The 230,686-nt window shown below is 43.2% G+C and carries 224 protein-coding genes, 1 tRNA gene, 1 other RNA gene and 1 pseudogene (1 of these 227 cut by a window edge); 108 read left to right on the top strand and 119 right to left on the bottom strand.

Going from position 1 to position 230,686, the window contains the following annotated elements; translation table 11 throughout:
* Positions 1-2,679, top strand: the 3' portion of a protein-coding gene (locus SD449_RS14455) for a methylmalonyl-CoA mutase family protein (RefSeq protein WP_318311551.1). It extends 780 nt beyond the left edge of the window; 2,679 of the gene's 3,459 nt are visible here — the last part of the coding sequence; its start codon lies beyond the left edge, outside the window; it ends in the stop codon at positions 2,677-2,679.
* A 3-nt stretch (positions 2,680-2,682) separates the two neighbouring features.
* Here the strand turns inward: SD449_RS14455 and SD449_RS14450 are convergent, their stop codons facing one another.
* Positions 2,683-3,084 (bottom strand): hypothetical protein, encoded by a 402-nt coding sequence (locus SD449_RS14450; protein ID WP_318311549.1) that lies wholly within the window; start codon positions 3,082-3,084, stop codon positions 2,683-2,685.
* Positions 3,085-3,206: 122 nt separating this feature from the next.
* On the opposite strand from SD449_RS14450, the gene SD449_RS14445 reads away from it, so the two are divergent.
* From SD449_RS14445 to SD449_RS14435, 3 genes are all read left to right on the top strand, one after another.
* Positions 3,207-3,659 (top strand): Lrp/AsnC family transcriptional regulator, encoded by a 453-nt coding sequence (locus tag SD449_RS14445; protein WP_318311547.1) that lies wholly within the window; start codon positions 3,207-3,209, stop codon positions 3,657-3,659.
* A gap of 62 nt (positions 3,660-3,721) precedes the next feature.
* Positions 3,722-5,149, top strand: a complete 1,428-nt coding sequence (locus SD449_RS14440; RefSeq protein WP_318311546.1) for an alpha/beta hydrolase — start codon at positions 3,722-3,724, stop codon at positions 5,147-5,149.
* Positions 5,150-5,203: 54 nt separating this feature from the next.
* Positions 5,204-5,842 (top strand): DUF1684 domain-containing protein, encoded by a 639-nt coding sequence (locus tag SD449_RS14435; RefSeq protein WP_318311545.1) that lies wholly within the window; start codon positions 5,204-5,206, stop codon positions 5,840-5,842.
* A gap of 56 nt (positions 5,843-5,898) precedes the next feature.
* Here the strand turns inward: SD449_RS14435 and SD449_RS14430 are convergent, their stop codons facing one another.
* The 6 genes from SD449_RS14430 to SD449_RS14405 all read right to left on the bottom strand — a co-directional run bounded on the left by SD449_RS14430 (position 5,899) and on the right by SD449_RS14405 (position 9,896).
* The gene (locus tag SD449_RS14430) at positions 5,899-6,957 is read right to left on the bottom strand and encodes a porin (protein ID WP_318311544.1); all 1,059 of its coding nucleotides are present in this window, start codon (positions 6,955-6,957) and stop codon (positions 5,899-5,901) included.
* 139 nt (positions 6,958-7,096) lie between these two features.
* A complete protein-coding gene (locus tag SD449_RS14425) occupies positions 7,097-8,377 on the bottom strand; it encodes an ammonium transporter (RefSeq protein ID WP_318311543.1) in 1,281 nt (426 codons plus the stop codon).
* A 33-nt stretch (positions 8,378-8,410) separates the two neighbouring features.
* Positions 8,411-8,749 carry a P-II family nitrogen regulator gene (locus tag SD449_RS14420; protein ID WP_108246498.1) on the bottom strand — a complete coding sequence of 113 codons (339 nt, stop codon included), beginning with the start codon at positions 8,747-8,749 and terminating at the stop codon, positions 8,411-8,413.
* Positions 8,750-9,018: 269 nt separating this feature from the next.
* On the bottom strand, positions 9,019-9,393 hold the full coding sequence (gene crcB / locus SD449_RS14415) for a fluoride efflux transporter CrcB (RefSeq protein WP_318311541.1): 375 nt from the start codon (positions 9,391-9,393) through the stop codon (positions 9,019-9,021).
* Positions 9,394-9,409: 16 nt separating this feature from the next.
* The gene (locus tag SD449_RS14410) at positions 9,410-9,589 is read right to left on the bottom strand and encodes a hypothetical protein (RefSeq protein ID WP_318311540.1); all 180 of its coding nucleotides are present in this window, start codon (positions 9,587-9,589) and stop codon (positions 9,410-9,412) included.
* Positions 9,590-9,707: 118 nt separating this feature from the next.
* A complete protein-coding gene (locus tag SD449_RS14405) occupies positions 9,708-9,896 on the bottom strand; it encodes a hypothetical protein (RefSeq protein WP_318311538.1) in 189 nt (62 codons plus the stop codon).
* 39 nt (positions 9,897-9,935) lie between these two features.
* On the opposite strand from SD449_RS14405, the gene SD449_RS14400 reads away from it, so the two are divergent.
* Positions 9,936-10,322, top strand: a complete 387-nt coding sequence (locus SD449_RS14400) for a nucleoside triphosphate pyrophosphohydrolase family protein (protein ID WP_318311536.1) — start codon at positions 9,936-9,938, stop codon at positions 10,320-10,322.
* Between the two features lie 33 nt (positions 10,323-10,355).
* On the opposite strand, the gene SD449_RS14395 is transcribed toward SD449_RS14400, so the two are convergent.
* Positions 10,356-11,423 carry a branched-chain amino acid aminotransferase gene (locus SD449_RS14395; protein ID WP_318311535.1) on the bottom strand — a complete coding sequence of 356 codons (1,068 nt, stop codon included), beginning with the start codon at positions 11,421-11,423 and terminating at the stop codon, positions 10,356-10,358.
* Positions 11,424-11,529: 106 nt separating this feature from the next.
* On the opposite strand from SD449_RS14395, the gene SD449_RS14390 reads away from it, so the two are divergent.
* The 10 genes from SD449_RS14390 to SD449_RS14345 all read left to right on the top strand — a co-directional run bounded on the left by SD449_RS14390 (position 11,530) and on the right by SD449_RS14345 (position 21,002).
* On the top strand, positions 11,530-12,006 hold the full coding sequence (locus tag SD449_RS14390) for a DUF4920 domain-containing protein (RefSeq protein ID WP_318311534.1): 477 nt from the start codon (positions 11,530-11,532) through the stop codon (positions 12,004-12,006).
* The gene (gene mnmD / locus SD449_RS14385) at positions 12,003-12,677 is read left to right on the top strand and encodes a tRNA (5-methylaminomethyl-2-thiouridine)(34)-methyltransferase MnmD (protein WP_318311532.1); all 675 of its coding nucleotides are present in this window, start codon (positions 12,003-12,005) and stop codon (positions 12,675-12,677) included. Before SD449_RS14390 ends, mnmD begins: the two co-directional genes overlap by 4 nt.
* A 126-nt stretch (positions 12,678-12,803) precedes the next feature.
* Positions 12,804-13,748, top strand: a complete 945-nt coding sequence (locus SD449_RS14380; RefSeq protein WP_404828069.1) for a TIGR01777 family oxidoreductase — start codon at positions 12,804-12,806, stop codon at positions 13,746-13,748.
* 132 nt (positions 13,749-13,880) lie between these two features.
* Entirely contained in the window at positions 13,881-14,456 is a 576-nt protein-coding gene (locus tag SD449_RS14375) for a nucleotide exchange factor GrpE (RefSeq protein WP_318311528.1), read from the top strand.
* Positions 14,457-14,462: 6 nt separating this feature from the next.
* Positions 14,463-15,578 (top strand): molecular chaperone DnaJ, encoded by a 1,116-nt coding sequence (dnaJ, locus tag SD449_RS14370; RefSeq protein ID WP_318311526.1) that lies wholly within the window; start codon positions 14,463-14,465, stop codon positions 15,576-15,578.
* Positions 15,579-15,762: 184 nt separating this feature from the next.
* Positions 15,763-16,701 (top strand): ABC transporter ATP-binding protein, encoded by a 939-nt coding sequence (locus SD449_RS14365; protein WP_318311525.1) that lies wholly within the window; start codon positions 15,763-15,765, stop codon positions 16,699-16,701.
* Positions 16,691-18,031: an ABC transporter permease gene (locus tag SD449_RS14360; protein WP_318311524.1), complete on the top strand. Its 1,341-nt coding sequence runs from the start codon at positions 16,691-16,693 to the stop codon at positions 18,029-18,031. Before SD449_RS14365 ends, SD449_RS14360 begins: the two co-directional genes overlap by 11 nt.
* 6 nt (positions 18,032-18,037) lie before the next feature.
* Positions 18,038-18,925, top strand: coding sequence for a mechanosensitive ion channel family protein (locus SD449_RS14355; RefSeq protein WP_318311523.1), 888 nt, complete (start codon positions 18,038-18,040; stop codon positions 18,923-18,925).
* A 108-nt stretch (positions 18,926-19,033) separates the two neighbouring features.
* The gene (locus tag SD449_RS14350) at positions 19,034-19,828 is read left to right on the top strand and encodes a DUF6268 family outer membrane beta-barrel protein (protein ID WP_318311521.1); all 795 of its coding nucleotides are present in this window, start codon (positions 19,034-19,036) and stop codon (positions 19,826-19,828) included.
* 10 nt (positions 19,829-19,838) lie between these two features.
* A complete protein-coding gene (locus SD449_RS14345; protein WP_318311519.1) occupies positions 19,839-21,002 on the top strand; it encodes a sigma-54-dependent transcriptional regulator in 1,164 nt (387 codons plus the stop codon).
* Positions 21,003-21,004: 2 nt separating this feature from the next.
* On the opposite strand, the gene SD449_RS14340 is transcribed toward SD449_RS14345, so the two are convergent.
* The gene (locus SD449_RS14340) at positions 21,005-21,715 is read right to left on the bottom strand and encodes a hypothetical protein (RefSeq protein ID WP_318311518.1); all 711 of its coding nucleotides are present in this window, start codon (positions 21,713-21,715) and stop codon (positions 21,005-21,007) included.
* Between the two features lie 179 nt (positions 21,716-21,894).
* On the opposite strand from SD449_RS14340, the gene SD449_RS14335 reads away from it, so the two are divergent.
* Together SD449_RS14335 and SD449_RS14330 are read left to right on the top strand one after the other, a co-directional pair.
* Positions 21,895-22,779 carry a PPK2 family polyphosphate kinase gene (locus SD449_RS14335; protein WP_318311516.1) on the top strand — a complete coding sequence of 295 codons (885 nt, stop codon included), beginning with the start codon at positions 21,895-21,897 and terminating at the stop codon, positions 22,777-22,779.
* Complete coding sequence (locus SD449_RS14330; RefSeq protein WP_318311515.1) at positions 22,776-24,173, top strand: M20/M25/M40 family metallo-hydrolase; 1,398 nt, start codon at positions 22,776-22,778, stop codon at positions 24,171-24,173. The genes SD449_RS14335 and SD449_RS14330 overlap by 4 nt, the downstream gene beginning before the upstream one ends.
* Before the next feature lie 66 nt (positions 24,174-24,239).
* Here the strand turns inward: SD449_RS14330 and SD449_RS14325 are convergent, their stop codons facing one another.
* The 8 genes from SD449_RS14325 to SD449_RS14290 form a co-directional block, all read right to left on the bottom strand.
* The gene (locus SD449_RS14325; RefSeq protein ID WP_318311514.1) at positions 24,240-24,803 is read right to left on the bottom strand and encodes a PepSY domain-containing protein; all 564 of its coding nucleotides are present in this window, start codon (positions 24,801-24,803) and stop codon (positions 24,240-24,242) included.
* Between the two features lie 295 nt (positions 24,804-25,098).
* Positions 25,099-25,431 (bottom strand): DUF3291 domain-containing protein, encoded by a 333-nt coding sequence (locus tag SD449_RS14320; RefSeq protein ID WP_318311512.1) that lies wholly within the window; start codon positions 25,429-25,431, stop codon positions 25,099-25,101.
* 107 nt (positions 25,432-25,538) lie between these two features.
* Positions 25,539-26,456 carry a TraB/GumN family protein gene (locus SD449_RS14315; protein WP_318311511.1) on the bottom strand — a complete coding sequence of 306 codons (918 nt, stop codon included), beginning with the start codon at positions 26,454-26,456 and terminating at the stop codon, positions 25,539-25,541.
* A gap of 6 nt (positions 26,457-26,462) precedes the next feature.
* Complete coding sequence (locus SD449_RS14310; RefSeq protein WP_318311510.1) at positions 26,463-26,885, bottom strand: DUF3052 domain-containing protein; 423 nt, start codon at positions 26,883-26,885, stop codon at positions 26,463-26,465.
* Positions 26,886-26,935: 50 nt separating this feature from the next.
* Positions 26,936-27,778, bottom strand: coding sequence for a metallophosphoesterase (locus SD449_RS14305; RefSeq protein WP_318311508.1), 843 nt, complete (start codon positions 27,776-27,778; stop codon positions 26,936-26,938).
* Positions 27,779-27,836: 58 nt separating this feature from the next.
* Positions 27,837-29,363, bottom strand: a complete 1,527-nt coding sequence (locus SD449_RS14300; RefSeq protein ID WP_318311507.1) for a carbon-nitrogen hydrolase family protein — start codon at positions 29,361-29,363, stop codon at positions 27,837-27,839.
* Between the two features lie 175 nt (positions 29,364-29,538).
* Positions 29,539-30,033, bottom strand: a complete 495-nt coding sequence (locus tag SD449_RS14295; RefSeq protein WP_318311506.1) for an SRPBCC family protein — start codon at positions 30,031-30,033, stop codon at positions 29,539-29,541.
* Positions 30,023-30,349 carry a metalloregulator ArsR/SmtB family transcription factor gene (locus tag SD449_RS14290; RefSeq protein ID WP_318312107.1) on the bottom strand — a complete coding sequence of 109 codons (327 nt, stop codon included), beginning with the start codon at positions 30,347-30,349 and terminating at the stop codon, positions 30,023-30,025. The genes SD449_RS14295 and SD449_RS14290 overlap by 11 nt, the downstream gene beginning before the upstream one ends.
* A 358-nt stretch (positions 30,350-30,707) precedes the next feature.
* On the opposite strand from SD449_RS14290, the gene SD449_RS14285 reads away from it, so the two are divergent.
* On the top strand, positions 30,708-31,640 hold the full coding sequence (locus SD449_RS14285) for a peptidylprolyl isomerase (protein WP_318311505.1): 933 nt from the start codon (positions 30,708-30,710) through the stop codon (positions 31,638-31,640).
* Positions 31,641-32,064: 424 nt separating this feature from the next.
* Here the strand turns inward: SD449_RS14285 and SD449_RS14280 are convergent, their stop codons facing one another.
* The gene (locus SD449_RS14280; RefSeq protein ID WP_014034358.1) at positions 32,065-32,259 is read right to left on the bottom strand and encodes a cold-shock protein; all 195 of its coding nucleotides are present in this window, start codon (positions 32,257-32,259) and stop codon (positions 32,065-32,067) included.
* 83 nt (positions 32,260-32,342) lie between these two features.
* The gene (locus tag SD449_RS14275; protein ID WP_318311501.1) at positions 32,343-32,981 is read right to left on the bottom strand and encodes a peroxiredoxin; all 639 of its coding nucleotides are present in this window, start codon (positions 32,979-32,981) and stop codon (positions 32,343-32,345) included.
* Positions 32,982-33,137: 156 nt separating this feature from the next.
* On the opposite strand from SD449_RS14275, the gene SD449_RS14270 reads away from it, so the two are divergent.
* On the top strand, positions 33,138-33,680 hold the full coding sequence (locus tag SD449_RS14270) for a YfiT family bacillithiol transferase (protein ID WP_318311499.1): 543 nt from the start codon (positions 33,138-33,140) through the stop codon (positions 33,678-33,680).
* 1 nt (position 33,681) lies between these two features.
* Here the strand turns inward: SD449_RS14270 and SD449_RS14265 are convergent, their stop codons facing one another.
* The 4 genes from SD449_RS14265 to SD449_RS14250 all read right to left on the bottom strand — a co-directional run bounded on the left by SD449_RS14265 (position 33,682) and on the right by SD449_RS14250 (position 37,096).
* Positions 33,682-34,230 (bottom strand): GNAT family N-acetyltransferase, encoded by a 549-nt coding sequence (locus tag SD449_RS14265; protein ID WP_318311497.1) that lies wholly within the window; start codon positions 34,228-34,230, stop codon positions 33,682-33,684.
* A gap of 4 nt (positions 34,231-34,234) precedes the next feature.
* Entirely contained in the window at positions 34,235-34,795 is a 561-nt protein-coding gene (locus SD449_RS14260) for a thioredoxin family protein (RefSeq protein ID WP_318311495.1), read from the bottom strand.
* Between the two features lie 96 nt (positions 34,796-34,891).
* Positions 34,892-35,266, bottom strand: coding sequence for a PUR family DNA/RNA-binding protein (locus SD449_RS14255; protein ID WP_318311493.1), 375 nt, complete (start codon positions 35,264-35,266; stop codon positions 34,892-34,894).
* 75 nt (positions 35,267-35,341) lie between these two features.
* Positions 35,342-37,096, bottom strand: a complete 1,755-nt coding sequence (locus SD449_RS14250) for an ABC transporter ATP-binding protein (protein WP_318311491.1) — start codon at positions 37,094-37,096, stop codon at positions 35,342-35,344.
* Between the two features lie 180 nt (positions 37,097-37,276).
* Here SD449_RS14250 and nusB point away from each other — a divergent pair, with 180 nt between their 5' ends.
* The 4 genes from nusB (at position 37,277) to SD449_RS14230 (ending at position 40,487) form a co-directional block, all read left to right on the top strand.
* Positions 37,277-38,224 carry a transcription antitermination factor NusB gene (gene nusB, locus SD449_RS14245; RefSeq protein ID WP_318311490.1) on the top strand — a complete coding sequence of 316 codons (948 nt, stop codon included), beginning with the start codon at positions 37,277-37,279 and terminating at the stop codon, positions 38,222-38,224.
* Positions 38,225-38,262: 38 nt separating this feature from the next.
* Positions 38,263-38,739: a DUF1573 domain-containing protein gene (locus SD449_RS14240; RefSeq protein ID WP_318311489.1), complete on the top strand. Its 477-nt coding sequence runs from the start codon at positions 38,263-38,265 to the stop codon at positions 38,737-38,739.
* Positions 38,740-38,752: 13 nt separating this feature from the next.
* Complete coding sequence (gene yajC, locus SD449_RS14235; protein ID WP_318311488.1) at positions 38,753-39,046, top strand: preprotein translocase subunit YajC; 294 nt, start codon at positions 38,753-38,755, stop codon at positions 39,044-39,046.
* A gap of 91 nt (positions 39,047-39,137) precedes the next feature.
* Complete coding sequence (locus tag SD449_RS14230; RefSeq protein WP_318311486.1) at positions 39,138-40,487, top strand: Gfo/Idh/MocA family protein; 1,350 nt, start codon at positions 39,138-39,140, stop codon at positions 40,485-40,487.
* 43 nt (positions 40,488-40,530) lie between these two features.
* Here the strand turns inward: SD449_RS14230 and SD449_RS14225 are convergent, their stop codons facing one another.
* From SD449_RS14225 to pepT, 4 genes are all read right to left on the bottom strand, one after another.
* A complete protein-coding gene (locus SD449_RS14225; protein ID WP_207032459.1) occupies positions 40,531-41,619 on the bottom strand; it encodes a hypothetical protein in 1,089 nt (362 codons plus the stop codon).
* A gap of 10 nt (positions 41,620-41,629) precedes the next feature.
* The gene (locus SD449_RS14220; RefSeq protein WP_318311484.1) at positions 41,630-43,153 is read right to left on the bottom strand and encodes a glycosyltransferase family 39 protein; all 1,524 of its coding nucleotides are present in this window, start codon (positions 43,151-43,153) and stop codon (positions 41,630-41,632) included.
* Positions 43,154-43,325: 172 nt separating this feature from the next.
* A complete protein-coding gene (locus SD449_RS14215; protein WP_318311483.1) occupies positions 43,326-43,916 on the bottom strand; it encodes a YdeI/OmpD-associated family protein in 591 nt (196 codons plus the stop codon).
* Positions 43,917-43,918: 2 nt separating this feature from the next.
* Positions 43,919-45,148, bottom strand: a complete 1,230-nt coding sequence (pepT, locus tag SD449_RS14210) for a peptidase T (protein ID WP_318311481.1) — start codon at positions 45,146-45,148, stop codon at positions 43,919-43,921.
* 104 nt (positions 45,149-45,252) lie between these two features.
* On the opposite strand from pepT, the gene SD449_RS14205 reads away from it, so the two are divergent.
* From SD449_RS14205 to SD449_RS14190, 4 genes are read left to right on the top strand one after another with little or no spacing between them, the layout of a single operon-like run.
* Positions 45,253-45,672: a hypothetical protein gene (locus SD449_RS14205; RefSeq protein ID WP_318311480.1), complete on the top strand. Its 420-nt coding sequence runs from the start codon at positions 45,253-45,255 to the stop codon at positions 45,670-45,672.
* A gap of 57 nt (positions 45,673-45,729) precedes the next feature.
* Complete coding sequence (locus tag SD449_RS14200; protein ID WP_318311479.1) at positions 45,730-46,770, top strand: quinone-dependent dihydroorotate dehydrogenase; 1,041 nt, start codon at positions 45,730-45,732, stop codon at positions 46,768-46,770.
* A 6-nt stretch (positions 46,771-46,776) separates the two neighbouring features.
* Positions 46,777-47,433: a LysE family translocator gene (locus tag SD449_RS14195; RefSeq protein WP_318311478.1), complete on the top strand. Its 657-nt coding sequence runs from the start codon at positions 46,777-46,779 to the stop codon at positions 47,431-47,433.
* Positions 47,434-47,454: 21 nt separating this feature from the next.
* Complete coding sequence (locus tag SD449_RS14190; RefSeq protein WP_318311477.1) at positions 47,455-48,318, top strand: hydroxymethylglutaryl-CoA lyase; 864 nt, start codon at positions 47,455-47,457, stop codon at positions 48,316-48,318.
* A 49-nt stretch (positions 48,319-48,367) separates the two neighbouring features.
* Here the strand turns inward: SD449_RS14190 and SD449_RS14185 are convergent, their stop codons facing one another.
* Positions 48,368-50,590 (bottom strand): TonB-dependent receptor family protein, encoded by a 2,223-nt coding sequence (locus SD449_RS14185; protein WP_318311475.1) that lies wholly within the window; start codon positions 50,588-50,590, stop codon positions 48,368-48,370.
* Positions 50,591-50,835: 245 nt separating this feature from the next.
* On the opposite strand from SD449_RS14185, the gene SD449_RS14180 reads away from it, so the two are divergent.
* Positions 50,836-51,336 carry a hypothetical protein gene (locus SD449_RS14180; RefSeq protein ID WP_318311473.1) on the top strand — a complete coding sequence of 167 codons (501 nt, stop codon included), beginning with the start codon at positions 50,836-50,838 and terminating at the stop codon, positions 51,334-51,336.
* Positions 51,337-51,343: 7 nt separating this feature from the next.
* Here the strand turns inward: SD449_RS14180 and SD449_RS14175 are convergent, their stop codons facing one another.
* Complete coding sequence (locus SD449_RS14175) at positions 51,344-51,694, bottom strand: DUF6686 family protein (protein WP_318311472.1); 351 nt, start codon at positions 51,692-51,694, stop codon at positions 51,344-51,346.
* A 150-nt stretch (positions 51,695-51,844) separates the two neighbouring features.
* Here SD449_RS14175 and guaB point away from each other — a divergent pair, with 150 nt between their 5' ends.
* A complete protein-coding gene (guaB, locus tag SD449_RS14170; protein ID WP_318311470.1) occupies positions 51,845-53,317 on the top strand; it encodes an IMP dehydrogenase in 1,473 nt (490 codons plus the stop codon).
* Positions 53,318-53,345: 28 nt separating this feature from the next.
* Here the strand turns inward: guaB and SD449_RS14165 are convergent, their stop codons facing one another.
* Together SD449_RS14165 and lysA are read right to left on the bottom strand one after the other, a co-directional pair.
* Positions 53,346-53,861 (bottom strand): thioredoxin family protein, encoded by a 516-nt coding sequence (locus SD449_RS14165; protein WP_318311468.1) that lies wholly within the window; start codon positions 53,859-53,861, stop codon positions 53,346-53,348.
* A gap of 99 nt (positions 53,862-53,960) precedes the next feature.
* The gene (gene lysA / locus SD449_RS14160) at positions 53,961-55,199 is read right to left on the bottom strand and encodes a diaminopimelate decarboxylase (protein WP_318311467.1); all 1,239 of its coding nucleotides are present in this window, start codon (positions 55,197-55,199) and stop codon (positions 53,961-53,963) included.
* Between the two features lie 161 nt (positions 55,200-55,360).
* Between lysA and SD449_RS14155 the strand changes: the two genes are divergently transcribed.
* The 5 genes from SD449_RS14155 to SD449_RS14135 all read left to right on the top strand — a co-directional run bounded on the left by SD449_RS14155 (position 55,361) and on the right by SD449_RS14135 (position 59,050).
* The gene (locus SD449_RS14155; protein ID WP_318311466.1) at positions 55,361-55,999 is read left to right on the top strand and encodes an LON peptidase substrate-binding domain-containing protein; all 639 of its coding nucleotides are present in this window, start codon (positions 55,361-55,363) and stop codon (positions 55,997-55,999) included.
* Between the two features lie 117 nt (positions 56,000-56,116).
* Positions 56,117-57,310, top strand: a complete 1,194-nt coding sequence (gene sucC / locus SD449_RS14150) for an ADP-forming succinate--CoA ligase subunit beta (protein ID WP_318311464.1) — start codon at positions 56,117-56,119, stop codon at positions 57,308-57,310.
* Between the two features lie 343 nt (positions 57,311-57,653).
* A complete protein-coding gene (locus tag SD449_RS14145; RefSeq protein ID WP_318311463.1) occupies positions 57,654-57,989 on the top strand; it encodes a hypothetical protein in 336 nt (111 codons plus the stop codon).
* Between the two features lie 117 nt (positions 57,990-58,106).
* On the top strand, positions 58,107-58,508 hold the full coding sequence (locus SD449_RS14140) for a TerB family tellurite resistance protein (protein ID WP_318311461.1): 402 nt from the start codon (positions 58,107-58,109) through the stop codon (positions 58,506-58,508).
* 116 nt (positions 58,509-58,624) lie between these two features.
* Positions 58,625-59,050: an Hsp20/alpha crystallin family protein gene (locus tag SD449_RS14135; protein ID WP_318311459.1), complete on the top strand. Its 426-nt coding sequence runs from the start codon at positions 58,625-58,627 to the stop codon at positions 59,048-59,050.
* Positions 59,051-59,138: 88 nt separating this feature from the next.
* Here SD449_RS14135 and uvrB read toward each other — a convergent pair whose 3' ends face one another.
* The 4 genes from uvrB to SD449_RS14115 are packed head-to-tail and all read right to left on the bottom strand — an operon-like array spanning position 59,139 to position 64,679.
* Positions 59,139-61,127 carry an excinuclease ABC subunit UvrB gene (gene uvrB, locus SD449_RS14130; protein WP_318311457.1) on the bottom strand — a complete coding sequence of 663 codons (1,989 nt, stop codon included), beginning with the start codon at positions 61,125-61,127 and terminating at the stop codon, positions 59,139-59,141.
* A 49-nt stretch (positions 61,128-61,176) separates the two neighbouring features.
* A complete protein-coding gene (locus SD449_RS14125) occupies positions 61,177-62,907 on the bottom strand; it encodes a T9SS type B sorting domain-containing protein (RefSeq protein ID WP_318311455.1) in 1,731 nt (576 codons plus the stop codon).
* A gap of 29 nt (positions 62,908-62,936) precedes the next feature.
* The gene (locus SD449_RS14120) at positions 62,937-63,770 is read right to left on the bottom strand and encodes an ABC transporter permease (protein ID WP_318311454.1); all 834 of its coding nucleotides are present in this window, start codon (positions 63,768-63,770) and stop codon (positions 62,937-62,939) included.
* Positions 63,771-63,782: 12 nt separating this feature from the next.
* A complete protein-coding gene (locus SD449_RS14115) occupies positions 63,783-64,679 on the bottom strand; it encodes an ABC transporter ATP-binding protein (RefSeq protein WP_318311453.1) in 897 nt (298 codons plus the stop codon).
* Positions 64,680-64,757: 78 nt separating this feature from the next.
* Between SD449_RS14115 and SD449_RS14110 the strand changes: the two genes are divergently transcribed.
* A complete protein-coding gene (locus SD449_RS14110; RefSeq protein WP_318311451.1) occupies positions 64,758-65,834 on the top strand; it encodes a hypothetical protein in 1,077 nt (358 codons plus the stop codon).
* Here the strand turns inward: SD449_RS14110 and SD449_RS14105 are convergent.
* Genes SD449_RS14105 through SD449_RS14080 form a run of 6 tightly spaced genes read right to left on the bottom strand, consistent with a single transcriptional unit; the run spans position 65,831 to position 71,579 of the window.
* Positions 65,831-66,889, bottom strand: a complete 1,059-nt coding sequence (locus SD449_RS14105) for a nucleoid-associated protein (RefSeq protein WP_318311450.1) — start codon at positions 66,887-66,889, stop codon at positions 65,831-65,833. The genes SD449_RS14110 and SD449_RS14105 overlap by 4 nt on opposite strands.
* A gap of 52 nt (positions 66,890-66,941) precedes the next feature.
* Entirely contained in the window at positions 66,942-67,445 is a 504-nt protein-coding gene (locus SD449_RS14100; protein WP_318311449.1) for an IS1096 element passenger TnpR family protein, read from the bottom strand.
* Between the two features lie 43 nt (positions 67,446-67,488).
* The gene (locus SD449_RS14095) at positions 67,489-68,502 is read right to left on the bottom strand and encodes a COX15/CtaA family protein (RefSeq protein ID WP_318311447.1); all 1,014 of its coding nucleotides are present in this window, start codon (positions 68,500-68,502) and stop codon (positions 67,489-67,491) included.
* Entirely contained in the window at positions 68,499-69,929 is a 1,431-nt protein-coding gene (locus SD449_RS14090) for a CCA tRNA nucleotidyltransferase (RefSeq protein ID WP_318311445.1), read from the bottom strand. The genes SD449_RS14095 and SD449_RS14090 overlap by 4 nt, the downstream gene beginning before the upstream one ends.
* A 2-nt stretch (positions 69,930-69,931) precedes the next feature.
* Positions 69,932-70,492 (bottom strand): L-threonylcarbamoyladenylate synthase, encoded by a 561-nt coding sequence (locus tag SD449_RS14085; protein WP_318311443.1) that lies wholly within the window; start codon positions 70,490-70,492, stop codon positions 69,932-69,934.
* Between the two features lies 1 nt (position 70,493).
* A complete protein-coding gene (locus SD449_RS14080; protein WP_318311441.1) occupies positions 70,494-71,579 on the bottom strand; it encodes a hypothetical protein in 1,086 nt (361 codons plus the stop codon).
* 48 nt (positions 71,580-71,627) lie between these two features.
* Here SD449_RS14080 and SD449_RS14075 point away from each other — a divergent pair, with 48 nt between their 5' ends.
* Positions 71,628-72,488 (top strand): glycosyltransferase family 2 protein, encoded by an 861-nt coding sequence (locus tag SD449_RS14075; RefSeq protein ID WP_318311440.1) that lies wholly within the window; start codon positions 71,628-71,630, stop codon positions 72,486-72,488.
* Here SD449_RS14075 and SD449_RS14070 read toward each other — a convergent pair.
* Together SD449_RS14070 and glf are read right to left on the bottom strand one after the other, a co-directional pair.
* Positions 72,470-73,273: a glycosyltransferase family 2 protein gene (locus SD449_RS14070; protein WP_318311439.1), complete on the bottom strand. Its 804-nt coding sequence runs from the start codon at positions 73,271-73,273 to the stop codon at positions 72,470-72,472. The two genes, SD449_RS14075 and SD449_RS14070, sit on opposite strands and share 19 nt — an antisense overlap.
* A gap of 223 nt (positions 73,274-73,496) precedes the next feature.
* Positions 73,497-74,606: a UDP-galactopyranose mutase gene (gene glf / locus SD449_RS14065; protein ID WP_318311438.1), complete on the bottom strand. Its 1,110-nt coding sequence runs from the start codon at positions 74,604-74,606 to the stop codon at positions 73,497-73,499.
* 92 nt (positions 74,607-74,698) lie between these two features.
* Between glf and SD449_RS14060 the strand changes: the two genes are divergently transcribed.
* On the top strand, positions 74,699-75,745 hold the full coding sequence (locus SD449_RS14060) for a beta-1,6-galactofuranosyltransferase (protein WP_318311437.1): 1,047 nt from the start codon (positions 74,699-74,701) through the stop codon (positions 75,743-75,745).
* Here SD449_RS14060 and SD449_RS14055 read toward each other — a convergent pair whose 3' ends face one another.
* Positions 75,746-76,561 carry a 2,3,4,5-tetrahydropyridine-2,6-dicarboxylate N-succinyltransferase gene (locus SD449_RS14055; protein WP_318311436.1) on the bottom strand — a complete coding sequence of 272 codons (816 nt, stop codon included), beginning with the start codon at positions 76,559-76,561 and terminating at the stop codon, positions 75,746-75,748.
* 100 nt (positions 76,562-76,661) lie between these two features.
* Between SD449_RS14055 and ruvX the strand changes: the two genes are divergently transcribed.
* The 3 genes from ruvX to SD449_RS14040 are packed head-to-tail and all read left to right on the top strand — an operon-like array spanning position 76,662 to position 78,170.
* A complete protein-coding gene (gene ruvX, locus SD449_RS14050; RefSeq protein WP_318311435.1) occupies positions 76,662-77,072 on the top strand; it encodes a Holliday junction resolvase RuvX in 411 nt (136 codons plus the stop codon).
* A 4-nt stretch (positions 77,073-77,076) separates the two neighbouring features.
* The gene (gene def / locus SD449_RS14045; RefSeq protein WP_318311433.1) at positions 77,077-77,667 is read left to right on the top strand and encodes a peptide deformylase; all 591 of its coding nucleotides are present in this window, start codon (positions 77,077-77,079) and stop codon (positions 77,665-77,667) included.
* 56 nt (positions 77,668-77,723) lie between these two features.
* A complete protein-coding gene (locus SD449_RS14040) occupies positions 77,724-78,170 on the top strand; it encodes a DUF5606 family protein (RefSeq protein WP_220113855.1) in 447 nt (148 codons plus the stop codon).
* A 3-nt stretch (positions 78,171-78,173) separates the two neighbouring features.
* Here SD449_RS14040 and SD449_RS14035 read toward each other — a convergent pair whose 3' ends face one another.
* The gene (locus SD449_RS14035) at positions 78,174-79,709 is read right to left on the bottom strand and encodes a family 20 glycosylhydrolase (RefSeq protein WP_318312106.1); all 1,536 of its coding nucleotides are present in this window, start codon (positions 79,707-79,709) and stop codon (positions 78,174-78,176) included.
* A gap of 54 nt (positions 79,710-79,763) precedes the next feature.
* The gene (locus SD449_RS14030) at positions 79,764-80,408 is read right to left on the bottom strand and encodes a GDSL-type esterase/lipase family protein (protein ID WP_318311431.1); all 645 of its coding nucleotides are present in this window, start codon (positions 80,406-80,408) and stop codon (positions 79,764-79,766) included.
* 152 nt (positions 80,409-80,560) lie between these two features.
* On the opposite strand from SD449_RS14030, the gene mazG reads away from it, so the two are divergent.
* The 5 genes from mazG to SD449_RS14005 all read left to right on the top strand — a co-directional run bounded on the left by mazG (position 80,561) and on the right by SD449_RS14005 (position 85,368).
* On the top strand, positions 80,561-81,334 hold the full coding sequence (gene mazG, locus SD449_RS14025) for a nucleoside triphosphate pyrophosphohydrolase (protein ID WP_318311429.1): 774 nt from the start codon (positions 80,561-80,563) through the stop codon (positions 81,332-81,334).
* Positions 81,335-81,415: 81 nt separating this feature from the next.
* The gene (locus tag SD449_RS14020; RefSeq protein ID WP_318311428.1) at positions 81,416-82,783 is read left to right on the top strand and encodes an MATE family efflux transporter; all 1,368 of its coding nucleotides are present in this window, start codon (positions 81,416-81,418) and stop codon (positions 82,781-82,783) included.
* 133 nt (positions 82,784-82,916) lie between these two features.
* The gene (locus SD449_RS14015; RefSeq protein ID WP_207032424.1) at positions 82,917-83,144 is read left to right on the top strand and encodes a hypothetical protein; all 228 of its coding nucleotides are present in this window, start codon (positions 82,917-82,919) and stop codon (positions 83,142-83,144) included.
* Complete coding sequence (locus SD449_RS14010; RefSeq protein WP_318311427.1) at positions 83,144-83,713, top strand: phosphatase PAP2 family protein; 570 nt, start codon at positions 83,144-83,146, stop codon at positions 83,711-83,713. The genes SD449_RS14015 and SD449_RS14010 overlap by 1 nt, the downstream gene beginning before the upstream one ends.
* Positions 83,710-85,368: an ArnT family glycosyltransferase gene (locus SD449_RS14005; RefSeq protein WP_318311426.1), complete on the top strand. Its 1,659-nt coding sequence runs from the start codon at positions 83,710-83,712 to the stop codon at positions 85,366-85,368. The genes SD449_RS14010 and SD449_RS14005 overlap by 4 nt, the downstream gene beginning before the upstream one ends.
* Here SD449_RS14005 and SD449_RS14000 read toward each other — a convergent pair.
* The 3 genes from SD449_RS14000 to meaB are packed head-to-tail and all read right to left on the bottom strand — an operon-like array spanning position 85,365 to position 88,259.
* Positions 85,365-86,237: a lysylphosphatidylglycerol synthase transmembrane domain-containing protein gene (locus tag SD449_RS14000; RefSeq protein ID WP_318311424.1), complete on the bottom strand. Its 873-nt coding sequence runs from the start codon at positions 86,235-86,237 to the stop codon at positions 85,365-85,367. The genes SD449_RS14005 and SD449_RS14000 overlap by 4 nt on opposite strands.
* The gene (locus SD449_RS13995) at positions 86,218-87,180 is read right to left on the bottom strand and encodes a glycosyltransferase family 2 protein (protein WP_207032420.1); all 963 of its coding nucleotides are present in this window, start codon (positions 87,178-87,180) and stop codon (positions 86,218-86,220) included. Before SD449_RS13995 ends, SD449_RS14000 begins: the two co-directional genes overlap by 20 nt.
* A 35-nt stretch (positions 87,181-87,215) precedes the next feature.
* On the bottom strand, positions 87,216-88,259 hold the full coding sequence (gene meaB / locus SD449_RS13990) for a methylmalonyl Co-A mutase-associated GTPase MeaB (protein ID WP_318311422.1): 1,044 nt from the start codon (positions 88,257-88,259) through the stop codon (positions 87,216-87,218).
* A 211-nt stretch (positions 88,260-88,470) separates the two neighbouring features.
* Between meaB and SD449_RS13985 the strand changes: the two genes are divergently transcribed.
* From SD449_RS13985 to SD449_RS13970, 4 genes are all read left to right on the top strand, one after another.
* Positions 88,471-88,896 (top strand): Ohr family peroxiredoxin, encoded by a 426-nt coding sequence (locus SD449_RS13985; protein ID WP_207032417.1) that lies wholly within the window; start codon positions 88,471-88,473, stop codon positions 88,894-88,896.
* Between the two features lie 150 nt (positions 88,897-89,046).
* A complete protein-coding gene (locus tag SD449_RS13980; protein ID WP_225605016.1) occupies positions 89,047-89,583 on the top strand; it encodes an RNA polymerase sigma factor in 537 nt (178 codons plus the stop codon).
* Complete coding sequence (locus SD449_RS13975) at positions 89,573-90,175, top strand: hypothetical protein (protein WP_318311420.1); 603 nt, start codon at positions 89,573-89,575, stop codon at positions 90,173-90,175. The genes SD449_RS13980 and SD449_RS13975 overlap by 11 nt, the downstream gene beginning before the upstream one ends.
* The gene (locus tag SD449_RS13970; protein ID WP_318311418.1) at positions 90,147-91,604 is read left to right on the top strand and encodes a hypothetical protein; all 1,458 of its coding nucleotides are present in this window, start codon (positions 90,147-90,149) and stop codon (positions 91,602-91,604) included. The genes SD449_RS13975 and SD449_RS13970 overlap by 29 nt, the downstream gene beginning before the upstream one ends.
* Positions 91,605-91,684: 80 nt before the next feature.
* On the opposite strand, the gene msrA is transcribed toward SD449_RS13970, so the two are convergent.
* A complete protein-coding gene (gene msrA, locus SD449_RS13965) occupies positions 91,685-92,380 on the bottom strand; it encodes a peptide-methionine (S)-S-oxide reductase MsrA (RefSeq protein WP_318311417.1) in 696 nt (231 codons plus the stop codon).
* Between the two features lie 414 nt (positions 92,381-92,794).
* Between msrA and SD449_RS13960 the strand changes: the two genes are divergently transcribed.
* Positions 92,795-93,031 carry a hypothetical protein gene (locus SD449_RS13960; RefSeq protein ID WP_318311416.1) on the top strand — a complete coding sequence of 79 codons (237 nt, stop codon included), beginning with the start codon at positions 92,795-92,797 and terminating at the stop codon, positions 93,029-93,031.
* Positions 93,032-93,199: 168 nt separating this feature from the next.
* On the opposite strand, the gene SD449_RS13955 is transcribed toward SD449_RS13960, so the two are convergent.
* The 8 genes from SD449_RS13955 to SD449_RS13920 all read right to left on the bottom strand — a co-directional run bounded on the left by SD449_RS13955 (position 93,200) and on the right by SD449_RS13920 (position 102,780).
* Positions 93,200-94,420 (bottom strand): sensor histidine kinase, encoded by a 1,221-nt coding sequence (locus tag SD449_RS13955; RefSeq protein WP_318311414.1) that lies wholly within the window; start codon positions 94,418-94,420, stop codon positions 93,200-93,202.
* A 157-nt stretch (positions 94,421-94,577) separates the two neighbouring features.
* A complete protein-coding gene (gene secA / locus SD449_RS13950) occupies positions 94,578-97,940 on the bottom strand; it encodes a preprotein translocase subunit SecA (protein WP_318311412.1) in 3,363 nt (1,120 codons plus the stop codon).
* 134 nt (positions 97,941-98,074) lie between these two features.
* The gene (locus SD449_RS13945; protein ID WP_013551418.1) at positions 98,075-98,299 is read right to left on the bottom strand and encodes a DUF2795 domain-containing protein; all 225 of its coding nucleotides are present in this window, start codon (positions 98,297-98,299) and stop codon (positions 98,075-98,077) included.
* A 125-nt stretch (positions 98,300-98,424) separates the two neighbouring features.
* Positions 98,425-98,982, bottom strand: coding sequence for a cob(I)yrinic acid a,c-diamide adenosyltransferase (locus SD449_RS13940; protein ID WP_318311396.1), 558 nt, complete (start codon positions 98,980-98,982; stop codon positions 98,425-98,427).
* Between the two features lie 50 nt (positions 98,983-99,032).
* The gene (locus tag SD449_RS13935) at positions 99,033-99,194 is read right to left on the bottom strand and encodes a hypothetical protein (protein WP_318311395.1); all 162 of its coding nucleotides are present in this window, start codon (positions 99,192-99,194) and stop codon (positions 99,033-99,035) included.
* Positions 99,195-99,211: 17 nt separating this feature from the next.
* Positions 99,212-99,637 (bottom strand): hypothetical protein, encoded by a 426-nt coding sequence (locus tag SD449_RS13930; protein ID WP_318311394.1) that lies wholly within the window; start codon positions 99,635-99,637, stop codon positions 99,212-99,214.
* A gap of 78 nt (positions 99,638-99,715) precedes the next feature.
* Positions 99,716-101,590, bottom strand: coding sequence for an ABC-F family ATP-binding cassette domain-containing protein (locus SD449_RS13925; RefSeq protein ID WP_318311393.1), 1,875 nt, complete (start codon positions 101,588-101,590; stop codon positions 99,716-99,718).
* A gap of 20 nt (positions 101,591-101,610) precedes the next feature.
* Complete coding sequence (locus tag SD449_RS13920) at positions 101,611-102,780, bottom strand: lipoprotein N-acyltransferase Lnb domain-containing protein (protein WP_318311392.1); 1,170 nt, start codon at positions 102,778-102,780, stop codon at positions 101,611-101,613.
* 101 nt (positions 102,781-102,881) lie between these two features.
* Between SD449_RS13920 and SD449_RS13915 the strand changes: the two genes are divergently transcribed.
* Positions 102,882-103,607 carry a CDP-alcohol phosphatidyltransferase family protein gene (locus tag SD449_RS13915; protein ID WP_318311390.1) on the top strand — a complete coding sequence of 242 codons (726 nt, stop codon included), beginning with the start codon at positions 102,882-102,884 and terminating at the stop codon, positions 103,605-103,607.
* A 2-nt stretch (positions 103,608-103,609) separates the two neighbouring features.
* Here the strand turns inward: SD449_RS13915 and SD449_RS13910 are convergent.
* A pseudogene (locus SD449_RS13910) lies at positions 103,610-103,696 on the bottom strand (LPS export ABC transporter ATP-binding protein); the annotation flags it as partial.
* A 170-nt stretch (positions 103,697-103,866) separates the two neighbouring features.
* Between SD449_RS13910 and SD449_RS13905 the strand changes: the two are divergent.
* The gene (locus tag SD449_RS13905; RefSeq protein WP_318311389.1) at positions 103,867-106,314 is read left to right on the top strand and encodes a hypothetical protein; all 2,448 of its coding nucleotides are present in this window, start codon (positions 103,867-103,869) and stop codon (positions 106,312-106,314) included.
* Here SD449_RS13905 and lptB read toward each other — a convergent pair.
* The 4 genes from lptB to SD449_RS13885 are packed head-to-tail and all read right to left on the bottom strand — an operon-like array spanning position 106,311 to position 109,268.
* Entirely contained in the window at positions 106,311-107,051 is a 741-nt protein-coding gene (lptB, locus tag SD449_RS13900) for an LPS export ABC transporter ATP-binding protein (protein WP_318311388.1), read from the bottom strand. The genes SD449_RS13905 and lptB overlap by 4 nt on opposite strands.
* A 57-nt stretch (positions 107,052-107,108) precedes the next feature.
* Positions 107,109-107,459 carry a carboxymuconolactone decarboxylase family protein gene (locus tag SD449_RS13895; RefSeq protein ID WP_318311387.1) on the bottom strand — a complete coding sequence of 117 codons (351 nt, stop codon included), beginning with the start codon at positions 107,457-107,459 and terminating at the stop codon, positions 107,109-107,111.
* Positions 107,449-108,303 carry a twin-arginine translocase subunit TatC gene (gene tatC / locus SD449_RS13890; RefSeq protein ID WP_318311385.1) on the bottom strand — a complete coding sequence of 285 codons (855 nt, stop codon included), beginning with the start codon at positions 108,301-108,303 and terminating at the stop codon, positions 107,449-107,451. Before tatC ends, SD449_RS13895 begins: the two co-directional genes overlap by 11 nt.
* Positions 108,303-109,268, bottom strand: a complete 966-nt coding sequence (locus SD449_RS13885) for a KpsF/GutQ family sugar-phosphate isomerase (protein ID WP_318311383.1) — start codon at positions 109,266-109,268, stop codon at positions 108,303-108,305. The genes tatC and SD449_RS13885 overlap by 1 nt, the downstream gene beginning before the upstream one ends.
* A gap of 185 nt (positions 109,269-109,453) precedes the next feature.
* Here SD449_RS13885 and recQ point away from each other — a divergent pair, with 185 nt between their 5' ends.
* Positions 109,454-111,655: a DNA helicase RecQ gene (recQ, locus tag SD449_RS13880; protein WP_318311381.1), complete on the top strand. Its 2,202-nt coding sequence runs from the start codon at positions 109,454-109,456 to the stop codon at positions 111,653-111,655.
* On the opposite strand, the gene SD449_RS13875 is transcribed toward recQ, so the two are convergent.
* From SD449_RS13875 to SD449_RS13865, 3 genes are read right to left on the bottom strand one after another with little or no spacing between them, the layout of a single operon-like run.
* The gene (locus SD449_RS13875) at positions 111,652-111,963 is read right to left on the bottom strand and encodes a CCC motif membrane protein (protein WP_318311379.1); all 312 of its coding nucleotides are present in this window, start codon (positions 111,961-111,963) and stop codon (positions 111,652-111,654) included. The two genes, recQ and SD449_RS13875, sit on opposite strands and share 4 nt — an antisense overlap.
* 9 nt (positions 111,964-111,972) lie before the next feature.
* The gene (locus SD449_RS13870; RefSeq protein ID WP_318311377.1) at positions 111,973-112,299 is read right to left on the bottom strand and encodes a CCC motif membrane protein; all 327 of its coding nucleotides are present in this window, start codon (positions 112,297-112,299) and stop codon (positions 111,973-111,975) included.
* 12 nt (positions 112,300-112,311) lie between these two features.
* Positions 112,312-112,632, bottom strand: coding sequence for a DUF2752 domain-containing protein (locus SD449_RS13865; RefSeq protein ID WP_318311375.1), 321 nt, complete (start codon positions 112,630-112,632; stop codon positions 112,312-112,314).
* An 80-nt stretch (positions 112,633-112,712) separates the two neighbouring features.
* Here SD449_RS13865 and SD449_RS13860 point away from each other — a divergent pair, with 80 nt between their 5' ends.
* Complete coding sequence (locus SD449_RS13860; protein ID WP_318311374.1) at positions 112,713-113,255, top strand: Smr/MutS family protein; 543 nt, start codon at positions 112,713-112,715, stop codon at positions 113,253-113,255.
* On the opposite strand, the gene SD449_RS13855 is transcribed toward SD449_RS13860, so the two are convergent.
* Complete coding sequence (locus tag SD449_RS13855; RefSeq protein ID WP_318311372.1) at positions 113,252-113,773, bottom strand: hypothetical protein; 522 nt, start codon at positions 113,771-113,773, stop codon at positions 113,252-113,254. The genes SD449_RS13860 and SD449_RS13855 overlap by 4 nt on opposite strands.
* A 109-nt stretch (positions 113,774-113,882) precedes the next feature.
* Between SD449_RS13855 and SD449_RS13850 the strand changes: the two genes are divergently transcribed.
* The gene (locus tag SD449_RS13850; protein ID WP_318311371.1) at positions 113,883-115,031 is read left to right on the top strand and encodes a cysteine desulfurase family protein; all 1,149 of its coding nucleotides are present in this window, start codon (positions 113,883-113,885) and stop codon (positions 115,029-115,031) included.
* On the opposite strand, the gene SD449_RS13845 is transcribed toward SD449_RS13850, so the two are convergent.
* Positions 115,032-115,679, bottom strand: coding sequence for a hypothetical protein (locus SD449_RS13845; RefSeq protein WP_318311370.1), 648 nt, complete (start codon positions 115,677-115,679; stop codon positions 115,032-115,034).
* A 125-nt stretch (positions 115,680-115,804) separates the two neighbouring features.
* Positions 115,805-117,496, bottom strand: a complete 1,692-nt coding sequence (locus SD449_RS13840) for a M23 family metallopeptidase (protein ID WP_318311369.1) — start codon at positions 117,494-117,496, stop codon at positions 115,805-115,807.
* A 166-nt stretch (positions 117,497-117,662) separates the two neighbouring features.
* Between SD449_RS13840 and SD449_RS13835 the strand changes: the two genes are divergently transcribed.
* The 4 genes from SD449_RS13835 (at position 117,663) to rny (ending at position 120,048) form a co-directional block, all read left to right on the top strand.
* A complete protein-coding gene (locus SD449_RS13835) occupies positions 117,663-117,953 on the top strand; it encodes a hypothetical protein (protein ID WP_318311368.1) in 291 nt (96 codons plus the stop codon).
* Positions 117,954-117,967: 14 nt separating this feature from the next.
* A complete protein-coding gene (locus SD449_RS13830) occupies positions 117,968-118,261 on the top strand; it encodes a cell division protein ZapA (protein ID WP_108246612.1) in 294 nt (97 codons plus the stop codon).
* A 54-nt stretch (positions 118,262-118,315) separates the two neighbouring features.
* Positions 118,316-118,425, top strand: a non-coding RNA gene (gene ssrS, locus SD449_RS13825) — 6S RNA.
* 51 nt (positions 118,426-118,476) lie between these two features.
* Positions 118,477-120,048, top strand: a complete 1,572-nt coding sequence (gene rny / locus SD449_RS13820) for a ribonuclease Y (protein WP_318311367.1) — start codon at positions 118,477-118,479, stop codon at positions 120,046-120,048.
* Positions 120,049-120,059: 11 nt separating this feature from the next.
* On the opposite strand, the gene SD449_RS13815 is transcribed toward rny, so the two are convergent.
* Complete coding sequence (locus SD449_RS13815; RefSeq protein ID WP_318311365.1) at positions 120,060-121,304, bottom strand: DUF7477 domain-containing protein; 1,245 nt, start codon at positions 121,302-121,304, stop codon at positions 120,060-120,062.
* Between the two features lie 228 nt (positions 121,305-121,532).
* Between SD449_RS13815 and SD449_RS13810 the strand changes: the two genes are divergently transcribed.
* Entirely contained in the window at positions 121,533-121,958 is a 426-nt protein-coding gene (locus SD449_RS13810; protein WP_318311364.1) for a CBS domain-containing protein, read from the top strand.
* A gap of 55 nt (positions 121,959-122,013) precedes the next feature.
* Here the strand turns inward: SD449_RS13810 and SD449_RS13805 are convergent, their stop codons facing one another.
* The 13 genes from SD449_RS13805 to SD449_RS13745 all read right to left on the bottom strand — a co-directional run bounded on the left by SD449_RS13805 (position 122,014) and on the right by SD449_RS13745 (position 137,970).
* The gene (locus SD449_RS13805) at positions 122,014-124,071 is read right to left on the bottom strand and encodes a DUF349 domain-containing protein (protein ID WP_318311363.1); all 2,058 of its coding nucleotides are present in this window, start codon (positions 124,069-124,071) and stop codon (positions 122,014-122,016) included.
* A gap of 142 nt (positions 124,072-124,213) precedes the next feature.
* The gene (locus SD449_RS13800; RefSeq protein ID WP_318311362.1) at positions 124,214-124,966 is read right to left on the bottom strand and encodes a shikimate dehydrogenase family protein; all 753 of its coding nucleotides are present in this window, start codon (positions 124,964-124,966) and stop codon (positions 124,214-124,216) included.
* Entirely contained in the window at positions 124,920-125,957 is a 1,038-nt protein-coding gene (locus SD449_RS13795; RefSeq protein ID WP_318311361.1) for a DUF368 domain-containing protein, read from the bottom strand. The genes SD449_RS13800 and SD449_RS13795 overlap by 47 nt, the downstream gene beginning before the upstream one ends.
* A gap of 19 nt (positions 125,958-125,976) precedes the next feature.
* A complete protein-coding gene (locus SD449_RS13790; protein ID WP_318311360.1) occupies positions 125,977-126,894 on the bottom strand; it encodes a DUF368 domain-containing protein in 918 nt (305 codons plus the stop codon).
* A 21-nt stretch (positions 126,895-126,915) separates the two neighbouring features.
* The gene (locus tag SD449_RS13785; RefSeq protein WP_318311359.1) at positions 126,916-128,316 is read right to left on the bottom strand and encodes a tetratricopeptide repeat protein; all 1,401 of its coding nucleotides are present in this window, start codon (positions 128,314-128,316) and stop codon (positions 126,916-126,918) included.
* An 86-nt stretch (positions 128,317-128,402) separates the two neighbouring features.
* On the bottom strand, positions 128,403-129,599 hold the full coding sequence (locus tag SD449_RS13780; RefSeq protein ID WP_318311358.1) for an aspartate aminotransferase family protein: 1,197 nt from the start codon (positions 129,597-129,599) through the stop codon (positions 128,403-128,405).
* The gene (locus SD449_RS13775) at positions 129,599-131,302 is read right to left on the bottom strand and encodes an OstA-like protein (protein ID WP_318311357.1); all 1,704 of its coding nucleotides are present in this window, start codon (positions 131,300-131,302) and stop codon (positions 129,599-129,601) included. Before SD449_RS13775 ends, SD449_RS13780 begins: the two co-directional genes overlap by 1 nt.
* Before the next feature lie 95 nt (positions 131,303-131,397).
* Positions 131,398-131,838 carry a DinB family protein gene (locus tag SD449_RS13770; protein ID WP_318311355.1) on the bottom strand — a complete coding sequence of 147 codons (441 nt, stop codon included), beginning with the start codon at positions 131,836-131,838 and terminating at the stop codon, positions 131,398-131,400.
* Positions 131,839-131,906: 68 nt separating this feature from the next.
* Positions 131,907-133,175 carry an adenylosuccinate synthase gene (locus SD449_RS13765; RefSeq protein WP_318311353.1) on the bottom strand — a complete coding sequence of 423 codons (1,269 nt, stop codon included), beginning with the start codon at positions 133,173-133,175 and terminating at the stop codon, positions 131,907-131,909.
* Positions 133,176-133,187: 12 nt separating this feature from the next.
* Positions 133,188-133,643, bottom strand: coding sequence for a Fur family transcriptional regulator (locus SD449_RS13760; RefSeq protein WP_318311352.1), 456 nt, complete (start codon positions 133,641-133,643; stop codon positions 133,188-133,190).
* A gap of 41 nt (positions 133,644-133,684) precedes the next feature.
* Positions 133,685-135,889, bottom strand: a complete 2,205-nt coding sequence (locus SD449_RS13755) for a RelA/SpoT family protein (protein WP_318311351.1) — start codon at positions 135,887-135,889, stop codon at positions 133,685-133,687.
* Positions 135,890-135,933: 44 nt separating this feature from the next.
* Positions 135,934-137,166 carry a M48 family metallopeptidase gene (locus tag SD449_RS13750; protein WP_318311350.1) on the bottom strand — a complete coding sequence of 411 codons (1,233 nt, stop codon included), beginning with the start codon at positions 137,164-137,166 and terminating at the stop codon, positions 135,934-135,936.
* A 3-nt stretch (positions 137,167-137,169) separates the two neighbouring features.
* The gene (locus SD449_RS13745) at positions 137,170-137,970 is read right to left on the bottom strand and encodes a TrmH family RNA methyltransferase (protein ID WP_318311349.1); all 801 of its coding nucleotides are present in this window, start codon (positions 137,968-137,970) and stop codon (positions 137,170-137,172) included.
* A 68-nt stretch (positions 137,971-138,038) separates the two neighbouring features.
* Between SD449_RS13745 and SD449_RS13740 the strand changes: the two genes are divergently transcribed.
* A complete protein-coding gene (locus SD449_RS13740) occupies positions 138,039-138,842 on the top strand; it encodes a DUF6503 family protein (RefSeq protein ID WP_318311348.1) in 804 nt (267 codons plus the stop codon).
* A gap of 57 nt (positions 138,843-138,899) precedes the next feature.
* Here the strand turns inward: SD449_RS13740 and SD449_RS13735 are convergent, their stop codons facing one another.
* The 6 genes from SD449_RS13735 to SD449_RS13710 form a co-directional block, all read right to left on the bottom strand.
* Complete coding sequence (locus tag SD449_RS13735; protein ID WP_318311347.1) at positions 138,900-140,198, bottom strand: amidohydrolase family protein; 1,299 nt, start codon at positions 140,196-140,198, stop codon at positions 138,900-138,902.
* Between the two features lie 10 nt (positions 140,199-140,208).
* A complete protein-coding gene (locus tag SD449_RS13730) occupies positions 140,209-143,154 on the bottom strand; it encodes an amidohydrolase family protein (protein WP_318311345.1) in 2,946 nt (981 codons plus the stop codon).
* A 59-nt stretch (positions 143,155-143,213) separates the two neighbouring features.
* Positions 143,214-144,287, bottom strand: coding sequence for a DUF3810 domain-containing protein (locus SD449_RS13725; protein ID WP_318311344.1), 1,074 nt, complete (start codon positions 144,285-144,287; stop codon positions 143,214-143,216).
* 83 nt (positions 144,288-144,370) lie between these two features.
* The gene (locus tag SD449_RS13720) at positions 144,371-145,477 is read right to left on the bottom strand and encodes a peptidylprolyl isomerase (protein WP_318311343.1); all 1,107 of its coding nucleotides are present in this window, start codon (positions 145,475-145,477) and stop codon (positions 144,371-144,373) included.
* An 11-nt stretch (positions 145,478-145,488) separates the two neighbouring features.
* Positions 145,489-146,037, bottom strand: coding sequence for a gliding motility-associated peptidyl-prolyl isomerase GldI (gene gldI / locus SD449_RS13715; RefSeq protein WP_318311342.1), 549 nt, complete (start codon positions 146,035-146,037; stop codon positions 145,489-145,491).
* Positions 146,034-147,050, bottom strand: coding sequence for a DHH family phosphoesterase (locus tag SD449_RS13710; RefSeq protein WP_318311341.1), 1,017 nt, complete (start codon positions 147,048-147,050; stop codon positions 146,034-146,036). The genes gldI and SD449_RS13710 overlap by 4 nt, the downstream gene beginning before the upstream one ends.
* Before the next feature lie 74 nt (positions 147,051-147,124).
* Here SD449_RS13710 and SD449_RS13705 point away from each other — a divergent pair, with 74 nt between their 5' ends.
* Both SD449_RS13705 and SD449_RS13700 read left to right on the top strand, forming a co-directional pair.
* Positions 147,125-148,159: an alkaline phosphatase D family protein gene (locus SD449_RS13705; protein WP_318311340.1), complete on the top strand. Its 1,035-nt coding sequence runs from the start codon at positions 147,125-147,127 to the stop codon at positions 148,157-148,159.
* Positions 148,160-148,207: 48 nt separating this feature from the next.
* A complete protein-coding gene (locus SD449_RS13700; RefSeq protein ID WP_318311338.1) occupies positions 148,208-148,627 on the top strand; it encodes a nucleoside-diphosphate kinase in 420 nt (139 codons plus the stop codon).
* Between the two features lie 406 nt (positions 148,628-149,033).
* On the opposite strand, the gene SD449_RS13695 is transcribed toward SD449_RS13700, so the two are convergent.
* Genes SD449_RS13695 through recF form a run of 3 tightly spaced genes read right to left on the bottom strand, consistent with a single transcriptional unit; the run spans position 149,034 to position 150,839 of the window.
* Positions 149,034-149,330: a DUF721 domain-containing protein gene (locus tag SD449_RS13695; RefSeq protein WP_318311336.1), complete on the bottom strand. Its 297-nt coding sequence runs from the start codon at positions 149,328-149,330 to the stop codon at positions 149,034-149,036.
* Positions 149,330-149,755 (bottom strand): hypothetical protein, encoded by a 426-nt coding sequence (locus SD449_RS13690; protein WP_318311334.1) that lies wholly within the window; start codon positions 149,753-149,755, stop codon positions 149,330-149,332. Before SD449_RS13690 ends, SD449_RS13695 begins: the two co-directional genes overlap by 1 nt.
* A 4-nt stretch (positions 149,756-149,759) precedes the next feature.
* On the bottom strand, positions 149,760-150,839 hold the full coding sequence (gene recF, locus SD449_RS13685) for a DNA replication/repair protein RecF (protein ID WP_318311333.1): 1,080 nt from the start codon (positions 150,837-150,839) through the stop codon (positions 149,760-149,762).
* 126 nt (positions 150,840-150,965) lie between these two features.
* On the opposite strand from recF, the gene SD449_RS13680 reads away from it, so the two are divergent.
* The 7 genes from SD449_RS13680 (at position 150,966) to SD449_RS13650 (ending at position 157,154) form a co-directional block, all read left to right on the top strand.
* Entirely contained in the window at positions 150,966-151,727 is a 762-nt protein-coding gene (locus tag SD449_RS13680) for a tetratricopeptide repeat protein (RefSeq protein WP_318311331.1), read from the top strand.
* A gap of 3 nt (positions 151,728-151,730) precedes the next feature.
* Entirely contained in the window at positions 151,731-152,213 is a 483-nt protein-coding gene (gene ribH / locus SD449_RS13675) for a 6,7-dimethyl-8-ribityllumazine synthase (RefSeq protein WP_318311329.1), read from the top strand.
* Positions 152,214-152,363: 150 nt separating this feature from the next.
* A complete protein-coding gene (locus SD449_RS13670; protein ID WP_318311328.1) occupies positions 152,364-152,648 on the top strand; it encodes a riboflavin synthase subunit beta in 285 nt (94 codons plus the stop codon).
* Positions 152,648-154,498, top strand: a complete 1,851-nt coding sequence (gene mutL, locus SD449_RS13665; protein ID WP_318311327.1) for a DNA mismatch repair endonuclease MutL — start codon at positions 152,648-152,650, stop codon at positions 154,496-154,498. Before SD449_RS13670 ends, mutL begins: the two co-directional genes overlap by 1 nt.
* On the top strand, positions 154,499-155,233 hold the full coding sequence (locus SD449_RS13660; protein WP_318311326.1) for a rhomboid family intramembrane serine protease: 735 nt from the start codon (positions 154,499-154,501) through the stop codon (positions 155,231-155,233).
* Positions 155,234-155,237: 4 nt separating this feature from the next.
* Positions 155,238-156,101, top strand: coding sequence for a rhomboid family intramembrane serine protease (locus SD449_RS13655; protein ID WP_318311324.1), 864 nt, complete (start codon positions 155,238-155,240; stop codon positions 156,099-156,101).
* 3 nt (positions 156,102-156,104) lie between these two features.
* Entirely contained in the window at positions 156,105-157,154 is a 1,050-nt protein-coding gene (locus tag SD449_RS13650; RefSeq protein ID WP_318311323.1) for an endonuclease/exonuclease/phosphatase family protein, read from the top strand.
* Here SD449_RS13650 and SD449_RS13645 read toward each other — a convergent pair.
* From SD449_RS13645 to udk, 11 genes are all read right to left on the bottom strand, one after another.
* Positions 157,146-157,454, bottom strand: a complete 309-nt coding sequence (locus tag SD449_RS13645) for a DUF6122 family protein (protein ID WP_318311321.1) — start codon at positions 157,452-157,454, stop codon at positions 157,146-157,148. The genes SD449_RS13650 and SD449_RS13645 overlap by 9 nt on opposite strands.
* On the bottom strand, positions 157,447-158,079 hold the full coding sequence (locus SD449_RS13640; protein WP_318311320.1) for a WbqC family protein: 633 nt from the start codon (positions 158,077-158,079) through the stop codon (positions 157,447-157,449). Before SD449_RS13640 ends, SD449_RS13645 begins: the two co-directional genes overlap by 8 nt.
* An 18-nt stretch (positions 158,080-158,097) precedes the next feature.
* A complete protein-coding gene (gene lepB, locus SD449_RS13635) occupies positions 158,098-159,840 on the bottom strand; it encodes a signal peptidase I (RefSeq protein ID WP_318311318.1) in 1,743 nt (580 codons plus the stop codon).
* A gap of 48 nt (positions 159,841-159,888) precedes the next feature.
* The gene (gene dapB / locus SD449_RS13630) at positions 159,889-160,590 is read right to left on the bottom strand and encodes a 4-hydroxy-tetrahydrodipicolinate reductase (RefSeq protein WP_318311317.1); all 702 of its coding nucleotides are present in this window, start codon (positions 160,588-160,590) and stop codon (positions 159,889-159,891) included.
* Positions 160,591-160,593: 3 nt separating this feature from the next.
* Positions 160,594-161,247 (bottom strand): DUF5683 domain-containing protein, encoded by a 654-nt coding sequence (locus tag SD449_RS13625; RefSeq protein WP_318311316.1) that lies wholly within the window; start codon positions 161,245-161,247, stop codon positions 160,594-160,596.
* Entirely contained in the window at positions 161,240-162,145 is a 906-nt protein-coding gene (locus tag SD449_RS13620) for a ParB/RepB/Spo0J family partition protein (protein ID WP_318311315.1), read from the bottom strand. The genes SD449_RS13625 and SD449_RS13620 overlap by 8 nt, the downstream gene beginning before the upstream one ends.
* Entirely contained in the window at positions 162,146-162,919 is a 774-nt protein-coding gene (locus SD449_RS13615; RefSeq protein ID WP_318311313.1) for a ParA family protein, read from the bottom strand.
* Positions 162,920-163,053: 134 nt separating this feature from the next.
* The gene (gene scpA, locus SD449_RS13610; protein ID WP_318311312.1) at positions 163,054-165,141 is read right to left on the bottom strand and encodes a methylmalonyl-CoA mutase; all 2,088 of its coding nucleotides are present in this window, start codon (positions 165,139-165,141) and stop codon (positions 163,054-163,056) included.
* Entirely contained in the window at positions 165,134-166,519 is a 1,386-nt protein-coding gene (locus SD449_RS13605) for a methylmalonyl-CoA mutase subunit beta (protein ID WP_318311310.1), read from the bottom strand. The genes scpA and SD449_RS13605 overlap by 8 nt, the downstream gene beginning before the upstream one ends.
* The gene (locus SD449_RS13600) at positions 166,512-166,844 is read right to left on the bottom strand and encodes an FtsB family cell division protein (protein WP_318311309.1); all 333 of its coding nucleotides are present in this window, start codon (positions 166,842-166,844) and stop codon (positions 166,512-166,514) included. Before SD449_RS13600 ends, SD449_RS13605 begins: the two co-directional genes overlap by 8 nt.
* A 1-nt stretch (position 166,845) precedes the next feature.
* Complete coding sequence (gene udk, locus SD449_RS13595; RefSeq protein WP_318311308.1) at positions 166,846-167,454, bottom strand: uridine kinase; 609 nt, start codon at positions 167,452-167,454, stop codon at positions 166,846-166,848.
* Positions 167,455-167,648: 194 nt separating this feature from the next.
* Here udk and SD449_RS13590 point away from each other — a divergent pair, with 194 nt between their 5' ends.
* The 3 genes from SD449_RS13590 to SD449_RS13580 are packed head-to-tail and all read left to right on the top strand — an operon-like array spanning position 167,649 to position 171,130.
* A complete protein-coding gene (locus SD449_RS13590) occupies positions 167,649-168,134 on the top strand; it encodes an acetyl-CoA carboxylase biotin carboxyl carrier protein subunit (protein ID WP_318311307.1) in 486 nt (161 codons plus the stop codon).
* A 6-nt stretch (positions 168,135-168,140) separates the two neighbouring features.
* Entirely contained in the window at positions 168,141-169,583 is a 1,443-nt protein-coding gene (accC, locus tag SD449_RS13585) for an acetyl-CoA carboxylase biotin carboxylase subunit (protein WP_318311306.1), read from the top strand.
* A 5-nt stretch (positions 169,584-169,588) separates the two neighbouring features.
* Entirely contained in the window at positions 169,589-171,130 is a 1,542-nt protein-coding gene (locus tag SD449_RS13580) for an acyl-CoA carboxylase subunit beta (RefSeq protein WP_318311304.1), read from the top strand.
* Between the two features lie 94 nt (positions 171,131-171,224).
* Here the strand turns inward: SD449_RS13580 and SD449_RS13575 are convergent, their stop codons facing one another.
* A complete protein-coding gene (locus tag SD449_RS13575) occupies positions 171,225-171,545 on the bottom strand; it encodes a GIY-YIG nuclease family protein (RefSeq protein ID WP_318311302.1) in 321 nt (106 codons plus the stop codon).
* A 174-nt stretch (positions 171,546-171,719) separates the two neighbouring features.
* Here SD449_RS13575 and SD449_RS13570 point away from each other — a divergent pair, with 174 nt between their 5' ends.
* Positions 171,720-172,934, top strand: a complete 1,215-nt coding sequence (locus tag SD449_RS13570; protein ID WP_318311300.1) for a multidrug effflux MFS transporter — start codon at positions 171,720-171,722, stop codon at positions 172,932-172,934.
* Here the strand turns inward: SD449_RS13570 and SD449_RS13565 are convergent, their stop codons facing one another.
* The 6 genes from SD449_RS13565 to nagB form a co-directional block, all read right to left on the bottom strand.
* A complete protein-coding gene (locus tag SD449_RS13565) occupies positions 172,935-174,014 on the bottom strand; it encodes an anhydro-N-acetylmuramic acid kinase (protein WP_318311298.1) in 1,080 nt (359 codons plus the stop codon). It abuts the gene before it with no gap.
* A gap of 13 nt (positions 174,015-174,027) precedes the next feature.
* Positions 174,028-175,635 (bottom strand): glycoside hydrolase family 3 protein, encoded by a 1,608-nt coding sequence (locus SD449_RS13560; RefSeq protein ID WP_318311297.1) that lies wholly within the window; start codon positions 175,633-175,635, stop codon positions 174,028-174,030.
* Positions 175,628-176,908 carry an MFS transporter gene (locus tag SD449_RS13555; RefSeq protein WP_318311295.1) on the bottom strand — a complete coding sequence of 427 codons (1,281 nt, stop codon included), beginning with the start codon at positions 176,906-176,908 and terminating at the stop codon, positions 175,628-175,630. The genes SD449_RS13560 and SD449_RS13555 overlap by 8 nt, the downstream gene beginning before the upstream one ends.
* Entirely contained in the window at positions 176,905-177,387 is a 483-nt protein-coding gene (locus SD449_RS13550) for a GNAT family N-acetyltransferase (RefSeq protein ID WP_318311293.1), read from the bottom strand. Before SD449_RS13550 ends, SD449_RS13555 begins: the two co-directional genes overlap by 4 nt.
* 6 nt (positions 177,388-177,393) lie before the next feature.
* Positions 177,394-178,878, bottom strand: a complete 1,485-nt coding sequence (locus SD449_RS13545) for a glycoside hydrolase family 10 protein (RefSeq protein WP_318311291.1) — start codon at positions 178,876-178,878, stop codon at positions 177,394-177,396.
* Positions 178,879-178,970: 92 nt separating this feature from the next.
* Positions 178,971-180,908 (bottom strand): glucosamine-6-phosphate deaminase, encoded by a 1,938-nt coding sequence (gene nagB, locus SD449_RS13540; RefSeq protein ID WP_318311289.1) that lies wholly within the window; start codon positions 180,906-180,908, stop codon positions 178,971-178,973.
* 185 nt (positions 180,909-181,093) lie between these two features.
* Between nagB and SD449_RS13535 the strand changes: the two genes are divergently transcribed.
* Both SD449_RS13535 and murQ read left to right on the top strand, forming a co-directional pair.
* A complete protein-coding gene (locus SD449_RS13535; RefSeq protein WP_318311287.1) occupies positions 181,094-181,843 on the top strand; it encodes a DeoR/GlpR family DNA-binding transcription regulator in 750 nt (249 codons plus the stop codon).
* Positions 181,844-181,847: 4 nt separating this feature from the next.
* Positions 181,848-182,666 (top strand): N-acetylmuramic acid 6-phosphate etherase, encoded by an 819-nt coding sequence (gene murQ, locus SD449_RS13530; RefSeq protein WP_318311286.1) that lies wholly within the window; start codon positions 181,848-181,850, stop codon positions 182,664-182,666.
* Between the two features lie 6 nt (positions 182,667-182,672).
* Here the strand turns inward: murQ and SD449_RS13525 are convergent, their stop codons facing one another.
* Positions 182,673-183,791 (bottom strand): PQQ-dependent sugar dehydrogenase, encoded by a 1,119-nt coding sequence (locus tag SD449_RS13525; protein ID WP_318311284.1) that lies wholly within the window; start codon positions 183,789-183,791, stop codon positions 182,673-182,675.
* A 155-nt stretch (positions 183,792-183,946) separates the two neighbouring features.
* Between SD449_RS13525 and SD449_RS13520 the strand changes: the two genes are divergently transcribed.
* The 18 genes from SD449_RS13520 (at position 183,947) to SD449_RS13435 (ending at position 205,113) form a co-directional block, all read left to right on the top strand.
* Positions 183,947-192,262 (top strand): T9SS type B sorting domain-containing protein, encoded by an 8,316-nt coding sequence (locus tag SD449_RS13520; protein ID WP_318311283.1) that lies wholly within the window; start codon positions 183,947-183,949, stop codon positions 192,260-192,262.
* A 234-nt stretch (positions 192,263-192,496) separates the two neighbouring features.
* Positions 192,497-192,570, top strand: a tRNA-Pro gene (locus tag SD449_RS13515).
* Between the two features lie 222 nt (positions 192,571-192,792).
* Positions 192,793-194,067 carry a site-specific integrase gene (locus SD449_RS13510; RefSeq protein WP_036385944.1) on the top strand — a complete coding sequence of 425 codons (1,275 nt, stop codon included), beginning with the start codon at positions 192,793-192,795 and terminating at the stop codon, positions 194,065-194,067.
* Between the two features lie 84 nt (positions 194,068-194,151).
* A complete protein-coding gene (locus tag SD449_RS13505; RefSeq protein ID WP_036379075.1) occupies positions 194,152-194,535 on the top strand; it encodes an ArsR/SmtB family transcription factor in 384 nt (127 codons plus the stop codon).
* A complete protein-coding gene (gene merTP, locus SD449_RS13500) occupies positions 194,528-195,130 on the top strand; it encodes a mercuric transport protein MerTP (RefSeq protein ID WP_036379073.1) in 603 nt (200 codons plus the stop codon). The genes SD449_RS13505 and merTP overlap by 8 nt, the downstream gene beginning before the upstream one ends.
* A 2-nt stretch (positions 195,131-195,132) precedes the next feature.
* Positions 195,133-195,345: a GDCCVxC domain-containing (seleno)protein gene (locus tag SD449_RS13495; RefSeq protein WP_081894160.1), complete on the top strand. Its 213-nt coding sequence runs from the start codon at positions 195,133-195,135 to the stop codon at positions 195,343-195,345.
* A 108-nt stretch (positions 195,346-195,453) separates the two neighbouring features.
* A complete protein-coding gene (locus SD449_RS13490) occupies positions 195,454-195,786 on the top strand; it encodes an ArsR/SmtB family transcription factor (RefSeq protein ID WP_036379071.1) in 333 nt (110 codons plus the stop codon).
* Between the two features lie 68 nt (positions 195,787-195,854).
* Entirely contained in the window at positions 195,855-196,487 is a 633-nt protein-coding gene (locus SD449_RS13485; RefSeq protein WP_318311280.1) for a hypothetical protein, read from the top strand.
* Entirely contained in the window at positions 196,484-196,954 is a 471-nt protein-coding gene (locus tag SD449_RS13480; protein WP_275649694.1) for a DUF6428 family protein, read from the top strand. The genes SD449_RS13485 and SD449_RS13480 overlap by 4 nt, the downstream gene beginning before the upstream one ends.
* 16 nt (positions 196,955-196,970) lie before the next feature.
* Positions 196,971-197,603, top strand: coding sequence for a low molecular weight phosphatase family protein (locus SD449_RS13475; RefSeq protein WP_318311279.1), 633 nt, complete (start codon positions 196,971-196,973; stop codon positions 197,601-197,603).
* 3 nt (positions 197,604-197,606) lie between these two features.
* Entirely contained in the window at positions 197,607-198,653 is a 1,047-nt protein-coding gene (gene arsB / locus SD449_RS13470; RefSeq protein WP_318311278.1) for an ACR3 family arsenite efflux transporter, read from the top strand.
* A 2-nt stretch (positions 198,654-198,655) separates the two neighbouring features.
* The gene (locus tag SD449_RS13465; protein ID WP_318311277.1) at positions 198,656-199,426 is read left to right on the top strand and encodes a metallophosphoesterase family protein; all 771 of its coding nucleotides are present in this window, start codon (positions 198,656-198,658) and stop codon (positions 199,424-199,426) included.
* Positions 199,427-199,748: 322 nt separating this feature from the next.
* A complete protein-coding gene (locus SD449_RS13460) occupies positions 199,749-200,345 on the top strand; it encodes a sigma-70 family RNA polymerase sigma factor (protein WP_051947131.1) in 597 nt (198 codons plus the stop codon).
* An 85-nt stretch (positions 200,346-200,430) separates the two neighbouring features.
* Positions 200,431-200,667, top strand: coding sequence for a thioredoxin family protein (locus SD449_RS13455; protein WP_051947130.1), 237 nt, complete (start codon positions 200,431-200,433; stop codon positions 200,665-200,667).
* A 12-nt stretch (positions 200,668-200,679) separates the two neighbouring features.
* Positions 200,680-201,654 (top strand): permease, encoded by a 975-nt coding sequence (locus SD449_RS13450; protein WP_051947129.1) that lies wholly within the window; start codon positions 200,680-200,682, stop codon positions 201,652-201,654.
* Positions 201,655-201,666: 12 nt separating this feature from the next.
* On the top strand, positions 201,667-202,206 hold the full coding sequence (locus SD449_RS13445) for a sigma-70 family RNA polymerase sigma factor (RefSeq protein WP_318311274.1): 540 nt from the start codon (positions 201,667-201,669) through the stop codon (positions 202,204-202,206).
* A 74-nt stretch (positions 202,207-202,280) separates the two neighbouring features.
* Positions 202,281-202,748 carry a DUF2703 domain-containing protein gene (locus SD449_RS13440; protein WP_161594391.1) on the top strand — a complete coding sequence of 156 codons (468 nt, stop codon included), beginning with the start codon at positions 202,281-202,283 and terminating at the stop codon, positions 202,746-202,748.
* 568 nt (positions 202,749-203,316) lie between these two features.
* Positions 203,317-205,113 (top strand): ParB/RepB/Spo0J family partition protein, encoded by a 1,797-nt coding sequence (locus SD449_RS13435; protein WP_036385939.1) that lies wholly within the window; start codon positions 203,317-203,319, stop codon positions 205,111-205,113.
* A 129-nt stretch (positions 205,114-205,242) separates the two neighbouring features.
* Here the strand turns inward: SD449_RS13435 and SD449_RS13430 are convergent, their stop codons facing one another.
* A complete protein-coding gene (locus SD449_RS13430) occupies positions 205,243-206,790 on the bottom strand; it encodes a Fic family protein (RefSeq protein ID WP_036379063.1) in 1,548 nt (515 codons plus the stop codon).
* A 201-nt stretch (positions 206,791-206,991) separates the two neighbouring features.
* Positions 206,992-207,747 (bottom strand): SOS response-associated peptidase, encoded by a 756-nt coding sequence (locus SD449_RS13425; protein ID WP_036379062.1) that lies wholly within the window; start codon positions 207,745-207,747, stop codon positions 206,992-206,994.
* A gap of 116 nt (positions 207,748-207,863) precedes the next feature.
* Between SD449_RS13425 and dinB the strand changes: the two genes are divergently transcribed.
* The 7 genes from dinB to SD449_RS13390 all read left to right on the top strand — a co-directional run bounded on the left by dinB (position 207,864) and on the right by SD449_RS13390 (position 220,760).
* Positions 207,864-209,078: a DNA polymerase IV gene (dinB, locus tag SD449_RS13420; RefSeq protein ID WP_036379060.1), complete on the top strand. Its 1,215-nt coding sequence runs from the start codon at positions 207,864-207,866 to the stop codon at positions 209,076-209,078.
* Between the two features lies 1 nt (position 209,079).
* Positions 209,080-212,061, top strand: coding sequence for a DNA polymerase III subunit alpha (locus SD449_RS13415; protein ID WP_318311268.1), 2,982 nt, complete (start codon positions 209,080-209,082; stop codon positions 212,059-212,061).
* 246 nt (positions 212,062-212,307) lie between these two features.
* Positions 212,308-212,616, top strand: coding sequence for a DUF6660 family protein (locus SD449_RS13410; protein ID WP_081894468.1), 309 nt, complete (start codon positions 212,308-212,310; stop codon positions 212,614-212,616).
* Positions 212,617-212,740: 124 nt separating this feature from the next.
* Entirely contained in the window at positions 212,741-217,114 is a 4,374-nt protein-coding gene (locus SD449_RS13405; RefSeq protein ID WP_318311267.1) for a CusA/CzcA family heavy metal efflux RND transporter, read from the top strand.
* A gap of 4 nt (positions 217,115-217,118) precedes the next feature.
* Positions 217,119-218,318, top strand: a complete 1,200-nt coding sequence (locus SD449_RS13400) for an efflux RND transporter periplasmic adaptor subunit (protein ID WP_318311265.1) — start codon at positions 217,119-217,121, stop codon at positions 218,316-218,318.
* 15 nt (positions 218,319-218,333) lie between these two features.
* Positions 218,334-218,750, top strand: coding sequence for a Fur family transcriptional regulator (locus SD449_RS13395; protein WP_067036187.1), 417 nt, complete (start codon positions 218,334-218,336; stop codon positions 218,748-218,750).
* Positions 218,751-218,792: 42 nt separating this feature from the next.
* Positions 218,793-220,760: a heavy metal translocating P-type ATPase gene (locus SD449_RS13390; protein ID WP_119646828.1), complete on the top strand. Its 1,968-nt coding sequence runs from the start codon at positions 218,793-218,795 to the stop codon at positions 220,758-220,760.
* 311 nt (positions 220,761-221,071) lie between these two features.
* Here SD449_RS13390 and SD449_RS13385 read toward each other — a convergent pair whose 3' ends face one another.
* Positions 221,072-221,407 (bottom strand): hypothetical protein, encoded by a 336-nt coding sequence (locus tag SD449_RS13385; RefSeq protein ID WP_036379050.1) that lies wholly within the window; start codon positions 221,405-221,407, stop codon positions 221,072-221,074.
* 237 nt (positions 221,408-221,644) lie between these two features.
* Between SD449_RS13385 and SD449_RS13380 the strand changes: the two genes are divergently transcribed.
* The 7 genes from SD449_RS13380 (at position 221,645) to SD449_RS13350 (ending at position 227,023) form a co-directional block, all read left to right on the top strand.
* Positions 221,645-221,998 carry a single-stranded DNA-binding protein gene (locus SD449_RS13380; protein ID WP_036385938.1) on the top strand — a complete coding sequence of 118 codons (354 nt, stop codon included), beginning with the start codon at positions 221,645-221,647 and terminating at the stop codon, positions 221,996-221,998.
* A gap of 62 nt (positions 221,999-222,060) precedes the next feature.
* On the top strand, positions 222,061-222,510 hold the full coding sequence (locus tag SD449_RS13375; protein ID WP_119618872.1) for a JAB domain-containing protein: 450 nt from the start codon (positions 222,061-222,063) through the stop codon (positions 222,508-222,510).
* 150 nt (positions 222,511-222,660) lie between these two features.
* Entirely contained in the window at positions 222,661-222,858 is a 198-nt protein-coding gene (locus SD449_RS13370) for a hypothetical protein (RefSeq protein WP_090294768.1), read from the top strand.
* 306 nt (positions 222,859-223,164) lie between these two features.
* A complete protein-coding gene (locus SD449_RS13365; RefSeq protein WP_067036202.1) occupies positions 223,165-223,344 on the top strand; it encodes a hypothetical protein in 180 nt (59 codons plus the stop codon).
* A gap of 471 nt (positions 223,345-223,815) precedes the next feature.
* Positions 223,816-224,403 (top strand): BfmA/BtgA family mobilization protein, encoded by a 588-nt coding sequence (locus tag SD449_RS13360; protein WP_318311260.1) that lies wholly within the window; start codon positions 223,816-223,818, stop codon positions 224,401-224,403.
* 2 nt (positions 224,404-224,405) lie between these two features.
* Entirely contained in the window at positions 224,406-225,425 is a 1,020-nt protein-coding gene (mobB, locus tag SD449_RS13355) for a MobB family relaxase (protein ID WP_318311258.1), read from the top strand.
* Between the two features lie 11 nt (positions 225,426-225,436).
* Complete coding sequence (locus SD449_RS13350; RefSeq protein ID WP_318311256.1) at positions 225,437-227,023, top strand: type IV secretory system conjugative DNA transfer family protein; 1,587 nt, start codon at positions 225,437-225,439, stop codon at positions 227,021-227,023.
* Between the two features lie 159 nt (positions 227,024-227,182).
* On the opposite strand, the gene SD449_RS13345 is transcribed toward SD449_RS13350, so the two are convergent.
* From SD449_RS13345 to SD449_RS13325, 5 genes are all read right to left on the bottom strand, one after another.
* Positions 227,183-228,031: a restriction endonuclease gene (locus SD449_RS13345; RefSeq protein ID WP_318311255.1), complete on the bottom strand. Its 849-nt coding sequence runs from the start codon at positions 228,029-228,031 to the stop codon at positions 227,183-227,185.
* Positions 228,032-228,278: 247 nt separating this feature from the next.
* A complete protein-coding gene (locus SD449_RS13340; RefSeq protein WP_318311254.1) occupies positions 228,279-228,779 on the bottom strand; it encodes a hypothetical protein in 501 nt (166 codons plus the stop codon).
* A complete protein-coding gene (locus tag SD449_RS13335; RefSeq protein WP_318311252.1) occupies positions 228,779-229,024 on the bottom strand; it encodes a hypothetical protein in 246 nt (81 codons plus the stop codon). Before SD449_RS13335 ends, SD449_RS13340 begins: the two co-directional genes overlap by 1 nt.
* 170 nt (positions 229,025-229,194) lie before the next feature.
* On the bottom strand, positions 229,195-229,968 hold the full coding sequence (locus SD449_RS13330) for a hypothetical protein (RefSeq protein WP_318311250.1): 774 nt from the start codon (positions 229,966-229,968) through the stop codon (positions 229,195-229,197).
* A 97-nt stretch (positions 229,969-230,065) separates the two neighbouring features.
* Positions 230,066-230,623 carry a hypothetical protein gene (locus tag SD449_RS13325; protein ID WP_318311248.1) on the bottom strand — a complete coding sequence of 186 codons (558 nt, stop codon included), beginning with the start codon at positions 230,621-230,623 and terminating at the stop codon, positions 230,066-230,068.
* Positions 230,624-230,686 lie beyond the last annotated feature (63 nt).

Genomic DNA, 230,686 nt, shown 5'->3' with positions numbered 1-230,686 from the left:
AGGGTGTATATGCGCTCCTTGGCTACGCGACAGTCCAATTTGGCACTGTCCAAGCATGTTTCGGAAGCCGTTCAAGTGCTGAAAGCGGCCAATTACGACCTGATTGTTCTGGAAACCTCTGGAATCGGACAATCCGATACCGAAATTTTGGAGCACAGCGATGTATCGCTTTACGTAATGACGCCCGAATTTGGTGCGGCTACGCAGTTGGAAAAAATCGATATGTTAGATTTTGCGGATATCGTAGCCATCAATAAGTTTGATAAGCGAGGCGCTTTAGACGCCCTTCGCGATGTAAAGAAACAATATGCCCGTAACCACGGATTATGGCATACCAAAGAAGACGAGCTTCCCATTTTCGGTACCATTGCTTCGCAGTTCAATGACCCTGGGATGAACAGTCTCTATAAAAAGGTGATGGATACCTTGATGGAGAAAGCAGGTTCCACTCTGAATTCCACTATTGAGATTACCCAGGAAATGGCGGAGAAAATTTATGTGATTCCGCCAGCAAGAACCCGATATCTTTCGGAAATAGCCGAAAACAATAGGAGTTATGATGCCAAGGCGAAGGAAGAATCCAAAGTGGCCCAAAAGCTGTACGGTATCTTTTTGACTTTAGCATCGACCTTGGAAATAGAGCAAGAACAGGCCGAGGAATTGTTTTTGGGTAAATCGGGCTTGGACGAGGAGGAAATCGGGAAGCATATCAAAAATGAAGAATCGAGAGCATTGTCGCAACTGCTCATCAAGGAATTTGATCGGGTCAAAATGCATTTGAATCCCCTCAACTGGGAGGCTATTTTAAAATGGAACGAAAAAGTTGCCCGTTACAAATCGGAAATCTATTCCTTTAAAGTAAGGGACAAGGAAGTCAATATAAAAACACATACCGAGTCCTTGTCGCACAGTCAGATTCCAAAAGTGTCCTTGCCCAAATACAAGGCATGGGGCGATATTTTGCAATGGATCTTGCAAGAGAACATACCTGGGGAATTTCCCTATACCGCAGGACTTTACCCTTTTAAAAGGGAAGGGGAGGACCCCACGCGAATGTTCGCGGGCGAGGGTGGCCCTGAGCGTACCAACCGCCGATTTCATTATGTGAGCATGGATATGCCCGCCAAGCGATTGTCCACTGCTTTTGATTCGGTCACCTTGTACGGGAACAATCCCGACCACCGACCAGATATCTATGGAAAAATCGGAAATGCAGGGGTGTCCATCTGCTGTTTGGACGATGCTAAAAAATTGTATTCTGGTTTTGACCTGAGCAGCCCAATGACTTCGGTAAGTATGACCATTAATGGTCCAGCACCAATGCTCTTGGCCTTTTTTATGAACGCAGCAATTGACCAAAATTGTGAGAAATACATCAAAGAGCATGGCCTGGAGAAAGAGGTCAAAGACAAAATCGAAAGCATTTTTAAAAGGAAAGGAATAGCGCAACCCACCTATTACGGCGAACTTCCCGAAGGGAACAATGGCCTCGGTTTAATGCTCTTGGGCGTAACTGGGGACCAAGTACTTCCCGAAAATATATACCAAGAAATAAAGGCTAAGACCTTGAACCAGGTTCGCGGTACGGTACAGGCTGATATTTTAAAAGAGGACCAAGCGCAGAATACCTGTATTTTCTCCACCGAGTTTGCATTACGATTGATGGGCGATGTACAGGAATATTTTATTGAGCAACAAGTACGTAATTTTTACTCGGTTTCCATATCGGGCTACCACATTGCAGAGGCGGGAGCAAATCCCATCACGCAGTTGGCCTTTACACTTTCCAATGGTTTTACCTACGTGGAATATTACTTGAGCCGAGGAATGGACATCAATAAGTTCGGCCCTAACCTATCGTTCTTCTTTTCCAATGGAGTCGACCCAGAATATGCGGTCATTGGTCGCGTAGCAAGGCGCATTTGGTCCAAGGCGCTTAAGGAAAAGTATGGCGCCAATCCAAGGGCACAAATGCTCAAATATCATATTCAAACCTCGGGAAGAAGTTTGCACGCGCAGGAAATTGATTTTAATGATATCCGCACCACGCTTCAGGCCTTGTATGCAATTTATGATAACTGTAATTCGCTGCATACCAATGCGTATGATGAAGCAATTACTACCCCAACCGAAGAATCCGTCCGTAGGGCCATGGCCATACAATTGATCATCAACAAAGAATTGGGCTTGGCCAAAAATGAAAATCCGATACAAGGGTCGTTCATTATTGAAGAGTTAACGGATTTGGTAGAGGAGGCTGTGTTAATGGAATTTGACAGAATTACGGAACGGGGTGGCGTGCTGGGAGCTATGGAAACCATGTACCAACGTTCCAAAATCCAAGAGGAAAGCCTCCATTATGAAACTTTGAAGCACTCTGGCGAATATCCGATCATTGGGGTGAATACATTTTTGAGCTCCAAAGGTTCACCGACCATTCTCCCTGCTGAGGTCATCCGCGCTACGGAAAAGGAAAAGGAAAATCAGATAAATACCTTGCAAAACCTTCACAAAAGGGAAGAGGACGAAGCTACCAAACAGTTAAATGAATTGCAGGAAGTGGCCATCAACAATGAAAACATTTTTGAAAAATTGATGGAAGCCGCCAAATATTGTTCATTGGGGCAGATTACCGAAGCGTTGTTCCAAGTAGGGGGGCAGTACCGAAGAAATATGTAGGAATCAGTCGTTCTTGTTGATTAAGGACTTTCTCCACTTTTTAAAGGAAATACGGAATATGCGAATCTCTTTTCTAAGAAGGTTCAAGTATTCCTTTTCTTTGACTCCGTCACGTTCCAGACCATTGCAATATGCAAGAATATTGCGTGTCATAATATTTACGTAAGAAAGGCTTCTCATGCGCACGGATGGACAATTGCTCAGTGCGGCTTGTTCCAATTCCTTGGTAATCAGGTCGGCATCTACCAAAAGCGATTTAGAAATATCGTCTCGAAAAGAATCGATTTTGCGAAGTGACAAAATCTCCCTGTTTTGGGTAAAATAAGCAGCTACCGCCTCGCTCATGTCGCGAAGGGCCAAAGATCTACGGTATACACCAAGGGAGTTAAGAGAATGTCTCTCCATGTTTTTCTAGCAATTTTGTAGTATAAAATTAAGCACGATTCAAATTTTATTACTTTTGTTATTAAAGTAATTATCCGATTTTACTTTCGAAAGCAAAATAATAGTATTGAATTTCTTTAGATATGAAGATAGATGACTTGAATTGGCAAATTTTGAATCATTTACAGCAGAATGCAAGGGAATCGTTTGCCAACATTGGAAGAAAAATCGGGTTGACACCACCTGCTGTGGCGGAGCGAGTCAAAAAGATGGAGGATCTTGGAATAATTGAGCGGTATGGCGCCAATATTTCCTACGTTGAAGCAGGTTATCAATTAAAGGCCATAATAATGTTGCGTGCCTTTATGGGTAAGTTAAAACCCTTTTTGGATAAGGTAAAGACCTTTCAAGAGGTGGTAAACTGTTACAGGATAACGGGGAACGAGAACATTATTATGGAAGTAGTGCTTCGAGATCAATCCCATTTGGAAAAATTTATTGATGAGCTGATTGTTTATGGAGAATGTAGGACCCACATTGTATTGTCCAATGTTGTTGCCAATTCCCCGATTAAAAAAAGTAAGCCAAGTAAATAATTTTCTTGTTAAATTGATGATTTGGAAACAAACTTTGGCCAGATTTTTGTGAAATTAGAATTATGAAAAAATTATACTCACTAACCCTTCTGATATTTTTTTGTGCATTCTCCGTATTCTCGCAGCAAATGGTATTGAAAAAAGGGGAAATCATTGAAAATCTTCCCATTAACGATTCCACATCAACCACCTATTCCTTGTATATACCCAAAATGTTTTCCATGGAAAAGCAGTGGCCCTTGCTTGTGGTTTTTGATGTAAAGGGGAATGAGGCCAGTGCACTTTCCATGTATGTAATGGCTGCTGAAAAGGAAGGCTATGTATTGGCCGCGCCCAAATTGTTGGATTCCGTTTCATTGTCCAAAAATATGCTTGCAACCAGTAAAACGATTCAAAAGGTAACTGGTCTGTTGCCCGTGCGGCCCAATCGTATCTATGCTTCGGGTGGGGGAGCCGGCGGACAATTTGCGAGCTTGGTTCCCATTTTGATCAAAAATGTTTCCGGGGTCATGTCCATTGGTGCTTCGTTGGCAAATAGGGAGCTCATTAATGTAAAGGAGCCGTTTCATTTTGTAGGTATCGTAAATAAAGAAAACTTCACGTATCCATTCATGTTGACGGATACCAAATTATTTGACAGGTATAAATTTCCCAATCAGGTATTACTTTACGATGGCAATGGCGAGTGGCCCGGTGTTCCTTATATTGAAAAAGGAATGCAGTTGTTTACATTGGATGCCATGGGCCGTAAATGGATGCCTACGGATTCCACATATGTGGAAAATGCCTATCAGGAAGATTTGGAGAAGCTGAACCAATTGCAGCGTATCGGGGATTTGCTTTGGGCGGAGCAGTACATGACTGAAATGATGTCGATGTATGGAGTGTTCAAGAATATGGATTCTTTGAGGACGGTACAACGGGATTTACGTCGGAACCCCGATTTTAAGGCAATGAAGAGGGCCGAGAACGCTGCATTTTTAAAGGAATCCATGCTCAAGGAGGATTATCAATATTATATGGAGGAGGATATCTACACCCACAACTTCAATAATCTGGGCTGGTGGAACCATCAAATGGGCGAGATAGATAAATTTATTTCGGGCGCAAAGCCTTATGAAAGACAGATGGGCCATCGGTTACAAGGATTTGTGAATGCCTTGGCAGAGGACAATATCAATCTTATGCTATCGGAAGAAGTGCTGGATGAGGACGCTTTGGCATTTTTGTATATGCTCAAGACCATTCTGGAGCCTGATAACTACGAGTATTACCTAAAAACCATTTCGCTCAGTGCTAAAAACGATGATTTTGGAACTTCTTTGTTCTATTTGGAGGAACTTTTGAAAAAAGGTTTCAAGGACAGGGAAAAACTGTACAGTCTCGATAACACGGCGCTGTTCCGAATTACACCGGAGTTCAATGAGTTGGTCTCAAAATATTTGGATGATGCCCGTTACGATATCAAAGTGAATGAAAATAGGCCGTAGACCTAGTTTTCATTCTTATGGGTTATGCCGTATTTTTGCACAAATATCTTCCGAATGAAATATGCAATCTTACTTTTCGCGGTTTTTTTGATGGCCTGTGGACAAGGTAAAAAATACCATGATGAGGACAAGGTGGAAACGGCGAGTTCCGAATTGATGGCAGATATATTGGAATTTCAAAGGGAGTTGAACGAAAGTTTCAAGGATCCTGATGAATCTCCTTTACCGGATAAATATCGTATGGATTTTGAAGGACTCGACTTTTATGAACCTGACACCAACTACATTGTAAAAGCACGTTTTGAACGTACTCCGGATGCGGAACCCTTTTTTATGCCAACCACTACCGATAGGCGGACCCAAGAGGTTGTTTACGGAATCGCCCATTTTACCTTAAATGGGGCCGAACACCAATTGGAGGTATACCAAAGTTTGGACCTGTTGGATGATGAAGATTATGAGGATTATCTGTTCTTGCCTTTTTTGGACAATACCAATGGAGAGGAAACCTATGGTGGCGGAAGGTATATTGATTTGACCATTCCCGAAGGGGATACGTTGGTAATCGACTTTAATAAAGCCTATAATCCCTATTGTGTGTATAACAAAAAGTACTCCTGCCCTCTAGTGCCAAGGCAAAATTATTTGAGAACTAAAGTGAGAGCAGGAGTGAAAAATTTTAACAAGGACTAAAAAAAGCCTTAATCCTATTGGAATAAGGCTTTTTTCGTGTCATATCAATTATATTGTTAGAAGGAGTAAATCGCAGCGAACAATACAGAAGCTAAGCTTCCTGTTGGTGCCAAATCGTTGTCGATAAAAGTATCTTCTGAAGAACTATCCAAACGAATCTCTGGTTTTAGAATAAGATTGCCGATGGTTGCACTACCTGTCAAGGTAACTGCGAAAACACTTCCATCTCCCTCTGCATCAGCTCCAACTCCTGTTATTTCTTCACCAAAGAAATCCCCTGCCATAAAATATTCGCCACGTAGTCCAAGGCTGAAGGTTTCCGAAACTGCATACTGAGGGTAAAGTGCGGCACCGGTAAAGGAACCACCATTATCCTCGGCACTGTAATGAGCAGCGTTGATTCCCAAGAAGAATTCCTCGGAAAGGTCAAAACCACCAGTATAATCAATCTCAAAACCACCTTGGCTGTACAAGAAATTCAAGAACTGGCCAGAGTATCCCAATTGAGCACCTACGGCATAATCACCTGTTGGATTAAATTCGGTCAAATCAGTAGGGTTCATTACAGCTACCATGGCAGACCATTCATTGCCCAAATCAAAATCAGCCTTTAAACCTGTATGGCTAAACGGACCGTAGGAGAATAAGTAAGATGTACTATAGTTAAAGTTAGCTACTGGCGAAATTACTTCATAACCTAAAAAGGTGTTGAAATTACCAAAGGTAAGAGTCACGGCATCACTTACATTCCAATAAACATATAACTGGTTAATAATGTCGCCTGTCGCAGAGTACATTGGAGATTCAAAAATAGCATCTGTACCCCGTGGACCAAAAACCAAATCGGCAACAAATCCTACTTTTTCACCTTCGTAAGCGGCAATAAGGTTGGCCATCCCCAAAGAGAATCCCGGAAGCTGAGCAAAAGAAGACCCAGGAGCAATTGCTTCCTCATCATTTGGAGCGGTGATGTTTGCCCTATAATAAGCATCCACAGAACCACTAAAACTAAACTTTGGAGTTTCCTCCTCCTGTGCTGAGGCTGAAAATGTTACCATTGAAATAATGGCGATAGCCAAAATTTTTCCGAAATTTGTATTTATAATCGTTTTCATATCATAATCATTTTAATTGTCCTTTTAACCAAGGACTGTTAGTTGTTTAATTGTGAGTTTGATTGAAAAGGTTATTCAACGGAGCGTTTGGCAGAACGCTCCGTTTCCTTTTATGTCAATCTTTTGTGAGTTTGATTTATTATTTATCCTGAGAAATATGTTCCGGGTAAGCTTCTACGCCATGTTCATGTAGATCCAAACCTTCGACTTCCTCTTTCTCGGAAACTCGTAGCCCTATGGTTTTCTTCAAAATGAACAACACTACGAAAGATGCCAAGGCTGCCCAAAGAATGTAGGACAACGATCCGTAGGTCTGTACCCAAAGTAGTTTGGCTCCACCACCGTACAACAATCCACCATCCAGTGCGAATAGGCCGATAAGTACAGTTCCGATGAATCCACATACCCCGTGTACGGAAATGGCACCTACTGGGTCATCTATCTTAAGTTTTTTGTCGATAAACTCGATGGAAACCACTACGATGATACCGCATACCAGTCCAATGGCAAGCGCTCCCCAGGCATTTACAGCACCGCAACCGGCAGTAATACCCACCAATCCGGCCAAAGCACCGTTAAGGGTCATGGAAATGTCCGCTTTGCCGTATCTTGCCCAAGTAAAGAACAATGCTCCAATGGCTCCAATAGCGGCAGCGAGGTTTGTGTTAATGATCACACTGGTGGCAGCAATGGTGTCATCGCCTCCCCAGGCTAATTGGGAACCACCGTTGAATCCGAACCATCCCAACCAAAGGATAAATACCCCAAGGGCTCCAAAGGCCATGTTGTGACCGGGTATCGCCTGTGCTTTACCATCAACATATTTGCCAATTCTTGGACCTACCAATATCGCGGCGACCAAAGCGGCAGCACCACCAACGGCGTGTACCACGGAGGAACCGGCAAAATCTATAAACCCAGCAGTGTTCAACCAGGCATCATCATCAAATGGCCAGTACCAGCTACCAGAAATTGGGTATATCAAAGTTGTAAGTACAGCAGAGAAAATCAAATACGTTGAGAATTTGGTTCTTCCGGCTATGGCACCTGATACAATGGTGGCCGCTGTGGCACAGAATACTGTTTGGAAAAACAGGTTGTACCAATCATCGGCGCTAAAGAATAAGTATCCTTGCTCGGCTGGACTAGATCTAAAAAAACCTCCGGCCACTAGATCGCTACCATACATGATGGCGTAACCCACGGCCCAGAACATTACCGAACCAACGGCCAAGTCCATTACGTTTTTCATTATTATGTTACCGGTGTTCTTGCTACGGGTAAAACCTACTTCCAATAAGGTGAAACCTGCTTGCATAAAAAACACCAATATAGCCGCAAGGGTGATCCAAAGGGCCCCCATATCGCCAGTAATGGCTTCAACGGCTTTGTCTATCGCTTCTTGTTCTTGTACAATCATAATCTAAATTTTTAAGTTTTTTGGCTATTAATGTTAGTTGATTCCTGCGCTTCCGCTTTCCTTGGTTCTAATTCTGTAAGCCTCGATCACATCGGAGACGAAGATCTTTCCGTCACCAACGTTGCCTGTGCTTGCAGTGTCCAATAAAACATTCACGGTTTTCTCCAGAAAGTCATCGCTAACCACGATAACCAAATACCTTCGTTGGATATCGCTGGTACTGTACGATATGCCACGATAGACATGTCCTTGTTTTTCGTTCCCAACTCCCGTTACATCCCAGTAACTAAAGAAGTTGACCTCAATTTGATGGAGGGCTTTTTTCACCTCATCAAATTTGGATTTTCTAATAATTGCCTCGACTTTTTTCATAATTAAGTAGTTAATTGATCACTCAAATATATATGATAAAAAGCGAGACCATGAAAAATGTAAGGGTGTGATGGGTATTTTTATGGGTATTAGAAAAATACCCCCAAAATTTTAGGGGTCTTTAATTTTATGTTAACTTTTGTTAGTTATTTGTTGATTTTATCTTAACGTAAGGGAGTTTCAGGTCATTTTTTCGCAAGATTAGTCAGTCTAAACATGAAAAATGTTTAGTTTTTAACAAATTTTAACTATAAAAATGCAATATGTAACTAATAAATGTGTTTGGCGAGCCATAAACCCAGAACAACGGCCAAAACTCCGATCACGATGCTGGAAATCATGTAAATGGCAAAGTTGAGAAGGTCGCCGTTTTTTAGAAAAGTGTGCTTCTCAAATGCAAAAGCCGAAAATGTAGTGAACCCGCCACAGAATCCCGTAGCTAGAAAAAGAGTGTTGTTCTGGGATAATAGATTGCCTTTCGTGGAAAGCCCTAAAAAAAGGCCAATAAGCAGACAGCCGATAATGTTGACCAAAAAAGTGCCCAGATAAAAATTGTGGAAAAGGGGGTTCAGAGGTTTGGAAATAAGATAGCGCAAAACGCTACCGAATCCCCCGCCCAAAAAAACAAGTAAGGCCTGTTTCATGCCCTAAAGATACAAACTAAACTGCTTCCTTATATTCGGTTTCAACAGCCTCTCGGGGGAAAAGTTTGGTGGTTGAGGTTTCGGAAATCCGTTGGATAGGTTTAATAAATCTTTCTTTCGCTCCATTGACGCTAAAAATCAACAGAATGGCATTAACAGCAAGCAAGCTAAAAAGAATACTTAAGAATACAATCATCTTAGGGTTATGCTAAATTAATGTTAAAACAAAAGTACGGCTTTTCCTATAAGAACGAAACTTGGCGCCATCTATTGTTGCGTAAACCTTGATTTTTGTGGTAAAGGCAATTTAACCGTTAATTTTTCAGTAAAAATTTAATTATGAACAGGATTATTATAAAGGATATGAATGCAAGAAGAATCCAAATGACACCCTTATAATTTTTTTTGTGTAGTTTCTTATCTTTTCGGTATGAAAAATAGATGATCAGCACAAAAGCAAGAAAGAATAGAGCTGCAAAAATCATCTGTCCGGTACTGAACATATTTTATATTTTTATGCAAAGCTAAATCAAAATAAAGGAATGGAAAGTAAAATTAAAGCAGTGGAACTCTTCCACAATTCTTTTGGACTTGGGGTTTCACAAAATCCCAAAGCGGACCTGGGCCTGGAAAAGAACAAACTTAGGTTCAACTTAATGGACGAGGAAAACCGGGAATACTTGGAGGCCGCCAACAATAACGACCTGGTGGAGGTGGCCGACGCTCTGGGCGATATGCTTTACATACTTTGCGGAACCATTCTGGAGCACGGGATGCAATATAAAATTGAAGAAGTTTTTGAAGAGATCCAGAAAAGTAACATGAGCAAGTTAGGAGAGGATGGTAAACCCATTTACCGTGAAGATGGAAAAGTTTTGAAGGGCCCAAACTATTTTAAGCCGGATATCCAATCCATAATCGATAAATAAAAAGAGGCGCCGATCGGCGCCTCTTTTTATTTATTAGATGACCTCGTGTCGCCATCCAAATTTATCTTCGGCACGGTTGTACTGAATGTCCGTGATTCTTTTCTTTAAAAAAGAGGCATAGCTTTCCTCTACTTCTGGTAGCTCATAATCTTTACCATGGTATCCAAAGCCTGAAATCGGTGAGATTACCGCAGCTGTTCCTGCACCGAACATCTCTTTAAGCGACCCATCTTCCGCAGCTTTCACAAGTTCGTGCACAGAAATTTTACGCACCTCGGTTTTGATACCTTCGTCCTCGGCAATGTCCAAAATACTTTTTCGGGTAATGCCATCAAGGATTCGGTCGCTCGTCGGAGCGGTCATCAAGGTATCGTTAATCCGCACAAAAACGTTCATGGCACCAGCTTCCTCAATGAACTCATGGGTGTTATCGTCCGTCCAGATCACTTGTTGGTAGCCTTTATCGGCGGCCAATTTTGTAGGGTAGAACTGACCGGCGTAGTTTCCGCCCGCCTTGGCATAACCAACCCCTCCATTGGCTGCACGCGAATAGGTCTCTTCGATCAATACCTTCACCTTTCCTGAAAAATACGAACCGGACGGGGCGCAGGCAATGATAAATTTATATTCATCCGCTGGAGATGCATGGAAACCGTTTCCAGAAGCAAAAACAAAAGGACGGATGTATAGGGAACTTCCCGGATTTTGTGGAATCCAATCGCTTTCCAATTGAATGAGCGCATTCAGTCCTTCCATAAAATAGGCTTCGGGTATTTCTGGGATGGCCAATCTTTGGGCCGATTTGTTCAAGCGTTTCCAGTTTTCTTCCGGTCTAAAAAGCCAAGCTTTTCCGTTTTCGTCCTTGTAGGCTTTCATACCTTCAAAAATGGATTGACCATAATGGAAAATCTTTGCGGAAGGATCCAAGGTAATGGGCTGGTAAGGCACTATTTTTGGTGCCGACCACTCCCCGTTTTTATAATTACAGACCAACATATGGTCAGAATAGACGCTTCCAAAGGAAAGATTGTCAAAATCCACGTCTTGGATCTTGGACGATTTTGTTTTCTCTATAGCAATTTTGTTAGCCATTGTTTCCATATCACTTACATTTACCGCGTTAAAATTAGCTATTTATTGTTAGTTTTGGACAATTCGCAAATCTAAATATTATACTTGACCCACAATTATTTAAATGTTATCAAAAATGAGGATTTTTAACACTTTTGCTACTGTATTTTTACTTGGTATTCTGATGGTTTCCTGTAAACAAGAAACTGTTGAGGGAGATTATTTTGGACAGGAGTTTGAAGTTTCTGGAAAAGCTTCCAAGACTTCGGCCCCTTTTGATGAAATTTCGGGAAAAGATTCCCTGCAGACCCAAATTGTTGGCGAGATTAAAGAGGTGTGTCAGGCGAAGGGATGCTGGATGAAGGTGCAGCTCGAATCCGACGACGAAGTTTTTGTCCGTTTTAAGGATTACGGCTTTTTTGTTCCCAAAGATGCAGCAGGTAAAAAAGTGGTGATGAACGGAGCTGCCTTTTTTGAGGAAATGTCCGTTGAGGACCAAAAACACTACGCCGAAGATGAAGGTGCTTCCGAGGACGAACTGGCCCTGATCACTGCTCCCAAGAAAACGCTCAGGTTTGAAGCGGACGGCGTGTTGATCGCGACCGAGCCTTGAAACGAAAAATAATTACTACCGGAGACGGTTCCAAGACCATTCAAATAGAGGATTGGGACGAACAGTACCACTCCAAACACGGAGCGGTACAAGAAGCCTACCATGTTTTTATTGAACATGGCCTGCGGTGCTTCCACAATGAAAAGATCAGCTTGCTTGAAATAGGTTTTGGAACGGGCCTGAACGCCCTGATCACATTGGAAGAAGCTCCCAAGCTTCAATTGGCTGTCGATTATGTGGGAGTAGAGGCATTTCCCGTTGCCATGGAAGAAGTACGGGAATTGGACTACTGTAATCAACTGGGGTTTGATGCCCATGAAGAGGCCTTCCAAAAAATGCACAGCTCCCCGTGGGAGGAAACCATCGCCATTACCCCGGATTTCTCTCTTCTAAAACAAAAAAAGGATTTTAAGGACATCGAAAAGCAAAATATGTTCAACCTTATTTATTTTGATGCTTTTGGTGCCAGGGTACAGCCCGAACTATGGACCGAGGACATTTTTTTGCAAATGTACCAAGCATTGAAAACAAACGGAGTTTTGGTCACATATGCTGCTAAAGGCAGTGTGAGAAGGGCCATGCAAACGGTGGGATTTACCGTGGAGCGTTTGCCCGGTCCGCCCGGAAAAAGAGAAATGCTAAGAGCCGTAAAACAAGGTGATTCCCAATAATCTGTTAAGGTTTGATTGCCTTGAGGCCATAAATTGGTCTAAAGTTTAAACAAATATGTTAAACCTAAATTAAGGTCTAATATACAGTCGATTAAACTTCTAACTTTGTACAAAAGGAGAGATAGTATGAAGGTGTTGATAACAGGAGCTACTGGATTGGTAGGGCAGGCGATAGTCGAGGTCTTGCATCAAAAAGGTATACCCGTTAATTATTTGACCACAAGCAAGGATAAAATTTCTTCCTCGGAAGATTTTCAGGGTTTTTACTGGAACCCGGCTAGAGGGGAAATAGATTTGAACTGTTTTAAGGATGTTCAGGCCATCATCAATTTGGCCGGAACCACTATTGCCAAGCGTTGGACCTTGAGCCATAGAAGAAAAGTGCTTTCCAGCAGAATCGATAGTTTATTGACATTGAGAAAAGGTTTGGAGGCGTCCTCCAACAAGGAGGTCGAGTGCCTTGTTTCTGCTTCTGCCATTGGAATCTATCCGGATTCAACTTCCAATTATTACGACGAGACCAGTCCCAAGGTCGATGATGGATTTTTGGGCGAAGTCGTTACGAAGTGGGAAGCTGAAGCCGACACCTTCAAGAAGCTCGGTCTGGATGTGGCAAAAATCAGGATAGGTCTGGTTCTTTCAGAAAATGGCGGTGCACTGCCAAAAATGGCATTGCCCATTAAAAATTTTGTAGGTGCCCCCATAGGAAGCGGTGAACAATGGCAATCTTGGATACACATAGAGGATTTGGCCCAAATGTTCGCCTTTGTTGTGGAAAATAACCTCAGTGGAGTTTATAATGGTGTAGCCCCGAACCCCGTTACCAATGCCAAAATGACCAAGGAACTGGCCAAAGTTTTGGACAGACCATTGTGGTTGCCCAACGTTCCGGCCGCTTTTCTAAAATTGGTCTTGGGGAAAATGGCAACCCTTTTATTGGGCAGTCAGCGGGTGAGCAGTAAAAAAATAGAGGAAGAGGGATTCTCCTTTCAATATGGCAATATTTGCCAGGCATTGAAAAGCATTTATTCACAGCAGGAGGAAAACATTCCTGCATCCATCGAAGCATAATAAGTTTTCATGACTTTTTGATAATCAAAAGACCGCTTAGGCGGCTTTTTTTATGTTTTGCGGTGACATTTTGACATTTTTCCACAATTGGCAGTACTTTTGCCGTTTCAAACCGGAATAAAACAATATAACATGAGCAATAAAAGTAAGGTTGAGGAAATGGAAGATGAGCCTAAAAAAGGGCAAACCGAAGAGAGTACTGAGCTGAACGATGAGCATATAGAGGACAATACCGCGGAAGAAAACGAGGAGGAGCTTTCCGAAGAAGAAAAATTGCGCGAAGATTTGGCCAAGGAGAAGGAAAAGTTCCTCAGACTTTTTGCAGAGTTTGAAAACTACAAAAGAAGGACTTCAAAGGAACGCATGGATCTGTTTAAAACAGCAGGACAGGAAGTCATTGTGGCAATGTTGCCCATCATGGATGATTTTGACCGGGCCTTGAAGGAACTTTCAAAATCCGACGACAAGGAAATGTTCAAAGGGGTGGAGCTTATCAGCAATAAGTTCAAGGAAACCCTTAAGAACAAGGGCTTGGAACAGGTGGAGGCCAATCCTGGCGATGTGTTCGATGCCGAAGTGCATGAGGCCATCACCCAAATTCCCGCACCTGACAAGAAAATGAAAGGGAAAATCATAGACGTGATAGAAAAAGGGTTTAAGTTAGGAGACCGAATAATAAGACATCCAAAAGTTGTTGTTGGAAACTAAAGTTGTATGAAGGAGGATTATTACGAAATACTGGGAGTCTCCAAAGGAGCTTCCGCCGCAGAGATAAAAAAAGCCTACAGGAAAAAGGCCATCGAATACCACCCGGATAAAAATCCGGGAGATGCCAAAGCGGAAGAAATGTTCAAGAAATCTGCCGAGGCCTACGAAGTATTGGGCAATCCTGACAAAAGGGCGAAATATGACCAATTTGGCCATGCCGCTTTCGATGGTAGCGGAGGATTTGGCGGCGGAGGTATGAACATGGACGATATCTTCAGTCAGTTCGGGGATATTTTTGGTGGAGCCTTCGGTGGCGGATTCAGTGGATTCAGTGGATTTGGCGGCGGACAGCGCAGGGTCAAAGGGAGCAATCTTAGGATTCGTGTAAAATTGACGCTGGAAGAAGTGGCCAATGGCGTTGAGAAAAAAGTCAAGGTAAGGCGCAAGCTACAGGCGGACGGTGTTACCTACAAAACATGCCCTACTTGTAACGGTACGGGCCAAATCACCAAAATCACCAATACCATTCTCGGGAGAATGCAAACGGCAACAACCTGCACTACCTGTGGAGGTGCCGGACAGGCAATCGATAAGAAACCATCGAATGCAGATGCCCAGGGACTCGTGGTAGAGGAAGAAACGGTTTCCATAAAAATTCCACCGGGCGTGGAAGACGGGATGCAGTTAAAAGTTGCCGGTAAAGGAAACGAAGCTCCGGGAAATGGAGTTCCAGGGGACTTGTTGGTCGCCATTGAGACCATTGAGCACGATACCTTAAAAAGAGAGGGAGATAACCTTCATTACGATCTTTACATCAGTATGCCGGAAGCAGTTCTGGGAAGTTCCAAGGAAATTGATGCCATTGGCGGAAAAGTCCGTATAAAATTGGAACCGGGATTGCAATCCGGAAAAATTTTGAGACTACGGGGCAAGGGAATAAACAGCCTGAACGGATACGGTAGCGGGGACTTGCTCGTACACGTAAATGTATGGACCCCAAAGAATATAAACAAAGAACAGAGGGAATTTTTTGAGCGTATGCAGGACGATGATAATTTTGTGCCGAGGCCAGAAAAATCGGACAAATCCTTTTTTGAAAAGGTAAAAGATATGTTCTCTTAAGAATTAAAAGCTTCTGTTTAAATAAAAAACGTATATTTGGAACTGATGTTGGGTGACCGATATCTAATTTTCTTTTTCATAGCAATTTTTTTCCCATCCTTGATTCTTTTGAGGGTGGGTTTTTGTTTTTATAGGAAATCAGGTATCTATCCAGCAATTACATATCTTTGAAAAAATTGTTTACATGGATCATATCCTTGTTGCCAAAAATGTGACCAAAACTTATGGTGGCCATACTGCACTGAGCAACATATCACTTCAAATCCCGAAAAATTCCATTTATGGACTTTTGGGTCCCAATGGGGCAGGAAAGACCTCATTTATTAGAATTATCAACCAAATAACCCATCAGGACTCTGGGGAAATTTTGCTCAATGGCGAACCTTTGGCGCCAAAACATATCGCGTCCATAGGATATTTGCCCGAAGAAAGGGGATTGTACAAAAGCATGAAGGTCGGCGAGCAGGCGCTCTATTTGGCACAGTTAAAAGGGTTGTCAAAAAATGAGGCCAAAACGAGGCTTAAATATTGGTTCGACCGTTTGGACATTGGTGATTGGTGGGACAAGAAAATACAGGAGCTTTCCAAAGGAATGGCGCAAAAAATCCAGTTCATTGTTACCGTGCTCCACGAACCAAAATTGTTGATCTTTGATGAACCCTTCAGCGGTTTTGACCCTATCAACGCCAATATCATAAAAGATGAGATACTAAAGTTGAAGGAAAATGGGACCTCTATTATCTTTTCAACGCACCGAATGGAATCCGTGGAAGAACTTTGCGAGTATATCGCCCTTATCCATAAATCCGAAAAGATTTTGGACGGAAAACTCTCTGAAATCAAAAATGCGTACAAGAACAACATATTCAACGTAGGGCTGGAGGTGGAAAAGGATGCCGATGCATTGATGAAGGCCTTGGAGGAAAAGTTCAATATTCTTTCCATAAAAAATGACCCAAGGGAGCACCAATTGAATTTTAAGGTGCAATTGCCGAGCTCCCAGACAGGAAATATATTGATGGAGCTTTCCAAAATGGCGAACATCAATCATTTTGAAGAAACCATACCTTCGGCAAACGATATTTTTATTCAAACCATAAACAACAAGGACAATGGCAAGTAAACTTGGACTGATCATAAAAAGAGAATATCTGGCCAAGGTGCGCAATCGTTCTTTTATTGTAATGACGATTCTGAGCCCATTGTTGATGGTCGGCATGATCGTATTGATCGCTTATCTGGCCAAAGTGAACGACAATGAGACCAGGGTAATCACTGTTTTGAACGATAGTATTTTTTTTCAAACTGATTTTAATCCATCAAAGAATATATCCTACGTGCAGTTGGACGGTCTTACCTTGGAGCAGGCGAAGGATTCCACCACCGCGCTGGAATATTACGGGTTGTTGTACATTCCAAACGAACCTACGGTGGAGCAGGTTGCCAAGGACGCTTATCTGTACACCAAAGATAACCCGAATACAGCGGTGACACAGGAACTGGAGGGTATTTTCCAGAAAAACTTGAGACAGGACCGTCTTCAGAAACTGGGGGTAACATCGGAACAGTTCTCCAATGTGGAAAAGCCTTTCGAGATCAATCTTTCCACTTTTGATGGGGAACGGAGCATGAGGGGCGTTAACGAGATCAAAGCCATTATAGGTGGCGGGTTTGGATATGCCATCATGATGTTCATTATTATATATGGTGGATTTGTAATGCGTAGTGTCATCGAAGAAAAGACCAGTAGGATCATCGAAGTGATCATATCCTCGGTAAAGCCATTTCAATTGATGTTGGGCAAGATCATTGGTAACTCCTTGGCGGGAATCACCCAGTTTTCCATCTGGATAGTTTCGGCATCCGTCCTATTGTTCGCAGTTGTATTGATTTTTGGAATCGATTTTTCTGCGCTCTCGGCCAATGGTGAAATTCAGGCCGGACCCATGGCAACAGCTTCTCAATTGGGAGCCCTGGATGGTGAAATGATGATGTATGCCAAAGAAATTTATAACATCCCATGGGCTTTGCTCATAGGTTCCTTCTTTATTTATTTCGTGTTGGGCTACCTTATTTACAGTTCCATTTATGCAGCGATCGGTGCTGCGGTGGATAATGAGACAGATACCCAACAATTTATTTTCCCTATTATATTACCTTTAATGTTGGCGATCTATGTAGGGTTCTTTTCGGTTTTCAGTAATCCACACGGCCCTATCGCCGTTGGGTTTTCGTTGTTTCCGTTAACGTCGCCCATTGTAATGCTGATGCGACTGCCCGGCGGAATAGGGGAGGGAGGAGTACCTTTATGGCAATTTTTATTGTCCGTGTTCCTTTTGATCATTACCTTTTTGGGCATTGTTTCCTTAGCGGCGAAGATTTATAGAACAGGTATATTGATGTATGGTAAAAAACCTACCTATAAGGAATTGATAAAGTGGTTGAGATATTAAAATAGAATGCAAGAAGGCACAGAAGACATCAAAGAGATCATCAAAGAAGATATTTGGGGATCCATTAAGCATTTTTTGGATCTTGGAATCCATGTAGGGGAAGGCGATAAAGCGATTGACCTTACCATTGGGCTATTGCTACTTTTAACTTTGGCGATAGTGGTAACAAGGTTTTTGTTGAAATGGATGCGAAACCTTTTTACCCGAAAAATGGAACAAGAGGACAAGCAGAAGTTCTCCAGCATTTTTAAGTTCATTAACTATGTCGTTTACATAATTGCCGTTCTGGTAACCTTAAGTGCAGCAGGGGTCGATATTACATTGGTAATCACGGCATCCGCCGCTCTTTTTGTTGGATTGGGACTTGCGTTGCAGGAACTGTTCAAAGATATTTTAGGAGGAATTTTTATCATTGTTGATAAATCTCTTCAAGTGGGGGATGTAGTGGAGGTCGATGGTAAAGTGGGGAAAGTCTTTGAGATTAAACTACGGACCACTAGGGCCATAACCAGGGACGATAAGGTTTTGATACTGCCCAACCATAAATTTATAAGCGACATCGTTTATAACTATACCCAAAACCATAGGACCACCCGAGAAAAAGTAAGCGTTGGGGTTGCCTACGGTAGCGATGTTGATCTGGTAACTAAGATTTTGGAGGAGGTGGCCTCAGGTCAAAAGCAAGTGCTCAAAAACCCCAAGCCATTTGTGTTATTTGAGGATTTTGGAGATTCGGCACTTATTTTCTCCATTTATTTTTTTACAAACGATACTTTTAGAGATCCTAGGATCAAAAGCGAAATGCGGTATAAAATCAATGCCAAGTTCAAAGAGAACAATGTAAGTATTCCGTTCCCGCAGCGCGATATTCATATTATTCAGCCAAAACAATAGAAAGCTATAAAAAACTCATATTCCCATATTGCAACATGGAAGCTAGTAGCTTTCATTGTAATACTCTGTAGCCATAACCTATATGCCCAGAGCACAGATATTTTTAGGTTGGAATACCTTAACATACCCGAAAATGACACAGGTATTAAAACGCAGCGCTACAAAACCTTGATAAATTTGCCCATAAAGCTAAATGAGAAGGCCGATTATCTGATTACAGGAATGGAGTACAACCGTTTTGATATGGGGTATTCACAAAACCTACCTTTTGACAAGCGTGAGCTGATTCGTTTTCACATTATAGATTTGAATGTGGGCCTGATTACCAAATGGAACGAAAACTGGAACTTGGTAACGATTCTTACACCTAGAATGGCGTCCAATTTTGTTACGGGTACCGTTACAGGTGATTTTTTTATGAATGCGACCGCAACCTTATGGAAGGAGCGTGCAAACGCCGATAAACCATACCGTATAGTGCTCGGTCTTACCTATAACAGTACTACAGGTTTACCCGTTCCATTGCCATTGATCAACTATTCCCGTAGGTTTCACCCAGATTGGTCCTTTACCCTTGGAATACCCAAATCAGGGTTGACTTACTATATATCGGATAAACACTCTTTTGAAATGGCATTGTTATTGGATGGGTACTACATAAATCTGCAAAACAACATTCCTTTGGAAAACGGTCAAGTAGCTTCAAAGATCTCTTTGACCTCATTGTTGGGAACATTCATATACGAGTACCGTATCACCAAAAGAATGTCCCTTTTTGCAATGGCGGGCAGAACTGTTGTCCAAGAAGGAATTTTGAGGAACGACGACGAAGGCAAGGTTTTTTTATTGAATGACGAGTCAAATTTTTATATTAGAACAGGCTTGAAAATTGGAATTTTTTAAATAGCAGGATATGTCAAAAATTTTGGTAATAGAGGACGAATCGGCAATTAGGAGGGTATTGGTAAAAATACTGGCCGAAGAGAATGACAGCTATAATGTAGCCGAGGCAGAAGATGGTCTGGCTGGTATGGAAATCATCAAAAAAGAAGATTTTGACCTAGTGCTCTGTGATATAAAAATGCCCAAAATGGATGGGGTGGAGGTATTGGAAGCTACCAAGAAGATAAAACCCGAAATCCCTTTCATCATGATATCCGGTCATGGGGATCTGGACACCGCGGTAAACACCATGAGGCTTGGGGCGTATGACTACATCTCCAAACCGCCAGACCTCAACCGTTTGCTCACCACGGTAAGAAACGCCTTGGACCGAAAGGAACTGGCAGTGGAGAACAAGGTGCTCAAGAAAAAGATTTCCAAGAACTACGAAATGATCGGGGAAAGCAAGGAAATTGGGGCCATAAAGGAAATGATCGAAAAAGTGGCGCCGACCGATGCCCGGGTACTGATCACCGGCTCCAACGGGACCGGGAAAGAACTGGTGGCACATTGGGTGCATCAAAAAAGTCCTCGTTCCTCGGCACCCTTTGTTGAGGTAAACTGTGCTGCAATACCATCGGAATTGATAGAAAGTGAATTGTTCGGGCACGTAAAGGGCGCCTTTACCTCGGCCGTAAAGGATAGGGCGGGCAAGTTCGAGGCCGCCAACAAGGGAACCATTTTTTTGGATGAAATTGGGGACATGAGCCTTTCCGCACAGGCCAAAGTTTTGCGTGCACTGCAAGAGAACAAGATAAGCCGCGTTGGCTCCGACAAGGACATAAAAGTAGATGTTAGGGTACTTGCGGCAACCAACAAAGACCTAAAAAAGGAAATCGAGGAGGGCAAGTTCAGGGAAGATCTCTATCACCGTTTGGCCGTAATCTTGATCAAAGTTCCCGCACTGAACGAAAGACGGGACGATATTCCATTGCTGATTGAACATTTCTCCAAAAAAATAGCATCCGAACAGGGAACCGGGCAAAAGAGTTTTTCAAAAAAGGCCATCGATCTGCTTAAAGGGTACGATTGGACCGGAAATGTACGCGAATTGAGGAACGTTGTCGAGCGGCTCATCATATTGGGCGGCAAGGAAGTGTCCGAAGACGATGTGAAACTCTTTGCAAGCAAATAACGCTAGTTACAACTCCCCAGTTTTTCAAGAGCTTCCTCGGCCAAGGTTTTAACCCGTTGGTGATATTCCTTTTTATGTTGGGAAAGTTTGGTGTTCAAAAGGGTCAAACGGGATTCTTCATATATATTGGTGATAAATCGTTGGGCGTCCATGCAATCCACATCGGAAACTACTTTCTCCAAAGAAGATTCAAACCCCAATAGGCATTTGTGTACTTGTTTCTTTACAGCGGAACCCTGTGTCAGCAACGTCCCATCCTGAAAATCCAGGACATCTTTGGTATTCATCACCAAAACATTGCTGCCATAATCACTGAAAGTCTGCTTGTCGAACTCTTCAAGTACATTGATTCCTATTATTGCACTCTCCATTGCCTTGTGCAAGGAAATCTTTGATTTTTGCAAATTCACGGATTTAGTTGCAGACTTTAAATGGGAGAGCGCATTTTCCAAACTTTCAATCGCCCCTTCGCAACCACAATCCAGAAAGTTGTTCCGGGTCTTTTCAATGCCGTTCAGGGCTTTGTAGGCATGGTATTTTGCCATGTTCAGGTCTTCGGACAAAACAGCGTCTTGAATTTTACTTTTGATGTATTCCAGATTGGAGCTTGCATACTGACAAGCGTTCAAAGGATTTGAAAATGAAGCCGTTAACCATAGGCCAAATGAGCCTATAACCACGACCATAGGTAGGATGATCTTTCTATTGTTCATAACGCTTTAAGATTTGGGAGGTTGCGCCATTGATTTCCTTAAAATTACATTTTCAACGTTTTGAGGTATAAATAATTCGATTAACTAACCATCTTACGCTATGAGCGGTCAAAGTATCGATGAACAACACTTTGAAAAACAGGTTGAAGGAGTTATCAAAAAGAAGTATATTCAATCCTATGAAAGAAATCAAAAAAGAAGATTATCAGGTCTTGGACCACATACAATTATCGGAACATTCCACTAACGAAGATTTGGGCGAGTCCAAAAAAAAGCTCAAAAAGGAACTAAAGCAGATACGCAAAGCGTTGGGCGAATTCCAGGACACATTGTATGCCCACGGCAAGTACGGTGTTCTGGTATGTTTGCAGGGTATGGACACCGCGGGCAAGGATAGCCTTATCAGAGAAGTTTTCAAGGATTTTAATGTAAGGGGAGTGGTAGTGCACAGTTTTAAGGTGCCTTCCACTTTGGAAAAAAAACACGATTACCTTTGGAGGCATTACATTGCGCTGCCCGAAAGGGGAAAATTTTCAGTGTTCAATAGGACCCATTACGAGAATGTCTTGGTCACAAAGGTCCATCCCGAGTACATTATGGCCGAGAATATCCCAAAAGTGGATTCGGTGGAGGATATCGATGAAGGTTTCTGGGAAAAAAGATATCAGCAGATCAATGATTTTGAAAAGCATATAGCCGATAACGGAACGATAATATTTAAATTTTTCCTTCACCTTTCCAAAGAAGAACAACGTCAACGATTGTTGCGGAGAATTCGATTGAAGCAAAAAAACTGGAAGTTTTCCCCTGGAGATCTGGAAGAACGCAAACTATGGGACAAGTATGAAGCCTGTTATGAGGAAGCCCTGAACAAAACTTCCAAAGAACATGCTCCGTGGTTTGTAATACCTGCGGACAACAAAAAAGCGGCAAGGGTAATCGTGGCATCCATCATGATGGAAGCGTTAAAAAAGTACAAAGATATAGAGGAACCTGAGTTAGACGATGAAATAAAGGCTAATTTAGAAACCTTTAAACAAGAACTGGAAAAAGAAACCACATGAAAACAGTCCTACTTTCGGCCTTTTTGCTGGTCAGTACCCCATTTTTTTCTCAGACCGAGGACGAAAAACAAATTAAAGCGATTTACGATGAAGCCCTTACCAATGGCAAGGCATACGATTGGCTGAATTATCTGTCCAATCAGATCGGAGGACGCCTTTCCGGTTCCGTGCAGGCGCAAGAAGCAGTAGAATATACCAAGGCGCAATTGGATTCCATTGGATTGGACAAAGTTTGGCTACAGCCCGTAATGGTGCCCAAATGGGTCAGGGGAGTGCCCGAATTTGCTTATTTTGAGACAAAGCCGGGATTGACCACCAACGTGCCCATTTGTGCGCTGGGAGGTTCCGTGTCCACTCCTGTTGGCGGATTAAAGGCCAATGTGGTAGAAGTAAAAGGAATTGAGGACCTTGAAAAGCTGGGCAGGGATAAGATAGAGGGCAAGATAGTTTTCTACAACCGCCCCATGGAGCCCACATTGATCAATACCTTTTCTGCCTACTCCGGCTGTGTGGACCAGCGATATTCGGGAGCTGCCGAGGCATCAAAATATGGAGCTTTGGGAGTGGTAGTGCGTTCCATGAACCTTCGTTTGGACGATTACCCGCATACCGGTTCCATGGGATACGGGGATATCCCGGTAAATCAACGGATACCCGCAGCGGCCATAAGCACCAATGGTGCCGAATTGTTGAGCGCCACCCTTAAATTAAATCCCGATGCCAAGTTTTATTTCAAACAGAACTGTAAGCAGTTGGACGATGTGGAGTCCTATAATGTAATTGGGGAAATAACCGGAAGCACGTACCCCAATGAAATCATGGTCGTTGGGGGGCACTTGGATTCTTGGGATCTGGGTGATGGTTCCCATGATGATGGTGCAGGGTGCGTTCAGAGCATGGATGTATTGCGTCTTTTAAAGGAAACTGGTTACAGGCCCAAACGAACGTTGCGCGTAGTACTGTTTATGAACGAGGAAAACGGGTTGCGCGGTGGCAACAAATATGCGGAAGTGGCCAAGAGCAAAAACGAGCAACATGTATTCGCCTTGGAGAGTGATTCCGGCGGATTTACGCCAAGAGGTTTTTCCATTGATGCTTCTGATGAAAATATAAAACAAATCCAGGGCTGGAGCGATTTATTTGAACCCTATCTGATACATCTTTTCCACGAGGGTGGCAGTGGAGCCGATATAGATCCCTTAAAGGAGGAAGGAATGGTCTTAGCGGGATTAAGGCCCGATTCGCAACGCTATTTTGATCATCACCATGCCGAAAACGATACGTTTGAGCATGTGAACAAGCGAGAACTTGAACTGGGTGCCGCTACCATGGCCAGTTTGGTCTATTTAATAGATAAGTACGGCACTATTCCCACGAAAAAAATAAAGGGATGATCTAATAAAAATACTATGAAACCGTCCATGCCCAACAGGGTTTGGGCGGTTTTTTTTGGACAAACCTTAGACTTTGTTCGCTTTTCTCATGCGTTTGGGACCATACCACAACCAAAAACCTGTAATGGTAAAAATGAGGAGCGAAATACCCATCACGGAAGTATAAAACAGTTTTACGTAGCCATCGGTACCTAAATAATCATCTATTATGGAACCATCGTGCACGTTTTCCAAAAAGTCCGATCTTCGTTTACCAATGGAAAGTACTTTCCCTGTGGCCCCATCCAATTGTATTTCATAAAAGGAATCTACGAACACAAACTTAACGGACCCTTTTTCCTTTCTCATATCGATCCGGTCTATTTCCAAGGAAAGATTGGGGGATACTTCGCTGTGCAAGGTGGTGCATGCAATGGTATGTAGACTATCCACGGGCAGCCATTGTTTTAGGTCTGCAGTGGTCCCTTTTTGTGTTTTTGGGATGATGTATCCGTTGGAGTTCTTTTTCCAGCCCAAAAGCAGGCCTGAAATAGATATGAAAAAGAAGAATATAAACAATAGTGCTCCGGTAGTTCGGTGTACTTTTCTAAATATGCGTAAAACTTTGGCCTGCTGCTTTCTTTTGCCCATTCATGAGAGTTAAAAACGCTAAATATCAGCAAATTTTATGGAAAGCAAATAGGGGTAAACTCCCAATTTTTATGGGCAATACGCTATTTAACATAAAATTTAGAATGTTGTGCGGGGAAGCCTATCAACTTACATGAATTATCTAGCTGCCTGACATGCCTTGCATTTATTTTGATCGATGGTTTGAAGGAATGCTGGCTTAAAACCTTAGGATAACAAAAGCCGATCTAATCATACCTAGGTGCATTGAAAAGGTATCATAGCATCGGTGCAAGCGGAATAAAATTTATGGACATCAAAACCTGATTACAGAAGCGCTTTCCAAGAGTTTTTTTGCCTCTTCCCAGTTGGGGAGCGCGGTGGCATCTATTGTTATGGTACGGATTTCCTTGGCGATTTTTCCGCTATTTCTCATGGCCTCCAAATGTGCCCCGGTTTTGGCAAATTCTTTGAGTTCTTCCTCGGAGTTCCACAGCGTCATGGTGTAATGTTTGGTCCAGACGCCTTTCTTTTTAAATTCTTTGCAATTGGTGGTCCTTAATTGCTTTAAAATTTTTAGGGCTTGTGCAGAAAGTGCAAAAAATTTGAACGGCCCTCTCAGTTCAATGTAAGTAATGGTAGCTTTCATCCGTGATGTATTGTTGTATTAAAAAAAAGGGGCCTGCACAACAGGGATAAATATACGTCAAGCTTGTGGTTAAGCCTATGTTTTAAGACCAAAAAAATAACAACTTGTTAGTTGTCCAGATGATGGGAGAGGTCTATGGGCTCAACGACCAAACCGTTTGCCCTGAGGCGTTCGATTAAGCCACATTGATACATCAGGTGACGATACCCGACTGCGATAAAGCAATCCTTCTCCTTCACCAGATCAGGTATTGTTTTTAGCCATTCTTTATTTCTTTCCTTGATCAATATGTCATTGGGGCAATCTTCGTCCAATTGATAGTCAAGGTCAAATCTTCGATATTTCTCGGCAAGTTCGCAATCACCTTCCTCTATGGATTCTGTGATCAGCTTGTCGATCCATAACCGTATCGTCTTCCGTTCTTTTTTCCAGGTTGGGGAATCAAACTCTTTTTCGATAAAATCCAATTGAAGACTATCGCTTTCCAGCCCCATCAATGCTATATTGTTCTCTTTGGCAAGATGAACCAGATAATTGTCTAGATGGTCCCACGTATCCGTTGGTTGTACGGTACTACAAACAATTTCCTGAAATACCTGTTGTAGTTTCCACCTCAGTTCTATAGGTTTCAGTCGATACAGGTCAACTTTCCAATCGGCGCTGATTCGCTTTAATTTTTTAAGATCACGTTTCCTCAATGCTTTTTCAATTTCCAGGGAGCGTTCTCTTTTGGCAATGATCTTTCTGGTGTGGTCGGCATCTTCAATGGATTCAAAAATGGCGAGTTCTGACTGGACCAAGGCGTTCTTTATTTCCGGGATGGAATCCACAAAAGAGTTTCCAAATTGATGGAATGTGCCAAGTAGAATGGATTCTTTATGGTTTATGGTATCCGTAACGCTCCATAGAATCGTTTTTTGACCAACCCCCGACCACGTGGCAGTTAAAAAAAAGAGGAGGTTCAGCGTCAAGGTGGTCCCGAGCTTTGGAATTTTGATAGAGTATGTGTTCTTTGGTCTGTTCAATGGTCTTTATTTTCTGTCTTTGACAGGAATTACGAATTTAAGTCCTGACCATGTTTCGTCCACGGCACAAACTTTAATGTCCACAAGGCCGTTTTTCAAACCCGTTTCACGAACAATGTTTCCATTGAGGTCCGTTTCTACCTTGGCCGTTTTCTTGGGCCACGAAACCCAAATTGTTCCATTTTGCTCCATTTCTTGTTTTAAAAGAGGGATGTCACTGTTCAGTTCGGAAGTACTTTTGGTGAAATAATGGATGAAATCTTTTTTGGACGTACTAATGGATAGATGGATAAGGTCATCCGGAAAATCTGAAAACAAGGTATAATACCCTTTGGGTTCATTAATGATTTTCACTTTGAACCCGCTTTTTATACCAAGTTTTTTGGCCAAAGGGGTCCCGGAATATCCAGAAGTTTTGGGCTCGCTCATGGGAATTTTTTTTAGTTGTTTTGAGATTGCTGGTTTCTTTCCGATTGTTTCTAAGCTCTTTCAAGTTGAAAGACCGTAATTTCTGGTCTTACATTGAACCTTACCTGCCACAAATGTCCCACAGCTCTATTGATGTACAAGGTCCTTCCGTCCTTCAAGTCTATTTCTCCTTGCGCGTATCTCTTGTTTTTAACGGGTAGCATAGGTGCTTTCAGGAAAGGTGGTTTGCATTGTCCACCATGGGTATGGCCCGATAATATCCAACCGGTATATCCATTCCAGACATTTAGGTCGCAAACATCAGGGTTGTGGCAAAGAATTAAGTTGGCCTTGTTTCTATCATACGCCTGCATTACTTTTTCGGGGGCAAAGTTCAGAGCCCAGTAATCGTCCAGCCCAATAATGTTTAGCCCGTCGATTTCGGTTTGGGCGTTGTTCAGCACTTGTACCCCGGCATTTGTCAACTGGTCAGAAATCCTATCGGCTACCTCTTGTTCCGCCCAATCTTCTCCGTAGTCGTGGTTTCCAAGTATTCCTACGGTTCCAATTTTGCCCCTTACTATGTGTTTTAGTACTTCTTCCAATTGGTCAAACTGCTTTTCATTTTCATAGCTCACATAATCACCGGTATAGACCACGTAGTCGGGGTCAAATTTTTGGGCTTTTTTAAATGAATCTATGATGTAACTGTAATCAAATCGATTTCCAACATGGATGTCACTAATTTGCATCAATGTTTTGCCCACAAGCTTATCCGGTAAATTGGCGATCGGCATTTTCTTTTTTACAAACTCCAACCAAAAGGGTTCAATTTGCCAAGTGTACAAACCGGTCAAAAATCCAATTCCGACCGTTGCCAAGGATGCTCTTTTTATAAATTTCCTTCTTTTCATGGTAATTGGCAAAAAGCTTTGTTGCGGGAGGATACTTACCTGTCCTGAATAGGAGTGGCTACCTTTTTTTTAGTTCAAACAAGTCTTTTCTCCTATCCTTAAGGTTTCTGACACTACCAAACTGATGTAGCTCCCTTAGTAAATCGATGTCCAGGTCGGCAATCAATATCATCTCTGCATTTGGGGTGGCCTCTGCCTTTATCCCATTGGTAGGGAAGGCAAAATCGCAAGGCGTAAAAACCATGGATTGCGCATACTGTATGTCCATGTTGTGCACATTGGGCAAATTTCCCACACTACCGGCAATGGCAACATAGCATTCGTTTTCTATGGCCCGGGCCTGGGCGCAATTTCTCACCCTTGAATATCCATTCTGAGTATCGGTCAAAAACGGGACAAAAAGGATGTCCATTCCCTGATCGGCCAGTAACCTGCTCAATTCGGGAAATTCTGAATCGTAACAAATCAATATTCCTATTTTACCGCAGTCGGTATCGAATACTTTGAGTTGATTTCCGCCTTGTAGCCCCCATACTTTTGCTTCGTCGGGGGTTACGTGCAATTTTTCGTACCGCTCTATGGTCCCATCACGTTTACAGAGATAGCCTACGTTGTAGAGTTTTCCATCTATGACTTCCGGCATACTTCCTGCCACAATATTGATGTTGTACGAAATAGAGAAATTGGAAAATTTCTGGACCAGTTCCTCGGTATGTTTCGCTAGTTCCCTTATGGCATCGGCCTCGCCCAAATGGTTGTTCTTGGCCATTAGGGGCGCATTAAAGAATTCGGGGAAAAGTGCAAAATCGGAACGATATCCGGAAACGGCATCGATAAAGTATTCGGCCTGTTGTAACAAAGAATGGATGTCCTCGTAGGGTCTCATTTGCCATTGTATCAGGCCCAGCCTTACCACTTTCTTTTTGGTGGCCGCTTTTTTCACGGGTTTTTCGTAATAAATATTGTCCCATTCCAAGAGCACGGCAAACTCTTCCGAAAATTTATCGCCTTCCAAATAGCCTTTGAGGATACGGGTCGGGTGAAAATCGTTGGACATTTGAAAGTTAAGTACGGGGTCATTGATTTCTTTGTGCCTTACTTTTTCGATGTATTCCTTTGGGCTGAGCTTATCGGAATACTTATGGTAATTGGGAATCCGTCCTCCAAAAACAATGCTTCTTAGATTCATTTTTTCGCAAAGTTCTTTCCTGTAGTCGTAAAGCCGCCTACCAAGCCTTAGCCCCCGGAACTCCGGTTTTATGAATACATCTATCCCATACAGAACGTCACCGTGCTCATGGTGTGACTCGAAGGTGTAATCGGCCGTAATTTCCCGGTAGGTATGGTTATCATCAAAAGTGTCGAAGTCAACTATTATGGACAGTGCGCAACCAGCTATCTGGTCGTTTACTTTTATAACCACCTGACCCTCTGGGAATTTGTTCAATAGCGTTTTGATGTGACTTTCTTTCCAATAGGCTTCGGGCATTGAGGCATAGGCCGATTGCATCACATCCTTGATCTCTAAATAGTCCTCTATCTGAAGGTACAGCAGTTCAACTTTATCTATCTCGCTTATTTTCATTTTATATTTTTGATTGTAGGCAATGGATTTATATAAGAGTGGCGGCGAATTTGAAGCCGTGGCTCTTACGCATACAAGATAGCATAATTCAATGTAAAATGGGCCCGGTCGCGATCAAACTGCCGTTGCCCATTTAATTTTTTTGGATATTATTTACGGTTAAGGACTTCTTTTTTTATGACTCCAATAATTCTGATAAATAGTTCAATGTCATCGTAAATCCTTCTTTGAATCCCATTTGAATCTGCATTTCAAGGTCTTCAAGTTTTTCGTGCTTTATGGAGATTTTGACGGTCGTTACCCCATCGGTTTCCACAAAATCCAAATTCCATTTGGCAGATGGCATTTGCTCGTTAAGGTTTCCTTCCTCGTCGGTAAAGCCGCCCGTAAACTTAAAATTATCCTTCGGCGAGATCGAGGTGAAATTCTGTATGCCCCAGTGCTCTTCTCCTTCGGGACTTACCATAGCGTACAAGCGTCTGCCTCCTTCTTCAAAATTCATTTGCTTTGTTCTTGATTTCCATGGTTTTGGAGCCCACCATTGGTCCAGGATATCCTCTTTTGTAAAGGCATCCCAGACCAAGGTTTGGGGTGCATTGAATTCGCGTGTTATGTTAACGGTACACGTTTCTTTGTTCACACTAAAGTTGAACAGTGGATTACTTTTCATTTTTTGTGTTTTTAAGTGTTGATAATAGATTGTCCAATTGGTCAAAACGGTCTTCCCATAGCTTTCTGAACTGCTCTAACCATACATCGACCTCTTTCATTTTTTCAATCTTCAGCTCGTAGTAGATTTCCCTGCCTTGTTGATTGGCGCGGACGAGGTCGCACTCGTTCAGAATCTGGATATGTTTTGAAATCGTGGGTCTGGCCGCATCAAAGTTTTCGGCAATTGCGCCGGCCGTCATGGCTTGCGAAGTGAGCATCACCAATATGGCCCGCCTCGTGGGGTCGGATATGGCCTGAAATATGTCTCTTCTCAATTTCATTATGAAGCTATTTGACTACAAATATAAATGAAGTTATTTAACTACCTATTTTTTTTTCTTTTTTTTCAAAATTGGGAATCAAATGTAGATTCCCAGTCCATCTAAATCAATTTGTCCAAATATTCAATATTGTTGGAGCCGGTATCAGTTCCAAATGGATTAAGGCAATCCTTCAATTGATTGAACTGTCAACGATAAAGTGGCACCACACCGCTTTGTGCCAAATTTTAAATCAGGGCCACCTTTTCCATAGCCGTTATGGTTTCCTCTTTTACGCTTAGCCATAAACCCATATCTTTGCAGCCTCGAAAAAGCAGAGAAAGCAGTTACTAACAATCTATTATAAAATACAATGCAAGAAGGAATCTACGCAAAGTTCAATACTTCCAAGGGAGAAATATTGGTGAAACTTACCCACGACAAAACACCGGGAACGGTCGGCAACTTTGTTGCATTGGCCGAAGGTAATATGGAAAATAGTGTAAAGCCCCAAGGAAAGCCATACTATGATGGCTTGAAGTTCCATAGGGTGATTGCCGATTTTATGATCCAGGGAGGATGCCCCACCGGAACCGGAACAGGGGACCCGGGCTATAAGTTCGATGACGAGTTTCACCCCGACCTAGTGCACGATGGCCCTGGTGTACTTTCCATGGCAAATGCCGGACCTGGTACCAACGGAAGCCAGTTCTTTATTACGCATGTGGCCACACCTTGGTTGGACAATAAACATACCGTATTCGGCAAGGTAGCGGAAGGACAGGATGTAGTAGATGCCATTGCACAAGGGGACACCATAGAAACCTTGGAAATCGTAAGGGTAGGTGAAGAGGCCAAAAAATGGAACGCGATAGAAGCTTTTAGGATGTTCGAAGGAGAACGTGAAAAAAGAATCGCCCAAGAAAAGGCCAGGGCAGAAGAGGAAATGGAAAAATTGGCAGCCGGTTTTGAGAAAACGGATAGTGGACTGCGCTATAAGATTATCCAAAAAGGAAATGGGACCAAGGCCGAAAAAGGCAAAACAGTCTCCGTTCACTATGAAGGGGCACTGGCCAACGGACAGGTCTTTGATTCTTCTTATAAAAGAAACCAGCCCATTGATTTTGCGCTGGGCATCGGACAAGTGATTCCTGGTTGGGACGAAGGTATAGCCCTCTTACAGGTAGGGGACAAGGCACGTTTTGTGATTCCTTCCCACTTGGCATACGGAAGCACGGGAGCGGGAGGAGTGATTCCACCCAACGCTACGCTGATCTTTGATGTAGAATTGATGAAGGTAAAATAACAAGAAGCATTATCAATAAAAAAGCTCCCGACACGGGAGCTTTTTTATTTTGCCCTATTTACGCTCAGCAAAAGCAAGCAAACGTTTAAGGCCAATAAGGTAATCATTACACTAAAAAAAGTAGTCATGGCTTATCGTGTTTATTAGGTAACAACCCAACGGTGAAAAACCCTACCTATTGCCCAAAAACCTTTTTTAAATTTATTTATTGGAACCATTTACGCTCCAAACCAATAACAAGGCATTAACGATCAACAGAAAGGACAGTACTCCAAAAAAGGTGTTCATTTATAAGGTTTTAATGGTTATGGGGAAACTGTGTTCTATGTGTTAGATAAGAAAAATCCGAAAGGGTTGCGTACAGGGAGCAAAAAAAAAGCCCGGGCTTTTGCCCGGGCCTTACTATAAAAAAGTATGTTATAACTTAATCCGCAACTTGTACATTGACGGCGTTTAATCCTTTTTTACCTTGTTGTAGTTCGAATTCTACAACGTCACCTTCCCTAATTTCATCGATTAAACCAGAAATGTGTACGAAGTGATCTGTGTTTGAACCATCTTCAGTGATAAATCCATAACCTTTAGAATCATTGAAGAATTTTACTGTTCCTTTACTCATAATATAAATTGAAAATAATTAATTGAGCAACAAAGGTACATTTAATTTATTGATAATCAGTTTTTTTATTCAAATAAAAAAAATTATGCCGTAGGGTCGGGGGTCAAGCGCAGGTATGGTTTGATTTCCTCCACGCCCTTGGTAAAAATTCCTTTGGCTTCTTCCGTAGGTATAGCAGGGCTTACCACCACTTTTTCTCCATTTTTCCAGTTGGCCGGTGTTGCCACTTTGTGGTTCGCCGTCAATTGCAAAGAGTCCACCACACGCAATAATTCATAAAAATTACGACCGGTAGAGGCAGGATATGTCAAAGTAAGCTTGATTTTTTTGTCCGGATCGATAATAAATACGGAACGCACGGTCAAAGTACTGTCCGCATTGGGGTGGATCATATCGTAAAGATCAGATACCTTTCTTTCCACATCTGCCACTATCGGAAAATTGACTTTTGTGTTCTGCGTTTCGTTGATGTCCTTGATCCATTCCATGTGAGAAGCTGCCCCATCCACGCTCAAGGCCATCATTTTCACATTTCTCTTGTCAAACTCGTCCTTGAACTTGGCCGCAGTGCCCAATTCGGTGGTGCATACCGGGGTAAAGTCCGCAGGGTGAGAGAATAGGATGCCCCAGCTATCGCCAAGGTATTCATAAAAATTAAGGGTTCCTTCCGAAGTTACCGCGGTAAAATCCGGTGCGGTGTCTCCCAATCTTAGAGTTGCCATATGTTATGTTTTTAGGTTTAAAAAATCAGTACCCTACAAAATTACTAGATTATTTCGGTACACCGTTTAAAATCAGTTAAAAGTGTATTAAAATATTGTAGTTTTCACCAGCGGTCTTTCTTGCCTAAATTCCTATAAAGTTGCTACATTTATGACATGGAAAAAAAGGATTTGGAACAACTGCGCTATCCCATCGGACATTTTGAAGCGCCAAATACCATTGCACCGGAAGATCTGCGACAATGGATCGAGGTTTTGGAACATTTGCCCCAACGTTTAACAGACTTGGTATCCCCACTTTCTGAAAAACAGTTGGAGACACCTTACAGGCCTGGGGGATGGACCGTGCGCCAATTGGTGCACCATATCGCCGATAGCCATCATAACAGTTATATCCGGTTCAAGTGGTCCCTAACGGAGCAGAACCCTGTTATAAAGGCATACGATGAAAAGGCCTGGGCTGAACTCTTTGATACCCGTACGGCCCCAATCCAAATGTCACTGGACCATTTAAAGGCGGTACATGCCAAATTGGTTTATTTGCTCAAAGGTCTGTCCTCCGAAGATTTAAATCGGGTATTTGTGCACCCCGAGGGAAACCAAGAAACCACCTTAAAAGAAAATGTGGCCCGCTACGCATGGCACAGCAACCATCATTTTGCCCACATCAAAAATCTGGTGAAACGAGAGGGATGGTGACCTAAAGCTTTTTGGTCAGTATCCACATAGCCTTTTCCGAGGGTTTCACTTTGGGGAGGGTAACTTCACTTGCCCTTTTGATGCGGTAGCCGTTTTTTTGGTAAAAATGGATTGGATTTCCTTTCTGCATGGCGTCGAGCCAAACCACCTTTTTGTTCACGTTCCTTGCCGTATCTTCAATGAATTTAAGCAACTGCTTTCCAATGCCCTTTCCAGAGTGTGCTTTGAGCAGATATATTTTCTCCGCTTTGAGTGCATCCGCATCCGGAATTTCATCAATGCCGCAATTCTTCACCAATTTTAGAACTCCAACAGTTTCTCCTTCCCATTGCACCAAATAGTTGAGCGCATTGGGGTCCAGTAATTCTCGTTCCACGACTTTACGGGTGAGCCCATGCGAAATGTAAGGAGTTGGGTCCTCGTTTTCCCAAAGGTGCAGGTAGTGCTCGCAATAGGATTTTATCCCGACTTCCAAGTAGGTGTCAATATTGGCAGAGGATAGCGGCTGCAAGGCAAGTTGTGTAGGTGAAGGGAAGGTTTTGGTTTCCATGCGGTCAGCTGTTTTTCCATTTAATATTGCAACCAAGACTTGGTTTTTGGTTTTCGCTCACCTTTTCATTTTTCAGGACGGACTCAATGGCTCTTTCAAGGTCTTGTCCCGTTAGCGGAACCCCATTTCCCGGACGGGAATCGTCAAGCTGACCTCGATATACCAAGGCCATATCTGCATCAAAAAGGTAGAAATCCGGTGTGCATGCCGCATCGTATGCTTTGGCCACTTCTTGGGTCTCGTCGTACAAATAGGGGAAAGTATAACCTTCTTCCTTGGCTTTTTCGGTCATCACGTGAGGCGCATCCTGCGGATAATTTTCCACATCGTTACTGGAAATGGCCACAAAGGCAATTCCCTTTTTCTGATATTCCTTGGCCAATTTTACAATCATTGGGTTTACGTGGATCACAAAGGGACAATGGTTACAAATAAACATGATCACGGTACCTTTTTCCCCTTTCAACCCATCCAAGGAAAGGGTATTGTGCGAAACGGTGTCCAAAAGGTTAAAATCTGGGGCCTTGGTGCCCAAGGGGAGCATATTGCTTGGTGTCCTTGCCATGGTTTATCTAATTTTTAGCGTTCTAAGACTATGGTAAAAATAAAAAACGACCCGCAGAAATACGGGCCGTTACATTTTTTTTAAGGGAATCGACTTTTAAATGTCATCGAAGCTCACATCGGTAAAGTTGCCCGTTGCGGTCCCGTTTTCACTAAAGCTATCTTCTTCCTCCTTTTTAAAATCTTTTTGATGGCGTTCAGAGATGACCTCACTCCCTTTTTCATCGATGATGTAGTCCATCATTTCTTCCATGATTTCACGGAAGGCACTGAAATCTTCTTTATAAAGATAGATTTTGTGTTTTTTGTAATGGAAAGAACCATCGTCGTGGGTGAATTTTTTGCTCTCTGTAATGGTAAGGTAGTAATCCCCGGCCTTTGTGCTTCTTACGTCAAAAAAGTAGGTTCTTCTTCCTGCTCTTAGGACTTTCGAATAAATCTCTTCCTGATCCATTGTATCTTTCTGGCCCATATGGTTTAGTGTATTTGGTGCTTTGTTGAATTATGTCACCAAAAATGTAAAAAAAAAGCTAATTCAGCAACTTTTTTATGATTCTTTGCCAGAGAGCTGATTGATGTAGAGTTCTTTATAATACCCATCCGTGTTGTTCAATTCGTCGTGGGTGCCCTCCTGAATGATCTCGCCGTTGTCCAGTACAATGATTTTGTCCGCATTTTTTGCCGATGAAACCCTGTGGCTCACAATGAGTGTGGTCTTGCTTTCCGAGACTTTTTTCAAATTATTGAGGATTTCCTCCTCGGTTTCGGTATCCACCGCGGATAGACAGTCATCAAAAAGATAGATTTTTGGGTCCTTTAAAAGGGCACGGGCAATGGAAACCCGCTGCTTTTGTCCACCGCTCAAAGTAATACCGCGTTCTCCTAAAATGGTATTGTATTTTTTGGCAAAACCTTCAATATTTTTATGCACCACTGCCTTTTTTGCCACTTTAACGATATCCTCGTGCGTAGCATTTTCGTTGCCAAAACGAATATTGTTCTCAATGGTGTCCGAAAAAAGGAACGCGTCCTGTGGCACGGCCCCGATGGAACTTCTTAAACTATCCAGATTGAGTTTTTGCACGGGTACGCCATCCAACAGCACTTCCCCGGAAGTCGTGTCGTACAAACGAGCCACAAGGTCCAATATGGTCGATTTGCCTGCACCGGTCTTTCCCAAAATGGCAACCGTCTGCCCGGCATCTACCTTGAACGATATATTCTTTAATGCCGTAATATCGGTATCTTCATAAGTGAAGGTCACATTTTTGAACTCAATATCGCCCTTTATCGGGGTAGGTTCCTTGACCAAATTTTGAATAGAGGGCTCTTCTTTCAGAAACTCGTTGATACGTTTCTGTGAAGCCTCCGCCCGCTGTACGATGGATGTCAACCAACCCACAATGGCAACTGGCCAAGTGAGCATGTTCACGTAGAGTATGAACTCGGCAATGATCCCGATGGTTTCAATTTTCCCGCTGATGTATTGGCGTCCGCCAATGTAAATGACAAAAATATTACTGATGCCGATCAACAATATCATCAATGGAAAAAACCAGGCATTTACCTTTGCTAGGGCCATGCTGGTATCTTTCCCTTCCTTCGCAAGGTCCTTCAGTTCCGCATTTATACGTGGTTCAATACTATATGCCTTGATCACTGAAATCCCCGAAAAGGATTCTTGGGTAAAGGTGGAGAGGGTGGATAAAAATTCTTGGACCTTGGTACTTCTGTTATGGATGATTTTACTGATCTGATAGATCAAAACCGATAAGATTGGTAGGGGCAGTAACGTATAGGCGGCCAAAGTAGGCGCTTTAATGAACATGAGTGGAATCAAACAAGCAAAAAGAGTCAGCGTTTGTATGCCGTACATAATGGCCGGTCCACCATAAAGCCGAACTTGGTTGATGTCCTCACTGATTCGGTTCATCAAATCCCCGATCCTGTTCTTTTTATAAAAATTAAGACTGAGGAGCTGGTAATGGTCAAATACTTCATTTTTAAGGTCGTATTCAATATAACGGGACACGTTGATAATGGTCTGGCGCATCAAAAAAGTAAAAAGTCCAGAAAGAAGGGCGGCCCCGATAATAATCAAAATGTATTGGAGCAAAAGTCCCTTGGCATCCGAAAGAGAAATCACATCAGAAGAGAAATCCTCCACGGCCTGTATAGATTTGTTCACATACGAGGGCATGATGAGGGAAAAAATACGTGCAATAATGGTGATCAAAACCCCAAGAAACAGTTTGAGCCAGTATTTTTTAAAATATTTGTTGAGGTGCTTGAGTTCCTTCATACAAGGGGAGTAGCAGTTTTTAAAAGTCGGTTATCGCGGATAATCCCGCAAATATATACCATACAGCACAAAGTAAATGTTATAAAACTGATAAGAAAGCAAGTTTGGTAGGTAAGATTCAAATATAAGATTACTTTTGCGGTGTGAAAGCCAAACAATGACTTTAAAAAGTTCTTAAACATGCTTACCCGAAGGCACATTAGAGTAAAAGTAATGCAATGCATTTATGCATTGGTGCAATCCAAGGACGATTCCTTGCAAAAACAGGAAAAGTTCCTGCGAGTGAGTATAGAAAACATGTACGTTCTATACCTGTTGATTTTGAGCCTATTGGCCGAGCTGCACCGTTTGGCGGAAAAGCATGTGAGCCACGCTTCCAAAAAGTATGTGGCCACCGAAGAGGATAAGTACCCAAATCCCGAAAAATTCATCAAAAACCGATTGCTCTCGCAATTGGTGAACAACGAGGTACTGAAGAACGAACTTTCCAAACGTAAATTGAACAATTGGTATTTGAACGACGAATACGTAAAGATCATTTACCGAGAAATCGCAACGAGCGATATTTATAAGGAATACATGTCCAATGGCGAGGACAGCTATGAGGACGATCGAAAGGTGATCATCCAATTGTTCAAGGAGATCATTGCGCCCAATGAAAAAATCTACGATTATTTTGAAGACGATAAGTTGACCTGGGTGGATGATTTTCCCATTGTGAATACCTATCTCGTAAAACGGTTGAAAAAGGCCAAGCCCGATTCCGGAGACCGATACTTTTTACCTGCTCTGCTAAAAGACCAAGAAGATATGGATTTCGCCAATGATCTATTGACAAAGACCTTGCTGAACGATGCAAAGTGGGAAAAGGAAATTGAAGGGAAGACACCCAACTGGGACAATGATCGGATTGCGGAAATCGACTCCATCATTTTAAAAATGGCCATTTGTGAACTGCTCAATTTCCCGTCCATTCCAGAAAAAGTAACATTGAACGAGTATTTGGAAGTGGCAAAAGAGTACTCCACACCCAAGAGCAGCATCTTTATAAATGGGGTACTGGACAAGTTGGCCAAAGAGTATAAATCAAACGGTAAGCTCCAAAAAATAGGTAGGGGCCTACAATAAACAATAATTGTTTAATTTTGGGAAAACAAATTTTAATCATGAAAAGAATAACGACAATTTTTAGTTTGATCATGGTGGTTGCCCTAACCAGCGTATCATGTAAAGACAAGGCTTCTGAAAAAATAGTTGCCGACAATGTGGAAAGTGCCGTAAGCCGCGATGAAGCGGACAAAATGGTTCCCGTAATGACCTTTGATAAAATGGAGCACGATTTTGGTACCATTCAAAGAGGTACCCCACAGGAATTTGCTTTTAGTTTTACCAACACGGGAAATGCCCCATTGATCATCACAGATGCAAAGAGTAGCTGTGGCTGTACCGTTCCAAATCCACCAAAAGAGCCCATTGCACCAGGTGAAACTGGAGAATTGGTAGTAAGGTTTAACGGTTCTGGTCAAAATCAGGTAACCAAAACAATCACTGTAAACGCCAATACCGCCAAAGGTTCCGAAATTTTAAGGATCAAGGCATTTGTGCAAGCACCGGGAGCTACACCAGCAGGACCCGTAAAATAACTAAAACACCTCAATGGAAAACCTAGGACAGTTTTTACCTCTGATATTGATTTTTGTGGTGGCCTATTTTTTTATGATACGCCCACAGATCAAACGTCAGAAGGATGAGAAAAAATTCGCTTCAGAACTTAAAAAAGGAGATAAGATCATCACCAAGAGTGGACTGCACGGCAAAATAGTGGAATTGAACGACAAGGATTTTTCTTGTATTATCGAAACCATGGCCGGTCGTTTAAAGTTTGATCGCTCAGCCATCTCCATGGAAATGAGCAAAAAATTGAACACTCCTCCTGCGGAAAAGAAGTAAGCGAAAATCATATAGTATTAAAAAATTGGCGTCCCTTGAAGTTCAACTTTGAGGGACGTTTTTTTGTATCTTATACCAAATTTTGAAACCTATGGGAACAAGAAGACAATTTGTAAAACGAGGAGGGCTATACGCAGCTGGATTCGGTGCATCATTAATGTTACCAATGGACTTATTGGCATCCGTTAGGCGCAATATCAGCCCTAACGATAAAATCCAGGTGGGTCTTATCGGCTGCAAGGGCATGGGTTTTTCCGATTTGAGCTCCATGTTACAGAACAGCGAAGTGGATGTGGTCGCCCTTTGTGATGTCGATGAGAACGTGTTGAGGGAACGGACCGCCGACTTGGAAAAAGCGGGCATTAAAAAACCAAAATGGTACTCGGATTACAGAAAGTTGTTGGAAGATAAAGATATTGATGTCGTAATAATAGGAACACCGGACCATTGGCACTGTCTGCAACTTACCGATGCCATTGATGCTGGAAAGGATATATACTGTGAAAAACCTATCGCCAACTCCGTGGCCGAGAGCCAAGCTATGCTTGCCAAGGTGAACGGAAGTGATAGAATGGTCCAAATAGGGCAATGGCAGCGCAGTGAGCCCCATTTTGTGGATGCCATAAGCTATGTGCATTCCGGCAAGTTGGGACAGATACGTTTGGTAAAGGCATGGGCCTACCAAGGATGGATGCAATCGGTGCCCGTGGTTCCGAACAGCCCGGTTCCTGCTGGTGTGGATTACGGTATGTGGTTGGGGCCGGCAGAGACCCGACCGTTCAATGAAAACAGGTTCCACTTTAATTTCAGATGGTTTTGGGACTATGCCGGAGGTTTAATGACGGATTGGGGCGTACATTTGATCGATTATGCCCTTTTTGGCATGAAGGCGTCTACGCCCAAATCTGTGATGGCCATGGGCGGTAAGTTTGCCTACCCCAACGATGCGGCCGAAACTCCTGATACGTTGCAGACTGTTTACGATTTTGGAGACTTTTCCCTTCTTTGGGAACATGCCACTGGAATTGACGGCGGCAATTACGGACGAAACCACGGGGTTGCCTTTATTGGCAATAATGGGACTTTGGTTCTCGATCGTGGTGGTTGGGAGGTAATCCCGGAACACGATCGGCCACATTGGAGTCAAGATTTAGGACCTAAAATTGAAGCGGTTCCTCTGCAAAAAGGCGTTGGACAAGGCTTGGGATTGCATACACAAAACTTTATAGAGGCGATAAAAACGCGAGATAAGACCATTTTGAAGGCACCTATTAAAATCGGTTATGATGCCGCGGTGGTGAGCCATATGGGGAATATTGCCTACAAAACGGGCGAACGTCTGTTCTGGGATGCGGAAAACCATAAGTTTAACCATTCGGAAGCTGATGCTCTAATATCCAAGCAATACCATAATGGATGGAAGTTCCCGAAGATGGGATAGGTAGGTTTTTGGTGAAAATTAAAAGTGACTGACGGAGCTCGACTTACCGTTCAGCGTCTGTGGCAACTGTTATTTTTCCATGCTGCCACCCTTTGGGTAGGTGTAGGTTCATTCCAGTTTTATTTTCAACATCGATTAAATCATTCCTAAGGGAAATACTCCGTAATCCGATAACATTTCTATTGTTATTTGTTGTTTCCAAAGCTGCATCATTCGGAATGACTCCAAGAAATCCATAGGATGTTGATTCATGATTATTTAAAGCTGCAGTTCGCCAATCTTCTATTTGGGCTAATTCATACGGTGATATTTCACCCTGTTTCAGTGCATTTAATAATTTTGGCCTTAAATAAGCGTAGATGGTGTCTTTCGAATTGTAATTTACGGATATTGAATTATGATGACTTAAAATCACGGAGCCCCATAAATTATTCCCTATAAGTCGTTCACCTGGATAACCATAATTTTTTAAAATTTGCTCCAGTTGTTCTAACTGCTGCTCGCTATGAGGGGCAAATTTTTTTTCAGAATATCTCCGTTTGGCTTTTTGTCCAATTCTGAACAATGCCCCAAGTGCTTTTTTCTGGTCCTTTTTGAACATTTCATGAACTTGTTCCTTTAGTGGCAAGTTTAGCCCTGTTATATAGGTTTTATGGAGTGAATCATATTCGGATAAAAGCTTTGACCATTCCGAAGATTCTTTTAATGACTGTAAATTGTCATTTTTTTTGATGCTCTTCAGTGTCCAACCAGCTTTGATTCCCAGTCTCGTGAACTGTAATCCTGATTGATGATCATTTTGATATGCACTGAGTTCAGTTGCAACTTTGATGTCTCTAAGAAACGAGAAATCAAACTGTTTAAATAGAGAATCAAATGTATCAATTGCAGAAGTGTATTTTCCTTCAGCAATTAGCTGTTCACATTCAAGTACTTTGGAATGGTAGTTCAGGTAGTTTTCTTGGGCTTTACTTTTGACAGAAAACAAAAGACAGCCAATAAAAATAAGGGTCAGTGAAAATTTAGTCATAAAACAAAAGAATGCATTTTGACTGTAAATAGCTGTGAATGAATAGTTAAATATCGTTTCACGAATGTTTTGGATTACAATAGGGAGGTCAGGGGTTGCCAATCAATGGACTTTATTTAAAATCATACAAAACAGCAAAAGTATCCTCTGTCAAGGCAATTCGCTTTACTTCTTCAGCCTGTTGGTCAAATACCTCCATAAAAGATTCCACGGTGAGTTTGGAAGGGTATTCCAAAATGTTGGTGACCACAAACCACGCTTCATCAAGATTCATGTTGTCCAGCTTGGCAGTCAATTCTTCCGGGGTGGTTTCTGAGTGCATAATGTAGTAATCATCAAAACCATTTTTCGGAGCATAATAGTCCATTTGTAGATAAGCCCTTGGATGCACTAAAATTTGTTGTTCCGGTTGAAGTTCCTTTTTAATTTCTACCAAAAGCTTTTCGGTAGGGTCAAAATCGTTAGGAAGGCCGAGCAGACCCAACGTTGCCATCAAAAAACTTGGCAAAGCCAGAATAATGGCAATACTGTAGACCAGCCATTTTTTTATAAAAGGGACTTTTTCCCTTAGAAAGGCCAGTCCGTACATGGCGAAAATAATAAACACCCAGAAGGTGGCTGGTCCGTACCTAGAGGTCAACGGAAGAATGTAAAATAGTGCCAACGAAAAATTCATGGCAATAAAAAGTGCTAACAAAACGCCCCGTTTTAAGTCTTTTTTTAGCAAGGCATAAATTCCCAATAGACCCAATATCAAAAGCAAGGTCGAAATAATGTTGATAAACGGTATGGGAAAGGTGATTGCCAAAAAGTAGAACATAACTTCATAAAAGCTGCTCCAAACCCACAATGGGAACTCGGCAATACTGCTTGGAGGAAAACCATAGGCATGAGTGTCTCCCATAGCATCCTTTACAGTGGGGTCCAGCGCCATTAAGGTGTAGAGAACGGTGAGCACACCTCCCAAAATCCAAAGGCCGCTTGTTAAAACTAGGTTGAGCTTTTTGTTTTCCTTGGATGCGGTCCAAAACAGATAGGGTACGGCCCCCGCCAAGAATGCGGTGCAGATTAGGGAAGAAAATGTTCCAAATCCACCGATTAAACCTATCAACAAATATTGCCACTTTTTTAAAGGGCCTTCCTGTATCCTAAGCAATGAAAGCGTTATAAAGACAATATACATTAGTTCTACAGCATAGGGCTTTGCCGAGGTGCCGTAAAACCAAGAGCCCAGAGCGGTACAAATTAGGGTCATTGTTATTACCAAGTATAAGCCTTTAAGGTATCGGGCGGTTATTTTGTAAAGCAGGAACAGTGCAATGATGGAGCATATTACCGGATACAAACGCAATAACAGCTCGCTGGACTGGCCCACGAGCAGTAATAATCCCTTTTGCACTAGATAATAACCCGGTGCCACTACTTGATTGTACTCGGGCTGTGTTGTTAAGAGTTCGCTCATCGACATGTTTTCCAGATTGACAACATTGAACAATTCGTCCATCCAATACGATATACCTCCCAAGTACTGCACAACTCGAATCAATATGCCAATAATAAATACAACAATCAGTGAGATTCTGGTCCATTTTCCTAGAGCGGAAAAAGAGACATGCTCTGGTTTTAGAGTTTCCATAAATTGAGGTTAGTGTGTAACTGACTAAAAATCAGAATAAAAAATGAAAAAAGCAATAGATGTCCAGAAATTTGGAGAAGGAACTGCTCGGGTTTCAATCTTTTGTGTGCCGGGTAATTGAAGATTTTAATGAAAAGAAAAACCTGTTTCTGTAATGAAGAAATGTTTGCTCTTAACGATACCCATCATTCAGCCCCAAACCATCTTGAATCATGGGAAGTATTTTTTCCAGCCTACGCAATTTGGTTTTCTCTTGTTTGGCCTCGGCAATGTACTCGCAGAACTCTTTTTGTTTGTAGGGCGTAAATTTTTCAAAGGAGGATTTTAAAACGGAATCACTGTCAAGTTTGGATTGGAGCAATTCAGGAACCTCTACCTCTTTGGTTTTCTCGGCTTTTATTTCCAATCCTTTTTTCTGGTTGTCCAGTGCCTCCTTCATATAGCCAAGTACTATTTTCTCGTCCACTTCATCCAAGCTCTGGAACTTCCAATGTCGCATCCCCTTGGTCTTGCCATCCTGTGCATTCTCCAAAACCTTTTTTGGATCCTTTAAAAATACACCGTTAAAGAACCAGACCCCAAAGTGGTTTTTGAACTTGCAAATACCAAAGACATTCTTGTTGTTCAGCGTGTATACCGGAATACTCCATTTAAAATGCTCTTCGGCCTCGGTTTTCAGGGCAATTTCCCTCAAAAAGTTAATCCCTTCCCTAAACGGATGTTCCTTTTGATAATACGTTTCCAGTTTAGCTGATTTTTCCATAGTTATCTGATTTGACTTGCAGTAAGTTCGCAAATCTTTACGATAACCATCACTGCTTTTTGCATGCTTTCCAAAGGGACGTACTCGTATTTTCCATGAAAATTGTGCCCACCAGCAAAAATATTGGGGCAGGGTAGTCCCATAAAACTGAGCTGTGAACCATCTGTTCCACCTCTAATGGGTTTTATAATGGGTTCAATTTGGAGGGATTTCATCGCTTCCTCCGCTATTTCTACAATATGAAAGACCGGTTCCACCTTCTCTCTCATATTCTTATACTGGTCCTCAATGGTCAGGCTGATGAACTCACCATATTTTTTGTTGAGCTTTTCCTTGATGTCGTTTAAAAGGTCTTTTCTTGCCTGAAAATGCACTGCATCGTGATCACGGATGATTAGTTCTATTTCTGCCTTTTCAATTTCCCCCTTGATTTTGTGTACATGGAAGAAGCCTTCCCGACCCGTGGTGTGTTCGGGTACTTCGCTCGGGGGCAAATGGGTTAAATAGTCGTTGGCAATCCCAATGGCGTTTACCATTTTATTCTTTGCATATCCGGGATGCACACTTTTTCCGGTAACGGTAATCTTGGCCTTTGCAGCATTGAAGTTTTCATATTCCAGTTCGCCCACCTGGCTGCCATCCATGGTGTAGGCCCATTCGGCACCGAATTTTTCCACATCGAATTTGTGTGCACCGCGTCCAATTTCTTCATCGGGAGTAAAGGCAATCCTAATTTTTCCGTGTTTGATCTCAGGGTGTTGAATCAAGTATTCCATAGCTGTGATAATTTCGGCAATACCTGCTTTATCATCAGCGCCCAAGAGGGTCGTACCATCGGTGGTGATCAAGGTTTGTCCCTCGTAGGCCTTTAAATCTTCAAAATAATCGGGAGATAGGACAATGTTGTTCAACTTGTTCAGTACAATATCCTTCCCATCATAATTTTCAATGATCTGAGGCTTTACATTTCTGCCCGAGAAATCCGGGGAGGTATCAAAATGTGAGACAAAACCAATAGTCGGCACCCTTTTTTCAATATTGCTGGGCAAGGTCGCCATAATGTACGCATTCGCGTCAATGGATACCTCCTGCATTCCAATTTGATGCAGTTCCATCACCAACTTTTTGGCGAGGTCCCATTGCTTTTCCGTACTGGGGGTGGTTTTGGAATAGGGGTCACTTTGGGTGTCCGTGGTCACATAATCCAAAAATCGGGGCAGTAATTTTTCCATGTTGGTCTTTTCATCAAAAATAATGCTTATTCAAACGTAATTTTATAAATCAAAAGCATTAATAAGTATCTTTCGGTATCCGTTAACCACAATATTAAATTCAATTGAAATCAGCAATAGTTTTTCTTTTTTTGGTATCCGGGTTTTTTGGATTTGGCCAAATGGACTGTATTTTGGGTGTTGGGGGCAGGGACAACGAAACCATTACCAAGGTTTTTGAACTCACGGAGGAACAACGTGAAAGTCTAAAGAACTGGAGCGCAGAACTTAAAATCAGAAACGATATTTTAAAGGATAGGGCCAAATTTTTGATGAAAAAGAACGAAGAAAGTTCCCCGGAGGTTCTGGTGGCCGTGTCCAAGGAATACAGCTCCATTATGGACAGCATGAAACAAAATGTTCTTATGATGGACACCAGGCTGTTGCAAAGCTTTGACCAGACCCAATATGACCGTTATGTGAAACTGTGCAATCAACTGACCTTGCGTCCTATCCACATTAGTAAGTCTGTTGACGAAAATTGAACAATTTGTAAAGAACTGTATCAAGAGTTTTTATTTTTGTCCAAAATTCATTTTTGAATGTATAAAATCCTCGTTCGCCCAGTACTTTTTTTGTTCGATCCTGAAGCTGTGCACCACTTTTCTTTTTGGGCCATAAGATTTTTATCAAGGCTTGGTTTTGGCCGTATTTTCAGGAAAATCTTTATTTTGGAGGATGCCAGATTGGAGCGAGAGGTTTTTGGGATAAAATTCAAGAATCCCGTTGGGTTGGCCGCTGGTTTTGACAAGGATGCCAAGCTTTACAACGAGTTCTCCAACTTTGGTTTTGGTTTTGTGGAAATTGGTACAGTTACGCCAAAGCCGCAGCCCGGAAACCCCAAAAAGCGCTTGTTTCGGTTGAAACGGGACAAGGCTATCATCAACAGAATGGGGTTCAATAACAAGGGTGTTTTTGAAGCCGTGGAACAATTGAAGAAAAAACACAGGGTAATCATTGGGGGGAATATCGGAAAGAACAAGGTAACCCCGAACGAGGCTGCCATTAAGGATTATATGATATGTTTTGAGGCCCTTTTTGACCACGTGGACTATTTTGTGGTCAACGTAAGTTCACCGAATACGCCAGGACTTCGTGAGCTTCAGGATAAAGGTCCATTGACAAAACTCTTGAAAAAATTAAAAAGCCAAAATGCCAAACTGGCAAAAGTCCCAAAGAAGAAAGAAAAGCCCATATTGCTCAAAATAGCTCCCGACCTGACCGATGATCAACTATTGGACATTATCGAAATTGTAAAAGATACCCAAATTGACGGGGTAATTGCGACGAATACCACAATTGAACGAAAAGGACTCGAATCGGACCTGTTCCTGTCAGAAGAAAAGGGAGGCCTTAGTGGAAAACCTTTGACAGAAAGAAGCACTGAGGTAATCCGGTTTTTATCCGAAAAAAGTAACAGGGCGTTTCCGATTATTGGAGTAGGAGGCATCCATTCTGCGGAGGATGCTTTGGATAAATTTAAAGCCGGAGCGGATTTGGTGCAGCTTTACACCGGATTTATTTATGAAGGGCCCGGGCTCATCAAAAAAATCAATAAGGCCATTTTAGAAAAAGTGGACTAGGACCATATGTACAGCTTATTCTTTTTAATGGAGACCATCAATTACCCCATATTGATTGGTTTTTTGGTGTCTTCACTGGCCTTGGCCGTTTCCCCCGGTCCAGACAACATTTTTGTGTTGACCCAAAGCATTAGCAACGGTACCAAATCTGGTATGGCGACAGTATTCGGCTTGGTCTCTGGATGTTTGGTGCACACGACTTTATTGGCTTTTGGGGTTTCGGAAATCATCAAGCGCAGTGACACGCTTTTTTTTGCTATCAAACTTTTTGGCGCTCTCTACTTGTTGTATTTGGCGTACAGGGTTTACCAAAGTGACCCTGCAATCAATCTAAGCGGCGCGGACAAAGCTCCAAAATCAACAAAAAAGTTGTTTTGGACAGGTTTCACTATGAATGTTCTTAATCCGAAGGTCACTATTTTCTTTCTAGCCTTTTTTCCGGGATTTTTGTTCAGCGAAGAACTCAATTCCGTGATTCAGTTCTATATTTTGGGACTGCTTTTTATGTTATCCGCCCTCATCGTTTTTGGGGCAATTGCGGTCTTGGCAGGAAGAATCTCTACATACCTGACAAGGCATGAAAATGCAGGTGTTTATTTAAAATGGGTGCAGATTGTTGTTTTTCTGGGCATTGCCGTTTATCTGTTTCTATCGGATAAATAAGTGCTATTTTTACAGAAGCCTATGCCAAAAGTAAAACTCATAGAATGTCCACGGGACGCCATGCAGGGAATCAAAACCTTTATCCCAACAGATGAGAAGGTGAAGTATATCCAGTCTTTGTTGGGCTGTGGTTTTGACACCATCGACTTTGGAAGTTTTGTATCCCCCAAGGCCATACCGCAGATGCAGGACACCGCAGAAGTGCTTGCAAGATTGGATTTGTCCAGGACCAAAAGCAAGCTTTTGGCCATTGTGGCCAATGTTCGTGGGGCGCAGGATGCATGCGAACATAAAGCAATCGATTATCTAGGTTTTCCATTCTCCATTTCCGAAAACTTTCAGATGCGGAATACCCACAAGACCATCGATCAATCGGTGGAAACGTTAAAGGGAATCTTGGAACTGGCAGATGCAAACAATAAAGAGGTGGTCACCTATATTTCCATGGGGTTTGGGAATCCCTACGGAGATCCTTGGAACGTGGAGATTGTAGGGGAGTGGACCGAAAAACTGGCCGAAATGGGAACCAGAATACTATCGTTGTCGGATACCATTGGCAGTTCTACACCCGAGGTCATAGATTATTTGTTTTCCAACTTGATTCCCAAATATCCCGAGATTGAATTTGGGGCCCATTTGCACACAACGCCCACAAAATGGCACGAAAAGGTGGATGCGGCCTACAAAGCTGGTTGTCGGCGTTTTGATGGAGCTGTGCAAGGTTTTGGTGGTTGCCCAATGGCCAAGGATGAATTGACGGGTAATATGCCCACGGAAAAAATGCTCTCCTACTTTACAACGGAAAAAGCCGATTCGGGTGTCAATTGGATGGTTTTTGAAGCTGCCTACAATAAGGCAACGGAATTGTTCTCCGTGTATCATTAAAAAAGCACTCCGAAGAGTGCTTTTTTCAAATTCATTTCGTCGTTTTATCCTAATAGCGAAGTTCTACCCCGGCATAAATACCAAAAGGGTGCCCTGGACGTAATCCAGCAGGAACTCTGGCTACGGCATATTTCTCGTCCAATAGGTTGATCATATTGGCAGTTAACGCAAAATGTTCATTAAAGCTGTATCTGCCACCAAAGTCAAGGATAAAATTGGAGCCTACTTTTTCGTTGGAGGCGATTGGTCCGCTACCAGCTTTGGTCCTGAATGCACCATTGTATCTGCCGCTAAGGTTTATTTCAAAGTTTTGATGTTCTAGGGAAAGCGCAGCGTTGAATTGGTGTTTTGAGATATAGGGCATCTCATCACCAGAGGCAACCTCTCCCCATATATCATTGCTACTGCCAAAACTGTTCAGAAATTCTGTGTCGGTCAGGGTATAGCCAAAAGTAAAAGGAAGTTGAAGATTATCATTCTTTTCCAAGAAATTATAGTTCAGCAACAATTCGATTCCCTGTACATGTACTTCACCTGCATTGAACTGATCCAATGAGCCAGTTCCTCCTGTGGCGGCCAAATCACTTCCCAAAAGGTTGCTGTAATCGTTGAAAAAGCCAACAACTTCGCCCGAAATACCAGCGAAGGAAAAACGACTACCCAGTTCATAATTCACACTTTCTTCAGGGTTTTCTCCAGGTTGGTTGCTAGGCGGTGAGAATCCTTTGTGAACACCTCCAAAAATAGAAAGGTTGTTGAAATTGTAGTTGAATCCAATGCCAGGGATAAACACGTCAACTTTGTTTTGTCTTTCGGAAATGTCAGTGCCGATACGTTCTATATCATCGGTTCCGTAGTTCAATCTTTCCAAGGTAATGTTTTCATAGCGTAGCCCTGGAGTTAAGGTCAAATCGTTGATTTTAAGTTTGTACATGGCGTAAGATGCAAAGGCCTTTGCGCTACTTACACGGTTGGCATTGGTTCCAGGGATGCCTTCGTTGATCAATTGCATGTTTCCGTTCACCATGGCGTAATCGTCTATCCATTGAAAGCGGTCTTCCTCATCATAATGATAGCGCAGTCCTATTTCTAGGTCATGGTACGTGTTTTCCCCGCTCCAATGGTAATCCAATTTTGTTTGGACCCCTGTGGACAAATAGTCCCTATTGTTGTTTCTGGCATTAAGGGAGTCGTCCGCCCCACTATTGGCTGTTCCCTTTACCAAATCGAGGTAGGCATCATAAGTAGTGGGGTCACCGAATATGCTTCCAATACCCTCGCGTTCTCCATTAACGGTAACATAATCCACCTTGTACCAATTTCTGCTAAAATCATTGTAATACCCAGTAGTGGTGATTCTGAACTGATTATTGAATTTTAGGGCATGTGTACCCATTAATTGAAGGTGTTCTGCGTTCATTTGGTCCTTTTGTGATCCAGCGTAGCGAAGGAACGGGTCGGCATCGAAATCCTCCTGGGTCAGACCGAGATAGGTTTCATTGGATGTTTCGTCCGAATACTGAAATTTCAATTCAAACTCTTGTCCCAACCTTGCTTCTGGATTGGTATTGACCTTGAACTTTGCGACCAGATCATTTTTGTCGAAACCTGTATTATCCCCATTTTCCAGATTTTTAAACCCGTTGGAGTTGTAATTGAGGTATTCCACCGAGTAACCAAAGTTTTTTCGGCTGTCCCCAAGTTGGGCGTGCATACGGCCACTTTGAAAACTTCCATAACTGCTATTTAAAAAGATACCGAAGTTGTCGGGAACTTCTGTTGAAACCATATTAATGGCGCCACCAGTTGTATATGGCCCAAATTGTACTTGACTGCTTCCCTTTAATATTTCTACGGCCTGCATACGCGCAATGGTGGGAAAGTAATAAGCTGATGGTGCACTGTATGGTGCAGGGGCAATAAGCACACCGTCTTCCATTAAAGTGATCTTTGAACTCCTTTCAGGGGATGTTCCCCTTAAACTGATGTTGGGCCTAAGACCAAATCCATCCTCTTCATAAACGTTGACCCCAGGAACGGACCTTAAGGTACGGTTGACATCGGTATAGTTGAATTTTTTGATTTCCTCGGGTGAGATATAGTAGGAGGAACCTGTTCTGTTCTTGGCGACAAATTTACTTCCAAAAATTACCTTGGCCGATAGAACAACCTCACTCAATGCAATGGTGGAGGAATCTGTAGGGGTTTGACTTTGTTGTCCTGCAACAATCAGGGAGCTGAAAAGAGCGATAGTTAAAAATATTCTGTACATGACGTTAATTAAGACTCACTTTAAATAAGGTGCTATTTTTGGCTTGCAAAACTATATGCTTCTTAGGAGAAAAAAAATTTATTTAGAATAAATAAATATAAATTGAACCTTACGGTAATTTCTAACAAAAATATGGTTAAGAGCCAATGTTTTTTGATGGTACAGTGGTTTTACTTAAGGATTTTAGGATTATTATTTAGATTGGGTCTAAATTGATATATTTGAGGATTCAACAATTTTCCACTATGAAGTACGATGGTCTATTGCCAACATTACCCAAAGAACTACGAGTTTTTATTTCCGTTTTTGTGACGGTTCTTTCCATTGGATATTTCACTGGATTGCTTTTTATCCAAGAAACCGAGTCGACAACCCCAGTTGGGATTGAAGAGAATTACTTGGGCAATGAAGAGGATGAAGATGCCGAGGTGATGAAATTTAAAAAAGGGGAGCGTGAAATGTTGACGATCATTCACACACATGTGCTTTCCATGTCTTTTATTTTCTTTCTGTTGGGAGCATTGGTCTGGATCAGCAAGGCACCCAAAAAACTGAAGTTGTTTTTGATCATTGAACCATTTTGCTCCATAGTTCTCACCTTTGGCGGAATTTATTTGATGTGGGCCGGAATAGGTTGGTTTCGTTACGTAGTCGTGTTTTCTGGAATTTTGATGACCATGTGTTATACCGGCTCTGCCTGTCTGGTCTTTTGGCAATGTATATTTCCAAAAGGCATTAAAGTATAAAAGTGCCCTAGTTCTCTATGAATTGATAATCGATATCATCACGGGAAAGGAGTTTTACCCGTTGCTTTTCAAATTTTAGCAGGCTCAATATTTCGCTCACTTCCTCTTTATTCACCAAAATAATGAAATGCTTTTTTCCTACGAATATAGGGATTTTGCGTTGTTGGCTCCAGTTCTTCAATTGGTTTTCCCAATAGGGTATGTCTAGGTTTTCGATATAATCCTTCAATGCTTCCAACTCCCATTCATAAAGTTCAAAACAGAGGTTGTTATAGATCAATTGAAACAATTTGGTGCGATTACAAAAAGTCAGCACTCCATTTTTTGATCGGCTCATCACATTCAAAAATCTACACATAAAAAAGGAATTGAGGCCTAAAGATAATAATTATATAGAATCATTCTAAATAAACGAATCAATTTCTGCGGACAAAAAATGTAATGGTATCACAACAAGGTAATCAAATAAATTAGTGGTATATTTGCACGCAATTAATCCGTAATTGCAATGGAAGCTCACCAGAACAAAATTGTTGGAGAAGGTCTTACATACGACGACGTTCTTCTAGTGCCCGCATACTCCGAAGTACTTCCCCGAGAAGTAAATATCCAGTCAAAATTTACAAAGAACATCACCATAAATGTGCCCATTGTTTCCGCAGCGATGGATACAGTGACCGAATCCCGTATGGCCATAGCCATGGCAAGGGAGGGCGGTATTGGTGTGCTTCATAAAAATATGACCATTGAGCAACAAGCACTTAAGGTCAGAAAAGTAAAGCGGGCAGAGAGTGGAATGATTATGGATCCTGTTACTCTACCATTGGAATCCGTGGTGCGCGATGCCAAAGCAAGCATGAGAGAGCATAGTATCGGGGGAATTCCAATTGTGGACAGCAACAAAAAGCTGATCGGTATTGTGACCAATCGTGATCTTCGTTTTGAGAAAAATGACGATAGGCCCATTGCGGATGTAATGACGTCCGAAAATTTGGTGACTGTCGCTGAGGGTACTTCACTTCAACAGGCAGAAGTAATCCTGCAAGAGAACAAAATTGAAAAGCTTCCTGTAATAAACGACAATGACGAGCTTATAGGCCTCATTACCTTTAGGGATATTACGAAACTTACCCAAAAACCCATAGCCAATAAGGACCAGTACGGACGATTGCGCGTAGCTGCGGCAATTGGCGTCACAGGAGATGCGGTAGATCGTGCAGCAGCCTTGGTAAAGGCTGGCGTAGACGCCGTAATCATAGATACGGCTCACGGGCACACCAAAGGTGTGGTCAGTATTTTAAAGGCAGTAAAGAAATCCTTCCCGGAACTGGAAGTGGTCGTCGGAAACATAGCGACTGCTGAAGCCGCAAAATACTTGGTGGAGGCCGGTGCCGATGCCGTTAAGGTTGGAATCGGGCCAGGTTCCATATGCACCACGCGTGTTGTGGCGGGGGTTGGATTTCCCCAGTTTTCTGCTGTTTTGGAAGTTGCCGCCGCATTAAAGGGGACTGGTGTTCCTGTTATCGCGGATGGAGGAATCCGATATACCGGTGATATCCCAAAAGCATTGGCGGCTGGGGCGGACACCGTAATGTTGGGGTCCTTGCTTGCGGGCACCAAAGAATCTCCGGGAGAAACCATAATCTACGAAGGAAGAAAGTTTAAATCTTACCGCGGAATGGGCTCTGTAGAAGCCATGAAGCAAGGTAGTAAGGACAGATACTTTCAGGACGTTGAGGACGATATCAAAAAATTGGTTCCCGAAGGAATTGTGGGCCGTGTGCCTTACAAAGGGGAATTAATGGAAAGCATGCACCAGTTTATCGGTGGGCTGCGGGCAGGTATGGGCTATTGCGGTGCCAAGGATATCGAAACCCTTAAAAATAGTGCCCGCTTCGTAAAGATTACATCAAGCGGAATTCACGAGAGTCACCCGCACAACGTGACCATTACCAAAGAAAGTCCAAATTATAGTAGGTAATCAAATAATGGAGAGTTACGCGAAGGGTTTATTTTCCAGCGTAGCTCTGCCAATCCTTGTCCTTATAGATATTGTCGCCAAAATACTTGGCAATCTGCATGAACGGCTCTACTTTTTGATAGCCTGGTACAGGGGACAGCATATTGATTTCCTCATCCAGAAAAACTACGGTAGGGTAGCTCATTTTTCCCTGCAATAATGCAGCGGCAAGTTCGTGGTAGCCACGTCTTCCGGATGGGACGAATTTGAAGGTTTTACCTTGGTATTCAATTGGTTCCTTGCCCTCGGCATCCATTTTTACCATGTAAAAATTGTCCTGCATATATTTGGAAACTTCAGGATGTTGAAAAGTATCCTTATCCATTTTTTTGCACCATCCGCACCAATCCGTGTAAACATCAACAAAAAACTTTTTGGGTTGAGCATCCGTTTTGGATAATTGGACGGCTTCCTCCCAAGAAATCCATTTGATGTCCTGGGCTTGGGCATTAAAGCCTAGCAATAGGATAAAAAGCAAGCTGATTTGGGTAAAAATTGAGCGCATAGTCTTGGTTTTTGACATAATCGTCGTTCTATCAATACAAAACTAACGAAAATTGTGCCAAAAAAGTATGTGCTTTAACAGTCTGATAAGGCTGATAGGCTACTTTACGGTTTCTTTTTTTGGAGTTTCAAAAATGGACTTTACATCAACTTGGTTATGCAGGATGTCATCAAATGTCTCTCTTTTTCTGATCAGGTGTGCCTTGCCCTTGTACCATAATACTTCGGCTGGCCTATATCGGGAATTGTAATTGCTGGCCATGGTAAAACAATAGGCTCCCGCATTCTTGAAGCAGAGCACATCGCCTTCCGATATCTCGTTGATTCTGCGATTGCTGCCAAAAGTATCTGTTTCGCAGATATAACCTACTACCGAGTAATAACGTTCTCTTCCTTTTGGATTGGAAATATTGATGATTTGATGGGTAGACCCATACAGCATGGGCCTGATCAAGTGATTAAAGCCTGAATCCACACTTGCGAATACGGTAGAAGTTGTCTGTTTTACCACATTTACCTTGGCCAAGAAGTGACCGGCTTCGCTTACCAAAAATTTGCCGGGCTCAAAAGCGAGGGTAAGTTCCCTGCCATATTCCTTGCAAAACTCGTTAAATCTTTTGGTGAGTTTTTTCCCTAGTTCTTCCACGTTGGTCTGGATGTCACCTTCTTTATAGGGTACTTTAAACCCACTGCCAAAATCGATAAACTCTAGATCCTTAAAATTGCTTGCCGTTTCAAACAGGATTTCAGACGCGTACAGGAATACATCGATATCCAAAATATCACTTCCCGTGTGCATGTGAATACCGTTGATGTTCATGTTGGTCAACTCCACAATTCTCAATAAATGGGGAATTTGATGTATGCTGATTCCAAATTTAGAATCGATATGTCCTACAGAAATCTTGGAATTTCCTCCAGCCATCACGTGCGGATTGATACGAATACATACCGGTATATCCGGATGCTTGCTACCAAACTGCTCTAAAATGGAAAGGTTGTCAATATTTACCTGTACGCCAAGCGCAGCAGCTTCCTCAATTTCTTCCAAAGAAACTCCGTTTGGGGTAAATATGATGGACTCCGGCTTAAAACCCGCCAAAAGTCCCAATCTTACTTCTTGAATGGAAACCGTATCCAATCCGCTCCCTAAACTGTTCATCAATCTTAGGATGCTTATATTGGATAGTGCTTTGGCAGCGTAATTGAGCTTAAGACTTGATACACCCTTAAAAGCATTGGTGAGCTTATTGTACTGGGATGTTATCTTATCGGCATCATAAACATAGAGCGGTGCGCCAAATTGCTCGGTAAGCTGAAGTAAGTCCTTAGAGTTCATGTAATAGTATTTTGGGCAAAACTAGTTTTTGTAGGTCGTTCAACCAAGAAATAAATGCATAAATATATAAATATAACAAATTGTTTTATTTGCAACCAATAGTATTCCAAAAGGTTGTGACTTTTGGATTTGATACGTATTTTTAGAGACAAACTTAGAAAATGAAGCTTCCCTTATTTCCTTTAAAATCTGTTTTTTATCCCGGTGAAACCGTGCCGCTCCATATTTTTGAGGAGCGCTATAAGCAATTGATCAATGATTGCAGAAGGGAAGCCATGACTTTTGGGATTCCCGTTTATATCAATAACACCATTTCGCATGGTACCGAGGTGCAACTGGTGGAAGTGGTCAACTCCTACGATTCCGGTGAAATGGACGTAGTATGTGTGGCGCGCCAAATTTTCAAGATATTGAGTTTTGAACAGCAGATGGAGGGTAAATTATATGCCGGAGGTGATGTTGAGTTTTTGGAAACCGAGAACAATGCCGATGAAACTCTAAGGGAAGAGGTGCTTCGAAAGGTAGAGGCGCTTTACGATATTATGGACGTTCCTTTTACCAAAACATCGCCAAAACAGTTCAACAGCTATTCGCTTGCCCATAAAATGGGACTTTCCTTTGAGCAGGAATATGAATTGTTGCTCATGCCCAAGGAAACGGATCGCCTACATTATATAAAGAAACATTTAGAGACCACCACCACTATTTTGAGCGAGGTAAACCGTACCAAGGACATCATTGAGATGAACGGTCATTTCAAAAATTTCGACCCCTTGGACTTTCAGGATTTCCAGTTGTAGCCATTTCCGGTGCAAATCGACCTTTTATTCCCTTCGGGAGCGTAATTATTCTTTTAACATCTTCAATTTGTCAACCGTGTTTTCTATTTTTGTCATCAAACAAAAGTAAATTCACAGATGAATCTTCACGAATATCAAGGAAAAGAGATTTTAGCCAGTTTTGGAGTTAGGATCCAGCGCGGAATTGTGGCCCGCAATGCAAAAGAAGCAGTCGATGCCGCAAAACAACTTACACAGGAAACAGGAACCGGATGGCACGTAATCAAAGCACAAGTGCATGCTGGTGGTCGTGGTAAGGGCGGTGGAGTAAAGCTGGCCAAAAATTTGAAGGAGGTTGAAGAGTTGGCGGGGAGCATCATAGGAATGAACTTGGTCACTCCGCAAACATCTGCGGAAGGAAAAAAGGTGCACCAAGTTTTGGTCGCCGAGGATGTTTACTACCCAGGGGACAGTGAAACCAGCGAGTTTTATATGTCCGTTCTTTTGAACCGGGGAAGTGGTAGGAACATGATCATGTATTCTACCGAAGGAGGTATGGATATTGAGGAAGTGGCCGAAAAAACACCACATTTGATCTTTACCGAAGAGATTGACCCAGGAATGGGACTTTTGCCTTTCCAAGCGAGAAGAATTGCCTTTAACCTAGGTTTATCGGGAACAGCTTTCAAGGAAATGGTGAAGTTTGTGGCCGCTTTGTACAAGGCTTATGAAGAGAGCGATGCCAGTCTTTTTGAAATCAACCCAGTTTTGAAGACATCGGATGATAAAATAATGGCCGTCGATGCCAAAGTGACCATAGATGATAATGCCCTGTATAGGAGAAAATCCTACGCAGAGATGCGCGACCTTCGTGAAGAGAACCCGATTGAAGTGGAAGCCCGCGAAGTGGGACTTAACTATGTGGATTTGGATGGAAACGTAGGGTGTATGGTTAACGGCGCCGGATTGGCGATGGCCACTATGGACTTGATAAAAATGGCCGGTGGTGAACCTGCCAACTTCTTGGACGTAGGAGGTACTGCTGATGCCAAAAGGGTAGAGGAGGCTTTCCGTATTATTCTAAAAGACCCCAATGTAAAGGCGATTCTGATCAATATTTTTGGAGGTATCGTGCGTTGCGACCGTGTGGCGCAAGGTGTTGTTGATGCATACAAGAACATGGGAGATGCCATCCAAGTACCGATAATCGTAAGGTTACAGGGTACCAACGCGGAATTGGCGAAAGAAATCATTGACAATTCTGGATTGGCCGTTCATTCAGCGGTGCAGTTCAAAGAAGCCGCGGATAAAGTAGAAGAAGTTTTGAGCTAGACTCATAATACCAATAAATTAAAAAGGGCGACACCAAAAGTGTCGCCCTTTTTAATTTTAAAACTCCATGGAGTATATTTTCTTTCGTTTCCACGCTAAGAATCACAATCTATTTCATTTACAGAAACTTGGTGGACAGTATCAGGTTATAGGGTGTTTAAATCTGTCCGCACGGAAACATTAGCCCAAGGTTAAGGACATTAAACATTTGTTAAATTACCCAGAAGTGTAACATTTTTATTTTTTAATCGTCTTATTTTTGAGGTGTCATTAAAAAAGGGCCATAATCAAGCTCTAAAATTGACATATTAGTAAACATCAATATAAATCAAAAAACAAAATCATGAGAAAATTCAAAACTGTTTCAGTTGCATTGGCACTATTCGCTTCAATGAGTGTATTCGCAACCAAAGGAAAAAAAGCAACCACAGAAAACAATCTTTCGGGACAGATTTATGAATTGTTGAAAGACAATCAATTTAATGTGGAATCCAACGAGCTTACTGCTGAGGTTCGTTTTATCGTAACCGAAAAAGGCGAATTGGTAGTACTGTCCGTAGAGACCAAAGATGAAATTTTGGAAGGCTTCGTAAAGAGCCGTTTGAACTACAAAAAGGTGCAATTGAACAACGTTGCTCCTGGTAGGGTTTACGAAGTTCCAGTTCGAATTACCGCCTAATAAACGGGAATTGTTTGAGTTAGTTAGAAAAAGCCCTGAATTTTCGGGGCTTTTTTGTGTACTAAACGGAGTGTTTTGGAGTTATCTAGTTAGGATTGCTAATCAAAACCAAATGTTATGGGTACATACGAGGAAAAATTGAGCATTCTTTCTGAGATGATTTCTTTTGCTAGGGTGGACCATTCTCTAAAGCAATCCGAGTATGATTTTCTTTTGAAGGTAGCCAGTAGTCTGGGGGTGGAAAAAGAAGTTTTTGATGGCCTACTTAAGGAAAAATCCCCTAAGGTGAGGTTAAAGACCCAAGCAGAGCGAATTGTTCAGTTCCACAGGCTTACCCTCCTCATGAACGTTGACCGTGAGCAGCACAAAAAAGAAATTGATACCCTTTACAATATTGGACTAAAAATGGGACTGCCGCCTACGGCCATCAGTCAGGTACTGGAAGTGATGCACCGGTACCCGAACAAGATAGTCCCCCCAGATGTGCTTATCGATATCTTTAAAGCGCACTACAATTAATGTCAAAATGACACCTATTTTAAATCAAAACATGTCATAAAGACATGATTGTTCTGTTGGTATAGGTTTTGTCTTTTATCTGGTGATTTTAATGTTTAACTAAAAATTGAATCGCCATGAGTATAGTAAAGAGAAACAACCTGTTTTTTCCATCCTTGATGAACGATTTTATGAATCCTGATTGGTTCGGTGGAACAGAAAAGTGGAATGCTTCTGTGCCCGCTGTGAACATAAAGGACAATACAGATGGATTTGAATTGGAACTAGCCGTTCCCGGAATGAAAAAAGACGACTTCACCGTTGAAATTGATAACGATGTACTGACCATTTCTAGTGAAGTAAAAACTGAAAACGAGGAAAACAAGGACAACTACACCAGAAAAGAGTTTTCCTATACCTCTTTCAAAAGGGCTTTTACCCTTCCCGAAACCGTTGATGGGTCTAAAATTGATGCCAAGTACGAAGATGGAATATTAAAATTGGTATTGCCTAAAAAACAAGAGGCATTGCCAAAGCCAAAACGATTGATTGAAATCGCATAAGACATTCGAACACCAACTATAGGTGTTTCATGATGGTTGGATTAGTTGGTTAGTTGAAGTGCGCCCCTGCTTTGCGGGGGCGTATTTTTTATTCCTTTTCCTGAAGCATTTTAATCTCGTCCCTTAGTTTGGCAGCTTCCATAAAATTAAGCTCTTTTGCAGCTTTTTCCATGGCCTTTCTTTTGTCGCGGATCAATTTTTCTTTTTGGTCCTGCGTCAGGTACTCCAGATCCGGTTCGGCCGCACGGAGTTCTTCTTTCTGAAAATGATAGGTGGACACTGAATTCTTTGCCAGGGCACTGTCCAAACTTTTATTGAGGGCGGTCGGTGTTATGTTGTTTTCCTTGTTGTAGGACATTTGCTTTTCCCTACGATAATTGGTCTCATCAATGGTCTTCTGCATACTCTCCGTTATTTTGTCCGCATACATAATGGCCCTTCCGTTCAGGTTTCTGGCCGCTCTCCCTACCGTTTGCGTCAATGAACGGTTACTTCGCAAGAAACCTTCCTTATCGGCATCAAGAATTGCAACAAGGGAAACCTCTGGCAAATCTAGTCCCTCGCGTAAAAGGTTGACGCCTATGAGAACATCAAAAAGTCCCTTTCGCAAATCCTGCATGATCTCAACACGTTCCAAGGTATCCACATCACTGTGGATGTAACGGCAACGAATATCGATACGGGAAAGGTATTTGGTAAGCTCTTCCGCCATACGTTTGGTAAGGGTCGTCACCAGGGTTCTCTCGTCCAGTTCCACCCTTTTCTGAATCTCTTCCACCAAATCATCGATTTGGTTTTCGCTGGGCCTTACCTCAATTTCCGGATCTAATAATCCCGTAGGTCTAATGATCTGTTCCACATAGATTCCCTCGCTCAGCTCCAGTTCGTAATCGGCCGGAGTGGCACTTACATACAAAACCTGATTCTGAAGCGCTTCAAATTCTTCAAATTTCAAGGGACGGTTGTCCATGGCTGCCGGTAAACGGAACCCATATTCCACCAAATTTTCTTTTCTGGAACGGTCGCCTCCGTACATGGCATGCACCTGCGGAATGGTAACGTGGCTTTCATCGATTACCATCAGATAATCATCCGGGAAGTAGTCCAACAAGCAGAAAGGCCTGGTTCCGGGCTTTCTTCCATCCAGATACCTGGAGTAGTTCTCAATACCGGAACAATACCCCAACTCACGGATCATTTCCAAATCAAAATTGGTCCGCTCCTCAAGTCGTTTGGCTTCCAATGGACGTCCTATTTCCTTAAAATAATCTACCTGTTTTACCAAATCATCCTGTATTTCCCGAATGGCATTTTGAAGCACATCGGGGGAGGTAACGAACATATTGGCAGGATAGATGTTCAAGGTCTCATAAACTTCGATGACCTTATTGTTATATGGGTCCAAAGCTTCTATCTCCTCAATTTCATCCCCAAAAAAATGAATACGGAATGCATGGTCGGCATATCCAGGGAAGACATCCACCACATCGCCCTTTACCCTAAAATTTCCATTTCTAAAATCTGCGGTGGTTCGGGCATAAAGGCTCTGTACCAGTTGTTTTAAAAATTTGGTTCTTGAGATTACCTGATCCCGGTGGATGGTGATCACGTTCTTTTGGAACTCTATCGGGTTACCTATACCGTAAAGGCAGGAAACGGAGGCCACCACAAGCACGTCCCGCCTCCCGGAAAGTAGGGAAGAGGTAGTGCTCAACCGTAATTTTTCAATATCCTCGTTGATGGACAGATCTTTTTCAATGTAAAGACCGCTGGTGGGAATATAGGCTTCAGGCTGATAGTAATCGTAGTAGGATACAAAGTATTCCACGGCATTGTTCGGGAAAAACTGTTTGAATTCAGAGTATAATTGCGCCGCCAATGTTTTATTGTGGGCTAGGACCAATGTGGGTTTTTGAACCGATTCCACCACATTGGCAACGGTAAATGTTTTCCCGGAGCCGGTAACTCCCAGCAAGGTCTGGTGTTGGGTTTTTGTTTCAATTCCCTCTACGAGCTGTTTTATGGCCTGAGGTTGGTCACCGGTGGGCTTGAAGCCTGAAACTACCTGAAATTTCATTTGGTAAAAATAGTAAAGGTTGCTTCCAAAAGGAAGTAAATGGAGGAGATTATCTTTTTAAGGTAAAGTGCCCTTTTATTTGTTGACCGGAATCATCAACTGCCACAAACCAATAGGTGCTGGAGGGAAGGGCCGTGCCTCTTATAGTACCGTCCCAACCTTGGGAGTTTTGCGAAATCTGTTTTAAAAAATTACCGTATCGATCAAAGATCCGTATACTCACAAGAATCACTTCCTCCGCTTGTTCGGGCTGAATGAATTGCCAATAATCATTTACCGTATCCCCATTTGGAGTGAAGAATTTGGGAAAACCTTCCACGGTCAGGTCTTGGTTGAATTTTTCTTGGGCGATTCCGCAGCCATTTTTATCTCGGACATATAAAATATGGTCTCCAGGTTCCACGTTGTTAAAAACATTACTGCTTGAATAGGGGCCATCCATGTTATCTATGGCAAATTCATAATCGCCATTGCCCGTAGCGATCACGGTCAAAGACAGGTTACCATTGAAATTTCCCGCTTTGATTTCCTGAATTACCGGGCTTTCTGAAGAAACTACCTCGAACTGCTTTGTGGTCGGACATTCCAAGGATGTGCCGTCATTATTCTCGATAATATTGTAAGCCTCATAAAGGTACGTCCCATTCTCCTCAATATTGACTTCGCTCTCTTCTGAGATAAGGGTAGTGTTATCAAATTCATCGACTCTATACCAGCGATATCCATCTGCCTCATCCGTTGAATAAACCAGCAGAGGGGCTTCGTTTTCACAAAAGGATAGGGTGTCTGGAAATTCAATTTGTGGATTTAAGGTAACAAAATCCGCTATTTCGATGTCCCAGTAGGGGCCGCATCCAAACGAGGTTGTGAAACTCTCTTTGGAACAACCCAGTGCGCTACCGGATTCGTTCGTTGGGGTAATCGTAATAAAATAAGTCTTGTTCGGCTCTAAATTTACAATGGGTGTAGTATTGGTATAGAATGTAGAATTGTCCACAATATCATTGTTGTTCGGGGTTGTTCCTATGCTTACTTGGTATTCCGTTGCTCCCGGCACCGCTTGCCATTGTAGCTCTGTGGTCAAGGGTACATTTGTTTCACCATTTTGAGGATAGGTCATTTGGGTGCACTCTGGAATATTTGACTGCGTTCCCGTGGTAAATTGTTGGGATGAGCACCCGATAGCTTCTCCGATCAGGTTATAGGGGACAATGGTTACAAAGACTTCTGTTTCTTCAGGCAAATCAATATTCGGGTTGATGGACAATCTGTTTTCAACATCATCTTCCCATATATCGTTGTCCCCTGCAGTGGTTCCGATTTTAACGATATATCCAATGGCGCCGTAGGCATAATCCCATGAGATGTAGGTGTTGGGGTTTACATTGTTGGAAAAATTGGATGGATATGTCATTTGTGAACATTCTGGTGGCTCGGTCAAGGTTTCCGTGGTGAAACTACCGCCCGGACAGACTATATCGGGCCCATCAAAATAAAAAAGCGAAATGGTGACATATACCAAGGTATTCTCCGGTAAACCCATGGGTGGGGTAAACGAGGTACCGTTTACAAACTGGGGAGCCAATATATCAGTACCTCCTTGGGTAGTCCCCAAAGAAATAATATATGCATTGGGTCCCTCCACGGAATTCCATGAAATCGTAGCGTTCAAGGGGACATTTGTGGAGTTGTCCAAAGGCGCTATCAAAGTGGGGCATTCGTTGGAATACACTACGAATCCCACAAAAAAGACCCATAATATGAGCAGTTTGTTCAACATTTACGTGATAATGTGCATCTCACAAGATACTACAAATCACGTTTTTTCAATAATGCGTAGGATAAATAGATGAAAATGGCCGTCCAAAAGGTTACGATCAGAAACTCGTACCAATACACGTGGTAATCAAATTTCATGTTCTCACCGATTTGCTGTCCTATGTTTTGAACTGCCGAAAGTCGGGTAACTGGTTCTTTGATCATGTTGGCCATGGACTCCAAGGGAAAAAAGCGCTTTACGGTCTTGGCCGCTTCCCAACTCATGACTTTCCAGCCCAATAGGCCAAAAACCACTTGTTCAAATATGGTCCATAAAATAAGGAAACCAAGGGCAAAAGCGGAACGTTTGACCAAAATCCCCAAGAAAAGACAGAAGGAGAAAAAACCGACCAACTTAAAAAAGAAGGCAGGAAGGAACTCCAAGTCCGAGAATATGATGGACATTTCATTATAGTCCGAGTAGACAAGCCCAAGAATCATGGAGACCACAAACACAAAAACTGTGGAAATCAATGCAAAGGAAATGACCGTCAGCACCTTGGATAGGATAAATTCTTTTTTGGACAATCCATCTATCAGGTTTTGTTTGATGGTCTTGTTACTGTACTCATTGGACATCATGGAGACAATGACAATGGCAAGGAACAATTTGAACAATGCCGTAACATAGGTGTTGAAATGCCAGATATATGGGAAATTAAAAATCCCTTGGTCGGCCAAGTGGAACTGTACGGGCCCAATATCAAATTTGATGGCCGCAATGAGGGCTATGGAGGTAAGGAGCACAAAATAGGAGATGATCAATGCCTTGCTGGCTCTATTGTTCCAAAGCTTTATGAATTCTATTTGTAGGAGACGTAACATTCGTTTTTTTGATTATTGGTTCTTGGTCAAGGTTAAAAACTGTTCTTCTAGGCTTTCTTTTCGCTTCACAAGATGGGATAGCACGATTCCTTTGTCAAACAGCATTTTGTTCAAGCTTTCGGCATCCATTTCTTCTTTTAGATAAGCGGTAAGCGTGCCATTGAAGTTTTCGATTTTTCCGAAACTGGCGCTCTTTTCCAACAATTGCTGTAGTTGGTCCAGATTGGTCGACCTCAATTCAAAAAATCCGTGACTTGCCAACATACTGTCCACAGGGCCCGAATATAGGTTTTCCCCTTTGCGGAGTATGATGACGTGCGAGCAGACCTTTTCCACCTCGTCCAATAAATGGGAAGCCAATAAAATGGTAGTGCCCTGGCTTGCAATCTGTTTGATGATTTCCCGTATTTGATGGATACCTTGGGGGTCCAAGCCATTGGTGGGCTCGTCCAAGATCAATATTTCCGGGTCGTTTAATAGGGCAGATGCTATGGCCATACGCTGTTTCATCCCTAACGAATAGGTCTTGAACTTGCTGTTGCGACGGTCCCATAACCCCACCAGTTCCAATTTTTCCTGGATCTTGGTTTCAGGAACGTCCTTGATCTTGCAGACCAACCGTAAATTTTGGATGGCGTTCATATAGGGATAAAAGTTGGGGCGTTCTATAATGGCCCCCACTTTTTTAAGGGCGTCGTGGGTAGAAGTAGTGCCATCGAACCAGCTAAAATCACCAGAAGTGCGGTTCACTACATTGAGAATAATGCCCAAGGTGGTGGATTTGCCACTTCCGTTAGGTCCCAAAATGCCATAAACATTTCCTTTTTCAATGGTGAAGGAAAGGTCTTTTACAGCAGTGAGGTAACCAAATTTTTTAGTCAGATGGTTTACGGTCAGTATTGTTTCCAAAAGATGCTATCGTTTTTTGAATGGTTTATACTAACTTGACGATGTTTATCGCAAATTGTTACAAAATAATCGAATACAATGTCGGAAGAAAAGTTGATGTCGAAAAAGAAACCTGCCTATCCCATAAGCAAGGAACTGGATGAATATTTGAAATATTACAATAGAAAAATCGAAATTCCCATCCATTATGATGACCTCCTTCGGTTCTCTGGGAGCGTCTCCGTATATGATGCCAATGATGAGGACACCCTTTGGGTAAGAGTATTTTACCCAGAGTTTGACAGGGATGAAATCGATTTGGCCCTAAAACGCGTCTACTCCAGTTTTGTATCCGATGGTAGCGATTCCATTTTTCAGTATTTGAACGTGGATTATGTGGACTATTGCACCTTTGGAAACTCCAAGCCTTTCAGGATCAAGGTGCGGAACATTCTGAACGATAATTATACGCTTTTCTATGTAAAGAAGACGGATGCTTCGCGTGTCTATGGACTGGAACTGGAGCATATGCTCTCCCCTTACAACCTCAATTTTGTGATCTATGAGAATACCTTGATCGAGGAGCACATTGTAGGTATCCCCGGAGATCTTTTTATCAAAAAAAATCTTCCGGAGTGCACGGAGTTTGATAAGGCGCAAATTGCCAAAGAGTTCGTAAAGTTCAATGAGCGGTGTATGATCCGCCTTTTGGGAGATATGCGTTCCTATAACTATGTTATAGTTCCTACCCACGATTTTGATAGCGTGGTCTATAAGATCAGGGCGATAGATTTTGATCAACAATGCTACGAGGGCAAGATAAAGGTATACCGCCCCCAGTTTTTCAAAGAGAACAAGGTTATGGTCGATTTGGTACAGAACAAACTCACATTGGATTCCGTTAACCAATATATTGTGGAGGAACGTTCCATTATTGCCAAAAGAATTTTGAGTTGGGGCCGAAGGTTAAAACGATTGTTGGATGTATGCAAGGAAGATACCATTGCACCGCCCGAAAATATGGAAATGCTAAAAAACCAGCTACTGGATTTAACGGGCGATATTAATTTTAGGGATAGCAAAACCATGGGCGAGGTATTGACCCATGCCCTGGACTTTGTAAAGCGAAACTACGAGGATGTAAGTATGCGTCAGATTATCGAGAAGAAATTCTAACTTTTCTGTTCCTTGTTGAAGTACACTAAATAGTAGTACATCTGTCTTTCCTCGTCCCATCCTTTTTCCACAAATTTTTCCGCGGATTCCGGATTGATGAAGTCCAACTTGATCTGGATGTTGGTATCCAGATTGATGACATTCTTTATTTTCTTTCGGGCATCGCTCACCGCCTTGTTGGCAATATCAAAGTTGGAAACGTCCTCAATGCTGTATTTGGGGCCTTTCTCTACTTTGTAGTGCTTAAATTCCGGTATCAGTTCCGGGTTCTCCATAACCTCGTTCAAGAATGAGGTTTCCTCAAAATTGTCATTCTTCGCAAAATGGTTTACTGCCCGGTTCATGAACAAAACCTCTTGCTGCTTGTCCTCTGCGGGTAACACTACGTCTTTGGCAAAGTTCTGGCAGAATTTGAGGTAGTTTTTGGTATAGAAGTTCTCATCCGTCAATGGAGCAACTCCCAAAAAGTTCTCTAACCAATATTTGGCGTCGTACCGGTTGCTGTCCACAGATAGTACTTTGTACCCTTCTTCTTTGTTCGTGTTGAAAACAATACAGCCCTTGTCGAGCTTATTGATGTTGATTCCTTGTCGGATCAAAATCTCCAAATTGTGTTCCTTTTCCTCAAATTGAAGGAAATCATGCTTCAACTCACTTTTGAAAATGCCCACGGCATCGGTTTTCTGGTTGTCGATGACCATATCCGAAAAGTGGACCACATAAACCTCCCCACTTTTAATGTGCGGGTGATTGGACTGTTCGTAGAGGTGTGTGGTTATTTTTTTGGACAATTTATGGTTGTCGGCAGGATTGTCGAATATCCCGGAAACGGCTGCATGCACTTCGTTGAACTCCAAATCCACCTCGTGGCCGAACTTATAGTAGTTCTCCTCTTTCTCCCTGAAAGGTTTAAAGAAATATTCCTTTAAGATCCCGGACATTTCATCGTTGAGCGAAAAAGGTTCCTCGGATAAAAAGGCAGATTCGTTTTTACTTTTATTGCCGACCCGGTGAAGGGAAAGGCTCTCGATTTGGGCAGTATATAAGTTTAGCATTTTTGGGCAAAGTGTTTAACGGTGAAAAATAAAAGCTTAAGAGGGGTAGAGGTCAGTTCCAATTTTCGTCAAAGTCCATGTCGTCATAACTGTCCAAAAGGTCATCATAATCACCTTCTTCATCATTGGGCTCTGCTTCAAATTTTTTTTCTGGTGGAGCATCGGGCAGTTCACCAAAGGTAAACAGTACGTTAGGGTATATCCTGCCATCTTCTTTTTCAACAATATCGGCCAGTTCCACAAAAAAGGTCCACATACTGAAAAAATCGTACACGTAGATCAATTTTGGGTTGTCCTCTGTCATAACCTCGCCAAGGAACGTTTCGTTCATCAAGCGTACATCGGAACCGCTCTCGCTCATATCAAAAAGGGCAATTTCCTCGTCTTGGTTCCATTCCTCGTCGCAAGTGTAAAAAGAGGCCATTTCACTTCCCTCAAAACCAAAAGCTTGGGTAATGGCATTGTGGAAATCCTCCAAACTACTTTGGTCCTCAACTTCGATATCACGAAAGATATCCTCCTCAGCATCAAGTATTATCCTGATTTTATAAATCATCCATCAAATTTTAGAGTGGGCACAAAGGTACAATAAATAGCCCTTATTTGGAGAACCTGTGCAGGGTAAAAGTCATGGCCGCCAAAAGGAAAAAAGCACCGATCTGGTGTGCAACTCCCAGCCATAGGGGAACAGCATAAACCAAGGTGAGCACACCCAATACAAATTGTATAAAAACCAAGGCGAGCAAGCTTTGCAATCCCTTTTCCTGTAGGGTCGTTCTCTGTATTTTTCGAGTTCTTAACCAAATAAGGCCAATTAGGCCAACCACAATGTAAGCCAAGTAGCGATGCACAAATTGAACCCCGCTTTTTCCTTCAAAAAAGTTCTTGATAACAGGTTGCTGTTCAATGTACACGGTTTCATGAATCAGTTTCCCATCGCTCATCAAAGGCCAATGGTTGTGTATAAAACCAGCATCTAACCCCGCAACAAACGCACCCCAAATAATTTGGAGCAGCAAAACCACAAGGCCTGCGCGAACCAAGTTCCTGATTTTTCTATTGATTTCTTTTTTCTCCGGATAGATAAGGTCCAAGGCTACCCATAAACTATAGGCAAAGGTGAGGAATGCCGTGGTCAGGTGGGCCGCCAATCTAAAATGGGATACATCTGGGCGGTCCACAAGGCCACTTTTTACCATGTACCAGCCCAGAAATCCTTGGAATCCCCCCATAAAGAGCAAAATCACACATTTTTTTATGGTGGGTCTGTCCAATTTTTTGGTGATCAAAAAGTAGAGGAAGGGCAAAATAAAGACCACACCGATAAATCTTCCGATGACCCTGTGCAACCATTCCCAGAAATAAATATCCTTGAATTCCTCTATTCCAAAATGATAGTTGAGTTTTTTGTATTCCGGATATTGCTTGTAAAGTTCAAAGGCTTCTTGCCATTCCTGTTCGTTCATCGGGGGAATGGTTCCCTGTATCAATTTATAGTCGGAAATGGAAAGTCCGGAGTGGGTGAGGCGCGTGATGCCCCCGACCAAGACCATTACAAAAATGAGAAAACACCCGGTTAACAACCAATACACTACATATTTGTTCTTTTTCATTCGGAGTGGACTTTTAGGTTCATTTTTTTGCCTTTTTCCAACATAAATTGGTAGGCGGCCTCATATTCGTTGGGGATTTCCCCTTCCAGAATCGCTTCTTTTATGGCGTCTTTGATGATGCCTATTTCCTTGGACGGCTTTAGATTGAAGGTCTCCATGATCTCTTCACCTGAAACGGGGGGCTGAAAGTTTCGGATATGGTCCCGTTCTTCGACCTCGACTATTTTTTGACGAACTATTTTAAAGTTGTTCTTGTACTTTTTCTGCTTTCGCGGATTCTTTGTTGTGATGTCGGCCTCGCACAAGGTCATAAGGTCCTCCACAAAATCACCGGCGTCAAATACCAATCGTCGCACTGCAGAATCGGTTACATGGTCTTCGGATAGGATAATGGGCCTGGAACTCATCAACACCATTTTTTGGACGAATTTCATCTTCTCGTTCAGTGGCATACGCAACCTTTTGAAGAGTTTGTACACCATTTTGGCCCCTACAAATTCGTGGGCGTGGAAGGTCCAACCAATTTTTTTATGAAATTTCTTGGTGGGTGCCTTTCCAATATCGTGCAACAATGCGGCCCACCGCAACCAAAGGTTGTCTGTGGTCTCCGCGATATTGTCCACCACTTCCAAGGTGTGCCAAAAGTTGTCCTTGTGGCGTTGGCCCTCTATTTCCTCAATACCTTGGAGTGCTGTCAATTCAGGTAGGATAAGGTGCAGCAATCCGGTTTGGTGCATCAATTTGAAACCGAGGGATGGTTTGGAACTCATCAATATTTTGTTTAGTTCGTCCACGATACGTTCCTTGGAAACAATTTTGATGCGATTCTTATTCTCGGTTATGGCCTGAAGTGATTGCAGCTCAATTGTAAAATGCAATTGTGCGGCAAATCGAATGGCCCGCATCATCCGTAGCGGATCGTCGGAATACGTGATGCCCGGTTCCAATGGGGTACGAATGATTTGTTTGTCCAGATCGGTCAAACCATCAAACGGGTCCAAAAGCTCTCCAAAATTGGAATGGTTCAGTGCCAAGGCCATGGCATTTATGGTAAAATCACGACGGTTTTGGTCGTCTTCCAAAGTACCATCCTCCACAATGGGCTTTCGACTGTCCCGATTATAGCTTTCTTTTCGGGCACCCACAAATTCAAGCTCGAAATTCTTGTGCTTGATCATGGCCGTTCCAAAGTTTTTGAAAATGGAAATTTCTGGTTTGCCTTTTAGTTTGGAGGCCACTTTTTTAGCGAGTTCTATTCCACTTCCTATGGCAACGATATCAATATCCTTTGGGGTGTTTCTATTTAAAAAATAATCCCTCACAAAACCACCGATAACGTAGGCATCCACGCCCAATTCATCCGAAGCTTCGCCAATAAGTTTAAAAATAGGATGTTGTATTGCCTCTGTATGGAATTCCTTCGTCATTCTTATTCCCGTATCACCTTCACCTGTCCGTCATTGCTCAATTTAATGATGGAGGAGGGGGAAGGGTTTTTATTTTCATCAGGCAAATTTACCACATAGTCCACTCCTTTTAAAATTTCTTCATCAATATCCTTGAACTGTTTTGGTGTTGGGTTCCCAGAAATATTGGCGGAAGTTGACACTATCGGTTTTCTGAATTTGTTGATGAGGTATTGGCAAAATTTATCTGATGCCACTCGTATGGCCAGAGTATTGTCCTCGGCCACCAGATTGCTTGCAATTCCAATGGGTTCGTCAAATACAATGGTGGTGGGTTTGGTGGCAAGGTCCATAATGTCGTAGGCCACTTCGGGCACTTCTTTTACATGGCGTTCCAGCATGGCCTGGTTGGCGACCAAACAGATGAGTGCCTTGGTGTCTTCCCGTCTTTTAAGGGCGTACACTTTTTTCACTGCTTCGGGGTTGGTGGCGTCGCAGCCAATGCCCCAGACGGTATCGGTAGGGTAGAGAATGAGCCCACCTTCTTGCAATACTTTGATGCAGTTGTTGATTTCCTCTGTCATTTCAATTCTTTTTGATGTTTTCTAGAAATCCTATATATCTATTTTTTTGTGATTCGAAGCTCCATTTGTCCTCGTTATATGGTTTGCTTTTATTTTGGATGGAGCCATTGCTCAATTCCTCAAATACCTTGGATAAGCCTTCGGCGCCATCATAAAAAATGGAATGGGCCATGATATCGGGAATATGCTTTAATCCTACGGGTGAAATCAGGTTTATCCCGTATCCGAATGCCTGATTGTAACAGCCCATTATCTTATATTTTGAATAATTGGTTCCTACAGTGTTCAAGGGAATCAGGATATAATCTGAGTCTTTAATGTATTGATGGAATGTGCCGTGGTCCAAAAAAGAATGGAACATCATGAAGTTGTTATGAAGGCCATGATTTTGTAAGGAATCGATGAATTCTTTGTTCGTTGGATTTTCCGCATCGGCATTTCCCAAAATCAGAATTTTCAAATTGCTTTTTGATTGTAACTTCCGAAGCGCTTCGGCAATCAAAATATAGTCCCTTCTTCCAAAATCAAGTTTGCCGGGTATGCTGATCCAAATCTCTCCTTTAGGCTTTTCAGGAATTTTTGCTTCATATTTCGGAAAAAAAATAGGGTAAAAACTCTGTAATTGCAGTGATTTGTCTTCTAACTCTGCCGAGTCCTTCAGAAAATCATTGAGCACAAAATATTTTTTTATGGATTTATTGATGAGTTTTTGGGAAAAGCTGTGGTTTACTTTTTTCAGATTGTGCAGTATGCCAAATAAGGCTATTTTATTTTTTAATAGAAAGCTCAGCAAAATAACTTCCATTCTTGAACTGGCCGTGTTGAATACTACCGTGTGAATCCCTTGCTTTTGCAAACGTTTTTTTAGTTGGTACACAAAGCGAACCCGGGTTAAAAAATTTTGCAGGGAAGCAGGCTTTATGATAATGCATTCTTTGGCAAGATGTTGGTATTCGTTGGTTCGGGCATCAAGCTTATGGTTGATGACCAAGGTTACGGTATGGCCTGCTTCGGTAAGAAACTTTAGTTGTGAGTAAAGGCATTCATCATGATAGGAGTTAAACTCAATAAGTGCTACATTCCCCATTGCAGGTTTTTTGAAAGTACAGTTCTTTTCTGCAAAGTTATCTTATAAATGGCAGACTTTACTATTTTTGCCCAGATGAACCCAAAGGAAAAAGACTTGCCCAAAATATCCGTGATTGTAAGCACTTACAATGCCGAGGAGTGGCTGAAAAAAGTGTTGTGGGGTTTCAATTGCCAAATTTACAAGGATTTTGAGGTGGTCGTGGCCGATGATGGTTCTGGACCCAAGACCAAGGAATTGTTGGAAGAGATGTCCAAACAGGTCTTTTATGATATTGTACACATTTGGCAGGAGGACGATGGCTTTCAAAAATCACGGATACTCAACAAAGCGGTAGCGGCCTGCAAGGCGGACTACATTATTATGACGGATGGCGACTGCATTCCGAGGGAAGATTTTGTTGAGGTGCACTACATTAACAAGGAAACAGGGTATTTTATTTCGGGAGGTTATTACATGCTCCCGATGAATATTTCCAAAATGATAACCTTGGAAGATATAGAGAGGCAGCGTTGTTTCAATATCAATTGGTTAAAAGAGAAAGGGATTCCCAAGACTTTTAAGAACAACAAGCTTACCGCCAATGGGGTGGTCTCTAAGTTGCTGAATACTTTTACCCCCACCAATGCCAGTTGGAACGGACATAACTCCTCTGGTTGGAAAAAGGATATTTTGAACGTGAACGGTTTTGATGAGCGGATGCAATATGGAGGACAGGATCGTGAACTTGGGGAGCGCTTGTTCAATTTTGGAATAAAATCCAAACAGTTGCGCTACAGTGCCGTTTGTGTTCACTTAGACCATAAGAGAGGGTATAAAACACCTGAGTCTATTGCGAAGAACCAATCGATACGAAAAGAGACCAGGTCGAGCAAAGCGGTATGGACGCACTACGGCATTACCAAATAGTAGGCAAGCTCGTTCTTTTTTTCCAGTCTTTTTAGTTCTCGGAACCTTTCCAATACTCCTAGTGCATTCAAATAACAAATGGTCCATCCTTTTTTGCCGTCCAAAATCCCCAAACGGAGAATGTAGTGGTTGAAGAATTTCCATATGGGTTTTACTGTCATTAAAAGATAGTTGAAATGCCTTTCCTTATAGAAATCCTCTTTGGCCTTTAGTTTACCGTATTTAAGCATTTTACCTTTGTAATCCTCATAGTTTTTATAACAGTAGTGAACCAATTTCTCTTTGAGAATTCCTGATTTTCCATCTACTTCCAAGGTTTCATGGACAATTTTTCGGTCGGTAAAGTGTGCCTTACTTTTTCTAAAGAGTCTGTGGTTCTTATCGGTTTGCCACCCACTGAAATTAAGAGGCTCATTTTGGAACATGAATTTTCTATAAAACCAGTAGGCCTCATGGGCGTTGGGGTCGTTTATAGTTTCGAGGATTTCCTTTCGAAGGCTTTCCGTGACAACTTCGTCGGCGTCCAAGAACAAAACCCAATCATTGGCGGCTTGCTTTAGCGTGAACGATTTTTGCGCGGTGAAATTTTCAAAGGGATTTTGAATCACCTTTACTTTTGGATGGTCCAAAAGATACTCGTAGGTACCGTCGTTACTATAAGAATCGACGACCAATATTTCATCAGCAAACGAAACGGAATCAATACATTTTTCAATGTAACCCATCTCGTTGTAGGTTATGATAAGCGCTGATATTTTTTGCTTTGGGGTGCTCAATCCAGCCATAATTTATTGGTGTAGTGTTTAGGTATTCACAAATCTATAACAAAAAAATAGGGTTAAAATTGTTTGGATGTTACTTTTTCTTAAAACAATCAAGGATGCATTTTCCCTACCCTTTTTTTGTTAATCTTTAAAAAAACGATTTGGTCGTTTGTATGTAGACGGCTACAAAAGCAAAGAGTTGCGTAGGTAATAAGACTTTTCTTGAAAATTTTAATTTCGAAAGTCAGGTAAAGAGTTTCTTTGTTTTGGCCAATGCGGCGCCTATTACTTGGTGCATGTCGTAGTATTTGTATTCCGCCAGTCTGCCACCAAATATGGTGGTCTCCTCTTTTGCCATGTCTTCATAAACCTTCAAGAGCGCGGTGTTTTTTGCATCGTTTATCGGATAGTACGGTTCTTTTTCAGATGAGGCTTCCTGGGGATACTCTCTCGTAATCACCGTGGCAGGCTGTTTTCCGAACTCAAAATGCTTGTGTTCTATAATTCGTGTAAACGGAATTTTGGATTCCGTGTAGTTTATCACGGCATTTCCTTGATAATTGGGTATGTCCAATACTTCATGTTTAAAATCTAGGCTTCGGTACTCCAGTTTTCCATGGGAATAATCAAAATATTCATCTATTTTTCCTGTAAACACTACTTGTTTGGCAAGACCTGTCAAGGTGTTTTTTTCTTTGAAAAAGTCAACGTTTGTTCTACACTCTACATTTTTTAACAATCCCTCGGTAAGTTTGTTGTAGCCTCCAATGGGTATGCCTTGGTAAGCATCGTTAAAGTAGTTGTTGTCAAAGGTGAACCTGAGCGGCAATCTTTTTATAATGAAGGCCGGAAGTTCATTGGCTTTTCGTCCCCATTGTTTCTCTGTATATCCCTTGATCAATTTATGGTAGATATCGTCTCCAACGAGTTTTAATGCCTGTTCTTCAAGGTTTTTGGGATTGATTTTCTGGTATTTGCCCGTTTGCTGGTCAAGAACTGCTTTTGCCTCTTCAGGTGTTTTTGTTCCCCAGAGCTGGTAAAATGTATTCATGTTGAAAGGCAGGTTGTACAGGGTGCCTTCAAAATTTGCCAAGGGCGAATTGGTGTATCTATTGAATGGAACAAAGCTGTTCACATAGTCCCAGATGGTTTTATCGTTCGTGTGAAAAATATGGGCACCGTATTTATGCACATTGATGCCGTTGATTTCCTCACAATAGGTATTTCCCCCAAGATGCTCCCGTTTGTCGATTACCAAACATTTTTTTTGGTGCTTGGTTGCTTCGTGGGCGAAAACCGCTCCGTATAGGCCTGCACCCACAATCAGGTAATCATATTTGGGGCTGTTTTTCATTAGGTCAGTGTTTATGATTTTTTAAATGGTGTTGTGCAATTTATGGATTAGCTGCCAAAAAAGGATATTTTTGATAATCAAACACATGAATAATGCAAGACACTAACCTGTTCTATATCTCCAGAAACTATAAATTTTCCAAAAATGCCGCTTCCAAACCAAAAATGGACTGTGAAAGCATATTATCCAAAATAGGATTTAAAAATTTGGGGTTTGCACAGAGCAACCACCCGAGTTCTGCCCTTGGTGCCATCATTAGTTTTTTTGGGATAACCAAAGGTTTGATTTTGTTGCCCTTTTCGTCCATCCTTTGCATGCAATATCCGCTCAGCAAGTTTTTCGGTTATAAGATAGGAGTGGCCAAACTCAAAGGGTGCAAAGTTGTTCTTATTGTACATGATGTTAAAACACTTATGGGTAAAAACAAGAATGTGAAAAAGGAGATGAAGCGCTTCAATAAGGCCGACGTTTTGGTGTTGCACAACGAAGTGATGATGCAGTGGTTCTTGGAAAACGGATTCAAGGGTAAAATGGTTCCGTTATATTTGTTTGACTACCTATTGGGTTCTGACCAGAATTTGCCCAAAGCACCACAAGATGCCGGAAAAGATGTTGTTTTTGCTGGAGGTTTGGGTATGGAAAAAAGTGCGTTTTTATATAAAGTGGATGAATTGAAGCACAAAGATTTCAGCTTAAAACTTTATGGAAACGGTTATCAAAAGGAAAAAGTAAATGGTAATACAGTGCTGGATTATCAAGGGGTCTTTGCCCCGGATGAGGTGTTGGATAAAATGAAGGGCAATTTTGGACTGGTATGGAACGGTAACGCAATCAAGGAATGCGATGGGGACTTTGGCAAATACATTCAATACAACAATCCACATAAAACCTCATTGTATTTGTTGGCAGGACTGCCTGTAATTGTTTGGGACAAGGCAGCGGTTGCCAAACTGATTGAAGAAAAGAAATTAGGTTTTTCAATTGCGTCACTGGAAGAACTGTCTGAAAAATTAAATGAAATTGATGAGAACGCCTATCTAGAAATGGTCTCAAACGTAAAAACGATACGGGATAAAATCACGAACGGCCACTTTTTACAAGCGGCCGTCGATAATGCTCTACATCAATTAAAACAGTAACTATACGGCAACATTGTGCTCGCGAAGCGCATTGTTCAGCGATGTTTTCTTGTCCGTACTTTCCTTTCTTTTGCCAATGATCAAGGCACAAGGTACCTGATAATCACCAGCAGGGAATTTTTTGGTGTAGCTTCCAGGAATTACTACGGATCTAGCAGGTACTCGACCTTTTAATTCCACAGGTTCATCTCCGGTAACATCAATTATTTTGGTTGAGGCGGTCAAAACCACATTAGCACCCAAAACGGCTTCTTTTTCCACCCGAACACCTTCTACAACAATACATCTGGAACCGATAAAGGCATTGTCCTCAATAATTACGGGAGCAGCTTGTAGTGGCTCCAACACACCGCCGATACCAACGCCGCCACTTAAATGGACGTTTTTACCGATTTGTGCACAACTTCCCACAGTGGCCCACGTATCTACCATGGTTCCTTCATCTACATAGGCGCCGATGTTGACGTAGCTGGGCATCAAAATGGTGCCTTTTGAAATATAGGCTCCGTGTCTGGCCACCGCATGGGGAACCACGCGTACACCTTTTTCTTTATAGCCTTTCTTCAATGGAATTTTATCGTGATATTCAAAAATGCCAGCTTCCAGCACTTCCATTTTTTGGATGGGGAAGTAAAGCACGACCCCTTTCTTTACCCATTCGTTTATCTGCCAGCCGTCGGCTGTGGGTTCAGCACACCGCAGCTCTCCTGAATCAATAAGCTTTATCACTTCGCGTATGGCGTCTTGAGTCTTTTCTTCCTCCAGCAACTCCCTGTTGTCCCACGCTTTTTCAATGAGCGTTCTTAATTCTGTCATTTTTCTTAAAGTTTTGACAAAGATAAGCCCCATAGTAGAATTATGGTTGCCATTTTTAAGCGCATAACATTTTTAAGGTTATTTTTGCCAAAAAATTATTTTGGCTAGAATTTTGGCTTTGGATTTTGGAAAGGTGCGGACTGGAATAGCAGTAACTGATGAACTCCAGTTGATTGCTTCTGGATTGACCACCGTAGAGACCAAAGACTTGTTGTCCTTTTTAAAGGATTACACCCAAAAGGAATCAGTGGAGCGTTTTGTAGTAGGATTGCCGAAGCAAATGGACAATACCGCTTCCGAGTCCGAGGTACTTATCCAAGATTTCTTGAATAAGCTGAAAGCCAAGTTCCCTACCATTCCCGTGGAGCGCCAAGATGAGCGGTTTACCTCCAAAATGGCAGTTCAATCCATGTTGGACAGCGGAATGAAAAAGAAAAAGAGAAGGGACAAGGCCCTAGTCGACGAAATAAGTGCCACGCTGATATTGCAGGCCTATTTAAACAGATTTTGATTTTATGATTTTACCCATAGTAGCTTACGGAGATCCCGTTTTGCGAAAAAAGGCGAAGGATATCACATCAGAATATCCAAAACTTGAAGAATTGATCACCAATATGTGGGAGACCATGTACAATGCCCATGGCGTTGGTCTGGCAGCTCCCCAAGTGGGACTTCCCATACGAGTGTTTATGGTCGATACCACCCCATTTGCCGATGATGATGAATTGACCGAAGCTGAGCAAAAACAGCTCGATGGATTCAAAAAAGTATTCATCAATGCGAAGATTGAAGAGGAAAGCGGTAAAGAATGGGACTTTAACGAAGGTTGTTTGAGCATACCCGATATCCGTGAAGATGTAAAACGAAAGCCCGAAATCACCATTACTTATTTGGACGAAGATTTTAAGGAGCACACGGAAACCTACGATGGGCTATTGGCCCGTGTAATTCAGCACGAGTACGACCATATTGAAGGTGTTTTGTTCACCGATAAGCTTTCAACCCTAAAAAAACGACTTTTAAAAAGCCGATTGGAAAAGATTTCCAAAGGAAAAATCAGTGTGGATTACCGAATGAGGTTTCCCAACGTCAAAAAAGGACGTTAAAAAAATCGCTATTTGCGATAAAAACATATTTTTGCGCCCATAAAATTATTATTTGAATGGCATTAGACAAGATTTTATCTATTGGAGGTAAACCAGGACTTTACAAATTATTGACCCAAACCCGAGGTGGCTTTGTTGGCGAATCCCTTTTGGATGGCAAACGTGTAACCGTTGGTTTAAGAAGCAATGTAAGCGTGCTGTCCGAAATAGCCATTTACACCTTGGAAGAAGAAGTTCCTTTAAAGGAAGTTTTCCAAAAAATCAAGGAAAAGGAGGGAGGCAAAAAAACTTCCATCAGTCACAAAGCTGAAAAAATTGAGTTGGAAGAGTATTTCTTCGAAGTACTACCCAATTATGATGAGGACCGCGTGTATGCCAGCGACATCAAAAAAATCATACAGTGGTACAACATCCTTCTCGACAACAATATCACTGATTTTGTTGAAGAAGAAAAGGATGCCGAGGAACCTACTGTATCTGCTTCCGAAGAAGAGGAAGAATAAACACTATTCTTTTTTCCAGTCCACCAACTTTGTTGGGTAATAGTTGATCTGCATGGATTCCAAATAAGGAACCTGTGCGGCGAGACGTTCTTTGTAGTCGTCCCAATTTAGGTGTTCACTGGGCGACCATCCCAATTCGGCATATCCAATCAATCTTGGAAACGCCAAATATTCCAATTCGGTTCCATTGCTGATGGTTTCTGACCATAACGGAGCTTCAATGCCGAGAATATTTTCTTTGGCAAGCCCTTTGGCATAGGTTTCTGGGTCCCATTGGTACCCCACATCAACAGGTATATAGCCTGCCCAGTGCAGACCGTACTCGGAAATGGAATCATATTGCATATCCAAATAGGCCTTTTTTGCAGGCGAAATAATGATTTTTGAACCATTTTCAGCAGCCTTCAATGCATTTTCTGGCTCGTTCCACAATTGCGCAATCGAGCTAGGGTCAATATTCGCTTGGGCTATTTCGTCCCAGCCAATCATTCTTTTGTTGTGCTTTTGAACAATTTCTTCCACTTTTTCCACAAATAGAATGTAATCGTCTTTTTTGGTCACATGGCTTTCATCACCTCCAATGTGAAAATAGGGGCTAGGGCTCATGGCGGCAATTTCGCCGATAACATCATCCAAAAAACTGTAAACAGTGTCTTTTTTTGCATCAAAAGAACTGTAGCCCACCTTCATATCGGTTCTAACGCGAGGTGTCTCCGCCCCGGCATAGTGCAAAAACGGATAACTTAAAGATGCCGCATTGGTATGTCCGGGCATATCAATTTCAGGAACGATGGCAATATGTCTGTCCGCAGCGTAGGCCACAAGGTCTTTGTATTCTTCTTGCGTGTAAAACCCGCCTTCACCGCCACCCACTTCGCTGGTACCGCCAACTTCGGTAAGTTTGGGCCAAGACTTGATTTCAATACGCCACCCTTGATCGTCCGATAAGTGCAAGTGCAATGTGTTGAACTTGTAGTAAGCTAAAGCATCAATATACTTCTTGACTTCCTCTACAGTAAAAAAGTGACGGGCCACATCCAACATGGAGCTACGATATGCATATTTTGGAGCATCCATGATCTTACCCGAAGGAATTACCCACAACGGATGGTCCGTCAAGGTATCATTGCTTTGTTCTGGAATGAGTTGGCGAAGCGTTTGGATACCCCTGAAAGCACCTGCGGCAGTTTTGGCGTTCAGTAAAATGGAATCTTTTTTAATGTAAAGCTGATAGGCTTCGGGATTTTCCAAATCCACACTATCGGATTGGTTGATGTAAATCAATCGCTCCAACGTATCTTCGGATGAAGTGTTTACAGCAAGATCAAGCCCTGTTTTGGATTTAATGCTTTTGGATAAAAACTGACCCACTTTCTCAAATTCTGGATTTGTGGTCGAGGTATAAATGGCAGTTCCTGCATCCAGCCCAAAAGCACTTCCAGTGGGAATGGTTTTGATGGGTTTTGGAATTAACGGAGCATTGGCTAAGTCTGTTTTTGGAAAATTGATTTCCTCTTTTTTGGTTTGGCAAGCTGCCATGCAGATAACTGCAACGAACAGCAAAATTGATCTGTAAATCACGTTTGTTTAGTTTTAGTCAATATAGTTTTTGATCACATCGTACCAGATGTCATACCCTTTCGAGTTCATATGGAGCCCATCTTCAATAAAAATGTCCTGCTTTACCTTTCTTTTGTCAAGCATGGGGTACCAAACATCCACAAAATCGATTCCATCGGTCTTCGATGCCAATCGGTACAGTTTGCGGTTCAATCTTCGGTACCTGCCTCTATATTTCCAACGGGAAATACTTGGTTTGGCAGAAATCAGAACAATTTCCATGTCGGGGTTTCTCTGTTGAAGGATGCCAAGAATATATTCGGCCCTTTGCAATATTTTTCGGGGTCTCTTCTTGGCAAAAATATCGTTGTCGCCCTCATAAATAAAGATTTTTGATGGCGTGTAATTGAGAATTAGTTCATCCAGATATAGTTCAAGGTCGGAAAATTGCGAGCCTCCGAAGCCAGTGTTCAACACTTGGTGCTCTGGAAAGCGTTCCTGGACATCTTCCCAAAAACGAATACTCGAACTTCCCGTAAAAACAATCGTCGGTCGGGACGAATCCCAAAGGGAATCGTTCTTTTGCTGGATTGCCTTAACTTCATTTTCAAAGGGATTATCGGTTTGCCCCATGGTCATTACAGGGATCATGAGCAACGCAATAATAAGATTTTTCATTCTACTGGTTTTGCCTAAAATGAGGTTCAAGATAGTGATATTTTCTCGTAAATGGGCTTTGTTGAAAAATACCAAAATACTTTTCATAAGTAAATTTTGATGATAGAATCTCAACCAATCGGACTTCGTATTTTTGGACAAAATCCAAAGCCATGAACACAAGATCGGAACAGTTGGCCGCCTTTGACCGCCTTTTGACCATTATGGATGAATTGCGCGAACAATGTCCGTGGGACAGAAAGCAGACCATGCAGACCCTACGCCATTTGACCATTGAGGAAACCTACGAACTGGGCGATGCCATTCTGGACAACGATTTGGAAGAAGTGAAAAAGGAATTGGGCGATATTTTGCTGCACATCGTTTTTTACGCCAAAATCGGTTCGGAAACCCAAGATTTTGATATTGCTGATGTGGCCCATGGTATTTGTGATAAACTCATCAACAGGCACCCGCACATTTATGGCGATGTAAAGGTGGAAAATGAGGAAGAAGTAAAGCAGAATTGGGAAAACATCAAACTAAAAGAAGGCAAAAAGAGCGTGCTCGAAGGGGTTCCCAACGGATTGCCTTCCTTGGTGAAAGCCAACCGAATCCAAGACAAAGTGGCTGGTGTCGGATTTGATTGGGAAAAACCCGAACAGGTTTTTGAGAAATTGAAAGAGGAGCTTGGAGAGCTTCAAGAAGAGGTGGAGGCCAATGATGCCGACAAAATGGAATCTGAATTCGGCGATGTGCTATTTTCCATGGTGAACTATGCCCGTTTTCTAAAAATCAACCCAGAGAATGCATTGGAGCGTACCAATAAAAAGTTCATCAAGCGGTTTCAGTATTTGGAACAGAAAGCCAAAGAGACTGGAAAATCCATGAGCGATATGACCTTGGCCGAAATGGACGTATTCTGGGAAGAGGCGAAGCAACTTTAAATTTGTCCATAAGCTAACATAAAGTTTGGAGACAAATGTCACCAATCTGGCTATATTTGCCATCCTTTTTAAGTATCCGTTGTGTTTCAAAACTACACCAAAGAATTTGCCTATAATCTTAAATTGTCCTACCCCGTAATCTTGGGGATGCTGGGTCATACCTTTGTGGCCTTTGCGGACAATATTATGGTGGGGCAGTTGGGAACCGCTGAACTGGCAGCCGTTTCTTTGGGGAACAGTTTTGTTTTTATCGCCATGTCCCTTGGTATTGGATTTTCCACTGCCATAACGCCCTTGGTGGCAGAGGCCGACGGAGCAAAAGACCAAGCGGCGGGCAAAAGTGCCCTGAAACACGGTTTGGTGCTGTGTACACTACTGGGTTTGTCCCTTTTTGGACTCATCCAAATTTCCAAACCCTTGATGCACCATATGGAGCAGCCTCCTGAGGTTGTGGAACTTGCTTTGCCCTATTTGGATTTGGTGGCTTTTTCGCTGGTGCCTTTGATCATATTCCAGGCTTTTAAACAGTTTTCTGATGGACTGTCGCAGACCAAATACCCGATGTACACCACAATCGTGGCCAATGTGGTCAACATCACCTTGAACTACCTTCTCATTTTTGGTTCCTTCGGATTTCCCAAAATGGGGATTGTAGGGGCAGCCGTCGGCACCTTGATTTCACGTGTGATCATGGTCGCGTTTATTTGGTATCTGCTCCAACGAAAAAAGAAGTTTGAATTCTACGTGACCCATTTCAACTTTAGAAGTATTGAAAAGAAAGTGATGAAAAAAATCATCAACCTTGGTTTTCCATCAGCATTACAGATGTTTTTTGAAGTCGCCATTTTTACCGCGGCCATTTGGTTGAGCGGGGTATTGGGCAAAAATGCGCAGGCCGCCAATCAGATTGCCTTGAACCTGAGCAGTATGACGTTTATGGTGGGAACTGGACTCAGTGTTGCAGCAATGGTCAGGGTCGGGAACCAAAAAGGACTTCAAAACCATAAAGAACTCAAGCGCATCGCCGAATCGGTATTTTTCTTGACCCTGCTTGTGGAAATAGCTTTCGCGGCCATTTTCTTGATCGGAAGACATTGGTTCCCCACCATTTATTTGGATGTGGACGATATCGCAAATCAGGCTGATAATGCCGAAGTGATATTTATTGCTGCCAAATTGTTGTTGGTTTCGGCATTTTTTCAGATTTCCGATGGGCTTCAAGTGGTGGTTTTGGGAGCCCTACGCGGTCTGCAAGATGTGAAGATACCCACGCTTATTACGTTCATCGCTTATTGGTTGATTGGTTTCCCGATTTGTTTTTATTTGGGATTGCGCACTAATTTGGAAAGCACTGGAATTTGGATCGGATTGTTGTCGGGCCTTACCGCATCGGCCGTAATGTTGTATCTTCGATTCAACTTTTTGACCAAGAAATTGATATTAAAATAGTTTCGTCACACTGAGCTTGTCTCAGGGTCTCATCAAAGAATAATTAATATAGATGAGGTGTTGACACAAGTTCAACATGACGTGATAAAAAAATAGATATTAGATTCCACGATTGGAATCAAAATTAGAACACATGGAACTACCTAAATTTTTATTGGCCGATAATACGGATTTTCCCGAGGCCATTTTTATTGTTCATACGGAATACCCACGATTCATCATCAATCTGGAAAATGATGAAGTAGAATGGATGGAAGAATTCTCCAAAGAAGATGAAGCTGATTTAATGGACGAAACAGAAAACCTGATCGAGGCCGCCACTGCTTTTTATGATCGAGAAGTCTCCAGATACGACGATTGATGATCGAACAACTGCTGCAATACGATAAAGAACTGTTTTTGTTCCTTAACGGATTGGGAACCGAAACTTGGGACGGCTTCTGGATGTTCATCACGACCACTAGAAACTCTGCACCGCTTTATCTGCTGTTGCTCTATTTATCTTACCGAACCTTTGGTTGGAAGGGAACAGGAATTATTTTGGTGTCCATCGCTTTGCTGATTACTTGCACCGATCAACTGTCCAACTTTTTCAAGTATGGCATCGGTCGTTTGCGTCCCTGCCACGAACCCGAAGTAAGCAGTGCAATGCGCTTGGTGAAAAGTTATTGTGGCGGACAATTCGGTTATTTTTCTGCGCACGCGGCCAACTCATTTGGCCCAGCGATTTTCTTTACGGTGTTGTTCACAAATAAGGTGAAATATATTTCTTGGATTTTGCTGTTTTGGGCCTGCATTGTGGCCTATAGTCGTATTTACATCGGCGTGCACTATCCGTTGGATGTGCTGACAGGTGCCTTGGCAGGTTCACTTTTCGGTTGGTTGTGGGCCAAGTTGGCTATATTTGCTTTCCAAAAAACAGGGGTATGATCTCGACCGCCAGATATTGGTTTTATATTGGATTGATTGTCTTGGTGTACATCATTGGGATGTTCGTGACCCTGTTCGAGAACGATTCCGCGCAATTTGCGGTCATGGCCATGCGAATGGTGCAGGAAAATGATTTTTTGAGCCTTTTTAAAGGTCCCGAAGAGTATCTGGACAAGCCACACATGCATTATTGGTTGGCCGCACTTTCCTATAAAATTTTTGGTATTCACGATTGGGCGTATCGCATTCCAGGTATTTTGTCCACTTTGTTGGGGGCTTATAGTTGCTACGGACTCGGAAAGCTACTGTATAACAAAGATGTAGGGCGTTTTGCCTCATTGATTTTTATGACGGCCCAAACCATGGTCTTGGCCAATATCGATGTCCGTACCGATGCTGTCCTTACTGGATTCACCATTTTTTCCATCTGGCAATTGGCCACTTATATTGAAAAAGGAACGCTAAAGAGTATCGCATTAGGTGCTTTTGGGGCTGGAATGGCCTTTTCGACTAAAGGACAGATTGCCCTAGTGGTGATTGGAATCTCCATACTTTGTCATTTATCCTATACCCGAAAATGGGAAAGATTGCTCAATTGGAAATTACTGGTTGCTTTGGTTGTTTTTGGTTTGACCATAACACCGATGTTATATGCGTATTACCATCAATTTGATTTGCACCCTGAGAAAGTGATTCGTGGAAAAGACAACCGTAGCGGTATCTTCTTTATTTTTTGGGAGCAGAGTTTTGAAAGGATGAGCGGTGAGGGCGTTGGGAAGAACAGTAGCGACTTTTTCTTTTTCTTCCATACCTTTTTATGGGTGTTCCTACCTTGGACGGTTCTCGCGTTGATTGGCTACTGGACAAAAATAAAAGCCTTCTGGGAAGCCAAGTTTGCTTACAGACCCAATTTGGAATTTCTCACCGTGGGCGGGATTTCCATTTTGTTCCTTCTCATCAGTTTTGCGCAGTTCAAATTGCCGCACTACATGAATATTCTTATGCCTCTGTATTCGATTTTATCCGCAGCTTTTCTATTTGTTCTGTATCAGAATCAGAAATTGAAGATGGCCAAGATAATTTTGGGTGTTCAATATTTTATTTTGGGATTGGTGGTGGTCTTCGCGCTGTTGGTGAGCTTCTACGTATTCAAATTGGAGCATTGGTACAGCTATTTGTTATTGTTGATAGCGCTCGGATTGGTTGCATATTTAATCATCCAAAAAGAAACTCCCTACACAAAAATTGTAACGGTAGGCATTTTGAGTTCAGTTCTGTTGAACGGTTTAATGAATGCCCATTTTTACCCCAAACTGCTCGATTATCAGGGTGGTTCCAATATGGCAGAAAAGATACGGGAGAAGAACATTCCCGTGGACAATATTTTCAAGGTTTCGGAGAGATATTCTTGGTCGTTGGATTTTTACAATAAAAAGCCGGTCCAAATGGCAACCATACCCGAAATAGCCAAAAAGAAGGATATTTGGGTCTACGCTACCGACGAAGAATTGAATCAATTAAAGAAAAATGGAATTGCTTGGGACAATCAAATTACCGTGGATCAGTTCCGCATTACCCGACTGCAGGCTAAGTTTTTGAATCCGAATACCCGTGAAGATAAATTGAACAAAATGCATTTGGTGCATCTGGATTAATCTACTGATTCCAACTTTGGCTTATTGAAGTGGTAGATGACACCGAAAAGTGAAGTAAGTGCCGTAATCAAAAAGAAGGTAAAGCTGATACCTATGGATGTGCTCTCATCCAATCCCAGCCATTTGGCTCCATATAAAAACGTGACCTCCCTACTGCCAATCCCTCCAATGGTCAAGGGAATCACGGAGACAATCGAAGAGATTAAAAACACAAAAAGATATTCCACAACATCCAAGCTGATGGACAAAGACTTCAAAATAAAAAGTATGCTGACCAACTGTGATAACTGTACCAGAGCCGAAAACCCGACAGCTTTCCAAAATATGGTTAGGGTATAGGAAAAAAAGGTCTTGTTCACCAACCAAAATACAACAACGCTCAAAGGAATAGCCGCTACAATCAACAAATAAAAACTTTGAAAAAACTCATTTTCGGATAGCAGGGCAAGCAAACAGGCATACACAAAAAGCAGCAACATACCATTTAAACGATCCAGCAAGATGCTGGAAACCACTTTTTTTGTCCCAGGCTGATATTCTTTTTGGATGAGATAGCCTTTGTAAGCATCACCACCCACCCCTCCAGGCAAAAAGAGATTGTAGAACATTCCCAACAAAGACAACTTTAAATTACTCCATTGGGTAAGCTTGGCGCCAATTTGATGGAAAAACAAGTTGGTTCTAAAAGCCGACAATATTTTGGATAACACAAAAAACAGAATTGCCAGAAATATATAGAGCGGGTCGCTCTTTTTCAGGGTCTGGAGTACATCCTTCAACTCTATTTTCGTGAAAATAAAGTAAATAAGGACCGCACTAACAATGATTTTTAGGGCGGTTATGCCCTTTTTACGCAGCTTTTCCGTCACCTATGCTTATTTTTTTGATGCGATATGGTCGTTTCTGTTGCGATTCGTAATAAGTACGGATCAAGAGTTCCATCACAATACCGATAGTGAACAATTGGATGCCCCCAACAATGAACATCATACCAAAAATGAGTAAGGGTCGGGTTCCGATGTCCTGTCCAAATCCTAGTTTTACAATCAACAAATACACATTGATCAAGATGCCAAGGATGACCAGCAACACTCCAAAAATCCCGAACAAATGGATGGGGCGTTGGAAGTATTTTCTAATGAAAAGCAACAGCATCATATCGGCCACTACCTTAAAAACACGCTCGAGTCCGTATTTGGAAACCCCAGCATGTCTCGCATGGTGCTTTACGGGCACTTGTTTGATCTGTGCACCTTCCAAATGGGCCAAAAGTGTAATAAAACGGTGCATTTCACCATACAGGTTCAAGCTTTTTGCAATGTCCTTGGTAAAAACCTTTAGGGCACACCCGTTGTCCTTAATATCTAGCTTAGTTACCCTGCGCACTAAAAAGTTAGCGATTTTGGATGGTATTTTTTTGACTTGTGAGTCCTTTCGTTTCTGACGGATTCCCGTTACCAGGTCATATTCTTCTGTAATGGCGTATTCCAACATATTTGGAATGTCGGAAGGGTCGTTTTGGAGATCGCCATCCATCGTGATGATGTATTCGCCTTCGGCATAGTCAATTCCTGCCGCCAGGGCCAAACTTTGGCCGTAGTTCTTTTTCAACTCGATCAAATGAACCCTTTTGTCGTCCATTTCCTTGACCCTGATTCGGGTTTTATCAGTGGAAAAATCATCCACATACACAATTTGGTAATTGTAGCCCTCAAGGCTTTCGTTGATTTTTTGGGTCAATAGAACCACATTGTCCTCCTCGTTGTACAAAGGAACCACTATGGATAAAAGGGAATCGGTGACGGTGCTCATTCGGTATAAAATCTGTGCAAATTTATTGCTTTTATTTAAAGTTCCTTGGTAATCTTGTCCAATAGGATTTTGGCGGCGTAGAACGGTGAAATTTTGTGCTCTTCGATTTCCGTCAACAACTTGGCCTGTTCTGTTTTAAAGGTTTCTTTTTGATGGAAAAATTGTTTGATGTACTCGTCCACGGTCTGCAGGAACCAATTTTTGTTCTGTTGTTGTCGGTTCTTCTCAAAAAAGCCGTTTTCCTTATTGTGCTCAACGAATTGCTGCACCATTTCCCAGATGTCTTCAATCCCTGTTTTCTCCATGGCGGAACACTTCATCACTTTGGGCGTCCAGCCGTTGGCTTTCGGCGGGTAGAGGTGCAATGCCCTGGAGAATTCGGTTACGGCCAACTGGGCATGTTCCAGATTACTTCCGTCCGCTTTGTTGATGGCGATGGCGTCGGCCATTTCCATAATGCCTCTTTTTATGCCTTGGAGTTCGTCTCCAGCTCCTGATAACTTCAACAGAAGGAAAAAATCAACCATACTGTGCACAGCTATTTCACTTTGGCCAACGCCAACCGTTTCCACCAAGATGACATTGTATCCTGCAGCTTCGCACAGCATGATGCTTTCCCGTGTTTTTTGGGCCACTCCGCCCAGAGAGGTTCCAGAAGGGGAGGGGCGGATAAAGGCATTCGGGTCCTTGGCCAGGTTCTCCATTCGGGTCTTGTCCCCTAAAATGCTTCCCTTGCTCAGAGAACTGGTGGGGTCCACGGCCAAAACGGCCACTTTGTTGCCTTGGTCGGTCAGGGTTTTGCCCAAAGTTTCGATAAACGAACTTTTACCGACGCCTGGAACCCCCGTAATTCCCAAACGAATACTGTTCGTAGGTCGGGTCAAACACTTTTCAATAACGGCGTTGGCTTTTTCAAAATGGGCTGTCTTTGTGCTTTCCAGCAGCGTTATGGCTTTGGCAAGCATAGCTTTGTTACCATCAAAAATACCTTGTGCCAAGGCATCGGCAGAAAGCTCTTGTTTTCTGAGTGCCTTGATTTTGGAAATGGTGTCCGAAGGTGTTTTATTATCGTCTGCCAAGCGTACGGTTCATCAGTTTATACGAATTTATGAAGATTTTACGGGTTTGTCAGTTCTTTGGTCGGTTTGAAGGCGGATTTCCAATTTATCCATTTCACAAAAATTTAATATCTATTTGAGCTGACATCCGCTAGCAAATTGGTACCTTATTCGTTTAATGATCGGTAACTGCAAAGCTGTCGGTTTTTATGAACCTATAAACATTTAAAAGATGAAGACTATTTTTGAGGCCCAGGCCACCAATACAGGAGGAAGATCAGGACACGTAAAGAGCGAGGACGGTGTTTTGGACTTTCCCATAAGCATGCCGAATTCTAAGGGAAAGCCTGATCCAAAATCTACCAATCCCGAGGAACTTTTTGCTGCAGCTTACTCCACTTGCTACGCAGGTGCGGTAGAGGCCGTTGCCAAAAACCATGATATTGATGACCTAGGAGATTTCAATGTTACTGCAATAGTGGCATTCAATAAGGAGGAGGAAGGATTTTTCTTGGAGGTTACTTTGGACACCTATTTGCCCACTGTTGATAAAAAAACGGGCGAGACCATTATAAAGGAAGCCCACGAAATGTGCCCTTACAGCAAGGCCACACGCGATAATATTACCGTTCACCTGAATTTGTTGTTGGACGAATAATCGGATTAACTTCTTAATAATGAGCCCTGTTGATTTTTCAACGGGGCTTTTTTTGTTAAAAATGCGCCAAAAACGCACTAATTTGCAACGTTGCTTTTTTTGCATCGTCCTTAATACAGAACAACTAAAAAACCAGACATAGAACCGAGTGTGCTTCATATAGAGCTTGTAGAAAAGTGCAAGGCGAACGACCGCCAGGCTCAAATGCAACTGTACCGTCAGTATTGCGATGGTATGTTTTGTGTGGCCATGAGGTTTTTGAAAAATTCTGATGATGCCGAGGATGTACTCCAAGATTCCTTTATAAAAGCGTTTCAGCGGATAGGGCAGTTTAAGGGAGATGTGACGTTCGGGGCCTGGTTGAAAAGGATTGTTGTGAACGGTAGTATCGATTTTTTAAAGTCGAAGCACCAACGAACAGTGGAACTCAATGAGAGTTATTTGCAAGTGGCAGAGGAAGATGATTGGTCGGTGGAGGAAGGAATCTCCATTGATCAGGTAAAGAAAGCGATTGAAGAGTTGCCTCAAAAATATAGGTATGTTGTGCAATTGTTCTTAGTGGAAGGGTACGACCACTCGGAAATTTCTGAAATACTTGGAATAACCGAAACCGCATCGCGCACCCGATTGCTTAGAGGAAAGACACAATTAAAGGAAAAATTAAAAGATTTAGCTTATGGCACGTGATCTTAGAGAATTGTTTGAAAAGGAAAGGGAGCAAAAAAGCTTCAACATGAGGGAAGGACATGAGGACCGCTTTTTTGCGAAGCTAGATGAGGAGTTGCCCAATAATCCTCCCAAGAAAAAGGTCATTTCCCTTTGGATGCAGATTGCCGCTTCTGTTGTGGTTGCTGTAGGGTTGTCCGTTTATTATTTCAATAACAATGGGGGGACGGTGGACCCGGATGAAAATATTACCGTAGTGGACAGGGGGACCCAGAGTATAGAGGATCAAGGTATTTCTTTGGGCGATCTTTCCCCTGATCTTAGGAAGATCGAAACGTATTATACCACCAACATCAATCTGCAACTGGCTGAATTGGCCGATGACCCTGGAAACAAGGAGCTCGTGGATAGCTATATGGATCGCTTGGCGGAACTGAACAAGGAATACCAGAGACTTAATCAGGAGTTGAACGAGTTGGGACCCAATGATCAAACCATCAATGCCTTGATCAACAACCTACAGCTACGGTTGCAGTTGTTGCAAAAATTAAAATCAAAGTTGAATCAATTAAAATCATCAAAAAATGAACAGGAATCATCAAATATTGTTTAGCGGATTGCTTCTTGCCTTGGTCGGATTTATCGGCCAAGCGCAAGAGAAGTCCAAAACCTACAAGGAAACCTTCAATGTCGATAACGACACGGAACTGAACATCAATACCAGTTATGCGGATATCCAATTTGAGACTTGGGACAAAGACCAGGTGGAAATTACGGCAGTAATAGAACTGGAAGGAGTGGAGAAGGAGGAAGCCGATTCTTATTTTAAAAAGGATTTGGTCAAAATTATGGGCAACAGCAAGGAAATAGAGGTCAGTACCGAAGGGGCCGGGCCTAGCTATGCCTTCGATTTTAACACGGTGAACATTGATATTCCCGAAATGCCCTCGGTTGCCGAGATCATGGCCAGTGTGGAGATACCGGAAATGCCAGAGATTGATTTTGCTGAAATAGCGGTAATGACATCAATGCCACCCTTGCCCCCAATACCTAATATAAATTTTGATTACGACGCCTATAAAAAAGACGGTGATAAATATATGAAGGAATGGAAGAAGGAGTTTGATAAAAACTTTGACAAGGAGTACAAGGAGCGTTTTGCGAAATGGGGCGAAGAGATGGAAAAATTGGCCGAGGAGCGCGAGGCCCGGAGAGAAGAGTTGAGGGGCGAACGTGAGAAAGTTAGGGAAGAGCGAGAAAAAGTACGTGAAGAAATGCATGAGAGGATTCAGGAACAACGTGAAGAGATTCGTGCCCACCAAGCAGAAATTAGAGCTGAGCAGGCGGAATTCAGACAGAAACTACGAGAAGAGGTACGGGTACACGGAAGCCCGAATGTGTTCTATTTTTCATCTGACGGAAAACATAAAGAGTATAAAGTCAAAAAACGAATCATCATCAAAATGCCGAAGTACATTAAGGTAAAAATGAATGTGCGCCACGGAGAGGTAAAATTGGCAGAGAATGCCAAAAACATCAACGCAAGCTTGTCCTACGCAAGCTTGCTTGCCTCTACCATTGATGGGGCCAATACCGATATTCGAGTGTCCTATTCCCCTGTTGTGGTACAAAATTGGAACTATGGCAGCCTGAAGACGGATTACTCCGATAAGGTGAATTTGAAAGAGGTAAAGGATTTGAAACTGAACTCGGTTTCATCCAACGTAGTAATCGGGAGGGTGGTGAACAATGCATTGGTGACCAATAATTTTGGTGCCTTGAGCATTGATGAGGTAGCCAGTGGTTTCAATACCATCAACATTTCCATGGAAAACGGCGAACTTGACTGTAAACTTCCAGAAGCTTCCTACGTTATCTCTGTAAATGAAACAACCTCTGGTTTTACGTACCCAAAAACATTAAAGTTGACCTCTGTGAAGAATCATGGGTCCAATCTGCATACAGGTTATAACATCAGCAAGAATGGTGGCAAGACCATCAAAATCAATTCCAAATACAGCGAGGTGGTTCTTAAGAACTAGCTTGTTTTGCCCGTCCCAAGGAACCACCTCGAATATTGGTCGATATAACTCTTTAACGACCAGCACCTACCACCTCATTTTCAGTGAACATCTTCTTTTAGGTAGGACTTAAAGTTCTCTTTGAAACGATTCAACCTAGGAATCGAAACATTTCTGATATAACTGTTGTTCGGATTACGTTTTTCGTAGTCCTGATGATATGCTTCAGCTTTATAAAATTTTTCAAAAGGAGTCACCTCGGTAACTATAGCGCGGTCACCATATACATTTTCGGCCCTAAGTTTATCCATGTAATCCAAAATGATCTTTTTTTCCTTGTCGTTTTTATAAAAGGCAATGGAACGATATTGGGCACCGCGGTCGGGACCTTGCCGGTTTAGGGTCGTGGGGTCGTGGGAACCAAAAAATACTTGGACCAATTGGGTAAAGGATATCACATCGGGGTCATAGAATACCTCTACCGCTTCTGCATGGTTCGTTCTGCCATAGGAAACCTCTTCGTAGGTGGGGTTCTTTTCCGTACCTCCCGAGTATCCGGAATATACTTCTTTAACGCCTTTTACGCTTTCAAAAATGGCTTCCACGCACCAAAAGCATCCGCTGGCAAAATAAGCCGTCTCGTATTTTTGGAGTTGTTCCTCGCTCATTTTCGCCGCCATTTGGGTGTCCGATTCTTCTTTTTGGGCAACTTCCTGCTTATCAGATTTGTTTTTGGGTTGGCAACTTATGGATGCCATTAGGAGTAGAATTAAAAATGGAGTTCTCACGATTTTCATTTTAGTTTCTTGTTTAGTTGCAATAAGATACCAACAATTACTTGGATGGCCGTTAAAAAATGTTAATCCTCCGTTTTGGCATTACAATCCTCTTGGAACCCTAAAATTGATATTTGTCATTTTCGCTTACTTTTTCCTACATAAAACCACAATATTATAATCTTTTTCCTACAAATAAATAATTGGTGTTCAATCAGTTACATCATCATTATTTGGACTGTGATCGATGAAATGCACATGGCTTCGGTATGATGTTTTCAGGGTCAAAAACGCTCATCGAGGATAAAATGCACTTCACCCGAAAAAAATTTATTCACCGAAAGAAAAGGGTCATTGAGCGAGGGAAATCGATTTGACCTTGTTCGTGAAAGTAATTTTACATCGTAAAGTAATCAGAGTAAAACAATCAGAACAATGAAGACAATTTTCACCATTATCGCAGTAACTTTTTTCGGAACCATGGCTTTTGCCCAAAATGCTCCTAAAGAAACTAAAGTAGATACTCTTACTGTTGGTGTTGAGTTGAAAATCGAAATCAACCAGACTATTGGAAAGGATAGAAAAATGGTAAGATTGTACAAGTTTAAGAACTCCCGTGTAAAAAAGGAGCTTTCTTTCAAAACTAAGAACGACCGAGCTAAATTGGCTTAATCATGATGTTGGATGTGTTGATACCTTTTGTGTTGTCGCTAAGTATTGCTTTTGTTCTGGCAAGCATAGCGTTCTCCTTTAGAGAAAAAAAGTCTTAGAAGTTTAAGTTTATCTTGGAATATAGATGTGAAGTGACCGGTCCTTGGATCGGTCGTTTCTTTTTAGACCTTAATCAACCGAGTTGAACTGCTCAATCACTTCCTCGAACTCAATACAATAGTGGGTTCCCTTTTTGTCATAATCCCTGCTGATGGTACCACGGAGTTGTCTTGCCAGGTTATAAATCAACTTTAATCCCAGGGAATTGGTTGTTTTCGGGTTGATTTCTTCGGAATATCCAATACCATTGTCCCCCAAATACATTTTGTAACGGTTTCCATCTATTTTATGTACGGATACATGGATTTCTCCTTCCTGTCCCTCAACTATTCCATATTTAAGGGCGTTGGTGATCGTTTCATTGATGATGAGTCCCAAGGGAATAACGGTGTCTATGCTGAGCTTATATTCCTCGGATATCTCCAGATTGACCTTCACGTTGCGGTTACTGCCCCGTACGGAACGTATGAGGTAATCGCACAATTCCTTTACGTAGGGCTCAAGTTCAATTTTAGAAAGATAATCATCTCGTTTGTACAGCATTTCGTGCACCATGGCCATGGATACCACCCGGTTCTGACTGCTTTTGATGATATTACTGATCTTACTATCGTCTATGGCGCGCGATTGAAGGCTCAAGAGGCTCGAAACGGTCTGCAGGTTGTTCTTCACCCGGTGGTGCACTTCTTTTAGCAAGGTTTCCTTCTCTTCGATACGTTCTTGGATCTCGTTTCTGGATTTGTACAATCTGTGGTGCGCGCTCAAAAGGTTTTTGCCAAAAACACCTCCCAAAAGATACACGGCAAACATCGCGCTCAAATAAGCGAACCAACTACGGGCTTCCAAGGGTACCGTGTTTTCGGATATCTTAAAGTCGCCAATGTCGTAGAGGAACAAAATGGTAAGAACGGCCAAGTTTAGGATAAGGTATAGTTGTCCGAATACTTTGGTGGTCACATATCCTGCAAAAACGATAATGGCCAAAACAAAAACGAACGGACTTGCTATTCCCCCGCTGTACATGGTTATAACGATGGCACCCAACATGGAGAGTATGGATGTCAGGTTATAGGTGAGTACAAGTCTTTGATGTTGTTTGTATAGAAGTGTGTTGAATAAATTGATGATGGAATAGATCCAGAATGTATATGGTATAATTCCATCTATATCCAAAAAGAAATAACATACCAATCCAAAAATGGCAGCAAAGAAGGATGAATTGTAATTAACCTTTAGTATCAAATCAATCTTATCTTGTATCCTATATGTATCCTTACCAGGAATTTTCATATGCTGCGCGTGAATGTTCCCCTAGCACCTAAAGTTGAGTATGGTGTGCTAGAGTGACTTAATGGGGTGTTTTCGGGTGTAAATCTAGTTATGTTTTTGATATAAAAAAAGTGGCAGGTTTAAGAACTGCCACTTTGTAAGTTTTGCCGAGGTTGTCCTACTCGTTTACGAGTACCCATTCCCCTTTATCTATCAAGGGTTCAGCTTGTTTGTATTTGACCGTTTTGCTTTCGCCCGACATTATATTTTTAATGGTTACCTTTTCGTTTCGGCCGATTTTTGGCTTCTCCCGAACAATGGTTTCCGTTACTTGGGGCCGTTGGCCCTGCGTTTGTCCGGCAGCTCGGTTCTGTGCCGCAAGTTCGTCGCTGTTCGGAATTTCTTCTTTTGAAGTTTGAATGTTTTCCTTGGGTCTTCGAACGTTTCTGGCCTCTTGGATCTGAGCGGTATTCTCGGAAGGCAACTCCCCTTTGAAAAGGAAGGATATGACTTCTCTGTTCACCTTGTCGATCATTTGTTTGAAAAGCTCAAAGGCTTCAAACTTATAGATCAAAAGAGGGTCTTTTTGTTCGTGGACGGCCAATTGCACGGACTGTTTCAATTCGTCCATTTTACGCAAGTGGGTCTTCCAGGAATCATCTATAATGGCCAGGGTGATATTTTTCTCAAAATCAGTGATCAATTGCTTGCCATCTGTATTGTAGGCCTTCTCCAAGTTGGTCACGACGTTCAAGGACTTGATGCCGTCCGTAAATGGAACTACAATGCGCTCAAACTTGTTGGACTGATCTTCATATACCTTTTTTATGACCTGAAAAGCAACAGAGGCACTGCGCTCCATTTTTTGTTTATAGAAATCATAGGATTCCTTATAAACGGTATTGGCAATTTCCTGAAAGCTCATTTTCTTGAAATCATCTTCGCTAATAGGAGACGTTATCGAGAAATATTTAATGAGCTCGAACTCAAAGTTTTTGTAATCATCCGCCATTTTGTTGGACTCTGCAATGGCCTCACAGGTATCATAGATCATGTTGGCAATGTCCACCTTTAGGCGTTCGCCTTCCAGGGCATGCCTCCTTCTTTTATAGATAACCTCCCGTTGGGCGTTCATTACATCATCATATTCCAACAATCGCTTACGGATACCAAAGTTGTTCTCTTCCACTTTTTTCTGGGCACGTTCTATGGATTTGGTCATCATGGAATGTTGGATCACTTCACCATCTTCCAAGCCCATGCGGTCCATCATTTTGGCCACACGGTCCGATCCGAACAAACGCATCAGGTTGTCTTCCAAAGAAACGTAGAACTGTGAGCTACCCGGATCTCCTTGACGCCCGGAACGACCTCTCAACTGTCTGTCGACACGTCTTGAATCGTGGCGTTCGGTACCAATAATCGCCAAACCACCTGCTTCTTTTACTTCTGGGGACAGTTTAATATCCGTACCCCTACCTGCCATGTTTGTCGCAATGGTCACCACGCCACCTTTACCGGCTTCGGCAACGATTTCTGCTTCCTTTTTATGCAGTTTTGCGTTCAGTACATTGTGCGGAACCTTTCGAACGCTTAGTAATTTGGATAGCAATTCCGAAATTTCTACCGATGTGGTACCGATCAGTACTGGTCTTCCTGCTTGGGACAGCTTGGTTACCTCATCAATGATGGCATTGTATTTTTCGCGTTTGGTCTTATAGATCAAATCGTGTCTATCGTCACGCGCAATGGGCCTATTGGTCGGAATTTCCATTACATCCAACTCATATATTTCCCAGAACTCGCCTGCTTCCGTAACCGCTGTACCTGTCATACCGGCCAGCTTGCTGTACATCCTAAAGTAATTTTGGAGTGTAACCGTCGCAAAGGTTTGTGTCATGGCCTCGATTTTCACGTTCTCCTTGGCCTCAATGGCTTGGTGGAGTCCGTCCGAGTACCTACGACCGTCCATAATACGACCGGTTTGCTCGTCCACGATCATTACTTTGTTGTTCATCACCACATACTCCACATCTTTTTCAAAGAGGGTATAGGCCTTCAACAACTGGGTCATGGTGTGTATACGTTCGCTTTTTATCGCAAACTCCTTAAATAGTTCTTCTTTGAGCTCGGCTTCTTTCTCGATTTCCAGATTTTGGTTTTCGATCTTGGCAATTTCACTGCCAATGTCCGGCATCACAAAAAATTCCTTGTCCTGATCGGTGGAAATGTATTCTACACCTTTGTCCGTCAGTTCAATTTGATTGTTCTTTTCATCGATAACGAACAATAGGTCCTCGTCCACTTTGGGCATTTCCCTATTGTTGTCCTGCATGTAGAAGTTTTCGGTTTTCTGGAGCAATTGCTTCACGCCTTCCTCACTCAAAAACTTGATAAGTGCTTTGTTCTTTGGAAGTCCACGATGTACGCGGAGCAAAAGGAAGCCACCTTCTTTGGTATTTCCTTCCTTTATGAGTTTTTTGGCCTCGGCCAAGACCCCTGTCAGGTGCTGACGTTGTTGTTGAACAATATTGGACACCTGTGGTTTTAGTTCGTTGAACTCGTGGCGGTCACCTTCGGGTACAGGACCGGATATGATCAATGGGGTACGAGCGTCATCAATCAAAACGGAATCCACCTCATCCACAATGGCATAGTGGTGTGGACGTTGTACCAAATCATCTGGAGTATGCGCCATGTTATCGCGGAGGTAGTCAAAACCAAATTCGTTGTTGGTTCCGTAAGTGATATCGGCATTGTAGGCAGCCCTTCTTCCATCAGAATTGGGGCGGTGCTTATCGATACAGTCCACGGAAAGACCATGAAATTCAAATAGCGGTGCCATCCAAGCGCTGTCCCTTTTGGCCAGATAATCGTTAACGGTCACCAAATGCGCACCTTTTCCCACCAAAGCATTAAGGTAGAGCGGGAGGGTGGCCACCAATGTTTTACCTTCACCGGTCTGCATTTCCGCTATCTTTCCTTGATGTAGGGCTATACCACCGATCAACTGCACATCATAATGTACCATGTCCCAGGTAACTTCCTTGCCTGCGGCATCCCAAGAGTTTTGCCAAACAGCCTTGTCACCTTCCAATGAAACATAATCCTTGTCGCCGGATAGTATTCTATCGAATTCGCTCGCGGTAACCGTAAGGGTCTCGTTGGCGGCAAATCGTTTTGCGGTTTCCTTGACCACTGCGAATGCCTCGGGGAGTATATCGTTCAGGGTTTTTTCCGAAATTTTATAGGCCTCTTCATTGAGTTTGTCGATTTCGGAATAGATTTCTTCGTTGCGGTCAATGTCGTTGGAGTTTTCGACCTCTGCCTGCAACTCGGCTATTTTATCGTTGATTTCCTTGCAGTCCCCAGCAATTTTTGCTTTGAAGGCCGCGGTTTTAGCTCTAAGTTCGTCGTGAGACAATCCTTCCAGTTCTTTCTCAAAGGATTTTATCTCATTTACCAAAGGTTGCAATGATTTTACATCCTTCTCCGATTTATCTCCTACAAATACCTTTAGTACGGAATTAATAAAACTCATGAAATATTTTTTCTTTTGATTGTCAAAAGCTGTTCCATTGATGGGATTACGATGGAATTCTTTAGCTAGGCTGTCAAAATTACATAAAAAAAAGCCTCAAATGAGACTTTTTAACGTGGTTTGTTTTTTCGATTCTAATATTCATCCTCGTTCCAGAGGTAATCCTCTTCTGTGGGATAATCCGGCCAAATTTCTTCAATTGACTCGTATATCTCGCCTCCTTCTTCTTCCATGGATTGTAAATTTTCTACAACTTCCAATGGCGCTCCTGTTCGAATGGCGTAATCTATCAGTTCGTCTTTGGTTGCTGGCCAAGGCGCATCACTTAAATATGAAGCTAGTTCTAACGTCCAGTACATAGTAACGGTTTGATTATAAATTTTTTGCAAAAATAATTTTTAAACTCAATTTGCCAAGTAAAAACTCTATTATTTAAAAATTATTTTATTGTTCACAAAACATTTGGGTTAAAAAAGCGATTTTCTCAGTCCAGTTTCTCGGGAACCCACTTTATCTCATCACCATTTAGGTCTTTTGACAACTTGCGGGCCAAAACAAAGAGATAGTCCGATAGCCGGTTAATATAGGAGAGCACATTGTCGGGCACCGGTTCATTTTCGTGCAGATATGATATCATGCGCTCGCCTCTGCGACAAACGGTTCTTGCTATATGACAGTATGACACGGTCGTGTGACCCCCCGGAAGAATAAAATGTGTCATTTCTGGAAGATTTTCGTTCATTTTATCCATTTCCTGTTCCAAGAGTTCAATATCGGCCGTACTTATTCGTGGAATCTTAAGTCTTTTGTCCTTTTGTGGCTCAGTGGCCAAAATGGAACCCACGGTAAACAATTTTTCTTGGATCAAAGTCAGTATTTTTTTTGAATGCCCATCAATCTCTTGGTCCCGCAAAAGCCCTAAATGGGAATTGAGTTCATCTATGGTGCCGTAACTCTCAATACGTGCGTGGTGCTTGGGTACGCGGGTGCCGGTAAATAACGATGTGGTGCCTTTGTCCCCAGTTTTGGTGTATATCTTCATTTTCTTTCAGTAGTCAGTAGTTGCCAACTATAATTACATGGCCTATTTGTTCATTGCTCTTTGTGCTTATCGTGCTGTCGTTTTCCTTCCATGAACCTTCGGGATTTTCTGCGTTTGATCCCTTTTTTGTTCCTGAACAGAATAATCAAATAAATAAGTCCCAAAACGGCCAATACATACCAAATGGTGTTATCTGATGCTATATTTTCCATAACCTAAAATTACCGTTTTAAATTCGAATGGTAAAATGTTCCTTGACTTGCTCTCTTCTGATGGAAATAAGTCCGCAATGATACATATCGATGCTTACCGTTATTTCTGGCAGGGTGATCAAACGGGCCCATTGCTCCCAATGTTGCTTGTTTTCGTGGATGGAATCCACCAGAACAATGCTATCGTTATGCAATTTTCCTTTGGAACATATTTTTTGAAAAGTGGGAACATCTATTTCATCCACAAAAAGAAGGTCCAAAGAGTTTTCGTCAAATTGAACATTGGGAAAGGTCTGCCTTACCAATTCTTCTATCTTAGGGTTATTTTTGATGCTGATCTTTTCAAAGCTGAAATAATCAATCGTCTTGAGCAATACATTGGTGCTTTTGTTCTGGTGAAGCTTTTTCTTGGAATAGAGGCATAGCGTCACATAGTTGAACACAAAAGGAGAGTGTACCCCATGTTGGTTGGTGGATCTACTTAAAAACTTTAGATGTGAAATGAATCGGAACCACATGCGCTATCCCTCTAAAATGGAAGAAAGCTCGAACCAGCGTTCCGTTTTCTTCTCAATGGCATCGGTTACTTCTTTGAGTTCGATGGAAAGGTTGGCGATTTCCTCTCCGTCCAGTTTAGGGTCCGTAAACTTGTTCTGGAGCTTTGTTTTCTTCTCTTCCAGCTTTTGAATATCCTTTTCCAATTGTTTGTATTCCTTTTGCTCCGAATAGGACAATTTGCCCCCGCTGGTATCCCTCCAAGTATTATCCGTTTTTTCGACGGGCGCATTGGTTTTGTTCTCCCGCTCCTCGATTACTTTACTGCTTTCGTAAACTCTGTAGTCCGAATAATTACCGGGGAAATCCTCGATTACGCCCTCTCCTCTAAAAACGAACAAATGATCCACGATTTTGTCCATAAAATAACGGTCGTGCGAGACTACGATCAAGCAGCCGGGAAAATCCAGCAAAAAGCTTTCCAGTACGTTCAGGGTAACAATGTCCAAGTCGTTTGTGGGCTCATCCAGAATCAAGAAGTTCGGGTTTTGGATCAATACGGTGCACAAATAGAGACGTTTCCGTTCCCCACCACTTAGTTTTTCTACAAAGTCATATTGTTTTTTACGGTCAAATAGGAAACGCTCCAATAATTGCTGTGCGGATATTTGGCGTCCTTTCTTCAAAGGAATAAAATCACCAAATTCCCGAATGACATCGATTACTTTTTGTCCTTCTTTGACATGGATTCCTTTTTGTGTATAGTACCCGAACTTTACGGTATCACCGACCACTACTTTACCGCCCTCGACACTCTCTTGTTGGGTTATGATGTTCAAAAAGGTGGATTTTCCCGTACCGTTTTTACCGATAATGCCAACACGTTCACCTTTAGTGAAGTTGTAGTCAAATTTGTTCAGGATGGTCTTATCGCCATAGGATTTGGAGATATTGTGAAGCTCCAAGATCTTGCTTCCCATCCGTTCCATGTTCAGCTCTAATTGTACCTCGTGCTCTTGGCGCCTTTGATGGGCCCGCTGTTTGATTTCGGCAAAATCATCAATCCGTGATTTGGATTTTGTGGTACGGGCCTTGGGCTGTCTGCGCATCCAGTCCAATTCTTTTTTGTACAGCATTTTGGTCTTTTGCTGCTCCACGGCCTCACGTTCCATCCGGGCCTCCTTTTCACTCAGGTAATAGGAGTAATTGCCCTTGTAGGTATAAAGTTGGTTGTTGTCCAGTTCCAATATCTCATTACAAACCCTATCCAAAAAATAGCGGTCGTGCGTAACCATAAACAGGGTGATGCTTTCCTTGGCGAAGTATGCTTCCAACCATTCGATCATTTCAAGGTCCAGGTGGTTGGTAGGCTCATCCAAGATCATCAGGTCTGGTTTGTTGAGGAGGGCGTTGGCCAGGGCCAATCGCTTTTTTTGTCCGCCAGAAAGGGTGCTCACTTTGGCATCGAGCTTGGAAAGCTGCAATTGAAAGAGGATTTGTTTGTACTGTGTTTCAAAATCCCAGGCATTGAGGCGCTCCATGGCCTCAAAGGCTTTTTGGTATTGTCCCTGATCATCGGGGTTTTCCACGGCCTTCTCGTAGGATGCAATGACCCGCAGAATCTCATTGTCCGTTGCAAAGATGGTTTCCTCAATGGTCAAATTAGGGTTCAGGTCGGGTTCTTGTTCCAAAAATGATATTTTGATGCCTTTCCTAGTGGTTACCTGTCCCGTTTCCGAAGTATCCTTTCCGGACATTATATTGAGGATGGATGTTTTTCCGCTACCATTTTTGGCAATGAGTGCAATCTTTTGGTCCTTGTTGATTCCGAAGGAAATATCGGAGAAGAGCACCAGCTCCCCATACGATTTTGATATGTTTTCGACCGTTAGTAGATTCATGATATTTTTTGTGGACTACCTTATAATTTTGAATACTTGATCAAGTACAGGTAACGGGTAGCCAAGGCCAAAAGTAGTGGAATCAATACAGGGGAAAAAATCTGCACCTTAAATATCCACAACAATAGCATGATGCCCATAAGCGCTAGGGCGGCCCACAGATATTTTGGTGCCCAATTCGGTAATTTGTCCGGAAACGCCAGAACAAATGCAATAAAAAGGTTGGCCGGAAAGGCCCATAATATGTTATAGTTGTATGGTGTGGAGGTGTGGTCGGTGGCCACCCAAAGAAAAAATAACAAAGTGCCCACCAATCCAGAAATGAACAAAAGGGAGAAATCCAACCAGCGACTCCGCGCTTTATGTTTATGGTCAAAATAAGTTATTGTGACCGTGAATGCCAAGATCAACAAAAACCAAAACAAGGGCGAAAGTGGAAAAAAGCTTTGTTGTATATGTTCGTTATAATCCAGGATGGTACGTTCCCGTTTTACCAAGGGTTTTCCGTTCAAGGTGGTGTGCCGTAGCTGTTCCATGGCATAATAAGGTAAAAACATATGTTCCCTTACCGTGGCCTTTCTATCCACTGGGGAGCCAAAAGCCAAGTCGATACCGAACATGGCCCAAGTGTTTACATCCATAAACTGGCGCACCAATTGGCGGAATGTATATCGCTTTTCCAAATAGGAGTCGTCAAATACAATAGCGTCCCCAAACTGTTCTTTTAGAATGTCCCCGGTAATGCTCGAGCAGTTGTTCAATAGCGGGTCGTACAGATAATCCCTGTTTTCCGGTAGATAATTTTCCTCAAAAAAGGCGAGCAGCTGATTGCGCTGGTCCAGGTTTAGGTCAAGAATTTGTTCCTTTACCCATCTTTTTTCCAATTCGTATTCGTAGAGAAAGGCTTCAAACCTTCTTCTCGAAAGGGAATAGATCATTCTGCCCTTGGTAAAGTTCAGGTAGAAATTGGGTTGGTCAAAATCAAAAGTACCATAATTGTAGACCACATCGATTCCCAGTGCGGGATCGTGGACCCGGAAAGCACTGTGCCCAAAGGCATAGTAAAGTTCATCACCGGCCGCACAGGTAAGCAAGCTTATTTTGGAACTTTCCGTGAGTTGCGGTGCTTGGGAAAAAAGAGATTTCCCTATGATCAGGAAAAAAAATAAAAAATGGAATTTCCGTATCATTCTGATTTTTATGGTAACAAATATCAGAATAAAAACGGCACGTAGGGCGAAGGGTGGCCCACAGTTTAATTTTTCCTTTATTTTTACCGAAATCTTATTTCATGAAGTCCTATATTCCCAATTTTCTAACATTGCTCAATGTATTTAGCGGATGTGTTGCCACGGTGTTCGCGGTGCTCAACCATTTGGAGTGGGCGGCACTCTTTGTGTTCATAGGGATTTTCTTTGATTTTTTTGATGGTCTGGCTGCCCGCGTTCTAAATGTGCAGAGCGAAATCGGGGTGCAGTTGGATTCACTGGCCGATGTGATCACCAGTGGTCTGGTGCCGGGCGTGGTCATGTTCCAGTTATTGAGCATGGCCGAGCGTGGGGGATGGAACCTCGGTTTTATTGGTCATGATACGGAGATTACCCTAATGCCATTTATCGGTTTTGCGATAACCTTGGCCTCGGCATATCGTTTGGCCAAATTTAACGTGGACGAGAACCAAGTCTCTTCTTTTGTGGGGCTGCCAACTCCGGCAAACGCATTGTTGATTCTTTCGTTGCCCATGATTCTATTGTACCACAACAATGAAATGTTGAACAACATTATCCTTAACCCGTGGTTTTTAATGATTTTGACCATCGTGAGCTCGTATTTGCTGAACTCGCCCATAAAACTTTTTGCTTTAAAGTTTAAGAATTGGAGTTTCAAGGATAACGGGATTCGCTATTTGTTTATCATTGGGAGTCTGGTATTGCTCCTGACCTTACGCTTTTTGGCAATCCCATTAATCATATTGTTTTATGTATTGGCTTCTATGCTGATGCCTACGGAAAAGTAGATTTAAAAATCAAGCTTCTTTTTACGAAGCTCAAAGTTTTGGCCCAAGTACACTTTTCTCACCATTTCGTCCATGGCAAGTTCTTCTTCGAGGTTACTGCTAAGTAAATCTTGACGAATCTGCATTGTTGTCGCGTATTTATAAAAGTTTTAATGGGCTCTGTTGTCCAGCTAGTAAAAAAGAACAATTTTTTAATTGTATCTTTAAAGAACCAGATAGGTTGTAAGATTTTTTCTAAATGATAAAGTGATTTTTCACCATGTTAAAACACAAACTATTATTAGTTGCTTTTTTATTATTGATGACTTTTGGTTTCCTACATGCGCAGAACAAGATAGAAGAGAAATACCGTAACTATTTTAATGAATCCAGGGAAAATGTGTATCTGCATCTAAGCAAGGATATCTTCTTGGCAGAGGAAGAGGTCTGGTTTAAGGGTTACCTGTATGACCAAAAAAATAGACGACCATCTAGTATTTCCAAAACAATTAATGTAGGCATATATGATAGTTTAGGTGTCTTAAAAAAGGAACAACTCCATTACGTGAACGAAGGTTATTTTAAAGGCAGTGTCAAAATAGATTCAACTTTTGCACATGGACGTTATTTTTTGAAAGCCAAAACGAACTGGATGAGAAATTTTAATGAAGGGTACTCATTTTTAAAGGAATTTTTGGTTCTTAAATCCGATTTTAACTCCAAGGAGCCCTCTCAGAATTTAAAAGATGTTGATTTTCAATGTCTACCAGAAGGAGGAAATCTTGTGGCAGGTATAAAAAACGTGGTCGGAGTTAAAATCCTATATAGGGATAATACACCCTTACAACTGGACAATATTAAAATTGTGGACGAACAGGGCAATCAACTAGTCTCAGCGCAAACCAACAGTTTGGGACTGGGTAAATTTGAAATCAGCCCGGAACCCGAAACCAGTTATTTCGCCAAAGTAAAAATAGCTTCAGGAGAGGAACTGAGTATTAAATTGCCTAAAGTTTATCCCAAGGGAATTAACTTGAACGTGTCCGACAATCCTTATAGAAAGGAAGTTTTGGTGCAAATACAAGCCAATGATTTGGTCTTGGAGGATGGCGGGGATATCAAGTTAAACTTGGTTTTACATAAGGATGGGGAAATAATATCTGAACCAGTCCTGTTATCAAAAAACGATAAAACCTATACTATCTCTTTTGATAAGACCAAATTGATGCCGGGCGTAAACACCTTGACTTTATTGGACGAAGAAAATAATCCCATTGAAGAGAGACAATTTTTTGTTTGGAAGGGGATTGGAGAAAATGAAATTGAAGCCTACGTAGAATTACCAGCACAAACGAATGACTCATTAGATATAGTTTTAAATTCTGAAGTTGCCCACCCAATAGGGCTTAGTGTAGCCGTTTTACCAAATAATACAATGGTATATCGTGGCAACAATAATATTTATGAAAAATTTTATCTAAGACCGTACATAAAAGGTTTTATTCACAATGTTGACCACTATTTTATGAATACAGATAATAGGAAGAGATTCGAAATGGATTTACTCCTTTTAACTCAGGGTTGGAGTAGGTACAATTGGCACGATATAGTAAATGGAAAACCTAAGATAGTATATGAACCAGTTGATGGGTTGAACCTCCATGGTTTTTTGAATGAAGAACTAAAAAGAGAGAGTATTTTGGTTCATAAATCGATTGAGCACGAACCAACTGAAATAAAACTGTCTGCCAACCAAAATAAATTTTTGATCACCAACTTTTACCCCGTAAATGGGGAAAGTATTTTCTTTTCCAAAAAAGATAGTAGGGGAAAATTATCAAAGTTGAATATGTATGCCCGTTTGTCCAACAACTATTTTTTGAATGACAATATTGATGTTTCTGATGGTGAAAAATTCTCTCTGGTTAAAAGGGGCAACAGAATTATAAGTGTTGGGAAAGATGATTTTGAATTACCCGAATTGAATTCAGAAGAGAAACTTATTGCATTGGATAATGTTACCGTCACCGAGCAAAGTAAAATGGAAAAAAGCGCCCGAGAGAACCTTCGGGTTCCCAGATATTTGGCAAATAAAATTACCGTTGTTGATAAAGAATTGGCCTTAACGTTTAATACTGTTGCAGATTTGTTGCGTTCAAAGGGTTATGAGGTATTGGAGGAACTACAGGCCTACGATGGGGGCAGTAACGAATTCATCAGTAGGGTCAAAATAAGATCACGCCGTAATCCATCCTTTGGAGTTAACATAGTTTTGGATGATGTTTTGCAGCCGAATTTGGATGTCCTTTATAATATGCCCCTGACCCAGGTAGAAAGCTTTTATATAGATCGGTTGTCTAGATATATGGGGGCAAGATCCGCTTTAAATGAAACGATTTATATTTATACAAGACGTGGAAAGGAGCTAAATCTCACCCCGGGCCAAGACTTTATTTCCAGAAAATCTTTTGCATTTAGAGTGGATAAGGGGTTCGAGAAACAGAAGGAATTTTATAATCCACAGTTCACTTCCTTTACGGACTCAGCTTTTGAGAATTTCGGTTTGATTCATTGGGAACCGATGATTTGGATAGATGCGAAAAACAACTATAGTTTTAAAATTCCCAACTACGGGTATGATAAGTTAAAGGTTGTTATAGAGGGAATGGGAGAGAACGGTAATGTGTTCTCAGAGATTAAAATATTGGATACCGTAACGCCCAACTAAAAATCAAGCTTCTTTTTACGAAGCTCAAAGTTTTGCCCCAAGTACACTTTTCTCACCATTTCGTCCATGGCAAGTTCTTCGGGAACACCTGCTTTTAAGATACCGCCTTCGAACATAAGATATGATCGCTCGGTGATGGCCAGGGTTTCTTGAACATTGTGGTCGGTAATCAAAATACCGATGTTTTTGTTCTTCAATTGGGCCACAATGCGCTGAATGTCCTCAACAGCTACCGGGTCGACTCCTGCAAAAGGCTCGTCCAACAAAATAAATTTGGGGTCTGTGGCAAGGGCGCGTGCAATCTCGGTACGTCGGCGTTCACCACCGGAGAGCAGGTCACCACGGTTTTTGCGGATATGTCCCAGACCGAACTCATCGATCAAGGACTCCATCTTCATGTGCTGTTCTTTTTTGCTCAATTTTGTAAGCTGTAGCACGCTCAGGATGTTTTTTTCAATGCTCAATTTTCGGAAAACAGATGCTTCCTGCGCTAAATAACCGATTCCGTGCTGCGCCCTCTTGTACATGGGAAAGCTGGTAATATCGGTTCCATCCAAGTAAATGTTGCCGCCATTGGGCTTTATCAGACCAACGATCATGTAAAACGAAGTTGTTTTTCCAGCTCCATTGGGGCCTAAAAGACCCACGATTTCACCTTGGTTCACCTCAAGGGAAATCCCTTTTACAACTTTTCGGCCACGGTAGGCCTTCATTATATTTTCTGCGCGTAGCTTCATAGGAATTTGCCAAAACTAAACATATTCTCGGTCTGGCGTATGGTCTTTTGGATTTTTTTAAGCTTCGCTTTGTTCCAAGTCCTCCCAATATTCGAAGGCGCGTCGCAAGTGTGGGATTACAATGGTCCCGCCCACTAAAGTGGCTATCCCCAGGGTTTCCATAACCTCCTCTTTGTTGGCGCCTGCTTCTTTGGAACTTTCCAAGTGGTACTTTACACAATCGTCGCAACGGAGAACTGCGGAGGCCACCAGCCCCAAAAGTTCCTTGGTCTTTACATCCAGTGCTCCTGGCATGTAGGCGTTGGTATCCAGATTAAATATGCGCTTGATCAGCTTATTGTTCTCGGCAAGGAGCTTCTCGTTCATCTTGGAACGATAGGCATTGAACTCTTCTACTTTATTTGGCATTGTTTTTTGCTTTCTCTTTTTTCGCTTCTTTTTTTGCTTCCTTCTTGACTACCATTCTGGAAATGAAGATACTTACTTGGTACAGTACAAGCACGGGTATGCACACTATAATTTGACTGGTTACATCCGGAGGTGTGATTATGGCGGATAGTATCAAAATGATCACCAAGGCTATCTTTCTGTATTTTTTCAAGATTTCGGGAGTTACCAACCCTACTTTGGTCAAAAAGAAAATAACGATGGGCAATTCAAACATGATTCCACAGGCGATTACCGAAGCCCTGACCGTTCCGATGTACGAGGCTAGGTCGATTTCGTTCAACACTTCCTTACTTACTTGGTAGGATCCCAAAAAGTTAATGGATAATGGGGCAACGATGTAATATCCGAACAGGACACCAAGGAAGAACAAGCCTGAAGCCGTAATGATAAATCCTCTGGAATGCTTTCTTTCGTTTTCGTAAAGTCCTGGACTTATGAATTTCCATAGTTCCCACAAAATATAGGGGAATCCAAGGATTACCCCTGCCCAGATAGATGTCCAAATGTGCGCAGAAAACTGCCCTGCCATCAATCTACTCTGAATGGTAAATGGAATAGTGTCTCCGCAGAATTCGGAATCTACTCCGAAGAATTTCCCAATATTGCAAAAGAACTGATAGGTCGGGAAGTCCATGTTCTTGGGACCGAACAATATCGTGTCAAAAATAAAGCCCCTGAATACAAAGGCAAAACAGGCAATGATCACAACTGCCAAGGTGGAGCGCACCAAATGCCAACGTAACTCTTCCAAATGGTCCAAGAAGGACATTTCATCTGGATTTTTTCTTTCTCTTTTAGCCATTACAGGATTCCCTCGTTTATAAGGTTATGGATATGGATTACCCCTGCATAGGTATCGCCATCAAAGGCCAACAACTGGGATATGCTCTTTTCCTGCAACAATTTTAACGCTTTTATGGCCAAAGTGTCCACATCTACTGTTTTGGGATTGGAGGTCATAATATCCTTTGCGGTAAGTCCACTTATGTTATCAAATTTGCTCAACATTCTTCGGATGTCTCCATCGGTTACGATGCCAACAACTTTGCCTTGATCTAGCACCGCGGTAACACCCAGCATTTTTTTGGATATTTCCACAATGACATCTTTGACCGTGGAGTTGACATCCACTTGTGGTTTTTGATTGTTCACCACAATGTCCGCTACCCGCAAATATAGTTTCTTTCCCAATGCGCCGCCCGGATGGTATTTGGCAAAATCCGAACTGCTGAAACCTTTGAGTTCCAATAGGCAGATGGCCAGTGCATCCCCCAATGCCATTTGTGCGGAGGTGCTAGTGGTCGGTGCCAAATTGTTGGGGCAGGCCTCTTTTTCCACATAGGTGTTGAGGACAAAATCTGCTTGCTTGGCCAATATGGAGTCCATGTTTCCAGTGATCCCGATAAGCTTGTGATTGCCAATTTTAATCAAAGGAAGCAAAGCTTTGATCTCTGGGGTGTTCCCGCTCTGCGATAAACAGATGACCACGTCGTTTCGTTGAATGGTGCCCAAATCACCATGAATGGCATCTGCGGCATGCATAAAAATGGCGGGGGTCCCTGTGGAGTTTAGAGTGGCCACAATTTTGGAGGCGACAATGGCACTTTTGCCCACTCCGGATACAATGACCCTCCCTTCCGATTCCAAGATATGTTGCACGGCATGGGCAAACTGATCGTCCAAGAGGTTTATCAAATTGGCCACGGCCTTACTTTCGATTTCTAGGGTTCGCTCTGCGATGGATAAAATTGACTTAATGTTGCTCAAAGTAATAAACCGATTTACTGATTGTATTCCTAAAAGAATGTCTTATATTTAAGTTTACAAAACTAATCAAACTATCCTTTACAGACTATTCTGAATGTCAGAATAGATTCTTCTGTAAATGGATGGACAAAATAAAAGCGTCAACTACCTTTTAGGTTGCTTGTTATAAATTGAAAAATGCGGAAATGAGCCTAATGAACACTGATTTGCATTCCTCGCTCAAAAAATATTTTGGCTTCTCAAAATTTAAAGGACTCCAAGAAGGAGTAATCCAAAATGTTCTTAGTGATAAGGACACTTTTGTAATCATGCCCACCGGGGGGGGGAAATCCCTATGCTATCAACTGCCGGCCATCATGAAGGAAGGGACCGCCATTGTGGTATCCCCATTGATCGCCTTGATGAAAAACCAAGTGGACGCCATTCGGGGAATATCGGAGCAAAACGGTATTGCACATGTATTGAACTCTTCCTTGACCAAAACCGAGGTGAAACAAGTTAAAGAGGATATTACCAACGGAGTGACCAAATTGCTCTACGTTGCACCGGAATCTTTAACGAAGGAGGAAAATGTGGAATTCCTTAGAAAGGTAAAACTCTCCTTTGTTGCTGTGGACGAGGCCCATTGTATATCGGAATGGGGACACGACTTTAGGCCGGAATACCGGAATTTGCGCGGAATCATCAACCGCCTTGGGGATAACATACCTATTATTGGCCTCACGGCAACCGCAACCCCAAAGGTGCAGGAAGATATCATTAAAAATTTAGGGATGACGGATGCCAAGGTATTCAAGGCATCTTTCAATAGGCCCAACTTGTTTTACGAGGTACGCCCAAAGACCAAAAATGTGGATGCCGACATTATCCGTTTTGTAAAGCAGCATCAAGGCAAATCGGGCATAATTTATTGTTTGAGCAGAAAACGAGTGGAAGAGCTGGCGCAAGTGTTGCAGGTAAATGGCGTAAGTGCCGTGCCCTACCATGCCGGGTTCGATGCCAAGACCCGTTCCAAGTACCAGGATATGTTCTTGATGGAAGAAGTGGATGTGGTGGTCGCCACCATTGCCTTTGGTATGGGTATTGACAAGCCCGATGTACGCTTTGTCATCCATCACGACATTCCCAAAAGTATAGAAAGCTATTATCAAGAAACCGGACGTGCAGGCAGAGATGGTGGCGAAGGCCATTGTTTGGCCTATTATGCCTACAAGGATGTAGAAAAGCTGGAAAAATTTATGTCCGGTAAGCCCGTGGCCGAGCAAGAGATCGGAAACGCATTGTTGCAAGAGATTGTTGCTTATGCCGAGACATCGATGTCCAGAAGAAAATTTATACTCCATTATTTTGGGGAGGAATTTGATGAAGTGAACGGTGAGGGAGCGGATATGGACGACAATGCCAGAAACCCCAAACCCAAAGAAGAGGCCAAGGACGAAGTAGTGAAGCTGTTGAGCGTGGTCAAGGACACCAATGAAAAGTTCAAGACCAAAGAAATAGTGAGGGTTTTGGTAGGCAAGACCAATGCCATGATTTCCTCACATAAAACCGATGAGAAAAGCTTTTTTGGAATCGGGAAGGAAAAGGACAAGGCATTTTGGATGGCCCTTACCAGACAAGCACTGGTAGCTGGACTGCTCAAAAAGGAAATCGAGCAATATGGTATTTTGCATGTAACGGAACAGGGAAAAAAGTTTCTACAGAACCCCGAATCGTTTATGATGACCAAGGACCATGTGTACTCTCAGGACGATACCGGTAATATTGTCACCGCCGAAAAATCGGGAGGTGGCGTGGCCGACGAAAATTTATTGCGACTGTTGCGCGACCTTAGAAAAAAGGAAGCCCAAAAACGTGGAGTACCTCCTTTTGTAGTATTTCAAGATCCATCTTTGGAGGATATGTCCTTAAAGTATCCCATAACGATGGATGAGCTCATCAATATACAAGGCGTTGGAGAAGGCAAGGCAAAAAAATATGGAAAGCCTTTTGTGGAACTCATCTCCAAATATGTAGAGGAAAACGATATAATACGTCCAGATGACCTCGTGGTGAAAAGTACCGGGGCCAACTCGGGCCTAAAACTTTATGTGATCCAAAGTGTGGACAGAAAGCTGCCTTTGGACGATATTGCCTCGGCCAAGGGGCTGGAGTTGCCGGAACTTATCAAAGAGATGGAGCAGATCGTTTTCAGTGGCACCAAGTTGAACATTGGTTACTGGATCGATGAGATCTTGGACGAGGACCAGCAAGAAGAAATACATGATTACTTCCTAGAGGCCGATACAGATTCCATTTCCGCGGCCATTGATGAATTCGATGGTGATTACGAGGATGAGGAACTGCGTTTGTACCGTCTTAAATTTATAAGTGAAGTGGCGAATTAAAATTCGCCACCTAGTTCACCTGTTGTAATTGCCGCAATGATAAATCCAAAGTAAAGGATAACGAATACCAATGATATCAAGGACAGAGCCAATCCAACATAGGATAGAATCTTGCCTGTTTTTACATTGCTGTAGTCGGTATAGCTTTCCGGACTCGACTGATATAATTGGTCGGCAGTTTTTGCCTTCACCAGACCGATTATACTAAAAATAGCGCCAAAGGGGCCGCAGCATATCAAAGTGCCGACAATGGAGAGTATCCCCATCGTCAACACTGTGCTTGCCCCCGGTAGGGGTTGTTGGCTCATATAGATTTCTTATTGATATTGTTCAAGAATTTCTTGCATCCTCTGCGGATCTTGTAGGGTTTCCCATCCAAAGTAGGAAAGTGCCCAAATGTAGTATGCCAAGGTCAAAACATTCAGGACGATACCGATAATGGCCAGTATTCTTCCGGTCTTGACGTTTTGAATGCCATCATACATTTCTGGATTTGCTGCGTAAAGTTTCATGGCCTTGTTTGCCAAGATAAGGGCAATGACACCGAAAATAAGACCGATGATCCCATAGCAGCAACAGGTAACGATCGAAATGATTCCGAAGACCAATATAAGAGTTGCATTTGGAAGTTTTTGTTGTTCCATAATTCTAAGTTTTTAATTAAAAAGGTTATTCATTTTTAGGATGTAACTTACTATGATCGTTCCAGCGGTCAGGAACATCAACACCATTCTTATTTTGCTCGAGTGCTTGAAATGGAAAAAGCTGCTCGCAATCAAAAAAAAGAGAAGCATCAATATAGGGTATATCGCCGGGTACATTTTGAATGCGGCCACAAACTCACCGTGCAACAACAGGTTTGCCGAACGCTGCATACCGCAGCCGGGACACTCTATCCCCAACAATTTTTTATTGAGGCATGGAAGCATGTAATCTTCTAGGCTGATGGCGTATATGGTCGTTGCTAGGTGGATCATAATCTGTAGCTGCCGAAAAATACTATTATTTTTGTATTCGAGTTTAATAATTGTATCATTTTTTACCACGGAAACCAATTATGGGCAAATTTTCAATCGGGGATAGGGCAGAGGTTTTGGACGAGGCCATTGCCGGAATCGTTCAAAAGGTGGACGGTGACCGGGTGACCTTGATTACGGATGATGGTTTCCCGATGAATTTTACGACTTCCGACCTGGTCAAAATTGAAGGCGACATTACCGTCACCAGCTACGAAGTGGCCAAAATCAAAAAAGAAAAGGAATCAAATAAAAGGAAAAAAGCACCCACAATTAAGCCCAAAGAGCGGAATGTTCCAAAAATGGAGGTCGACCTTCATATCCATCAACTGGTGAAATCGAGCAAGGGACTCAGTAATTACGACATGCTGAACATACAACTGGATACTGCGAAGCGACAATTGGATTTTGCCATTTCAAAGCGTATTCAAAAAGTCGTGTTTATCCACGGAGTGGGGGAAGGGGTTTTAAAAGAAGAGTTACGATACATGTTCAACCGCTATGAAAACCTGACCTTTTATGATGCGGAATATCAAAAATATGGACTGGGGGCCACAGAGGTCTATATTTATCAGAATAATTAGTTGGGTATAGTAGTGGTTACTTCCCCGAACTCATTTATCGCCAAATTGGTAATCCGTTCCCCGCTGCCTGTTACAAAAGAGATACCGCTCAAGCTGATTGTGTGCAAAAACAGGGTTTCATCGTCCGGATCCACCATGGTTTCAATGATCACCGTGCCATCTTCGGCCTCTACCTCTTGGACCACGGTCGGGGTGACCACGGGAATATCATCACAAAAATAGCTTTTGGTCACATCATCGGAAAAAATCCTGTAGGTAACCTGCGACTGATTGGGCACCGTACTTTCCGTGATGATTGTTTCTCCTACCACACCCTTGTTCAAAACACCGCTCTGAAGCTCCAAAATAAGTGCTTCCCCATCATTGATCTTGAAGAGGATGTTCTTGGCATTGGGTGCGGGACTTGTGCAAAATTGAACGGAAACACTGTCAAAATCAATGGTCTCGATTTCAAGGTCGCCATCACTACAGGAAAATAGCAGGCCCAAACCAAAAATTGAATAGATGAATTTTCTCATGCTCCAAATTTAACGTAATTCCATTTTAATACCCCAATCCCAAGCAGGAGTTTAAACGAAATTAACTTTATTTCCCGTATTTTTGCAGCTGTTAAAATTAAACCCGACTATGCAAAAAGTGTATCTTGACAATGCGGCAACAACGCAGGTAAGAGATGAAGTAATCAAGAGAATGCAGGAAGCCTTGGCCCAGCATTACGGCAACCCTTCTTCCACCCACAGTTTTGGAAGATCGGCAAAGACCGCCGTGGAGCAGGCCAGAAAAACCATTGCCAAGACTTTGAATGCACAGCCATCGGAAATTATTTTTACCTCTGGCGGTACCGAGGCCGATAACATGATCTTGCGCTGTGCCGTTAGGGATTTAGGGGTCGAGACCATTATCACTTCCAAAATAGAGCACCATGCCGTGCTGCATACTGTTGATGAACTTGAAAAAGAATATGGCATCCAGATCACCTATGTGGATTTGGATGACTTGGGAAATCCTAAGCTCGACCATTTGGAGGAATTGCTCAAAAAAGACGGTTCCAAAAAACTGGTGAGCTTAATGCACGTTAACAACGAAATAGGGAATATTACCGATATCGCCGCTGTTGGTGGGCTTTGTAAAGAAAATGGAGCTCTGTTCCATTCGGATACCGTCCAGTCCATTGGTCATTACGCTTGGGATGTACAGGCCGTGTCCATCGATTTTATGACCGCTGCGGCGCATAAGTTCCATGGTCCCAAAGGAATCGGTTTTGCCTATATCCGTAAAAACTCAGGATTAAAACCTTTGATTGTTGGTGGTTCCCAAGAACGTGGGTTTAGGGCCGGTACCGAGCCGTTTCATAATATAGTTGGGCTGGAAGAGGCTTTTGTAAGAGCATACGAACACTTGGAAGAAGAAACCAAGGCCGTTAAAGCACTGAAGGAATATTTTGTGGACAAAATTGTAAAGGAAATCCCGGGAGCAGTTTGTAATGGACTTTCAGGTGATTTGGAGAAAAGTACGTATACCCTCACCAACGTTCGTTTGCCTTTTGACAAACAAAAAGGGTTGATGCTCTTGTTCCATCTGGATATGAAAGGAATCGCCTGTTCCAAGGGAAGTGCCTGCCAATCGGGAAGCGACAAGGGTTCTCATGTTCTAAACGAGATCTTGGCCGGGGAAGAATTGGAAAAGCCCAGCTTGCGCTTTTCTTTCTCCATGTACAATACCAAAGAGGAAATTGATTATACTATTGAGGTGTTGAAGGAATTTGCCAACAGCTGATCAATTCCGGTTCCTTCTTTTTTCTCTATCGTACGGAAATTTTCTGGAAGCGGTCTTCATCATTTTATCGATGAGTTCCGTGGTATTTTTTCCAGTCTTTTTAGAGATTTCGTTCTCGTACTTCCAAAGCAACTTACCGGTTTCACCATCGCTGATTTTTACCCCGATGCGACCATAATTTGCATTTCCGCTGAAGTAGTCCAAAATACTGAAATCCGTTGGGACCCCTTCGGATAGTAGAATATTAAGGGTAAGATTACCGCTTATGATGCCGTCCACATCCAGTATCTTGCAAAGTTCCTGTGTGGTGTACGTGTCAATATTGTTGTAATCGATATTGTTCTGGGCAAGGATGGCATTGGTGTTCATGATGTTCTGGAAGTCAACATTGAACTTTTTTCTTTTTTTCCGTTTGGAAAAATAGGTTTCCAGTGCATTTTGTACCGCGGACCCTTCTTTTTCCGCCAACATTTTAAGTTCGTCCCTGTCCACGGCCTTTTTAAGCTCCAAATGAGCGATGAACGGAACGATGGCCAAAACCTCATGATCTTCCGTCAGCTCGTCAAACCTATTGTTTTCATAAATGTTCTTTTGGGCGCTCAACGTTGTGGCGACAAAAAGAATAAAAACGAAGGCAATTTTTTTCATTGATCAATTTTTAATTCAACACTCCTTGATCTATTGGCAAGGTCGTGGTTGATTATTTTCACGTGAACTAATCAATAAACAGGCCGTTTTCTGATGTTCTCGATTTTTCGTTTGCAAAAGTAACGCTATTTCCGGAAAAATGTACCGGTGTACGTAGTGGAGTTGCCCACATTGTCCGTAACCGTCACCTGTAATTCACATTCGGTCTCGTTCGAGATGTTGTCGTCAAAATTATAGGTAATGGTATTGGTCTTTGGTTCGTATTCCATCAAAATCCATTTTCCGTTCAAGGTGGCCGTATAGGAATCTACCCCGCTGAGGTCGTCCGAAATGGTAAGGCTAAGATAGCTGTAGTTGCTCAACCACTGCTTTTTCTTGAAATTTTTAGGTCTTATCTCAGGGGCAATACTGTCCTTTACCAAAGTATATGTCCCTAAGGTGCGTGTCCGAGTGGTAAAAGAGCCGTCCCTTTTGTACGTTTTGGAATAGGAAGGTCTCATGTCGCTGTCCAGATGGGCGATAAACAGTTGTTTTCTATCTTCCTCCGTATATTTTGATGGGTCAAAACTTATGGTGAAATTACGGTGTGCCGCAACGCTGTTGTCGTGTATCATGATGGTGTCGTTTCCCTTTTTCAACTCAATGAAGAAGTCTTCATAAAAGGTGTTTGCGGGAAAATAGACCTTAGCGGCACCAAGGTCAAAATTGTTGGGTTTATCTGCAATTACAAAGTTGTCGGTAGTCCTGTCCTCCTTGCTTATCTTTTCCTCTTCCAATTTCCCGTCAACTGGGATGATCAGTTTTGTAGCGTTGCCCGCCAAGTCCGAAATGAGCAATTCCACATTGTAGGACATGCCTTCCTCTACATCAATTTTACCATCGTTATAAAGGGATTTGTATATGCTCAAATGGTTGTAGGGCTCTTTAAAACATTTTTGGATTCGCTGCCGGTGATCATAAAAATACTCATAATCAATCAGGGTGTTGATGTACCGGGTCTCTCCGAAAGAAAAGGTCTCAAAATCGAACTCGGAATATACTTGGCCGTTCACAGTCTGTTTTACGGCATATACGCCATTTTTGTTGGCCGCCATATCCAAACGGTCAAAACTGTTGACTCCAAAACCGATAGTACCGATAGCGGACACCGGATCGGCCAAAAAAGAACCGTCGGCCTGTTTGGTGTAGTTGATCTGAATTTTCTCCGCACTCTGGTTCACCAAGGCGCCATCGGACAATGGATAGCCATAAAGGCCCAATACGGTCGGATCGGTTGCGTCCCGAACGTCGTAGCCATATAGGAGGGGGTTGGTTGGTTTTCCGCTCACACTGCTCCGTATCTCAAAATGGAGATGGGGACCTGCCGAACCACCGGTATTGCCGGAATAGGCAATGGTACTGCCCTTGATAATATTGAGCTCGCCATAATCTGGAAATATTTCCACTTCATAGGACTGCTTCTGGTACTGCACCTTTTTTACGTACGCTTCTATTTCAGGTCCGAACTTTTGTAGGTGGGCGTACACCGATGTATATCCATTTGGGTGTGCCACATATAGGGCCTTTCCGTATCCCCAATGCGAAACTACGATACGGGTAACCGTGCCATCTGCAATTGCGGATACTGGCAAGCCTTCACGTTGCTGTGTTTTAATATCTATTCCCGAATGGAAGTGATTGGAACGTAGCTCACCAAAAGTTCCTGCCAAGATCAAAGGTATGTCCAACGGGGAACCAAATGTATCTTGGGGGTATTTTTCTTGCGCGGATATGTAAAATGTGATAAAATAAAGGACCAAAAAAAAGTAGCAACGCATATACAAACGGATATTTCCTTACGAAAGTAACCAATGTTTTGTTTTGAGAAAAGGTTTTAAGAGAACGGTAAGACTTAAAGCAAAGCTTTAAGAATAAATCCTAAAAGTATTGCGAGGTTGTCCAAGGTTGGTTAACTTTGTGTAGTACGTATTGTTGTTTGCATATATGAGCGAACTTGTTGAGATTGTTGATTCTTTGGAGAACAAGGTGAGCAAATTGCTTCACAAAATGGAGCTATTGCATCAAGTAAATTCCAAACTTAAACAGGATTTGGAACTTCTTAAGGAGGAAAATGAACTCAAGGAGAACACCATAAAGGAATGGGAAGAAAAATATCATTCCCTGAAAATGGCAAACACAATGCTGGGTAGTAATACTAGTAAAACAGAAGCTAAGCTCAAGATAAATACGTTGATCCGCGAACTGGACGTTTGTATTGCCAAATTGGCGGATTGACAAGTACCGAGATTATGGACGAGAAGCTCAAAATAAAGCTTTCAATTGCCGATAGGGTATATCCTTTGACGATCGACCCGAAGCAGGAAGAGGGGCTGCGAAAAGCAGCCAAGAACATTGAGAATTTGGCAAAAAAGTTTGAGCAGAACTATGCCGTGCGGGACAAGCAGGATGTATTGGCCATGTGCGCCCTACAATTCGCTTCCAAAATTGAGCAAAGCGGAATAGATCGTTCGGAAAATGCCGAAGCTGCCATGCAGCGGCTCAGGGCGTTGGATGAATTGGTCCATTCCAAATTGGGGGAATAAGTTCTTTTAAATAAAATATTGTTACTGCCCACATTGGTAATTTATTTTTGACAAACTCAACACTAATATAATTAGAGAGGGTGAGTTTAGGCTGTAAAAGCAGGCCCTACCCGTATAGGGATCCTTGATCAGTCTGTTAGCCCTAAACCTGTATTTTGGAGTTTGTACAAAACTTCTTCCGATGTGGGCTTTTTTTTAACTAAACACAAGCAAACATGGATAATATCATACTAATTGTTGTCGCAGCTGTTGTGGGGCTGGCAATAGGATTTTCAATTGCCAAGATGATGGAAAAGGGCAAGGCTTCCAAAACCATTGCCAATGCGAAGAAGGATGCGGCCGATATCATAAAAGAGGCACAGAAAGAAGGAGAGGGAATCAAAAAGGACAAGATTTTCCAGGCCAAGGAAAAGTTTTTGGAACTGAAGGCCGAGCATGAGAAAGTCATCATAAACAAGGATAAAAAAATAAGCGAAGCGGAAAAGCGCACCCGTGATAAGGAATCCCAAGTAAGCAGTGAACTCGCCAAGAACAAAAAGCTGAACGACCAGTTGCAGGATAAAATCAAAGAGGTTGCCTACAAAAGCGAAATCTTGGATAAAAAACAGGCCGAAGTTGAAAAATTGCATAAAAGCCAAGTACAACAACTGGAGGTCATATCCGGTCTTTCCGCGGAGGACGCCAAGAGCCAATTGTTGGAATCGTTAAAGGAAACGGCCAAAAGCGATGCCATGGCCTATTTGCAAAATACCTTGGAGGAAGCAAAACTTACGGCCCAGCAAGAAGCCCGTAAAATTGTAGTCAACACCATACAGCGTATTGGAACGGAAGAAGCCGTAGAAAACTGTGTTTCTGTCTTCAATTTGGAATCCGATGATGTCAAGGGACGTATTATCGGACGAGAAGGAAGGAACATCCGGGCCTTGGAGTCCGCCACTGGAGTGGAAATTATTGTAGATGATACACCAGAAGCTATTATCCTATCCTGTTTTGATTCCGTGAGAAGGGAAGTTGCCCGTTTGTCGCTGCACCGACTGGTGACTGATGGAAGGATTCACCCGGCCCGTATTGAAGAGGTGGTGAAAAAGACAGAAAAACAAATCAACGAGGAGATTGCCGAAATAGGAAAGCGTACCGTGATCGATTTGGGAATCCATGGATTGCACCCAGAACTTATTAAGGCGGTCGGACGGATGAAATACCGTTCTTCCTACGGACAAAACCTATTGCAGCACTCCAGGGAAGTGGCCAAGCTTTGTGGCGTTATGGCAGCCGAATTGGGATTGAACCCAAAATTGGCCAAACGCGCAGGACTTTTGCACGATATAGGAAAGGTGCCGATGGCAGAAGTAGAGGTGGAGACGCCGCACGCCATTTTAGGAATGCAATGGGCGCAAAAGTTTGGTGAAAAAGAAGAGGTTTGCAATGCTATTGGGGCTCACCACGACGAAATTGAAATGACTACCTTGATATCACCCATCGTTCAGGTCTGTGATGCCATTAGCGGAGCCAGACCGGGCGCAAGACGACAGGTATTGGATTCCTACATCCAACGATTGAAAGATCTGGAAGATATTGCCTTTGGGTTTCATGGGGTACAGAAAGCGTATGCCATACAAGCCGGTAGGGAGCTTCGGGTAATCGTAGAGAGCGAAAAGGTCAACGATGACAAGGCCGCGGAGCTTTCTTTTGAGATTTCACAAAAAATACAGACGGACATGACCTATCCAGGTCAGGTAAAGGTCACCGTAATCCGCGAAACACGATCGGTAAACGTTGCCAAGTAAAATTTACCGGCTTAATACCTGGAATTGCTCAAAATCCAATTTAAGGGAATGTCCATATATTGTGTACTGGATCTATTGGTAGTATTATCTGGAGTTTTGGACATTACTACCAACCACATGCCGTCCCCATGGGTTATGGAGGTTATGGCATAGCCCTTAGTGGCTCTTTCCTTGATCCATTCAAAAGGGTATTCGACCTGTGTTTTCCAAGTTTGCGCGCCTAACGAGGACCCTTTGCTCATGGTTATTGCCCATAGGCCATCACCATGGGATGCTGAGGTAATCGCATAGTCTTCGTTCCAGTTGTCAATGATCCAATCTCTGGGAATCTCATAGCTGGTTTTCCATCTTTGAGTCGCAAACCCTGTATTTTTGTTCATGGTCAAGTACCAATCGCCCCCTCCGTTCATGATTGCGGTGATGCTATACCCATCATTCCACTTTTCGGTGATCCAATCTTTGGGGAAAGTGGCGGATTTCTTCCAGGATTGCGGTCCCATACCGTAACCTTTGCTCATAAGCACTACAAACGTACTTTTGCTATCATCAAAATCAAAAGCGGTTATAAAAAAACCATCGTCCCATTGTTCCTTGATCCATTCGCTGGGGAAGCTTTTGGATTCTTTTATTCTTTGCTGTGAGTAAGAGGTAGTCTTGTTACTGTCCATTACGGCGGCCCAGACCGACTGTTGGTCAACTCCGTTGGCCAAAACGGTTAGTGCATTCGTTTCAATCGGAAATGAGACTTCTCCTTTGTTTAAATAGACCATGATCTGGAAAAGATCTTCGTCCTCGTTAAAGTAATCGTCCAAATATCCTTTGGTCAAAGCCTCGGGATTCAACTTTACCCAATACAGCATAGGTTTCATAAATTGGGTAAAATCCCCGTCATTGAATGCATTATCGTCGGCCGTATAGGCATTCAAGGAATTTCCATTTTCCTTTACATAAAAATTATCTGCGCTATAGCTGGAACCCGACGGCCCTCGGACAATGTAGGCATCTTGTCCGTCCAAATACCTATCGGTCGAGCCATCCGATTTTGTGAAATCTTTATAAGAGCATATGTATGAGGCCAATTTGTCCGAACCGTTGGCATAGTATTTTACACGGACAAAGGCTTCGTTCTCTTCATAAAAAACAATCAGGGCGGTGTATTTTGTTTCACCACTTACCCAGCTTGTCTCATAATAGGTTTGGGAACGGCCCCATAGAGATGTGAGCAAAAAGAGGAAAAGGACAATACTATTTTTCATGGATGAGGTTGGTTTTATACCTTAAAAATGATCTTTTGGAACAGAAAAAAGCAAAAAAATGAGGTATACTGCTCAAAAAAGTAAATGAAAGTTCATTTTTTTATGGGGACTGAGCATCTTTTGAATGGAAAAACGTTGGATTTTGATCGAAGGACCAGTGACAATTATCATACTTTTTCAGGTTGAAGCAAGGTAACTTCATTCAGGAATTTGTTAATCTCCCGAACCATGAAAAATGATGTGCCCGTTTCAAGAATAATGACCAAGAAATTGGTCACGCTGACCACCTCGGATGATTTGGTGACCGCCGAAAGGCTTTTTAAAAAGCATCACATTCGACATATCCCCGTTGTTGAAGGCAAAGCCATCAAAGGGATGTTAAGCTACACGGATTTATTACGAATCAGTTTTGCCGATGCGGTCGATGAACATGAGGAATACGTGGATACCATTGTGTACAATATGTTCACCATTCCCCAAGTGATGGTCAGTGATGTTATAACGGTGGAATCCAAAACATCGATAAGGGATGTGGCGCGCTTTCTTTCAAAAAAGGAATTCCATGCACTGCCCGTGGTGGATGATGGTAAACTTGTGGGAATAGTTACCACTACCGATTTAATCAATTATTTACTGGAATGCATTGATAGATGATAGGTAGCAAAAAGGCCGCAATTGCGGCCCTTTGATTTTGTTTGCATAGTGGATTTTATTCCTCTTCATTGCTCTCGGTTTCCTCTTCTTCGGATTCCTTGTTGAGCTTGTGCTCCAAGATATTGAGGTTTTTCATCTTTTCCTTCCAAGTTTGGAGTGCTTCTTTCTGTTTGTTCAGGTTGTTGATTACTTCCTTTACCAAAGGATTGTCCTCGGAATCGTTGGAGAAAAACTGTAGGTTGTTCTCCAACTGACGGATTTCCGACTTTACCTCATCAATTTTACGTTTTACGAAAACACGTTCGTTGCCAATGGCATAATTGTCCTCGGTCTTGGCCAATTCCTGTACTTTGTTTCCGTATTTGAGCAGTTCAGATTCTTGCTTGCCGACCCCTAATTTTTTGAAAAGGGCGTCCACAATTTTATTGAACTTGCTATTGATGTGTTTTTTGTTGTATGGAATCCTGCCATACTTTTTCCACTCCGCCAAAAAAGCTTTGAGGTCTTCAATGTCCTTTTTCTTGTCACCGCTCAATTGGAATTCTTTTAAGCGGTCCAGGCAGTCGCTCTTCTTTTTGAAATTTTCAAACTCCTCTTTATTGGCCTCGTTTTTTTCCGAATGCAAACGGTCAAAATAGTGGTTACAGGCATCCTTGAACTCTTTCCATATCTTGTCGGAATACTTTCTGGGAACATGGCCTATTTTCTTCCAGTCCCTTTGTATTCGCTTCATTTGTGGGGTAACCTCTGCCCAGTCATCGCTGTCCTTTAAGGAAATGGCCAACTCCAGAAGCTCTCGTTTCTTGTCAAGGTTCTGTTGTTGCTCTTTCTTTTGGTTTTTGTAAAACGCGTTTTTGGTTCTATTGAATTTGCGCACGGCTTCCTTGAACTGGCTCCAAGTTTCCTCGTTTACTTTTTGTGGAACCCTTCCTGCCTTAAAAAAGGAATCCCTTAATGCTTCTACCTCTTTGATCTGTTGCTGGATACCACGATGGGTATCGGAGACATTATCTGCTATCTGGGCGATTTTGGCAATGATTTCCTGCTTTTTCTCCAAGTTTTTTTCATAGACCTTTTCCATTTCTTGAAAATGATCTTGCCTGCGCTGGTGCATGGCCTTGGTGGCATTGCTGAACTTTTCCCAAATTTCTTCCCGGTGTTCCTTGGCTACGGGTCCAATATCTTCTTTCCAGATTTTGTGGAGCGTTTGCAGTTCCCTGAACGCCTTGCCCAAATCTGGCTCGTCTGCCAAAGCCTCTGCCCGTTCAATCAACTTTTGCTTCTCTTCCAGATTATGCTTAAAATCAAGATCGCGCAGTTCACGGTTCAGGTGCAGAAAATCGTAGAAGATTTCCATGTGGTGGTGGTAGGTACGCCAAACATCATTGTAATTGGTCCGTGGAATGGGCCCGGCATTTTTCCACCTTTGTTGTAGGTCCTTAAAATTATTGTAGGTCGTGTTGATGTCCTCTTCAATATCAATCAGGCCTTTCAGCTCCTCGATAATGTCCAGTCTCTTTTGCAGATTGGACTTAAGGGATTGGTCCAGTTGTTTGTAATACTGGTCCCTCTTTTCACGGAATTCAGCATACACCTCATTGAACTGCCTCTTGGCCACGGAATTGTATCTAAAATCGATTTCATTGCCCCCTTTGGAGATGAATTCCTCTTTTTTCTCATCCAGGAAATCCTGAAATTTTTGGTCGAATTCATATTTTATGGAGCTTACATGCTTGTTAATGGCCTGTACCTTCTCATTTTTGACCAAACGCTGCAGTTCCCCGACCAGATTTTCCATGGACATGGAGTGGTAGTCCAACATGGGGATGGTATGCCGTTTTTCGTTTTCCTCGTCCTCGGCATCCTCCGCATTGGATTCATCAATCTCATCCAAATGCTCATTGGAGTCTTTTTCTTCAGAAACACTCTCTTCCTTCTTTGTCTTGGAAACCTTGTCCTGATCTTCTTTTTTTACCTCTTCGTTTTCAGGTACAACATCTTCGGTCACATTGGATTGGGTCTGGGTATCCTCTTCCAAATGTGTTTTTGTGTTTTCTGACGTCTCCTCTGTTCCACCTTCAGCATGCTGAAGTTTGCGATCGTTTTCCTGCATCCGTAGCTAGTTTACCTTATGATTGATGAAAATTATAGCCAATTTAACAACTTAATTGTCTAATAGCAAAAGTATTGATTGTTCTTTTGAGCAGTAAGATAGTTGTATGGATTGGTACAATCCTTATGCCAACTCCCTTTTTTTAGGCCTCGTTCCAGATTTGCCAGGCTTTTTCTGCCTGTTGTTCCAGCATTTTTAATCCATTGCAAATGGTGGCCCCTTTTGTCTCGCCTGATGCTAGAAAGCTGGTTTTTTCCGGATTGTAGATCAAATCGTACAACAGGTGTCTTTTGGTGATATGTTCGTAGGGAATGGCCGGTTTTTCCTCGATGTTGGGGTAGGTGCCCAAGGGGGTACAGTTGATGATCAACGTGTTTTCCTCGATAAGGTCCTTTTCCAATTCGGAATAGGTGAACTGTCCTTGTTTTTTCTGACGTGAAACATAGCTGTTCGCGATACCGAGCTGGTCCAGAACAAAGCGGACGGCTTTTGAGGCACCCCCGGTTCCCAGTATAAGTGCACGGTTATGATGCGGCTTTAAGAAAGGTTGTAGCGATTTTTGGAATCCATATGCATCCGTATTGAAGCCTATTAGGCCATTTTTGGAAAATTGAATGGTATTGACCGCCCCGATTTCCCGGGCTTCGTCGTCCAACTCATCCAAATAGGGGATAACATCTTGTTTGTAGGGTATGGTAACGTTGAGCCCTTTGAGGTGGCTCTCTGCAATTATGTTTTCAAACTCCGCTATGGTTTGAATGTCAAAATTTTCATAGCTATGGTCCGGGAGTCCCAAATCCTTGAATTTTTGGGTAAAATACCCTTGGGAAAAGGAATAGGAGATATTTCTACCGAGTAACCCGAACCTGTTTGTTTTTTTCTCTGCTTTTTCCATACCAATCCAAAATCAATAATATCAAAATGCCTATAAAAATAAAAAGTATGGCCCACCATGTTTCCGCCATTGCCATATTCGGAAAATGCCTCGTATAGTTGAGAATGATCTTGTCCCCGTTGGAATCCAGTAAGGGATTGCCTGCACCGTCCAATTTAAAAATAGTTCTTTTCCATGGCCAAAGCACACCGAGCGACCCGGTTATAAATCCGAGCAAAACCGCCGTGGTGGTGGCCTTATAATGTTTTAGCACGTAGCTGAGCAAATGTGAGAAGGTGACCAGCCCCGTTGCGGAACCCAGGGTGAACACTCCCAATATTTTTAAAATCTGAATACGTTCCTGGTTTTTTATGAAGCTGAAATCTCCCGAAAAAATTTCCGAAAACGTATCATAGAGCGCGTTGACCGAATCCACGAGCAGCAATACATAATTTCCCAACAAAATCAGGATGAAGGAGCCTGAGAGTCCTGGGAGCGTCATCCCGGAAACACTTATGATCCCACAAAAAAATATGAACATCAAATTGTCGTTTTCACGTGCCGGACTCAAAAAACTAATGGATAGTCCTATGATCAGTCCAATGATTCCTGCTGGAATAGTTCGTTTGTTCCAAGGTTTAAAATCTTTTCCGATATGATAAATGGAACCGATGACCATTCCAAAGAAGGTGGCCCAAACGAAAAGTTCGTTATGGTCCAAAAAATAATCCAAGATCCGTGAAACACTAAAATAGCTGACCAGCATTCCAAATATCAAAAGGCCAAGAAACCTTGCATTGGTATATTGGAAAAAACTCTTGAACCGACCGTTGAAAAGTAGTTTTAGAGCTTTGGAATTCAACTTTTGGAGCGAGTAGATAAACTCTTCGTAAAATCCGGCAACAAAGGCGACGATTCCACCGGAGACACCTGGAACTTTATTGGCTGCTCCCATGCAAAGGCCTTTGACGACCAAGAAGAAATTATCCAGAAATGTTCTAGGTTGATGCATGCGCCTCAATAGGTTTTCCTTATTTTTTGGAAGCTAATTTTTCCAGCATAAAAATAAGTGAAAAACCGAGGATGGCTAAGATAATGGCAAGCATTAATTTGTTATCGCCCTCAAAAGCGCCGGGAAAAACGTTCATATCGTCCACAACAATGGTTTTTTCCCCGAACGTCTTCGTCTCCAAAACTTTTTTCCAGGGCCAAATCTTGTTCAAAGATCCAAGGATGAAGCCCGTTAACAAGGCCAAAGTTATGTTTTTGTAATGGTTGAACATCCATTTGAGCAACTTTGCAAAGCTGAGTAAGCCAAAAAGGGTCCCGATTCCCACGGTCAAAATAATTTTGATATCTCTTTCGTGCACAGCATCCAGAATGGTCTTATAGGAACCAAGTAGCACCAGTATAAAGGCTCCCGATATACCAGGTAGGATCATGGCGCAAATGGCAAGTGCCCCTGAAAGGAATAAATAGGGCAGACTGTCCACATTATCGTTGGCCGGGAGTTCGGTGATAAAATAGGCCAAGGCCGCTCCAACAAGCAGAACCACCACGGTTCCAGCGGTCCATTTGGTAATTTCTTTTCCTACCATAAAGATGGAAGCTACCACCAGTCCAAAGAAAAAAGACCAGAGCAAAATGGGCTCGTTCTCCAATAGCCAACTCAGAAACTTGGCCAAAGAGATGACGCTAATAAAAATCCCCAAGAAAAGAGCAATTAGAAAGTTCCCGTTTACCTTATCCCAGACAGCTTTTATACCCTCTTTTTTAAAGATTTTTATCAAGGAAAGGTCGATGTTGTTGATGGATGTAATGAGTTCTTCATAAATCCCGGAGATAAAGGCAATGGTTCCACCGGAGACTCCGGGGACCACATCGGCGGCACCCATGGCCATTCCTTTTAGGGTGATGAATACGTAGTCCAGTATACGGCGTGCTTGCATGATTTTGGATAATGTATGGGGCTACTTGGCTGTTTTCCTGATTTTTGAAACCAGCGCTTTTACCCAATCTACTTCAATGAATTCTGGGAATTCCTTTTCAAACTGCTGCAATTTACCAATATCCAATTTCATGGCCTTGGATAAGATGGTTTTTGCTTCATCCAAGTCACTATTTTTTAAATGAATGCCCGCCAAGGTATAGGTCAGGTCCGAGTTGTCCGGATAAAAGTCCAATCCCTGTATCAATACCTGTATGGCAGAATTGTAGTCACCGATTTTATTGAGCACGTCCGCCCAGTTTTTCCATGTGCTCAGCTCATAATTTCCTAAATCCACGGACTGCTTGTAGGCAAAGTCGGCTTCGTCCACGTTGTCCATTGCCGCATATATTTTTGCGGCTTTTTTCCAATATTTTGGGTTTTCCCCATCAATATTTATCGCTTTGTTGATATAATACAGGGCCTTTTCAAAGTTCTTTTGGCCAAAATGGAAATCTGTAATGGCCAGCCAACCTTTGTCCAATAAAGGGTCCTCGTGGACGGTGTGATAATAGTAATATTTTGCCAGTTCGTAGTTCCCCAATTTTTCATGGCATTTCCCAAGTCTTAAGAACGCATAGGAAGTGGGGTCCTCCATGGATATGGTTGACTCGTAATTTTCGATGGCCTCGTTGTATCTTCCCAATTTTTCCAGCACTTTGCCTTTTTCAAAATAGGCTCCTATAAAAGAATCATCGGAAATCACGGCAAAGTCGAAAGCGGTCAAGGCCTCCAAATATAGTTTCTTGGCCAAGTACATTTTGCCCAATTGATGCCATGCCACCTCACAATAGGGATTACGGTCCAAGTAATCGTTCAAATACATGATGCTTCCATCAAAATCTTCCAAAAACTCGAAGCAGTACACCACATTATAGAGAGATGAGTAGTCCGTGTCATCAATCTCCACGCAGCGCATAAAACTTAATTTTGCCTCCTCGTAATTGTCCATGAACAGATATTCCATGCCCAACAAGGAATGAATATCGAAGGAATGGTCAGTAATGTCCAGTGCTGCAAGGAGTAGGTTCACTGCCTCTTGGTGTTTGTCCTGTTTGGAGCGAATATTGGCCCTTTGGATGTAAACTTCCTCATTGGCAGCGTTAATGGTCTGAATTTCATCCAAGAGCGTTTCTGCTGCCTCAAATTTGTCCTCGAAAGCCAAAACTTCTACCTGCAACAGTTTTAGCTCCATAGAATTTGGGTGCTGCTCCAAACCAATTTGAATGGCTTTTTTGCCCAAGGAGATTTTACCGTTATTCAGATAGTAGTGAATGATTTCCTCAAAGTCCTCCGCATCAAAGAAATAGACGTCATCCGTCTTGAGCATGGACTCAAATTTATTGATGGATTTGTCAGGATATTCGTTAGATTCTAACGCCATAGGAACGTTTTTGGTTGAACTATGGACTTAAAATTAACCCTTTGAGCTACTCTTGAAGTCCATTTTTGGGGTATGTTATCAACAAATTAGTTAACAGTACCCGATTTGTAGTTTTTTAAAATGTCAAGGATTAGGTCGCAACCTTCCTCTATTTCTTTCATTGAAATGGTCAGTGGCGGTGATATTCTTACTGCTCTGGGCTCAAAGAGCAACCAAAAAAGGACCAGTCCTTTTTTAGCGGCTTCGAGAACCAAATAGTCGGCCATTTCTCTATCTTTCATAATAGGGGCGAGCATCAAGCCTTTGCCTCTTATTTCAGTTATCAAAGGGTGTTTCAATAATTTTCGGAACAGTTTTTCTTTTTCCAATGTTTGTGGAATCAGGTCTGTTTCGGTGATTTCTTTTAGAGTGGCCAAACTTGCCGCCGCTATCACAGGATTGCCGCCAAATGTGGTGATATGTCCGAGCTTTGGATTGTCCTTCAAATCTGCCATCATTTCATGAGAGGCAACAAAGGCCCCAACGGGCAAGCCGGATGCCATACCTTTTCCAATGACGAGGAGATCAGGCGGACAATTATAGTGTTCAAAAGCGAACAATTTACCGGTTCGGCCAAAACCTGGCTGAATTTCGTCCAGTATCAATAGCGCACCAACATCGTTGCAGCGCTTTCTGACTTTTTCCAGATAACCATTTTCGGGCAGGATAAATCCAGCCCCGCCTTGAATGGTCTCCAAAACTACCGCAGCGGTCTTTTCCGTGATATTTTCAAGTTCTTCCTCGGCATTGAACTGGATGTAGCGAACATCCGGGATCAATGGTCGAAAAGCGCTTTTACGCTCTTCCAGTCCCATAAGGCTCAAACTGCCCATGGTATTGCCATGATAGGCCTGCTTTGCGGCAATAATTTGTGAGCGTCCAGTATGCCTGCGCGCCAACTTTAGGGCTCCTTCCATGGCTTCTGTACCCGAATTGACCAGATAAGTGGTGTTCAGGTTTTTGGGCAGGAGGGAAGCCAATAATTTAGAAAATGCAACAGCGGGCTTTTGTACATATTCCCCATATACCATCACGTGCATGTATTGGTCCACTTGTTGTTTGATGGCGTCCACTACTTTGGGGTGGCCATGTCCCAGACTGCACGCAGATACGCCTGCCACAAAATCCAAATGGGCGTTGCCATCTTGATCATAGATGTAGCTCCCTTTGGCATGTGAAACTTCCAAGGCCAATGGGTGCGGGGAAGTTTGGGCTTGGTATGTGAAAAAGTCGTTTTTGGACATTATGGTGCCTGTGCTTTCTTTTTTAGAACGGGCTTTTTGGGTTTTATGGCCTTGTTATTGGCTGCATTTATAGGATCGTTCTGGTTGTTCTGCCGTTCGTTTTCCTCTGCATCAATGTCAATGGGGTTGTCTATTCCCCTAATTTTAACCAGTTCAATGTTGTTGTCGTCTTCATCAAAAATTTCATCTTTTGATTTGATCCGTTCATCGCCGCGCCAAACAAACCCTTTTAGTTTCCTGCTCTCGACGGGAAGGTCGGACTCCGGGAAAATATCCCCGTTGGGATTTACAAAAAAGGTAATGTCCTCGATGTCGTTATCCGCCATGAGCAACCGTATTTTACTACAGATGGTTTTATCGATACCGACAAGTTCCTCATCATCGTTGTAAACATAATAGATGACCTCTGTATTTTGTACAAGATCTATGATCTTGAGCTCGTTCTCGATGAACTTACCAAAGAGATTTTTTCCTTTGGCTTGATTGTATCCTGTCCCACTGATGGTGTCCAAGGATATGATGAAGGCATTTTCTATCACCTTTAATGAATCCAATTTGTCCGTTTCCAAATCCGAGATCAAATGGATGCTGTCTCCGGTAATCTGATTGTCCACGTTCCATAAAATGGGATCGGTGATCAGTTGGGTGATTCCTGTTTTCTCCTCAAAGTGTATGGAATCGCATTTTCCGCTCAGGTCGGTCTTGTAGAACTTGGCATTTCTGAATGCTCTTAAAATACGCTCTTCTTCTTTTCCTGTCACCATAAGGGTGTCCCCGTGCATGTAGAGGGAATCTTTTTGTACCAAGCTGATGGAAACCGCTCTTTTGGTGGCAAAAACGGAATCTTTGGTCTTGTGTACTTCGGCATAGTGCGCTCTGATCACCCCATTGTTGATGGTGTCCGTAATCTGGATATTGTTCGTGGCCGAGGCAAACTCAGTGGCCTTGTCAAAATAAAGGCTGTCGCCCTCAATGATTTTATTGTCGTAATCGATGCGGGTATTTTTGATGCCGTAGCCCTGTTCTATTTTCGTATCATAAAAACCCCGCTCACAATAAATTTTGTATTCCTCCCCGGTAATGGTCGATGGCCCGTACATATAGGCATTTTTGGAGGTGGTATAATAGTCCAGTTGTTCCGAATCGATAATGTAATCAGGATTGTCGATGCGCACATTGCGCTGGAACTGATACTTTTTTGGAGTGATAAAGTAAGTGCCAACTTTGCTTGTAAGCACATTGGCGGAATCCACGACCTTTCCTCCCGAATTGTAATAGGCCAGCTGTTTTTCCCTATCAAAATAAAGGGTGTCGGTGGTCAACGTCATTTGTCCGTTGGTAAGATCCACTTTTTCCCAGGCCTTGGCCAGTCTGGTATTACCGTCATAATCCATCTTACCGCTGTTCATTTCAATGGAATCCCCTTGTTGCAAACGAATATTGCCAATGGCTTTTAAACGGTTTTCCTCGGCATAAAAAATAGCGATATCGCACCAAAGGTCGGCTCCTTGGTGTTCAAATTGTACCTGTCGTTCGTCGTCTTTGCTAAAAATGGAAGCACCGGGAAACTGGGCCTCGTCCTTGGTAAAGTTGGCGCCGTAGACAATATTGATTTTTCTTCCACCTTCGGGTTGCTGATCTTGAGCAGACAAACTGAAAGCGAAAAGAAATAGAATGAAAAATGAAATGCTTTTCAAGTTCATAAAATTTTGCCCAAAAGTAGGGTTTTTAGCGGAAGTGGCATATAGCGTTTAGAAAGCTTTGGGATTTAGGTTCCAAACGGTTGCGCCCCGTTTTTTTACTTTCCGCGTTTAAGGGTAAGTGTAATTTGCCCGCAATGATAGGTATTGTGATATAAGATATGCCCCAATAACCTGATTTTGGATATGGGACCAAAAAAAGGGGTGTCCAAGGTTTCCATCCATTCTTTCTCGGAAAGATTCTCGACAAGGTCGTACAATATCTTGTAACCGTCGTCCACCAACTTTTGACTTTCTTCTTTCTTGTAAACCTTTCCCGTATCCTTTTGGCCCATAGTAGTGTTTTTAATATGGGTGGGAATGCCGAAGAATTGAGAAAGTAAGTGGATGATTTCACCAATGTGACGATAGATAAACCCGACAGATGCGGTATCCCCATTCAATTTTAGGGTGCTATTTTCTTGGGTAATTTCGTTAAAAGTAAAATCACAGGTTTTCCTATTCTGTGCGATCAACTCTTTTAGCATATCTTTTGTCATGCCTGTTGCCTTTTATCAGTATAGCTTGATACCATACTTAAAAACACATTCTTTTTTAAAGCTAAAGCCTACCTGTGAATGGTTTGGAGCCTGTCCGGACCAACGGATACAATCTTGATGGGCACGTTCAACTGCTCTTCCAAAAATGCAATATAGTCGTTCAACGTGGCCGGCAAATCTTCTTCTTTGGAAAGTTTTGTCAAATCCTTGGACCAACCTTTCATTTCTTTGTACACAGGAGTTACGTATTCTTCCTCGATGTTGTAGGGCAGATGTTGGATTTGCTCACCTTTGTATTTATAGGAGGTGCAGACCTTTACGGTGTCAAAACCGCTTAGAACATCGGCCTTCATCATCATAAGTTCGGTGACTCCATTGATTTGAACGGCATATTTCAAGGCGACCAGATCTAGCCATCCACAACGTCTAGGTCTTCCCGTGGTGGCCCCAAATTCGTTGCCAACTCTTGCCATTGTGGCGCCATCATCATCAAAAAGTTCGGTAGGGAACGGGCCGCTTCCCACACGCGTGGTATAGGCCTTGAAAATACCAAGAACCCTTTCAATTTTGTTCGGGGCCACACCCAATCCGGTGCAGGCTCCTGCAGCTGTTGTATTGGATGATGTAACATAGGGATACGTTCCAAAATCAATATCCAAAAGAGAGCCTTGTGCGCCCTCTGCCAGTATTTTTTTGCCTTCCGCCTGTGCCTTGAAGATGTATTCCTCGCTATCGATGAAGGTCAATTTTTTTAGGGTTTCCACGCCTTCGCAAAATTCTGCTTCCAACTCGGCCAGATTGTATTCGATATCCACATTGTAAAAATCGATCATGGCCTCATGCTTATCGGCAAGGGCACGGTATTTTGTTTTCCAGTCATCGAATTCCAAATCCCCGACACGCATACCATTACGGCCTGTTTTATCCATATAGGTGGGCCCTATACCCTTTAGGGTAGAGCCAATTTTCGCCTTTCCCTTGGAAGCTTCGGAAGCTGCATCCAACAAACGGTGCGTGGGCAGAATAAGGTGTGCTTTGCGGGAAATGAGAAGCTTGGATTCAATATCGATATTGAATTTTTCCAAGTTGTCCAGCTCCTTTTTAAAGATAACAGGGTCGATCACCACTCCGTTGCCAACAATATTTATGGCATTTTCGTGAAAAATACCGGATGGGATGGTATGTAAAACGTGTTTTATGCCATCAAATTCCAGTGTGTGACCTGCATTGGGACCTCCTTGAAATCGGGCGATAATATCGTATTCCTTGGTCAGTACATCAACAATTTTTCCTTTTCCTTCGTCTCCCCATTGGAGTCCAAGCAATAAATCTACCATGAAATGTTCGGGTTATTCTGTTAGGTTTTGTTCTTTGTTTCGAGTTCCGTAGAAATATAAGGAGTGATTGTTGATCTTGATGTCAAAAACCTCCTCAATGGTTTTTTTAATGGATTGAATGCGCGGGTCACAAAATTCTACCACCTCTCCTGTATCGGTAAGGATAACGTGGTCGTGCTGCCTGTCGAAATACGATTTTTCGTACTGTGCCTGGTTTTTGCCAAACTGGTGCTTGCGGACCAACTTGCTCTCCAATAAAAGTTCAATGGTGTTGTAGAGTGTGGCACGGCTTACCCTATAGTTTTTGGTCTTCATTTTGATATAGAGGGATTCTACATCAAAATGGTCCTCACTTTCGTAAATTTCCTGTAAAATGGCGTAGCGTTCAGGGGTTTTGCGATGTCCTTTTTCCTCGAGGAACGAGGTAAATACATTTTTTACAATTTCCTGATTTTTATTGTTTCCCATGGCTTTCTACCTATGCTAATGCACAAAGGTACAGTTAAAAATTAAATTCTGGTCACTTTATCTATTCCTTCGACCTGCTTTAAACTGTCCATCAATCTTTTAAGGATATTGTTGTTTTTTACCACGAGGGTTATTTTGCCCTTAAAAGTGCCCCCATCTGCGCTAAAGTTAAGGTTGCGCATGTTCACGTGCATATTTTCGGAGATGATTTTTGTGATGTCCTTGACCAGTCCCATATTGTCAATTCCCGTAATTTGGATATCCACGGAAAACTCCTCTTGGGAAGAATCGATCCACTTGGCACTGATAATGCGATATGCGTAGTTGGATTGTAACGAAATGGCGTTGGGACAGTTCTTTTTGTGCACTTTAATTCCATCGTTCACGCTCACAAAACCAAAAACATCGTCGCCGGGAATAGGATTGCAGCATTGGGACAGTTTGTAGTTGAGCCTTTCTTCTTCCTTTCCAAATACAAGCAAGTCATATTTTGTGGTGATCTCATTTTTGTCAATATCCTTTGGGGCGGGCGTCTTCCGCATCCTGTTCTTAAAGAAATTGATAAATGCATTGTGATAGGAAGAGGAAAAATCCTTTAGCTTATCGTTGTCGATCACACCAATGCCCACCCTGTAAAATAGGTCCAAACTCGTTTTCAACTTGAAGAAGGTCACCAGTTTGTTTACCGTGTCCTCGTTCAAATTGATTTTTTGGGCTTTCAGCTTTCGGCGCAAAATTTCCTTTCCTTCCGCGGCGACTTCTTTTTTCTCCTCGCTCAGCGATGATTTTATTTTGGACCTGGCCCTTGCCGTTTCGGCATAATCCAGCCAGCTCTGGGTAGGTTTGGCACTATCGGAAGTTATCACCTCTACTTGGTCCCCGCTCCTGAGTTTTGTTCCCAATGGCACTAGTTTGCCGTTCACTTTTGCCCCACGGGTCTTCAAACCGATCTCGGTATGGATGTTAAAGGCAAAATCCAGAGCAGTTGCTCCTTTGGGCATCGATTTTAGGTCGCCCTTGGGTGTGAACACAAATATTTCCTTGGAATAAAGGTTTAGCTTGAATTCCTCCACAAAATCCACTGCGTTGCCATTGGCACCTTCCAGGGCCTCTTGTAATTTGTTCAACCATTCTTCAATGCCTTGCTCTTTTTGTGCACCGTGCTTGTATTTAAAGTGTGCGGCATAACCTTTTTCGGCGATTTCGTGCATACGTTCGCTACGAATCTGAACCTCTACCCATTTGCCCTTCGGGCCCATTACCGTAATGTGCAGCGCTTCGTACCCTGTGGATTTGGGTGATGTGATCCAATCCCTTAACCGAATAGGGTTTGGGGTAAAGTGGTCCGTAACAATGGAATATATCTTCCAAGCGAGGAATTTTTCGTTTTTCTTGTCGGATTTATAAATGATCCTGATGGCAAACTTATCATAGACCTCATCAAAGGAAACGTTCTGCGCCTTCATTTTCCTACGGATGGAGAATATGGACTTCATCCTTCCCTTGATGAAATAGTTGAGCCCCTCTTTATCCAAAGAAGTTCGGATCACGTTGGAAAAATCTTCGATATACGCCAAATTTTCCTCTTCGGTGTCCTCTATTTTGGCCAAGATATCGTTGTAAACTTCTGGCTCGGTATATTTTAAAGCAAGATCTTCTAGGTCGTTCTTGATGTTGTAAAGACCTATTCGGTGCGCCAACGGCGCATAGATGTAAAGCGTTTCCGATGCTATCTTCACCTGTTTGTGCTCCGGCATGGAATCCATGGTGAGCATATTGTGATAGCGGTCCGCAATCTTGATGATGATCACCCGGACATCATCATGGAGGGTCAGCAGCATTTTTCTAAAATTCTCCGCTTGCTGACTAATGTCCTTGTCCTTTTTTAAATGGGCGATTTTGGTGAGTCCGTCCACGATACGTGCCACGGTCTCGCCGAACATGCGCTCAATATCGTCCAACGTATACGGGGTATCCTCCACTACATCGTGGAGCAGGGCAGCGGAAATGGAAACGGCATCAAGGCCAATTTCCGATGCTACGATCTTGGCAACGGCAATCGGATGAAAAATATAAGCCTCCCCTGATTTTCTTCGCTGGTCCTTGTGGGCATCCACGGCAACGTCGAAGGCGGAACGAATCAATTTCTTGTCCTCATCCGTCAGGGTTTGGTAGCTTATGCGAAGTAATTCCTTGTACTGCTTCGCAATCTCCTTGTTCTCTTTTTCAATAGCAGCCTCTGTCATAGTATATTAAATTTACTACAATCTTATTTTCTAAACAACAAAATCTATGCCTTAAGGTTTCGGATACGTTCCACCAACGGGGGGTGGGAATAGTGCACAAAAACGTATGCGGGGTGAGGTGTTAGATTGCTCAGGCTTTTTTTGGACAACTTTTTTAAGGAAGAAACCAAAGGTGTCGCTGCAAAGGTATTCTTGGCAAAATCATCGGCCTGAAACTCGAATTTTCGTGATAAATAGTTCATAATCAAACCCGTGATTTCCGAGATGGGGCTGTACAAAAGGGCAAACCCCACCAAAGCAGCATGAAAACTCGGGGTGGATACTCCAATGGCCAGGGATATCTCGGGATGGTTGATGAACAACGAAAGGATGAACAATGTTAGACCTGTGGTAAATAGTGAAACAACTAGGTTCACAATAATGTGTTTACGTTTATAATGCCCCACTTCGTGCGCTAGAACGGCAACAATTTCATCTTCGCTCAGGTCGTTGATCAACGTATCGAACAGTGTAATCCGCTTTTCTTTGCCGAATCCCGAAAAATAGGCATTTGCCTTGGTTGATCGTTTGGAACCGTCGATCACGAAAATATTTTGAAGCTCAAAACCTACTTTTTGGGCATAGTTTTCAATGGAACTTTTAAGGCTACCGTCTTCAAGTGGCGTTTGCTTGTTGAACAACGGCACTATCAATCGGCTGTAAAATAGATTGATGAACAAGATGAAAATACCGACTGCGATCCAAGCATAAATCCAAAAATTAGGTCCCGTAGATTGGTAGAACAGCATGAATAGGCTCAAAATCCCACCTCCAAGAATGATGGTCAAGATGGCACCTTTTATCTTGTCTGACCAAAAGGTGGACCTTGTTGTTTTGTTGAACCCATATTCTTCTTCGATTACAAAAGTTCTGTAGTAAGAGAAGGGTAATCCCAACAAGGCACTTCCCAACATGATTATTCCGAAAAAAATCAATGCCATTGGGATAGCTTCCTCCGTAATGGAACGTGTGAGCTGGTCCACCCATTCAAAACCTCCAAAAGCAAGGAAACATATCGTTAAGACCAGTGAAAAGCCGTCGGAAACAACGCCGAACTTGTAGTTGGTCCTTTTATATTTTTGAGACTTTTGATATTCGTCTTCATCAAAAACATCGGTGAGTTCCGGGGGCAGGGTAGATTTAAAACGCTTGGCGTTCAGGTACTCCAAATACTGGTGAACCAGATATTGGACCACGAGAATGGCCAGGATGACATAAAATAGTACATTTTTTTCCATAGCTTAAAATCCGCGCTGGCGCTTCGCCTCAAATATAAGTATTGCAGCGGATACCGAAACATTCATGGAATCTATTTCTCCTTGCATCGGTATAATTATGTTTTGGTCGGAATTTTGAAGCCATTTTTCTGTTAATCCGGTGGCCTCCGTACCCATTACAAGGGCGGAAGCGGCTTTAAAATCGCAATCCACATAATTTTTGGAAGCGGTAAGTGCAGCACAGTAAATTTTGATTTGGTTGGTTTGTAAAAAATCAATGATTTCGTCCGTGGTTCCCACGCCAATCTGGTTGGTAAAAAGACAACCTACGCTGGAACGGATAATGTTTGGACTATATAGGTCTGATTTGGGATTTGCTATTAAAACGGCATCTACGGCTGCGGCGTCGGCAGTACGCAACAATGCACCGATGTTACCTGGTTTTTCTGGGGCTTCGGCCACCAGCACCAAAGGTGTTTTGTCTTTGAAAACGATGTTTGCCAACGCATGGTCTTTGGAACGCATCAAACCCATGATGCCTTCGGTGGTCCCCCGATGAGCAATTTTACCGTAAACACTTTCAGAAACTTGGATAATTTCTTGATTGGAAGGCTTGGTAAAAGCATCAACGGAGCTGGAACCCATCAGTTCTGGACAATAGAGAAGCGTTTGCAAAACATAGCCACCCTTTTGCGCCAATTCCAGCTCCCGTTGTCCTTCTACAACAAAAAGGCCCGTTTTTTTTCGTTCACGGGACTTTTCTTTGAGTTGCAGAATCTTTTTTATCAAGGGATTCTGGGCACTGCTGATGAATTTAGCTTCCATACTGGGTAAAAATAGCCATTCCTGTAATTATAAAAAGGGCTTTTCGACCAACTGGTAAAATTTAATCCATGAACAAATTAACCATCCTATTATTTTTGTTGGGCTTGGCCGCCTGTAAACAAAATCCCAAAACAGAAAAAAATGAAACACCAGTTCAGCAGGAAATGGTGGTTGACGAAGCTATTTATCCTGATGCCTTAACGAAAGTTTTTGATGCACATGGAGGTTTGAAAAAATGGAAGTCACAACGAACAGTATCCTTTGTGCTGCCAAAACCAAACCAATCCGAAACCCATACCATTGATTTATGGACCCGAAAAGATAGAATCGATACCGAGGCATTTTCAATGGGTTTTAACGGAGAACAAGCTTGGCTCTTGAATAAAACTGGGAACTATGAAGGCGATGCAGGCTTTTATCATAATTTAATGTTTTACTTCTTCGCTATGCCCTTTGTGTTGTCCGATGATGGCATCCTATATTCTGCTACCGAAGATTTGGAGTATGAAGGCAAAAAATACCCCGGTCTGCAAATAGCCTATGAATCAGGTGTTGGAGCTTCATCCAAAGATGAGTACTTCATCCATTTTAATCCTGATACCCACCAAATGGCTTGGTTGGGCTATACGGTGACTTATCGCTCGGGTGAAAGTTCGGACAATGTAAAATGGATTCATTACGATAATTGGCAAGAAGTGAATGGACTGGTGTTGCCAAAATCGATTACATGGCATAATTATGAGGGAAGAAAGATATTGGAACCGGCAAGCACGGTCAATTTTGAAGAAGTTATGTTGAGTGAGGATTCCAAATCGAGTGCGTTTTACGAAAAACCGGAAAATGGGGAGTACGTTCCCATTAAAATGAATTGATCATAGTAGAAATAAAAAAGGCGCTCATTAGAGCGCCGTTTTTTATTTAGAAGAAATCTATTGTCCTTCTTTTTCTCTTTCGTATTTGCCCATGTACCGTTTCCAAAGTTCGGTCTGGTGCGTTTCCAACGAAACGTCCCTACCATCAATATATGCTTTTGATAGTTGGTTGGTCCTCATATCCAAGGCATCACCTTCGGAGATGAACAGTGTTGCGCTTTTACCTTCTTCCAAGGTTCCGTACATGTCATCAATCCCAAGAATTTTGGCCGTATTTCCGGTTATTAATTGGAGCGCAGTTTCTTTGTCCAATCCCTGACCCACAGTTTGTCCTGCATAAAAAGCAAGGTTCCGTACCTGAAAATTACCAGCGTCCTCATTTTGCAATCCGACCAAAAGGCCAGCATCGACCAATAATTTTGGCAATTTATAGGTAATGTCGTAATCATCGTCTTCAAAACTTGGCAAAGCGTGTGTGCGTTCTACCAATACGGGAATATTGTGTTCTTTAAGTAGGTCCACAATTTTATTGGCTCGATATCCACCAACGATTACCACGTTTTTAACACCCATTTCCTTGGCCAACGTCACCGCGTCGGTCATTTCCTTTTCGCCATCGGCATGGATGTACAAACGTTGAGATCCATCAAAAAGGCCTTGCATGGCAGCAAATGGCAGATTTTTCTCCTTTTCCGTTGCCTTCCCATAGGCCATGGAGTTTTGGAAAAATAGTTTTATATCATCCATTTCCTTTCCATAGTCCTTGTTGGGTATGTAACCTCTTTCTTCTCCGGCCCACCAGCGGCCCCTTCTAAAGAAGTTGGGCCAATTCAGGTGGATGCCATCATCTTTTTTAACTGCTGCATCTTCCCAGTTCCACGCATCGAACTGAACAATGCTGGAAGTTCCGGAAATGGTTCCTCCAACAGGGGTCACCTGTCCGATAAGAACACCGTTCGGACGCATACTTTCCACTACTTTGGACTCTGCATTGTAAGCGATCAAACTGCGAACGTGTGGAATCATTTCACCGATTTCGTCCTGATCGTCACTTGCCCTAACGGCATCGACCTCTACCAGTCCCAATGATTTGGATGGTGCAATGAAACCGGGATACACGTGTTTACCTTCGGCATTGATCATGGTCCCAATGGTCGGGGCCATCAGACCTGCACCGATAGCGGTAATTTTTCCATCCTTAAAAATGATGGTACAGTTCTCTATCACCTCTCCATTGCCAATATGGGCCGTGGCACCAACGATGGCAATCTGTTCGGATTGAGGTGGGGCAGGGGTCTGCTGTGCGTTCAATGAAACCCCAAAAACAATTGCTATGATTAAAAATATTTTCTTCATGGTCTATTTTTTAAAGGGTGTCACAATTAAATTCTTCTTTCTTGCTTTGGACAGGGGTCTTGGATTTTCCACCCTTTTTGTTATCGTTCAGCATCATTCCAATCAACTGGTTACGTTCCTTTTTGATGGATTCCCTGAGCATTTTGTCTTTTTCGAGATCAAAATATACTTTTCCTTCGATCAAGGTTTTTTCAGCTTTTGCGTAAACGGATAGCGGATGATCGCTCCATAGCACAACATCGGCATCCTTTCCTTCTTCAATACTTCCTACACGGTCGTCCAAGTGAAGTAGTTTGGCCGGGTTCAGCGTGACCATTTTCCAAGCTTCAATTTCTGACATGCCTCCGTATTTGACGGTCTTGCCCGCTTCTTGGTTCAATCTTCTGGACATTTCGGCATCATCACTGTTGATGGCAACCGTCACACCTTGACTGCTCATGATGGCAGCATTGTAAGGAATAGCGTCGTTCACTTCGTATTTGTAGGCCCACCAGTCACTAAATGTACCGCCACCAACACCGTGTTCGGCCATTTTATCGGCTACTTTGTAACCTTCCAAAATGTGGGTGAATGTATTGACACGGAAGCCGAATTTTTCGGCGACTTTCATCATCATATTGATTTCGCTCTGCACGTAAGAGTGGCATGAGATAAAACGTTCTCCGTTCAAGATTTCGGCCAATGTTTCCATTTCCTCATCATGGCGGTATGGTTCGCCGCTCTTTTTCTTTTCATCATATTCCTTGGCACGCTGGAAGTAATCAATATATACTTGCTCAACACCCATTCGTGTCTGTGGAAAACGGGAATAACTGCCCCAGTTGGACTGCTTTACGTTCTCTCCCAAGGCAAATTTGATGAATTTGGGCGAGTTGTCGAATATCATGTCCTCGGCACTTTCTCCCCATTTCATTCGTAATATGGCGGATTGTCCACCAATAGGGTTTGCAGATCCATGGAGCAACTGTGCGGCAGTGACCCCCCCGGCCAAATCCCTGTAAATGGCAACATCTTCGGGGTCTACCACATCTTCCATTCGTACTTCGGCGGAAGAGTTCTGGCCTCCTTCGTTTATGGCCAAAGCGGCAATATGGGTATGTTCGTCAATAATTCCTGCAGTGAGGTGCTTGCCTGTGGCATCGACCACGGTGGCGCCGCCTGCGCGCAAATCTTTTCCAACTTTCGAAATCTTCCCATTTTTGATGAGCACGTCGGTGTTTTCCAAAATGCTTTCACCGGTCCAAACGGTTGCATTTTTGAACAACATATCCTGTTGTTTTGGCTTTTCCTTGAAACCATATCCAACGTTGGGATAGGTCACGGACATCAATTGTGGCTTCTCCATGCTGTCCTCGTCCTTGGATTTTTCCTCAAAAGGGGAAGTTCTGGTCATTGTAGCAGAAGTTTCATCGCCATTGGGAAGTACCACATTTCCTTTGATAGTTTCCGAACCTGGCAGAACATGGGCCACCATTCGGTAAGAACCAACGTTGTCATCACTAAAAGAAATGTTCAGCCAATCTCCCGAGTAATCTATTTTGGACTCTACGGTATCATCACCTTTTTTGATTTCGGCCTTTGGCTTGTCAGCATCGCCGGTCAAGGAAACTTTATATGTAGTGCCCTTAACGGCAAGGTCATAATCACCCCGGATATCGATGACATCCATGCTTTCTATGACGTTTTTGGTTCCTTGCACCCAGTTTTCGTAAAGGGTGGTTCCTTTGTCGAATATATCTCCGGAGGTAATCAAGAAGTTGGCTTGACTGCCTGCTTGCAATGAGCCTATTTCATCCGATTTTCCCAAAATCCCGGCAGGAACAGTGGTCAGGGCCTCCAAGGCTTTTGTCTTGGAAAGTCCGTAGGTGATAGCTTTCATGATTTTTTCTTTCAAATCTTTTGGAGATTTGAGTCCGTGCAGCGTAATCGAAAACTCTACGCCATTATCTGCCAATACCTTTGGATTGGAAGGTGCCAAGTTCCAATGTCTGAGGTCTTTCAGAGCAATATACTTGGCTTGGTAAGGGTTGGAAACATCGAATGCATCTGGAAAATCCAATGGCAAAATAAGTTTTGCATTGGTCGCCTTGATTTCGTCGATACGTTCATACTCATCCCCGCCGGCCAATATGGTGTACTGTATTCCGAAAAGGTCCCCGATTTTATCCGCTCTTAAAACGTTGCCATTATCCCCAGCCGCATAGATTTGTGTCAATCCCTGGTTGGCGATAAGGGCTTCCAAAGAACGATCTTTGGTATCTACGTTCCCTTTGCTGTACCAATCCATATCATAATATACCTGACGCATCAAGGCCATGGCGCCCATTAGGGAACCTGGGTATGATTGTCTGGATGCCCTGCTTTTTTCAAAAGAAAAATATTGGGCGGATCTGTCGGAAAGAATTCTTTCGGCTTCGGATGCTTCATCATTCAGTGCGACCAACAGCCCGGAACCTCTTGCGATTCCATCTTCAATGTGTGCGTTAATGGTCCCAAAACCTGCATTTCTAAGTTCTTTGGCTTCTTTGGCATCGTAGCTGAAGCTTTCGATGGCATCGTTTTCGGGCATAATATGGTCGTTCCAATAAAACCCTTCCCTGGATGGGCCATATTGGGCCGATCTTCCTCCACCATTGGCGCTTTCAGGAAGTTTTACACCAAAACCGGAAAATACATCGATAAAGGATGGATAAATGGATTTACCTTCCAAGTCTTCCACTATGGCATTTTTAGGGATGCTAACGGACTTGCCCACCGCTACTACTTTACCGTGCTGTATGAGCAAGGTGCCGTTGTTGATCACCTGTGTAGGTGTAACGTAGATCTTGGCATTGGTAAATGCCCTGTAATTGTTGTTTTTCTCCGCTTTTACACCGTCATTTTTTGGAAAATAATCCTGTGCAAACAAAGAAACACTGCCCAAGAAGAGAAACAGCGCTAATAGTTTAATTTTCATAAGGTTTGAATTGAATTAGTCGGTTTAAATATAACCTTTGTTTAAGGACTCCACAAGTTTCAAAGTCCGCTTAAATGACGTTTTCGGTAGTTGATGATGAGCCCTACGACCGCATTGTAACTTTTTATGCCTTCCTTTTGGTTGTTCACCTTTAAAAAAGTGTTGAACACGGATTTGAACATGGGTTCCAAAGGATTCTCATATTTTTCCCAAAATGTGCGCAATTCATTAAAATTTTCTTTGACACCCATGTTTATGGTGCCCGCAATCTCAGTATACTTTTCTTCATCCCTATAAAAAAGGTCGGTGAGACAATACCCCAATGCATGGTTGTAGGCGGAGTACTTAAAATAGGGGTCGGTACTTTGTGAGGTTACCAGATAGCCGATAAAATTGGTGGCTCCCTCCGCGGAGTACCCTAATTGATGGCCTACTTCGTGGCAACTTACAGTGGGCAGTCTGAATTTTGGAGTAACGCCATTCACTTGGGCTTCGTTCGTAAATGGGTTTAGGTAACCACCATATCCCATAAAAGTTAGGGGAGTGCTATAAATGGAAGATTTTAGGCTACGGTGTTCATAGCCAAAATCCGGGTATTGCTTTGCAAAGTTTTCGTATGCTTCCTCTGTTTTGGAGAAAATTTCTTTTTTGGAGTAGGGAATGTGCACTGGGGATATGGTATCTCCCGTCAGTTTAAGTTGATATTGATTTGTTTTTTGTACCATGAATTCAGTGAGTTCCACCAGTTCCTCCAACGTGTAATCACGTTCAATATCCAATTTCCAAGTAATGGGCTGCCGGTGATAGTTAAGCCCCCAAAGCAGGTGAAACGTAAAATAGGCAATGGACAATACCACTGCGATATCTTTCAGGAACATGAAAGGTTTTCGACCAATGGTCTTCCATTTTTTATATAGGTAACGGACGGCCAGAAGCACAAGGGCAGTATACATCAAATCTCCGAAGGAAAACGGGATCCAACCAAACAATACCCTTAACGATCTTGAAATATACACATATAGCCCAGTACTGTAATACGCTTCAACAAAGTTAGGATAGTAGCTTATCCACTTCACCAAAATTACTTGTATGGGAAGTGAGATGGCTATGATTGTCTTGGTTCTTTTTCCCATCAAAAATGAAAACAAAGTGTTTTTTGGGCATATAAAAAGCCGTACGGAAAAGTACGGCTTTTTTAATTTATTCTTATAGGAGTTTATTGTTGGATTCCCACAATTTCAATATCAAATACCAATGTGGAACCACCAGGTATTGGGCCATAATCGTTGTCGCCATATCCCAAATGTGGTGGGATGAACAAACGAACTTTATCACCTACTTTCATGGTCAACAGTCCTTCACGGAAACCTGCTGCCAATTGGGCGTCAGGGCTATAGCTCATTGGGAAGGGCCTATAGCCTCCCTGATCTCTTCTGCCCGGGTTCAATTGATTGAATTGTTCTGCAACTTCTTGAATATTGCTATCGAACAAATCACCATTGAACAGCCATCCTGCATAGTTTACCAATACTTGCTGACCTATTTTGGGCTGTTCACCGTCACCTTCCTTCAAGGTCAATATGCGCAGGCCACTTGGAGTCTCCTCGGCTTCATTGATTTGTTCGGTGAATTGGGCCGCTAGGTCTTCTTTCATCTTTTTGAAGGCTTCTTCCTCTGCTTTGGCCTCCTCAAAATAATCGTTCAATATTTTTATGGCATCAAACTGCTTTGCTTCCTTGCCATTGCGTACGATTTCGACATGGTTCATTATGACTTCCGTAGTGGGTCTGTCCTGTGCACCGGTCTTTACATTTGCGATGGAGTCCACAACATCCATGCCTTCCACCACTTCACCAAAAACGGTATGCTTGTCATCTAACCAAGGAGTGGCGGTATGGGTTATGAAAAACTGGCTGCTGTTGGTCTTGGGGCCTCTATTGGCCATGGAAAGGATGCCTTTTTTAGAGTGCCTCAAGGAATCGTTGAACTCATCCTTAAAGGTGTATCCTATGTTTCCACTACCGGTTCCGGTGGGATCCCCGCCTTGAATCATAAAATCCTTCATGACCCTGTGGAAAATAATACCATCGTAGAACTTTTTGTCCTTGTACTCATCGTTCACGAATGGATTTTTTCCTTCTGCCAAGGATACGAAGTTGGCCACTGTGACCGGGGTTTTCTTGTATTCTAATTGTACGATGATATCCCCTTTGGTAGTTTGGATATCCGCGAAAATACCATCTCCCAATTCGGCATATTTGCTGGACTTACATCCTATGATGACAAGGAAAAATAATGGTATGATGTAAAATAATTTCTTCATTGCTTATGAATTTAGTTTAAACTGTCGTTGTCTATTATGATTGTGTGTAATTCTACAGATGATTTAAGCGGTGTTTTTGGTCCAATGGCCCTATTGTCCCCTTGATAGCCAAAAGCTAGGGGAGATGGGAACAAAAAGGTGACCTTCTCGTTTATCTTTAAAAGCTTCACCGCATTTTGGAGTCCGGGAAATAATTGTTGCTTGTCGATTACATAAGAGGACGGTCCTATTTCTTCAGCAGTGTAAATGGTATCATTTTCCAAACTCATCAAATTGTACGAAAACAAAATATGGTCTCCCGATTTTGGGGAATAGCTGGCGGTATCGTTTTGTTTTTCATAATAATACCAAAATCCATTGGGGCTTGAAAAATATTCATGAACCGTATCCTTTGCAATAATTCCTTGAATTATTTGTTCCTCTTCCGCCAACAATTTTTTGGTACGCTCAATCGATTCCTTGAAAAAACTGCCCGACTTTACCTCTACAGGTCTTCTGGGTTCGGGTCCTCCGCAGCCCACCACGGTCGCAACCAACAATATGGCTAGAAAAAATCTCATGGGTTCAGCTTATTTTTATAGGTTTTCAAAATTTCATTGAAACGGGAAATGGTCTCTTCCATGCCCAGATCACTTCGGCCACCGGCGGCATTGTTGTGCCCGCCACCATTAAAATGTTCCCTTGCAAACTCGTTCACGGAAAAATCCCCAACGGAACGCAGCGAAATCTTAATAATGCCTTCTTCTCGGTTCTCAATAAATATCAATGCGAAAATAATGCCTTCCAAAGTTAGGCCATAATTTACGAAACCTTCGGTGTCCCCTTTGTTGTAATCGTATTGGTCCAGTTCCTCTTGCGTCAGGGTAATGTAGGCCGTTTTGTATTCCGGTAGAATCACCATATTGCTCAGGGCCTTGCCCAATAAATGCAGTCGGGACGGGGAATTGGTATCAAAGACTTCCTGGTGTATGGTCATGTTGTCGGCACCCTTGTCAATAAGCTCGGCCACCACACGATGCGTTTTGCTGGAGGTGGAACGGTACTTAAAGGAACCGGTATCCGTCATAATGCCCGTGTAAAGATTTGTTGCGATAGCAGGATCTATACGTTCGGTTTCGCCCAAAAAGTCAATAAAATTGTAGACCATTTCACAGGTTGAGCTCATGGAAACATCGGAATAGGTCACGGTGGCATAATCGCTGGGTTGTTGGTGATGGTCTATCATTATAAAATCTGCTGATGCTTCTTGTAAAACACCTTCCATTTGTCCCACTCTGGACAAGTCGTTAAAGTCCAAAGTAAAAATAACGGTGGCTTCTTCGATAAGTTCCTTGGCCTTTGCATTTTCTCTCTCAAAATTGATGACCAATTCGTTTCCTGGCATCCATTTGAGGAATTTGGGATAGTCGTTGGGCGCTACAATATTCACCGTGTGCCCTTTGGTTTTCAAAAAACCATGAAGCGCCAAACAGGAACCCATGGCATCCCCATCGGGATTTCTATGGGGCACGATCACTATCTTTTGAGGTTGGGAAAGAATCGACTTTACCGTCGTGATATCCGCTGAATTCATGCGGCCAAATATACAATAATATAATGTAGAGGAAACTCGCTTTATATGTATTTTTGGTCAGGTAAAAGCAAACAATGAAGCATAGTTATATTTTTTTGGCGGCCATGGTTCTGGCTTCGGCCTGTAAAAAGAAGGTGGAGAATCAGGCAGGGACCGAGGAAAAGCCGACCCCCGATTTTGTAGTGGCCTTCGGGTCCTGCAACATGCCGCAAGAGCCCAATCCTTTTTGGGATGATATTTTGGCGGCGGACCCAAATGTTTGGATTTGGGGAGGCGATATTGTGTATGCGGATACGGACGATGTTTCCCGTTTGCGAGAAATTTATGCCATGCAGGACAGTGTAGCTGCATATGCCAAGCTAAAGGCCAAGGTGCCGATTATAGGAACATGGGACGACCACGATTTTGGTGTCAACGATGGAGGTGCGGATTTTTCCATAAAAAAGGAGAGCCAACAGGTTTTCTTGGATTTTATGGAAGTGCCCCAAGACAGTGAACGAAGAAATCGCGAAGGTGTCTATGCTTCCCACGAATACCAGATGCCTTCTGGAAAGGTGAAGATCATAGTTTTGGACACACGATATTTTAGAAGCGAATTGGTAAAGGACAACGATTCCGAAAAGCGATATAAACCAACAGAAGACCCGAATGCTACCATTCTGGGCAGAGAACAGTGGCAATGGTTGCAGGCGGAGCTGAGCAATTCCGATGCGGATTTTAACCTGATCATGTCCAGCATTCAAGTACTTTCCGGGGAACATGGTTTTGAGACCTGGGGCAATTTTCCCGCTGAAGTGGATAAATTGGAGGATATGATTGTAAAGTCAGGAGCAAAGGGTGTGATGCTTTTGTCCGGTGACCGACATATTTCGGAGTTTTCCAGGGACAATATTTCTGGGCTTTCCTATCCCTTGGTAGATTTTACCAGTAGCGGGCTTACCCATTCCTATTCCAGTTTTAGCGGAGAGGCCAACCGGTACCGAGTGGGAGATGTGGTATCGGATAAAAGCTATGGCATCATCAACCTGTATTTTGAGAGCCAGACCGCGGAATTCAAGATGATGGGAGACAATGGGATCATCATTCAAGAGTTAAAACAAAGCTATTGAGCCTTGTAGCTTGATTGAAAAAGCTTAAGTTTGCGCAAAATTTAAAAAATGACTGGAAATAGAACATTTACCATGATCAAACCTGATGCCGTTGAGAACGGCTATATCGGTGCAATCCTGGATAAAATAACGGCGGCTGGATTTAAGATTGTGGCCATGAAGTATACGCAACTCAGTACGAGAGATGCCGAAATATTCTATGCCATCCACAAAGAGCGTCCATTTTTTGACGAGTTGGTGGAGTTTATGACAAGGGGACCCATTGTGGCCGCAATTTTGGAAAAAGACAATGCCGTGGATGATTTTAGGGCATTGATCGGTGCTACCAACCCACAGGAAGCTGCAGAAGGAACCATTAGAAAGTTGTACGCGGCCAGTATCGGCGAAAACGCAATACACGGTTCCGATAGTGATGAAAATGCTGAAATCGAAGGGGCTTTCCACTTTTCGGGAAGGGAAATCTACTAACAGCATATAAGATACATGTTAAGACGGGCCACCTATTTTGGGTGGCTTTTTTTATTTAATGCGGTTGCTGAGCAACGGTCATTGAGCGAAGCCGAAAATGAGTTGTAGGGCGATATGGATTCTCAACTATCCGATTTGAATGTATTGTCATTCCCTGCTTGACAGGGAATCTAATCAAAAAGGAATGGGATACTGATGAGGGATTTGTGTTAGATTTCTCGTCGCTTTGCTCTGTCGAAATGACATTGGGGATATACTTGTCATTTCGAAATGAGATACAAAGTATCGATTGAGAAATCTCCATACCAGAATGACTAATTATGTAAAAATCCAATCATCTGCCAATAAAATAATCCATTGTTCTCTTTGACAACTCCTACGTTTGTACTGGGAACTTACATTTCGATTACCTTAAAACCAACTTCTTCACTAGCTCTTTTCCCAGTTCCTCATTGATCATTGTTACGATCTTGGATTTGCCCAAACTCAATTCTTCCCGGAGCACGGAGGAGGAAAGGGAAACGAAAAGCGTTTCGTTCTTAAGTTCCACATGGGTGGTGTAATTGTTGACGCCATTCCCCATAAGTCTTGACCAAGCTTCACGTGCATCCACCTTGTCCATACCTTTTTGGAGCTTGTTTTCTTTTATGAATTCGCTGAGCGCTTCGCTCAACGGTATGTGTGAGCTGTGTCTTTTGGCCATTACTTTGGAATTTTGATGGGTTCAAAACGTGTGTAGGAATATGTGATTCCATCTTCATTGACCACAGAAAACGACAACGAGTCCAATTGCGTCAATTTTTCTTCCCATTCGCTCAACTCGCCGGTATAATGGAGAGTGATGATGTCGTTAACGTTGGAGATCGTAAAATCTTCCAGATCATTCGAAGTCTCATAGGAACCGTCAAACCGGGGCTGCATTTTTTTGCGATATCCCTGATTGTCTTCAAAGTAAATAAAATCAATGTTGGTGTTTACCGGGTATTGCTTGAGGGTGCCATCGGGAAACGCTACCTCCGAAATTTCCCAATAGCCGTTCAAATAATGCAGATCGGCTGGCTCAACGGAAGAATTCTCATTACATCCAAAGAGCATCAAAACCACTAAAACGAATACGGTTCTCCACATGATGCTACAAGGTAAATATTTTATAACTCTGATGAATGTTCTTCACCACATTTTCGGTACGGTCGGCATGGGTGTCGCTGATAAAAATCTGCCCAAAATTGTCATCCTTAACCAGCCCAACGATGTGGGAGACCCTGTTTTCGTCCAATTTATCAAAAATATCATCCAGCAATAGGATCGGGGTGGTATCGGCCAGGTCCTTTATAAAGTGGAACTGCGCCAGTTTCAGTGCTATCAAAAAGGATTTTTGTTGGCCTTGGCTTCCAAATTTTTTGATGGGGTGTCCGGCTATGGTAAAATCCATATCGTCCTTGTGCACACCCACCGAAGTATATTGTAGCGCGCGGTCCTTTTCAATGTTCTTCTTTAATAAATCCAAGAGGTTTTCGCTGCTCAGTTGACTTTCGTAGGAAAGCATGATCTGCTCCTCTTTTTCCGAAATATGGTTGTACTGTTCTTTAAAAATAGGCAGAAAGGAATCAATGAATTCCACTCGTTTTTTGTGGATGGCACTGCCCAGAGAGTGCATTTGTTCGTTGTAGATGCTCAGGGTGTCCGGGTCGAATGTGCGGTTGGCCGCAAAATATTTGAGCAAAGAGTTGCGCTGTACGACCACTTTATTGTACTTGATAAGGTTTTGAAGGTATACCTTATCGGATTGCGATATAACGCCGTCCATAAATTTTCTACGGGTTTCACTGCCTTCCAAAATAAGGTCGCGGTCCGATGGGGAAATGATCACCAAAGGCAAAAAGCCAATATGTTCCGAGAATTTTTCATACGGTTTCCCATTGCGCTTGATCACTTTTTTGGTCCCCTTTTTAAAGGAGCACAATATTTTTTCCGTTCTATGGTTTTTCTCAAACTCCCCTTCCACCACAAAAAAATCCGTATCGTGCTTTATGTTCTGGGTAGAAACCGGATTAAAGTAACTTTTTCCAAAGCACAAGTGGTAAATCGCATCCAATATATTGGTCTTTCCCACGCCGTTGTCTCCCACCAAACAATTGATCACAGGGTCGAATTCCAAGGTCTTGGAATCGAAGTTTTTGTAATTGACTAAAGATAAATGCCTTAAAAACATAAAGAATCGAGAAACATTTTGGATTTAAAAGGTGGCCCTTCCGATAGGGGGTTCCAAAAATAACGAATAAATTACCTTTTGGTTTTGGATAAAAACTTTATTTTTGCGCGACCAATTAAATGACGGATGGCAACATACAAGAAGAGAGGCTTTAAGCCAAAAAATAAAGAGGAGGAAGCTCAGATAGAAGAACACGACAGTACAACGGCTGAGGTTTTCAATACGTTGGACGAGGGTGCTACCAAGACCGAGGCATGGGTTCAGAAGAACCAGAACTACATTTTGGGGGTTATCGGGGTTATTGCAGTGGGCGTTTTGGCCTACTTGGGCTATCACCAATTCATCCAGAATCCCAAAGAAGCTGCTGCGGCAAACGAGCTTTTTTATCCACAACAATATTTTGACCAGGCATTGGCAAGTGAGACCGAGAAGGATTCTTTGTTCACCTTGGCATTGAACGGGGCACAGGGAAAGTACGGTTTCTTGGACATTATAGAGGAATACAGCGGAACCAAAGCGGCCAATTTGGCCAAGTACTCTGCTGGAATGACCTATCTGAACCTAAAACAATACGATCAGGCCATTGAAAAACTGGAAGGTTTTTCTTCGGACGATGACATTTTGGGTGCCATGGCAAAAGGAGGTATCGGTGATGCTTTTTCCCAATTGGACCAAAAGGAAGATGCCTTGGATTATTATGAAAAGGCGGTTGCACACAGCGACAATGAGTTCACTGCGCCAAGATTTTTGTACAAAGCAGGAGTGATTGCCTTGAACCTAGATGAAAAAAGCAAGGCTCTGGGCTATTTTGAGCGCATCAAGGAAGAATATCCCAATTCGCAAGAGGCCAATGGTGTTGACGCCCTTATAGGATTGGCGCAAAACTAAATCATGGCCACAGAGAACAAAAACTTATCCATTTACGATAAAAATAAAATCCCAGACGCGAAGAACCTTCGGTTTGGGATTGTTGTTTCTGAATGGAACGGTGAAATAACCGAAGCCCTTTGCAATGGTGCCAAAGAGGCACTTTTAGATTGTGGTGCCCTTCCGGAGAATGTCATTCGCTGGAATGTGCCTGGAAGTTTCGAGTTGACCTTTGGGTGCAAAAAAATGATTCAAACGGAAAAAGTCGATGCCATTGTGGCCATAGGCAGTGTTATCCGTGGTGAGACCAGCCACTTTGATTTTGTTTGCAGTGCCACGGCACAGGGCATCAAGGATTTGAACATTGCTTATGATGTTCCCGTGATTTTCTGTGTGCTGACCGATGATAACATTGAGCAGTCCAGGGCCAGAAGTGGCGGAAAACACGGAAACAAGGGTACGGAAGCCGCCATAGCTGCCATTCAGATGGCTGTTCTTGGGAGGTAAGCTCAAGTTTCAAGAGCAAATTCAATAACTCCAACAATCCATTTATCCGATAATCTAAAGATCTGGTTAGCTGTTAACATTTTTTGGGAGGATCGCCCGACCCTTTTTTTCTATTTTGAGTACCTTTGAGGATATAGCCATAAGGATAGCATGCGAAACCCGTTAAAACTTAGAAAAAACAAGAGCTTTGACTACTCCCCTAGATATTATAAGGGAGAGGGGAATCCTTATAAGATTGAACATAAACTTGATAGATTTCGGAGTACCGCCCATAATAACAAAGGACTTAAAAACAAGTTTACATCGGCAATGGAAGATTTTAAAACCGAGGGGGACAAAAATTTGAAACTTCGGTTTTTGATCATTATTGCAGTTTTGGTGTTGCTGTTTCTTTTTATTATTGACTTTGATCTATCCATATTCCTGAATCCATAATGGCGGATATCATCAAACTTTTACCGGACCATGTTGCTAATCAAATAGCCGCAGGGGAGGTAGTCCAACGGCCTGCTTCTGTGGTAAAGGAGCTTTTGGAAAACGCCATCGATGCAGGCTCAACATCCATCAAACTTATTGTTAAGGACGGTGGTAAGGCACTCATCCAAGTGGTGGATAATGGTGTGGGCATGAGCGATACGGATGCCCGTTTATCATTTGAAAGGCATGCCACCTCTAAAATATCATCCGCCCAGGACTTGTTCAACCTGCAAACCAAAGGTTTTCGTGGAGAGGCTTTGGCTTCCATAGCTGCTATTGCCCATGTGGACATGCAGACGCGTACCTCGGAAAACGAAGTGGGAACGCACCTTAAAATAGAGGGGAGCAAGATAGTTTCCCAAGAAGTTGTGGCTACGCCCCAGGGAACCTCTATATCCGTTAAGAATCTTTTTTTCAATATTCCTGCCCGACGCAATTTTTTAAAATCCAATCAAGTGGAGCTTCGCCATATTACTGATGAGTTCCATAGGGTGGCCTTGGTGCATCCCAATATTGAATTTCACTTTTACAACAATGGTTCGGAAATCTTCAATTTGCCCATTGCCAAGCACCGCCAACGAATCGTGCACATTTTTGGTGGCAAAATGGAACACCGTTTGGTTCCGGTTAAGGAAGAAACAGATGTGGTGAAGATTTCAGGGTTTATTTGTAAACCGGAGTATGCCAAAAAGAGTAGGGGCGAGCAGTTCTTTTTCGCCAACAACCGATATATAAAAAGTCCTTACTTGCACCATGCCGTCGTCAGTGCTTTTGAGGGATTGATAAAATCCGACATGTACCCGGGTTACTTTTTGTTTTTGGATGTGGACCCATCCTCTATCGATATCAATATCCACCCTACCAAAACAGAGGTAAAGTTTGATGATGAGAACACCCTTTATGCAATTTTACGATCTACGATAAAGCATAGCTTGGGGCAGTTCAACGTTGCCCCTGTATTGGATTTTGACCACGACCCTAATTTGGATACGCCATACGCTTACAAGGAAAAGGGAGCTGTACTGCCCAAGGTTACGGTGGACGCTTCTTTCAACCCTTTTCAAGAAACACCGTCCAAAAAAGGTACGGGCGGGACTTTTCGGAAACAGCCGACCAAAGGCTGGGAAGATTTGTACGAAGGTCTAGGCACCAGCGGTGGCGACAATGACGAATTCAGTAGTTTGATCATAGAATCGGAAAGTGAGGAACAAGGTACCCTGTATTCCGAAAAAGAGATGGAAGAGCATTTGGCCAGTACTTTTCAACTGCGCAGAAAATATGTGATAAGTACCGTAAAATCAGGAATGCTGGTCATACATCAGAACCGGGCCCACGAACGTATACTTTTTGAGAAGTTTTTGGGAGAAATAACGGTGAAAGAGGGGGTAAGCCAACAATTGCTCTTTCCGTTGGAATTGACCTTCAACAAGCAGGAACTGGCCGTGTTGAATGAAATACAGGAAAGCCTGACAAATATTGGCTTTGTCTTTGAGAGTTTGGAAGAGGAAACTGTAAAAGTGACAGGTGTGCCCATGATGGTTCCCGAGAGCGGGATTGGCACGGTATTGGATCGCCTGATAGGAGATTATAAGGAGGGATTTGCGGACGGTTCCATGTCGCAGGCCGAAATGCTAGCCAAGGCACTCAGCAGGAACCTTGCCGTAAGGACCGGGGATGTTTTGGACCAAGAGTCACAATTAACCCTGGTGAACAATCTATTTGCATGCAAGGAGCCCACATTGAGCCCCTTTCAAAAATTAACGTATACCATTATCTCCGAAGGGGATATCGATAAAAAATTCAACTAGATGGGTAGAATGACCGAGGCAGTAAAGCATATTTTGATCATTAATGTGATCATGTTTTTTGCCACACAACTATATGGAGACCAAATGTACCAATGGATGTCACTATGGTTTCCGAAGAGTCCCAATTTTGAATGGTGGCAGGTGGTCACCCATATGTTCATGCACGGAAACCTTATGCACATAGTCTTCAATATGTATGCACTTTGGGCTTTTGGTACGCCTTTGGAACGAATTTGGGGCAAAAACAAGTTTTTATTCTTCTATTTTTCGGCAGGATTGGGCTCAGCGGCACTGCACACCGGAGTGAATTATTTTCTTTTTACAGAGGGCATGAACGCTTTGGAAGGTGCCGGTATCGCAAGGACACAAATATTGGAGGTGATGGCCAATGGGCAATATAGTCCCGGATGGTACGACATAGCATCAAAAAGTACTGTGGACAGTATGCTGATGGCCTTTAATACACCTGCCGTGGGAGCCTCCGGTGCCATTTATGGTGTTTTGGTCGCCTTTGCATTCATGTATTCTGAGGCCAAATTAATGTTGATTTTCTTACCAGTGCCTATAAAGGCCAAATACTTTGTCCCCATTCTAATTGCGGTAGATTTGATTTTTGGAATAGGGAAAGTGAACACGGGCGTAGCACATTTTGCCCATATCGGGGGTGCATTGATCGGATTTATAATGATGTGGTACTGGAAAAAGAACCAGTTCAACGATAATCGGTGGAACTAGACTTATGATGAACGGTGGGATACAATATCAAATTGCGAGGCTCAATGTAGCGGAAAAGCTGATTGCCATCAATGTATTGATATTCTTGTTGGACGGGCTTTCTGGTGCATTGTTGGGATATTCTTTTTCCCAATGGTTCCATTTGCCCAAAGATTTTGTAGAGTTCTTGGGACAACCATGGTCCTTGGTGACATATTCGTTTTTTCATGCGGGTCTCGGACATATTTTTTGGAACATGATCGTGCTTTATTTTGCCAGCAGGATTTTCTTGAACCTTTTTGATGCCCAACGATTTATCAATGTATATTTTCTTGGCCTGATGCTAGGGGGATTGGTGTTTCTTCTTAGTTACAATGTTTTTCCGACATTGGTCAATTCCAATGCGGCTTTGATAGGGGCCTCGGCCGGGGTCAATGCCGTTCTCATATTTGTTTGTACCTATCTTCCCAATCAGGAAGTTCGGGTCATTTTCTTTAATATCAAACTCTGGTACATTGGTGCCGCTTTGGTGGTCAAAGATTTAGTGCTGATCGGTATGGGCGAGAATATTGGTGGCGGAATGGCACATTTGGGTGGTGCATTTTTAGGGTATATGTATGCGCGACAACTTTTTAAAGGCAATGATATCGGTTCCTGGTTTACCAAATTAAGAAATACAATAGCCGATCTTTTCAAACCAAGAGAGAAGAAGGCCCCGTTAAAAACGGTCTACAAGAAAAAAACGGCATCGACCAGTAAAGCGGATTATGATAAACAGGCCAAACAGCGGAAAATAGATGGTATTTTGGACAAGATAAGCAAGTCCGGGTATGAAAGTTTGTCCAAGGAGGAAAAAGACTTTTTGTTTAAGGCAGGTAAGGAAGACTGATACGTGAAAAACCTCTCATTAATTGATAAGATACTTTTTTTCATAAACACCCTGTTGGCCTTGGTGCTGATTATTTCTTTGTTGGTGCCCTATGTTCCCACAAAAATTATATCCTCACTCTCCGTAGTCAGTTTAATAGTGCCGTTTACCGTTCTTTTAAACCTGGTATTTGTGCTTTATTGGTTATTGAAACGTAAGCGGAACTTTTTGTTGTCCGGAGTTTTACTGGTACTGTGGTATGTGTTGTTGGGTCCGTTTTACCAATTTTCGGACAAGGACAATGAAAACAATTTCACCAGTGAAAACACCTTGTCCATAATGTCCTTCAATGCTAGAAGTTTCAACGAGTTGAAACAGTTGAAAGATGAGAACGTGGAGAGTCGTATCTATAATTTTGTCACAGAACAAGACCCGGATATTGTTTGCTTTCAGGAAACATTGTATGCCATGAAGCGGAATGATGCTCTTGGCCAGTACAAGTATAAGTTTGTGGACTTTATTTATGGAAAACACCGAGGAAAGGTGATTCAAGCAGTGTATTCAAAATATCCAATTCTAAAAATTGATTCGATACCTTTCCCCAACAGTTCCAACAACGCTGTATATGCCGATATTTTATTCAACACGGATACGATAAGAATCTACAATTTGCATTTGCAATCCTTTAGGATAGTTCCTGGTTTGAACACCATTCAAAATGAAGAGTCGACCAAACTTTTTGAAAGATCTAGGAATGTAATGTTGAAGCAATATGAACAAGCAAATTTGATTCGTGACAATATGGAAGGGACCGACCTACATAAAATTGTCGTCGGCGATTTTAACAACACGCAATACTCCAATGTGTATCATGTGGTCAAAGGGGACATGAACGATTCCTATCTGGAAAAAGGAAAAGGTTTTGGGCGTACCTATGATTTGTTGAAATTCCCCATGCGAATCGACTATATCTTGGCGGACGACGAGTTCGAGATACTTTCCCATCAAAATTTTGATGAAAAATTGTCCGACCATTATCCCATCATGGCCACTTTACGACTTAAATCACATTAACAGGCAATCCAAGGTGTCCGCAAAAATGTGTAGGATCAAGGCGAGTCCGATAATCCGCGTCCGTCTAAAAAAAGGAAGTGTGCAATAGATGAATATGGCCCAATAGCTATGGAGGACATGGAAGCCGATGCTGCACCTATCGGGGTCATAGAGCGGTGTTGCCCACAGGTGGTCGATATCGATGATTATTCCAGCCAAAAGAATCAACGCGAATTTTACGGCATCATCCTTGAAAAACCAAAACGCGATAAGTATCGGCACCAAAAAATGAATGCTATAATGGATGAGGTGCCTATACATGTTTCAAATCCAAGGAAAGATCTTTTAGGTATGAAAGGGCATTCGTTCCCTCGTTGAAGAGAAGGTCCAAAATACTGAGATTGGGAATAAAACCATGTCTTTCCTCAAAAACTTGGGTATATGGTTCCATATTCCAATCCTTTTCTTTTTTGGCCACGACCAAAAATCGGGCATCAAAATAAGTTTTCGGCTCCACTTCGTAAGTGTCGGTTTTTTCTATTGAAACCTTCGCGCCCAAACAATCGGCAATGGCTTCAATGGTCTTTATGTTGAATTCATAAAGGGAATCATCGTTTCCTTGGTAGAGGGGTCTCAAATCATCCTCATAAAACTCAAAAAAAGGAGAGGTCCGGTAGGCAGTTTCCAAGGTTCTCCAATGTTCCTTTTTCCAATTATAGCTGTTTTCCATGGTCACATCCGCATACTTTTGACGCCCTTCTTTGCCGCCAACGTGCTTTATGGGAATATTGAGCATATGCTTGCCCTTGTCTGTAGAAATATAACAACGGTTTCGGTAGGTCTGCTTCTGAAAATTATCCTTAGCCTCCCAAATTACCTCATGTTGAACTATGGCCGCAAAAGTGGCAATACTGGGAAAATAGGAGGGGTGGAGCAGTATTTTCAAAAAACGGGCTTTAAGTTACTATGCGGTTTTTTTCTTTCTTTTTCGGAAAAAATCAAAAATGAACCAAGCAGCCAAAAGGGCAATAAAATACCAGAAGTAGGATACGGGCTCGCCACTTCCCCCAACGGTAGTGAATACCCGTTCCCAACGTACCCTCCAATTGGCTATGCCTTGTCTAAAGTTGTCAAAGCTCATCCAAAGGAAAACAGGTTTTCCCACAATATGGTCGGCAGGGACATACCCCCAAGTCCTGCTATCTTCGGAATGGTCACGGTTATCACCCATCATCCAATAGTAATCCTGTTTAAAAGTGTAGGAGTCGGCCTCCTCACCGTTGATGAAGACTTTGTTCCCGGTAACCTTTACATCGTTGTGTTCGTAATCACGGATGATTTTTTTGTATAAAGGGATAGTCCTTGCATTGATTGCCACGGTTGTTCCCGCCTTTGGAATGTAAATGGGTCCAAAATTATCGTTGTTCCAAGGGTATAGGTTGGGCTTTTGAGGGAATATGTTCCCGCCATATTCACCCTTAGGTTCTATGGTCTTAACAACCGAGTCTATGGCCGGATTTTCCTTGAGTGCCGAAACCATTTCATCGGTAAGGTTGGCCATTCTGGAGAGTGGTTTTTCCTCGGTCAGGGAAAGTCTCGTTTGACGTATGACCTCGGTAGGAATACCATCTTCCTTTGTGTAAAGCTCGATTTTTCCATCTCCTGCTTGCCTGGCCCCAGAAATGAACGGAGCCAATGCATTATATTGGGCCTCGCTGATATTGGTGGCAATGTATTTGCGAACGTAGTCCGAAGCATCAACATCTTCCAAATATTTGCTGGAAACACCATTTTTGGCGTAAATGTCATACACATACATTGGTTTTGCACGGTCGGATAACTTGAGTTGCTTACCGTTGATATAAACAAACCCATCAATCACGGCCAAGGAATCCCCGGGAGTTCCTACGCATCGTTTTACATAGTTGGATTTTTTATCAATCGGTTTGATTACCGCTTTTTGTGCTTTAAAAAACTGATATAGGGTATCCGCAGGTAAACTAAAGACCACAATATCATTTTTCTCCACTTTTTCAAATCCCGGTAAACGCATGTAGGGCAGTTGCAGTTTGTTGATCCACGAAGTCTTATGGGTTTCCGGGTCAACATCGGCCAAATAGGACCTTGTTCTTACAACGGGAAGCGTATCGTGTACCATGGGTGCCGCCAATGTGGTCATGGGTACCCGGGCGCCATAGTGGAACTTGCTCACGAACAAAAAGTCCCCCACGCGAAGCGTGCGTTCCAAGGAACCTGTTGGAATCACATAGGGTTGTATAAAGTAGGTGTGCACAAATGTTGCGGCCACAATGGCAAATACAATGGAGCTCACCCATTCGCCCAATCCCGTTTTTGGTTTTAGGCTACGGTCCTCGATATATTGAACGTCTTCGGCATAGTTGATATAAAAAATATAGAAGCCCAAGGTAAGGATGACCAACCATGTATCCACAAGTGAATTTTTTCCAAAACTGCGGATGGTCTCCACCCAAACTACAGGGAACATCAATAAATTGATGATTGGGATGAACAATAAAAGCACCCACCACCAAGGCCTATTGATAATTTTCATTAAAACAATACCATTGTAGATAGGTATGGCGGCTTCCCATGCTTTTCTGCCTGCCTTGACGTAGAGTTTCCATGTTCCCAAGAAATGGATAATCTGGATGATCAGGATAAAAATGATCCATTGTATACCGTCCATATGAAAATTTCTTTATTAGACTCTGGGTCTAAATTGTTGTTACGTTTTTTAATTCAGGTTTAACACATCCTTCATGCTAAAAACTCCTGTTTTTCCCTGTATCCATTCCGATGCGATTAACGCTCCCAGGGCAAACCCTTCTCGGTTATGGGCCTCGTGCTTTATTTCGATGGTATCCACGGAACTTTTATAGGAAATGGTGTGCGTGCCGGGTACGGCGCCTTCCCTTACGGACTTTATGGGGATGGTCCTTTCGCCGGATTCATCCAATTTCCAGTTTTCGTACGGAGTGTTTTCAATAATTCCCTCGGCAAGTGTAATGGCTGTGCCACTGGGAGCATCCAGCTTTTGGGTGTGATGTATCTCCTCCATGGAAATCTTGTACCTGTCCAGATCCGACATCATTTTTGCTAGCTGCTTATTGAGCTCGAAAAAGATATTCACCCCCAAACTAAAATTGGAAGCGTAGATAAAGGCGCTCTTGTTTTCTTTGCAAATATTGACAGCTTCTGAAAATTTATCCAACCAACCCGTGGTACCGCTGATTACGGGTACATTGTGCTGAAAACAACGGGTAATATTGTCAAAGGCGGCTTCGGGCGTGCTAAAATCTATCGCCACATCCATGGATTTATAATCCACATCTTGTGAAGGGTCGTCAATCTTGGCTACAATGGTATGGCCTCTGTCCTGAGCAATCTGCTCTATCATCTTTCCCATTTTGCCATATCCGAACAGACCAATTTTCATGCTTTAAAATTTTATGACCATGGCCACACCGTAGTTTGGCCTGTTGGTAAAAGGATTTATATCTAAATACGGATTGAAGTCCACCGCGAGGTCGTCGCTTACATTATACTGTTTAAGGTGGGAATCCACATTGGCGTCAATAATGTTCAGGGCGTAGAGCGCAATGGTAATCACCAAGGCCAAATCCCTGTCCCTTTGCGTATTTTCCTGAGCTTCCTGAAGTGCCTCGGAAGACACATCGGGGCCGCTGCCATCACCGTTGATATCCCAAAATTCATCATCCTCAAAACCTGCAAGACGGCGTTTAAAGGCACTGCGCGCTCTGCGATATTCGGTGTTGTTGTAGGAGTACACATAAATACCCGTACCGATTGCGCCCCAAACTATGGGAGCCTTCCAATATCTTTTATTGTAAATTTGTCCCAGACCGGGAAGAATGGCCGAATAAAAAGCCGCCTTGCTGGGTGCAAGGGGGTTAATGTCCCTCTGTTTGGTGACTTCTTCAAAGGTAATCCCGTCACCTTCTATATTCTGCGCAACGGAATCCACTTCTTTTGGCTGAGGTTGTTCTTTGCTTTCCTTTTCCTCCTTTTCCTGGGAAAACCCTAAGTGAAACAACAAAAAGGCAAAGAGCAATAAGAGAAGGTTTTTACTCACCTGTCAACAATTTTTTGATACGCTTAAAATCTTCCTCTGAATGAAAGGGTATCACAATTTTTCCTTTTCCGTTTTTTGATGTGGTAATATCCACTTTGGTAGCAAGGCGTTCTTTGATGGAATCCAAACTTCTGGAAACAAAGTCAGGAACATCGGCAGTGCTCTTCTTCTTTTGGGAGCCCGAACTCTGCGGTTCTTTGTAATTTTTCACCAATTGTTCCGTGGCCCTTACGGACAATCCTTCGGAAACCACTTTTTCATAAATGGCGATCTGCTCCTTTTTCTTATCAATATTGATCAGGGCCCTTCCGTGCCCCATACTGATAAATCCATCTCGCATTCCTGTTTGAATAATAGGGTCCAATTTGAGCAAACGTAGATAATTGGTAATGGTGGAGCGTTTTTTCCCCACACGGTCACTTAATTTTTCCTGTGTGATTTCAATTTCGTCGATCAGTCTTTGGTATGAAAGCGCTATTTCGATGGGGTCAAGATCTTGCCTTTGGATATTCTCCACCAAGGCCATTTCCAAGGATTCTTGGTCGTTGGCGATTCGTATGTAGGCCGGAATGGTTGCCAATCCCACCAATTTGGATGCCCGGAATCTGCGTTCACCGGAAACCAACTGGAATTTATTGAAATCCAGTTTTCTTACGGTGATGGGCTGTATGATGCCAAGTTCGCGTATGGAACTTGCCAATTCTTCAAGGGTTTCATCATTAAAATTGGAACGTGGCTGAAAGGGATTGACTTCAATGGAATCGATATCCAATTCTACCACATTACCTATAACCTTGTCCGCATTTTTATCCGAAACTGATTTGATATCATTGTCCGGATCATTTAATAGTGCGGACAGGCCTCTTCCCAGAGCCTGTTTTTTTGTTGCTTTCGCCATCTAAACTTTCTCCTTGTTTTTCTTCAAAATTTCGTTGGCTAAGTTAAGATAATTGGAGGCACCTTTACTGCTTGCATCATATTTTATGATACTCTCGCCATAACTCGGAGCCTCGCTCAGCCTTACGTTTCTTTGGATGATGGTGTCGAAGACCATATCCGCAAAGTGTTTTTTTACTTCTTCAACAACTTGGTTGGAAAGCCGCAATCTGGAATCGTACATGGTCAATAACATACCTTCGATGTCCAAATCGTTATTGTGTATTTTTTGCACACTTTTTACCGTGTTCAATAGCTTGCCAAGACCTTCCAGGGCAAAATATTCACATTGAATGGGTATCATTACGGAATCGGCCGCAGTAAGGGCGTTCAGTGTCAATAACCCCAAAGAGGGTGCACAGTCTATCAATACATAGTCATATTTGTCGCCCAAGTTCTTTAGGGCCTCTTTCATCATGTATTCACGATTGTCCTTATCCACCAATTCAATTTCTATGGCAACAAGGTCAATGTGCGCCGGTACCAAATCAACGTTGGGAGAATCTGTTTGTACGGTAACTTCTTCCACTTTCATGGTGTGTTCCAACAATTGGTACGTGCCATGTTCCACGGAATCCACATCAATACCAAGCCCAGATGTTGCATTGGCCTGGGGGTCGGCATCAATCAACAATACCTTTTTTTCCAATACACCCAAAGAGGCCGCAAGGTTTACCGTAGTGGTTGTTTTGCCAACACCGCCCTTTTGGTTTGCAATTGCAATAATCTTGCCCATTTCATAGTAAGTTAGGTGCTAAAAATACGATTATTTAGGATGCGATAAAATGTAATTTGTTAACAGGGGGTGAATAAACCTGACATTCTACGTTAATTAAAGTTAAAGTTTTACCGGCTAAAACGTTACCTGGTTCAATCCATCAAAATATGAAGTATTTCGGTGGCAGCCTCCGCGATTTTGGTACCCGGGCCAAAAACGGCCACCGCTCCGTTTTTCAATAAATGCTCGTAGTCCTGTTTTGGAATTACGCCACCTACAATGACAATGATATCTTCCCGACCATATTTTTTAAGTTCTTGGATAACTTCTGGAACCAAAGTTTTATGTCCGCCGGCAAGAGAGGAAATGCCCAGAATATGCACATCGTTTTCCACTGCTTGTTTGGCAACTTCGGTAGGAGTTTGGAACAATGGGCCAATGTCCACATCAAAACCGAGGTCGGCATATCCCGTGGCCACTACTTTGGCACCACGGTCATGGCCGTCCTGGCCCATTTTGGCCACCATTATTCGGGGCCTGCGCCCTTCTTGCTCCGCAAAGGCGTCGGCCAGTTTGCGGGCCTTTTCAAAGCTCTCGTCGTTTTTTATTTCTTTGGAATACACACCGGTAAAGGATTGGATTTTTGCCCTGTAGCGCCCAAACGCACTTTCCATGGCATCGCTTATTTCGCCAAGCGTGGCACGTTCTTTGGCAGCTTCTATCGCTAAAGCTAATAAATTTCCACGGTCAGATTGGTTTTTTGATGCTTTTTCGGCAGCGTTTCGGATAGCTTCTAGTGCTTGTTCAACCTTTTTGAAGTCCCTGCTATTGCGGATTTGGTCCAAACGGGCCATTTGTTGTCTGCGTACCTTGGCATTGTCCACTTCCAAAATTTGCAGGTCGTCTTCGTTTTCCAATCGGTATTTGTTCACACCGACAATAATATCCTGTGCGCTATCGATGCGCGCCTGTTTTTTGGCCGCGGCTTCTTCAATCCGCATTTTTGGGATGCCCTTTTCGATGGCCTTCGTCATTCCGCCCAATTTTTCCACTTCCTGAATCAGTTCCCAAGCATTTTCGGCAATCTCTTGGGTCAATTGCTCCACTTTATGGCTGCCTGCCCACGGGTCCACCGTTTTGGTGATATGGGTTTCTTGCTGAAGATAAATTTGGGTGTTCCGGGCTATTCTGGCAGAAAAATCCGTAGGTAGAGCAATTGCTTCATCCAAAGCGTTGGTATGAAGACTCTGTGTGCCCCCAAAGACCGCAGCCATGGCTTCAATAGTTGTTCTGGCCACATTGTTGAATGGGTCTTGCTCTGTTAAGCTCCATCCACTGGTCTGACTGTGGGTGCGAAGCATCGAGGATTTTGGGTTTGTAGGATTGAATTGTTGGACCAATTTGGCCCAAAGCATACGTCCTGCACGCATTTTGGCAATCTCCGCAAAATGGTTCATTCCGATACCCCAAAAGAAGGAAAGCCTTGGGGCAAATTCATCGATTTTCAGCCCTGCTTTTATCCCTGTCCGCATGTATTCAACACCATCGGCCAATGTATAGGCAAGTTCCATGGATGCTGGTGCTCCTGCCTCGTGCATGTGGTACCCAGAAATACTGATACTGTTGAACCTGGGCATGTTTTTACTTGTGAACTCAAAAATGTCTGCCACTAATTGCATGGAAGGGGTGGGAGGGTAGATGTAGGTGTTCCGTACCATGAATTCCTTCAATATATCGTTCTGGATGGTTCCTGATAGCTGTTCCATGGAAACTCCTTGTTCCAGACCTGCCACAATATAAAAGGCCATAATGGGAATCACGGCCCCGTTCATGGTCATGGAAACGGACATTTTGTCCAAAGGGATGCCGTTGAACAAAATTTTCATGTCTTCTACGGAGTCGATGGCAACTCCTGCTTTCCCCACATCGCCAACTACACGGTCGTTGTCCGAATCGTATCCTCGGTGGGTGGGTAGGTCAAATGCCACGGAAAGCCCTTTTTGCCCGGCTTCCAAGTTTCTTCGGTAAAAGGCATTGCTTTCCTCTGCGGTGGAAAACCCGGCATATTGGCGGATGGTCCAAGGCCTACTAACATACATGGTGGAGTAGGGACCGCGCAGGAATGGGGAAATACCCGCGGCAAAATTCTCGTGCCCGTAACTTTGGGTCTCATCCCGATAGTTATCGGAAGTACTCGACCTGACAGTCAGTTCCAATTGTTGAAGGTCTTTTCTACTCATCGTTCAATCTTTTTTGTTCAGATGCTTCGGCCAATCGTTTTTCAATAATGGGCACAATGATGGTTTTTCGTGCTTTTTGCTTCACGAAAGGGTAAAGCTCAAGGTCATCCTTCATACGGTCTTGAGGATTCTGATATTTGTTGGTGCCCAGCAGGATAATCTTTCCTTTATCAAAAAAATGCTGTTCCTTTTCAGCACTCTCTTTTATTTTCTGTTGAATGACACCTTTCTTTAGGCTTGCCAAAAATCCGCCAGTATTTTCTATTTGCTTGAAAAGCGCCAGGGCTTTTTCCGCCAATTGGTTGGTAAGAAATTCGATGTAATAAGCACCATCGGAGCATTTTGATGCTTCGGTCAAATAGGCTTCTTCTTTTAACAGCAACAACTGGTTGCGGGCAATCCGTTCCCCAAATGTATTTTCTTTATGATAAATGGCGTCGTAGGCCAAATTGCAGACTGTATCGGCACCTCCCAAAACCGCTGACATGCATTCGGAAGTGGTCCGTAGCATATTCACGTTATAGTCGTACAATGTTTTGTTGCGTTTTGATGGTGTTGCAAGGATATTGCAATCGCTTTGTACCCCATATTCCGATGCGAGGCTTTCCCAAAGCCATCGCAAAGCTTTTATTTTTGCGATTTCGAAGAAATAATTGCCTCCCACTGCTATTTTAAAGGTAATGGGAAAAGACTTCTCCTCAGGAGCGCTCGAAGTGATATGGTTCAAATATTCGTTCCCATGGGCCAATGCATACGCCAATTGTTGCACCATGTTGGCCCCGGCATTTTGATAGAGCGATGCATCGACTCCGATCATTAAAATCCCAGGGGTGCCTATAGAAACCAAATCCGTCAATAACTTATGGTCTTTTTCCAGATTGTGGTACCAATTGCCATCTTTGGTCAAATGTCCAATGATGTCAATATTCAGATGTGCCTTTGCTTTTTTTTCCTTTAGAAGGGAAATCAATTTTTTGATGGGTTCCAAAGCCAAAAACTCAAAATTGAAGTAGGTTTCCACTTTTTGCAAATCGATTCCGGAGAACAAGATTTCAAAATCAGTATTCTCGTTGGGTATGGTGAAAACCAAGCTCTCGACCCCTTTTTTTAGGATTTCCTGAGCCTCTTCATTGGCTTTTTGCTCATTACCGGCATAAATGGACTGGCCAATGGACCATTGGTGGTCTTTTGGCAATGAAAAGGTAGGGATGTTCTCAATATCTTCTTGATGATAAAAAGGCTTAACGTGGATTCCTTCCAGGGATTCCCAGACCAAGGTTTCGTTGTAGTCCGCCCCTTTAAGGTCCATCTGAATCTTTTGTTTCCATTGTTTTGCGGAAACTTCGGGAAATTCGCTAAATAGGCCGGTGTTATTCATCTTGTTTGTTCTTTAGACTATCTTCATATTCGATCAAGAATATCTCTTCATTGTCCTTTTTCATGTAGTACTTTTCACGGGCAAGTTTTTCCAATTCCTTTTCGTCCGACATTTTTTCCAGGATTTCCTTGTCCTTGGCAATTTCGTTTTTCAGAAAATCCTTTTCCTTCTCCAATTTATCGATTTCGTTTTCCAATTCCATATGAATCAAAAGGGAATTGGTGTCAAAAAAAGCCATCCAGATCACAAAAATGGTCAGCACCAAGATATAGGTGTTGGTCATTATCTTGAACCATTTCTTTTTCCTCAAGTCCTTTAGGCCCATATTACGATAGTTTATTGTTGATAATGGTTCTTACGATATCTACCGCAACTGTATTGTAATGATTGTTTGGGATGATGATATCCGCAAACTCCTTGGAGGGCTCAATAAATTGAAGGTGCATGGGCTTTACGGCGGTCTGGTATCTTGTGAGCACCTTTTTTAGGTCGTGCCCACGTTCCTGGGTGTCGCGTTGCAACCTTCTGATGAGCCGCTCGTCCGAATCGGCGTGAACAAATATTTTTATATCGAACATATCCCTTAATTTAGGATTGCTCAAGACCAATATGCCCTCAACGATCATTACCTTTCTTGGTGGGGTGGGAATGGTTTCCTTCATACGTGTTTCCTCTACAAAGGAATAAATCGGGGTATCCACGGTTTTGCCCTGCCTCAACAGTTTGATGTGCTCTATCAGTAGGTCAAAATCAATCGAATTGGGATGGTCGAAATTAATATGCGTCCTTTCTTCACGCGTCAGGTGGGAAAGGTCATTGTAATAAGAATCTTGGGAAATCACACCTACTTCGTCCGTGGGCAATTGCTCCACTATTTGGTTTACCACCGTTGTTTTTCCGCAGCCTGTGCCCCCGGCAATCCCTAGAATCAACATAGTTTGAATTTTGGCATCAAAAATACACAAATGATTACATCTCCTGTCTATGAACGATACTACATAATTAAGGATTAATAATAAGGAAATTAATGATCAATGTCATAATTAATCCTGCTTAATGGGTATAGCTTTGTATGAATTCTAATGCAATACCCTTATATTTATCAAGCTAACCTATGGAAACCTTTTTTATGGATAATTCATATACTGTCAAGGTTGGGGACGACTTTGACTTTGCACTTTCTGCGGATGCCATCTCTTCGTTGGATTTGATAAAAACAGGACCAGCAGCCTTTCATTTACTTAAGAATGGTATTTCATACCATATCAAAATTCTGGATTCTGATTTTAACAAAGGAAGCTATACTATTAGCGTGAACGGCAGTGAATTTCAAACTTCTATCCGAACACCCCTGGACGAACTCATTAAAAAAATGGGTTTTGCCACCAAAGCAGGCAAAAATATCGACTCCATTTCGGCCCCGATGCCCGGTCTTATCTTGGATATTTTGGTGAAAGAAGGTCAGGAAGTGAACGAAGAAGACCAATTATTGATTTTAGAGGCGATGAAAATGGAAAACATCATTACATCACCGCGCAAAGGTGTGATAAAAAGCATCAATGTATCAAAGGGAGCTGCTGTTGACAAGAAGCAATTGTTGATCGAATTTCAATAACACATCATGAAAAAGATATTGATTGCCAATCGTGGCGAAATTGCGGTCAGGGTAATGAAGACCGTAAAAAAAATGGGCATTAAGACTGTTGCCGTTTTCTCGGAAGCGGACAGGAATGCACCGCACGTACAATTTGCAGATGAAGCAGTTTGTATCGGGGAGGCACCATCGAACAAATCCTATCTTAAAGGAGACAGGATTATTGAGGTGGCCAAACAGCTTAATGTGGACGGCATTCATCCCGGCTACGGATTTTTAAGCGAGAACGCCGACTTTGCAGAAGCCGTTGAGAAAAGCGGAATCACTTTTATAGGGCCAAAATCAAAGGCCATTCGTATTATGGGAAGCAAATTGGCAGCCAAGGAAGCGGTAAAGGCCTACAATATTCCCATGGTGCCAGGTATTGATGAGGCCATCAGCGATGTAACCAAGGCACACGAAATAGCCAACGAAGTTGGATACCCGATATTGATAAAAGCCTCTGCAGGTGGCGGTGGTAAAGGAATGCGTATCGTGGAGAAAAAGGAAGATTTGGAATCAGGTATGAAACGCGCCATTAGTGAAGCTACATCAGCCTTTGGTGATGGTTCCGTTTTTGTTGAAAAATATGTAAAATCACCACGGCACATCGAGGTGCAAGTAATGGCCGATACCCACGGGAACGTGCTGCATTTTTTTGAAAGGGAGTGCAGTGTACAGCGCCGCCACCAAAAAGTAGTGGAAGAGGCGCCATCCTCCATTTTAACGCCAGAACTGCGAAAAGAAATGGGCGAGGCAGCTTGCAAAGTGGCCAAATCCTGTGATTATGTTGGTGCTGGTACGGTTGAATTTCTGATGGATGCCGACCACAATTTTTACTTTTTGGAAATGAATACCCGCCTGCAAGTGGAGCACCCTGTTACCGAATTGATCACTGGGGTGGATTTGGTCGAATTGCAGATCAGAGTGGCCCGAGGCGAAAAGCTTCCCATGAAACAGGAGGAACTTACCATAAAAGGTCATGCGGTGGAGCTTCGGGTGTATGCCGAAGACCCGTTGAACGATTTCTTGCCCAGTGTGGGGAGATTGGAGACCTATCAGTTACCAACTGGCGAAGGTGTTCGGGTGGACAATGGTTTTAGGGAAGGAATGGATATCCCCATTTATTACGACCCCATGTTGTCCAAGTTGATTACCTATGGTAAAACCCGTGAAGAAGCCATTGAACTGATGCTCGATGCCATTCAAAATTATAAAGTAAAAGGGGTGCAGACCACCTTGCCTTTCGGAAGTTTTGTGTTTTCCCATGAAGCTTTCCGCTCAGGAAATTTTGACACCCATTTTGTGAAGAATTATTATTCACCCGAAAAAATCCAGGAGCAAACCGCCAAAGAGGCAGAAGTTGCCGCCATGGTTGCCCTATATCAATTTTTGGAAGACAAAAAAATAGTAAGATTACCTTCAAACTGAATCCTATGGATCCCAAAATAAAAGCATTACAGGAAAAAATAGCCGAAGCCCATTTGGGCGGAGGGGAAAAGCGTATCGAAAAACAGCATCAAAAGAAAAAGTTGACGGCTCGCGAAAGGGTACTTTATTTTTTGGATGAGGGCTCTTTTGAGGAAATGGGAATTTTGGTTACCCACCGTACCACCGATTTTGGCATGGACAAGGAAATGTACTATGGTGATGGCGTAGTGACGGGCTACGGAACGGTAAATGGTCGACTGGTTTATGTGTATGCACAGGATTTTACTGTTTTTGGAGGCGCATTGTCAGAGACCCACGCGGAGAAAATCTGTAAGGTTATGGATTTGGCCATGAAGGTTGGGGTGCCCGTAATTGGGCTCAACGATTCTGGTGGCGCCCGTATTCAGGAAGGTGTGAAATCCTTGGGAGGATATGCCGATATTTTTTACCGTAATGTGCAGGCATCAGGTGTTATCCCACAAATTTCGGCCATTATGGGGCCTTGTGCTGGTGGAGCTGTTTATTCCCCTGCCATGACGGATTTCATCATAATGGTGGAAGAAACAAGCTATATGTTCGTTACGGGGCCGAACGTAGTAAAAACAGTGACCAATGAGACCGTGACTTCGGAAGAGTTGGGTGGTGCCAGTACACATGCCGTTAAGTCCGGGGTAGCCCATAAGACCTCTGCGAATGATGCCACTTGTTTGGACGATATCAGAAAGTTGTTGGATTATCTCCCACAAAACAATAAAGAGACTGCACCTTTATTGCCCTATAAACTCGGTGATGAGACAAGGGAGGAGTTATCAGGAATAGTTCCCGACAACCCCAACAAGCCCTACGATATGCACGATGTGATCAATGGCATAATTGATGGAGATTCGTTTTACGAGATCCATAAGGATTATGCGGAGAATATTATCACAGGATTTGCCAGATTGGGAGGGCGAAGCATCGGAATCATTGCCAACCAGCCTATGTTCTTAGCTGGGGTTTTGGGCGTGAAAAGTTCCCGAAAAGCGGCTCGTTTTACCCGTTTTTGTGATTCCTTCAATATTCCATTGTTGGTGCTGGTGGATGTTCCAGGATTTTTGCCAGGAACGGACCAAGAATGGAGCGGAATAATTGTGCATGGTGCCAAATTGCTCTATGCTTTGAGTGAAGCCACCGTGCCAAGAGTTACCGTAATCACCCGTAAAGCTTATGGTGGCGCCTACGATGTAATGAACTCCAAGCACATTGGAGCAGACTTTAACTATGCATGGCCCACGGCCGAGATTGCCGTAATGGGGGCCAAAGGCGCCAGTGAAATCATTTTTAGACGTGAAATTGCCGCAGCCGATGATCCAGAGGCCAAATTAAAGGAGAAGGAAGCTGAGTATGCCGATAAATTTGCCAATCCATACCGAGCAGCCAAACGAGGTTTTATCGATGAGGTGATTCTGCCCAAAGATACCCGAAGCAAATTGTTGAAGACGTTTGCTATGTTGGAGAAAAAAGAGGTACAGACCCCTTGGAAAAAGCATGGGAATATTCCGTTGTAGGATTAGTGCACAGACTTGACACGAATTGCAATAATTTCACGAAAAATAGAATTTAAAATAATAGAGGCTTGTCAGGTCGAGCGCAGTCGAGACCTCAATCTTGGTTTGGATTAAACTTATAATGCGAAGCATTTCTACATTCGGCTAAAATTTGAAGCACATCCATATTACCTGAGGCAAGGGCAAACTTCTTTTTGGCGCTCCACTTTTTTATTTTCTTTTCAAAATAGATGGCTTGCAAAACATCATTAAATTCTTGCTGAAAGATAAGCTGAACGGGTCTTCTTCGATAGGTAAAAGCCGTTTGGTTTGTTCCGCTTTGATGTTCGGCTAACCTACGGTCCATATTATCTGTAATTCCGGTGTAGGTTAATCCGTCAGCACATTTTAATATATAAACAAAATATAGTTTCATGATTTGGTGGGTCTCGACTGCGCTCGACCTGACACCAAACATAATAAAGTTTCTTAATTGGTCTCGACTGCGCTTTACCAGAGAGTCCCAAACATTCCAGAAATTATCAAAATCATAACATTAATACTTAAGTAAAACCTTTACTGGTACGTTGGGTATTCCTAATTTTGCCCAATGCAAAAGTTAAATCAGAAACCCAACTTCGAATTTGTGGCCATGATGGCCGCCCTGATGTCCATCGTGGCCCTGGCCATAGACGCCATTCTGCCTGCGATTTCGAATATTGGAACTGCAATCGATAGTACCGACCCTACGGACAACCAATTGTTGGTCACCATGATTTTTTTGGGACTGGGTGTGGGGCAACTTTTCTTTGGTCCTATTTCCGATAGTTTTGGAAGAAAGCCAGTGGTGTACATCGGTTTTATTATCTTTTTGTTGGCCAGTGTTATTTGTTTAATGGCCCCATCCTTAGAAATAATGGTGGTGGGAAGAATTCTTCAGGGGATTGGATTGTCTGCACCGCGTACCATATCCATTTCCATTATAAGGGATACGTATGAAGGTGATTACATGGCCAAGATCATGTCATTCGTGGTGGCATTTTTTATTTTGGTGCCCGTTGTTGCTCCAGCTATTGGAAAATTGATTTTGGATGCCGCAGGTTGGAAGGCCATTTTCTATGTTCAAATGTTCTTTGTTCTTGTAGTTGCCTTCTGGTTTTGGAAACGACAAAAAGAAACACTACACCCCGAGTACAAGATTCCGTTTACCCGCCATGTCTTTGTTGATGGGTTAAAGGAGTTCGTGAAATACAGGGAGACTGTGGCCTTTACATTGACATCCGGACTGGTGACCGGAGCTTTTTTGGTGTACCTGAGCTCTGCCCAGCACATTTTTGAAGATCAGTATGCCCTAAAGGAAATGTTTCCGTACATTTTTGCCGGACTTGCCATATCCATTGGTCTCTCCACTTTTTTGAACGGTACCTTGGTCATGCGTTTTGGTATGCGTAAACTTTCCCTAATGGCCACTATTGTTTTTTGCTTGGTAGCGATTACGTATTCCATCTTGTTCTTGAATTTGCCGAACCCCAGTATTTATGTTTTGGTCGGATTTTTATCCATCCAATTTTTCTGTCTTGGCTTTATGTGGGGGAATTTCCGTTCTATTGCCATGGAACCGATAGGGCACATTGCCGGAATAGGTGCAGCTATAAATGGATTTGTTTCCACGCTGTTGTCCATACCCATTGCCACTTTTATTGGGGAGTTTGTAAAGGATACTGTATGGCCCTTGTTTGCCGGTTTGGCGATATGCGGACTCTGTGCGCTGGCCATTTTTCTTTTGGTGAACAAACCCAAAAGAAAGCGAGTGGCCACTAGCTGATCAATTTACAGGAAAAAAGATTTCCCCGCTGCAGGAGTCCTTGTCGGCCCCGGTAACTGACTTTAGTACATTTGTCTTACCTTCCAAACGGAGAACGCCCATTAAAGCGAATACAAGAGCTTCCTTGTAAGCAATCAATGTTTTGTTTGGAATCACCACCTTTATGCTGTCCCCCAATTTCTCTTGGAGGGTATTCATAAAAAAGCCGTTCAGGGCACCGCCGCCTGTGGCCAAAAGTTTGCTATTTGGTTTGACTTTGTTCTTTTTGGCGGCAAATGCAATCTGCTCGCAATTGTGATGGATAAACGTATGCAGCAAATCTTCGTTGCTTATGTTGGATCCTTCGATCAGTGGAATAACCTCGGAGGTAAACCATTCGTATCCTGTTGATTTAGGATGAGGAAGGGTATAGTATTTTAAACTGTTGAGCTTTTGGAGCAGTTTGTGGTCCAAACTGCCCGAGCTGGCCAATTTACCATCTTCATCATAGGCCAGTCCCATTTTATGTGTGATGTAATTCAAAGGCATATTGGCCAATCCAATATCGTAGGCAATGCGTTGGCCATCTTTTTCAAAGGAAATATTGCTGATACCGCCTAAGTTCAAGCAGAAATCATATTCGTGAAAGAGCAATCGGTCGCCAATGGGTACCAATGGTGCGCCCTGTCCGTGGAGCGATACGTCCTTGGTCCTAAAATCACAAACGACCTGTTTTCCAGAAGTGTTCGCCAGTAATTGTCCATCTCCAAGTTGAAATGTGATACCTTCTTCCGGTCTATGGTGCGAAGTGTGGCCGTGACTCGCGATAAAATCGACCTCTTCTCCTAGGTCCTCCATCCATATTTTACTTTGTTTGCCGAGCCAGATGCCATAATCTTTGTGCAATTGTGCATGGTCCTCTTCGGATAGGTGGATCGCATTTTTGAGGTAATCCCGCATTTCGTCAGTGTAGTCGATTTCCGCAGTTTTTTTAATGGAAAAGTTCCATTTTCCCATGTCTTCCCAAATATGGCAGTACGCCATGTCCAGTCCGTCCAATGAGGTGCCGGACATCAATCCTAAAATTTTATAAATGGTCATATGGTCAAAGGTATTAATCCGAAAGATTTTTTCTGTTAGTGCTTACTGTTTTCAATTGAATGGAAAGGCTTCCTTTGGCTTCTATTTCTTGGATAAAATGTTGAAAGGCCACTTTTTGAAATTCCGGAAAATCCTGATAAACCAAAACTACATTGGAAGATGGCCTCAGTTCTAATATATCGAGCACGTAAGGATTCCCGAATAGATAGATCAAGGTGTTTTTTTCTTTTACCAGTTTTTGGATTGCGGACAATGTGCTGTCATCAAAGCCAAATTGGCCTTTTGGTTTTACGACGGGCGGAAAAATACTCAATACGATATTCTCCGGATTGTCAATGGGTATCTTTTCAAGTTCTATAATTTCCGACCCAAAGTGCGAAGCAAGTTGCTTAGCAAAAAGATTCTCTTTGCTTAGACTCATGGAAACGTTCAGAAAGCCAGATGATTTTATCCGCTTCACTGCCGACGGGTCTCCATACAGTTCGGTGATACAGTTTTTTGCAACTTCCCTGTTCAATTCTTGATAAACTTCAGGACGTTCCGGTTTAAAACTGTTGCCATTTTCGAACGCCTTTCTTTTTAAGTTCCACACCCGGTCAAAACTTTCATTTATACGTTCTTCGGATGCATTCTTCATGATTTCATCAATACCTTCAACCACATGTTCGCTAAAGCAAAGCACATCCATTCCTGCCATGAAGGCGGCATTTTCCAGTTTTCCTTTTTCAGGATATTTTTTGGATACAGCATGCATATTAAGTGCATCAGAAATTACGACACCATCAAAACCCAATTGTTTTCTCAATACATCAGAAATTATTTTTGATGAGGTCGTGGAGGGGTGCTCTTCATCTAACTGTGGCAATAACAAATGGCCTACCATTACGGAGTCCACACCGGATTCAATCAATTTTTTGAAAGGGAAGAGTTCATTCTCCATGAGTTTATCCATGGATTTATCGATGATTGGCAACCCCAAATGTGAGTCGGTGGCCGTATCGCCATGCCCTGGAAAATGCTTTATGGAATTCAGAGTTCCGCTATTGGCCATCCCGGTTATGTATGCTTGGGCCTTATCCAAAACCTTTTTTTTGTCATCTCCGAACGAGCGATACCCGATTACCGGGTTTTCCGGATTATTGTTGATGTCCACAACGGGCGCCAAGTTCCAATGCACTCCTGCTGCTTTGCAATCATTTCCAATAGCTTGCCCAACCTTACGGATGAGGTCAATATTGTCTTCTAAGGCACCCAGTGTTATGGCATACGGATATTGTGGCGTATTTTCAATGCGCATCGCAAGCCCCCATTCGGCATCAATGGCGATCAACAAGGGTACATTGGCCGCATTTTGATAACGGTTTATAAGTTCCAACAAGCGGTCGTAGCTCTTCTCGTTGTGGACCACCGCTTTCTTTCCCTCAAAATTGGTGGCCGCACTCGCCCTACTATGAAAAAAGCATACAGAACCCACATGGTGCTCCTTTATGAGCCTCTCCATTTTTTGAACCTCTTCTTCTGTGTCGTTGATGAAAACCGCAGGCATAAACAATTGGCCGACTTTTTGTTTTAGGGTCAATTTTTCTTTGGGAAGCTTATATTTCGATTGTGCTTTAGTCATTGGTTTCAGCCGTTTTTTTACCGTAATCTGCTGGATATTTCAAATATCGGAGCACCAAAATGGCCGGTAGGGCAGCAATGACCACCCAGATAAAAAAGCCATCGTACCCCAGCCATTCCTGTATGTAGCCGCTCAACATGCCGGGCAGCATCATTCCCAAGGCCATAAACCCCGTCGCAATGGCATAATGGGAGGTTTTGGAGGCTCCTTCGGCCACGTAGATCAGGTACATCATAAAAGCCGCAAAACCGAACCCGTATCCAAATTGCTCAATGACCACGGTGCCCACTACGGCATAGACGCTTGTAGTTTGGGTTATCGCCAAAAGTGCATAAAGCGCGTTTGGAAGATTGAGGGCCAACAACATGGGCAACATCCATTTTTTTAACCCGTCCCGGGATATTAGGATACCGCCAAGTATCCCTCCTAGGGACAACATAATAATACCGACCGTACCGTAAATTGTGCCTACGGCTTCGGTTGAATAGGCCAACCCGCCCATTTCCAATTGGTCCAATAGAAAAGGAGACGCCATTTTCACCAATTGCGATTCGCCCAGTCTATACGTAAGGATGAACAAAAGGGCGATTCCAATTTGATGTTTTTTAAAGAAAGTGGCGAATACCTCTAAAAAGCCCGCAGGCTTTTCTTTGGTTTCTGAGGTGGCTTCTTCAAATTTTGGTGCCGTAAAAAAATTGGAAATGGTAAGAACTATCATTAATACCGCTGCACTTATCATGGTAACGGACCAAGCTTTGGTATTGTCTCCGTATTGATTCTCCAAAAAACCCGCAAATATTACCAAAAGTCCCTGTCCGGTTACCATGGCCAATCGGTAAAAGGTACTGCGCAGTCCTATAAAAAAGGATTGCTTTTTCTGCGTTAGACCAATCATGTAGTAGCCATCCGAAGCAATATCGTTGGTTGCAGAGGCGAAGGCGGCCATCCAAAAAAACGCCAATGTTATGATGAAAAATGAGTTTGATGGCAAAAAGAGCCCAATCCCCAAAAAAGCCAGAGCAATGATCAATTGCATTCCCAAGAACCATTTTCTTTTGGTACCGTTGAGGTCCACGATGGGGCTCCAGAGCGGTTTAATTACCCAAGGGAGGTATAGCCAGCTGGTATATAATCCGATTTCGGCATTGCCAATGCCCAAGCGCTTGTACATGATCACGGAAACGGTGACCACTAGTATGTAGGGGATTCCTTGTGTGAAATATAGAAAAGGAATCCATAACCAAGCATTTTTATCTTTTGGAGCTATACTCATTTGGTGTGTTTTAATAGATTCTGATAGATGCTTTTTTCCGATTTTTCAATGATTTTGGCATCGACCACTTTTTCGTAGTAAGATGCAGGGCCCACTCCACCGATGATTGCATAGGCATAGCCCATCTCCTTGAGGGCCAATAAGGATTTTACCAACAGGACCTTTCCCATATTTTTGCCTCTTTCGGCTGGGACTACTCCTGTGGGACCAAAAAAGTTCTTCGCGGTACTCTCAAAACAGGCAAAGCCCAAAATTTCCTGGTCCTTCTGGGCAATAATGCAATTTACGGGCAAGGTTGAAAAGGCGGCTTCCGTTTCATCCGCCCAATTTTTACTAAAGTGCTTGCTGACCCAATCAACGATAATACTTTTTTCGGGTGTTATGGGTCTTTTAAAAACAATGCCTTCTTTCTCAAAAAGGATCTTTTCCTCTTTTGAGATATCCGGTAGGTCCAAAAGGCGGACAAGCATATCCTGCATAATGGTCTAATTTACGTTTATCGGTGCCATGGCACTTTGATTGCCATAAGCATCACTAATATTGATCTGTAATTCGTTCCTCAACTGCTTTTTGGTCAACTTAAATTGAAAGCAATCTTCCAAAGTATTTTCCGAAAGATATTTTTTTTGAACGAGTTGGGACTTTTTGTTTTTAGCAATGTAAAGGTTCAAAAATCTGGGTACATCGTCGGTGTGGTTGATACAAATATCCAATTTTTGATTTTTAAGTTCGATGGAATTGATGGCTGGAAGTTGCACTGCCCTAATGATTTTGTTGAGCGGTCCTGGGTTCTCGGCAGGCAAGGGGTAAAATTTCCTCTGGAGTTTTTGGTTGACCTTTTCGTGTTGTCCGATCAAAGATTTGGCACTGAAAAATATGTTCCCATCCACATGTTCCAATTTGCGGGCATAACTTAACTGTTTGGGAATTTCATTTTTTTGGTTCCACGCCTTATCCGCATTGTTCTTGATTTTGTAAGTGCCATTGCCAATATAAAGATTGGTTGCAGGGGTGTGCTCGTCCCACCAACGGGTTATGGTCTTATGTGAAGCGATTGGATAGTCCATGCTCCAATACACCTGAGGGGCCAAATAATCCAACCATCCTTGTTGTACCCAAAGCAACGGGTCGGCATAGAGGTCCTCGTATGTGGTTTGCCCGGCTTTGGTATCGGAACCTCTTGGGTCGGTACTTTTATTTTTCCAAACGCCAAAAGGACTTATTCCAAATTGTATCCATGGCTTATGTTTTTTGATGGTTTCATGTACATTTTGTACCAATGAGTCCACGTTGCTACGTCGCCAATCTTCCAAGGTTTGACCCTTCAATCCGTATTTGGAAAATGTTTCGGAATCCTCAAAAGTTTCACCTTCCACTTTATAGGGGTAAAAATAGTCATCAAAATGGATGGCGTCCACTTCATATTTGGTGACCAGTTCTTTTACGATTTTATTGAACTTTTCCCTTACCTGTGGCAGTCCGGGGTTATAATAATTTTTTTTGCCGTACTGTACGATCCATTCGGGGTGTTGATAGTAATCGTGTTCTTTTGAAAGTAATGTGGTGTCCAGGCTTACGGTGGCTCGGTATGGGTTTAGCCATGCATGGAACTCCATGTCTCTTGCATGGGTCTCGTTGATCATCCATTTCAAAGGTTCTTCAAATCCTTCTGGGGCAGTACCTTCCGAACCTGACAAGTATCTGGACCAAGGTGCGAAATCTGTGGGGTAGAGGGCGTCTCCCGCCGTTCGTATTTGAACGATAGCGGCATTGAAGTTCATTTTTTTGTAAAAGTCCAGAATTTCAATGAAGTCCTTTTTTTTCTTGGCCACATCGTCATTCGGATGTTTGGGCCAGTCGATATTGGCCACCGTTGCTATCCATACACCCCTAAATTCTTTTTTTGGTGCTTTTACAGTGGCACAGGAAATCAGGAAAAGTATCGGGACCAGAAAGAGAAGTCGATGCATACACGTTAAAAAAAAGGCCTACGATTTACTAATGTAGGCCTTTTGCAAGATTAAATTAAACAACTAACAACTTAAAATGAAATAATGTTTTCCTAGAAACGGTAGCGTACAAACCCTTCCATAGCCTCATATTCTGCCATTCCGAGTTGGTTGTAGCGGTTTGCAGTATCCTTGTTCCTTTGTTCTGCGCGCTGCCAGAATTCCCTTTTGTCGTTTCCTGGGAACATGGCGCTGTCCTTTTGGGATTGGTGCTTAAAAATCGCGTTGATTTTTCGGCTCATATCCTTTGGACCAATGGGAACGGCCATTTCCATGTCGGCAATGTCCCATTCCTGCCATGCGCCCCTGTAAAGCCATACATAACATTTATGAATCCAGTCGGAACCTTCGTCCACAAGACGTTGAATGGCTTTATAAACCACCTCCAAGCAGACTCTGTGGGTTCCATGGGGGTCGGATAGGTCGCCAGCGGCAAAAATTTGATGTGGTCTTAGTTTATTGAGCAGGTCATAGGTGATTTGAACATCCTCATCAGAAAGCGGTTTTTTTCTTACGGCACCCGTCTCGTAGAACGGTAGATTTTGAAAGTGTGCGTTTTTTTCCGGAACACCACAATATCTACAAGCGGCCAAAGCCTCACCTTTTCGTATCAGACCTTTGAACTGCTGTACTTCTGGACTGTCCAGTTCCCCTGGAATTTTATTGGCCAAGAACTTTCGTACTTCTTTGAATTTCTTTTGGAGCTCCTTGTTCTCTTTTTGGATATCCGTTGCAAAGTCAAGGAAACGAATGACCTCATCATCAAAGACGGCAATGTTTCCAGAAGTTTGATATGCTACATGCACATTGTGTCCTTGATCTACCAATCGCAATAAGGTGCCTCCCATTGAAATGACATCATCATCAGGATGTGGACTAAAAATCAAAGATGTTTTTGGGTGGGGCTGCGCTCTTTCAGGTCTTTGGCTGTCATCTGCGTTGGGTTTTCCGCCGGGCCATCCAGTGATGGTACGCTGTAATTGGTTGAAGACGGATAGGTTGATCTGTTCTGCCGAACCCACTTCGGCGATCAAGTTGCCCATTCCATGCTCATTATAATCTTCGTTGGTCAGTTTTAAAATGGCTTTGTCCAGTTTTTCGGACAACCATATTGATGCGGTCTTGATGAGTTTTTCATCCCATTCGCATTCAGATACCAACCACGGGGTTTTTACTCTGGTCAAAAACGATGCTGCTGCATCATCCAGCACAAAATCACAGTTTTCGTGATGTTGTAAAAAAGTGGCGGGAACAGATTCCTTTATTTCACCCTCTACGGCTTGTTGAACAATCGGGGCCTTTCCTTCTCCCCAGGCCATGATGATGATTCTTTTGGCGTTCATTATGGTGCCAACGCCCATGGTTATGGCCCTTCTGGGCACGTTTTCCTCGCCAAAGAAGTCGCTCGCGGCATCAAGTCTGGTTACCCGGTCCAAGCGTACCAATCTCGTTTTGCTGCTTAGGGAAGATCCCGGTTCGTTGAATCCGATGTGTCCGGTTCTACCTATCCCCAGCACCTGAATATCGATGCCCCCGACGTTTTGGATCTTCTCTTCATAGTCCAAGCAGTATTTTCTGATCTCCTCTTTGGGCAGGTTCCCGTTAGGGATATGGACGTTATGTGGTTCAATATCGATATGGTCGAACAAATGCTCGTTCATAAAGCGGACGTAGCTATGAATGGAATCCGGTTCCATGGGAAAGTACTCGTCCAAATTAAAGGTGACCACATTTTTAAAGCTCAGGCCATTTTCTTTATGGAACCTTACCAAATAGTCGTAAACTTTGGTAGGGGTTGAGCCGGTTGCCAATCCAAGAACCGCCTTTTTTCCTTCATCTTGTTTTTGTTTGATGAGCCTGGCAATCTCATTGGCCACATACCAAGATGCACTCTGGGAGTCCTCATAAATATGGGTGTTGATTTTTTCGAATTTTACCGTTTCGGTATCCAGGGGTTCTTTTTTTAACAGATTATCAGCCGATAGTTGCATGTTTTTGTCAGGTTTAATGCGTTTTACAAAGCAAATATAATTTAAAAAAGCATTAAAAAGCAAAATATTGCAATATATTTGCATGAATTTGCAGTTTTTGAAAAGTAGTGATATTGTTTTTGCGGCAAACAGTATTTTCTTCAATTGTTTTCTACTTTTGAACTTTGATGAAAAACAGCGTACAGATGCTAAAAGAGGAAAGACAACATTCCATATTGAACGAGGTGGAATTGCACAACAGGGTCTTGCTGACGGATTTGGCCGAGAAGCTCGACGTTTCCATAGATACGGTGCGGAGGGATGTGAAGGAACTGGACGAAGAAAACCTTTTGGTCAAGGTGCATGGAGGCGCACTTTCTTTGGGATTTGCCAACCAAAGTCCCCAAAAAAGCAATATTTATGCCGTCGACAAGAAAATAGATATCGCCAAAAAGGCCATTACGCTGCTGAGAAACAATAGTGTTATTTTGATAGACGGGGGCACCACCTGCTTGGAACTGGCCAAGCTATTGCCCGCAAACCTCAAGTTAACGTGCTTTACGTTGAGTTTGCCTGTAGCCATGGAACTGCTTCGCAAACCCAATGTTGAAACTATTTTTATCGGAGGTACGCTTTCCAGGGATTCACAGATAGCCATGGGGCCAAGTACCATCCATGCCCTGTCCGACATTAAAGTGGATTATAGTTTTATTGGTACCGGTTATGTGGATACCGAATTTGGTTTGACGGAATTTGACTGGGATGTGGTCCAGACCAAGAAGGCCGTTATCAATGCCTCCAAGAGAACGGTACTCCTATGTATTTCTGAAAAACTGAATTCGCAACATCGTTTTAAAACATGTCATTTAAATGCAATCAACACTATGGTCACCGAACTCGAACCGTGGGACGCAAAACTGGATGCATTTAAAAAATTGAACCTGCAAATATTATAGATCAATGGCAGAAAAGCACATCAAAATAACAGAGGAACCTTCCAATTACGACAAATTGGATGAAATGGATACGTTGGAAATTGTGGCCAATATCAATAAAGAGGATAAAAAAGTGGCCGATGCCGTGGAAAGGGTTCTGCCCCAAGTGGCCAAGGTGGTGGATGAGGCGGCAAAGCGTTTTGAGCAGGGAGGGCGTTTGTTCTATATTGGTGCGGGAACCAGCGGCAGACTGGGAATATTGGACGCATCTGAAATACCCCCGACTTTTGGAATGCCTTATGATAAAGTAATCGGATTGATTGCCGGTGGCGATACAGCAATAAGAAAAGCTGTGGAATTCGCGGAGGATGATACCGATCAAGCTTGGAAAGATCTTCAGGAACACAAAATCAATGATACCGATGTGCTTATAGGTATTGCCGCTTCGGGAACAACGCCCTATGTCTTGGGCGGCATAGCCGATGCAAAGGCCCATGGTATTTTAACGGTAGGCATTACGAACAACCCAGGGTCACCATTGGCACGGGCCACGGATATTCCCATTGAAATAAATGTAGGCCCGGAATTTCTGACCGGAAGTACCCGCATGAAAAGTGGGACCAGTCAAAAATTGGTACTCAACATGATTTCCACGGCGTTAATGATCCGTATTGGCCGGGTCAAAGGAAACAAAATGGTAAATATGCAGTTGAGCAACATCAAACTAGTGGATAGGGGTTCCCGCTATATCATGGAAGAGCTGGGACTAAGTTATGAAGATGCCGAAAAGGCTTTGAAACAATATGGTTCGGTGAAATTGGCCATCGATGCCATGAAGAAGTAGCCTTTTTTATTTGGGAACCAATCGGTAAATTCCTTTGCCCTCTACACCTACGTAAATAAAACCGTCCGGAGCCTGTCTTACATTGCGCACCCTTCCCAAACCGTCCAACAGTTTCTCTCGGCGGATTACCTTATTGTTATCAAGTTCAAGCCGTTCAAGATATTGAAATGCCAGTGAGCCCACCAACAGATTGCCCTTCCAATCAGCATATTTGGAAGAGGTGACAAAGGCCATTCCCGATGGGGCTATCGATGGTGTCCATTGGTATATAGGCTGTTCCATACCAGGTCGGCTGGTTTCATCCGTTATCTTGGTTCCACTGTAATTGATGCCGTAGGTAACCACTGGCCAACCATAATTCTTTCCTTTTTTAATGATATTGATTTCATCCCCGCCCCTTGGGCCATGTTCATGTTCCCAAAGTTCTCCCGTTTCCGGGTGGAGCGCAAGACCCTGGGGATTTCGGTGTCCGTAGCTATAAATAGCTTTTTTTGCTCCTTTTTCGTCAATAAATGGATTGTCTTCGGGAATGCTGCCATCATCATGTAAGCGATATATTTTTCCGCCATCTCTTGTAATGTCCTGCGGATTCACATCCCTGTTTCCTCTTTCCCCAATGGAAAAGAACAGGTAACCGTTCCTGTCAAATTCAATTCTGGAACCAAAATGCTGTCCCCTTGTAGAATTTGGTGAAGCTTTATAGAGCAATTCTTTGTCCATAAGTTTGTTATTGGAAAGTCTGGCTCTCATAATGGCCGTGTTCCCACCTTTCTCTTCGCCTTCGGTAGAGGCATAGGAAAAATAGATCCAGCCATTGTTTTTAAAATCAGGATGTAACTCCACATCCATGAGACCGCCCTGTCCTCGATTGTAGATTTCCGGTGGATTTTCAATCTCAAAAGTCCTTCCTGACCGGTGCATAAGTACTTTGCCGGACTTTTCCGTGATTAAAATGGCATTGTTCGGCATAAAAATCATGCCCCAAGGGTTCTGGAGGTCTTCAACCACAAGTTCCGTAGTAAAATCAATGCTTTCGGGACGATTTATGTCCTTGTCGGGTTGTTGGGCGCAAGATGTACTGAGCAGTACAACGAAAAAATAATGGAATAAGAGACTATTTTGCATAATTTTACGTTGAAATAATAGATTTTATAGATAAACGGCAACTTTTTGGTTGTCGGGTGTGATTAAGATAAAGAGAATTTTATAAGAATAGAAAATTACATTAAAGAATATTAAGGCCCCAAATCTCAGTATTCTTCTTAACAAGACTTAACCCTATGCTCCCACAAAAAACAAGGCATTTGCTATATGTCGTGTTGTTGGTGTTCATATCAATTTTTGGTCCCAAGGTATTAGCAAAAACTCACGTAACCAAGATATTATCAAGTATAGTATCAGGTAAGGCAGATTCCGAAACCCAGACAGAGCTTCCAGATGTAACCCAAGAGACATCGACAGAAGCAAGCGAACCGTTTGTGGCAACACCCATGTACGCTACCATAATCAATGGTGCGAACGAGGAAGTGACATGCCCCAACGATGGAAGTACGTTGGCAAAATTTTTCCTTTGCGGTACAAGTGATATTCGAACGCTCACTTTGAGCCAATCCGGTAGTTCCTATCAATGGCAGCAACTCGACCCAAATAGTTGTGCTCCTACAGTGGTGGAAGATTGCCCCACCATCAACAATGCGTGTACGTGGAATACGGTAGGTACAGGTTCTACCTTTGACCTATCCACCGCTGGTGAGTTCAGGGTACGGGTAAATTCAGGACAATATTATTATTTTAAATCAACGCTGAACCCGTTGAACCCACAGCTCATCAAAGAGGACATTATTTGTGGGAACCCGGGCAGGGTGGAGGTGACCAATGTTCCTGCCGGATATGAATATAGTTTGAACAGTGCTTCGGGCCCTTATCAGAATGATCCTTTCTTTGATATTACCGCTTCCGGTAATTACAGGGTCTATGTGAGGTTAAAAAATGTTTCCGAAACGGCCTGTGTCTTTCCTTCAAACCAAGTAACTGTAAATGATTTGGATATCAATGTGGATGTTACCGCCAACGATATTCTCTGTAGCGGTGAGTTGGGTAGTATCGATGTTCAAGTTTCCGGTGTGCCAGGATTTTACACCTATCGATTGGTGAAAAACGGTGTTACCGTAGATACGTTCGGACCCAATGGAGCGGATAATTATACCTTTGCCAATGTAAGTCCAGGAACCTACAGTATTCGTGTGGAAACCAATGCCTGTTCCGAAACCGTTACTACTGATGTTGATGGCGACCCAATAGTGATTGGTGGAGGAATAAGCCCGTTGGCGGTTTCTGCCACGGCTTCTGACAGTTTTGGCTGTGGTGCCACGTCCGTCGATGTAAATGTGACCACTAGCGGAGGTACGGCACCGTACCGTTTTAGTGTGGATGGAGGTCCATTTAGTGCAACTTACACCAGTACAGCTAGTTTTTCTGTATCAACGGCCGGAACCTACAATATCTTGGTCGAGGATGCGAATGGATGTCAAAGGACTGCAGCGGCAGATGTGGAAAACATTCCCCCTCCGATATTCAATTTTACAGAGGAAGATGCCAATTGCGGCGGCGCAAATGATGGAAGGATAACCGTAAACGTGACCAATGGATATGGTTACGAAATACAGTATAGTGTAAATAACGGGGCAACGTTCCAAATAAGCAATACCTTCTCCAATTTGGCTCCTGGAAACTATAATGTGGTTCTGCGCTACGAGCAAGATTCCTTTACCTGTACCACTGCACCCCAAACGGCGACCATAGGCACACCTTCTACCATCAATGCAACGGCAACGGCAGATAGTTTTCCTACCTGCTTGAACGAGAATGGGGGACAGATTACCATTTCCGGGGTTACCGGTGGAACCGGGCCTTACGAATACAGTATAGGTGCGGGCTTTAGTCCCAATCCAATGTTCCCGAACTTAGGGGTGGGAACCTATACTCCAATGATCAGGGATGCCAATGGATGTGTTCAGGCACTTCCCAATATTCCTTTCAACAATTTGGACAAGCCTACCAATATTGATTTCAGTATTTCGAGTTTGGATTGTATCACGACCACGGCATCTTTGGATTTGACCGTTACAGGAGGTTCTGGAACATATACCTATGAAATAATCGCTCCTTCCGCTAGTGCGGTCAACAATGGAAGCAACAGTACTTTCACAGGGTTGGGTCTGGGCACCTATACTTTTAGGGTAACCGATGATGAAGGATGCTCATACGATGAAAACTATGCCATAACCGACATTAGCTCCATTGGGGTACAAGGGCAGCAGACCCGTGTGGTAACTTGTGTGGGCGGTAATGATGGTGAAGGAAGATTTTTGGTAGATGGATTCAACTCCACCTATAGCTACAGTATTGATGGAGGACCCGTTTTCACGGGACAAAGCGATAGTATTGTTCCTTTGCCCGGATTGACTGCTGGAAGCTATGCGATTTCTGTGACCGATGAAGAAACCAATTGTACCGACACCGCCACATTGGTCATTGAAGAACCTTCGGTTGCTTTTGATATTTCCAGTTTATCCGTTACCGACATGAGTTGCCAGAACGGAAATACGGGCGCTGTTCGTATTAACACCGTAGGGGGATGGGGAGGCAACCGCTATACCTTGACCCAACCGGATGGTTCAACGAGAGGGCCAAAGAACGGAAGTACTTTTTCTAACCTTATCCAAGATGGAGAGTATATTGTTAGTGTTACGGATGCTAACGGATGTTCTGTGACAGATAGGTTTACGTTGACCCGCTTGGAAGCACCCACCTTGACTTTGGATAATGGAGCTTCGGATTTTTGTTATGACAATTTTGGCGCTGCAACATTAGTGGTCAATGCTACAGGTGGTCTGGCTCCATATCAATACCGTATCAATGGGGGTACTTTGGGTGCCAGCAACAGTTTTTCCGGGCTTACACCCGGAACATACACAATCGAGGTAGTGGATGATAACGATTGTAGGGACACCGTCACCGCAACCATTGAGCCTCAGGTCGTGGCCAATGCAACAACTATTCAAGAGTTGGATTGTGGAACGCTCAACGGTGCAATACAAGTAAATATTAACAATGGATATACGTCTGCGGGGAATTATGATATTTATGAGGTAAGTATCAACGGGGCGCCCTATACATCGGACAATAATAATATTACAGGGACCTCTTTTACATACAATTTTCCTGCAAGTTCTGTTTTGTCGAATACCACCTTCCAGTTCTTAATCACAGATGCAAGAGGATGTACAACGGAATCGAACATTGTGACCGTTTCACCACCAGAGACCATTGCAGGTTCCGTAGTCGGAACGGACACGCAATGTGGGGACACTTCTAGCGGTATTGTGGAACTGATACCCGATACCACACAAGGGGTTCCGCCGTATGAGTTTAGTAACGACAATGGAGCAACGTTTAGCAGCCAAAATATATTTTCTGGCTACGGTCCCGGTACACATGGTGGATTTGTTATCCGCGATAGCAGGGGATGCGTGAGTCCGGCATATAATGTTACCATTGGTACTAGTTCTCCCTTGGATGCCACAGCTACTCCAACAGATGCAATTTGTTCTACGGGAACGGGTGCCATGAATGGTTCCATATTGGCCGCTATCAACAATGGTGTTGCTCCGTTCGATTATGAATTGGTGGATGAGTTTGGTGGTACCGTAGCTTCGTCGACCGGAACCACAAGTACAAGCGTTAATTTCCCCAATGTGCCAGTAGGAAACTATACCATCATTACTACAGATTCCCAAGGCTGTGAAGATCGTGATCAAGTGGTGATTGACCAAAACCAATTGGATTTGATTCCCTTGGATACAAACCCGGCAGTTTGTTCCGATACTTCGTTCACATACAGGGTTCAGGCTACCGGTGGAACGGCACCTTATGACTTTAGACTTGTTGGGGACCTAACATGGACAGATGGGGATGGTCCTAACGAAGATATTTTTGATGTCACGGGACAAGTGGTTCCCGGAGTCACCTATTTTGTTGAGGTCAGGGATGCAAACGGCTGTACCTATATTGAAGAAATCGACCCTATTGGTCCAAGTAACCCTGTTGCAGTGACTGCAACATCATTGGCGGCCTCCTGTAATGTGGCGGGCAGCGGCTCTATTGATTATGAGGTATCTGGAGTTTCGGCACCAGGAGATTTTACTGTAACAGTGCAAAATACCGATACGGGGGCCACAGTATCCGTGAATCCGTTTACAGGTCAAACTATTCCGTATAATGGTACCGTTAACGGATTGGCACCAGGAAACTATCAAATTATTGTTACGGACGATACCACGGGATGTAGCGGAAGTACCTTGGCTTTTATCGATATTAGTTCGGTTTCAATTTCCATTGAAAATTATGTAGAGGCTACCTGTAACGCCGGCGCCTTGGTGACCTTAAGAGGATTTGGAAGCATGGGCCCTTACAGTTTTGCCTATGTGCCCACCGGAGATCCAGCACCTACAACATTCTCACCCGAAACAACAATAGAGGTACCGGGTCCGTACCCTACTGATTATGATTTTTATGTTCAGGATGCCAATGGCTGTACCGCCCTGACCACCCAGACCGTGACACAAGAGCCAGGGGTACCGACTCCTGTGATTGATGTGGTCAACCAGTGTACTGCAACTAGTGGGTATCAAATCAATATGGTGTCACCGATTTCTACAGGTTCAGGACTGCCGGAAGAAACGTATCAATATAATATAGGAAGCGGATACCAGAACGGAACCACGTTCACGGTTCCCAATCCCGGAAACTACGTCATCACCGTAAGGGACGGAAATGGATGTACCAATACAGTGACTGCCCAAGTATTCGATTTCTTTGCCATAACCGCAGATGCCACATCCTTCCCAACATGTAATGCCGGAGATGGTGTCATTACAGTAAATACCACAGGAGGTAGTGGGAATTTTGAGTATCAATTGCGTGATATTGATAATGGCTTGGCCAATGTGGGCCCCGCTCAGATAAACGATAATGTATTTGAAAATGTAATGCCCGGCAACTATAACATTTTGGTTACCGATTTGGATTCTAATACATCACCTTTATGTTCTGATGAGGCCATTGTGAACGTTTCAACGGTAACTTCTCCGGTGATTGCGGCCACACCAAAGAGCGATTTGACCTGTTATGGTGCCGACAATGGAACCATAACCGTGGAATTACAGCCCGGAACCGATACTGACACGCCCATAAATTATGTGTTGTATCAAGGTGCGACCGCAACAATCATAGCCGGACCGCAGGGCTCCCCGGTATTTGATAACCTTGAACCGGGAACATACCAAGTAGAGGCCGTATCCGATAGAGGTTGTACGGACCGCTCTGGAAACATCATCATCGGTGAACCTTCGGAATTGATGGTCAATGCCATAAATACCGAATTCAGTTGTAATCCATCAAGCAATCAATTTAGTACGGCTACCATCACCATTTATATTGATGACAATGGAGACGGTACGGGAACAGATACGGGAACTGGCCCGTACACATACAGTATGAATGATGGGACACCACAATTTGATGGAACCAATTTCCAAATAAGCAATGAGTTTTCGGTAATCGATAATGGAACCGACCAGACCATCATTGTAACGGCACGGGATCAAAATGGATGTGAACTCACAGATACAGTGTACCTTAGTGCACCTACGGACATTACTTTTAGTTACAATGTAAATCAAATTACATGTAGTGCAACGGGAAGTGGAGTAAATCCAGGTTCCATTGATATCATTGTCAATGAAGGTCCTGGGAATTATGAAGTTGAAATATTGCCTCTTGGCTCACAACCTGCAAGAAATTCAGGTGGCTCTGATAGGGTAAGCTGGGACATTTCCACTCCAGGAGATTATATTTTTGCAGTGACCGATGTGGGCAGCGGAGGATGTAGTTATTTGACCACTACCATCAACATGCCCGAATACAACAATATTGAAGCGGTTATTGCAGAGTTGGAACCTGTTACCTGTTTTGACGGAGATGATGGTGTCATAAGTTTGGAAGTCAATAATTACAACGGAGTGTACAATTATGAAGTTTTTAAACGTGACAATACAGGGGTAGAGACATCGGTTGGTGTGACCGGAACTTTTGATACCAATGCACCGATAAATGTTCCCGAACGTATTGAAAATGTTCCCGCGGGCAACTTGGTGGTGCGTATAGAAGCTTTGGATTCGCCCTATTGCGATACTGTCAGCAATGTGACCACGGTACGGTCACCGGATAGGGAACTGACAGTTGATTTATTGCAAACGTCCCCAGTTACTTGTAACGTGCCCGGTTTGGGAGAGATTACGGCCGCCGGAGATGGAGGATGGGGAACTTATGAATATCAATTGGTAGCTTCGGATGGTACTATTCTAGTGGACTATCCCAATACGAACCCGGTTTTTGAGAATCTATCTACAGACAACTATACCGTAAATATTAGAGACTTGCGAGGTTGTGAATCTACTAGAGTCCTGAATTTACTTCCGCCAATCGATATTACAGCGGATATCCGTATTGTTAGTCAATTGGCTTGTAATAATGACAATGATGCTATTATTGAGGCATACAACGAGGCAGGTGGTCAAGGGCCGGGCAACTATCTATACCAGTTGAACCGGATTACGGATGGTACCAATAGTGGTCTGCAGACTACGCCACAATTTGCTAACCTTTCCGCAGGAGACTATAGAATCACAATTTTTGATGGTTGGAACTGCAGCGCCCAAACAGACGTGATAACCATTTCGGACCCTGAAATAGTTGTGGCCGAGTTGGTGGAACTACAACCGCCGGGCTGTGGGGATTTGGGCAGAATGGAACTTACCGTGACCAACCCGGAACCCGGAGTGGATTACTTTTATCGAAGAGCAGGAACCACGGACCCATTTGTTCCTTTTGGGATTGGTATGACCAGTGTAGAGATTGCGGCCGATATTACCATTGACCCGGGACCATTCCAGTACGATGTCCAGAACTCCAATGGATGTCCTTTTGAGAAGTCCAACCAGATTTCTTTGGATCCAGCAGCACCTTTGGTGATAGCCTTGGATTTGACCAATGCGACCATCAATTGTGCCGGTGAAGCAACAGGTATTATCCGTTCCGAAGCATTCGGAGGAATTGGGAACTATCAATATACTTTGGTGAATTCCAATGCCATGCCCCCAACGGCAGGTTCCATAGTGCGTCCTGCCCAAAATTCGGGAATATTTAGGGAGTTGAACCCCGGAACCTATTTTGTGTATGCACAAAGCGGTGGTTGTGAAGCTATTTCCGACCCTATCGTTATTGAACCGAAGGACCCATTGGTATTGGACTATTTGGAAGCCGTACCTGTAGTATGTGCCGGTGATATGAATGGCCAGATCATTATTGAGGCCAGTGGAGGAACCGGAAGGATACGATATTCCATTTCGGACACCTTGAGTGAATTTTTTGAAGGAGACGATCCGGACAATCCGAATAGAAAAACTTTTTCAGATCTGGCTCCCAGAACCTACGACATCATTATTCAGGACGATTTGGGATGTACCATTACCAGAACAGTGGAAATAACCCAGCCCATGGAGCTTGTCGCGGGCATCGTGGAGACCACTCCGGAAACCTGTATGGGCGATGGTGATGGAACAATGACCCTTGAAGTCACTGGTGGAACAGCACCTTATTTTACCAGTGTCAATTCAGCGGATGATACCGATTTTGTACAAAATGATAATCTTTTCTTTGAGAATCTTCAGGGCGGTGAAACCTACGTTGTTTTTGTACGTGATGCCAATGGTTGCCAAACTAATGTGATTGCCGAAATCGGGGTGGGCGTGGATATTGTTGCCGAGCCCATTGTGGAATACGGTTGTGAAGGCATATTCCCCAATAGCACTGCTACCGTCAATATAGAAGACAGTTCTCAATTGTCCGACCTTTTGTTTTCCTTGGATGTGGACGATATTATGATGGCAACCGAGCAGCGGACCTTCGGTGATCTCCCCGCAGGAGAGCATACAGTCTTTATTTATCATTCCAATGGCTGTGTCACGTTTGTGGAATTTGAGGTAGAGGCTTACGAACCGCTTACCTTGGAGGCCACCAAAACAGGTCCAGATGAGATTACCGCGATTGCCACAGGCGGATTTGGAGGCTATGAATATTTCTTCCAAGGAGAATCCTACGGCGAAGTAAATACCTTCAATACCACGGTGGATACGAATATTACCATAATGGTTCGAGACCAAAACGGATGTGAAGCAACCTTGGTGATGCCGTTCAATTTTGAAGGAATGCCGGAGATGCCGAATTTCTTTACCCCAGATGGTGATAACCTGAATGATTACTGGTATCCAAAGAATCGTGAGTATTTCCCCTTCATCGATGTAATCATTTATGATCGATACGGAAGGGTGGTGGCCCGTTTGGACCAAGTAAAAAAATGGGATGGAAATTATGATGGAAAACCGCTACCGACCGGAGACTATTGGTATGTTGTAAATGCAAACGACACTGAAAAACAACAGTTTGTGGGGCACTTTACATTGTACCGGGAATAAGAACCACTCCACGGTCATGGTATATCGTGCATCGCAATCCTAAATAGGTGATAAAAGAATTATTCACTCTAGGTTGATATATCGTCAAAATTTATATTTTTGCAATCCCTTTTCGGGATGTGGTCCTTCGGCTACCCTCAGGATTGACTCCGTCCGGTTACCAGACTGCTCAGTGCAGTGGACGTTTCGGAAATTGGGCATTGTTTATTGAAAATTTCGACCGAAGGTCAAAAACGGGATGTGGCGCAGTCTGGTAGCGTACACGCATGGGGTGCGTGTGGTCGCTGGTTCGAATCCAGTCATCCCGACGAACCATGGTTTTATGACACTAAGTAAAACCTTAATTAATTGAAAACCAGAAAATTAATTTTTTCTGGTTTTTTTTATTTCCATCTGAAACCATCGGTGAGGATGTCCTATAGAGTGTCCTATTTTTGTCGGGAAAAATTCCCTAAATTGTACTTCCATTATTGATTTTTCGTGTGATTTGACTTTCGCTTCAACCAATGTTTCACTTAAAGCGAGAACACATGAATACCTCTAACTCCTTCAGTATCAGTTTTTGGCTGAAAAAATCAGGAAGAAAAAAAGATGGACGGTTTCCAATTTATGTCCGGATCAGATGTAAAGGAAAAAATGCAGATCTCAGTGTCCATAGATCAACTTTTGAAGAACGATGGTGTCCTATTTTGGGAAAAATGGACCATAGGGCCAGTGAATCCGTTGTTGTAAACAAATATCTGGACGACGTCCGTGCAAAGTTGCTGGAATGCCATCGGCAACTTAGTGCCGAGAGTAACTTTATAACGGCACAATCCATCAAGCTTCGATATCTGGGAAAGGACAAGGTGATGCTCACCCTATTGGACCTTTTGGAGTACAACCGAACCTATGAGTTGCCCAAACTGGCCAAAGGGACGGTCAAGAACTATTCCTCCACAGAGACCTACCTGAAACGCTTCATTGCCAAAAAATATCGGGTACCCGATATTGGGCTGGCCTCGATAGACTATGCCTTTTTGATCGAGTTTGAAAACTTCCTGCGGAACTGCGAACCCATCAAATCGTTCCAGACATTGAACAACAACGGTATCATGAAACATATGCTGCGGTTCAAGAAATTGGTGACCATGGCCTATAAATTTGATTGTATCCCCAAGAATCCCTTCAATCTGTATAAAGTGAAAATGGAGGATTATGACAGTGCTTTCTTGGAAGAGGAGGAAATTCTGGCGCTGGACCAATTGGAATTCGAGGAAAAGGGCATGGAACTGGTCCGGGATATTTTCCTTTTTGCCTGTTATACCGGACTCAGCTACATAGAGATCAAACTTCTCAATCCCAATGGTATCGTATCCGGCATCGACGGGGAACTCTGGATCGATGTAAAACGCCAAAAGACCAAGACCGAAGTGAAGGTTCCCCTATTGCCCAAAGCCAAGAAAATCTTGGAGAAGTATGTGGATTTTCCCAAAAATGAAAATACCGTTCTTCCAGTGTATTCCAATCAAAAGGTGAACCAATACCTAAAGATCATTGCACAAAGGGCAAATATTGATAAGCACCTAACCTTCCATGTGGCCAGACATACCTTTGCAACGACAATCACCTTAATGAACGACGTGCCCATTGAGACCGTTTCCAAACTCCTCGGGCATACCAAGCTTTCAACGACCCAAAAGTATGCTAGGGTCGTGGAAAAGAAAATCAGCAAGGACATGGCCCAGTTGAAGGAGAAATTGGGAAGCGGGCAAAGTAAAGCGAACGACAATTCGGAATATCCGACCCTAAAGATTATCAGGTAATGTGACCCAGGGCTTGATATTGTTCTTTTGCCACCCATTTATTTTAGAGTTTGCTAAAATAATAAATTACTGTAACTTCGTAGTATGGATAAGAACATATGCATACGTTTGGAGGCGGATGCCAAACAGATAATGGAATGCAGGGAAACTATGCAAAATTTGGAAAATTCCATGGACTCCCTTTCAGGGATAATGAATTTAATGGGCAATCCGGTTCGGCTTAAGATTCTCTACCTTTTGAACCAAGAGCAACGCTTATGTGTCTGTGACCTTAGTGATATACTGGAAATGAATGTATCCGCAATTTCACAACATTTGCGCAAGCTCAAGGACAGAAATTTGATCACATCCCAAAAGGAAGGCCAGATGATCCATTATTCCTTGGTGACCGATCATTCGCCGTTACTTTTTCCAATTTTTGACCTGCTCGATAAAAAAGAACAAATAAAACCAGTAAACCATGAATAACAAGAAAACCTTAATGGGATCTTCCATTATTTTGGCCATGGCCACCTCCCTTTGTTGCATAGGACCACTTTTGGCCATTGTGGCCGGAACATCTGGCCTGGCGTCCAATTTTAAGTTTTTGGAACCGTTCAGACCGTATTTGATCGGAATTACGGGTTTGGTTTTGGTAGTGGCGTGGTACCAACAGTTAAGGACAGTCGCCAAAAAGGAAATAGACTGTGCATGCGATACGGACGAAAAGCCGGCCTTTTGGAAGGGTAAAATTTGGTTGATGACCATCACGGTCTTTGCCTTAGCGATGCTTGCCTTTCCCTATTATGCCCAATCTTTGTACCCGAAACAGGAAGCCAAGGGTCAAACGAACTTTTTTGCGAGCCAAGATGTCAAGGAAATCAATATTCCGGTCGTGGGAATGACATGCAGTGGGTGCGAGGCACATATTGAACACGAGGTCAATGGACTTGATGGGATCATCATGGTCAAGGCAGATTACCAAAAAGCCAATGCACAGATAATGTACGATCCCGCCAAAACCACCAGGGATGCTATCGTGAACGCCATTTTGAAAACCGGATACACCATAAAGGACCAGTGATAATGGATATCAATCTGTACTCTACAATTACCTGTCCGCATTGTGGCAATTCCAAAGAGGAAAAGATGCCTACGGATTCTTGTCAGTTCTTTTATGAATGTGAAAATTGCGGCTCCATTCTAAGGCCCAAAAATGGCGATTGTTGCGTGTATTGTTCCTTTGGTTCGGTGGCCTGTCCCCCCATTCAGGCAACATCCGGATGTTGTGGTACATGACCAAGTGACCCTGAAAATTTGTAAAGCCTTGGTTTGAACCTAAGTATTTTTATCGAAAATCTTTTTATGTTGAATCAATATATTGTAATATTGCGATAAAATAATGATATGGGACTGGCCAAGACCGAAATATTTACCGAAAACCAGAATGAGCTCGCCCTCATCGGGAAGGTATTTGCCCATCCCGCCCGGATTGCCATATTGCAGCACCTCTTCAAGGTCAAGGCCTGTGTCTGTGGTGACCTTGTGGACGAGATAGGACTGGCACAGCCTACGGTTTCACAACACTTGAAGGAACTCCGGAACATGGGACTCATCAAGGGCGATGTGGAGGGCACCAGTGTCTGTTACTGTGTCAATGTGGCCAACTGGAACGAAATGAAGGATAAGTTCAAGGCATTCCTGGATCAGGGGATCGAACTGGACCAAGAGTGCTGTTAGTATTTTTTTGAACTAATTAATCGTTTTATTGCGATTAACAAATAAACTAAAACCATAAAAAAGAAACCATGAAAACAAAAATGATCCGAACCATGGCACTGCTGTTGCTGTGCCTTCCATTGACCACACATTCCCAGAAACTAAGGGGAAAGATCCAACGCACCGTAAAGGAACTGAAGACCGTTTTTCCCCAGATACCGAAAGAAAAGATCCAGCTTTTGGACCAAATTGCCGCCAGGATGGTGTCCAATATGGGGGAGACCTCTTATACCGTTGTATTTGTGGACCAGACCAATGACGATATGGGCCAATTGGCCATGATCTGGCTCAGGACAGGTCTTATGTATTACGGATTAAATGACAAGTTCAAGGTAGAATCCGCAGGTCTGGATACCGCCAACGAGACCCTTGCCGGCCTGGCCCTATTGAAGAACGATGGGTTCAGGGTCACCAATGCACAGGGCGAATCCCTGTTTACGTATTCGGTACGCTATGGCTCCGATAGTTGGACCATCAACAGAAAGGCCCTTGAATCCTTGGATTTGGACGAGGACAGCAGTATCAAGGTATATGTCCAGGATGGGCTGACGGACCGAAATGCGGAGATCCTTTTTGAAAACAAGGCCGTTATCGCGGGGGAGATGATCTATGTCGCCACGAAGGTCGATGCCATTATCAAAGCTAAAACAAACAATCCATGAAATTATCAGAAGTAAAAGAAGTGCTGTCCCAATTGAAGACCCTTGGTTTCCAATTGCCCGCCGGGGAAATGGTCCCCGGACATTTCCATGTCACCGAAGTGGGGAAGATCCACAAACACTTTATCGACTGCGGGGGAACCGTGCGCAATGAGGAGGTGGTCAGCTTCCAACTGTGGGAGGCCGATGACTATGACCACAGGCTGCATCCCGAAAAGTTGGTACATATCATCGAACTGTCCCAAAAGGTGTTGGGCATAGCGGATTCCTTGGAAGTCGAAGTGGAGTACCAGGGTACCACTATTGGGAAATATGGCCTTGCCTTTGATGACGGTCATTTTCTGTTGACCACCAAGATGACCGACTGTCTTGCCAAGGACCAGTGTGGGGTCCCCGAAAAAAAACCAAAGGTAAGACTGTCCCAATTGACCAACGAGCCCTGCTGTTCTCCTGACGGTAATTGTTGCTAAATCTTAATTCTATATAATGACTACGACCACAACTAGCCTGTTCCCTGAAATAGCGGGATTCATCACAACCTTGAAACTGGATGCCGTTTCCCCGGAGCGTAGGGAAATCCTTGATCCCCTTGCCGGGTTCATACAGTCGAAAGTTTCCGAAGATCAGGAAATACGCCTGAATTTCATTTGCACCCACAATTCCAGGAGGAGCCACCTGTCACAGATATGGGCACAGGCCATGGCTTTCCATTTCAACATCAAGAACGTATTTTGCTATTCGGGGGGGACCGAAGCCACGGCCCTGTTCCCGATGGTGGCGGAAACCTTGGGGAAACAAGGGTTCCAGATCCAACAGCTTTCACAGGGACAAAATCCTGTCTATGCCATCAAATATGCGGAAAATGCCCATCCGGTGATCGGGTTCTCCAAGAAAATGGACGATGCCTTCAACCCCAGTTCCGGCTTTGGGGCCATCATGACCTGTGATTCGGCCAATGAGGCCTGTCCCTTTGTGCCCGGTGCGGAAAAGCGGATCCCCATCACCTTTGAGGATCCCAAGGCCTTTGACAATTCCCCGCAACAGGCCGAGAAATACCTTGAAAGGAGCATACAGATAGCAACGGAACTTTGGTATGTATTTTCACAGATCAAATCATAACACATGGCAGTAAAAAAATTGAGCTTTTTGGACAGGAACCTTACCCTTTGGATCTTTATCGCCATGGCGGTAGGGGTCGGTATCGGTTACTTCTTCCCGTCCTTCCCCGACATCATCAATTCGTTCAACAGCGGCACCACTAACATCCCCATTGCCATAGGTCTCATCCTGATGATGTACCCACCTTTGGCAAAAGTGGATTATAAACTGTTGCCCAAGGTGTTCAAGAACACCAGGATCTTGACCATTTCCCTGGTGCTCAACTGGATCATCGGCCCCGTGTTGATGTTCGTCCTGGCCATCCTCTTTTTGAGGGACTATCCCGAGTATATGGTCGGATTGATATTGATAGGTTTGGCCCGTTGCATTGCCATGGTGCTGGTCTGGAATGACCTGGCCGAGGGCAGTGCGGAATATGGTGCGGGACTGGTGGCCCTGAACAGTATCTTCCAAGTGTTTGCCTACAGTTTCTATGCGTGGATCTTTATCACCGTTTTGCCCCCATATTTTGGCTTTGAAGGGGCCATAGTGGACATCTCCATTAGTACCATAGCGGAGAGTGTGGCCATTTATTTGGGCATCCCCTTCCTTATGGGCATCCTTAGCCGAACGATATTGGTCCGGATCAAAGGGGAACAGTGGTATGCCCAAAAGTTTGTTCCCGCCATTTCTCCCATGACCTTGATCGCCCTGTTGTTCACCATTGTGATCATGTTCTCCCTCAAAGGGGAACTTATCGTGGAGATTCCCATGGACGTGGTGGTAATCGCCATACCCCTCTTGGTGTACTTTACCCTGATGTTCATCATTGGGTTCTTTTTCACCAAGGCGATGGGTGCCGAATATGACAAGACCGCTTCGGTGGCCTTTACAGCAGCCGGGAACAACTTTGAGCTCGCCATTGCCGTGGCCATTGCCGTCTTCGGACTGGATTCCGGCCAGGCCTTTGCAGGGGTCATCGGGCCCTTGGTGGAAGTTCCTGCCCTGATTCTGTTGGTAAGGGTCGCCTTTTGGTTGCGCAAAAAGTATTTTAAACCGCAAACCGCATAAGGATGAAAATTGCACTCTTCTCGGACATCCACGCCAACCTTCCTGCCCTTGAGGCCTTTTTTGTGGATGTGGAAAAACATAGGCCGGACGCCATCTATTGCCTTGGGGACCTTGTGGGCTATAACATCTGGCCCAACGAGGTGGTCCATGAGATCAGAAAACGCCGGATACCCACCATTGCGGGCAACTATGATTTTGGCATCGGACGCAACAGTGATGATTGTGGCTGTGCCTACAAGAGCGATGAGGAAAAGGCGAACGGGGCAATTTCCATATCCTATACCAACTCCATTATGGGGGATGATGAAAGGGCCTACCTGAAAAACCTTCCATCCCATATCAATGTGGAGTTCAAAAGGAACGATGAAACAGTGAACCTACTCCTGGTGCATGGAAGCCCAAGACGAATCAACGAGTATCTTTTCGAGGACCGGAAGGAGAAGAGCCTGGTACGCATCCTGCGGGATGCAAATGCCGATATCCTCTGTTTTGGACATACACACCAACCCTATCACAAGGCCCTTTTGGATTATGATGGAGGCACCATATACCGCCATGCGATAAATATCGGATCCATCGGAAAGCCCAAGGATGGCGACAATAGGGGATGCTATGTGCTGTTGAACATGGATGGGAACTTCCGTAGGCCGGACAAGACTAGCATCCATGTGGAGTTTGTACGCTTCGAATATGATGTCGAAAAGGCGGCCAAAGCCGTTGAGGGCAGCATATTGCCCAACGCTTACGCTGGAGCATTGAGAAAGGCCCATTGATTATTTTTTAAGGCCTTAGTCTAAATATTTTCTTGTAAGACAATCCAAATCTGTGATGAATTTTGTAAGGAACAATGTAAGTACAAGAATATAACAGGCAACTTGGTGGAAATATTTTCCATTGTAAATCTACCCTTGATCAGCATTTAAGGGAATTGAAAACCATGGTCAGTTACAGGGAAATTTTACCACTACTAAAGCTTCATCCTTAATTGACAAAGGAAATAGGAAGAGTGAAAAATAAAAGTTTCACCAACCTCTTTGTATACATATCCTGTGTAGGCTGGCACACCATTAAACCGAAAGCCATAAAAGCAAAGCCATGAAAAAGAAATGTTGCGATATTAATGAACAGATCGAAAGTTTCTACAGTTATTTAAAATACTTTACCTTAAAAAAGGTTCGGGATGAAACCATTGCGGAAGATATTGTGCAAGAGGTAATGCTGAAACTGGTCGAGTCCTATCAAAAAAATAGGGAAATTGAAAACATCAAGGCCTGGCTGTTTCAAGTTGCCAGAAATACCATTTATGACCATTTCAAAAAGAGTGCCCCAATTGTTGAACTTAGTGATGTAAAGATACTTGAGGCAACTGAACCAACCAATCTGGAGCTATCCGTGTATGATCATATGATACCCATGATCCAGTTCCTTCCCAAAAAATATGCCGAGCCTTTACAATGGAGTGACATCGACAAACTATCCCAAAAAGATGTAGCTGAAAAGCTGAACTTGGGGTATTCGGCTGCAAAAATGCGGGTGCAAAGGGCAAGAACAAAGCTAAGGGAATTATTTGTGGAATGCTGTGATATCGTATATGATGCCAATGGCAACTTCGTCAATTGCTCTGTTAAGGAATCGTGTATCCCGTTAATAAACCACTTGGTTGATTTTCAGGCATCCACAAAGTACAAATAGGTAGAATCATTTTTTTATTGAGAATTGTGTCTTTTGACACGCCATTTTAGACTACATAGTAAAGTTTATTTAAAATTACTGAACTATGAGTACTGAAGTCAAAATTTTACATTCATCCTGCTGCGCCACTGCATCCCCCATAAGGGCACAAATCGAAAAAATTGCCAGTGAAAACCATCTGGACGTAAACATCACCGAGTTTTCTGACCTCAAGGACACCATGCCCTACGGGGTCCTTACCTTTCCTGCATTGGTCATTGACGGGAAGGTTTATGACTATAAAAAAGTCAGCAACGACAAGGTGTTATTAGCAATTCTTTAAAACGTTTTTAAGATGGAAATCTTTACAAAACTGCTTACCCGACTGGCAGACTATGTTGTCCATGTCCTTTTGGGTATTCCTGATACGGATACATTCGGCTCAGCATTACACTATTTCATCATTGCCTTTGGCTCTATTTCCATTCTGGTTGTGCTGGTGACCTATGTAATGGGAGTGGTAACAAGCTATTTGCCCATGGAAAAAATCCGGGATTATTTGGAGAAACACAAAAAATCAGGTCTTGGGAATGTTGTGGCCTCCTCTTTGGGTGCCTTGACACCTTTTTGCTCGTGTTCTTCCATTCCTTTGTTCGTGGGAATGATGCAGGTCAGGATCCCACTGGGAATTTCACTTTCCTTCCTCATAACCTCACCCTTGGTGAACGAAATCGCTATTGCCATTTTCTGGTTGGGCTATGGTTGGAAAGTTACAATAGTGTACCTACTTTCAGGAATCGTCTTGGGGGTGATCGGTGGAATTATCCTGGAAAAGATGGGTATGGCCAAATATGTGGCAGAATGGCTCAAGGACAATGAATGGAAAGCGCATTCGAGGGAAAAGGATAGCAGAAATTTGCTGAAACGATTTCCTGGAATTCATCGGGAGGCCATTCGGACCCTTAAAAACCTTGTCCCCTATATTTTTATAGGAATTGCAATAGGGTCATTTATCCACGGCTATGTCCCCGAGTCATTTTTTGGCACCTATATTTCAAAATCCAACCCTTTTGCGATTCCCATTGCCGTATTGGTATCGATTCCATTGTACATTGATGCGGTTGGAATCCTGCCCATATTGGATTCGCTCGTTGACAAAGGGGTTCCGTTAGGGACGGCCATGGCCTTTATGATGGGTTCGATCGGACTTTCCATCCCCGAAGGCCTGCTGCTCCAAAAAGTGATGCAAAGGCAGTTGATCATTGCCTTCTTTTCAACTATTGCCATTGGAATGATCATTTCCGGTTATTTGTTCAACCTCCTTTTTTAACAACCTATACTTATGAAATGTGATATATTCAATATTTGGGAAGACCTTCGGACTGATTTAAGGAACTATGTGGGCAAGCGTGTTTACAATGAGCATGATGTTGATGATATAATGCAAACGATTCTTATCAAGGTCATAACATATTGTGAGAAAAAAAATGACGTAAGATATATAAAGGCTTGGTTATACAGGATTGCACAACATACAATTTTTGACTTTCACAAGAAGCCAAGAAAGACCACACTTGTTGACCTGGAACAGTTGCACCTGTTTGTTCCGGATGAATATGATGAAAACGTCTTTGTTTGGCTCGATAAGTTTATAAATGGTCTCCCTATCGACTATTCAACTCCCTTGAGACTTTCGGATATAGAAGGCCTTCCGCAGAAAAGTATTGCCGCGCATCTGGGCTTGACATTATCGGCAACAAAGTCAAGGATCTTAAGGGCAAGGAAAAAGGTTAGGGCAAAGTTTGATGAATGTGGTGAAGTTGAATATTCTGAAAACCAAATGTGGAGATTTACCATTACAAAATCCTGTTGCCTATCATAATTTTGTATAAACCTGCATCCTTTGTCCATTTTCCATGTCTTAGGGGTAAACTTTAATCTTAAAAACGTATGAACATGGAAGTAAAGACAAAAAATGCATTGAGAGTGACCCTTTTTCAAGTGGGAATGCCAACAACTGGGGAAGGTACTTGCTCAGCCTGTGATTCTGTTCAAGGTGTATTGCTATCGGCGATTCAAGAAGTTCAAGAACTCTTTGATCATTTGAACTGCGAAATCTTGTTCAGTTCAACCATGATTAAAACGATAGAGGAAGCCGAAAAAGCCCATATTGTTGCTTCCCCTACCATAAGGGTCGGCAACCTCGATTTCCATCCTGAACATTTGGAAGACAGTCCGGAAGCCAGGGAATGGGTTTGGAATGGAGCTACAATGGGAGAACCCAATAAAGAAATCTTAATCGAGGTATTGCTCAAAGGCTATTTTGAACCCAAAAATGACCATGGGGAAATAACCTTGTCCCCTTACATTCTAAAACACTTAAAAGGAGAAGTGACCGCGGATTCCAACTGCGGATGCCATTGATGAATGATTGGGTGAACCGCCTTAGGTTCTGTTAGATGAGATTTACCTCATACAAGAAAAGACCTTATTAAGCTCATCGGAAACGATGGGCTTTTGTTTTACCTATTTTTTGAATTTGGCAATCTTCCCAGTAGTATTTCATTACCGTTCAATACCCCAATGCCGTATCGTCCCCTCGTTTGTCCGCCCCGCCCTCAAATAAGTCATTTTCAGGACTAGGACGGCGGATACGCTTCCCATAACCTAGGTTCGTGCCTGATTGATATTGTAGCCTTTGGTTTTTAGGGTTCTATGGGTTTTCAAAGAAAAACCTTCGGTTTCAAACATGCGTACAAGGGATATCCATCTAAGGTTTGGAACTATAATACCCTTATGGGCCTTCTGGAGGGGTAGATTTCTTTTTTATCTTCCAATAGTTTTCGAAAGATAAGCCCGCAAATGGTTTGTCGGACAAGGGACGGCATAAAGCCGTTCCCCTGTCACTTTTTATTCCGTTTCCTTGCCACTCCAAAAATTTGTCTTCCGCTTGGTTTCCGCTCAAATATTGTTTAACCAAAATCCAAAGATCATGGAAGCACAAACAAAGAAGAGAGCGACACGTAAAGCAGGTAACAACCAAGGTTCAAAGTCGGAACAAACCAAAACTGTGGAGAAGGTGGAAAACGTTCCACAGATCCAGTTGTTGGGAATCGATTCGGTTTTCCCGGACCCAGACCAACCCCGAAAAACCTTTGATGAGCAAAGTCTCAATCATTTGGAACAGAGCATTGCCGAACATGGGGTGCTGCAGCCGATCACCGTACGAAAATCCGACGAAGGTTTTATCATCGTCATGGGTGAGCGAAGGTATCGTGCCAGTAAATTGGCAGGATTGACCACTATCCCTGCCATGGTAAGGGACTATAGGGACACTGAGATTCTGGAGGTCCAGATCATCGAGAACCTACAGCGCAAGGATGTGGAACCCACGGAGGAGGCCGAGGCCATCCAATTTTTGTTGGATCGTTACGAACCCGGGGAGATTGCAAAACGTCTGGGCCGATCTGAGAACTATATCCGGCAACGCATCAAGTTGGCAGGATTGATCGAGGGATTCAAGGCCTTTATCCGCAGTGGGGAAATGACCCTCTCCCTAGGGGTGGCCGTGGCCCTTTTTGAACCCGGAGAACAACTGATGCTGTTGGAAAGCCTAGAAGACGAATTCCAGGAACATCGGATCAAACGGATGATCGAAAGCCGCACCTTCGATCTGTCCAAAGCCCCTTTTGGGTTGTCGGATAAGACGTTGCTTCCCAAAGCCGGGGCTTGCCATACCTGTCCCTTCAATGCTGCCAATCAGGGCAATTTGTTCGGTGATGGGAAGATGGTCTGTACCCGGACCTCCTGTTTTGAGAACAAAAAGACCAAGACCTTTATGCAGCTATTGAAAAGCGTGAAAAAGGAAGGATTGAAACTGGTGCCCAACATCAACAAATACCGGGTGGACGAGGAACGCAACCAATGGGTCATGGCCCAAATGGAAAAGGAGGGCCTAGCGGTGCATTTGACCAATGGGCTGGACATTTTAAAGGAGCCCATAGAACCTACCATGAATCACATTAGGGAGGAGCACCGACACTATGAATATACCGAGGAAGAGTTGGGTGAATTCCTGAAAGAGGCCCTGGAATCCTTCACGGAGGAAAAGGAGGCATGGGACAAGGCCGTGGACCTTGGATTTGAAAAGGGTATCCTGCTGGAAACGGACACCTATTTGACCCGGCCGGTATTTGTGAAGGTCAGGGAAGAAACCCATAGTGGAAGTTCAGGTACCAAGGCCTTGGAGCAACGCAAAATGTCCGAGTGTACCCCGGAGGAGCAGATCATCAAGATCAATACACGGGAATTGCGGAAAAAACAGATCGAGAACAACAACCAGTTCAAGGAAGTCGTGGACATGATACGTGAGACCGATTATATCAACCTGAAAAAGCCTTTGTCCACGGATGAAATGGTGGCCATTGCCATTTCCCTGTTCGAGAACAACATCGGGTATTATAGCCAAAGGGAACATTTTGGGGAATTCTTCGGCGAGGATTCCAAGTTATCCGATGGGGAACGGGTGGCCCGGTTCAAACAGGGTTTCAAAAAGGAGACCTTGTATAAACTGCTCCGGTTCCTGTTGACCCGACAGGTACACCTTGGGGAAAGCAACCACTCCAATGATTTGACCAACCGATCCTTTTATGTGGCAATGCAATCCTTTTACAAGGAGAAGATTTTGGGAATCGAAAAATCCTATACTGAAAAGCGTCAAAAACGGGAGGAACGGATCAAGGAAAGGGTGGCCAGTTTAGAACGGCAGGCCAAAATATTGGAGGGATAGGGCTTCCAAATGGTACAAAAGAAGGGTTCGGGAAAGCGAACCCTTTTTATTTTGGTCGAACCATGCCGGTGTCCTACCACAGATAGGGATTTGAATAGTTAGGGAACCCAAACTGGGTCAGGTTACCCATCAACCTTGGAAAATACTTTGGAATGAATCTTCAATTTCCTGGATTTCAGCATCTGTCAATTCCGCAAATTCCTTTTCCCTTCTTTTTTTGGACAATATACCTTCATTCTGGTTCAGAAACTTGATCAAAAGATCGACTTTGGTATCCGGTAAGGTCACACGGGCATTGATAAGGTTTGTCATCCGATCGTATTTTTCCAAATAGTCCAATTCTTCCGGTATGATCCTTTCAATGGTCTCTTCCACACAGGTATACAGGAATTCCGCTTGTTTGGTCAAATCAAAGTACCGGTATAGATCAATGGTTTCGTTCAGGATATCGATGTTATGGTCTTGTGTTTCCTCCCATTCGATCAAATCGACCCTTGGCGAGGAAAAATGCTCCAGAATATCCTGATATTCATCAATCCGTTCCAGAATGGCAGAGGATATGGGGAATATCATACCTCTCTTGGTATACCCCATCCGGGTAAGCAAATGGTGGATGATATAGCGATGTATCCTCCCGTTGCCATCGGATAGGGGATGGATAAAAACAAAGCCAAATGCGATGGTGGCCGCGGCCAATACAGGATTGTACCGAGACTTCTGCAACAGCTCGTTCGTGCCGAACAACCCTTGCATCAAAAGAGGAAGGTCCTTGGCCTTGGCAGAGATGTGGTCGGGCAAGGGGGAGAGGGTCTCCCTATCGTGCTCCCCAATAAAGCCTTCCCCGGTCCTGATGCCCATATGCCTCAGTTTTTTGTTGCCGATGACAATATGCTGTAACCGTTCGATCTCCTGTATGCCCAAAGGGGACTTGCCCGATTGGCCTATGGCTTTTCCCCAATTCCTTGCCCGCATGCTCGGGGGATGTTCCCCTTCTATGGCAAAGGATGCCTTCGAGTCCTTCAACAATAAAAAAGCAGCGGTCCTTCGAATAAGATCCTTGTCCCGTTTGCCCAATCCCTTTTCGATGGTTTCAGATAGGTCCTTGGCAATATACCCATCCAGTTTTGCCGTCCGTCGGATCATCGGGCAGTACCCCGGGACCCCGGGCAGGTTGTTCTTGACGCGATGCCGTGTGGAATTCTCGGGCTCGGCCGTATATTGTAGGTTGGGGTCCACCACCGTTACATAAGTGCCCTTGTTCAGGTTCGGTACGTCAAGGGTTATTCCGGTCAGCCATTCGTATAGAAACCACGCCCTTCTAGTGTATTGCCCCGTGGGCTCCTCTTCCAACATTTGGTGTATGATGGCATCCCCGGTCAACTCGAAAAACCTTTTGAGGAGATATAGGTCCAAGGGCTCGTATTTAAGGGCAAAGACCAAATGGCTTTTCAGGTCGTCCTTGGGTTTGTGCCTTATGGTGAACACTTGCCATTGGTCCGTATCGTAGCGTTGGTGCTTCTCCGTTGCCATGGCCAATATATCAGGCAGGGGAACCGCTACATCAAATTGATTCTCCATTGTGGCAATCAAAAGGGACTGACCTACCAAGAAACCTTCCTCAGGTAAGGTGCGGCCATGAAAAACCGTTATTTTCTGTGAAAAATCATTATTTTTCATATGATGACGTGAAATATAATGACAAATATACCATGAAAAACAATTACTTGGCGTGAAAAACGATGATTTTTATATATTTTTCATGAAATATAAGTACATCTGTCTGGGTTGACCGTTGAAGATCTTGCACTTCCGGGGCTAGCGAACCCTTAATGGGGGATATTCCCTGTCCGTACCCATGAACATGGTCAAAAGGAAAGGTCAATAGGGTATGGACACCTCTTCGTAGTCCACTTTTTCAATGATGCCCGGATAGTTGGAATCCACACTTCTACTATAGAGGTCCTTGGTGACGGGATAGGCTTCCAGATCACCTTCCCATAGATCGTCATCGATAAGATCTTGAACATCTGATTTATTGTTGCCGTTATGTAACCAAGCATCCAAGTTTTCATCATCAATGATGACGGGTCGCCTTTTCTTTTCATTGTGGATTTCCTCGAACATGGGGGTGGCGTCCTTGGTGAGTACGGCAAAGGTCCTCCGTCCATCGGCCGTGTTGGTATAGATGCCCGCTAGGTATATGGGGTCGCCGTTCTTTCTATGGAAATAAAACGGAACTTTAAAATCCTTTCCCTTGACTTTCACTTTCGTATTGTGTGGTTCGAAGAATCCGTCCACGGGAATGATACAGCGTTGGTGCTCCCAACAGTACCGGTACACGAAGTGGTCAAAGAGCTTTTCGGATTTGGCATTCAGTCCCCCAAAGGTTTTTGGGTTCTTGAAATACTCCGTGTAATTTTCCTGCTTTTCCTTTGGGGGCATGATGCCCCACATCGCAGGGAGCATATTGTAGGGCTCTTCCTGGCCCAAAGTCCACATCACAGGATGGCTCCAGCCGTTGGCGTGGAAATAAATGAGTTCCAGGTCGGTGTCCAGGTCACCGTACATGGCCTTGACAGAAAGGAGTTTTTCCAGCTCCTTCCGTTCCCGGGTCTGTCTGGTCGAGTAACACATGTTGAGGTTGAATTATGCCGTATTAAGATAGGCAAAATTGTTAAAGTTTTGAAACGGGTTGTTTCTTTCCGTACATTTGGATATTTTCCAAATTATAGGAATAAATCCAACATTTTATGAAACCCACCATTCTCCATATCGATCTGGATACCTTCTTCGTCTCCTGTGAACGACTACTGGACAGCCGTCTGATGAAGCGGCCCCTCTTGGTCGGTGGGTTGGGGGACAGAGGGGTGGTCGCGGCCTGTAGCTATGAGACCCGGCGTTTTGGGGTGCATTCAGGGATGCCCATGAAAGTGGCCCGGAGGTTGTGTCCGGAGGCCACTGTGATTAAGGGCAATGCAGGGACCTATATGAAGTTCTCGGACAATGTGACCGAGATTATCAAGGAGAGTGTCCCGGTCTTTGAAAAGGCCAGTGTGGACGAGTTCTATGCCGACCTTTCCGGGATGGACCGTTTCTTTGGCTGTTACAAATACGCCTCGGAAATTCGACAACGGATCTTGAGGGAAACGGGATTGCCTATTTCCTTTGGACTCTCCCAGAACAAGGTGGTCTCCAAAGTGGCCACCGGGGAGGCCAAGCCCAACAACCAGATGAAGATCGATCTTGGACTGGAGAAAGAGTTCCTGGCGCCTTTACACATTCGTAAACTGCCCTCCGTGGGGGAGAAAACCTATGGGCTTTTGTCCAATATGGGGGTGACTACCATACAGACCGTACAGCAACTGCCCTTGGAGATGCTGGAAAGCGCCTTTGGGTTGCATGGACGGACCATCTGGATGCGGGCCCAGGGGCTGGACAATTCCCCCTTGCTCCCGTTTCATGAACGGAAGTCCATTTCTACGGAACGTACCTATGGAAAGGATACCACCGATATGGTCAAACTGGAGACCACCTTGTTCGCCATGGCGGAGAACCTGGCCTACCAACTCCGAAGGGCCAATAAGATGACGGGCTGTGTGAGTGTGAAGATCCGGTACAGTGATTTCAAGACCTACACCAAGCAGAAACGGGTTCCCTATACTTCTGCGGACCATGTGTTGGTACCCTTGGTGAAGGAACTCTTTACCTCCCTTTATGACCGAAGGATGCTCATCCGACTCGTGGGTGTCAACTACAGTCATATCGTAGGGGGGCATTACCAGATCGACCTGTTCGCGGATGACGAAAAACTGCTCAACCTCTATCAGGCCATGGATCGTGTACGGAATCGATTTGGGGAATCCAGTTTGATGCGGGCCTCGGCCATGGGGGCCCATAGTATAGGAAGAGGCGGAAACCCCTTTGACGGACAACCACCCATCTTATTGGCCCATAGACAACAATAGCATGTACTTGAACTGCCATACCTATTATTCCTTGAACTACGGGGTGCTTTCCGAAACGGAGCTCTTGGAGTTGGCCTGTTCCCATGGGGTGGAAACCTTGGCCCTGACCGATATCAACAACAGTTCGGCAGGGATGAACTTTGTGCGACTGGCCCATGAGCAGGGAATACGTCCCATTCTGGGCATCGATTTTCGGAACGGTAACGTACAGGAGTTTGTGGGCCTGGCACAAAACAATGAGGGGTTTCGGGAAATCAATGCCTTTCTTTCTGAACATTTGCATAAGGGAACATCCATTCCCTCCGTGGCTCCAATATTTGAACATGTCCATGTCATCTATCCTTTCGAGAAGATACAGGAAGAGGAACGAACGGACTTCCGGGCTTATGAGTACATTGGGGTATCCGTGGAAGAGCTCCGGAAATTACGGTTCTCCAAGTATCGGGATTATACCGACAGATTGGTGTTGTTACAGCCCGTGAGCTTTCGTAGCAAAAAGGATTTCAATACCCATCGGTTACTTCGGGCCATAGGCTTGAACACACTATTGAGCAAACTCCCCCAGTCTGAGGAGGCCAGACCCACCGATACCCTTCGGCCCATGGAGGAATTGAAAAGGGCTTTGGCCGATGTTCCCCATATTTTGGAGAACACACAGCGGCTAATGGACTCCTGTACAATTGCCTTTGGGTTTGGAAGTGAACGGGTTTCCCAAAACCAGTCCCGTTTTTTAGCATCCAAGGCCATGGATGTGGAACGATTGCGGGAACTGGCCTTGGAAGGACTGCCCCGACGCTATGCCCATCCGACCAAAAAGGTCAGGGAACGTATGTTCCGAGAACTGCGTACCATCCAGGAGCTGGATTTTGTGTCCTACTTTTTGATCAACCATGATATCGTCTCATATGCCAAGTCCAAGGGTTATCCCTATGTGGGTAGGGGAAGTGGGGCCAACAGTCTGGTGGCCTACCTTATTGGGATCACCGATGTGGATCCCATTGAACTGGACCTCTATTTCGAACGGTTCATCAATCCCTTTCGAGCCTCGCCCCCGGATTTTGACATTGATTTCTCCACTTGGGACCGGGATGATGTCACGGCCTATATCTTCAAGCGTTTCGGACATGTGGCCCTATTGGGCACCTATAACACCTTTAAGTACCGGGCTGCCGTTCGGGAACTGGGCAAGGTGTTCGGCCTGCCCACCGAGGAAATCGATAAGCTTAGTTCGGGTCGGTACGAGCAGGGAGCCTTGGACGAACTGGCCCGATTGGTGCTCAAATACGCCACCTATATCCATGGGATGCCCAATTACATCAGTGTGCATTCCTCGGGCATCCTGATCCTGGACCGTTCTGAGCATTATTATTCGGCCACGACACTACCACCCAAAGGGTTCCCGACGGTACAGTTCGATATGGTCATTGCCGAGGATGTGGGCCTGTTCAAGTTTGATATTCTAGGGCAACGGGGATTGGCCAAGATCAAGGAGGCAGTGGAAGTCATCAAGTGCAACCAACCGGATGCCGTGCTTTGGGACATCAAGAGCGTGGAGGCGATGAAGCAGGATGTCAACATCAACCGACTGTTGAGCCAAGGGAGGGCCATTGGGGCCTATTATGTGGAATCCCCGGCCATGCGGGGTCTGATGAAGAAATTGCGGACCCATGACTATTTGGGACTGGTGGCGGCCAGCTCCGTGATCCGTCCCGGGGTGTCCTCCTCTGGAATGAAGGATGAATACATCCGAAGGGAACGTGAACCGGAACGACGCAAGGAAGCCAATCCCATCCTGTTGGAAATCATGCCGGAGACCCATGGCATCATGGTCTATCAGGAGGATGTGCTCAAAGTGGCACACCTCTTTGCAGGATTGGACCTTGGGGAAGCCGATGTCCTGAGACGGGGGATGAGCGGAAAATTCCGTTCCCGGGAAGAGTTCCAGGCGGTCAGGTTGAAGTTTTTTGAAAACTGCAAGCAAAGGGGTCACGATGCTGCCCTGACCCAAATGGTCTGGGAACAGATCGAGAGTTTTGCGGGCTATGCCTTTGCCAAGGGACATTCGGCTTCCTATGCCGTGGAGAGCTACCAGAGCCTATATCTGAAATGCTACTTCCCTCTGGAGTTTATGGTGGCTGTGCTCAACAATGGGGGAGGGTTCTATGATACGGAACTCTATGTCCATGAGGCTAAAATGTGGGGAGGAATTATCCATCCGCCCTGTATCAACCGCAGTGACCATGTCAATGCTATCTATGGGAAACACATCTATTTGGGACTGGGACAACTTCGGAGTTTGGAACGTTTGGTCATCCAACGCATTTTGAACGAAAGGCAGCTCCACGGCAAATTCAGGGATTTTGATGATTTTATCGACCGTATCCCCATTGCCCTTGAACAGTTGACCATCTTGGTGCGTATCGATGCCTTTCGTGTCTTTGACGTGCCCAAGAAACAACTGCTTTGGCAGGCCGTGTTCAAGACCAAGGCCCATCGAAAGGAAACTGTCCAGAAACAGCTGTTTAAACCCAATCACAGGCATTTTACATTGCCGAATTTACCTTCCCATCCCAATGAGGATGCCTATGACCAAATGGAACTCTTGGGCTTTCCGTTATGTGGATATTACGAACTCATGGATGGCAAGGTAAGGAGCCGATTGACCGCCAGTGATTTTGGGGCCCAAGTCAATCAAAAGATTTGGATCTATGGTTCCCTGGTACATACCCGTTTGAACACCACGTCCAAAGGGGACACCATGCGCTTTACCACCATGCTCGATCTGGAAGGCCACTTTTTTGATTGTGTACACTTCCCCCAAACGATGGCATCCACTCCCATTCACGGAAAGGGCATCTATTTATGCCACGGAACTGTGACCGAGGAGTTCGGACATTTCAGTCTGGAGGTGGTTACGACCGTCAAACAACCCTTGAAACCTGACCCGAGACAAGTGGGATCGGGAGCGCTATTGGCCAAATAAAAGCGAGTAAGGACGTATTCCGATCAATACTGCGCAAAGATAAACCCGGAAAATATTTCTCGGGAAAGGGACGGCATAAGGCCGTTGCCGATGTCACTTTTTTCATACTCTAGTAATGACCTGATATTTTAGGGGGAAAACTCCAATAATGAAGTTTGGAACTACTTTTTATTGGTCCAAAAAGAGTTCCTTTTAAGAACCATTCTTTGCAATAGAGTTGCACTTGGATTTTTTTATCTTTGCCCCGTGAAATTTTTGACAATCATATTAACAATATACTTCTTGGCGCTCAACGTGGTGCCTTGTAGTGATTCAGGGAATGCCTCTGACGATTGCCAAACTGTTTCGGTAGTCGATTCTGACGGCGACCAAGGTGACGATTGTGAACTTTGCTCGCCTTTCTGTCAATGTCATTGTTGCCACGTTCACACCATAGATTTTGGGCTTGTCGCATTTGAACCGTACCAGCCAGAAATCCCAGACGAATTCTTTGCCCATTTTGATGACCTCGGCAAGGATATTCCACCTTCTCTTTTACAGCCCCCTCGGGCATGATCCAGTTTTTATAGGATAAAACTATCCTGTTTTGACGTGACTTTTTCATGGTTACGTCAATATCGTGCGTTGCTTTTCATCAATGCGCCCAGTAAGAATATAAACTGAATCAATACCCTTGTCCATGATCAACAGAATCATTGATTTTTCAATCAATAACAAATTTATTATAGGTCTGCTGACCCTCGCATTGATTGGTGCGGGCGTTTATAGCATGACCCAAGTTCCCATCGATGCCGTACCGGATATCACCAATAATCAAGTACAGGTCATTACCCAATCACCCAACCTGGGAACGGAGGATATAGAACAATTTGTAACCTATCCCGTGGAAGTTGCGATGAGCAACCTACCCAATGTCAAGGAAATCCGCTCTGTTTCCCGTTTTGGGCTTTCTGTGGTGACCATTGTATTTGACGATGAGGTGGGCACTTATTTGCCCAGACAACTTGTAGCCGAAAAACTGCCCGAGGTTCAGGAACAGATCCCTTCTGGCTTTGGCAAACCCGTTATGGGGCCAATTTCAACGGGATTGGGTGAAATCTACCAATATACCCTTGAAGTAGATGATGAACATCAAGGTGAATATTCGGCAACGGAACTGCGAACGATGCAGGACTGGATTGTACGGAGACAGATGGCCATGGTACCCGGCGTGGTCGAGGTAAACGCCTTTGGCGGAAACAAAAAGCAATACGAAGTGGCGGTTGACCCGGACGAACTTCGCGCCATTGGTATTACCATTACAGAAGTGTTCTCGGCCCTTGAAAACAACAACCAGAATACAGGTGGGGCCTACATCGAGCGTAACCACCAAGCCAACTTCATTCGTGGTGAAGGGCTGGCCAGGACCATATCGGATATTGAAAACATGGTGGTCAAGGCCGTTAATGGCATTCCCATCAAAGTGAAGGATATAGGTAAGGTAAGCATGGGAAGTGCGGTACGCTATGGTGCGCTTACCAAAGATGGAAAGGGCGAAGCCGTGGGCGGAATGATCTTGATGCTCAAAGGGGCAAATTCCAACGAGGTGATCGAGAACGTGACCCGACGTGTGGAACAGATACAACGGTCCCTTCCTGAAGGGGTGTCCATCAAACCTTTCCTTGACCGTAGCGAATTGATCGCCGAGACAACAGGCACGGTAACGGGGAACCTTTTGGAAGGTGGGCTTATCGTGATCTTCGTGTTGGTCTTGTTATTGGGAAATTGGCGTGGCGGACTCATTGTGGCTTCGACCATACCCTTATCCCTATTGTTTGCCTTTATTCTGATGAATGTTTTTGACGTATGGGCAAACTTGATGAGCTTGGGGGCAATCGATTTTGGAATCATTGTGGATGGTGCGGTGATCATCGTAGAGGGCACCGTTTTTTTAATGTACTCCTATGTGGTCAAAAAGAATGGCGTTAGTGCAGAAACACGGGATGACATCGCCGCCAAGGCCTCCAAAAAAATGATGAACGCCGCTTTCTTTGGCCAGCTGATCATTCTGATCGTGTTCCTGCCCATTTTGGCCTTGGAGGGTGTCGAAGGGAAAATGTTCCGGCCCATGGCCCTTACCTTCATTTTCGCCATGATCGGGGCCATGCTATTGTGTCTTACCTATGTGCCCATGGTTTCGGCATTGTTCCTACGGCCGCCAAAATCCAAAAAACAATCCTATGGCGATAGGTTCGTGCATTGGATTGAGCAGAAATATGAACCGTTGTTGACCAAATCACTTTCCAAGGCCAAAGTGGTCGTAAGCATTGCCATTGCCATTTTTGCCATTGCCATTTTCGTCTTTACGAGAATGGGCGGTGAGTTTATCCCGCAATTGGACGAAGGTGATATTGCCTTTCACGCGATCTTGAAACCCGGCAGTTCCCTGTCGGAAACCATCGAAACCACGACAAAGATTGAACGTATCGTGAAGGCCGAATTTCCCGAAGCGGAAACCGTTCTCAGCCGTATCGGTGTCGCCGATGTACCAACGGACCCGATGCCCATGGATATCGCCGATGTCTTCGTTATCCTCAAACCAACGGGTGAATGGACATCTGCAGAAAGCAAGGATGAATTGGTGGAAAAAATGAAGGAGGCCATCAGTATCGTTCCCGGTGTGAATTTTGAGTTTACCCAACCTATAGAAATGCGCTTCAACGAATTGCTTACGGGTGTTCGTGAGGATGTGGCCATTAAATTGTTCGGGGAAGACCTCGGCATATTGGCAAGCAAGGCCGAGGAAATGGGGGAAATCATTGCCACCGTTCCCGGTGTGGCAGATATGAAAGTTGAGGCCACGGACGGCCTGCCACAAATCACCATTGACTATAACCGCAATAAATTGGCACAGTACGGTCTAAAGATCGAACAGCTCAATAAAGTGGTACAGGCCGCCTTTGCAGGAGGAAAGGCGGGCGTAATCTTCGAGGGTGAAAAACGGTTTGACCTGGTCGTAAGACTTCAAAAGGAAAACCGGCAAGGCATCGAGGACATCCAGAACCTGTTCATCAACCTGCCCAATGGTTCGCAAATCCCATTACGGGAAATTGCCGAGGTAAGTTATGAACCCGGCCCGATGCAGATAAGCCGTGACAATACCAATAGGCGGACCTATGTGGGCATCAATATTCGCGACCGTGATGTAAAATCCGTTGTAGAGGATATCCAAGAAAAATTGGATGCCCAGTTTGACCTGCCCACAGGATATTACATTCGGTATGGTGGTGCTTTCGAAAATCTGGAACGCGCCAGCAATAGATTGCAAACTGTTGTCCCTATTGCCTTGTTCCTGATTTTCATATTGATTTATTTTGCGCTAAAGTCCTTTCCACAGACCTTGATGATCTACCTCGCCATTCCGATGGCCACTATTGGCGGTGTGTTCGCCCTCTGGTTAAGGGATATGCCCTTTAGTATTTCCGCGGGGGTCGGCTTTATCGTGCTTTTTGGCGTGGCCGTTCTGAACGGACTCGTCATGATAAGTGGTCTCAATGAACTGAAGGAAGAAGGCGTGACCAATCTTAAAGGTAGAATTATAGAAGGCACCAAAAGACGGATTCGTCCCATTATGCTCACGGCCTTTACGGATATTTTAGGGTTTCTTCCCATGGCCGTTTCGGCTTCGGCCGGGGCAGAGGTACAGCGACCTTTGGCCACCGTGGTCATTGGTGGCTTGATAACTTCGACCCTCTTGACCCTCTTTATCCTACCCATCTTTTACCAATGGGTCGAGGGACGTTCGGAACGGATGAGGAAACCCGACCCGAAATGGGTTACCCCTGTGGTCATGGTCCTTCTTTTGTTCGCCACCGCACTGCCTGCCAAAATGCATGCGCAAGAAGGTTTTGAAAATGCACGGCAGATCCAGCCTAATGATTCACTGCCCGCTATTTCATTGGAAGAGGCGGTGGAAGTTTCCAGGAAAAACTACCCGCTGTTGAAAGCGAAACAATGGGAGGTCCAAAAACAAACCGCCTTAAAAGGTATGGCTTACGAACTTGGCAATACCCAAGTCTTCACAGGTGGCGAAGAAATTGCGGACGGACAAGGAATTTATACCTTGGTTGGGGTTGGACAACAGAATATCGACCTGTTGGGCATCAGTGCAAAAAGGCGTTTGCAGAGACAACGCATCGCTTTGGCCGAGACAGCTCTTGACCTTTCCGAACTGCAAGTGGAACAGGAGGTCAAAAAGGCTTGGTCAGAAGCCTATCGACAACGACAGAAATTTGAACTGTACCGTGAACTGGATTCCATTTATTCACAGTTTAAAAGAGCAATAGAACTCAACTTCAAGGTAGAGGCCATTTCCCGGCTGGAATATTCATCGGCCACAAATCAGGCCTTACAAATCAACAATCAACTGCAACAGGCCGAAAGTGATTATGCCATTGCCCTGCAAAAGCTCAATCTTTGGTTGGTTTCGGACATCTACTATTCCGTTCCAGAAAAACTTGATGAAAGTGCGGTAACGGTTTTGGGATGGGAAGGGGATTTGGGAAAACACCCAGAGCTGGAACTTTCACAAAGGCGCATCGAGGAGGCCGAGGCGACATACGATGCAGCACGGGCTGACTTGCTGCCTAAGTTCAACCTTCAGGGCGGACTGCAACAGGTCAATGGTGATAGCGGGTTCTACACCTATCAAGCCGGCATTTCGGTTCCTTTGTTTTCAGGTGGACAGCGTAGTCAAGCCAAGGCCGCCAAAATTGAAAGTGAAATCGCAAAGACCAATGCGGATTATACCAAACGCCAGCTGCAATCCGAATATCGGCAGGCGGTGCAAGCCTATCAGAAATGGAGCGCATCGTGGCAATTTTATAGGGACAAGGCCTTGCCGCTTGCCCAAGAGCAGCGCAGGGGAGCATTGTTGGCCTACGCGGAGGGTGCGGTGGACTATGCAGCGTTCACACAGATTATTCGGGATGCCATAAACACGGAAACGGATGCACTTGACGCTCTTGACAACTATCTAGAATCAGTATTTGAATTACAATATTTTAAACAATAGACAAATGAACAATCTTTTTAAATATAGCGTTATCGGGCTCGTGACGATGCTCTTGGTTCTTACTTCCTGTGGGAATTCCAAAGCCGATACTGAGGAAGCAAAGCAAAAAAATCCTGAAGTGGGTGAAATGCACAAAGAAGGTGAAGTCAAGGAAGCCATGCTAACGGAAACGCAATTCCGCAACCTTAACATGAAAATCGATACCGTTGCCCCACGTGTTATGAAGCAATATGTGGAGGCCAATGGCCAACTGGAGGTCCCACCACAGAACGAAGCGACCATTACTACGGTCGTGGGTGCCAATGTGGTGTCCATAGAGGTCATTGAAGGCGACAAAGTAAAAAAGGGACAAACGGTCGCCTATTTGTCCCACCCCAATATCATCCAGAAACAGACCGATTACCTGAACGCCTACAGTAACAGCCAGTTTCTGAAAAAGGAATTTGAAAGACAAAAAACCCTGTATGATGCCGGGGTGGGCAGCGGGGCCAACTTTCAAAAGGCCGAAGCGGAATACCGGGCCTCCCAAAGCCTGGCAAAGGGATTGGAAGCACAGTTGCAACAATTGAACATTGGTGCGTCCGGGGTGAGAAACGGTACGATTTACCAACGGGTGGCATTGCGAAGTCCCATTGAGGGATTTGTCCAAAACGTAGCGGTCAAAACCGGACAGTACGTAGAACCGCAGACCGACCTATTTGAAATCGTTGACACCCATCACGTCCATGCCGATTTAATGGTGTTTGAAAAGGATGTGTACAAAGTAAAGGTAGGGCAGCAAGTATCCTTCAATGTACAATCCATTCCCGGAAAGGAACTTACTGCGAAAATTTATTCCGTAGGGAAAACTTTCGAGCAAAATCCCAAAGCGATACACGTCCATGCTGAAATCGAGAACAAGGAAGGGCAGCTGATTCCAGGGATGTATGTTGAAGGACGGATTGAAATCCAAAAATCCGAGACCGTTGCGGTGCCTGAAAGTGCAATAAGTTCGAACGAGGGAAAGAAGTATATTTTTAAAGCGGAGCGTGAAGGCAATGACTGGAGCTTCAAACCTGTCGAAATTAACACAGGCCCAAATGACGGGGATTGGGTCGCCATCGATTTTGTAGATTCCGTTGGGCCAAATACTACATTTGCATACAACAATGCCTACTATTTAATGGCCCAAATGAAAAAAGGGGATGCGGGACATAGCCATTGATAAAATTACAATATGATGACAGAAATTGAAAAAACATTGGAAAACAAAGGTGTACGCCCAACGGCGATGCGTATTTTGATCTATAAATATTTGGCTGAAAAGGAAGTGGCCATTGCCCTGACCGATATGGAGAACGCTTTCTCAAAAGCGGACAGAACCACATTGTACCGGACCCTGAAGACCTTTGAGGAAAAACGCATTGTGCACCAAATAGATGATGGCACCAATATTTCAAAGTATGCCCTGTGCGAACCAGGTTGCAATTGTGAAATGGAACAAGATCTGCACTTGCACTTTCATTGCGATAACTGTGATGAAACGGTCTGTCTCACTGAGCATAAGATTCCCCATATCAATCTACCTGATGGGTATGTGGCAGAAAATGCCAATTTGGTCATTAAGGGAATCTGCGACAAATGCAGCGGGCAATAATTGCACTTCCGTTGCATGAAACAAATAACGACCTTACCGTCTATGAAAAAGAAAAAAGTAAAACTACGTGATCTTGGTTCAAAGGAACGCCAGGGCGAACACGGACACGAAAGTGGCCATAACCATGACGGTCCTGAAGGTGTATCTAAATTCAAGACCTATTTACCGGCCATTTTCAGTTTTGTAATGCTTATCATCGGCATAGCAGTGGACTATTTTGATGCTTTTCCGTTTTTCAAGGGCTGGATAAGGATCGCATGGTACACCCTTGCCTATTTGCCTGTTGGTTTTCCTGTCATCAAAGAAGGTTGGAACAGTATAAAGCATGGTGATTTCTTTACTGAATTTTTCCTGATGTCCCTTGCCACTCTAGGAGCCTTTGCCATAGGCGAATACCCAGAGGGCGTGGCCGTAATGTTGTTTTACGCCGTGGGCGAACTGTTCCAAAATGCAGCAGTCAATCGGGCAAAGGGAAATATTAAGGCCCTTTTGGATGCGCGACCGGACGAAGCTTTGGTGCTTCGTAACGGGAATTTCGTTACCGTAAATCCCCAAACCGTCGAGATTGGCGAAAGGATACAAGTACGTGTGGGTGAGAAAATCCCCTTGGACGGCATTCTCTTATCCGAAAGAGCTTCCCTCAATACGGCGGCAATTACTGGCGAAAGTAAGCCCGATACGATAAATAGAGACGAAAAAGTCTATGCCGGAAGTATTAATCTCGAGGGTGTTATCGATGTAGAAACCTCCAAAGAATTCAAGGACAGTTCCATCACTCGAATCTTGGATATGGTACAAAACGCTACAGCCAGAAAATCAAAGACAGAACTGTTCATTAGAAGATTTGCAAGAATTTATACGCCCATTGTGGTTTTCCTTGCCATTGGATTAACGTTCTTGCCCTACTTTTTTCTAAATGACTATGTATTTAGGGATTGGCTCTATCGCGCATTAATATTCCTAGTGGTTTCCTGTCCCTGTGCCTTGGTCATTTCCATTCCGCTCGGCTATTTTGGTGGTCTGGGAGCGGCATCCCGAAATGGGATTCTTTTCAAAGGTGCATCTTTTTTGGAAGCAATCACCAAAGTGAACACGGTAGTGATGGACAAAACGGGAACCGTTACCAAAGGGGTTTTTAAAATCAAGGAGATCAAGACCGCGCAATTTGAGGAAGCCAAGTTTATGAAATACCTGATGGCCATGGAGGAACAATCTACCCATCCCATAGCAAAAGCAATTTTGGAATACAAAGCCGAAGGCACGGATATAAAGGCAACCGATGTATCGGAAGTTGCAGGAAAGGGATTAAGGGGAACGGTCAATGGGAAAACAGTGCTGGTGGGCAATAAAGCCCTAATGGCCTCAAACAACATTGATGTACCTTCAGAAACCGATGATATTGTAGATTCTATTGTAATGTTGGCCATTGATGAAAAATTTGCAGGCTATGTTACCATTGCAGATGAACTCAAGGAAGATGCCCATCAAGCCATCCAACAAATCAGGGATGCCGGGATTTCGAAAATCATAATGCTTTCGGGTGACAAAGATTCCATAACGCAACAAGTCTCGAAAAAGTTGAACTTTGATTGGGCAAAGGGCGGCCTGTTGCCAGAAGATAAGCTCGGCGAAGTCGAAGAACTCAAAAAACAATCAGACACCAAAGTGGCCTTTATGGGCGATGGCATTAATGATGCGCCCGTTCTGGCCATCAGCGATGTGGGCATTGCCATGGGAGGCTTGGGTAGTGATGTGGCCATTGAAACAGCAGATGTCATCATTCAGACCGACCAACCGAGCAAGATGGCACGAGCCATTAAAATAGGACGCTCCACCCGAAAGATAGTTTGGCAAAATATTGGGCTCGCTTTTGGCGTGAAGGCATTTGTGCTCATCCTTGGAGCGGGAGGCCTAGCCACGATGTGGGAAGCAGTTTTTGCTGATGTGGGGGTTGCCTTATTGGCAATATTGAATGCTGTTCGACTTCAGCGGATGAAGTGGAACACTTAGTTTCAAAGAGGAACCATTTTTTGGGCTAACTTATATTTCAGCCGTTGTTGGCAGCCCCATGGTTCGCCAAGACCTTCAATAAAATTGTACATGAGAGGCTTCGCAGGTTGTGTCACCCAAACAACTGTCCGTGTATTGGAGGGGACTTCAGGAAGGTTAGGGGTCTGATTCTTCGAGAAACGGCGACAGGACTTATGAGACAATATGAAAGCTTCCGGGCATAAAAAACCGTATCCGAACAATTACGAAATGCTTATCACTGTAGATGAAAAATAATCCGGTCGTAGGGTAACTCCAATACGTTTGTTCCCTTATTGTCGTAATGTTTGATGAAACTTCATTTGGTCAAAACGGAAGCCGTCCAAACGGATCTTTGGTGCGCCCTTCCTTAGCAAACCCTTCTTGGGGCTTTGCCGGGAAAGGCCGCAAATCCGTCCGTCCGCCCAACAAATTTTAAGGGGTCCATAATAAAAGAAGCCCTCGTTGTTTTTCGGGGCATCGAAAAACAGGGCAGTGCCCAAGGACTTCCTATCAGGACACCATCGCCTGCACTCGCTTAACTTCCCGTACGCTCCCTTGCCAATGGGTCGGATGGAATTCCTAAGGCCCTTATCGAACCTGTCAAGGCCAAGGCAGGTTTTGTCCATAAATAGGGTTTCCACTTCCTTGAAAACCTTAAGGTTTTGCTACGTCGCGGAGCCTCCCGATTTCAGTCCAAAAGCCTTGACAGAACCCCCTTCTTTTATTGTGCTACGCACGTAAGAAGCAAACAAACGCCCCTTAAAATTTGGGAAACAATGACCAAAAAAATAGAGGGGAAATTTTTAACCCTGTTTGCTGATCTGTCCATACTGGAGGACGGCAGGCCTTTAAAACTTTTTATCATGAGTACATTGAGAAACAAAGTGCAACTTATTGGAAACGTGGGGCAAGACCCTACCATCACAGACCTTGACAAAGGCAAACGTGTGGCACGGTTCACCATGGCCACCAACGAACATTACAAGAACTCCGAAGGGGAACGGGTGACCAATACCGAATGGCACACCATCATCGCATGGGGGAAATTAGCGGACATCATCGAAGGCTTCGTGACCAAGGGCAAGGAAGTTGCCATCGAAGGGAAATTGACCTCCCGATCCTATGAGGACAAAGAGGGCAATAAAAAATATGTGACCGAAGTGGTGGCCAGTGAGATTCTGCTTTTGGGTGGTGGTGATAACAATACCACCGAATAGAATGGATAGGGGGTGTCCAACTTTTGGGCATCCCTTTCTTTTTCATCCTTAACACATTTGAAATGGAACACCGTGTCAATGAAATACAGATCAGTTATCGGGAAAAACTCAGCACGCTGAAATCCCTGTCCGTGACGAACTCCAATGAGGTGGCGAATCTATTGTTCCAAAATTGGGACAACAAGACCATAGGCCTGCACGAGACCTTTAAGATCGTGCTGCTCAACCAGTCCAACAAGGTAAAGGGCATTTATCCACTATCCCATGGGGGCATCACAGGTACCTTGGTAGATCTGCGCATCCTTTTTGCCATTACCCTAAAGACCCTTTCCGTGGGGATCATCCTCGCCCATAACCATCCTTCTGGACAACTCAAGGCCAGTTATCAGGATAAACAATTGACCCAAAAGATCAAAGAGGCGGCACAGCTTTTTGATGTCAAGGTTTTGGACCATATCATCCTTGCGCCTGATGGTAGGTATTACAGTTTTGCTGATAATGGAATTCTTTAATCCAATGGTCATGGAAGCGAATACAGCGAATACAGAAATGATGGAATTTGAAAAATGGTTGGAAGAACAATATGACCCAAGGTATTACCCCGATGGGTTCGATCCAAGCCTATATGATCTGTGAGCAATGAACTATCAAAGTTTTGAATAATGGTCTATTTGAACTTTACCAACCTTGATAGCGAGACCCAGGAACGTTTGCTTTCCGTATCCAAAGAAGATGTGGAAAGCCGTTCCGGGACCGAATTGCTCCAATTTGCAGAAACGCATGATAAGGACTATGATACCCTCTTGGAAGAAGAGGCAATGCGAAATCTCTACAGTTATGATTTCGTATTCAATATGTGAATGCCAAAACACACCATCGAAGCCCATCCATCACGATGGGCTTTTTTTATGGGTTCATGGTTGGTTTTTAGGTGGGTCGAACACCCAAAAACCAATTTGGGAAATTCTTGTTTGCAAAGTATTGGGCAACCCCAAAGTATACCTATCCCTTATTTGACCGCAAGTTCGCCCTTCAAAAATGTTCCCATCAAAAGACTACGGCATAAACCGTTCGTACCTCACTCCTTATTCCGTTTCCTTTTGAGCTGAAATTTTTGGGAAGTGCGGGGATGCCCTCAAATAATTAATAATCTAAAATCATGTATTATGAAAGCAATTGTAAAAAAGTCATTGGAAATCCCTGCAAAGAAACATCCAAAGAAAAGCGTTGTCAAAAAGACAGCGGATGCCACGGTGGACAAAACCTACTCCCTGGTGGTCAATCTCTGGATATTTCGGTATGAGTATTACAGGGAACAGACCAATACTGTTCCATCGGAGGACTGACGGGAACAAGACCCTTGAAAAAGGGTCTTTTTTTTGGCGTTCCCGTGGAACTCCCGACGTTGTGGAAACCCAAAAATGGACGTTTCATATTTGCTGCGGGCAAATGATGCCATTTGCCCGCAGAACGCATTTTTGTGCCTGAAGGAATGTGGGTATATTTAAGATGCTACATCGTAGCAAAGTTTGCACGGCAACCCAACTTGATCTGACTTTCCAAAAGTCCGTGCTCCATAGGGTAAAATATGAAAAGGGACGGCTGTCTTTTTAAGATGGTTTGTGCGATGCTTTTTGGGCCTTTGGCGCAAAAAGGAGAAGCAAGAGGATAGCGTGCTGGCGCAGCGCTACCGATTAGGATTGCTCCGCAAGGCCCTGTTTATAGGGGGCTTGGACATTCTATAAAACTTGGGGCATTCGGTTTTTGTTGAAAAAATGGGCCTAGCCCAGTAGAACCAAGGAATTTTTGTTGAAAAAATGGATAAAGGATACGAAAAAGAGACGTTTGCGGGACTGAGGATCAAAATCTCGGTGGCCATGAAATTTCGGAGCTTTTCCAAACGGCAAGGAAAGTCCCATTCCATGACCTTGTTGGCCATGGTGGAGTTCTTTGACCATAATGGTATATCGCCCGATGAACGGATGCACGAGACCATTGCAAGCCTTAAATATTTGATCAAACGGCGATTCAATGCCATGGTGGCCATTATGCGCAGTATCGAAAAAGAGCAGACCCTGCCCACGGTCAGTATGATACAGGCCCTTTTTCAGCAGGAACTGGAATCCGAAGAGGGCGAGGAATGGGAAGGGAACTTTGAGTTTTTTGAAAAGCAACTGACCGAGATCAATGCCCCCACCAATCCTGAACTGTTGGACAAGGAGACCACGGTGCCCAAGATCGTGCATGAAAGACTAAAAGAGCAATTGGTGGAACTGAAGGAGGATTTTGCGCATGTTCTGGATCATGTGTCCGTGACCAAGAACCGCTTTGGAAAGGACCACCTAAAAGTGGACCTCAAACCCGGAGCCATTGAACAGTACCGCACCAAACTCAAAAATCTATAAGCATGTACATCGCCATCACAAGACAACACTTGGGAGATAACTATTACGGCAGTGCCAGTGATTTTGTCAAGTATCTCGAAAAGGAGAACGAAGGTAAGGCCCCCGAAGAACAAGAGCTTTTTTTCAACCAGACCGAAAATGATATCGATGCGCAAAGGGTCATTGCCGAGATCGATGCCAATACGGCCAAACTTTCGAAACGGGATCCCAAGTTCTATTCCATCATGGTCAGTCCATCCCAAGTGGAGCTCAACCATATCGGGAACGACCCTGAAAAGCTGAAAGAGTACACCCGGGAAATCATGAAGACCTATGCGGCCTCCTTTTATAGGGACAAAGAGGTGACGGTCAATGAGGTATTGTATTTCGCGAAACTGGAAAGGGAACGTACCTATTCCGAAAAGGACAAAAAGGTCAAGGAGAACCAAGCTTATGCCAGTAAGATTTTGGAACTGCAACATCAGATCAGGGCCATAAAAGAGGGTAGGGAGCAAGGGGACATGGACAAACTTCAGGAAAAAATCAAGGCTCTGGAAATGGAGGTACCCCATAAACAGAATGGGAAACGCATTGTTCCAGGCATGGCCAAGGAAGGCCACCAGAGCCATATCCATATCATCGTGAGCCGAAAGGATGTGACCAATTCCCATAGCCTCTCCCCAGGATCCAAGTTCCGGACCTCGGAAACTACCCTTAATGGGGAAAAGGTCAAACAGGGCTTTGATCGGGATAAATTTTATCGCGCCGCGGAAAAGACCTTTGACAAACAATTCGGGTACCGCAGGAACTTTGTGGAAACCTACCATGCCCGAAACCTTATGGACAAGGATCCCAAACAATTCTTTTCGGCCCTTCTGGGTTTGCCCTCCAATGAGAAACAGGCCGCCAAACAATTGTTGTTCAAGGCAGGGGTCAAGGTGCCGAGCATCCCCACGAACCAAGCTCAGTTGGCGTATAAGACCCTAATGCAACTCAAAAAAGGTATCGGAAAGGCCCTGGAGTCGGGATCGATTGGAATATAAATAATATAGATATGGAAAGTTTAGGATGGATCGGAATAGTATCTGGTATGGTGATCGGTGGAGGAATCTCGGTTGTGGTAAATCGATTTCTTAAATATGGGTTTGTGATATGGTTTTTGGGCATTGTTCTTTTGGCTCTGGCCAATGGTTTACTTTGGGGGTGGGATGAATTTATAAAGGGGTCATTGGTCCATTGGTTGCCGCTGTTTTTTGTCCATGTGGTGATCTATGGTTTGGTGGACCACTACAAAGACGATAAGAAACCTTCCAAAGTTTTTGAAGTGAAAATGAAGGTCAAGGGTAGGCCCTTGGTGCTGGGGAACATTCGGCGAGGCGTGTCGGTAATGGCCTCTGCGGGAAGCGGTAAGACGGAGAGTGTCATCTATAATTTTTTAAAGCATTTTCAAAAGGAGCATTTCTCCGGGGTCATCCACGATTACAAGGATTTTGAGATCACCGAAATGGCCTATCCCTTGTGGAATGGGGAGCAGATCCCCTTTAAGATTGTTTCTTTTGGGCCCATTTATAATAGGGTCAATCCCATCGCACCCCGATACTTGCGGGATGAGGAAAGTGTCCATGAGGTGTCAAGGGTACTATTGGAGAATTTGATGGAACATCGGGACTCAGATGAGAACAGTACTTCCCGTTTTTTTAAAGATGCTGCCGAAGGTTTGATCAGTGGATTGATTTGGCGGTTGAAAACAGATTATCCGCACTATTGCACTTTGCCCCATCTTATGGCCGTATTCCAACAATTGGCCACCAAGAGCTTGATTAAGTTTTTAAAAGGGAACATCACTTCGCGGGCCATGGCGGATGCCTTTATCAGTGGTATCGGGTCCGAACGGCAAACGGCAGGGGTGCTCAGTACCCTGGCCAATGGATTTAAAAAGATCAGTACCCGGAAGATTTTCATGGTGCTTTCCAAGGATGAGATTTCCTTGGATATTAATAATGAGCAGCACCCATCTGTTATAGCCTTGGTGAACAATCCCCAAAAGGATGCTTCCCTTTCCCCGGTGATTGCTACCATCATCCACACGATAACAAAGCAGATGAGCCAACGCAACCGTAAACCTTCCTTTATGTTGTTGGAAGAAGCCTCGACCCTACGGCTATTGAACATGCATCGAATACCGGCCACACTCAGGAGCTATGACATCGTTAGTGTTTATGTGCTGCAGGACAAAATTCAAAATGATATGATGTACGGGGAGAAGGCGAGCAAGGCAATCCTTTCCAATCTATCCTATCAGTTCTTTGGGAAAGTGAACGACCCGGACACGGCCAAGTATTATGAACGTTTCTTTGAATTGGTCAAGATACCGACACGCAGCGTGAGCAAGAGTTCGGGGCTGAATCTGGAACGACGGATCACAGAAGGGGAGAAGGAGGTGTCTAAACGAAGGGCCGAGGTGTTCTTTCGGTTGCGACAGGGGGAGTTTGTGGTGTTCGCCGATGGGAAGGACAGGAAGGTACAGTTTCAAAGGCCAGAAATTGAAAGGGGATTGCCAAAACCATTGGAGATTTCAGAATTGGAACTGGAGCAGCATTATCTAAAAGTGCATCATGATATTGGGATGATTTTTCAATGATCAAAATTGTTTTAATTTCTCTTGATGAAATCCAAGATAAAGCCCGGGCTAATTTCTATTGAAAAAATTGCAAAGTTTTGGTAAATCAGGTATTGATTCAGCTGGAGCAATTAATTGTTTTATTGCTCTAAGGTTTTGATTTTTTTTATCATTTAATCCTCAAGTGGAGGGTAGGTTCCATATCAACCCACTCTTCGAAAGAGCTAGTTTCCTTGTACTGAACAACTCTTTCATAATTAACCAAACCTGATCGGTCAATGAAAATGATCTTTTGGATTGACTATCAATTTTCATCAAAAATCCGGTGATTGCTATTTTTTCAACAGAAACCTCCTTGTCAGCCAATTTCAAGAAGAGTGGGGAGCTAACGGGATAAACTATAGTATCGGTTCTCAATAGTTTACCTCTGCGTTGCATTTCTTCCGAGAATTCCTTCAGATAATTGACAAAGGGTATTTTTCTTACTTCCAAATCGTACAATTCGGCATAGTACATTGCCATTATTTCCCTTTCACTAGCAATGATGGAGCTGCCCAAATCAATGCTCGTAACGTTCCCGCGTAAGACCTCAATATTGAAATGAATGTCCAAAGTGCCAATCTCCATCGTTTTTTGGAATTCTCCATCATTTTCCTCGGCTTCTCTTAGTTCAACAAGTTTTATACCTTCATGCTCAGCAAAGGTTTGTGAATCCGGGGTAAACCCTGCCTTACAAACAATTATTCCGCTAGTTATATCTGAATCCTCCATTATCTTGGAAAGCTTCATGACAACATCTTTATTGACCTTCCTATTCCAATATTTACATTCAATCGCGGTAAGTAATTGACCCTCGCAATTGGATTGTTCAGTTAGAACGTCTACTTGATGGTGCACACCCGATTTCCCTTTAACTTTAAATTTCCGTCCATAACCTATTACCTTAATCCCATACTGTGCCCCAAGGGCCGCATAGATGTATTTTGTGATGGCTTCATAGTGTTCCCAGTCTAGCTCGTTTTTGGCCATAGTTTTTGGATTGATGACAAAATTACCTAAAACACCTGCTGGTTAATTACTTGAGTAACATATCTTCCTATACATTTGTCCTGCAAGCCTCATCAATCAATCACGGTCATTTTTTTAGGCTTGTTGGTAACGGTCTCAGCTATGAGTAATAGTATGGTTTAGAGGTTAACTTTGGAAATACGCACCAAATATTTTCAGAAGTCTTCGGGAAAAAGTGGTTTCAACTAGCCAATTCTGGCAATGGTTTTTATTCATTTTTCCATTTATCATATATTTTAATGGTATTTCTGTATCTTGAACTAACTCCAAAGTTTTCTTTATATGAATCAACCGCATCAAAAATAGTATCTCGATACTCAGTTCTCCAATCTCTGTCAGATAGGTAGTCGTGTAAAATACAATACGAAAGTCGGTCGAGAGAATTCAAATAATTTTCTTTTGCGACATCGATTTTGTCTCTGTAAATTTCCAAAAGTTCTTTACTCAATTTTTTCTTTGAGTTTTCCACTTCAAGACTGTATTCTCTTAATTCAAAGTTTGTTTTGTCGAAATTTTCTTTCCGCTTGTTTAATTCGCTTTCTAGTTCAAGAACAGTCATTAAAGTGCTATTTTTTTGATTTTCTGATAGTCCTTTTAATTGTTTTTTGACTTGTTTAATTTGATGATAAGCAACCCACAAAACACCACCAGAAATTAGCATTGTCATAGAACTTGAAATAGCAGAAATCCAGTCAGTTGTTGAATCCATTAATTTTTAAGTTTAGCCATAAGTTTTTGTAAAATTATTTGAGCTTTACCTGCATTCGAATTGGTCATTCTGTGGTCTTGAGTTTTTGGAACAAAATCAAAATCATTTCCACCCATTTTGAAATATATCATAATTTCAGTAGGTGAAACTCCGTGACTTTTCAAAATTGGTACTATTTCGTCCAAAATACCATCGACTTCGGATTCCGTTTTTGCGTACTTAAGTTTTTCTAAATAATCTTTCATTTTTTCTTTTCAGATTGGTTGTCAAAATACGCCACATCGAGCTCGGCTATAATTGGTTGCGCGGGTTAGTGTGTAACTTTTGCAGGTACACACCAAACTGAGAATCCGCGAGGATTTTCAGAAATAAACTAGAGCAAGCAATTACTTACAGCCATCTTTATTGGCGGAAGTTATTTTTTTAAAAATCCATTTAATTTTAGTACTTCGTCTGGGTTGTCTTTAAAAAGTAGGAACAAAAAGTAAAACTTTAAATTCGCTTCTAGTGATATTCCCCACGTTTTATTTTCTTCTATTTTTTCCAACCTTTTTTTTGAGCCATCCTTATTAAATGATTCGACTTCCGCTGAAACTCCTCCGTGAACGTATGAAGATAGATTATTGTATTTTTCTAAAAAGTCAAATAGCATTGTATGAAGTATACCCTCTTCTTTTGTTTGATTTTCTGAATTGAATAGATATTTGATTACGTTTCTTACGTTACTAAATTGAGATGCCTTTTTATGGATATTGTCAATTTCCACTTGAGTTAAATCAGTAAATTCTTCTCCATATTTTGATAAGTATCCATTTATATTTTCCGCTTTCAAATCATCTTTTATCTTGTCGAGTTGGAAATAATAGTTTTCTCGCTTAATAATTTCAGATTTTAGATATTCGTCATAATATGCTTCTCCGATTGAATCGTCTTTTTCTGTTGATGTTTTATAATAAGCATAATATCCAATAAGATAATGCTCCAATAATGTTCTCAATAATACTTGTGAAGAATAGAAATTCTTATCAGTTTTTTCTAGAATTTTTCTCAGCGATTCAATCTGTATAACTTTTGAGTAAAGACATAACATTGACTTAGGAAAAGAATGATTTTCAATTAGTGTTTCAATTCCGTTTACGTGTTTCTCAAAAACTTGATTAATAAATTTAAACCTATCTTTTATATCCATTTTTAAAATTACCGCCAACGGGATCGGCTATGGCCAATAGGGCAGTAAGGGTCCGTCTGCGACGTAGCCAAAGCGTTTAATTTTGATAATTTAGGCCCTATTTGTTATTGCCAATGTCAGCAATTGTATTTTCCCTTAATTTATTATTCAGTACCTGAAACATTTCGTCAAACTCCTTTATTATTCCCACTAATTTAATTGAATAAAAAACAGGTTTTTCCGACTTATCGTTGTATTTCAAATCCAACGCGAACAGAACGGGTTCAAAGCTGCCTCTCAAGTTCATTGTTTGTCCATTCAGAAAAGAGTGTTTGTAAGCGTTGCTTACTTGGTTTAGTTTTTCAAGAAAATTTTTAAATAGACCATATTCCGCTAAATATTCAGTCTGGGTTTTTAAGTATTTTCCAATACAGTCAATTTTGATTTTTTTAGGGTACTTTCCATTAATCCGTTTGTAATTCAGCACGTATGACAAGCATATTAATTGGTCCGTACTTACTCGTAAATCATAGATAATTTGTTCAACTTTATGATAGTCATAACAATCGTCTAATTTTGGATAGACAATAGGGTTTTCATCGTAATAGTCAACATTTTTAAAGTCCTTATACAATTTTTCCAGTTCCAAATTGACCTTTGCTTGTAGATACCCCAAAAATTAGGGCAGTAAGTTTAATCATTAAATTTACTGAATATGACACGAAGAAAATTCACCCCG

This window comes from Flagellimonas crocea (assembly GCF_033441595.1).
In the GTDB taxonomy this organism is placed as follows: Bacteria; Bacteroidota; Bacteroidia; order Flavobacteriales; family Flavobacteriaceae; genus Flagellimonas; species Flagellimonas crocea.
This window is presented reverse-complemented; position numbering and strand designations above follow the sequence as displayed.

What these genes read in the sequence shown, in the direction of transcription:
- SD449_RS14450 (WP_318311549.1), bottom strand. Translation starts at nt 3,084, where the DNA reads ATGGAGAGACATTCTCTTAACTCCCTTGGTGTATACCGTAGATCTTTG.
- yajC (WP_318311488.1), top strand. Translation starts at nt 38,753, where the DNA reads ATGGAAAACCTAGGACAGTTTTTACCTCTGATATTGATTTTTGTGGTG.
- recQ (WP_318311381.1), top strand. Translation starts at nt 109,454, where the DNA reads ATGAGCCTAATGAACACTGATTTGCATTCCTCGCTCAAAAAATATTTT.
- SD449_RS14260 (WP_318311495.1), bottom strand. Translation starts at nt 34,795, where the DNA reads ATGGCAAGGACACCAAGCAATATGCTCCCCTTGGGCACCAAGGCCCCA.
- SD449_RS14030 (WP_318311431.1), bottom strand. Translation starts at nt 80,408, where the DNA reads ATGAAAAATCTTATTATTGCGTTGCTCATGATCCCTGTAATGACCATG.
- SD449_RS13475 (WP_318311279.1), top strand. Translation starts at nt 196,971, where the DNA reads ATGACTACGACCACAACTAGCCTGTTCCCTGAAATAGCGGGATTCATC.
- SD449_RS13430 (WP_036379063.1), bottom strand. Translation starts at nt 206,790, where the DNA reads ATGAAAAATAATGATTTTTCACAGAAAATAACGGTTTTTCATGGCCGC.
- dnaJ (WP_318311526.1), top strand. Translation starts at nt 14,463, where the DNA reads ATGAAGGAGGATTATTACGAAATACTGGGAGTCTCCAAAGGAGCTTCC.
- SD449_RS13845 (WP_318311370.1), bottom strand. Translation starts at nt 115,679, where the DNA reads ATGAAAAAAATTGCCTTCGTTTTTATTCTTTTTGTCGCCACAACGTTG.
- SD449_RS13750 (WP_318311350.1), bottom strand. Translation starts at nt 137,166, where the DNA reads ATGGAAAAAAATGTACTATTTTATGTCATCCTGGCCATTCTCGTGGTC.
- SD449_RS14175 (WP_318311472.1), bottom strand. Translation starts at nt 51,694, where the DNA reads ATGTGTAGATTTTTGAATGTGATGAGCCGATCAAAAAATGGAGTGCTG.
- SD449_RS14060 (WP_318311437.1), top strand. Translation starts at nt 74,699, where the DNA reads ATGCAAGACACTAACCTGTTCTATATCTCCAGAAACTATAAATTTTCC.
- SD449_RS14200 (WP_318311479.1), top strand. Translation starts at nt 45,730, where the DNA reads ATGTATAAAATCCTCGTTCGCCCAGTACTTTTTTTGTTCGATCCTGAA.
- SD449_RS14440 (WP_318311546.1), top strand. Translation starts at nt 3,722, where the DNA reads ATGAAAAAATTATACTCACTAACCCTTCTGATATTTTTTTGTGCATTC.
- SD449_RS13860 (WP_318311374.1), top strand. Translation starts at nt 112,713, where the DNA reads ATGGGCAAATTTTCAATCGGGGATAGGGCAGAGGTTTTGGACGAGGCC.
- SD449_RS13835 (WP_318311368.1), top strand. Translation starts at nt 117,663, where the DNA reads ATGAGCGAACTTGTTGAGATTGTTGATTCTTTGGAGAACAAGGTGAGC.
- SD449_RS13480 (WP_275649694.1), top strand. Translation starts at nt 196,484, where the DNA reads ATGAAATTATCAGAAGTAAAAGAAGTGCTGTCCCAATTGAAGACCCTT.
- SD449_RS13700 (WP_318311338.1), top strand. Translation starts at nt 148,208, where the DNA reads ATGACTGGAAATAGAACATTTACCATGATCAAACCTGATGCCGTTGAG.
- msrA (WP_318311417.1), bottom strand. Translation starts at nt 92,380, where the DNA reads ATGAAAATCGTGAGAACTCCATTTTTAATTCTACTCCTAATGGCATCC.
- SD449_RS13425 (WP_036379062.1), bottom strand. Translation starts at nt 207,747, where the DNA reads ATGTGTTACTCGACCAGACAGACCCGGGAACGGAAGGAGCTGGAAAAA.
- SD449_RS14070 (WP_318311439.1), bottom strand. Translation starts at nt 73,273, where the DNA reads ATGGCTGGATTGAGCACCCCAAAGCAAAAAATATCAGCGCTTATCATA.
- SD449_RS13490 (WP_036379071.1), top strand. Translation starts at nt 195,454, where the DNA reads ATGGGACTGGCCAAGACCGAAATATTTACCGAAAACCAGAATGAGCTC.
- SD449_RS13940 (WP_318311396.1), bottom strand. Translation starts at nt 98,982, where the DNA reads ATGAAGATATACACCAAAACTGGGGACAAAGGCACCACATCGTTATTT.
- SD449_RS14040 (WP_220113855.1), top strand. Translation starts at nt 77,724, where the DNA reads ATGGCATTAGACAAGATTTTATCTATTGGAGGTAAACCAGGACTTTAC.
- SD449_RS14090 (WP_318311445.1), bottom strand. Translation starts at nt 69,929, where the DNA reads ATGACGAAGGAATTCCATACAGAGGCAATACAACATCCTATTTTTAAA.
- SD449_RS14360 (WP_318311524.1), top strand. Translation starts at nt 16,691, where the DNA reads ATGGCAAGTAAACTTGGACTGATCATAAAAAGAGAATATCTGGCCAAG.
- SD449_RS14010 (WP_318311427.1), top strand. Translation starts at nt 83,144, where the DNA reads ATGATCGAACAACTGCTGCAATACGATAAAGAACTGTTTTTGTTCCTT.
- SD449_RS13830 (WP_108246612.1), top strand. Translation starts at nt 117,968, where the DNA reads ATGGACGAGAAGCTCAAAATAAAGCTTTCAATTGCCGATAGGGTATAT.
- guaB (WP_318311470.1), top strand. Translation starts at nt 51,845, where the DNA reads ATGGAAGCTCACCAGAACAAAATTGTTGGAGAAGGTCTTACATACGAC.
- SD449_RS14105 (WP_318311450.1), bottom strand. Translation starts at nt 66,889, where the DNA reads ATGCTAAACTTATATACTGCCCAAATCGAGAGCCTTTCCCTTCACCGG.
- SD449_RS14270 (WP_318311499.1), top strand. Translation starts at nt 33,138, where the DNA reads ATGGAAAAAAAGGATTTGGAACAACTGCGCTATCCCATCGGACATTTT.
- nusB (WP_318311490.1), top strand. Translation starts at nt 37,277, where the DNA reads ATGCTTACCCGAAGGCACATTAGAGTAAAAGTAATGCAATGCATTTAT.
- SD449_RS13915 (WP_318311390.1), top strand. Translation starts at nt 102,882, where the DNA reads ATGAAGTCCTATATTCCCAATTTTCTAACATTGCTCAATGTATTTAGC.
- def (WP_318311433.1), top strand. Translation starts at nt 77,077, where the DNA reads ATGATTTTACCCATAGTAGCTTACGGAGATCCCGTTTTGCGAAAAAAG.
- SD449_RS13690 (WP_318311334.1), bottom strand. Translation starts at nt 149,755, where the DNA reads ATGTGGAGAACCGTATTCGTTTTAGTGGTTTTGATGCTCTTTGGATGT.
- SD449_RS13590 (WP_318311307.1), top strand. Translation starts at nt 167,649, where the DNA reads ATGGATAATTCATATACTGTCAAGGTTGGGGACGACTTTGACTTTGCA.
- SD449_RS13925 (WP_318311393.1), bottom strand. Translation starts at nt 101,590, where the DNA reads ATGAATCTACTAACGGTCGAAAACATATCAAAATCGTATGGGGAGCTG.
- SD449_RS13570 (WP_318311300.1), top strand. Translation starts at nt 171,720, where the DNA reads ATGCAAAAGTTAAATCAGAAACCCAACTTCGAATTTGTGGCCATGATG.
- SD449_RS13905 (WP_318311389.1), top strand. Translation starts at nt 103,867, where the DNA reads ATGTTAAAACACAAACTATTATTAGTTGCTTTTTTATTATTGATGACT.
- SD449_RS13330 (WP_318311250.1), bottom strand. Translation starts at nt 229,968, where the DNA reads ATGGATATAAAAGATAGGTTTAAATTTATTAATCAAGTTTTTGAGAAA.
- SD449_RS14220 (WP_318311484.1), bottom strand. Translation starts at nt 43,153, where the DNA reads ATGGAAACTCTAAAACCAGAGCATGTCTCTTTTTCCGCTCTAGGAAAA.
- SD449_RS13775 (WP_318311357.1), bottom strand. Translation starts at nt 131,302, where the DNA reads ATGAACTTGAAAAGCATTTCATTTTTCATTCTATTTCTTTTCGCTTTC.
- SD449_RS13620 (WP_318311315.1), bottom strand. Translation starts at nt 162,145, where the DNA reads ATGGCGAAAGCAACAAAAAAACAGGCTCTGGGAAGAGGCCTGTCCGCA.
- SD449_RS14085 (WP_318311443.1), bottom strand. Translation starts at nt 70,492, where the DNA reads ATGACAGAGGAAATCAACAACTGCATCAAAGTATTGCAAGAAGGTGGG.
- SD449_RS13550 (WP_318311293.1), bottom strand. Translation starts at nt 177,387, where the DNA reads ATGCAGGATATGCTTGTCCGCCTTTTGGACCTACCGGATATCTCAAAA.
- SD449_RS14190 (WP_318311477.1), top strand. Translation starts at nt 47,455, where the DNA reads ATGCCAAAAGTAAAACTCATAGAATGTCCACGGGACGCCATGCAGGGA.
- SD449_RS13985 (WP_207032417.1), top strand. Translation starts at nt 88,471, where the DNA reads ATGAAGACTATTTTTGAGGCCCAGGCCACCAATACAGGAGGAAGATCA.
- SD449_RS13505 (WP_036379075.1), top strand. Translation starts at nt 194,152, where the DNA reads ATGGATAAGAACATATGCATACGTTTGGAGGCGGATGCCAAACAGATA.
- SD449_RS14405 (WP_318311538.1), bottom strand. Translation starts at nt 9,896, where the DNA reads ATGTTCAGTACCGGACAGATGATTTTTGCAGCTCTATTCTTTCTTGCT.
- SD449_RS14140 (WP_318311461.1), top strand. Translation starts at nt 58,107, where the DNA reads ATGGGTACATACGAGGAAAAATTGAGCATTCTTTCTGAGATGATTTCT.
- merTP (WP_036379073.1), top strand. Translation starts at nt 194,528, where the DNA reads ATGAATAACAAGAAAACCTTAATGGGATCTTCCATTATTTTGGCCATG.
- mazG (WP_318311429.1), top strand. Translation starts at nt 80,561, where the DNA reads ATGAACACAAGATCGGAACAGTTGGCCGCCTTTGACCGCCTTTTGACC.
- SD449_RS14095 (WP_318311447.1), bottom strand. Translation starts at nt 68,502, where the DNA reads ATGAAAAAGAACAAATATGTAGTGTATTGGTTGTTAACCGGGTGTTTT.
- SD449_RS13455 (WP_051947130.1), top strand. Translation starts at nt 200,431, where the DNA reads ATGAGTACTGAAGTCAAAATTTTACATTCATCCTGCTGCGCCACTGCA.
- SD449_RS14400 (WP_318311536.1), top strand. Translation starts at nt 9,936, where the DNA reads ATGGAAAGTAAAATTAAAGCAGTGGAACTCTTCCACAATTCTTTTGGA.
- SD449_RS13655 (WP_318311324.1), top strand. Translation starts at nt 155,238, where the DNA reads ATGATGAACGGTGGGATACAATATCAAATTGCGAGGCTCAATGTAGCG.
- SD449_RS13755 (WP_318311351.1), bottom strand. Translation starts at nt 135,889, where the DNA reads ATGACAGAGGCTGCTATTGAAAAAGAGAACAAGGAGATTGCGAAGCAG.
- SD449_RS13865 (WP_318311375.1), bottom strand. Translation starts at nt 112,632, where the DNA reads ATGATCCACCTAGCAACGACCATATACGCCATCAGCCTAGAAGATTAC.
- SD449_RS13780 (WP_318311358.1), bottom strand. Translation starts at nt 129,599, where the DNA reads ATGTCCAAAAACGACTTTTTCACATACCAAGCCCAAACTTCCCCGCAC.
- SD449_RS13760 (WP_318311352.1), bottom strand. Translation starts at nt 133,643, where the DNA reads ATGGGAAACAATAAAAATCAGGAAATTGTAAAAAATGTATTTACCTCG.
- rny (WP_318311367.1), top strand. Translation starts at nt 118,477, where the DNA reads ATGGATAATATCATACTAATTGTTGTCGCAGCTGTTGTGGGGCTGGCA.
- SD449_RS13495 (WP_081894160.1), top strand. Translation starts at nt 195,133, where the DNA reads ATGGATATCAATCTGTACTCTACAATTACCTGTCCGCATTGTGGCAAT.
- SD449_RS13895 (WP_318311387.1), bottom strand. Translation starts at nt 107,459, where the DNA reads ATGCCAAATAAAGTAGAAGAGTTCAATGCCTATCGTTCCAAGATGAAC.
- crcB (WP_318311541.1), bottom strand. Translation starts at nt 9,393, where the DNA reads ATGAAACAGGCCTTACTTGTTTTTTTGGGCGGGGGATTCGGTAGCGTT.
- mutL (WP_318311327.1), top strand. Translation starts at nt 152,648, where the DNA reads ATGGCGGATATCATCAAACTTTTACCGGACCATGTTGCTAATCAAATA.
- gldI (WP_318311342.1), bottom strand. Translation starts at nt 146,037, where the DNA reads ATGAGATTTTTTCTAGCCATATTGTTGGTTGCGACCGTGGTGGGCTGC.
- SD449_RS13740 (WP_318311348.1), top strand. Translation starts at nt 138,039, where the DNA reads ATGAACAAATTAACCATCCTATTATTTTTGTTGGGCTTGGCCGCCTGT.
- SD449_RS13340 (WP_318311254.1), bottom strand. Translation starts at nt 228,779, where the DNA reads ATGGATTCAACAACTGACTGGATTTCTGCTATTTCAAGTTCTATGACA.
- arsB (WP_318311278.1), top strand. Translation starts at nt 197,607, where the DNA reads ATGGCAGTAAAAAAATTGAGCTTTTTGGACAGGAACCTTACCCTTTGG.
- SD449_RS13970 (WP_318311418.1), top strand. Translation starts at nt 90,147, where the DNA reads ATGAACAGGAATCATCAAATATTGTTTAGCGGATTGCTTCTTGCCTTG.
- SD449_RS13810 (WP_318311364.1), top strand. Translation starts at nt 121,533, where the DNA reads ATGAAAAATGATGTGCCCGTTTCAAGAATAATGACCAAGAAATTGGTC.
- SD449_RS14320 (WP_318311512.1), bottom strand. Translation starts at nt 25,431, where the DNA reads ATGAAAGCTACCATTACTTACATTGAACTGAGAGGGCCGTTCAAATTT.
- SD449_RS14125 (WP_318311455.1), bottom strand. Translation starts at nt 62,907, where the DNA reads ATGTTGAACAAACTGCTCATATTATGGGTCTTTTTTGTGGGATTCGTA.
- glf (WP_318311438.1), bottom strand. Translation starts at nt 74,606, where the DNA reads ATGAAAAACAGCCCCAAATATGATTACCTGATTGTGGGTGCAGGCCTA.
- SD449_RS14330 (WP_318311515.1), top strand. Translation starts at nt 22,776, where the DNA reads ATGAAAACAGTCCTACTTTCGGCCTTTTTGCTGGTCAGTACCCCATTT.
- SD449_RS14340 (WP_318311518.1), bottom strand. Translation starts at nt 21,715, where the DNA reads ATGAACAATAGAAAGATCATCCTACCTATGGTCGTGGTTATAGGCTCA.
- SD449_RS13535 (WP_318311287.1), top strand. Translation starts at nt 181,094, where the DNA reads ATGCTAAAAGAGGAAAGACAACATTCCATATTGAACGAGGTGGAATTG.
- SD449_RS13415 (WP_318311268.1), top strand. Translation starts at nt 209,080, where the DNA reads ATGTACTTGAACTGCCATACCTATTATTCCTTGAACTACGGGGTGCTT.
- SD449_RS13680 (WP_318311331.1), top strand. Translation starts at nt 150,966, where the DNA reads ATGGCAACATACAAGAAGAGAGGCTTTAAGCCAAAAAATAAAGAGGAG.
- SD449_RS13575 (WP_318311302.1), bottom strand. Translation starts at nt 171,545, where the DNA reads ATGAAACTATATTTTGTTTATATATTAAAATGTGCTGACGGATTAACC.
- SD449_RS13875 (WP_318311379.1), bottom strand. Translation starts at nt 111,963, where the DNA reads ATGAGCCAACAACCCCTACCGGGGGCAAGCACAGTGTTGACGATGGGG.
- dinB (WP_036379060.1), top strand. Translation starts at nt 207,864, where the DNA reads ATGAAACCCACCATTCTCCATATCGATCTGGATACCTTCTTCGTCTCC.
- SD449_RS13465 (WP_318311277.1), top strand. Translation starts at nt 198,656, where the DNA reads ATGAAAATTGCACTCTTCTCGGACATCCACGCCAACCTTCCTGCCCTT.
- scpA (WP_318311312.1), bottom strand. Translation starts at nt 165,141, where the DNA reads ATGAGTAGAAAAGACCTTCAACAATTGGAACTGACTGTCAGGTCGAGT.
- SD449_RS13385 (WP_036379050.1), bottom strand. Translation starts at nt 221,407, where the DNA reads ATGGACAAAACCTGCCTTGGCCTTGACAGGTTCGATAAGGGCCTTAGG.
- SD449_RS14395 (WP_318311535.1), bottom strand. Translation starts at nt 11,423, where the DNA reads ATGGAAACAATGGCTAACAAAATTGCTATAGAGAAAACAAAATCGTCC.
- SD449_RS13945 (WP_013551418.1), bottom strand. Translation starts at nt 98,299, where the DNA reads ATGTACTGGACGTTAGAACTAGCTTCATATTTAAGTGATGCGCCTTGG.
- SD449_RS14365 (WP_318311525.1), top strand. Translation starts at nt 15,763, where the DNA reads ATGGATCATATCCTTGTTGCCAAAAATGTGACCAAAACTTATGGTGGC.
- SD449_RS13870 (WP_318311377.1), bottom strand. Translation starts at nt 112,299, where the DNA reads ATGGAACAACAAAAACTTCCAAATGCAACTCTTATATTGGTCTTCGGA.
- SD449_RS13735 (WP_318311347.1), bottom strand. Translation starts at nt 140,198, where the DNA reads ATGAAGAAAATATTTTTAATCATAGCAATTGTTTTTGGGGTTTCATTG.
- SD449_RS14390 (WP_318311534.1), top strand. Translation starts at nt 11,530, where the DNA reads ATGAGGATTTTTAACACTTTTGCTACTGTATTTTTACTTGGTATTCTG.
- accC (WP_318311306.1), top strand. Translation starts at nt 168,141, where the DNA reads ATGAAAAAGATATTGATTGCCAATCGTGGCGAAATTGCGGTCAGGGTA.
- sucC (WP_318311464.1), top strand. Translation starts at nt 56,117, where the DNA reads ATGAATCTTCACGAATATCAAGGAAAAGAGATTTTAGCCAGTTTTGGA.
- SD449_RS14015 (WP_207032424.1), top strand. Translation starts at nt 82,917, where the DNA reads ATGGAACTACCTAAATTTTTATTGGCCGATAATACGGATTTTCCCGAG.
- SD449_RS13795 (WP_318311361.1), bottom strand. Translation starts at nt 125,957, where the DNA reads ATGCATCAACCTAGAACATTTCTGGATAATTTCTTCTTGGTCGTCAAA.
- SD449_RS13695 (WP_318311336.1), bottom strand. Translation starts at nt 149,330, where the DNA reads ATGGCCAAAAGACACAGCTCACACATACCGTTGAGCGAAGCGCTCAGC.
- SD449_RS13855 (WP_318311372.1), bottom strand. Translation starts at nt 113,773, where the DNA reads ATGAGAAAATTCATCTATTCAATTTTTGGTTTGGGCCTGCTATTTTCC.
- secA (WP_318311412.1), bottom strand. Translation starts at nt 97,940, where the DNA reads ATGAGTTTTATTAATTCCGTACTAAAGGTATTTGTAGGAGATAAATCG.
- SD449_RS13365 (WP_067036202.1), top strand. Translation starts at nt 223,165, where the DNA reads ATGAAAGCAATTGTAAAAAAGTCATTGGAAATCCCTGCAAAGAAACAT.
- SD449_RS14240 (WP_318311489.1), top strand. Translation starts at nt 38,263, where the DNA reads ATGAAAAGAATAACGACAATTTTTAGTTTGATCATGGTGGTTGCCCTA.
- SD449_RS13560 (WP_318311297.1), bottom strand. Translation starts at nt 175,635, where the DNA reads ATGACTAAAGCACAATCGAAATATAAGCTTCCCAAAGAAAAATTGACC.
- SD449_RS13805 (WP_318311363.1), bottom strand. Translation starts at nt 124,071, where the DNA reads ATGCAGGAAAACGATCGCAAACTTCAGCATGCTGAAGGTGGAACAGAG.
- SD449_RS14250 (WP_318311491.1), bottom strand. Translation starts at nt 37,096, where the DNA reads ATGAAGGAACTCAAGCACCTCAACAAATATTTTAAAAAATACTGGCTC.
- SD449_RS13815 (WP_318311365.1), bottom strand. Translation starts at nt 121,304, where the DNA reads ATGAAAAATAGTATTGTCCTTTTCCTCTTTTTGCTCACATCTCTATGG.
- SD449_RS14425 (WP_318311543.1), bottom strand. Translation starts at nt 8,377, where the DNA reads ATGATTGTACAAGAACAAGAAGCGATAGACAAAGCCGTTGAAGCCATT.
- SD449_RS14380 (WP_404828069.1), top strand. Translation starts at nt 12,804, where the DNA reads ATGAAGGTGTTGATAACAGGAGCTACTGGATTGGTAGGGCAGGCGATA.
- SD449_RS13785 (WP_318311359.1), bottom strand. Translation starts at nt 128,316, where the DNA reads ATGGCGTTAGAATCTAACGAATATCCTGACAAATCCATCAATAAATTT.
- SD449_RS14215 (WP_318311483.1), bottom strand. Translation starts at nt 43,916, where the DNA reads ATGGAAAAATCAGCTAAACTGGAAACGTATTATCAAAAGGAACATCCG.
- SD449_RS13725 (WP_318311344.1), bottom strand. Translation starts at nt 144,287, where the DNA reads ATGGGAAAAAGAACCAAGACAATCATAGCCATCTCACTTCCCATACAA.
- SD449_RS13545 (WP_318311291.1), bottom strand. Translation starts at nt 178,878, where the DNA reads ATGCATCGACTTCTCTTTCTGGTCCCGATACTTTTCCTGATTTCCTGT.
- SD449_RS13705 (WP_318311340.1), top strand. Translation starts at nt 147,125, where the DNA reads ATGAAGCATAGTTATATTTTTTTGGCGGCCATGGTTCTGGCTTCGGCC.
- SD449_RS13920 (WP_318311392.1), bottom strand. Translation starts at nt 102,780, where the DNA reads ATGATACGGAAATTCCATTTTTTATTTTTTTTCCTGATCATAGGGAAA.
- SD449_RS14420 (WP_108246498.1), bottom strand. Translation starts at nt 8,749, where the DNA reads ATGAAAAAAGTCGAGGCAATTATTAGAAAATCCAAATTTGATGAGGTG.
- SD449_RS13800 (WP_318311362.1), bottom strand. Translation starts at nt 124,966, where the DNA reads ATGGAAAAAGCAGAGAAAAAAACAAACAGGTTCGGGTTACTCGGTAGA.
- recF (WP_318311333.1), bottom strand. Translation starts at nt 150,839, where the DNA reads ATGTTTTTAAGGCATTTATCTTTAGTCAATTACAAAAACTTCGATTCC.
- SD449_RS14300 (WP_318311507.1), bottom strand. Translation starts at nt 29,363, where the DNA reads ATGAAAATAAGCGAGATAGATAAAGTTGAACTGCTGTACCTTCAGATA.
- SD449_RS14430 (WP_318311544.1), bottom strand. Translation starts at nt 6,957, where the DNA reads ATGAAAACGATTATAAATACAAATTTCGGAAAAATTTTGGCTATCGCC.
- SD449_RS14080 (WP_318311441.1), bottom strand. Translation starts at nt 71,579, where the DNA reads ATGGGGAATGTAGCACTTATTGAGTTTAACTCCTATCATGATGAATGC.
- tatC (WP_318311385.1), bottom strand. Translation starts at nt 108,303, where the DNA reads ATGGCTAAAAGAGAAAGAAAAAATCCAGATGAAATGTCCTTCTTGGAC.
- SD449_RS13960 (WP_318311416.1), top strand. Translation starts at nt 92,795, where the DNA reads ATGAAGACAATTTTCACCATTATCGCAGTAACTTTTTTCGGAACCATG.
- SD449_RS13840 (WP_318311369.1), bottom strand. Translation starts at nt 117,496, where the DNA reads ATGCGTTGCTACTTTTTTTTGGTCCTTTATTTTATCACATTTTACATA.
- SD449_RS14005 (WP_318311426.1), top strand. Translation starts at nt 83,710, where the DNA reads ATGATCTCGACCGCCAGATATTGGTTTTATATTGGATTGATTGTCTTG.
- SD449_RS13390 (WP_119646828.1), top strand. Translation starts at nt 218,793, where the DNA reads ATGAAAAAGAAAAAAGTAAAACTACGTGATCTTGGTTCAAAGGAACGC.
- SD449_RS13395 (WP_067036187.1), top strand. Translation starts at nt 218,334, where the DNA reads ATGACAGAAATTGAAAAAACATTGGAAAACAAAGGTGTACGCCCAACG.
- SD449_RS13850 (WP_318311371.1), top strand. Translation starts at nt 113,883, where the DNA reads ATGCAAAAAGTGTATCTTGACAATGCGGCAACAACGCAGGTAAGAGAT.
- SD449_RS13790 (WP_318311360.1), bottom strand. Translation starts at nt 126,894, where the DNA reads ATGCAAGCACGCCGTATACTGGACTACGTATTCATCACCCTAAAAGGA.
- SD449_RS13600 (WP_318311309.1), bottom strand. Translation starts at nt 166,844, where the DNA reads ATGGGCCTAAAGGACTTGAGGAAAAAGAAATGGTTCAAGATAATGACC.
- SD449_RS14355 (WP_318311523.1), top strand. Translation starts at nt 18,038, where the DNA reads ATGCAAGAAGGCACAGAAGACATCAAAGAGATCATCAAAGAAGATATT.
- SD449_RS13765 (WP_318311353.1), bottom strand. Translation starts at nt 133,175, where the DNA reads ATGGTAGATTTATTGCTTGGACTCCAATGGGGAGACGAAGGAAAAGGA.
- SD449_RS14120 (WP_318311454.1), bottom strand. Translation starts at nt 63,770, where the DNA reads ATGTTACGTCTCCTACAAATAGAATTCATAAAGCTTTGGAACAATAGA.
- SD449_RS14275 (WP_318311501.1), bottom strand. Translation starts at nt 32,981, where the DNA reads ATGGCAACTCTAAGATTGGGAGACACCGCACCGGATTTTACCGCGGTA.
- lptB (WP_318311388.1), bottom strand. Translation starts at nt 107,051, where the DNA reads ATGAAGCTACGCGCAGAAAATATAATGAAGGCCTACCGTGGCCGAAAA.
- SD449_RS13380 (WP_036385938.1), top strand. Translation starts at nt 221,645, where the DNA reads ATGAGTACATTGAGAAACAAAGTGCAACTTATTGGAAACGTGGGGCAA.
- SD449_RS14135 (WP_318311459.1), top strand. Translation starts at nt 58,625, where the DNA reads ATGAGTATAGTAAAGAGAAACAACCTGTTTTTTCCATCCTTGATGAAC.
- SD449_RS14265 (WP_318311497.1), bottom strand. Translation starts at nt 34,230, where the DNA reads ATGGAAACCAAAACCTTCCCTTCACCTACACAACTTGCCTTGCAGCCG.
- SD449_RS13580 (WP_318311304.1), top strand. Translation starts at nt 169,589, where the DNA reads ATGGATCCCAAAATAAAAGCATTACAGGAAAAAATAGCCGAAGCCCAT.
- SD449_RS14055 (WP_318311436.1), bottom strand. Translation starts at nt 76,561, where the DNA reads ATGACAGAATTAAGAACGCTCATTGAAAAAGCGTGGGACAACAGGGAG.
- SD449_RS14410 (WP_318311540.1), bottom strand. Translation starts at nt 9,589, where the DNA reads ATGATTGTATTCTTAAGTATTCTTTTTAGCTTGCTTGCTGTTAATGCC.
- pepT (WP_318311481.1), bottom strand. Translation starts at nt 45,148, where the DNA reads ATGGAAAAATTACTGCCCCGATTTTTGGATTATGTGACCACGGACACC.
- SD449_RS14280 (WP_014034358.1), bottom strand. Translation starts at nt 32,259, where the DNA reads ATGAGTAAAGGAACAGTAAAATTCTTCAATGATTCTAAAGGTTATGGA.
- murQ (WP_318311286.1), top strand. Translation starts at nt 181,848, where the DNA reads ATGGCAGAAAAGCACATCAAAATAACAGAGGAACCTTCCAATTACGAC.
- SD449_RS13955 (WP_318311414.1), bottom strand. Translation starts at nt 94,420, where the DNA reads ATGAAAATTCCTGGTAAGGATACATATAGGATACAAGATAAGATTGAT.
- SD449_RS13450 (WP_051947129.1), top strand. Translation starts at nt 200,680, where the DNA reads ATGGAAATCTTTACAAAACTGCTTACCCGACTGGCAGACTATGTTGTC.
- SD449_RS13565 (WP_318311298.1), bottom strand. Translation starts at nt 174,014, where the DNA reads ATGACCATTTATAAAATTTTAGGATTGATGTCCGGCACCTCATTGGAC.
- SD449_RS13460 (WP_051947131.1), top strand. Translation starts at nt 199,749, where the DNA reads ATGAAAAAGAAATGTTGCGATATTAATGAACAGATCGAAAGTTTCTAC.
- SD449_RS13710 (WP_318311341.1), bottom strand. Translation starts at nt 147,050, where the DNA reads ATGAATTCAGCGGATATCACGACGGTAAAGTCGATTCTTTCCCAACCT.
- SD449_RS13370 (WP_090294768.1), top strand. Translation starts at nt 222,661, where the DNA reads ATGGTCTATTTGAACTTTACCAACCTTGATAGCGAGACCCAGGAACGT.
- nagB (WP_318311289.1), bottom strand. Translation starts at nt 180,908, where the DNA reads ATGCAACTATCGGCTGATAATCTGTTAAAAAAAGAACCCCTGGATACC.
- SD449_RS13360 (WP_318311260.1), top strand. Translation starts at nt 223,816, where the DNA reads ATGGATAAAGGATACGAAAAAGAGACGTTTGCGGGACTGAGGATCAAA.
- SD449_RS13745 (WP_318311349.1), bottom strand. Translation starts at nt 137,970, where the DNA reads ATGGAAGCTAAATTCATCAGCAGTGCCCAGAATCCCTTGATAAAAAAG.
- SD449_RS13445 (WP_318311274.1), top strand. Translation starts at nt 201,667, where the DNA reads ATGAAATGTGATATATTCAATATTTGGGAAGACCTTCGGACTGATTTA.
- SD449_RS14285 (WP_318311505.1), top strand. Translation starts at nt 30,708, where the DNA reads ATGCAAGAAGGAATCTACGCAAAGTTCAATACTTCCAAGGGAGAAATA.
- SD449_RS13485 (WP_318311280.1), top strand. Translation starts at nt 195,855, where the DNA reads ATGAAAACAAAAATGATCCGAACCATGGCACTGCTGTTGCTGTGCCTT.
- SD449_RS13335 (WP_318311252.1), bottom strand. Translation starts at nt 229,024, where the DNA reads ATGAAAGATTATTTAGAAAAACTTAAGTACGCAAAAACGGAATCCGAA.
- SD449_RS14035 (WP_318312106.1), bottom strand. Translation starts at nt 79,709, where the DNA reads ATGGCAGCTTGCCAAACCAAAAAAGAGGAAATCAATTTTCCAAAAACA.
- SD449_RS13975 (WP_318311420.1), top strand. Translation starts at nt 89,573, where the DNA reads ATGGCACGTGATCTTAGAGAATTGTTTGAAAAGGAAAGGGAGCAAAAA.
- SD449_RS14165 (WP_318311468.1), bottom strand. Translation starts at nt 53,861, where the DNA reads ATGCGCTCAATTTTTACCCAAATCAGCTTGCTTTTTATCCTATTGCTA.
- SD449_RS13730 (WP_318311345.1), bottom strand. Translation starts at nt 143,154, where the DNA reads ATGAAAATTAAACTATTAGCGCTGTTTCTCTTCTTGGGCAGTGTTTCT.
- SD449_RS14230 (WP_318311486.1), top strand. Translation starts at nt 39,138, where the DNA reads ATGGGAACAAGAAGACAATTTGTAAAACGAGGAGGGCTATACGCAGCT.
- SD449_RS13995 (WP_207032420.1), bottom strand. Translation starts at nt 87,180, where the DNA reads ATGAGCACCGTCACCGATTCCCTTTTATCCATAGTGGTTCCTTTGTAC.
- SD449_RS13375 (WP_119618872.1), top strand. Translation starts at nt 222,061, where the DNA reads ATGGAACACCGTGTCAATGAAATACAGATCAGTTATCGGGAAAAACTC.
- SD449_RS13525 (WP_318311284.1), bottom strand. Translation starts at nt 183,791, where the DNA reads ATGCAAAATAGTCTCTTATTCCATTATTTTTTCGTTGTACTGCTCAGT.
- SD449_RS13670 (WP_318311328.1), top strand. Translation starts at nt 152,364, where the DNA reads ATGCGAAACCCGTTAAAACTTAGAAAAAACAAGAGCTTTGACTACTCC.
- SD449_RS14155 (WP_318311466.1), top strand. Translation starts at nt 55,361, where the DNA reads ATGAAGCTTCCCTTATTTCCTTTAAAATCTGTTTTTTATCCCGGTGAA.
- SD449_RS13720 (WP_318311343.1), bottom strand. Translation starts at nt 145,477, where the DNA reads ATGAAGAAATTATTTTACATCATACCATTATTTTTCCTTGTCATCATA.
- SD449_RS13935 (WP_318311395.1), bottom strand. Translation starts at nt 99,194, where the DNA reads ATGGAAAATATAGCATCAGATAACACCATTTGGTATGTATTGGCCGTT.
- lysA (WP_318311467.1), bottom strand. Translation starts at nt 55,199, where the DNA reads ATGAACTCTAAGGACTTACTTCAGCTTACCGAGCAATTTGGCGCACCG.
- SD449_RS13350 (WP_318311256.1), top strand. Translation starts at nt 225,437, where the DNA reads ATGGAAAGTTTAGGATGGATCGGAATAGTATCTGGTATGGTGATCGGT.
- udk (WP_318311308.1), bottom strand. Translation starts at nt 167,454, where the DNA reads ATGTTGATTCTAGGGATTGCCGGGGGCACAGGCTGCGGAAAAACAACG.
- lepB (WP_318311318.1), bottom strand. Translation starts at nt 159,840, where the DNA reads ATGGACGGTATACAATGGATCATTTTTATCCTGATCATCCAGATTATC.
- SD449_RS13400 (WP_318311265.1), top strand. Translation starts at nt 217,119, where the DNA reads ATGAACAATCTTTTTAAATATAGCGTTATCGGGCTCGTGACGATGCTC.
- SD449_RS14100 (WP_318311449.1), bottom strand. Translation starts at nt 67,445, where the DNA reads ATGATTTATAAAATCAGGATAATACTTGATGCTGAGGAGGATATCTTT.
- SD449_RS14255 (WP_318311493.1), bottom strand. Translation starts at nt 35,266, where the DNA reads ATGGGCCAGAAAGATACAATGGATCAGGAAGAGATTTATTCGAAAGTC.
- SD449_RS13510 (WP_036385944.1), top strand. Translation starts at nt 192,793, where the DNA reads ATGAATACCTCTAACTCCTTCAGTATCAGTTTTTGGCTGAAAAAATCA.
- SD449_RS13555 (WP_318311295.1), bottom strand. Translation starts at nt 176,908, where the DNA reads ATGAGTATAGCTCCAAAAGATAAAAATGCTTGGTTATGGATTCCTTTT.
- uvrB (WP_318311457.1), bottom strand. Translation starts at nt 61,127, where the DNA reads ATGAAATTTCAGGTAGTTTCAGGCTTCAAGCCCACCGGTGACCAACCT.
- SD449_RS14305 (WP_318311508.1), bottom strand. Translation starts at nt 27,778, where the DNA reads ATGAAAAGAAGGAAATTTATAAAAAGAGCATCCTTGGCAACGGTCGGA.
- SD449_RS13440 (WP_161594391.1), top strand. Translation starts at nt 202,281, where the DNA reads ATGGAAGTAAAGACAAAAAATGCATTGAGAGTGACCCTTTTTCAAGTG.
- mobB (WP_318311258.1), top strand. Translation starts at nt 224,406, where the DNA reads ATGTACATCGCCATCACAAGACAACACTTGGGAGATAACTATTACGGC.
- SD449_RS14445 (WP_318311547.1), top strand. Translation starts at nt 3,207, where the DNA reads ATGAAGATAGATGACTTGAATTGGCAAATTTTGAATCATTTACAGCAG.
- SD449_RS13660 (WP_318311326.1), top strand. Translation starts at nt 154,499, where the DNA reads ATGGGTAGAATGACCGAGGCAGTAAAGCATATTTTGATCATTAATGTG.
- SD449_RS14075 (WP_318311440.1), top strand. Translation starts at nt 71,628, where the DNA reads ATGGCAGACTTTACTATTTTTGCCCAGATGAACCCAAAGGAAAAAGAC.
- SD449_RS14335 (WP_318311516.1), top strand. Translation starts at nt 21,895, where the DNA reads ATGAAAGAAATCAAAAAAGAAGATTATCAGGTCTTGGACCACATACAA.
- dapB (WP_318311317.1), bottom strand. Translation starts at nt 160,590, where the DNA reads ATGAAAATTGGTCTGTTCGGATATGGCAAAATGGGAAAGATGATAGAG.
- SD449_RS14310 (WP_318311510.1), bottom strand. Translation starts at nt 26,885, where the DNA reads ATGAGCGAGCCCAAAACTTCTGGATATTCCGGGACCCCTTTGGCCAAA.
- SD449_RS13615 (WP_318311313.1), bottom strand. Translation starts at nt 162,919, where the DNA reads ATGGGCAAGATTATTGCAATTGCAAACCAAAAGGGCGGTGTTGGCAAA.
- ribH (WP_318311329.1), top strand. Translation starts at nt 151,731, where the DNA reads ATGGCCACAGAGAACAAAAACTTATCCATTTACGATAAAAATAAAATC.
- SD449_RS13770 (WP_318311355.1), bottom strand. Translation starts at nt 131,838, where the DNA reads ATGACAAAAGATATGCTAAAAGAGTTGATCGCACAGAATAGGAAAACC.
- SD449_RS14345 (WP_318311519.1), top strand. Translation starts at nt 19,839, where the DNA reads ATGTCAAAAATTTTGGTAATAGAGGACGAATCGGCAATTAGGAGGGTA.
- SD449_RS14195 (WP_318311478.1), top strand. Translation starts at nt 46,777, where the DNA reads ATGTACAGCTTATTCTTTTTAATGGAGACCATCAATTACCCCATATTG.
- SD449_RS14180 (WP_318311473.1), top strand. Translation starts at nt 50,836, where the DNA reads ATGAAGTACGATGGTCTATTGCCAACATTACCCAAAGAACTACGAGTT.
- SD449_RS14435 (WP_318311545.1), top strand. Translation starts at nt 5,204, where the DNA reads ATGAAATATGCAATCTTACTTTTCGCGGTTTTTTTGATGGCCTGTGGA.
- SD449_RS13435 (WP_036385939.1), top strand. Translation starts at nt 203,317, where the DNA reads ATGGAAGCACAAACAAAGAAGAGAGCGACACGTAAAGCAGGTAACAAC.
- SD449_RS13405 (WP_318311267.1), top strand. Translation starts at nt 212,741, where the DNA reads ATGATCAACAGAATCATTGATTTTTCAATCAATAACAAATTTATTATA.
- SD449_RS13520 (WP_318311283.1), top strand. Translation starts at nt 183,947, where the DNA reads ATGCTCCCACAAAAAACAAGGCATTTGCTATATGTCGTGTTGTTGGTG.
- SD449_RS13345 (WP_318311255.1), bottom strand. Translation starts at nt 228,031, where the DNA reads ATGGCCAAAAACGAGCTAGACTGGGAACACTATGAAGCCATCACAAAA.
- SD449_RS14185 (WP_318311475.1), bottom strand. Translation starts at nt 50,590, where the DNA reads ATGTACAGAATATTTTTAACTATCGCTCTTTTCAGCTCCCTGATTGTT.
- SD449_RS13605 (WP_318311310.1), bottom strand. Translation starts at nt 166,519, where the DNA reads ATGAATAACACCGGCCTATTTAGCGAATTTCCCGAAGTTTCCGCAAAA.
- SD449_RS14325 (WP_318311514.1), bottom strand. Translation starts at nt 24,803, where the DNA reads ATGGGCAAAAGAAAGCAGCAGGCCAAAGTTTTACGCATATTTAGAAAA.
- SD449_RS13645 (WP_318311321.1), bottom strand. Translation starts at nt 157,454, where the DNA reads ATGTATAGGCACCTCATCCATTATAGCATTCATTTTTTGGTGCCGATA.
- SD449_RS14145 (WP_318311463.1), top strand. Translation starts at nt 57,654, where the DNA reads ATGAGAAAATTCAAAACTGTTTCAGTTGCATTGGCACTATTCGCTTCA.
- SD449_RS14110 (WP_318311451.1), top strand. Translation starts at nt 64,758, where the DNA reads ATGTCGGAAGAAAAGTTGATGTCGAAAAAGAAACCTGCCTATCCCATA.
- SD449_RS14295 (WP_318311506.1), bottom strand. Translation starts at nt 30,033, where the DNA reads ATGAAAAGTAATCCACTGTTCAACTTTAGTGTGAACAAAGAAACGTGT.
- SD449_RS14375 (WP_318311528.1), top strand. Translation starts at nt 13,881, where the DNA reads ATGAGCAATAAAAGTAAGGTTGAGGAAATGGAAGATGAGCCTAAAAAA.